A 228,168-nucleotide genomic window follows, 5' to 3' on the forward strand; every position below is an offset into this window, starting at 1 on the left:
AGTTCTACGCGGCCATGCTGGGCGATCCGGCCTTCTGGCGCTACATGGGAAACTCGCTGATCATCTCGCTGTTGACCGTGTTTTTGACCCTGATCGTCTCAGCGGCGGCGGCTTATGTCTTCGCCCAGATCCGCTTTCTTGGGTCGAGAATGATGCAAGCCTATCTGCTGGCGGGCCTTGTCTTTCCGTTCGCCACGGCGATCCTGCCGCTGTTCATCAAGGTCCGCGACCTCGGGCTGCTCGACAGCTACTGGGCCGTTATCCTGCCCCAGACAGCCTTTGGCCTTTCGCTTTCGATCATGCTGTTCAAGACGTTCTTCGAACAGTTGCCGAAGGATCTCTTCGAGGCGGCACATGTCGAAGGCTGCGGCTATGTCCGGTTCTTCTGGCAATTCACGCTGCCGCTCTCGACGCCGATTCTGGCGACCGTAGGCGTGTTCGTCTTCGTCCAGAGCTGGAACAATTTCCTGCTGCCGCTCGTCGTCATCAACTCGCGGGAACTGTTCACCTGGCCACTCGGAATGATGCAGTTTCGAGGCGAATATCTCTCGGAGTGGAACCGCACCCTGGCTTTCATATCCCTGACCATTCTGCCTGCGGTCGCCTTCTTCATCGCGGCTCAGAAATACATCGTTGCCGGACTGACGGGAGGGGCGGTCAAAGGCTGACCGTTTCTGTCGGACACCAAAGAAACCTAGGGAGGAATTCATGGCCGCCGTCGAACTTTCGAGCATCAACAAGACCTTTGGTGCTGTCGAGACCATACCCAACCTGACGCTCTCAATTCCCCATGGCTCTTTCACCGTGCTGGTCGGTCCGTCCGGTTGTGGCAAGTCCACACTGCTCCGGATGGTCGCCGGCCTGGAACAACCGACGAAGGGATCGATCGCTATCGGCAATCGGGACGTTACCCATGAGGAACCGTCAAAGCGTGGCATCTCCATGGTCTTCCAGTCCTATGCGTTGTTTCCGCACATGACGGTGGAGCAGAACATCGACTTCGGTTTGCGGCTCGCCAAGGTTCCGCAGGCGCAACGCGAAGCGCGTGTCGCAGCCGCTGCCGAGGTGCTGCACCTCAAGCCTCTGCTGCAACGCAAGCCGGCGGCGCTCTCCGGCGGCCAGCGCCAGCGCGTCGCCATCGGCCGGTCGATCGTCCGAAACCCGGAGGTCTTCCTGTTCGATGAACCGCTTTCCAATCTCGACGCGGCCCTGCGTACCCAAATGCGCGTCGAACTCGCCGATTTGCACAAGCGGCTCAATGCGACGATGATCTATGTCACCCACGACCAGGTCGAGGCGATGACGCTGGCAGACCAGATCGTCGTGATGAATGCCGGGCGCATCGAGCAGGTCGGGTCGCCGATGGAACTCTACGACACGCCGAACACCTTGTTTGTCGCCACCTTCATCGGCTCCCCCCGCATGAATTTGATATCGGGACAGAGCGCAAAAGCGGAAGGCGCCGCCACGATCGGCATACGCCCCGAACATATTGCGATAGACGATGCCAATGGCATCTGGTCGGGCAGGTTGCGTTTCGCCGAGCATCTCGGCAACGAGACGATCGCCTATGTGGAGTCGGATGTGGGCGAAATCATCGTACGCCTCGCGGGCCACCATGGCCTCAACGAGGGGACGCTGCGCATGACACCCGACCGACTGTACCTGCATCGCTTCGATGAGAACGGTCGGCGAATTTCAGCTGTAAACTGACCCACTGCTGGGTCAGAAAACTGCAACTGGCCGAGGATGATCCGCTCTTTACGAAGACTACTATTCGCGCCACCAGAGGAGTTTCCCATTGACCAGCGGTTTTTTTCGGGACATCAAACCCATTCGCTATGAAGGGCCGGATTCCACCAATCCGCTGGCCTACCGGTTCTACAACCCCGACGAGGTCGTGGCCGGCAAGCGGCTGGAAGACCATCTGCGCTTTGCCGTCGCCTACTGGCATTCCTTCGCCTGGCCGGGCGGCGATCCCTTCGGCGGCCAGACCTTCGACCGTCCCTGGTTCCCCAAGGCCGGCGGCGTCGACACGATGGAACTGGCCAAACTCAAGGCCGACGTTGCCTTCGAGATGTTCTCGCTGCTCGGCGCACCCTATTTCTGCTTCCACGACGCCGACGTACGGCCCGAGGGCAAGGATTTTTCTGAAAGCGCTGCCCGCCTCGACGAGATCGCGGACTATTTCGCCACCAAGATGAAGCAGACCGGCGTCAAGCTTCTGTGGGGTACGGCAAACTTGTTCTCCAATCGCCGCTTCATGTCGGGTGCCGCCACCAATCCCGATCCGGATGTCTTTGCCTATGCGGCGGCGACGGTAAAGAGCTGCATCGACGTCACCAAGCGACTGAAGGGCGAGAACTATGTGCTGTGGGGCGGGCGCGAGGGTTATGAGACGCTGCTCAACACCGACCTTGCTCGTGAGCAGGAACAGGCCGGCCGGTTCCTTAGCCTCGTCGTCGACTACAAGCACAAGATCGGCTTCAAGGGCACGATCCTGATCGAGCCGAAGCCGCAGGAGCCGACCAAGCATCAGTACGATTACGATGTTGCCACCGTCTACGGCTTCCTCAAGCGCTTCGGACTGGAGAAGGAGGTAAAGCTCAACATCGAGCAGGGCCACGCCATCCTGGCCGGCCATTCCTTCGAGCACGAACTGGCGCTGGCCAATGCGCTAGGCGTCTTCGGCTCGATCGACATGAACCGCAACGACTACCAGTCCGGCTGGGACACCGACCAGTTCCCCAACAACGTGCCGGAAATGGCGCTGGCCTATTACCAGGTCCTGCAGGCCGCTGGCTTCAAGACCGGCGGCACGAATTTCGACGCCAAGCTGCGCCGCCAGTCGCTCGACCCGCAGGATCTGCTGATCGGCCATATCGGCGGCATGGATTCCTGCGCACGCGGTCTCAAGGCCGCGGCGCGTATGGTCGAGGACAAGGCGCTGTCGGGTCCGCTGACCGAGCGCTATGCCGGCTGGAGCACGGCCGAGGGCAAAGCGATGCTGTCCGGCAAGCGCACACTGGAAGAGATCGCCGAGCGCGTCGTCAAGAAGAAGATCGAGCCGCAGCCGCGCTCCGGCCGCCAGGAACTGCTCGAAAACATCGTCAACCGTTACGTGTGAGGTCGGAAAGCCGAGAGATCACGCTCCATTCGCGCCTGCATCCGCAGGCATTGGCGAAGGCGGCGACCGCAGGAGGTGAGCGTCTAGCGCATGGCAGACGGCCCTGCTGGTGGACCTTCGCCGTCCCAGTTCCTATCGGACATAACGACCTGAATGAAACACCAGCGGCAAACGGTGTGTCTGGTCGAAATCCAGCACCCGGCCAACAAAAATGACATGATCGCCACCATCGTACACATGTTCAGTGATACACTGGAACCTTGTGCTGCAATCAACAAGCAACGGAATTTCGCCTAGCCCGGCTTCCAGCTTGATGTCCTTGAACTTGTTACCGCCAGCGCGGGCGAATTGGTTGGAAACCTCTTCCTGATCCGCGCCGAGCACATGAACGGCCCAGAACTCCGCCGCTCCGAAGACCGGCAAAGAATAGGCGTTTTTGCCAAGGCTCCACAGGATCAACGGCGGATCAAGCGAAACCGAGTTGAAACTTGAACACGTCACCCCGACATTCTCGCCCTCGCGGGAGAGTGTGGTCACGATGCAGACGCCGGTGGGGAAGGTGCCCAACGCCTTGCGAAAACGCTTTAAGTCGGCGCCTGGATCAAGGATCATCCTACACTCCCCCAAACTAAGGACCGGCACGGTGCATTGACACCGTGCCGATGTGCTCAAGCGGCTTTTTGGGCCATGTGGAGAAAGTTGGTTACCAGATCGTAAGTGATCTCCAACTGCTCGACCTGCGGAATGTGACCGCAATTCGCAATCAGTTCGACTCGGCTTCCAACGATGCCCGCCGAAAGTTCGTCGGCATAGGACGCCGATATCAATGCGTCGTCCTCGCCCCAGACGATCAGCGTATCGCTGTTCACCCGATGTAAACGACGACGCATCCCGCGTTCCGGAATCGGCCAGACCAACTTTCCAGTGCAGCCGAGGTTCCAGATCAACTGCGCCGTGACCTTGACTGCAATGGCGGGATCTTCAGGCATCGCCAGCATCGCTCGAGCCGCAGCGCTGTCGGGATTCTTGAAAAGGATCTGCGGAAGCTGCTGAGGCGAAGCTTCAATCCAGTTTGCTGTCGGCGCGCCCTCGTTCCACAGGCCGATGGGGTCGAGCACCACGAGCCGTGAGAATATCCCCGGGAAGGTGGCAGCAATCTCGATCGACATCATGCCGCCGAAACTTTGGCCCACGGCAACTGCTCCCGACAGACCAAGGATGCGGATGGCCTCTTCGTACATGAGCACTGCGTCGTTCAGACCATCCACCTGATTGATCGCATAGGGGTCGCCGATCGTGGTTCCCGGAAATTCCGGGGCGTAGACCGTGTATATTTCCGCCAACCGTTCCAGGAATGGATCCCAGCCAAGGCCGGCAGCAGGGTGGAAATAGATCAGCACCGGGCCACTGCCGCGGATCTGGAAATTGAGTTCGACCTCGCCACCCCAGACGGCCACCTTGCGGTTTTCAACTTTGGTTGTCATCACGCCACCTCAAAGTTTTCAGCAGTTGCAGGAATCGGCTTGCCACCGAGCCGTTCGGGCCACCAATGGTGGTCGTATTCGTCATCGAAGAGCGGGGCCAAATCGGGCAGCACCTTTCCAGCGAAGAGTTTGATGTTCTGCCGGGCAATCTCGGTGGGCATCGAGCCAAACTGCAGCATCGCATGAAGGTTGCCGATCCCGTAGTCTGTGACGAGCTTCACCAACTGGTCGCGCACTGTGGCCGGACTGCCGCAAATCACGCAGCCAGCTTCGACGAGTTCGTCGTGGGTGGCGGTCAGCATTTTGGTGTACATGCCAAAATCCGAAGGGTCTGCCAGCAGAATCTCGAGCCCGCGAATGTCGATGCCGCCAGGCAGCATCAGCCGATTCAACGGAATCGCGCCCAGAGCCTTGCGGAAGAAGTATTCCACATGCTCCGCATAGATCTCCTTCGCCTCCTTGTCGGTGTCGGCAACGGCGATCATCTGCATGAAGCCGATCTGGAACGGGTTGCGCTTCTTTCCCAATCCTTTGGCCACCGCAGAGAACCGATCAAAGATCCGGTTGCCGGTCTGCTTGGCGCCAAACCAGCCGAAGTAGTTGAAGCCAAAATTTCGGCGCAGGCAGATCTCCATGGTCTTTGGATTTCCGATGCCGGTAATCCAGACAGGCGGATGCGGGTTCTGCTGTACCGGGCGGGGCCAGAGATTGACATGGTTCGCCTGAGTGTACTTGCCGTTGAACGGAAATGGCTCCTTCGCCGTCCAGGCGCGCAACACAAGATCGAGGTTCTCGTCGAATCTGCTGCGGGTCTGTGCGGGTGGCACGCCGTTGTTGATGTTGGCGTCATAGGCCAAGCCGACCGGGAATCCGCATACCAGACGCCCGTTGCTCATGCAGTCAAGCATGGCCTGTTCCTCGGCGACCCGCAGAGGTTCCTTGGTTTTGCCGAGCGACCGGCCAACGGGATAGATTGCCGTGTCGATCCCTTCAGCCTCTGTCGCATAGGCGAGCGCGGCTTGCAGGAGGTCAGGGTTGGGCGCCATGTCGTAAGATGACTGACCGTGTTCGGTGATCGTGATTCCATCGAAACCCGAACGCGCTGCAACCATGCATTCGTCCGTCGCGTCTCGGTACGCTTTTGAAACTTTCGCTGGTTCGACCATGTCGTGATAAGGCGTGGTTACCACGGATTCGAAGCGCGTCTCGAAATCCGTCGGCAAGTGCCTGTACGGCACCTGCTGAAAGTACGTAACTTTCATGTCGATCTCCTCCCGGTTTGATCTGCCCTTTGATACGCGCTGTTCGCACGAGCGATCCAATACCGATTGGGAAACTTGCAATACCTTTCTCTTCGCAGGGTTTCGACCGTAGGCGCAATGCGCATGGGTTTGGGGCGTCCGACTTTACGTCTGGACGCTGGCCGCCATGATCGGGCAGCCGGGCCTAGCTAGAGGATCGTGCCAATTTTCTTGCGATTTCTGCAAAGCGCACCAGGTGTTTTTCGCGGTTATCGCGCCGGTAATTCACCGAGAGCCCTGTTTTCGCGTCGGGGCTGGCAATAGGCGAAAATTGCACTCCTTTATGGCCAGTCAGCCCGACCGATTGCGGGACGATGGAGACGCCTTCACCCACAGAGACCAGGCTGATTGCGGTCTGGTAGTCCATGCAGAACACCCGCGAGCGCGGCTCGAAACCCGCGCCGCGGCACAAAGAAAGAACCTGATCAGCGAAACTTGGACGAGGCTGTTCGGGGTACAGGACGAAGGGCAGCTCTTTGAGGTCCGTCAACAGCACGGGTTCCCCGGCCGTAAAGTTATTCGACTCTGCACTCGCGAGACTCAATGGCTCTTCTTGGATCGGAATGGAGACAATTTCGGGATCGTCAATCTTGGGCCGAGCGATGGCGATATCCACGTCCTTTCTGATCAGCGCGAGATATTGCTGGGCATTGTTCATCGACCAAAGGCTGAGATTGACGTCAGGATAGCTGGCCCGGAAGGCCTGGATGAGGCCAGGCAAAATCCCATGGGTCGCGGAGCCCACGAACGCGACGCGCAGCCGGCCTTTGGCACCCTGATCGATACGGCGCACCTCCAGGACGGCATCGTCCATGGCCGCGAGCATTTCTCGGGCGCGCTTTTGCAGGGCCTCGCCCGCCTGGGTCAGCACGGTCTGGCCGCGGCCGCGGTCGAACAGTGCAACTTCCAGCTCCGCTTCGAGTTGAATGATCTGCCGACTGAGAGGCGGTTGCGCCATGCTGAGCCTTTCGGCCGCGCGTCCAAAATGAAGCTCTTCTGCGACGGCCATGAAGTACTCAAGCCGCCTGAGGTTTATTGACTGCATGGCCCCCTCCCAGAAACCGGCAACGGCCTGCTTTGCGATTCTGCTTCAGGTTTTGCGCGCCAGCCGGCTCAGTGTGTCTTCGTTGACCTCGATTCCCAATCCAGGCCCTTCGGGGCAGTGTATCTGAAAGTCCCGATAAACGATCCCGCCTCTAATAAGATCTTCGACCAGAATTCTTGGCCCGAAATGCTCGGTTCCCCATTCGAGCCGCGGCAACGAAGAGAAAACCGCAAGATGCGCCGCAGTGCCGATCCCGCTTTCGAGAAGACATCCACCGTAAAGCTCGAAACCGAAAGCGGCAGCGATGCCCGCAGCCCGCTTGAGCTCGATCAGCCCACCACTCTTTACAAGTTTCAGTGACAGGACCGAACCGGCTGCCAAAGTTCCGGCACGTATGACATCCTGGCCGGTGAACGCAGCCTCGTCGACCATCAGCGGCACATTGCTGCGCCCCGCGAGCCTGGCCATGGCCTCCATATTGAGGGCACTGCAGGGCTGTTCGATCAGCGCGATGCCCATCTCTGCGAGTTCAGGCAGGAACCGAAGCGCCGTCGCTTCGCTCCATCCCTGATTAATGTCCACAATGACACGAGCTTCGCCGCCGATCGCATCAAGGATTCGGCGTAGTCGCGAGATGTCCTCGCGTGGCTCCCGAAACCCGATCTTGACCTTGAAGGTGCGATGCTCGCGGGCGGCCAGCTTCGCTCGCGCCTCTTCGATCTCCTGATCGGCATCGCCCGAGGCAAGCGCCCAGATGACCTCCATCGCATTGCGAACCTGACCACCAAGAAACAAACTCGCCGGCAGGCCCAAAGCTCGCCCGGCCGCATCAAATAGCGCACTCTCAACCGCCGCTTTGGCGGCAAAATTTCGCTGCGCTGCCGAAGCCATCAAAAGGCTCGCTAATTCGAAGTCTGTGGCCCTGATCCCGAGGACTGCTGGGGCGAGGTAGACATCAATGTTAGCCTTTATCGACTCCACGCTTGATTCCGACCAGCGCGGGCCGCCGAGTGTGGCAGCTTCCCCGTAGCCTGTCTCGCCGCAAGCCAGTGTAACCCTCACGATCACATAGGACTGGCAAGCGATCTGCGTGTTCGACAGCTTGTGGGGGCGCGCGGTCGGGACATCGACAATCCACGACTCGATAGCACGAACAGTCAAATCCATGCCAAGTCCTCCATCGATCTCACCGCGGCCTCCCCGCACCGGTGGCCTCGTACTTGTCAACATTTCCGATCGCTTTCTTGGCAGTGTGGCGATCAACCGGCCGCCAAGGGCGACAGCGGCTGGTCGACAGGATTACTCGGCTGCATGTCTCACTTCTTGTGGGGCCAAGACGAAGTCGAACCGAACCACGAGATCCGTTTCCGCGTCGTCGTTGGCCTGTTCAAAACGCGCCACAAGACTTTCCTTGACAGCAAAAACCGAGTCATTGTCCAGATAGTCACTGTCGGCATCGAAGATCTGCGAGACCAGGGACCGGTACCCGTCCCTCGTCAACATGAAATGGATATGGCCCGGTCGCATCGGGTGATGGCCCATGAAGTCCAGCAACTCGCCGGCCGTACCATCGTAGGGGATCGGATACGGGAGTGGTCGGATGGCTTGGAAAGCATAGTGGCCATTCTCGTCAGTTTGGAATCGTCCCCGCAGGTTGTATTCGGGCTGTTCCGGGTCCTGTTGATCGTAAAGCCCATTCGGGGCGTCTTCCCAGACATCGATCGTGACACCCCGGATAGGATTGCCCGCGATATCATTGACATAACCCTCGACGAATACGGTTTCCTCGTTGTCGAAATGCTTCTGCACAGTCGAAGCGCCCTTTGGAAGAACCGGCGGGTTTTCCCGGTAGAACGGCCCTAGGACCGTCGACTCGCTCTCGACTCCACGTACAGGGTTGGTCAGCATGTCGGCCAGAACCTCTACCCCCAGAATGTCGCCGAGAAGAATGAACTCCTGGCGCTTGTCGTCGCACATTTGACCCGCGCGCATCAGGTACATGCAGAAGTCGATGAATTCCGCATGCTGAAAGTTGACCTCTTTACAGAAGCCGTGGAGATGGCGAAGGCCCGCTGTCATCAGTTCGCGCTGACGGTGGGTGACGGGCTTGTGTTTGCCGAGCGAGGCAATCACAACCTCCGTAATGTTGTCGAGCGTAACGTTCTGCATTTCTTCCTCCAAAGGATAGTGATGGATGATCGGCAAGCCGACATCCTCCAGTGTCGATCATCCCTAACATGGCGAACTATCCGATCCCCAGGTTGCGGCGTAAATGCTCGCTCAAGTATCTTGAGATACCGTCGCTTCGCAGCCGACTGCCGCTGCAAGCAGACGGACACAGCCGACTCGGGCCATCTTTTTGTGAGCCCAAGTGTGGGTCAAGGATCGTTTCGGGATCACCTCATCCACTGATCCAGAGGAAGTATGCCAACATACCAAGGGGCCTCTCGCCATGGTCACAATCGCTCGAGTAATCTGGAGCTGATCGGGAGGGGATCGCCATGCAGTTGCTGTCACAGTCCGTCAAGTTGAAATGTCACGTGGCCGGGGCCCTCCGATTGCCCCGGAGCGTGATCGCTATCGGGACATTCGATGGCGTCCATCGCGGGCATCAAAAGGTGCTCGGCAACGCAGTCAATGCCGCTCGGCGACTGAACTGTCCTGCCGTAGTGTACACGTTCGACCTTCCTCCGAAAGCGCTGTTCAAAGGTACGAGCGTCCTGACGGCACCAGACGAAAAGGTTCGCCGATTGGCGGCATTGGGGCTGGATCACTGCATCCTGGCCAAGTTCGACCGAACATATGCGTCCCGAACCGCTGAAGCCTTCCTTAGCGAGCTCGCAGCGTTGAACCCGGCCGAAATCTGGGTGGGAGAAGATTTTCGCTTCGGAGCCGATCGCAAGGGCGACGTGGCTACACTGGCCGCGCATTTCCCGGTCCGGCTGACCAACGCCGTGCGCTGCCACGACGGGGACGTAATCTCGAGCACGCGCATTCGCACGCTCATGGAGGAAGGCGACACCTTGGCCGCCGAAATCCTGGTGGGGCACTTCAGTGACTGCCATGACGCTACTGAATTGTGGCGCGTCACCTGACGGTTGAGAGGCGATCATGAGAGGCGCGAAAAAGCCGTCCGAAAGATGCACAAAACGGTCATGAGGCGCTCTTCGTCGCCCCATGGGCCTAGCAGCGTCCGATCAGAGAACGGACCAGGCCGGCAGGTTCAAGATCACTCGCGCCTCCACGCAGCTCGCCACAGGTCGGCCGTGACGTGCGCACAGATCGGGCGTCCGCTGCACCACGGCTGCATTTGATGGAGCGAGCCTAATCGCGGTCGAGGCGCACGTTGTCCTCCAGCCCAGTCAGGCAATGGCCGCCCGCGACAATGAAGCATTCGTCGCGAGTGATCTGATGCACTCCGATTCCGGCACCGCACCATTTGGCCTGCGGCGCAAGCCGTTCGACTGTCCGTATGTAGTAGTCGAAGACATCGCGGTCGACCGGGATAGCGTTTTTCACCCCGATGACGAACTGAACATAAAGAGGTCCGGGAATGCGCCCGTCGCTGTTCATCGCTGCGGCCTGATGGATGTGGGAAAGATCAATTGTTGGCTTTGATTGGCAGGCGGCCGGTCATGGCGACACAAGTGATGCAGGGCTTTGTCATGCGCGATGCCGCGGCATACGGTCGAGCGCGTCCAGGAAGAACGGGCGGAATCCATCGGGATGTTCGCTCATTGGAAAGTGACCCAGCATGTCCATCACGGAAATCGTGGCTCCAGTAATGGCCCGCGCGGTCCGGCGGGCGTCTTCGGGTGTACAGGTCAAGTCATAGGCGCCCACCAGGATATGAACCGGGGTCTTCGAGGAGTCGATAGAGCCGAGGAGCGGAATCAGACTCTCGTCCTTCGTATAGAAGCTGAGGTCGCCTCGGAACACACCAGGGCCTGAAGACATGAACATCCACAGCGTGTTCCAACGCTCGGCATTCGGCGCATGGGGTGAGATGTTGGCCGAAACCAGGGCCGCCCCCATCTCGCCGCCATGCGCGTCGGGGCGGTGGAACCAGTCGATGTCGTACCAGGCAGGTTGGAAATCCGACGCCTCGATCGCAATGAAGCCCGCGAACCGCTCGGCATGCCGCGCAGCAAGCTGCAAGGCGATCCGTCCGCCCATCGAACAACCTGCCAGCACTGGACGCTCTAGCCCAAGGGCATCGCAAACCGCGCACACGGTTTCAATGTACGCCTCCGTGGTCAGAAGATACTCCTCAGTCTCAAAACCCTCGGGAGGTAGCGACTTGCCGTGCCAGGGCATGTCGAAAGCGATCATCCTGTTCGCATCGGTCACACCGGCGTCGTTCATTAGATGCCGCCACTGGCGCGTGTCTGCGCCGGCGGTGTGAAGGCATATAACCGGCCTGCCCGTGCCGGCCTCCTCGAAATAAATGCGGTGGGACCGCCCGCCAATCGCAACGGTCACGTAACGCCCCACGATAGGCTCAACTGCCCCCCTCATTGCGAGGCCTCAGGGCGCCCAAGCGCCAGAAACTCCTTGAAGAACCGAAGATTCTTCACAAGCGCCAAGATGTCCCCGTCAATCCGGGCCCGCCCGATCTTCACCAGCCCGAAAATGTCGTGAAATCCGGCCTCAGGCAGCGGCTGCAAAAAGGCGCGCATTGCCACTTCATCAGTGCGCAGAGCAAATCTCCAGGGGGTTTTGCGGCTGGGACCCAAGCTTACCCTCACCATCTGTCCCCTATCAAATTCCAGATAGTGCTCGGCTCCGTCCACTTCGATCAGGACGGTCTCGGAAAACAGGCGGCCAAGATGCGTCAAATGTCGGCTTGAATTCAGCCGCTCACCCATCCTTCGCAAATCTGCATCAAGCATGAGGATCCCTCCGCCAACCGACCTCCGCAGTTCTGAACAACTTTAGGGCATCCGCAGCGCGCTGAGCAATGCGTCACAAGGTATGGAGGAATACTTCAAGACCCACCCTGAAGGATCCAATTCCTTCGCACCCTGCCGATGTATTTCGGCGTGCGAAATTGACCCTCTAGGCGGGTCTGTCGGTGTCCCATCCAGGACCGTTGCGGCTATCTCAATGGTCTGCCCGAGCAGATGAGCGGTTTGACTGAGCGCGCCGTCGAATGAAAAACGTATTGAGAGGCTGGAGCGTACCGACTCTGCAAAGGCTGGCTTAGCTACACTAAGAAGCTGCGCAAGGGTGCGGTGGACGCGGACAACCTCAGTGCGCCGTAAAGGTATCCCGGAATCCTGTATTGGTGCCGGAAAATGCCGACCTAACGGATAGGACGGTCCCAGTTGTCGGATGGTTTTCCGAATCCGCGGCGGGTCTAACGGGATCCTCAGCAAAAGTGCCGACCGATTGGGGACTGTCAGCAGACATTCGTCATCTTGCAGCGTTGGCCACTGGCGCAACGGGGACGGGGCTACGCTGTTCGGAGCTTCGCGCCGCCCGCCACTCGCACCAACCCTCGTTACGTCCACCCGCCCTTTTGCCCCTCATACCACTCGGCGTCGAACGCCTGCTTTCCCTTCGCGGTCCACAGGTCCCGCGCATGCTCGCCTTCATGGCTTTGCAGCTTGGCTGCGATCCAGAGCATCGCGCCGTAGATCGTGGCGCGATCGTCATTGGTGAGCTCGACAATGCCTGCCTTGACGACGAGACCGCCGAGTTCGATCAAATGTCGCGTGCGCTGGCGTCGCTCGACCTGCCACGTGCGCATATCATGCCGAGCCTGTGTTGCTAGCCGGCGATTGCGAGCTGTCCGGTTGCGGCGGAGCGCCGCGAGGGTTGCGCTGAGATCCCGAAGCAGTTCGCCGGGAGCCGCTCTCGAAAAACATCACTCCACGCTTGGCCCGTGCCTCACGCATTGCTGTGTCTTTCGTCTCGGTGATTGCGACGAGCGCGCCGGCCAGTTCGTCGGTGCTGAGCTGATCGGCGCCGGTGGCGATGACCAATTCGCCAAGCTGCTGCACCTTTCGCGTTTTGAGTTCTCGCGCTTTGTCCTCCAGTGCCTTCAGTTCCGCGTCGAAATCGCGTGGTTTACGCATGGCTGTCTCCATTGATTGTCGATCTCAGGATGATAGTTGAGCGTCCGCCGGAAGGCTTCAGGGTTGCCGAGACAGCCCGGGACGGGCTGGTCCATCCCGAGATTTTTTCGAGGGAGGGCGCGCTTATACGTCGTGCCGACGTGCGGTTTGACGTGCAAATGATCTGGTCGCGATGGCGATCTATCATCTTCACGTCAAGGTCATTGGCCGCAAGGCAGGCTCGAGTGCTGTCGCGTCAGCCGCTTACCGCTCGGCTTCGCGGCTGCGTGACGAGCGCATCGAACGCACGCATGACTTCTCGGCCAAGCGCGGCGTTGTCCATTCCGAGGTCTTGCTGCCGGAGAGCGCGCCCGAAGCCTGGCGCGACCGCGAGAGGCTGTGGAACGATGTCGAGGCGTTCGAGGTCCGCAAGGATGCGCAGCTTGCCCGCGAGGTCGAGTTTGCCCTGCCACGTGAACTCAGCCAGGCGCAAGGCATCGAACTGGCGCGGGACTTTGTACAAGTCGAGTTTGTCAGCAAGGGCATGGTCGCCGATCTCAATGTGCATTGGGACCGGGCTGAGGATGGCAGTCCCAAGCCGCATGCCCATGTCATGCTGACCATGCGGTCGGTGGACGAGAACGGTTTTGGCGCCAAGGTTCGAGACTGGAATGCTACCCAGATGGTCGAGCGCTGGCGCGAGCGATGGGCGGAGCTGGCCAATGAACGCCTGGCCGAACTCGACATCGATGCCCGTATCGATCATCGCAGTCTGGAAGCGCAGGGCATTTCCCTGGAGCCGCAAACCCAGATTGGTGCACCGGCTCAACGGATTGAGGGCAGCGGCCTTGCTGCTGGGGACATTGAAGCCGATCGCGCCGAACTGCATCGCGAGATCGCGCGCAACAATGGTGCGCGCATCATTGCCGATCCATCCGTGGCGCTCGATGCCATCACCCATCAGCAATCGACCTTTACTCGAAAAGACATTGCGAAGTTCTCGCATCGCCACAGCGATGGCGTGGAGCAGTTCAACGAGGTCGTGGCAGCCATCACCAACGCACCCGATCTGGTCGAACTCGGCAAGGACAGACGCCGCTATGACCGCTTCACCACGCGGCAGATGATTGAGACCGAACAGCGCCTGCATCGCGCTGCGGAACGCATGGCCGGGGAGGAGCGCCATGCGGTGAGTGACGCACGGCGCGAGGCAGCGCTGGCGCGGGCTGCGCAACACGGGCTTGTCCTGTCAGGCGAGCAGACCGATGCATTGGATCACATCACCGATGGTCGCGGTCTCGGTGTCGTCGTCGGCTTTGCCGGAACGGGCAAGAGCGCCATGCTGGGCGTTGCGCGCCAGGCATGGGCACCAGCAGGCTACGAGGTTCGAGGCGCCGCACTCTCCGGCATTGCCGCCGAGAATCTCGAAAGCGGGTCAGGAATTGCCTCGCGCACCATCGCCAGTATGGAGCATAGCTGGGGACAGGGCCGTGATCTGCTTACCGCCCGCGATGTCCTGGTGATCGATGAGGCCGGCATGGTCGGCACGCGCCAGTTGGAGCGCGTGCTTTCCCATGCGGCGGACGTTGGCGCAAAAGTCGTCCTTGTCGGCGATCCACAGCAGTTGCAGGCAATCGAAGCCGGCGCCGCATTCCGCTCGATCCATGAGCGTCATGGCGGCATCGAAATCGGCCAGGTGCGCCGGCAGCGCGAGGACTGGCAGCGCGATGCGACGCGCGATCTGGCAACCGGCAGGATCAATGCTGCGATCAGCGCCTACGACACGCAAGGCATGGTGCATCAGGCTGCAACGCGCAATGAGGCGCGAGGTGAACTCGTCGAGCGCTGGAATCGCGATAGGCAGGCAGAGCCAGAGGCAAGCCGGATCATTCTCACCCACACTAACGACGAGGTGCGCACCCTGAACCAGGCAGCGCGCGAGCGCATGCGCGCTGCTGGAGATCTCGGCGACGAGGTTCAGGTGAATGTCGAACGCGGGGCAAGGAACTTCGCCAGCGGCGACCGCGTCATGTTCCTGCGCAACGAGCGCGGGCTTGGCGTCACGAACGGCACGCTCGGTGTGATCGAAGAGGTCAACGCGCAGAGCATGACTGTGCGCACTGACGATCACAGGTCGGTGCGCTTTGACCTGAAAGACTACGCGCACATCGACCACGGTTATGCCGCGACCATTCACAAGGCGCAGGGCATGACCGTCGACCGCACATATGTGCTCGCAACGCCGGGCATGGATGCACATGGCACCTACGTCGCACTGTCGCGACATCGCGACGGGATGGACCTGCATTACGGTGGCGACGACTTCGGTACGCGGGACCGGCTGGACCGTACGCTGTCGCGCGACCGCGCGAAGGACATGGCGTCGGACTACGAGCAGATCGACCCGGCGCAGAGCTATGCCGAGCGGCGCGGCATCACCTTTCGCGAGCGTGTCGCAGAGATCGTGCGCAAGGTCGTGCCTGAAAGGCTACGCAACATGTTCGACGGCCGGCGCCCTTCGGCAGATGGCGCGCCCGACTTCGACGGCTTGCGCAGGCCGGAAAGAGAGGAAGTGCGCCTCGAACCCGCCGCGCCCGCCAGGGAGATCGCCGAGGACGGGCAAGCGGCGTTACGGAAAGCCCGAACCGATGCGCTCGTGCGTCATGCCCGCGCCATGGACGCGATATTCAGCGAGGAGGGCGCAGGAAACAAGGCCAGTCCGATGCGGTTGCGCGAACTGGCTAACGCCCGAAAAGCCTTCGACGAGGTGCGGCCCCATGGCTGGCGCGATGCCGAGGCGGCTTATGTCAAGAGCCCGGAACTTGTCGCCGAGGCCGCCGGCGGACGGATTAACCGCGCCATCCGCGCCCTCCAGCTTGAAACTGAAATCCGCACCGGACGGGATAACGATCCGGGCCGCCGCGCAGACCATTTCGTGGAGCGTTGGCACAAACTCGACCGGACCAGCCAGCACCAGTATCAGGCGGGTGACATGTCCGGCTACAAGGCCACGCGATCGGCGATGGGTGACATGGCCAAAAGCCTCGAGCGCGATCCGCAGCTTGAATCCATCCTCGCCAACCGCAAGCACGACCTTGGCATCAGCGTCGACTCTGGTCGGCGCCTTGGTGCGGAACTCGCATTCACCCACGGCATCGACCTCGGGCGGGGCCGGGGCATTGGACTCTAGACAGTCCTATCTGCCGCCGTCTCTATGCCGGGGTACGATGACGCGGAAAACCCTCTTGCGCGCTCGCAAATGTCTGCCCTCTGTTGATCAGGAGCAGTCAAAAACAACCAGCAGGAGGCAGTGCGTCCATGCGCGAACCAGACCGTATCATCCGCCTGAAAACCGTCGTCTCCCGAACAGGTCTGTCCCGGTCCACCATCTATCGCAAGATCGCCGACGGCACCTTCCCACGCCAGATCCAGATCAGTATCCACGGTGCAGGCTGGCATGAATCCGACATCAGTCGCTGGATCACCAATCCTGTTTCGTGGCGTCCGCAAGACGAGGATGACAAGTTTTGATGAGGGTGATGCACACTGCGCGGAAAGCTGGCCCTCATCGAGACGCAGCGGTCACGGCGGCAGGGTTACTGCCATGTCCGTCAGGAGCGCCGCCGAGGCGAGCGAAAACGGCAAACCAGAAACGATGGTCGGCCTCGCGCTCATCAAGATGGCTTGCTCAAGCAGGGCAACTTTGGAGCGAAGCGGCCGTGACGGGCTGCCTCCGATCCGGCTTTCTTCGAAGCAGGCTGCATCCTCACCGCCTATAAGGTCCGTCGGCTAACGATTGCCCGATCGATCAAGATCATCGCCGGATCGATATTTATGGTGGCGGGCGAGGTCATCCAGCACAGATCGGATATGCGGCCAGGGGAAATCGTCTGGATGTTCCCAGTGCTCACCGTCACGCAGGACGACCTTGAGCTTGGCCAAAATGCCTTCGATGGACGTGGCCGCTGTCTGCGGTAGATCATCCAGAAGCGCGCTTTCGGCTGTTTCCGATTGCCGGATAAGTTCGTCTGCTCTCGTATAGCCGATCTCAGCATCAGCAGCGTCCCAGCGCGCCTGGTGTGCCGCGAAATCCGCAAGCGCCCTGCCCCATTCGACTTCGTTTTCAGGAGAGTAGGCAACGTTCAAGCTCTCGATGGAATGGAGCGTCACGTCCCTACCATCGGCAAGCCGCACCCTGGCGCAGGGAAAGCCGATCGTCCTGGCGAGGTGTGTCTCCAACCGCTGCTGTTCGCGGCACAACGACAGTGTCTCATCGTGGATCTTTTGCCAGTTCCCACACAGACGAAGAGCAGGATCGGCCGCGCAGCTACCGTCCGTCAGTTCGGCGGCCCGAGACTTTCCATGGAAGGGCCATGCCGCCGCGGCCGTGGCCGTGCCCGCCAGCAAGCGCCGCCGGGTGACGAAAAACGCACTCATGCTATTGTCGGAATCAGCCATGATCCGAGCTCCTAACAGCTGGGTTGTGGTGAGGCCGCGTCGAGTGTTCGCGCATTCGATGCGGCTGCTTTCTAAAAACGAAAGGATTATCAGTTTTTAGAAAGCCACTGTCAACGTTTTCCGAAAAGGCTTGCGATTTTCGGGAGTTATCACCAGTTTGCGGAATGGATTCTTCTCAATGTCGCGCCGCACGAGCGCTGTTGAAATGGACGCAAGAGGATCTCGCCGCCCGCTCCGGCGCGAGTGCTGTTACCATTCGCAATTTCGAGAACGACCGTTCTGTTCCTCAAACTGGAACGCGATACCTCCTCCAAAAAACGCTTGAGAATGCCGGCATCGAGTTCATCCCTGAAAATGGCGGTGGTGTCGGTGTGCGCTTGTCACGGCGTTCCGAAAGTACGTAGGAGCACGTTCTTGACCTGTGGACGTGATGCGAGTTCTTCAACTAGATCGCCTAACAGCGCACGTTTGCTATCCGAATGCAGCAAATCAACCAATTCGGCTGCGTCGCCGATTACGGCTTTGCGAACCGCGTTGCCAAAGCTCACGTCATAGAGCTTGGCGTTTTCCCGCTCTGCAAAAATGCGGTCCAATCGCTCATCATGGCGCGGCGCTTCTCAATCATGGTTTCACGCCGATATGCGGCCTCAACGTCGCTGTTGATGGCATGGGCGAGCGCAAATTCCCGCATGTCTCTTGGATAATCTGACAACTCCCCTGCCCAATCCGAAAACGTTGACCGCAGCCCATGGGGCACGGCTGGACGCTTCGAGTTCTTGTCGAGCCAGCCCGTGCGGCCCGCCTCGATCTCGTTTTCGTGCATCCGTCTCATGGTCGCACTCAACGTCATGTCGGAGAGCATGCCGCCGCGGATCGCCGGAAACACATATTTTGTGTCGGCGGTCGCAGCCTCTTTCATAGCAGTTAGGATTGTCATTGCCGCATCGGATAGCGCCACAACGTGCGGGCGCTTCATTTTCATTCGCGACGCCGGCACTGTCCACAATTTGTCGTTCCAATCGATTTCCGACCATTCCAAACCGCGCACTTCACCTGATCGCGCAGCGGTCAGTGTCGCGAATTCCAATGCCCGTGCACCCGTGCCTTCGCGTTTGCGCAATGCTGCGAACCACGTGGGCGCGTCTTTCAACTGAACGGCGGGCTGATTATCGACTGTCGCAACCTTGCTTGGCTTGGACAACATGGCATTGAGATTGCCCTTCCACTGTGCCGGATTGTCGCCCTCGCGGTGTCCGTGTGCCTTTGCCCAATCAAGCACGCGTTCGCAACGTTGCCGCAAACGCGTGGCCGTCTCCGTCTTGGTCGTCCAGATCGGCTTAAGGATTTCGACCATGTGATGTTTGGTGACTTCGGAAACGGCAAGATTGCCGATGACGGGCATTGCATAGTTGTCCAGCGTGGATTGCCATTGCTTCCGATGCTTTTCGTTCCTGAATTCCGCCAGCGTGTCGACAAGGAATTTGTCAACGGCATCGCGGAATGTGAGATGGCGCTTTGCGGCCTCGATCGCGGCTTTGCGACGCTCGCGCTTCTCTTGAAGCGGATTGATGCCGTTGCGGATTTTGTCTTTGGTCGCCCTCGCCCGCTCGCGGGCTTCGCCCAATGATACGTCATGCCCGCCAAGACCCATTTCGCAACGCCGGCCATTTACGTTTGTTGTGCGCAATAGCCATGACCGGCCGCTGCCCGGCGTGATTTGGAGCATGAGCCCGGCAACACCGCCGACAGCAAACACAGCGTTGCCCGGTGTGGTCGATCCGGGGTGTTTCAAGTTCTTGACGGCTAGTGCTGAAAGTTCCTTCGCGATCTTCGGCATTTCTCTATCCCATTATCTTACCCGCCAAAAATAATGGCATTGGATGATGCGGAGTGCAACGGCGCGAGACAGCCATTTAGATTAAAGCATTGATATTGCCTTATGATTTTCATTGATTGAGACGACATGAGACAGCAATATGGCTGTCGCTCTCTCCGCCAATTTTCATTAAAATCACTAGAACGGCGTGCCGCGGGATATCCGGCGCGCCGGCGTTTGCAATAGGCATGGCCAGTGAACAGGTGGGTCTCTTCCACGCGTCAGGAATTCTGAGTCTTCTTAAGCTCTTGAATTTCCTCAAGCAGGTTTTTGACCAGTAATCCATAAACCTGCGTCAATTCCGCTGGCGTTAGTTCGACCCTGATGTCGTACTGGCCGGAATATGTGGCCTGCAGGCTGGCGGTTCCGAACAGCGTCGTCGTACCATCGCGAATATCGGTGGCCACGATCAGATTCTGTATGGGCTGGTCCAGCAGAATGACGCCAGCTTCTCCGGGGTGGTTGTGAGTTGTGGTTCTGATCCTCATGTCGGCCTCCTGCTCGGATCTCCTCATTCCCAAAGATATAGCACGCGGAACAAACCTTCGGGTCACGGGGTTTCTCTCGTCGGAGGAGACGCTCATGCTTCGTTGGCTGGTCCGAATTGGTGCCTTGTTCGTCGCCTATAAATTTGGCGAAGAAGTTGGTCGCGCACAGGCTCGTGTCGATTTACGGGCACCGTTGGATTACGAGCGCTTGCCGGCGGATCGGCAACGGGATGATTTTGGCATCGAGCCGTTCTGATAATCTAAGCGCCGCTCTACTGGGCGGCGATGGCCTCCGGCATCGGCGTGCTGCTGATCCGCGTCAGCAGCCATGGTTGGTGGACCGGGCATCTGATGTAGTCCGACAGCGCATCATCTCGACAGGACTAAGAGCGTCCAAGGCAGACGTCTACCGGTAACTATCTCGGTCCTTGGCCTTCTCGGCCTGGCAATCAACCTTGCTCAGAGCCGCCTTACGGTAGGCGCCTTCAAACACGCGGATAGCCCTCTCGAATTTAGCTGGATTAGGTGCCAAGTGTTTATCGAGCCCGTGGTACAAAAGGATGGACACAGCCATCATGGCTTTTCCACTTTCGCTTGGGCTCAGCGCCGGGCACCTTTTCAATACACCATAGATCTTACCTAAAATTTCTGCAGCCCGATGCAATTTGCCATCTGCCATACGTGCCAAGTAATTGATGTTTTTCTCTTCCTGTCCGGCTGAAGCAGCCGAAATTGTGAAGCAGATGGCGGCGATGACGGTTACTACAATTCGATTCAAGCGTTTCTACCCCTCTTCTTATAGTCAAATTGCTGTTAGCAATCACCATTATCATAGATTAGCCTAATATTCAAAAGCCCGCCAACCGGCACGTGCACACTCGCAAAACCGCGCGGTTCAATTAGCATACGCTGAAACAGTTCCGGAACATTTCACCGAGAAACGCTGGCCTCGTGGAACCTCCTGGCCCGCCGCGCGTTTCACGGCGTCCCGTCCGTGGACCAGCCCGGATATCTCTCCTGGCGCTGCGATAATCAGGAGCCTGCTTCATGCACGACAAGCTGTTTCATTCACCGGTCGCACTCACCGTCGGCCTGGGCTTCAAGCGCGAGATTGCCTCGCTGGCCGAAATGCACGATTTCCTGACCAATTGGACGACCGCGCGGCGTGGTCCGCTCTACCGCAACGCGGTGAAGGCATGCGATCTCGCTATTCCGGGCTACGTCACGACAGAGCAAGCGCGCCAGGCGCTGGTCGAATTCGCGCAGGCTTCGGGCATCTTGTGGCCGGACCTCGAGCCGGCCGTGGGCGTCCACGCCGTTGCCCGTGGCTACGGCGGCTACGCCGCCTGAGAATTGATGCCTCCTCACCCCATCGTGATGACCAGCTCTACAGCGGCCACCACAGAAAGCCCGGCTCTCCCGAGCCGGGCTTTCATCTTAAGCCACCTGCAAAAAATGCCCGGCGTTTCGGCCAAGGCGGATGACGTGATCAGTTGATCATCTGCTTTGCGGGCTGGCTCGAGCTGTCGAACGCTGGTTCCCGCGCAGCTTGCTGGAGTTCGCCGGGGCTTCATCGTTCGGTTGCGCGGCGAGGCGCAGTGCTCTCAGCTTCGCTGTCTTTTCTTCGCGGGCCTTGCGCTCGGCATCAATCACGATCTGCGATTCACGCTTGGCGCGTTCGTCCCGGTGCGTATCGACTTTCGCGCGGGTCATGGGCTTCACTCCATCTTTTGTCGCGCCGGTTTCACCAGCGCCCGCTTTGGCCTTCCTACCGCCGCGCAGGATGCAGCGCGGGAGCAAGGCCTGCTATTACAAATGATGGTTCGGAAATCTTATCCGCGATGCCCCGTAGTGGATCGTCAGTCGCACCACCCCGAAGACACGACGAGCGAGGCCTCAAAGATCTGGCGCCCGTCCTCGTCGCGTACCTTGACGGTGATCGCGGTGTGGTCGTTTTCGATGATCTCGTCGCGGACGATGTCGGGCAGGATGCGGATCGCTTCGCGCCGCATGCGTTCGCGCGTTTCGAAGACCTGGCCGTCATCATCGACCGTCAGACCGTCGCCATTGTAGAGGTCAAGAAAATATCGAGGCATGGTGGGCTGGACCTCAAACTGATGAAATGGCGAGATATTCAACCGACAATTCGCGGGCCGGGCAGTTGTTCCACCAACGGTGGCATTTGCCGTGGAACAAGCGGGTCCAACAAATGTTAATGCCCATGAGCAGCCAAGGGCCTAGTTCATGCAAAGCCGCCTTGCTTCCGACAGAAACACTTGGGGGTCGGCCCCTGAAGCCCTTTCGCCGGAGGTTGCCGTGCTTGAATCGCTTTATCTGAACTTGGGTCAGCACGACGCGCTGTCCGACGCCGAGAAAGCGCTGCTGGCCGGCGCCATGACCTTCGAGCGGCATTTCGCCACCGGCCAGGACATCGTTGCATCGGGATCGCGGCCGACCTACTCGACATTGATTCTCGACGGACTGGCGGCGCGCTACAAGGTGCTGGAGAATGGCGGCCGGCAGTTCACTTCACTGCAGGTGCCCGGCGACTTCGTCGATCTCCACGCCTTCCTGCTGAAGACCATGGATCACGGCATTGTCGCTTTGTCGCCCTGTCATGTCATGTTCGCCGATCACGGCCGGCTTCGCGCCATCACCGAGCAGGCGCCGCATCTGACCCGGCTGCTGTGGCTGGACACGCTGGTCGATGGCGCCATCCACCGCGAATGGATCGTCGCCATGGGGCGGCGCTCCAAGACCTCGCATCTGGCCCATCTCGTCTGTGAGCTTTTCGTGCGCTTGCAGGTGGTGCAGCGGACCAACGCCATGAGCTTCCATCTGCCGCTCTCGCAAGCCGAAATGGCCGACGTCCTCGGCCTGTCGGTGGTGCACATGAACCGTGTCATCGGCGCCTTGCGCAAGGTCGGCGTCGTCAGCTGGGCAAACCACACGGTGACAATTCTCGACTGGCACAAGCTCCAAGAGATAGCAGAGTTCGACCCAACCTATCTCAGCATGATGCGGGAGCCACGTTAGGTATTCCTGACGCGGCCCCCTGATCCCGTGCGTGAAGACTTACGCCGCTTCGGCCGCGACGTTGACAGCCGACTCCGCGATCGTGGTCAGCGCCTGGTCCGTAGCTTTCTCTTCCTTCAGCGTGGCTTCGAGAAGTGCCACAGCCTCATTCAGGCCGAGTTCGCCGGCCCATGTCCTGAGCGTGCCGTACCGCGAGATTTCATAGTGTTCGACGGCTTGCGCGGCGGCGAGCAGGCCTGCATCGAGCGCGGGCGAACCCTTGTACTCTTCCATGATCTCGGCACCTTCCTCGGTGATGCCCATGATGGCCGCACAGGTCTTGCCCACCGGCTTCTTGCCGATGACGCCAAAAACCTTCTCCAGTCTCGCGACATGGCCTTCGGTTTCGGTGCGGTGCTTTTCGAAAGCGGCCTTCAGCTCGGCGCTTTGCGCGGCCTTGGCCATTTTCGGCAGCGTCGCCAATATCTTCTTTTCGGCGAAATAGATGTCCTTCAGCGTGTCGTGAAACAGGTCGTCGAGCATTTTCTGTTTTGCCATCGTCATCTCCTTTAGGTGGTCCCTCAGGTCGACAATCTCGCATGGAAAGATTTGTTCCGGTGGCTCGGCCAATGAGCGACCACCGAGGAGCCGTCCGGCAAAATCTTTATAAAATTCCTATTTCTTTCCACCCCGCGCCGTCTCGAACCTTTATGGCGATCGGGTCCATATTCTCCAGGGAACAGGCAGCTCGGTTACGATGATCTATCGTGACGGAGTGGTTCCATATGGATTTCGGCCTGCTAACTGCAGGCTTGCAATGCAAAGCGCAAATAAAACGAAGATAAGGAACATGTACGATGGATATCGTCGTTCTCGGGTTAGAGATTTTTTTTTTCGTCCTCTCTATCGCCTACATCAAAGTCTGCGACATTCTTTAAGCCGGAGGATCGCAAAATGCTTCTCGACTATATCCTCGGCGGCGGCGTGACTCTGTTCCTGCTCGCCTACCTGACATACGCCCTCGTTCGCCCAGAACGCTTCTGACGGCAACAGCAAGGCACGGAAAGCTACAGCCATGACTCTCTACGGATGGATACAGATCCTCGCCTACTGCGTGGTCGTCGTTCTGCTGGTGAAGCCGCTCGGCGGCTATATGTACCGCGTTTTCAACGGCGATCGCACATTTCTCTCGCCAATCCTTGGGCCCGTCGAACGGGCCCTTTATCGCATTTCGGGAACCAGCGAGCGCGAGGAACAGCACTGGACCGCCTATGCGGCAGGCATCATGTTCTTCAGCCTGGCCAGCTTCCTGGCGCTCTATACCTTGCAGCGCCTGCAGGGCGTCCTGCCCTACAATCCGGCCGGCATGCCCGCCGTTGAGCAGAACCTCGCCTTCAACACCGCCGTCAGCTTCGTGACCAACACCAACTGGCAGAACTATGGCGGCGAAAGCACGATGTCCTACCTCGTGCAGATGGCCGGTCTGACCGTGCAGAATTTCATGTCCGCAGCGGTCGGCGTCGCCATCGCGGTGGCGCTGATCCGCGGCTTCGCCCGGCATTCGGTCAAGTCGATCGGCAATTTCTGGGTCGATATCACCCGCTGCACACTCTACATCGTGTTGCCGCTCTCCATCGTGCTCACGCTTGTCTATGTCTGGCTCGGCATGCCGCAGACGCTCGGCCCCTATGTCGACGCCACCACGCTCGAAGGCGCCAAGCAGACCATCGCTCTCGGCCCGGTCGCTTCGCAGGTCGCCATCAAGATGCTGGGCACCAATGGCGGCGGCTTCTTCAACGCCAATGCCGCGCATCCTTTCGAAAACCCCGACGCGATCTCCAACTTCATCCAGATGGTCACGATCTTCGCGCTCGGTGCTTCGCTGACCAACGTCTTCGGTCGCATGGTCGGCAACCAGCGCCAGGGCTGGGCGATCCTGGCCTCGATGGGCGTGCTGTTCATCGCCGGCGTCGCCATCTGTTACTGGTCGGAAGCATCAGGCAATCCGCTTGTCCACGCGCTCGGCATCGACGGCGGCAACATGGAAGGCAAGGAGACCCGCTTCGGCATCTCGCTCTCGGCATTGTTCGCGGTCATCACCACGGCTGCGTCGTGCGGCGCTGTCAACGCGATGCATGACTCGTTCACCGCGCTGGGCGGCCTGATCCCGATGGTCAACATGCAGCTTGGCGAAGTCATCGTCGGCGGCGTTGGCGCCGGCTTCTACGGCATCATCATGTTCATCGTCGTTGCCGTCTTTGTCGCCGGCCTGATGGTTGGCCGCACGCCCGAATATCTCGGCAAGAAGATCGAGGCCAAGGAGGTCAAGATGGCGATGCTCGCCATCCTCTGCCTGCCGCTGGCGATGCTGATCTTCACAGCGATCGCGGTCGTGCTGCCAAGCGCCGTGGCCTCGATGGCCAATGGCGGTCCGCACGGCTTCTCCGAAGTTCTCTATGCCTACACTTCGGCGGCGGCGAACAACGGCTCGGCCTTTGGTGGTCTTTCCGGCAACACGCCCTGGTACAACATCACGCTCGGTATCACCATGTGGATGGGTCGCTTCTTCGTTATCATTCCAGCGCTTGCCATCGCCGGCTCGCTGGCGACGAAGAAGACGGTGCCTGCTTCCGCAGGTACCTTCCCGACCGATGGTCCGCTGTTCGTCGGCCTGCTGGTCGGCGTCATCCTGATCGTCGTCGGCCTGACCTTCTTCCCGGCGCTGGCGATCGGACCGATCGTCGAACACCTGGCCATGATCCATGGGCAGACCTTCTGATACCGCCATGTCCTGGTTCAAAAACATGCGACGCAACGTTGAGCATCGGACCGACCGGGAGGGGGAGACAATCCCCCCTCCTTTCCCGACCGTATCCACCTTCCTCGGCATTGCGGCAGTCATGATCGTGATCTGGCTGCTGGTCTATGGGCCGCCGCATCTTCCTTCGGCATCCGATCGATCGGTGCCTGCCAACATTTCAGATACTGGAGCCAACAAATGAGCCAGTCCAAATCCGCGAGCATCCTGGATGCCGCCATCTTGTGGCCCGCCATCGGCGGCGCCTTCAGGAAATTGAATCCGCGCACCCTGATCAAGAACCCGGTGATGTTCGTCGTCGCCGTCGTCTCGGCGCTGACCACCGTCCTGTTTGTCAGGGATCTGATCACCGGTGGCGGCGATTTCAAGTTCACGCTGCAGATCATCATCTGGCTGTGGTTCACCGTGCTGTTCGCCAATTTCGCCGAAGCGGTCGCCGAAGGCCGTGGCAAGGCCCAGGCCGACTCGCTGCGCAAGGCGCGCACCGAGACCCAGGCCAAGCTTTTGGCCGGCGAGGACAGGACCAAGTTCAAGCTGGTGCCCGGCACCAGCCTGAAGGTCGGTGACATCGTGCTGGTCGAGGCCGGAGACATCATCCCGTCGGACGGCGAAGTGATCGAAGGCGTCGCCTCGGTCAACGAGGCGGCGATCACCGGTGAGTCGGCCCCCGTCATCCGCGAATCCGGCGGCGACCGCTCGGCTGTCACCGGCGGTACGCAGGTGCTGTCCGACTGGATCCGCGTGCGCATCACGGCCGCCTCCGGCCACACCTTCCTCGACCGCATGATCTCGCTGGTCGAAGGTGCCGAACGCCAGAAGACGCCGAACGAGATCGCGCTCAACATCCTGCTGGTCGGCATGACGCTGATCTTCGTGCTGGCCACGGCGACGATCCCGAGCTTTGCCTCCTATTCGGGCGGCTATATCTCGGTCACCGTGCTGGTCGCGCTGTTCGTCACCCTGATCCCGACCACGATCGGCGCACTGCTGTCGGCGATCGGCATTGCCGGCATGGACCGCCTGGTGCGCTTCAACGTGCTGGCCATGTCGGGCCGTGCCGTCGAGGCGGCCGGCGACGTCGACACGCTGCTGCTCGACAAGACCGGCACGATCACGCTCGGCAACCGCCAGGCGACGGAATTCCGTCCGGTCAAGGGCGTCACCGAACAGGAACTGGCCGACGCGGCGCAACTCGCCTCGCTCGCCGACGAAACGCCCGAAGGCCGCTCGATCGTCGTCCTGGCCAAGGAGAAATACGGTATCCGCGCCCGCGACATGGCAACTCTGCACGCAACGTTTGTTCCCTTCACCGCGCAGACCCGCATGAGTGGTGTCGACGTCGACGGCTCGTCGGTGCGCAAGGGCGCGGTCGATTCCGTGCTTGCCCATGTCAACCAGTCGACGGTTGCCGCCCACGGCACGCGTCCAAGCAGCGATTCCGTCAAGGATCTCCAGGCGGTCGCCGACGAGATCGCCAAGTCGGGCGGCACGCCGCTGGCAGTCGAGCGTGACGGGCGCCTGCTCGGCGTCGTCCATCTCAAGGACATCGTCAAGGGCGGCATCAGCGAGCGCTTCACGGAACTGCGCCGCATGGGCATCCGCACGGTGATGATCACCGGCGACAATCCGCTGACGGCGGCCGCGATCGCGGCGGAAGCCGGCGTCGACGACTTCCTCGCCCAGGCGACGCCCGAGGACAAGCTGAAGCTGATCCGCGACGAACAGGCCAAGGGCAAGCTGGTCGCCATGTGCGGCGATGGCACCAACGATGCGCCAGCCCTTGCGCAGGCCGATGTCGGCGTCGCCATGAACACCGGCACGGTTGCCGCGCGCGAAGCCGGCAACATGATCGATCTCGACAGCGATCCGACCAAGCTCATCGAGATCGTCGAGATCGGCAAGGCCCTGCTGATGACGCGCGGCTCGCTGACGACCTTCTCGATCGCCAACGACGTGGCCAAGTACTTCGCCATCATCCCGGCCATGTTCGCCGTCTTCTACGTCGCGCCGGGACAAACCACTGGCCCGCTGCAGGCGCTCAACATCATGCATCTGGCGACGCCGGAGAGCGCCATCCTGTCGGCCATCATCTTCAACGCGCTGATCATCATCGCGCTGATCCCGCTGTCGCTGAAAGGCGTCAAATATCGTGCGATCGGCGCCGGCGCGCTGCTCAGCCGCAACCTGCTGGTCTACGGCCTCGGCGGCATCATCGTCCCCTTCGTCGGCATCAAGGCGATCGACATGGTCGTCACCGCCCTCGGCCTCGCTTAAGGAAACAGATCCATGCTCACCCAGATAAGACCCGCGATCATCATGATCGTCTTCTTCACGGTCCTGACCGGCCTGATCTATCCGATCGGCATGACCGGCATCGCCCAGGCGCTGTTTCCGCACCAGGCCAATGGCAGCCTGATCGTGAAGGACAAAACCGTCATCGGCTCCGAGCTGATCGGCCAGGCCTTCGCCAGCGACAAGTATTTCCATGGTAGGCCTTCCGCGGCCGGCAATGGTTACGACTCCACGGCCTCCAGCGGCTCCAATCTCGGCCCGACCAATCCGAAGCTGATCGACCGCATCAAGGGTGATGCCGAGAAGCTGAAGGCGGAGAACCCGAACGCAGCGGTGCCGATGGACATGGTGACAACGTCGGGCAGCGGCCTCGATCCGCATGTCAGCCCGGAAGCGGCTTATTTCCAGGTTCCGCGCGTCGCCAAGGCCAGGGGTATCGACGAAGCCAAGGTCAAGGCGCTTGTCGACGGCCAGGTCGAAGGCAGGGAGCTTGGCTTCATGGGAGAGCCGGTGGTCAACGTGCTGGCTCTCAACCTGGCGCTGGACGCCGCTAAATAGTTGATGGCGAGGACCGGGGATCGACAGTATCCCCGGACCTCTCCATGATCGATCCTGATGCCGGAAGACAGAAGCAACGAAAACAGGCCTTCCCCCGACGCGCTGCTCGAGCATGCCGAGCGGGAGGGGCGCGGCCGTCTGCGGATATTCCTTGGCGCGGCGCCCGGTGTCGGGAAGACCTACGAAATGCTGATGTCGGGCCGTGCCAGGCTGGCTGATGGCGTCGATGTGGTGATCGGCGTCGTCGAGACGCATGGGCGCAAGGAAACCCAGGCTCTGGTCGAGGGCTATGAAATCATTCCCCGCCGCAAGGTCGACTACAAGGGGCGCATGCTCGACGAGATGGATATCGACGCCATCATTGCCCGGTGCCCGGCGCTGGTCCTCGTCGACGAACTCGCCCACACCAACGCGCCCGGCAGCCGCCATCCCAAGCGCTACCTCGACGTCCAGGAAATCCTGACGCAAGGCATCGATGTCTATACGACGCTCAACGTCCAGCACGTCGAAAGCCTGAACGATGTCGTGGCCCAGATCACCAAGGTCAGGGTCCGCGAGACGGTTCCAGACTCCGTCATCGACCAGGCCGACGATGTCGAGATCATCGATCTCACCCCCGACGACCTGATCAAGCGGCTAGAGGAAGGCAAGGTCTACTTCCCCAACACCGCGCAGCGCGCCATCGAGAATTATTTTTCGCCCGGCAACCTGACGGCGCTCAGGGAATTGGCGCTGCGCCGCACCGCGCAGCGCGTCGACGAGCAGTTGCTCAATCACATGCAGTCCCATGCCATCCAGGGCCCCTGGGCGGCTGGGGAAAGGGTCCTCGTCTGCCTCGATGCGCGCCCGGGCGGCGCGGCCCGCATCCGCTATGCGCGCAGGCTGGCCGACCGGCTGCGTGCCCCGTGGACGGCACTGCATGTCGACAGTCCCCGCTCGGCCAGCATGCCCGAGGAGGACAAGGACCGGCTCGCAAACAATCTGCGCCTCGCCCAGCAGCTTGGTGCCGAGGTGACGACCATTCCGGGTCAGAATGTGGCACAGGATATCGTGCGCTATGCGACGGCGAACAATTTCACTCATATCGTGGTCGGCCGGCCGACCCGCTCGCGCTGGCGCGAATTGATCGAGGGATCGCTGACCTATGATCTGATCCGCAACGCTGGCGACATCAGCGTCCATGTCATTTCGGGAACCGAACGCAGCACCGAGGCGACGTCGAGGAACGTCAGGACCGCGGACGAGCAGACGCCATTCCAGATCTGGCCCTATCTCCTGGCCACGGCCTATGTCGCCGGCTCGCTCGCCTTCGCCGTCCTGCTCGACCAGTTTCTCGATGTTCGCAACCTCGCGATCATCTTCCTTATCGGGGTGCTGGCGTCGGCGGTGACCGGTGGTCTATGGCCGGCTCTGTACGCCTGTCTCGCCAGCGCCCTTGCCTTCAACTATTTCTTCCTGGAGCCGCGCTACACGCTGACGATCCGGGATCCGGAGAGCATCGTCGCGCTCGGCGTGTTCCTGGTCGTCGCCGTCATCGCCAGCAATCTGACGGTGCGCGTGCAGCGCCAGGCCGTCGCTGCCCGCTCACGGGCAAGGGCCACGGAGGATATCTACCTCTTCTCCAAGAAGCTCGCCGGTGCCGGCACGCTCGACGACGTTTTGTGGGCCACCGCTTTCCAGATCGCCTCGATGCTGAAGCTGCGGGTGGTGTTGCTTCTGCCCGAAGACGGCACCATCACCGTCAAGGCCGGCTATCCGCCTGATGACACGCTGGCCGAGGCCGACATCGCCGCTGCCCGCTGGGCCTGGGAGCATAACCGCGCCGCGGGGCGCGGCGCAGACACGCTGCCTGGCGCCAAGCGCCTCTATCTTCCGTTGCGGACAGGGCGCACTGCAATCGGTGTCGTCGGCCTCGACAATGACAAGCAAGGCCCGCTGCTGACGCCGGAACAGCAGCGCCTGCTCGACGCGCTGGCCGACCAGGCAGCGGTCGCCATCGAACGCATCCAGCTGGTAGCCGATGTCGACCGGGCCAAGCTCCTGGCCGAGGCGGACCGGCTGCGCTCGGCGCTGCTGACCTCCATCTCGCACGATCTGAAGACGCCGCTCGCCGCCATCATGGGCGCGGCCGGCACGCTGCGGGAATTCGCGCCGGCACTTCCCGAAGAGGACCGGGCGGAGCTGCTGACGACCGTGCTTGATGAATCCGAGCGGCTGAACCGTTTCATCGCCAACCTGCTCGACATGACCAAGATCGAGTCCGGCGCAATGGAGCCGAATTTCGCTTTCCACTATGTCGGCGACATCGTCGGCTCAGCCTTGCAGAGGGCCAGGAAAATCATCGGCGAGCACAAGACGGAGGTGGATATCCCCTCGGATTTGCCGATGTTGAAAGTCGATCCCGTCCTGTTCGAGCAGGCGCTGTTCAACCTCCTCGACAATGCCGCGAAATACGCGCCGGCAGGCTCGACGATCCGCGTGCAGGGCTGGACCGACAATGATTCCGTCATCCTGCAGATCATGGACGAGGGGCGGGGCATTCCCCCCGGTGACCTGGAACGGATTTTCGACACGTTCTACCGGGTGCGCAAGCGCGACCAGGTTCGCGCCGGCACCGGGCTCGGCCTGTCTATCTGCCGCGGTTTCATCGAGGCGATGGGCGGTACGATCACAGCGGCAAACCGAACAGACCGTTCGGGCGCGGTTTTCACCATCAAGATGCCGAAGCCGACGAACCCGCCCGATTTCGGCTCCACCACGACGGACGACAATGATGTGGGTGATTTGGCATGACGAACGCGAATGTCAGGATACTGGTCGTCGATGACGAGCCACCGATCCGCAAACTGCTTCGGGTCGGCCTCGGCAGCCAGGGTTATGCGGTCAGCGAGGCGCCGAACGCCAAGGCGGCGATCGAGCTGATGGACGAGGAAAAGCCGGATCTGGTGCTGCTTGATCTCGGCCTGCCTGGCATGAGCGGCCATGAGCTTCTGCGCAAATGGCGTGACGACGGCCTCGACATTCCCGTCGTCATTCTCTCCAGCCGCACCGACGAGGCCGGCATTGTCCAGGCCCTGGAACTCGGTGCCGACGATTATGTCACCAAGCCGTTCGGTATGAACGAACTGGTGGCGCGCATCCGCGTGGCGCTGCGGCACAAGTTCCAGCAACAGGGCGAAAAGCCTGTATTCCAGAGCGGCGACCTCAGCGTCGATCTGGTCAAACGCATCGTCAAGGTCGAAGGCAAGGAGATAAAACTCTCGCCGAAGGAATACGACATATTGCGCATCCTGGTGCAGCATGCCGGCAAGGTGCTGACCCACCACTTCATCCTGAAGCAGATCTGGGGCGACTCGACCGATGTGCAGTATCTCAGGGTCTATGTGAGGCAGCTCAGGCAGAAGATCGAGAAGACCCCCGACCAGCCGCACCACATCACCACCGAGACCGGTGTCGGCTATCGACTGCGGGTCGACTGAGGCAACTCCTGACTGAACCTGTGTCAGCCAATGGCTTCCACGGGCCGGTTTGAAGCCGCGGATGCCCGTAAGGCCGCCAGGCAACCGAGGATGCCGAGCGGCACGAAGGCGAGGAACAGCCAGCTCGCGACATTGGCAGCCGCGTCGTGGTTCAACCCTTGCGAGAAACCGCTGGCATTGGCGACGATGCCGGCAAGCGCGGCACCCACGGCATAGCCGATGCGCTGCATGGTCGGCACCGCGGCCGAGGCGATGGTCTGTTCGTTGTCGGGCGCGGAGGCGACGATGACGCGCGCCAGGAACGGCCAGGCGATGCCGAAGCCGCCGCCCTGCAACAAGGCGCAGAACAGGATCAGCGGGATCGAGCCAAGGGGTATCGTATAAGCAAAGCCGGCAATGCCCGCCGCGATCATCAGCGCGCCGACGACAATGATCAGCCGCTCACGCTGCGGCGGCGCGTTGGCGACGAGGATCGACAGGATCGACCAGGCGATCGATTCGGCGGCGATGATGTAGCCGGTGGTCAAAAGCGGAATGTCGTGGAGGCTGGTCAAAAGCAGCGGCCCGTAGACGCCGAAGGAGACGGTCGCAACCGAAAAGGCGGCGACCATGGTCATGCCGGCGCCGACTGGCGTGCGCCACGAGAACAGCCGCGACGGGAACAGCCGCGAGCGCGGCTTCAGCCCGTCGATGGCGAAGAACAGCGCCAGGCCGGCGAGGCCAAGCACGATCAGCAGGGAGGAACGCAGCGGCGCGATATCGACGCCGGCCAAGGCGATCAGCACCACGGCGACCGCGAGGCAGGCAAGGGCTGCAAACGGGAAGGGCGGCACCTTGGCGGCGCTGGGGACCGGTCGCGTTGCCTCTGGCGTGTTGAGCACGATGAAGCTGGACAGCGCCATGGCCGTGCCGCCGAGAGTGAAGACCCCGAAGGCCCAGCGCCATGACAAAAGCTCAGTCATGATCGCGCCCAGCATCGGGCCGCTGAAGGCGGCGACGCCCCAGATCGCCGACATGATGCCGAAAAGCTGCGGCCAGATGGCGCGCGAAAACAGCCGCTCGACCGAGACGTAGGCCAGCGACACCAGCGCGCCGCCGCCAAGCCCCTCGACCAGGCGGCCGGCAAGGAACAGTTGCATGGAGGGCGAGGTGGCGCAGATCAATGCCCCGGTGGCATAGAGCAGGGCGGCGACCACCATGTTGGTGCGCAGCGCCACGTAGCTCACCAGCCGTCCGGCCGCCGCACCTGCGACGATGGCGCCGAGCTCATAGACCGCCAGAGACCAGCCGACGAGCTGCACCCCGGCCATTTCACCGACCATGGCCGGCATGACGGTCGCCACCATCGTCTCATTGGTGGCGTGCAGCAGGATGCCGAGGCTGATGAAGCAGAAGCGTGCCAGGTCGCCGCTCGCCCACAAAGCGCGCCAGTCGACCCTGTTTGTACCGATTTCAGACATGTCCACCCCTGCCTTGCATATCCCGACGCTGTCGCATGGCACCAGAAGCCAGCGAGGCTTTCCGGCAGGACCATGCGCGCCGAGATCAAGATGTTGCTTCAGTGGAGCAGGCTTGTAGGACCTCAACCGCAGTTGAGCTCAAGCGGTTTTTGACAATTTTTTACGGCCTTCAGCTGCGATTGGCCGTCGTCGTTACGCGATCAGTTCTCGGTGCTGCGCAACTGGAACTGGCTGACGCCGATGGCGAGATTGATGCCGGTCTGCGTCTGCAGGCTGAGCGGCTGGAGCGTAAACGCCTGCGAGGAGCCGCCGACCAGGAGATTGGCGCCGGCGCCGACGGCCGCCGTCACTTCGGCGCTGGCGCCGATATAGTCGCCCGCCAGTGCGCCCGGCGCGTAGATGTTCTTCAGCGGCGTCAGCACCAGCCACTGCATCACCGTCTGCTTGGTGGTGCCGATGTCGAGGCCATATTTGTTGACGGCGCCGAAATAGGCTTCGGGCGCGAAGCTCTTGTCGGCCGGGGTGAAGGTGCAGCTCAGATCCTTGCTCGAGCCGAAGATGAAGCCGGTGCCGCCTGCTATGGCGCATTCAAGCCTGCCGAGTTCGACACCCCGGTCCTGCGCCTGTGCTGCGCCGGAAAGCGCGGTTGCAATCACGGCAGCGGCAATGGCTGTCTTCGGCATACTGTTCCCCTCAAAATCAAACGGCGCGGAACCAGTCTATCTGGTTCCGCGCCGCAGAGTAGAGGGGAGCGCATGGCTCCATGCAATCACTTGAACGAGTGGATCAACTCAAGCGAGGTCACGGCCACGGCGAGGTTGACGCCGGTCTGCGCCTGGACGCTGAGCGGCTCCAGCATGAAGGCGCTGTCGAAGCCACCCACCAGCAGATTGGCGCCGCCGCCGGTGACGACGCTCGCCTCGGCGTTGACGCCATAATAACTGCCGGCGAGATCGCCTGCGTCACGGTCGCGGGTCGCGGCAAAAACCGCCCAGATCAACTGGCCCTGATGCGTCTGGCCAACGTCGAGGCCGACCTTGGAGATGACGCCGGTGTAAACCTCGGACGGTCCATGGTGATAGGGACGGAAGACGCAGGACACGCCCTTGTTGGAGGCAACGATGTAAGCAGTGCCGCCATCGATGGTGCAGTCGAGCGTGCCGAGCTGCAGCTTGCCGGCGCTGGCCGGAGCGACGGCGAATACCATCGTGGCGAGGGCAGCGGCACAGGCGAGTTTCTTGATCATGGGAGGGTCCTTTCGCAAATAACTTCGAATAACGGTTCGAGTGCCCAGACCGTTCCGTCGAAAACTTGGCGTGAACAAGGCAAGCGTTAACAGCTTGTTGCTGGGGTTAACGCGCGGTAGCCGGACTGCGTCTTTTTGGACACGCAGAGGACGGCGCATTTGGATGCCCCGCGCTTTTGCGCAGGGCAGTTGGCGAAATCGGAGATCAGCTGACGCGGGCGAGGCCATCCTTGGCCGGCTGGTAGCTGGGGTTGAGGCGCACGGCTTCGCGATAGGATTTCGCTGCCTTGGCCTTGTCGCCACGCCGCTCGTAGATCAGCGCCTGGTTGGCCCAGGCCTCGGCGTTCTGGCCGTCGAGCTTGATGGCCATATTGAAGTCGGAGAAGGCATTGTCCTCGTCGCCCGTCGCCAGGTAGGAGAGGCCACGGCCGTTGTAGGGCTCGGCCGCGTCCGGCGCCAGCGAGATGGCGGTCGAGAAATCCTCGATGGCGAATTTGTGCTGGCCCTGGCTCTGATAGATCAGGCCGCGATTGTGGTAGGCGCGGGCGTCGGTCGTATCGAGCTGGATCGCCTTCTGGAAGTCGTTGAAGGCATCCTGGGTGCGGCCTGCCTTGCGGTAGAGATTACCACGGCCGATATAGGCAGCGTCATAATTGCCGTTGATCTGGATCGACTTGTTGTAGTCGTCGAGCGCGGCGGGCTGATTGCCGAGGAAGCGCTGGATGAGTGCGCGGTTGGAATAGGCCTGGTAGAAATTCGGATTGAGCTGGATGGCCTGGTTGAAATCCTTGAGCGCTGCCTGGTACTGGCCGCCCCGGCCATAGGCCGAGCCGCGCACATTGTAGCCTTCGGGATCCTGGGGATTGCGCTGGATGACCGCCGACAGCGAGGAGATGTTCTCGCTCGACCCTTGCGCCTTGTCGATGTTGTTGAATTCGCCAGCCGGGCCTGATGTCTGGCAACCGGCAAGCACCAGTCCGGAAAGCAGGGCCGCTGCCAGGGCGAAACCACGCAATGCGGTCCCGCGCTCCACGCTTGTTGCGTTCATGTCTGCCCTGTCCTCACTTGCGCCGTCATTCGGGTCCGGATCCCCCCTCCGGGCCGGGTCACAATCAAAACAAAAAGGTGGCGGCGATTCCGCATCGCGCCACCTCTAATATCCTTCGAAAAGGACGAAAAATAGGCGTTAGAACCGCGGCGGACGCGGAGCACCACCAGGACCACCGGCGGCGCCAGCAGCAACCGGGCGCGGCGTCATCGGCAGCAGGCCTTCGCGCTGGGCGCGCTTGCGGGCCAGCTTGCGGGCGCGGCGAACGGCCTCGGCCTTTTCACGGGCGCGCTTTTCGGAAGGCTTCTCGTAGTGACCGCGCATCTTCATTTCGCGGAAAATGCCTTCGCGCTGCATCTTCTTCTTGAGCGCGCGAAGCGCCTGATCAACGTTATTGTCGCGGACGAGTACCTGCACGGGCAATCCTGTCTTTCGGGTTTGATATCAACAGGCAAGCGACCATAGCCACTTGCCTCCGCGGCGGTCGACACCACGAATTGTGGCGGCTGATAGCAGAATCAAGCCGCGCTGTCCACAGTCGAAATGCAGGACAACAGCCAAATTGCCACGGTCACCCCGAGATAGGGCGCCAACTAGGCCGTGGCCAGGTGCAGCCGTTCGAAATCCTCGAAGAACTCGCCGTAGTCGCAGGTGATCTCTTCACCGGCGGCGATGTCGCGGGTCGCTGTTGCCCCACCATACTGCGAAAAATCGGTATTTGGCGTCGCCGAATGGTTCATGAAGCGGCCATTGTCGACCTCATAGACCATGAAACCCGGCCGATCGGGGCTCGGATAGGCATAGCGGTCGAGCAATTCCTTCAGAGGCTGGGGTGCGGCCTCATATTTGTCCTTCGGGATCAGCCGGTCGAAATCCGGGTCAAGCCGCCAGATCGAGGCGCCTTTCTGGATTGGCTCGGCGGCGAACATGCCGACGCCCTCGATTGCGCTCTGGGCGACATAGGTTCGGATCAGCATCATGGTTCCAGGACCTGTTTTGGCAAGAAGACCCGTTTCAACAAAACGGAATCGCCAAATCGCACCGAAAAAGCAAGTCCGGCAGGCTGCGTCAAAGCGACGAACCAGCCTGTTCGCCGCAAAAATTCTTCACGTCCGGTTGATCGAGACGCCGCCATCGGCAAACAGCGCGGTTCCGGTGGTGAAGCTCGAGGCGTCGGAGGCAAGATAAAGCGCCGAGCGGGCGATCTCTTCCGGCTGCGCCATGCGCTTCAAGGCATGGATGCCTTCGACGAAGGCGCGCGCTTCGGGCGTGGTCGTCGTCGCGCCGGGCGCCTGCGAAGGCCGCTTCGATCCAGGCTATTGCCTCACCAGCCAACCGAGGCGATCGAGCGAAAATGCGTAGCTGATGGCGATAAGCACGGCGATGATGACGCCCGTAGTAGAATGACCGGCCACATAGAATCCGGCCGCGCCGCCAAACAGGATGACGAGTTCGAGCACCAGACGCACTATGCCGGGCACGGGAACTGGCGCACGACCCGAGCGGCTCGGGTCATTGAGCACAGCGAAGGTTCCCCAGAGTGCCGCCGCGATGAGTGGTACGGCCAGCGCGACAATCCAGCGCCACACGCCACCGGAGAGACTCCAGCCGGCGACGCCGAGACCGAGCAAGGCGGCAAGTTCCAGCAGGAAGCGCAACGTCAGATTCCACCAGGCATTGCCCATAGCCGTCCTCCAGAATTTCGCGACAGGCAATGTGGCTGAAGGCTCTCATGGGAGCCAGCCTAAGTGTGTCCTTTTCCACCGCGGCGCAAAACGGCAAGCGCCGTCGCAAACAGCGCAAGGGTGGAAGCGCTGTTTCGCTAGTGATACACCTCGCGCGCCGGGGCTGAGTGAACGCCCCGACGCCATTTGCGAGACCTTTTCGGCGAGAGGCCAGGACGTTGAAAAAATATTCGGTATTCGCCATCGCCCGGGAGGCCATGCGCGGCCATAAAGGCTGGGAGGAACAATGGTCCTCACCTGAGCCCAAGAAGGAATATGACGTCATCATCGTCGGCGCCGGCGGCCATGGCCTGGCCACCGCCTATTATCTCGCCACGGTGCATGGCATCACCAATGTCGCGGTGCTGGAAAAGGGTTGGCTCGGCGGCGGCAACACCGGCCGCAACACCACCATCATCCGTTCCAACTATCTCTATGACGAGAGCGCGGGCATCTATGACCATGCGCTGAAGCTGTGGGATGGGCTCTCCCAGGAGCTCAACTACAACGTCATGTATTCGGCGCGCGGCGTCATGATGCTGGCGCACAATGTGCATGACATCCAGGTGCTGAAGCGCCACGTTCATGCCAACCGGCTGAACGGCATCGACAATGAATGGCTGTCGCCGGAACAGGCGAAGGAATTCTGCCCGCCGCTCAACATCTCTAAAGAAGCACGATATCCGGTCGTCGGTGCTGCCTTGCAGCGACGCGGCGGTACGGCGCGCCATGACGCGGTGGCCTGGGGCTATGCGCGTGGCGCTTCGGCGCGCGGCGTCCACATCATCCAGAATTGCGAGGTCACCGGCGTCAAGCGCGCACCGAACGGCGCCGTCATGGGCGTCGACACAACGCGTGGCTTCATCGGCGCCAAGAAGGTCGGCGTGGTGGCCGCCGGGCACTCCTCGGTCATCATGAACATGGCCGGCGTGCGCATGCCGCTGGAAAGCTATCCGCTGCAGGCGCTGGTGTCGGAGCCGGTCAAGCCGGTCGTGCCTTGTGTGGTGATGTCGAACACCGTGCACGCTTATATCTCGCAGTCCGACAAGGGCGAGCTGGTGATCGGCGCCGGCACCGACCAGTATGTCTCCTATTCGCAGACCGGCGGCCTGCACATATTGCAGCATACGCTGGACGCCATCTGCGAGATGTTCCCGATCTTCACGCGTATGAAGATGCTGCGGTCCTGGGGCGGCATCGTCGACGTCACGCCGGACCGTTCGCCGATCCTGGCCAAGACGCCGGTGCCCGGCCTCTACGTCAATTGCGGCTGGGGCACGGGCGGCTTCAAGGCAACGCCCGGCTCGGGCCATGTCTTTGCCCATACGATTGCCAAAGACGATCCGCATCCGATCAACGCACCCTTCACCATCGAGCGCTTCCGCACCGGCCGGCTCATCGACGAGGCGGCAGCGGCGGCGGTGGCGCACTGATGATGATGGCGCAGATGGCTGTCGCCATGCCGCTGGTGCTGGCGGGGGAACAGGGCATGTTCCATTTTCCTTCGGCGGACGAATTCCGCACGCAGCCGATCAGCCGCGCCGGAAACGAGGCCAACTGGCCGTTTACCGTCGATGACGGCATCCTGGCCTGCGTGTGGAGCGGCGGCCAGAAAGTGGTCATGTTCGTAGAGAACCGGCCTGCTGATCTCGACGAGGACGAATCATTCGAGCCACGTCGCGTCATCGTCACGACCGATCCGATGCAACTTACCATCGGCAACATGGCGTATCGCGATCTGTTTCGCCCGGCTGCAAGCGTTGAGGAGCGCATCCGGCTCGTTGCGCCTTTTGCGGCTATGGGCCAGCGGCTTTGCGACCAACCTGCCGGCGCTCACGTCGGCCACGGCGAATTGTAGGAACCAAGACGATGCTTCTCATCCGCTGCCCCTATTGCGAGGAAGAGCGCCCGGAGCTCGAATTCCGCAACGCCGGCGAGGCGCATATTGCGCGCTCGGCCAACATGGCTGATGAGAGCGATGACGATTTCGAAAAGTTCTTCTTCATCCGCTCGAACCCCAAGGGCATCATCTATGAGCGCTGGCGGCACATGCATGGCTGCGCGAGGTTCTTCAACGCTGTCCGCGACACCGTCACCGACAAGTTCGTGATGACCTACAAGGCCGGCGAGCCGAAACCCTCCAAGCTGCCGGGAGCTGCAAAATGAGCGGCGCGTTCCGTATCCCGAGCGCTGGTCGCCTCAGCCAGGCCAAGACCGCGCGGTTTAGCTTCGACGGCCAGTCCCATACCGGCATCGAGGGCGACACGCTGGCCTCGGCGCTGCTTGCCAATGGCGTGCATCTGGTCGGCCGCTCGTTCAAGTACCACCGGCCGCGCGGCTTCCTGTCGGCCGGCGCGGAAGAGCCCAACGCGCTGGTTCAGATCGTGCGTGACGATGCGCGCAAGACGCCGAATGTGCGCGCCACCGTGCAGGAGCTCTATGACGGGCTCGCCGCCAACTCGCAGAACCGCTGGCCATCGCTGGCCTTCGATGTCGGCGCGGTCAATGACATCGCATCGCCGATGTTCTCGGCCGGCTTCTACTACAAGACCTTCATGTGGCCGAAGGCGGCTTGGAAGAGTCTTTACGAGCCCAGGATCCGCGAAGCAGCCGGCCTTGGCGTTTCTCCGGACAACCCTGATCCCGACCATTATTCCTCCCGCTACGCGCATTGCGACGTGCTGGTGCTGGGCGGCGGTGCCGCCGGCATCGCGGCGGCACTGGCGGCGGCTGAGACCGGCGTGCGTGTCATCCTCACTGACGAGCAGGCCGAGTTCGGCGGTAGCCTGCGTTTCGAGAGCGGCGCGAAAATCGACGGCCAGGACGGTTTTGGCTGGGCGCAGGCGGCGATCGCCAGGCTGAGCGCCATGGACAATGTCCGCGTGCTGTCGCGCACGACGGCGTTTGGCTACTATGCGCAGAATTTCGTCGGCCTGGTCGAGCGCGTCAGCGATCATCTGAAGGCCCCGGGCCATGACTTGCCGCGTGAGCGGCTGTGGCAGGTCCGCGCCAAGCGCGTGGTGCTGGCTTCCGGTGCCATCGAGCGCCACATGGTGTTCGCCGACAATGACCGGCCGGGCATCATGCTGGCGGGTGCGGCGCGGACCTTCCTCAACCACTATGGTGTGGCGGTCGGCAAAAATGTCGGCGTCTACACCGCCAATGATTCCGCCTATGCCGCAGCGATCGACCTCAAGAAGGCCGGCGTCAATGTGGCGGCAATCGTCGACCTGCGCGACCATCCGACCGGACCGGTCATCGACGAGGCGAGGGCGCTCGGCATCGAGGTCAATTTCGGCCGCGCGGTGATCCGCGCCGGCGGCAAATTGCGGGTGTCGTCGATGACAGTGCAGCCGAAGAATGGCGGCGGCGAACGCACCATCCCGGTCGATGCGATCCTGATGTCGGCCGGCTGGACGCCGTCGGTGCATCTGTTCTCGCAGTCGCGCGGCAAGGTCGCCTTCAACGACGAGACCAAGCGCTTCGTGCCAGGCACCTATGCGCAGGATTGCGTCTCGGTTGGCGCCTGCAACGGCACTGACGGGCTGTCGGCATCGGTTGACGAGGCGTACGCCGCCGGCGCCAAGGCAGCCAGGGATGCCGGCGCAAAGCTTGCCAAGGGTTCCAAGCCGAAGGTCGATGCCTCGGAGAGCTGGTCGCGCGGCATGCTGGGTGCCGCCCCCGGCGCCGGACCGGACAAGACGGTCAAGGCCTTCGTCGATTTCCAGAACGATGTCACAGCCAAGGACATCCGCCAGGCGGTGCATGAAGGCATGCGCTCGATCGAGCACGTCAAGCGCTTCACCACCAACGGGATGGCGACCGACCAGGGCAAGACGTCCAACATGCACGGCCTGGCGATTGCGGCCGAGACGCTGGGCAAGCCTATCCCGGAGGTCGGCCTGACGACGTTCCGCGCGCCCTATACGCCGGTCACCTTTGGCGCGATCGTCAGCCATGCGCGCGGGCCGCTTTTCGACCCGACGCGCAAGACGGCGATCCATCCCTGGGCCGAGGCACAAGGTGCCGTGTTCGAGGATGTCGGCCAGTGGAAACGTGCCTGGTATTTCCCCAAGGGCGGCGAAGACATGCATGCCGCGGTCGACCGCGAATGCGTCGGGGTTCGCACCAAGGCTGGCCTGTTCGATGCTTCGACGCTGGGCAAGATCGAAGTGGTCGGGCCGGACGCCGCCAAATTCATGGAGCTGCTCTACACCAATCCGTGGGAGAAGCTGGAGCCTGGCCGTTGCCGCTATGGCATCATGCTGCGCGAGGACGGCTTCATCTATGATGACGGCGTCGTCGGCAGGCTGGCGCCGGACCGTTTCCATGTGACGACGACGACGGGCGGTGCGCCGCGCGTCATGAACCACATGGAGGATTACCTCCAGACCGAGTTCCCGCATCTCAATGTCTGGTTGACCTCAATCACCGAGCAATGGGCTGTCATCGCCGTACAGGGGCCAAAATCACGCGACATCATCGCGCCGCTGGTCGAAGGCATCGATTTGTCCGATGAGGGTCTGCCGCACATGTCGGTACGCGAGGGCAAGATCTGCGGTGTGCCGACACGGCTGTTCCGCATGTCGTTCACCGGCGAGCGCGGCTTCGAAGTCAACGTCCCGGCCGACTATGGTCAGGCCGTCTGGGAAGCGCTGTGGGCGGAGGGCCAGAAGCACGGTGCTGTTGCCTACGGCACCGAGGCGATGCACGTGCTGCGCGCCGAAAAGGGCTACATCATCGTCGGCCAGGATACGGACGGCACGGTGACGCCGAACGACGCTGGCCTAGACTGGGCGGTCGGCAAGAAGAAGACCGATTTCGTCGGCATCAGGGGCATGGCGCGGCCGGATCTGGTCGCCAAGGGGCGCAAGCAGCTGGTTGGTCTCAAGACCAAGGATCCGAAGGTCGTGCTGGAAGAGGGCGCGCAGATCGTCGAGGATCCGAAACAGGCGATCCCGATGAAGATGATCGGCCATGTCACATCAAGCTACTGGTCGGAAAATTGCGGCCGTTCGATCGCGCTGGCGCTGGTCGCCGGCGGCCGCGACCGGATGGGCGACACGCTCTACGTGCCGATGCCGAACGGGGTGATCGAAGTGGAGGTTACCGGCATGGTGTTCTTCGACGAGACAGGAGGGCGCCTCAATGGCTAAGGCTGGTGCAAAGAAGTCGGCTGCGGCCGCAACGCCTTCGGTCGAACGCCGTCCGGCCCTGGCTGGTCGCAGCACAACGGCGCCGAGCGTCAAGGTCGAGATCCTGCCGCCGGCGGAGCGCATCTCGCTGCGCGTGCCGGAGGCTTCGGTTGCTGCATTGTCAAAGGCGCTCGACCTGACCTTGCCGAAGAAGCCGAAAACCTCGGCGTCAAAGGCAGGGCGCACTGCTTTGTGGCTCGGCCCCGACGAATGGCTGGTCATCGATGAGGCTGGAAACGATCCGCTCGCCGATTGCACAGGGGTTTCCGCCCTGCATTCGGCGGTTGGCATCTCGCATCGCAACATCGCGATATCAGTTACTGGTGCCGGGGCTGCCGCAACGATCAATTCAGGGTGCCCGCAGGACCTGTCGCTCGAAGCCTTCCCGGTGGGCGCGGCCTCGCGCACCATCCTCGGCAAGACCGAGATCGTGTTGTTGCGCACGGCCGATGACGCCTTCCGGGTCGAGTGCTGGCGTTCCTTCTCAGACTATGTCTTTACTTTCCTCTCCGAGGGAGCACGCGACGCGGCGGTCTGATCCCGGAACGTTTTGCCGCCCGCGTCCGTTGTGCGGCAACAAGTCGAGGGAGAAGTGTCGATGCCGTCAAAGTCCGCGCCGAAGTCGCCGGTGAAAAAGACGCCCGCCGTCCGCTCGCTTGAGCATGAGCAGCGCGAAGCGCCAAGCGCCGAAGAGGAACTCGAGGAAGGCCTCGAGGATACGTTCCCGGCCAGCGATCCGGTGTCGATCACCGGCTCGGCCATTCCTGGCGCGCCCGCCAAGCCTGGCAAGGCCAAGACCGTCCCCGGCCGGAAAAGCCGCAAGCCCTGATTTTCCGCAATTTTGTCGGAGGTATCTTCCCAAGACCTCCGTGGATGCGATATTCAAAGCGCTTTGGAGAGGAAAAATGCCTATTAAAGCTGTCGTCTGGGGCGAGAACGTCCATGAGCAGACCAATGCCGCCGTGCGCGACCTCTATCCCCTGACCATGCATGGCACGATTGCGGCCGCGCTCAATCAGGACAAGGGCATCGAGGCGAGCACCGCCACCTTGCAGGAACCGGAGCACGGCCTGAGCGAGAAGCGCCTTGCCGCTACCGATGTGCTTCTGTGGTGGGGTCACGCGGCGCATGGCGAGGTCAAGGACGAGATCGTCGAGCGCGTGCAGAAGCGGGTCTGGGAAGGCATGGGGCTGATCGTGCTCCACTCCGGCCACTATTCGAAGATCTTCAAGCGGCTGATGGGCACGCCCTGTTCGCTGAAATGGCGCGAGGCGGGTGAGCGCGAGCGTGTCTGGGCGATCAACCGCGGCCACCCGATCGCGCAAGGCATCGGCGAATGCCTGGAGATCGGCGAGACGGAAATGTATGGCGAGCCGTTCGCGGTGCCGGAGCCGCTGGAGACGGTGTTCGTCTCCTGGTACGAGGGCGGCGAGGTGTTCCGCTCCGGGCTGACCTACCAGCGCGGTGCCGGCCGCATCTTCTATTTCTCGCCCGGCCACGAGACCTATCCGATCTATCACAATGAGGGCGTGCAGCAGGTGCTGCGCAATGCCGTGCACTGGGCGCACAACCCGGCGCCCGCATGGTCCGGCATTACCAATGCGCCGAACGTGCCGACGAACAAGGCCAAGGAGAAGATCGTGCAGAAGGGCCTGCGCCTGCATGCCGACGGCGACAAGGGCCTGAACTGATGGGGGGCCTGAGCTGATGGGGGACCTGATCTGATGCATCGCTTGCTCTTGCTCGGTACCGGCTGGATCGCCGGACATCATATCGAAGAGTTCGCAAAGGTTCCCGGCTGCAGCATTGTCGCCTGTGTCGACCAGCTGCCCGGCCGCGCGGCGGCGTTTGCCGCTGCCAACGAGATCGGCGTTTCTTTCGAGAGCCTTGAATCGGCGATCGCCTGGGGCGATTTCGACGCCGCCATCAACGCGACGCCGGACGGCGTGCACAAGGCAACGACCCTGGCGCTGCTTGCCGCGGGAAAACATGTCTTTTGCGAAAAGCCACTGGCGCCGAACCAGGCCGACGCGCTTGCCATGACCGAAGCGGCCGAGGCCGCCGGCCTCGTCAACATGGTCAACCTGACCTATCGCAATTCACCGGCGATCCAGGAAGCACGGCGTCTGGTGTTGGCCGGCGCGATCGGCGAACTGCGCCATGTCGAGGCGAGCTACAAGCAGAGCTGGCTGGTCAGCAAGTCCTGGGGCGACTGGCGCGTCGAGGACAAATGGCTGTGGCGCCTGTCGACCCGGCATGGTTCCACGGGGGTTCTGGGCGATGTCGGCATCCATATACTGGACTTCGCCACCTATGGCGCGGCCCAGGATATTGTCAGCCTGCACGCTGATCTGGTGACGTTTCCGAAGGCCGAGGGCGAACGGATCGGCGACTACGTGCTCGACGCCAATGACAGTGTGGCGATGACGGCACGGCTGACATCCGGCGCGCTGGCGACAATCATGGCGAGCCGCTACACAACCGGCCATGGCAATGACCTGTCGCTGGCGTTGCACGGCACCAAAGGAGCGCTCAAGGTCGAGACCGATGGCAAGGCTGCGCGGCTGTCGGCGTGCCTGGGAGAGGACGTCGATGTTCAGCTCTGGCGAGAGCTGGGCCTGCCGGATGCCAAGCGCAACGCCCAGCGTTTTGTCGACGCGCTTGATGCCGGGCAGAACGGCGACCCGTCCTTCCGGCGCGCCGCCGACATGCAGAAGCTGATCGACGCCGCCTTCGAGAGCTCGGCGACGAAGCTGCCGATCTCGATAGGCTGACATACTCACCTAGAGCACTTCACCGTTTCACGGAAACGGCGAATTGCTCTAACTCTTTTTCTTGACGCAATTCCAGACGCAAAACCGTCCACACTTTTCCTGGAATTGCTTTGCCGGCTTGTGCCGGCCAGAAGCGTCTGGCGAAAATATTAGAATACGCTCGGCACGATCCACGGGTTGATGCTGATGCCAAGGCGCGGGCCCTTGCTGTCAACGGTGTTTTCCGTGGTGCCCTTCTTCTCGACCGAGCCGGTCGAGGCGCAATCGAGCTTCACATTGGTCTTGGTGTCGACGCAGGTCGCAGCCGGCACCTGCTTGACCCGGTGGGTGGTGTTGGCGGCGAAAGCCGAGCCCGAAAGAGCCAGAACGGCTGCGAGGGTGAGGACAATCTTTTTCATGGTCGGTCTCCAGTTTAGCGCTTGAATCTTTTCCGTACATGTACGGTAAAACGTACAGATACGTCTGGAGACGCCGATCTTCAAGTCAGAAAACGTACACGTACGACAAATTTTTTTGAATGACGAAAATAGCGACGTACTGACACAGCAGCGCGTCACGATCCGATCGGGTCAGATGTCAGAATTACCCGCTCAGCAGTTGACCGGTGTTTCGGTCAGCGGCGGCACGTTTTGCGTGCTGAGCGAGGCGAGGGTGGAATCGCACATCCGCTTCACGAAAGCCTGCGGGTCGCCGAAGGGATAGAACGGAAAAGTGATCAGCAGCGATATGGTGCCGTGGCCCACCGCCCACAGCATGGTGGCGATGGCGCGCGCATCACCGTGCAATTTGCCCGCGGCGATGCAGGCCTCGACCCGCTTGATGAGCGCTTTCATCGCCGGGTTGCCCTCTTCCATGTCTTCATAGCTCCTGCCTTCCGGCAGCTTGGTCTTTTCGGTCATGAAGACGGTGCGGTATTCGTTGGGATTGCCGAGCCCGAAGGCGGCATATTCGGTCATGACGACCTTCAAGGCCTCGATCGGATCGTCGGACGGATGCTCCTCGATGCGGCGGGCAAGCGTTTCGAAGGCATCTTCGGCCAGCGCGAACAGGATGTCCTGCTTGTCGGCGAAATAGGAATAGACCGACATCGGCGCGTAGCCGACCCGCTTGGCCAGCTTGCGGATGGTCAGGCCATCATAGCCTTCTTCCTGGACGAGCTTATGCGCGGCTTCGACCAGTTCGGAGCGCAGTTCGGCCTTTTGTTTCTCGCGGCGTGTCTGGACGCTTTGCGGCACGTCTGGTGCCTTTCTTCGGTGTCTGGGGTTGGTGCCTGGCTAAATTATATACGCTGTACGGGAACGGACAAGGGCGCGGGAAGTTCCCACGCGGCATCTGGCTGGATCGCCAGGGGTCAGATCGCGCCGACGCCGCCGTCGATGGCCAGTGCATGGCCGGTCATGAAGGAGTTGGCCGGGTCGGCGGCGAACAGGATCGCGGTGATGATCTCGTCGACTTCCGCTACCCGCTTCATCGGCATGCCACGTGTCAGTTCCGCCAGCGCTTCAGCCTCCGGCGCGCCGGAAACGCGGACAAACCCGTCCACCATGGCGGTTCTCGTGTGAGCGGGGCAAATGGCGTTGATCCGCACACCCTTGGTCGCGTATTCGGCGGCCGCCGATTTGGTCAACCCGACAACGCCATGCTTGGCGGCGGCATAGACCGAAAGTTTTGGCGCGCCAACCAGGCCTGCAACCGAGGCGATGTTGACGATGGCGCCCCCCTTGGCCGTGGCCTTGAACTGCCGCTCCATCTGCGGGATCTGGTGCTTCATGGCGTAGAAGACGCCGAACAGGTCAATTTCCAGCACGCGGCGGGCTTCGTCTGACGGGACCTGCGGCAGGCGCACGAAACTCTGGACGATGCCGGCATTGTTGATGGCGACATCCAAGCGGCCGAATTTTTCGACCGCCAGCCTGACCAGATCCTCGGACAGTTTCTCATCCGCTATGTTGCCGGCAAGGATCGCTGTCTCGGCCGGCAAGGAAGCAGCAAGATCGGCGAGCGCCTTTTCATCGATATCCGACAGCACCAGCCGCGCGCCCTCGGCGGCAAAGCCTTTCGCGGCACCCCGGCCGAGCCCGCCGGCGGCACCCGTGATCAGCACCGTTGCTCCGTCAAAACGGGCCATCACGTCTCCTTATCGATCAGTCTTGCGGCAAGATGCGAAAGCAGCTTCACCGCTTCGCCATAGGTTCTGGCCTTTTCGGGATTGGAGGCATTGCCGTCCAGCGCGCGCTTGTAGACGCCCTGGCAGATTGCCGCCAACCGGAAGAAGCAGAAAGCGAGGAAGAAGGTCCAGTTGTCGATGCCAGTGAGCCCGCGCCGCCGGCAATAGGCGGCGACATACTCTTCTTCGGTGGGCAGGCCGATTGCGGCGCGGTCAACGCCGCCCAGGCCGCGAAAGCCCGATGCGTGCGGCAGGCGCCATTGCATGCATTGATAGGCGATGTCGGCGAACGGATGGCCAAGCGTCGACAGCTCCCAGTCGAGCACCGCGATGACCCTTGGCTGGTCCGGCGCAAAGATCAGATTGTCCAGCCGGTAGTCGCCATGGACCAGCGATACCAGGCCGTCATCGGCGGGCCTGTGCGTTTCCAGCCAGGCAATCAGCCGGTCCATGTCGGCTATGGCGCCGGTCTCCGAGGCGCGATACTGGCTGGTCCAGCGCGCCAGCTGTCGCTCGAAATAATTGCCCGGCCGGCCGAAATCCGAGAGGCCCACGGCCTCGACATCGATATCGTGCAGGGCCGCGAGCGTGCTGTTCATGGCGTCGTAGATCGCGGCGCGTTCATTGTTGTCGCGCGCCTCAGGCAGTGCCGGATCCCAGAAGATGCGGCCGTCGAGGAAGTCCATGACATAGAACATGCGACCGATCGGCGAGTCTTCGGCCGACAGATGCAGCATTGCCGGCACCGGCACCGCGGTGCCGGCAAGCGCCTTCATCACGGTGAACTCGCGGTCGACCTGATGCGCCGATTTCAGCAACTGGCCCGGCGGCTTGGCGCGCAGCACATAGCGGCCACTGGCCGCCGTGATGAGATAGGTCGGGTTCGACTGGCCGGATTTGAACTTTTCGATTGCAGCAAGCTCGGAAAAGCCCGGGATTTCCGCCTCGAGATAAGGCGCAAGTGCCGCCTGGTCGAGCGCGTTCGGGTCGCTCATGCGGTCTCGGGCTGGCGTTCGATCAAGGTGAGCGTCAGCCAGCGGGCGGTCAGCGCCGGCTTCTTCGAACCCTCGATCTCGATCGTCACGTCATGCGCCGTCTGCACCCAGCCCGACGGCCTGACCTTGACGTCGGCCAGCACGAAATGGGTGCGGATGCGCGCGCCGGTCTTTACCGGCGCCAGGAAGCGCAGCGAATCGAAACCATGGTTGACGCCCATCTTGCCGTTTTCCAGCGGCGGCATGGTTTCGAACGTCATTGCCGAGAGCAGCGACAGCGACAGAAAGCCATGCGCGATGGTGCCGCCGAACGGCGTCTCGCGCTTGGCCCGCTCCGGGTCACAGTGGATGAACTGGTGGTCGTCGGTGGCGTCGGCGAACTGGTCGATCATGCGCTGCGTCACCACCCGCCATGGCGAGATGCCAACCTCCTTGCCGACACTGGCCAGAAGCACATCGAGACTGATTGGTTCCACGCGCATGTCCTCCAGTTCACCACCGGCTTCTGCGGCCGGAAAATGTCATTCCTTGAACAAGGTCAACCCATGCTGCACCGACTGCCCGCCGTCGATCGGCAGGATGGCGCCGGTGACATAGCTGCCCGCACGGCTGCACAAATAGAGCGTTGCGCCGGCAATGTCATCCGCTGTGCCGATACGGCCGATCGGAACATGGCTGCCGACATGTTTGGCCTGTTCATCCGTACCGGTGGCAAACGCCGTCATGCGGCTCTGGAAGGGCCCGGGAGCGAAGGCATTGACGGTGATGCGGCGGGCCGCGAATTCGAGCGCAAGCGTGCGCGTCAGATGATGCACCGCGGCCTTCGAGGCGGTATAGGAATAGGCGTCGTCGGCCAGCGGCTGCGTGCCCATCACCGAACCCAGATTGATCACACGGGCCGGATCGGCATCGCTGGCGGCGGCTTCGAGCAGCGGCAGCAATTCGCGCGTCAGATGGAAAACGGCGGTGACATTGACGCCAAAGACTTTCGCCCATGCCGAATAAGGGAAGCTTTCCAGCGGCGCGCCCCAGGAAACGCCGGCATTGTTGACCAGAATATCAAGCCTGTCGGTGCGTGCCTTGACCTCGGCAACGAGCGCGGCAATGCCGGCCTCACTGGAGACATCGCCGGCGAAGCCATCGGCCCGGCCTGACGCGCCAAGCCCGTTCAGCTCGGCGGCGACCTTGATACAATCCTCGCCCTTGCGCGAAGCGATAATGACGCTGGCGCCGGCTTTGACCAGCGCGGTCGCCGCCATGCGGCCGATGCCGGTCGCCGCGCCCGTCACCAGCGCTGTCTTGCCGGTCACCGAAAACAGCTCGTCGAGATAGGCCATACCAATCCTCCGCGCTTCGCCGCGGTATCTGGGCAAAGAGTTCGCGTTGACAAGGCTATCCGAAGTACGGTCATCCTTGCCACTGACAAAATGCCTGGCCTCTATGAAGGGTTAGCGACCGATGACAGAGATGAATCTCGGCATGACCGAGCGGCTGAAGCCGATCCACGCCCGCGTCGCGGCCATGGTGCGCGACGAGATCATGCCGCTCGACCATGAGTTCCTGAGCGAAGTCGGCAAGGCAGGCGACCGCTGGATCTACAGCGCGCGCCAGAGCGAAATCCTCGAAGGGCTGAAGAAGACCGCAAGGGAGCGCGGCCTGTGGAATTTCTGGCTGACCGGCTCGGAACGCGGCTACGGCCTGTCCACAGTCGAATATGCCTATCTCGCCGAGGAAATGGGCAAGGCGCATCTCGGCGCCGAAACCTTCAACTGCTCGGCGCCCGACACCGGCAATATGGAGGTGCTGGAGCGCTATGGCTCGGACGAGCACAAGAAAACGTGGCTTGAACCGCTTCTGGACGGAAGAATCCGCTCGGCCTATCTGATGACCGAGCCGGACGTCGCCTCGTCCGACGCCACCAACATTGCGATGCGTTGCGAGCGCCAGGGCGACGACTATGTGCTCAATGGCGAGAAATGGTGGGCGTCCGGCGCCGGCGATCCGCGCTGCGCCATCTACATCGTCATGGTGCGGACCGGCGGCGCGGAAGAAGCGCAGCACCGGCGGCACTCGATGATCCTGGTGCCGTCGGATGCAAAAGGCGTCACCAAGGTCCGGGCCATGCAGGTCTATGGCGATGACGACGCGCCGCATGGCCACATGCACCTTCGCTTCGACAATGTCCTGATACCCGCATCGAACCTGATCCTTGGCGAGGGCAAGGGGTTCGAGATCGCGCAAGGCCGGCTTGGTCCCGGTCGCATCCATCACTGCATGCGCGCCATCGGCCAGGCCGAGATGGCGCTGGAGTTGCTGTGCCAACGTTCGGTGCGCCGCGAAGCCTTCGGCAATAAGCTGGCAAAACTCGGCGCCAATTTCGACATCATCGCCGAATGCCGCATGGAGATCGAGATGGCTCGCCTGCTCTGCATCAAGGCGGCGTGGATGATCGACCAGGGCGATGCGCGCGCCGCTGCCCCTTGGATCAGCCAGATCAAGGTGATCGCGCCGCGCGTCGCGCTCAAGGTCACAGACGAGGCCGTGCAGATGTTCGGCGCGCAAGGCATCAGCCAGGACACGCCGCTGGCGCGCTCGTGGACGCATCTGAGGACATTGCGTCTCGCCGACGGGCCAGACGCCGTGCACCGCCGGCAGGTGGCGCGGACGGAGCTGAAAAAATACACGCAGGAGAAGATCTGAGCCGCAGATCGGGCTGCGGCCGCGGTTTTCCGCTGACAACCAAGGAGTGTCACCCATGACGATCCCCTCCGAAATGAAAGCGCTGCTGCTTGTCGGCGACGGCTATACCAGAACGCCGAGCGGCAGCGCGCTGGAAGCGATGGAGCCTTATCTGGGGCCGGGCAGCATCGCGGTGCCGGCGCCCGGACCGAGCCAGGTGCTGATCAAGGTCAGCCTCGCTTCGATCAATCCGTCCGATGTCGCCTTCATCAAGGGCCAGTATGGCCAGCCACGCGCCAAGGGCCGGCCGGCCGGCTTCGAGGGGGTCGGCACCGTCGTCGCCAGCGGCGACGAGCCCTATCCCAAAAGCCTCGTCGGCAAGCGCGTCGCCTTTGCCACCGGCGTCACCAACTGGGGTTCATGGGCCGACTATGCCGTTGCCGAGGCGGCGGCCTGCATACCGCTGCTTGACACGGTGCGCGACGAGGATGGCGCGGCGATGATCGTCAATCCGCTCACCGCGATCGCCATGTTCGATATCGTCAAACAGGAGGGCGAAAAGGCCTTCGTCATGACCGCCGGCGCCAGCCAGCTCTGCAAGCTGATCATCGGCCTGGCCAAGGAAGAGGGCTTTCGACCAATCGTCACCGTGCGCCGCGATGAGCAGATCGGGCTTCTGAAAGAGATCGGCGCTGCCCATGTGCTCAACGAGAAAGCGCCGGATTTCGAGGCCACGCTGCGCGAGGTGATGAAGGCCGAACAGCCGCGCATCTTCCTCGATGCGGTCACCGGGCCGCTGGCCTCGGCCATCTTCCATGCGATGCCGAAACGGGCGCGCTGGATCATCTATGGCCGGCTCGACACGGACGCCACCATCATCCGCGAACCCGGCCAGCTGATCTTCCAGCACAAGCATATCGAGGGTTTCTGGCTGAGCGAATGGATGCGGCAGTCTAGAGATCGGCGCGGTCCGGCGATCATGGAAGCGCAAAAGCGTTTCTCCGACGGGCGCTGGTCGACCGATGTGACGGCGATCGTGCCGCTCGCCGAGGCGATCGCGCGGGTGCCGGCGGAACTGGCCAAGCCCAACGGCAAGGTGTTCATCAAACCCTAAAAACGCGAGATACGCAGCTTTCAGCAGGCTCGTGACGATCAACGGAAGGACACGTTCCGCGTGGCCATCAGGGCCAAGGCAAAGGTATAAGCGTCTTTCAGCCCCCTATGCCGCGCCGCTTTGTCCGTGATATGCCGCCGCCATCGAATACCGGGACAGTGCTGGACTGAGCCTGTTCCGGATGTTGTGGGGTGTCTTGATGACGATGTCCAAGCCGGTTTTCGACCGTTTGGGACTTGGCCTTTGGATCGCAGCGTTCCTGGTCGTTCTGGTGCTTGTCCTGCTGGCACCCGACACACGCACCGTGCTGCTGGCTTACAGATACGGAAGCCAGGAATTCCTGGCAGGCCAGCCGCTCTACAATATCCGATCCGAGATGGGGTATCTCTACGCGCCGGCCTTTGCCGCGCTTTATGTTCCGATACTCAAGCTGGGGCCGCAACTGGGCGGCCTGGTCTGGCATGCGATTGGCTTCGCGGTGCTGACCTTTGCCGCGATGCGGCAGGTGCGTAAGCTCGGCGGCGGCGAATTGCCCTGGCTGCTTTCCTTCGGTCTCTTTCTTGCCTTGCCGATGGCGGCAGGCGCGATCCGCAACGGCCAGGCGACGATCCTCCTGACTGGCGCCTGCTGGCTTCTCACTTTGTCGGGGCTCGAAGGACGGCGCGCCGAGACCTTCTTCTGGGCCTCGGTTGCCATCATTGCCAAGCCGACCGCGATCATCATGCTGCTGTTGGTCGGAGCCCTGCGTTTCCGGCTGATACCGGTGCTCGTGCTGGCGGTGCTGTTCGTGATCGCTCTGCCCTATGCTTTCGCTCCGGCCGGCTACCTGAATGACCAGTATCGCGTTTTCGCCGGGATGCTGACCTCGATGGCTGTCGACAACACCAACCATTTTGTCCCTACCGACTTCACGGCGCCCTTTACCAGAATGGGGCTGCCCATTCCGGAATTCGGGGCCACGATCGTGCGCATCGTCATGGCCCTGTTCACGCTTTCCATGGTCCTCCGGTTCGACCGCAAGCTCGAACGTGGGACGGCCGGGCTCGCCATCTTCCTGACGGCGACGTTCTACATGTGCGTCTTCAACCCGCGCGTCGAGCCCAACACCTATGCCATGATCGCCGTGCCCGCCGGTCTCGCTATTGCCTTGTTGTGGCGCGAGGAACGAGGCGGCGTTCTGGCCTCGGTGCTGTCCGTGATGCTGTTTTTGACCGGATTGACGGGCGTCGAGCGCCATATCCAGGATTTGACATACCCCTGGTTCCGGCCGGTCGCGGTCACCATTATCGCCGGTTTCCTGATCTGGTGGTTCTGGGCCAGGCCGAGAGACAAGATGGCGAGAGACAAGGTGATGAATGAAAGGCCCGTCGCAAATGGCTGAGTCGCGACCTGTTCTCGACATCGTGGCGCCGTTCTTCAACGAGGCGCAATCGGCTTCGGCTTTTGCCGCATTGCTCGACAAGCTCGAGGCTGCGGTGGCGCAGCGTTTCGGCATGGAAGTCCACAAGATCCTGGTCGATGATGGCAGTCGCGACGATGGCGCCGAGCGGTTTTCCCAGGCGCTGTCGGGTTCTTGGGAAATCGTGCGGCTCAGCCGCAATTTCGGCAAGGAGGTCGCGGTACTCGCCGGCCTCGACCAGTCGCGCGGCGACATGGCGTTGATCATGGACGCCGACCTGCAGCATTCGATGGACACCAGCCTGAAGATGATCGCCGAGCTGGTGGAACACCCGGACATCGATGTCGTCTACGCGCAGAACGACCGCCGCGAGGCCAGTTGGCGGCGCAGCCAGCTGGCGCGGCTTTTCTACAGTCTGATCAACAGCAGCCAGCGTTTCGACATTCCCGAGAACGCGGGCGATTTTCGCGTCATGCGGGGTGCCGTGGTGCGCGCGCTGACCAGCCTGCGCGATAAGCGGCGCTTCAACAAGGGTCTGTTCGCCTGGGCCGGCTTTCGCCAGAAGGCGATACAATATTCGCCGGAAAACCGTGTCACCGGCACGTCGAAATGGAGCCGGCTCAACCTGATCGCCTTCTCGCTGGAGGGTTTTACCTCCTTCTCCGTCATCCCGCTGCGCATCATCAGCCTGAGCGGAATGCTGGCGGCGCTGGCGGGCCTCGTTTATGGAGCCAAAGTGTTCTTCGAGGTGATGTTCTACGGCATCGCCGTCCCCGGCTATCCCAGCCTTATGGTCGCCGTCGTCCTGCTTGGCGGCCTCAACCTTACCTTGCTCGGCCTGATCGGCGAATATGTCTGGGTCACGCTCTCGGAGAGTAAGGAAAGGCCGGTCTATATCGTGCGCGATGTCTTGCGCGGCAACATTTCGGACAGGCCACCGGGCATACCCGGCGCATGACGCGGCGCATCCGCCTCATCGCCGATGATTACGGCCTCGCGCCCGGCGTCTCCGCCGCGATCCTGGATCTGCTCGGTCGCGGACGTCTGACCGGCACCAGCTGCATGACGGGCTTTCCGGAATGGGCTGACGAGGCGAAGCGCATCAAGCCGTTGTGCGGCCGCGCCGCGATCGGGCTGCATCTTACCTTGACTGACCAGCCGGCCCTCACCGGCCGGTCGAGCCTGGCGCCGGAAGGCCGGCTGCCGCCGCTGCGTTCGCTGGCACTGCCGGTCCTGCGCGGTCAGATCGAGGCTCGCGATGTCGATGCCGAGCTCGACGCTCAGTATGGCCGCTTCATCGAGGCGCTGGATCGCCCGCCCGTCTTCGTTGACGGGCACCAACATGTGCATTTCCTGCCCGTCGTGCGCAATTGGCTGCTCGCGCGTTTTACGGACGCTGCCAGCAGGCCGGCGCTGCGTGGTGCTCCGTCGCTTGGCAATGCCGTCGTGGCGCCGAAAGTCGCGGCAATCGCTGCCGTGGCCGCCGGTTTCAACCGGTCGATGGCAAGTGCCGGCTTCTCCCTTTTCGCGCCGCTTGCCGGTATCTATGACTGGCGGCAACCCGAACGGTTCGCACCGGTTCTGCAAGCCGCGGTCGAAGCGCTGCCCGAACGGGGCCTGTTCATGTGCCATCCCGGCCATGTCGACGAGACGCTGCGGTCGCGCGACCCGATGCAAGGCGTGCGCGAGGTGGAATTCGCGGTCCTGGCCTCGGACGCGTTCGGCGCGAGCCTCGCCCGTGCCGGTGTCGAGATCATGGGCGGCCAGGAATGAGCGGCGAGCCCAAGCGTTCGACCGGCAGCAAGATCGTGCGCTTTGCCATGGTCGGGCTGGTGAACACGGCCATCGACCTTGCCGGCTTTTTCCTGCTGCTCAAGCTGCATGTCCCGCCACTGCCGGCCAACATCGTCTCCTGGTCGATCGCCGTCATCTTCTCTTTCGTGGCCAATGGCTTCTGGTCGTTCGAGCGCAATCGAGCCATCCCGCTGCGAGACGCCTTCCTGCGCTTCGTCTCGCTTGGGGCGCTGATTTCGCTCAGCGTCTCCACCCTGTCGATCGCGCTGTTCGCCGGCATCGCCGGCGTGTGGCCGGCAAAGATCGGTGGCGTCGTGGTGGCGGCGGCGTTGAATTTCGTCGCCGCGCGCTGGTCGATCGAAGGCCGGCTGCTGAAGTAGGCTTGTTCCGGAATTTCGCCCTACTCTGCCGGTTCCACGTTGGTGTAGGCGGCTTCCTCCAGCTCGCGCTTCAGGCGTGCTTCCTCATGCGTCTTCGGCGTGACGAAGCGGCCGAGCAGGAGATAGGCGACCGGGGTCAGGAACAGTGTCGAGATGGTGGCCAGGCCCAGCCCGCCGACGATCACCCAGCCGAGCGCCACGCGTGCCTCGGCGCCGGCGCCGGCGGCCAGCACCAATGGCAGGCCGCCAAGCACGGTGCAGATCATCGTCATCATCACCGGCCGCACGCGGATGATCGAGGCTTGCTCGATCGCCTCGCGCACATCAAGCCCGCGATCGCGCAGCTGGTTGGCGAATTCGACGATCAGGATGCCGTTCTTGGCCATGACGCCGACCAGCAGCACCAGGCCGATCTGGCTGTAGGCGTTGAGGCTGGTGCCGCTCAGAAGCAGTGCGAAGATGGCGCAGGCGAGCCCGAGTGGCACTGTCGCCATGATAATGACGGCGCTGACGAAGCTTTCGAACTGGGCGGCCAGCACCAAAAGGATGATGACCAGAGCGAAGCCGAAGATGGTGACCATCGCGCTGTTGGTTTCGCCCAGCGTCGCGGCCTCGGCCAGGGGCAGGATGCGGCTGCCCGGCGGCAGCAGCGGCGTGGCGATTTGCTCGGCTTGGTTCAGTGCATCGCCAAGCGCGAAATTGCCTGAGAGGTTGGAGGTGATGGCCACCGATGGCTGCTGCTGTTCACGCGACAGCGATGGCGGCACGGCGCGTTCGGTCAGCGAGGCAATGGTCGACATCGGCACAAAGCGACCATCGGCTGTCTTGAGGAAGACGTTTTCCAGATCGGTCGGATCGTTGATCGGGTTGGTGGTCGAGACCAGCTTCACGCCATAGCTGCGGTCGGCGATGTAGACATCGACGACGTCATTGCCGTCGAGCATGGCCTGCATGGTGTTGGCGAGCCCCGTAATATCGATGCCGAGGTCGGAGGCGCGCTCGCGGTCGATGGCGACGGCCAGTTGCGGTTGCGTTGGGTCGATCGACAGGCGCGGTGTTTGGAAGCGCGGGTCCTTCTGCATCTCGGCGATGATCTTCACCGCCGCGTCGCCAAGCGCCTTGCGGTCGTTGCCGACGAGCGCAAACTGCAGGCCGTTGCCGGCGCCGCGGATACCGAGGCTGTTGGGCTGCACCGGGAAGATGCGCACGCTCGGCACCTGCTTGGTCAGCTGGCTGATCTCGGCCATGATCTCCTGCTGGCTGCGGCTGCGCTCGTTCCAAGGTGCGAGGGTCATCACCATGAATCCGGAGTTATAGGAGCCGTTCTGGCCGGCATTCTCGAAGGTTGAGCGGATCTCGCCGGAATCGCGCATCGGCTGGATCAGTTTCTCGATCTTCTGCATCTGCTGCGTCGTGTAGTCGAGACTGACGCCTTGCGGGGCGCTGATGCGCAACAGCACGGCCGCGCGGTCCTCGGTCGGCGTCAGTTCCTGGCGGATGGTGCCGAACAGCGCGAAGGCGGTGCCGGCAAACAGCACCGCGACCAGAACCACGATCCAGGGCGCATCGAGGCAAGCGTGCAGGGCTCGCTTGTAGGCGGCATTCAGCGCGCCGCCGATACGGGCGCCGATGCCGTGGCCGCCTTCATGGTGAAGCGAGGCGCTGGTCAGCATGCGGGAGGCGAGCATCGGGCAAAGTGTGAGCGCCACCACGCAGGACAGCAGCACCGACATGGCAAGCACGAAGCCGAATTCGCGAAACAGGCCGCCGGTCTGGCCGGGCAGGAACGAGATCGGCACGAAGACGGCGACCAGCGTCAGCGTCGTGGCAATGACGGCGAAGAACACTTCCTGCGCGCCAAGGACGGCGGCCGCACGCGGCCCCATGCCTTCATTGCGTCGTCGCACGATGTTTTCCAGCACCACGATGGCGTCATCGACGACGAGGCCCGTGGCCAGCACCAGGGCAAGCAAGGTGAGAATGTTGACGGAGAAGCCGGCCAGATAGATGGCGGCGATGGTGCCGATCATGGCGACCGGCATCGACAGGCCCGGAATGAGTGTCGCGCGCCAGTCGAGCAGGAAGACATAGATGACGATCAGCACCATGGTCACCGACAGGCCGAGTGCGATCTCGACCTCGTGCACGGCGCCCTTGACGAAGACGGCGTCGTCGCTGGTGATCTTGATCGCCATGCCCTTGGGCAGGTTCTCCTGCAGTTTGGCGACAGCGGCCTGGACGCCGGTCGAGATGTCCAGCGTGTTGGATTCCGCCTGACGGATGATGCCGATGCCGATGCCGGTCTTGCCATCCGAGCGCAGCGTCGTCTGGCCGACATCGGGGCCGAGCGTGACGGTGGCGACATCGCGGATGCGCGTCGTGCCGCCGATGATGATGTTTTCGAATTCCTCGGGTGTCGTCACGTCGGCCGTCGTGCGGACGATCAGGTCCTGGTTGGTGGTGGTGATCGAACCCGCCGGCGAATCGAAGGCGACGGAAGCAAGGGCTGCTCTCAGGTCGGCCACCGTGAAGCCAAGGCTGGCGAGCTTGTTTTGGTCGACATCGATGCGGAAGATCTTGTCACGGTCGCCATAGACCTGGACATCGGCAACGCCGGGCACGGCGGCCAGTTCATCCTCGATCTGGTCCTGGACCACGACCGTCATGTCCTGGATCGACATGTTTTCGGAGGTCACCGCCAGCCGCATCACCGCGTCGGAATTGGCATCGGCCTTGACGATGCGCGGCGGATCGGCGGTGTCCGGCATCTGGTTGGCGACGCGGCCGACGGCATCGCGCACGTCGGAGGCGGCGACGTTGAGATCGACGCCATCATTGAATTCGATGGTGACGCGGCTCGAGCCGAAGGAGGAGGAGGACGAGATCGACTTGACGCCGGAGACGCGGGCGACCGCGCCTTCGATCGTGTCGGTCAGTTCGCGGTCGACGGTTTCGGCCGCCGCGCCTTCGAAAGTGGTCGAGACCGTGACCACGGCACGGTCGACGTCAGGCAGTTCACGGATCTCGACGCCGTAGAAGGCGGCGAGGCCGGCAACCGCGATGAGGACGTTGAGCACGAAGGCCATGACTGGCCTGTGGATGAAGAGCGCGGTGAAGCCGGTATCGCTGGCGGGGTTGACAGGTCCGGTCATGAGCCTTCGGCGGTGTTGGGGGCGCGCTGGTCCTGGCCGGCGATGCGGACCTCGCCGCCTTCGCTGACACTCTGCGTGCCTTCGGTGACCACCATGTCGCCATTGTCGATCTCGGCGTCGATCAGCACGGTCTCGGTGTTGCGCTGGATGATGCGCACCTGCACGCGCTTGGCCTTGCCGTCCTCGATTTGCCAGACATAGGCGCCGTCCGAGCCCCACAGGATCGCCAGCGGGCTGACGGAAGGATAGGTTTCGCCGGGGAATTTCATGGTGATGGAGAACGACATGCCGGCGCGCAGTGAATCGGCTGGGTTGGCGATCTTGGCCTTTACCAGGAGCGTGCGGCTCTTCTCGTCGATGTGGTTGTCGATGGCGGATACCGTGCCGGTATAGGCGTTGCTCGGATTGGCGATCGGCGTCGCCGTCAGTTGCGCACCCACCTTGATGGCGGCGGCAAAGCGCTCCGGCACCTGGAAATCGACCAGGATCGAGGAGCGGTCATCAAGCGTGGCGATCGCCGACTGGTTTGTCACGTAATTGCCGGCTGAGATCGGCAGGATGCCGACGGTGCCTGCGATCGGCGCCAGAATGGAGCGGCGCTGCAGCGCAAGCTCGGCATCCTGAAGCGCCAGCTTGGCGCCTGCCAGCACGACTTCCGCGTCGGCAACGGCGACAGGCGTCGCGGCGTTGGAGGCGCGCAGCGACTTGACGCGATCGAGTTTGGATTGCGCATCCTGCAAAGCGAGCTTGGCCCGGTCCTGAGAGATGATCTCGGTCTCGGAATCGAGCGTGGCGATGATCTGTCCCTTGTCGACATGCGTACCGGATTCGACCAGCAGCTCGGCAAGGCGGCCGGAGCTGTAGGGATTGACGGTCACCGAGGCGTTGGCGCGGCCGGTGCCGATCGCCTGCAAGCGGTCGTTGATAACAGCGGACGCGACTGGCGATGCAACGATGGTGGCTATCTGGGTGCCGTTGCGCCCAGCCTGCCTGGAGCCTCCAGCCGCCGTTTCTTTCGTTGGAGGCGTCGCGCCATAGGCCCAGTCGATCCCCCAGCGCGCCAGCACTTGCGGAGCGCCGGGGTAGAAGCGAGCCCACGCGGCCGCGGCGGCGACCACGACGACAAGCGCAAGGACAATCTGTTTCCAACCCGACATCGATACTCCAGCAGCAAGAATCGTCTGCCGGTTCCAAGTGGAAGCGGATGCAGCGACGACAAGGGCTGGCGGCACAAACCGGCCACCACAGCCCCGATATCACCGGTTTATGGCAATTATCACGCAATCGTGCACATTAAATCTCGGTAACGTGATCGCGAAGTGATCTTGGGGCGACCGTGGAAAACTTTGCGGAGTTGCTTACCGAAGGCCTTCCATTTCCCGGATGCGCCGGGCGCCGTCGGCCTCGAGTTGCCTGGTGACGGCGCCGATCAGCGTTTCGGCGACGACGAAAAGTGCCGCCGAGGAATCCCATGCCGACGGCACGGCGGTTCGCCCGGCGATGACGTGGCGGGCAAAACGGGCGATGGGCGACAGCCACTGATCGGTGAAGAGCACGATCTGAACCCCGCGCTGATGCGCCTTCTCGGCGAAGCGGACGAGGCTGTCCTGGTAGCGCCTGATGTCGAAGATCACCAGCACGTCGCGCTTGCCCATGTCGATCAGCCTGTCGCGCCACATGCTCTCCTGGCCGGCTAGGTGAAAGACATCGGGCTGTATGACGGCGAGATGGGCGGCCATGTAACGCGCCAGCGGGTCGGTGAAGCGGCCGCCGATCAGGAACGTCTTGCCGCGCCGGTCGGCAAGCCGTGCCGCGATATCGGCAAGCTGCTTGTCGGACAGATGCCGAAAGGTCTCTCGCATATTGTCGAGCGTCGCTTCCAGCATCGGCGAGACCGTGCCGCCACCGGGCGAGGGCGGGTTGAGCGTCCGTATCGCCGGCGACTGCAACTGTGCCGCCAGTTCGTCCTGCAGGCTCGACTGGAATTCCGGATAGTTCTGGAAGCCGAGCCGGGCCACGAAGCGCAGGATCGTCGGCGAAGAAACGCCGGCCGCGGTCGAGAATTCGGCGACCGTCTTGAGGCCGATCATCGGATAGCTGGCAATCAGCGTCTGCGCCGCGCGCCTTTCGCTGGCCGGCATCGTGCCGATGCGGTCTGCGATCAGTTCGGCAATGCTGGAAATCATCTTTTCCCCCACCCCTTGGCCCGCCCCATGAGATCGCATTTGACAAAGCCGGGTAAACTGTATGAAATCATCCATAGGGACGCAATGAGGCAAAATACGTAACATACGATACAGCGCTCCCCGGGGACGGCAGACTATGGAGAAAGCACGGCCCGCCAGCCTTGCATCGTCTGATTCCGTGAGGGTGACCAACCCTGGCGGATCGAGCCCTTTCGTGCTGACCTGCGATCACGCTTCCAATTTTCTGCCCGCCGAATTCGGCACGCTCGGCCTTGCCGCCGACGATTTGTCGCGCCACATCGCCTGGGATCCGGGTGCGCTGCCGGTTGCGCTGCGCATGGCGCAGGCGCTCGATGCGGCGCTGGTCGAAACCCGCATTTCGCGTCTCGTCATCGACTGCAACCGGCCGCTCGACGCGCCGGACCTCATCTTGAGTGTCAGCGTCAGCGAGAAAACCGTGGTTCCGGCAAATCAGGGACTCTCCGCCGAAGAGCGGGAGGCGCGTGTCGCGCTTGCGTGGCGTCCATTCCATGACACGATCGAGAAGATCATCGAGGATCGGCTGGCAGCGGGGCGAGAGACGCGACTGGTGTCGATCCATTCCTTCACCCCGGTCTTCAAGGGAAAGAACCGGCCTTGGCATATCGGCATCATCCACGATGACGATCAGCGGCTGGCATCGCCGCTGGTATCGGCGCTCAAGCGGCTTGCCGGCGTCACAGTCGGTGTCAACGAACCCTATTCGCCAGCCGACCGCGTCTATTTCACGCTGGAACGGCATGCGCGCTCGCGTGGGCTGCCATGCGCGATGATCGAAATCCGCAACGATGAAATCGCCGGCGAGACCGGGCAGCGGAAATGGGCGGATCTGCTAACAGGCATTTTTTCGGATCTGGAGCCAGAGGAGGTCAGGGGCTCTCAACGAAGCGCAGTCGGAAAGTCAGTTCAATCGGCCAGCTAAGAACCAACAGGGGAATTCTGACATGACAACACCTGATCACTCTGACAAGTCGGAGGACACAAAAATCCTTCACAGTATGGGCTACGCCCAGGAATTGGCTCGCCGCATGAGCGGCTTCTCCAACTTCGCCATTTCCTTCTCGATCATCTGCATTCTGGCCGGCGGCATCACGTCATTCCCGCTGGCCATGGGCACCGGCAGCGGTTTCGAGGCAACCATCGGCTGGGTAATCGGTGGCGTCTTTGCGCTCGTGGTCGCGGCTTCTCTGGGACAGATTGGATCAGCCTATCCGACAGCCGGCGGCCTCTATCATTGGTCCTCAATCCTGGGCGGACGCGGCTGGGGCTGGGCCACGGCCTGGATCAACCTGCTCGGCCTGATCTTCGTCGTCGCCTCGGTCAATGTCGGCGTCTACTTGCTGTTTCAGGGGCTCGTCGCGGGTCCGATCTTCGGTTGGGACACATCGGCATGGGGCTTCTGGCAGCAGACGGTGGCAGTCGTCCTGATTACCGTCACCCAAGGCCTCTTCAATCATCTCGGCATCAAGACGACGACGATGTTGACCGACTTTTCCGGCTACCTCATCCTCGTTGTTGCGGTCATCCTGACGCTGACCTTCCTGATCTGGGGCGCGCATGGCTTTGATCTCGCGCGGCTGACGACTTTCGTCAACACGACCGGCGATCCCGGTGGTGCCTACGTTCCGACGGCCCGCACCGCACTTGTGGCCTTCCTCATCGGCCTTCTCTACCCGCTCTATACCATCACCGGCTTCGACGCTTCGGCGCATACCGCCGAGGAAACCCACAATGCCCGCGTCGCCGTGCCAAGAGGCATGATCCACGCGGTCCTGTGGTCTCTCGTCTTCGGCTTCATCATGGCGGTCTCCTTCGTCCTTGCCAGTCCCGATCTCGTGGCGACTGCCAAGGACGGCGGCAATGCCTGGTTCAACCTGTTCAACAATCTGCCGGCGCCAACCTGGCTCAAGGCTCTGCTCGGCATCGCCATCGTGCTGTCGAACTATCTGTGCGCGCTGGCCGGGCTCACTTCGACCTCGCGCATGATCTTTGCCTTTTCGCGTGACGGAGGTCTGCCTGGGTCATCTCTGTGGAAGCAGGTTTCGCCGACCTGGCGCACGCCTGTCCCGGCCATCTGGCTGGGCGTCGTGCTGTCGATCGCCGCCACGCTCTATTCGCCGGCCTTCGCGGCACTGGCGGCTGGCTGCGCTCTCTTCCTCTATGTCTCCTACGCCATGCCGATCGCAGCCGGACTTCTTGCGGAAGGAAAGAGCTGGACCGAATTCGGGCCGTTCCGGCTCGGCATCTGGTCAAAGCCGTTCGCCGTCATCACGGTGCTTGGTGTTCTGGTGTTGATGTATGCCGGCATTCAGCCGCCCTTCGACATCCTGATCAACTATGCGATCGGCTTGATCGTTCTGCTCGTCGTTTTGTGGTTCGCCGTTGAAAACCGGCGCTTCCAGGGGCCGCCCATCGGCGAGGCGGCAATCGCCAAGCGCAGGGCGACCATTGCCGATGCCGAAAAGGCTGTAGGCGAATCTGCTTAAGCTGCAAGCCGAAGCCGTGGCGGGCCCGCTCGCCACGGCTTTTTTGTTCCTGTTCAATTTTGACAGTCTGAAACGACCAGCGCTGGAGTGCAAAAGGAATGGCCGGAAATTTCTCGTTCGATCAGTTGAAGAAAGCGGTCTCCAGCGGTGAGATCGACACGGTGCTGGCTTGTATCGTCGACATGCAGGGGCGGCTCGCGGGAAAACGCTTCCTGGCGCAGTACTTCGTCGATTCCGCGCATGATGAAACGCATGGCTGCAACTATCTGCTGGCCGCCGACATCGATATGGAGCCGGTGCCGGGCTACAAGGCGGCGAGCTGGTCGAAGGGCTATGGCGACTTCGTCATGAAGCCGGACCTGGCGACGCTGCGTCGCATTCCGTGGCTGGAGAAGACGGCGCTGGTGATCTGCGACGTGCTCGACCACCACACCCATGACGACCTGCCGCATTCGCCGCGCGCGATCCTGAAGAAGCAGGTCAAGCGGCTGAGCGAGCGTGGCTATATTGGTTATTTCGCTTCCGAGCTCGAATTCTACCTGTTCAACGAGACCTACGATTCCGCCCGCAAGAAGCACTGGCAGGGGCTTGAGACCGCTTCGCCCTATATCGGCGACTACCAGATCGGTATCACCACCAAGGAAGAAGGCGTCATGCGCCGGCTTCGCAACGAGATGGAAGCGGCCGGTATTCCGATCGAGAACTCCAAGGGCGAATGGGGTCCGGGCCAGGAAGAGATCAATGTGCGCTATGCCGAAGCGCTCGACATGGCCGACCGCCACGTGATCCTGAAGAACGGCGCCAAGGAGATCGCCGAGTCCGAAGGCAAGGCGATTTCGTTCATGTCGAAATACAATTACGGGCTCGCCGGCAATTCCAGCCACATCCACAATTCGCTGTGGAGCGCCGACGGCAAGACGGCGCTGTTCTTCGACAAGAAGGCGGACTGGACACTGTCGACGCTCGGCCAGCAATGGGGGGCAGGTCAGTTGAAATACGCCAAGGAGTTCACCTGGTTCCTGGCGCCCTACATCAACTCCTACAAGCGCTTCCAGGCCGGCACTTTCGCGCCGACCAAGATCATGTGGAGCGAGGACAACCGCACCGCCGGCTTCCGCCTGTGCGGCGAGGGCACCAAGGGCATCCGCATGGAATGCCGCATCGGCGGCGCCGACTTGAACCCCTATCTTGCCTTTGCGGCGCTGATCGCCGCCGGCCTTGCCGGCATCGATGAGAAGCTGGAACTGCAAAAGCCTTTCGTCGGCGATGCCTATCAGGCCTCGCGCCTGCCGGAGATTCCGAAGACGCTGCGCGATGCGGCCGAGACGCTGGCCAAGTCGAAGATGCTGAAAGAGGCACTCGGCGAGGACGTACTCGAACACTACGTCCACACCGCCAAGTGGGAGCAGTTCGAATACGACCGCCGCATTACGGATTGGGAACTGCACAGAGGGTTCGAGCGGTATTAGAGATGGATTGGAACAAGCGCCATCGCGGCTACGACATGTCGGCGGCAGACTGGGTTGCGCTTGCTCCAAACGAACTGGATAGCGATGCCGTCGGTCTATGGCAGATTATTCCTGTAGGCAGGCACGAATTCGGTCTCGACGGTGAAGACCTTGCGACGTTCACCAGGACGGTTCTGAGAACTCTCCTGGCAAAGGGAGCAATTCCGATAACCGGTCGGGACAAGACCTGGGTCGCGGAGCACAAGTATGGGACAGGACCGGAAGAGATAATCGAGACTGTCGCGAAGGTTTGGCTGTCGAAAGGTATGCGCGATCCAGACGTTAGAGACGTTTGGTTCGGCACGTCAGCTGTCTTGGAAGAATGAAATTCAGGAGCGTTTAATTGGAAACTGTGAAACTCATTACCCCCATCGATGGCTCAATATACGCCGAGCGGCCGATCGCGACCGACCAGGCGGTCAATGCCGCGGTCGAGCGCGCCAAGGCAGCGCAGGAGAAGTGGGCGCAGGTGCCGATCGTCGAGCGTGGCAAGTACATGCTGGCGATGCTCGAAGCGCTGGTCGCGATATCAGACGAGATCGTGCCGGAGATCGCCTGGCAGATGGGCCGGCCGGTGCGTTATGGCGGCGAATTCGGCGGCGTCAGGGAACGCACCACCTACATGGTCGAGATCGCTGAAGCCGCGCTGAAGTCCGTGCCGGCCTCCAACCCGAAGGACGGCTTCCGCCGCTATGTGAAGAAGGACCCGCTCGGCGTCGTCATGGTGATCGCGCCGTGGAACTACCCCTATCTCACGGCCGTCAACACCATCGTGCCGGCGCTGATGGCCGGCAATGCCGTCATCCTGAAGCATGCGGCGCAGACGCTGCTGGTCGGCGAGCGGTTTCAACAGGCTTTCGACAAGGTCGGCCTGCCCAAGGGCGTGTTCCAGAATGTCGTGCTCAACCACGCCCAGACCGAGAAGCTGCTCGGCTCGGGCAAGATCGACCATGTCAATTTCACCGGTTCTGTCGGCGGCGGCCGCGCCATCGAAAAGGCGGCGGCCGGCACCTTCATGACGCTCGGCCTGGAGCTTGGCGGCAAGGACCCGGCGTATGTGCTGCCCGACGCCAAGCTGGATCACGCGGTCGCCAATCTGGTCGACGGCGCCTTCTACAATTCCGGCCAGTGCTGCTGCGGCATCGAGCGCGTCTATGTGCATGAGAAGGTCTATGACGAGTTCGTCGAGGGCTTCATCGCCGAGACGAAGAATTATGTCGTCGGCAATCCGCTGGACCAGGCGACGACGATGGGACCGATGGCGCAGGCGCGCTTTGCCGACCTGATCCGCGAGCAGAAGGCCGAAGCGTTGCGCAAGGGTGCGGTGGCGCATATCAACATGAAGGTGGCTAACGATAAGGCCGGCTCGCCCTACCTGGCGCCTGAGGTGCTGACCAGCGTCGATCACCAGATGAGCGTCATGCGCGAGGAAAGCTTTGGCCCGATCGTCGGCATCATGAAGGTGCGCAATGACGAAGAGGCGATCGCGCTGATGAACGACAGCCAATACGGTCTGACGGCCTCGATCTGGACCCGCGATACCGAACACGCGGTGGCGATCGGCAATCGCATCGAGACCGGCACGGTGTTCATGAACCGCTGCGACTATCTCGATCCGGCGCTGGTCTGGACCGGCGTCAAAGACACCGGCAAGGGCGCGGGGCTGTCGGCCATCGGCTACGATAATCTGACCCGGCCAAAATCCTTCCACCTGCGCGAAGCCATCTGATTTATTGAAAGACAAAAATGTCCAAGCTGATCTCTAAATGGAACTACCCCACCACCGTCCGCTTCGGCGCCGGTCGCATCAAGGAATTGCCCGAGGTGCTGGCGGCTACCGGCATCAAGCGGCCTTTGTTCGTCACCGATCCGGGCCTGGCGAAACTGCCGGTCGTCGCTTCAACGCTGAAAATACTCGACGATGCCAAGGTGCCCTATGGCGTGTTCTCCGAGGTGAAGCCGAACCCCGTGGATTCCAATCTCACGGCCGGCATCGCGGTGTTTAAGAAGGGCAAGCATGACGGCGTCATCGCTTTCGGTGGTGGCTCGGCGCTCGATCTGGGCAAGCTGATCGCCTTCCAGGCCGGGCAGACGCGGCCGGTCTGGGATTTCGAGGATGTCGACGACTGGTGGACGCGCGCCAATCCCGATGCGATCGCGCCGATCATCGCCGTGCCGACCACGGCCGGCACCGGATCGGAAGTCGGCCGCGCCGGCGTTATCACCAATGAAGCGACCCACACCAAGAAGGTCATCTTTCATCCCAAGCTGCTGCCGGCGATCGTTATCGCGGACCCGGAACTGTCGGTCGGCATGCCAAGCTTCATCACCGCCGGCACCGGCATGGACGCGCTTGCCCATTGTCTCGAAGCCTATTGCGCGCCGGGCTATCACCCGATGGCTGACGGCATTGCGGTGGAAGGTGTCCGTCTGGTGTTCGAGAACCTGCCGAAGGCTTATGCCAACGGCAAGGACCTCGTCGCGCGTGCTCATATGATGAGCGCGGCGGCGATGGGGGCGGCCGCCTTCCAGAAGGGGCTCGGCGCCATCCACTCGCTGTCGCATCCGATCGGCGCTCTCTATGACACCCATCACGGCATGACCAATGCGGTGTTCATGCCCTATGTGCTGGCCTTCAATCGTGACTCCATCGAGGAGCGCATTGCCCGGCTCGCCGCCTATTGCGGCATCAAGGGTGGCTTCGACGGCTTCGCGAAGGCGATCATCAAGCTGCGCAAGGATTTGAAGGTGCCGCACGCCCTGCCGGGCCTGATCAAGGGGCTCGACATGGACAAGAAGCGCAAGGCGCTGATCGCCGACATGGCGGTGGTCGATCCGACCGCTGGCGGCAATCCGGTCAAGCTGACCAAGAAGGCAGCGCTGACCTTGCTCGAAAACGCCATCGCCGGCACGGTGTGAGGCGTTTTCACAGCTGAAAATTGATCTAGAAAATCAGGGTAAACCAGGGGGAAGGATGAAATGCAAGGCAGAAAGTGATTAGCCGGAAAAATAAGTGACGGCTAATTGCTACAGCCCGTTAAAAAGAGTTAACTTTTTCTGCTGCCGGCCAATGGTTTCACAAAGCTTTCATCTGGCTGTCACATGAAAACGATACCGCATCGCAGGCGTCCAACGGCGCCAGTTCAACGGAGAGAACACATGTTCAAATTCACGGGGAAAGTACTTTCCCTTTCGGCCGCGACCCTGATGGTGTCGTCGGTGATTTCGTCCGCGGCTTCGCTGGATGATCTCGTCAAGGCCGCCAAGGCCGAAGGCCAGCTCACCACCATCGCGCTTCCGCATGACTGGTGCGGCTACGGCGACGTCATCGCCGGCTTCAAGGCGAAGTATCCGGAAATCGCCATCAACGAGCTGAACCCCGATGCCGGTTCCGGCGACGAGGTCGAGGCGATCAAGGCCAACAAGGACAATAAGGGCCCGCAGGCCCCCGACGTCATCGACGTTGGCCTGTCGTTTGGCCCGACCGCCAAGGCCGCTGGCTTGCTGATGCCTTACAAGGTGTCGACCTGGGACTCGATCCCGGACAGCGCCAAGGATGCCGATGGCGCCTGGTACGGCGACTATTACGGCGTTCTGTCGTTCATGGTGAACAAGGACCTGATCAAGGAATCGCCGAAGGACTGGGCTGATCTCCTGAAGCCGGAATTCGCCAACGCTGTCGCCGTCGCCGGTGACCCGCGCGCTTCGAACCAAGCCATCCAGGCGGTCTACGCCTCCGGTCTGTCGACGGGCGCCGCTGCCGGTGAAGCCGCCGGCACCGCTGGCCTCGACTTCTTCAAGAAGCTCAACGCCGCTGGCAATTTCGTGCCGGTCGTCGGCAAGCCCGCGACGCTGGCCCAGGGCCAGACCCCGATCCTGATCAACTGGGATTACAACGCGCTTGCTGGCCGCGACACGCTGAAGGGCAACCCGCCCGTCGACGTGATCGTGCCGAAGACGGGCGTCGTCGCCGGTGTCTACGTGCAGGCCATCAGCGCCTTCGCGCCGCATCCGAACGCAGCCAAGCTCTGGATGGAATACCTCTATTCCGACGAAGGCCAGATCGGCTGGCTGAAGGGCTATTGCCACCCGATCCGCTTCAACGATCTCGCCAAGAACGGCAAGATCCCGGCGGATGTGCTGGCCAAGCTGCCTCCGGCTGAATCCTATGCCTCGGCCGCGTTCCCGACGCTCGACGAGCAGGGCAAGGCCAAGGAAGCCATCAGCAAGAACTGGGACGCCGTTGTCGGCGCCAACGTCAAGTAAGATTTGAAAATCCACCGGGCGGTCGCGAGGCCGCCCGGCCCTCCCTCGAAGACGGTAGCCGGCGCATGACCGATCTCTCGCTTTCAAATCGAACGATTGCCTCCAAGCCCGCGCCGCCAAACGCGGCAACCGCATTCCGTTTCCCGACGCAATGGATCGGTGTGGCGCCGTTCTTCATTTTCACCATCATGTTCCTGATCCTGCCGACGCTTTATCTTGTCGTTGGCGCCTTTCAGGACGGGAACGGCCACCTGACGCTGGACAACCTCCTGCAGCTCGTGAGCGACCCGTCCATCAGCAACGCCTACTGGGTTTCGATCAAGATCAGTTTCTGGTCGGCCATCATCGGGGCATTTGCCGGACTCGCGCTGGCTATCGCCATCGTGCGCGGCGGCCTGCCCAACTGGATACGGTCGGCGACCCTGACATTCTCTGGCGTGGCCTCTAACTTCGCCGGCTTGCCGCTCGCCTTCGCGTTCATAGCCACGCTCGGTCGCGTCGGTATTGTGACGGCGCTGCTGCGCGATGTGTTCAACCTCAATATCTATGCGATGGGGTTCAATTTCCTGACCACAGCCGGGCTGATCGTGGTTTACCTGTTCTTCCAGATTCCGCTGATGGTGGTCATCATCGTGCCGGCAATCGACGGTTTGAAGAAGGAATGGGGCGAGGCGGCTGCCACACTCGGCGCCACCCAGGCGCAGTACTGGCGCATGGTGGTCGTACCGGTGTTGTGGCCAAGCTTTCTTGGCACGGTCATCCTGCTGTTCGCCAATTCCTTCGGCGCCATTGCCACGGCTTATGCGTTTGCCGGCCCGGCGCTCAACATCGTGCCCATCAAGCTGTATTCCCAGATCAATGGCGACGTGCTGCACAACCCGCAACTCGGCTATGCCATCGCCTTCGGCATGATCGTCATCACGGGCTTGGCCAACGTCTTCTACATCTGGTTCCGGACGCGTTCCGAGAGGTGGCTCAAATGAAGTCGGGAAAATTCTGGGCTTGGGTCGTTTTCGCGCTTAGCGCCGCCTATTTCTTCATTCCTCTGCTCGCGACGTTCGAGTTCTCGCTGCGCCTGCGGCGCGGCGTCCATTCCTTCGATGCCTATCAGATCGTGCTGGGCGACCCACGGTTCCAGGCAACGTTCATGTATTCGGTGATTGCCGCGATCTTCACCATCATCCTGGGTGTGCTGGTCGTGGTGCCGGCGGCCTACTGGATCAGGCTGCGGCTGCCGCAGTTGCGGCCAATCGTGGAATTCATCACGCTGCTGCCGCTGGTCATCCCGGCCATCGTTATCGTCTTCGGCTACATCAGGATGTACGGCTCGAATTCGCCGTTGCCGTTCCTTGCCAGCGATCTGGGCGCCAGTGCCTTGCTGGTGATCGGCTATGCGACGCTGTCGCTGCCCTATATGTACCGCGCGGTCGATACCGGACTTCGCACCATCGACGTGCGCACGTTGACCGAAGCGGCGCAGATACTCGGTGCCGGCTGGTCGACGATCATCACAAGGGTTATCCTGCCCAACGTGCTGATCGCGGTGTTGTCGGGTGCGTTTCTGACCTTCGCGATCGTTATTGGCGAGTTCACCATGGCAAGCCTGCTCAACCGGCCGGCCTTTGGGCCCTACCTGCAGAACATCGGCGCCAACCGCGCTTATGAGCCGGCGGCGCTTGCCATCATCGCCTTCGCCATCACCTGGGGCTGCATGTCGCTGATCCAGATCCTGTCCCGCTTCGCGCCGAAATCGGCGAACCGCCCGAATTGATCGAGAGAAAAGCCATGGTCGAGCCATTCCTGTCCATCCAGCATGTGCGAAAATCCTACGGCACCAACACCGTGGTCCAGGATTTCAGCCTCGATGTCGCGCCGGGCGAGTTCGTCTCGTTCCTCGGACCATCCGGTTGCGGCAAGACGACGGTGCTGCGCATGGTCGCCGGGTTCGAGGAGCCATCGGCCGGCAAGATCGTCGTCGCCGGCAAGGACATCACTAGGCTGAAGCCCAACCAGCGCAATGTCGGCATGGTGTTCCAGGCCTATGCGCTGTTTCCGAACCTGACGGTGGCGCAGAACATCGCCTTCGGGCTGAAGGTTGGCGGCATGAACAAGGCCGACGCCGACCGCCGCGTCGCCGAGATGCTCGACATCATCAAGCTGCCGCAGATGGCTGACCGCTATCCCTACCAGCTCTCGGGCGGCCAGCAGCAGCGCATCGCGCTCGCCCGCGCCATTGCGCCGAAGCCGAAGCTGCTTCTGCTCGACGAACCGCTGTCGGCGCTCGATGCAAAGGTGCGCGTTTCTTTGCGTGAGGAAATCCGTTCGATCCAGAAGAAGCTCGGCATCACCACCATCTTCGTCACGCACGATCAGGAAGAAGCGCTGTCGATCTCCGACCGCATCGCCGTCATGTATGGCGGCAAGGCGGAGCAGGTTGGCACGCCGTTCGAGATCTACAACCGGCCGTCGACCAAATTCGTCGCCAATTTCGTCGGTACGCTGAATGTGCTGGAAGGCACTGTCACCGACGCGGCGGCGGGCACGGTGCGGGTCAATTCCGAACAGGTCTCGCTGAAGGGCAAGCTCAACGGTTCGAAGTCGGGCGATACTTTGTCGCTGGCGCTGCGTCCGGAAGCCATTTCGCTCGGTCGCCAGCCCGGCCGCGATTCCAGCCTGTCCGGCGAAATCTCGGAAGTGCATTTCCTCGGCTCGGTCATCCGCGTTCGCGTCGGCATCGGCGGCAACACGGTCTCGCTCGACACGTTCAACAGCCCAGCTACGCCGCCACCGGCTGTCGGCGAAAAGGCCGAGATTTCGTTCTCGTCCGACGACATGCTGGTGCTGCATTAGGGGTTGCCACAGGGCGTCACGTAACTGCTGATCATCGTGACTTTGGCACTGCCAATCGGCTTGTTCCGTCGCTACGATGAGCCATGGCTCTTTTCGAACTTACCCTTGTCCTGCTTCTGGCTGCCGTCGCGCTGACGGCGCTGTCGCGGCGGCTTGAGATACCTTATCCGTCCCTGCTGGCTTTGGCCGGGGTGGCGATTGCCTTTGTGCCTGGCGCGCCGACGATCGAGATCGATCCGGAACTGGCGCTTGCCCTGTTCATCGCGCCGGTGCTTCTCGATGCCGCCTATGACACGTCGCTGCGCGATCTCAAGCGCTATCGGCTGGCGCTGCTGCTGCTGGCGCTTGGCGCCGTGGTCTTCACCACCGCGGTGGTTGCCTTCGTTGGCTGGAAGATGGCCGGTCTGCCGATCGCGGCGGCGATCGCGCTCGGTGCCATCGTCGCGCCGCCGGATGCGGTGGCGGCAAGTGCCGTGCTTGGGCAATTCAAAGTGCCGCACCGCATCACCGCCATCCTGCAGGGCGAGAGCCTGCTCAACGATGCCACCGCGCTCCTGATCTACCGGCTGGCGGTTTCGGCGGCTCTCGGCACGATCATGCTGAGCAACGCCATTCCGACGATCCTGCTGGCAACGATCGGCAGCCTGGTCGCGGGTTATCTGTTTGGCCGCTTGTCGCTGCTGACGCTCACCCGGATCGAAGATGCGGCGAGCAGCACGGTGGTGCAGTTCGCGGGAACATTCGCGGTCTGGATCATCGCCGACAAGCTCGGCCTTTCGGCCATCATCACCATTGTCGTCTATGCCATGACGATCGCGCGCAGGGCGCCGCGCCGCATGTCGGCAAGGCGCCGCGTCAGCACCTATTCGGTGTGGGAATCTGTTGTTTTCGTGCTCAACGTGCTGGCCTTTGTGCTGATGGGCCTGCAGGCGCGATCGATCGTCGGCCGGCTTGCCGGGGAAGGGCAAGGCCAGGCCTTTCTCTTCGCCACGACAGTGCTGGTCGTCGTCATCGTGGCACGCCTTGTCTGGGTGGCAAGTTACGTTGCGATCATACGGTGGTTTGCCTGCTTCGGCAGCGAAGACAGAAGGCAGGACGTGCCGACGTTTGGCGGCGCCGTGCTGGTCGGTTGGTGCGGCATGCGGGGGCTGGTGACGCTGGTGGTGGCCATCGCCCTGCCTGCCGGCTTTCCCGGCCGCGATCCGATCGTGCTTGCCGCCTTCGCGGTGGTTCTGGGCACGCTGGTGCTGCAAGGGATGACGCTGAAGCCTTTGCTGCGGATACTGAACTTCCCGCGGGACACGACCATCGATCGCGAGGTGGCGCAGGCACGCGTGGCCATCATGCAGGCAGCACTCGACGTGCTGAGCCGCAAGACGTCCGCGGCGGCTTCTGTCGTGCGCGAGCAGTATGAGGCTCAGCGCGTGATTGCTGAAAACCCGGAGGACGCTCAGGCCGCAACTGAATACGACCGGCTGCGGCTCTACGCCATCAACCGCCAGCGCGACACGCTGGAGGAACTGCGCCGCAACGGCACGATCGGCGACGAGGCTTATCACCGGCTGGAGGAAGAGATCGACTGGTCGGAGCTGGCGGCGTCGCCGGCCGGGAGCTTTCAGCCGCTGACGACCTATTAGGACCGTTCATCGTCATAGTTGAGCCGCCAGCGCTCATGAGACGCCTCGCGGCGTTTTCCGGCGCGCGGAGGATACCGATGCGGTCCGGAATCGATGCATGATCGCGCAGCAAGGGCGCTTCTGGCACAAGCCGCTTCCATTCTCCTGCACATTGCAAGCAATCCACCGAACCGCTACTGCCATCACCGAAAGTGAGCCGGATAAGCAATGAAGCTGGTCAGCTACAACATCCAGTACGGGTTCGGCAGCGATGGCCGCTACGATCTTTCGCGCGCGGCGCGCATCGTTGGCGGCGCCGATATCATCGCGCTGCAGGAAGTCGAGCGGAACTGGCAGCGCAGCAATTTCGACGACCAGCCGGAACTGCTTTCGGGCCTGCTGCCCGACTATCATTGGGTCTACGGCCCGGCCTTCGACATGGATGCCAGCGAGCGGCGGGACGACCGCCTGGTCAATCGGCGCCAGCAGTTCGGCACCATGGTTTTGTCGAAATCACCGATCGTCTGGTCGCGGCTGCATGCGCTGCCGATGCGCCGCACCCTGCGGCCGCTCAACACCCGCAATGCCGCACTGGAATGCATGATCCGCACGCCGGCCGGCCCGGTGCGGTTCGTCTCGCTGCATCTCGCCCACATCGCGGCCGAGGAGCGGCTGGAACAGATCGACTATCTCCTTGCTGAGCATCGCCGTGCGCCTTCCGACGGCGGGCCGTGGAGCGGCATCGATGACGAGCCTTCGCGCAACTGGACCAGCGGCGAAGCCGAGCCGGAAAATCCGCTGGCGGCGATCTGGATGGGCGATTTCAACATGGAGCCGGGCAGCGCCGAATATGGCCGCATCACCGGCAGCACGCCCTATCATCGCGGTGCTGCCTATCTCGAAGGCTTCGTCGATGCTGCCGCCGTTGCCAGCGAACCGTTGGATGACTTCCACACGCATGAGAAGATCATCGATGGCAGACTGGCAAAGCGCCGGCTTGACCACTGCTTCGTCGGCGGCATGTTTGCGGGCCGCGTGCGCTCGGTCGGATCCGATATAGGCGAGGTGGCGTCCGATCACTTCCCGGTCCGGGTCGACATCGATCTCGAAACGCCGCTTGGCTTGGGAGGTCGATAAGCCTGAAATGACGCTTTTCGTCTTCTTCGCGGTGCTTGCCGCCGCTGCCATGCACGCGATCTGGAACGCGCTGGTCAAGGTGCATCTCGACCGTTTCATGTCGATCACGCTGATGACGCTCGGCATGGGGTTCGCCGCGCTTTTTGCCTTGCCGTTCGTCGAAGTGCCCAGGGCCGAGGTGTGGCCCTACATCATCGCCTCGGTGATCTTCCACATAGGCTACAGGACATTCCTGATCGGTGCCTATAAGGCCGGCGATTTCGCGCAGACCTATCCGCTGGCGCGTGGCACCGCTCCGCTGCTTGCGGCACTGGGTGGCATATTCGTTGTTGCCGAGGTCCCAGGGCCGTTTGCCATCCTCGGCATTCTCTTGCTGTCAGCCGGCACGCTGGTGATGTCGTTTCGCGGCGGCGCGCATTTGGAGAAGCTCAATCTGCGCGCGGTCGGCTTTGCCTTCGGCACCTCTGTCTTCATCGCCAGCTACACGCTGTCTGACGGCAGCGGCGCCAGGCTTGCCGCTACTGCCCAGAGCTACGCGGCATGGCTGTTCGTCTGCGACGCCATGGGAGCCCTGGTGCTGTGCCTGATCTTCCGGGGGCCAAAAGCGCTGCCGGTGCTGGCCAGCAGTTGGAAGACCGGCATATTCACCGGCGTGCTCAGCGGTGCCGCCTACTGGATCGTGATGTGGGCGATGACCAAGGCGCCGGTCGCCTCGGTCGCCTCGCTGCGCGAGACCTCGATCCTGTTTGCCATGATGATCTCGGTCTACGCGCTTGGCGAGAAGATGACGGGCTGGCGCGGTGCGGCCGCGCTCAGCATTGTTGCGGGTGTCATCGCGCTCCGGATGGGTTAAAGCACGATCCCGAAAAGTTGCAGACTTTTCGGACAAAGATCATGCTCGAAAAAGGGCGCTCAACTCAGTACAGTCATCACTTGGCCGCGCCGTTCCGGACTGAAGCGGATGACGACGATGATGCAGACGGCGACCACGCCGGCAAAAAGCGCCAGCGCGTAGCCGTAGCTGCCCCCGGGCGCCTCCGCGATTCCCGCCTGATACGGACCGCCATAGGATGCTGCGAGATTACCGGCCTGATAGATGAAGCCGGGCAACGTCGCGCGCACCGCACCGGGCGAGAGTTCGTTGAGGTGCACGGGGATGACGCCCCAGGCGCCCTGCACCGCAACCTGCATGACGAAGGCGCCGATGGCGAGCATGAATGGCGTGGAGCTGTAGGCCCACAGCGGAATCGCCGGCAGGGCGATAATGCACGCCAGGGTGATCGCGTTGACGCGGCCGATCTTCTCGGACAGTGCGCCAAAGGTCAGGCCTCCCGCGATGGCGCCGAGATTGGCAACGATGGTGATCCAGCTCACCGTGTGCGGATCGAAGCCGTGCTGCTTCTTCAGGAAGGTCGGGTAGAGGTCCTGCGTGCCGTGGCTGAAGAAATTGAAGAACATCATCAGCACGACGGCATAGAGCGCGACGCCCCAGTTCTTCTGCAGCGTTTCCAGCAGGCCAGGCCTGGGTGCCTTCTGCGCCTCGACGAAGGCGGGTGATTCCGGCACGTGCGAGCGGATGAAGAGCACGATCAGCGCCGGCACGAAGGAAAGCAGGAACATGGCGCGCCAGCCGACCGTGTAGCCGCCGATCGTCTGCTGATAGAGCAGGCCATAGACCACCGCCGCCAGGAGATAGCCGGCGGGATAGCCGCATTGCAGGATGCCTGAGACCAGGCCGCGCGCGCTGGGCGGGACGGATTCCATGGCCAGCGAACTGCCGAGCCCCCATTCGCCGCCCATGGCGATACCGAACAACGCGCGCAGCGCCAGGAAGATGCCGAGATTGGGGGAGAAGGCGGCAAGCGCCCCGATCACCGAATAGCTGACGATGTTGAGCATCAGGATCGGCTTGCGCCCATATTTGTCGGCGAGCATGCCAAAGAAGAACGCGCCGATGAAGCGCGTTGCCAAGGTCAGGAACAGCGCCTTGGACACTGCGGGGACGTCTGTTCCAAACTCAGTCGCAATATCCGTGAGCAGGAATGTCAGAAGGAAGAAATCAAAAGCATCGAGTGTCCAGCCGAGAAATGAGGCCAGAACGGTTTTCTTCTGCTCTGAAGTGAGATTCAAGGCGTCCTCCTTTGGTTCCCCCAAAGGAACGATATGTCGCCCTATTGGCAAAAGAGAACAGTTATCAGTCGGCTTTCGAAAGACCAGCGGTCACTTTTTCGTAAGATCGAGGTCGAAGACCATCAATCCGTCTGTGCCGCCTTCGAGTGCGGCGACCAGCCGGGCCCCAGCGCGCTGGTGCGCTTCATGCACGAGATAGGCATCACGGGCGGCGGCGTCGCGGAAATCGATGGTGAAGCCATGTGTGAAGCCACGTGCGAACGGCTCGGGACTGGCATTGTCGCTGAAGTGGACGGTGTCCATGCCGTCGATCACCTGTCGCAGCGCCTCGAGGTCGGCATGGATCGCCTTGCGTTCTCCGGTGCCGACATCGTTACGGAATTTAACGAACACACAGTGCCTGATCATCTTCATAGTCCCTTCAAGCGGCCCGGTTTCCCGAAAACACCGCCGGTGGCAGCGGCTCCCTGCCCAGAATGATGTCTGCACCCTTTTCACCAACCATGATGGTCGGTGCATTGGTGTTGGAGGAGGGCACACGCGGCATCACCGAAGCGTCGCAGACCCGCAGACCTTCGATGCCACGCAGGCGCAGATCCGGTGTCACGACGGCCATGTCGTCATGGCCCATGCGGCAGGTGCCGACCGGGTGATGATCGGTCTTGGAGGTACGGCAGGCATAGTCGAACAGCTCGTCGTCGCTTTGCAGGGCGGGGCCAGGCAGCACTTCCCTCAGCACATAAGGGGCGAGCGCCTTCTGCCGCATGATCTCGCGCGCCAGCCGCAGCCCCTTGATCGACATGGCGCGATCGTAAGGATCGGACCAGTAGTTCGGGTCGATCAGCGGGTGGTCGGCCGGGTCGGCGCTCTTCAGCCGCACCGTGCCGCGCGAGCGCGGCCGCAGGAAGGCCGAGTTCAAGGTGACGCCCGGATTGTTCAGCTTCTCGACGCCGGCCTCGATGCCGGAGCCGAGACCGAGATGGAACTGGATGTCGGGCGAGGCGGCGGTCGGATCGGCGTACCAGAAGCCGCCGGTCTCGAACAGGCTGGAGGCCACCGGCCCCTTCTTCAAAAGCAGATATTGCAGGCCGGCCCATGCCGTGCGGTGCAGCTTCGCGTAATTGTCGTAAGTGTGGTCGCCGGTGCATTCGGCGATGACGAACAGGTCGAGATGGTCCTGCATGTTGGAGCCGACACCGGGCAGGTCAAGCACTGGTGTGACGCCGACCGATTTCAGGTGGTCGGCCGGGCCGATGCCCGACTGCATCAGCAGCTTCGGCGAGCCGATGGCGCCGGACGAGACGATCACCTCGCGCTCGGCACGCAGGATAGTCTTCTGGCCACCCGGCCTGTCGACGATCTCGACGCCGATGGCGCGGCCCTTTTCGACGACGATGCGGGTTACCAGCACATCGGTTCTGACCGTCAGGTTCTTGCGGGCACGGATCGGCTTGAGATAGGCGACCGAAGCGGAGGATCGCCGGGCATCCTTCTGCGTCAACTGGTAGTAGCCGACGCCTTCCTGGGCTGCGCCGTTGAAGTCCGGGTTGAAGGGAATGCCCATCTCCTGGCCGGCGCGGAAATAGGCCTCGCAGATCGGCAGCGGCGAAATCGGGTTCGACACGCCAAGCGGACCCTGGTCGCCGTGAAAGTCGTTGGCGTAGCGCTGGTTGTTCTCGGCCCGTTTGAAATAGGGCAGCACGTCGCGATAGCCCCAGCCGGTCAGGCCCTCTTCCTTCTCCCAGGCATCGTAGTCACGGGCATTGCCGCGCGTGTAGATCTGGGCGTTGATGGAGGAGCCGCCGCCGACCACCTTGGCCTGCGTGTACCAGAAGACACGGTCCTTCATGTTCCTCTGCGGCACGGTCGACCAGCCCCACGACGCAATGCCCTTGGTCATCTTGGCGAAGCCCGCCGGCATGTGGATGTAGGGATGCCAGTCCTTGCCGCCGGCTTCCAGCAGCAGCACTGAATTGCCGGGATCCTCGCTTAGCCGGTTGGCCAGAACACAGCCGGCCGGGCCGGCGCCCACGATGATGTAGTCAGTCATTTTTTCATCCGTTCAGAGCCGTGGCACGGAAAGCGCGCCGTCGACATTGATGATCGAGCCGGTCGAAAAGCCGAGCTTGCCGGAAGCGAGCGTCGCCACCATCGCGCCGATGTCGGAGGCCTCGCCCCAGCGTTTGGCCGGCACCAGGCCGCTGTCGATCAAGGCATCGTATTTGGCTGATATACCTGCCGTCATGTCGGTGCGGATAATGCCCGGCCGCAGCTCGAACACGCCGATGTTTTCCGGAGCGAGGCGCAGCGCCAGGTTCTTCACCCACATGGAAAGCCCGGCCTTCGAGATGCAATATTCGGAGCGCTCCGGCGAGGCCATCTCGGCGCTGACCGAGGTGACGGTGATGATCGATCTTGGGTGGTTGCCCGGCGTGGCCAGCATCGCCTTGGCGACAGCCTGGCTGAGAAACACGGTGCCGCGCAGGTTGATATCAAGCGTGCGGTCGAAATTTTCCGGTTTCAGTTCCAGCAGGTCGCCGCGCAGGACGGCGCCGACGCCGGCATTGTTGACGAGGCAGTCGATGCGGCCGAAGGCGCGCATGGCGGTGTCGACAAGAGCCGGATGGCCGTCGAGATTGGCAATGTCACATCTGATGTAGGCAAGCTTTGCACCACGCCTGGTGATGTTGGCAGAAAGCCCATGCGGTGCTTGTTCGGCAAGGTCGGCGACCAGGATGTCGAAGCCGGCATCGGCCAGCGCCTCGGCGCAGGCAAGGCCGATACCGCGCGCGCCGCCGGTGACAATGGCTGCGGGACGGGTCATGCTGCAAGCTCGGTCTTGCGGATATGGTCGGCAACTCGCAATGCCTGAGCCGCAATCGACAGTGCCGGGTTCACGGCAGCTGAGTTCGGCAAAAAGCTGCCGTCGACGACGAACAGGTTCTGGTGGTCGAACGCCCGGCAGAACGGATCGAGCGGCGCGGTCGCGGGGTCGTCACCCATCTTGATCGTGCCGCACTGGTGCGAGGGGGTGCGCTTGTCGAAGGGGCGTGACAGCACGATGGGATAGCCGCAGGCGCGGAAGTTTTCGCGCATCACCTTGGTCAGCCCGTCGAGCGACTGCATGTTGGAGCGCCGCCACTGCATGACGATGTCCTTGCCGTCGACCATGATGCGGCTTTCGGGATCGGGCAGATCCTCGCACATCAGATACCAGTCGACGGCGTGGCCGGCCATGTAATCGAGCGCGAATTTCGGCACCGACTTCACATTGGCCTTGAGCATGTTGCCGTCGATCTTGCCGAGCAGCTGGACATTGCCGAGCGGTTTTCCGCCTCTGCCGTCAGAGAGATAATAATCGTTCAGCATCAGCGTCTTCTGGTAGACGGAGGTGTTCCTGCGGCGCGGATCGATCGCCAGCATGGCGCTGGAATTGTGGTTCATGAAATTGCGGCCGACCTGGTCGGAGCGATTGGCGAGGCCTTTGCCATCAGCGGAGGGCGAGCGCAGCAGGATGACAGCGGAGTTGACCGCGCCGGCCGACAGGATGACCAGCTTCGGCGTGACTTTCTTCGCCTCGCCATCCTGCCGGTAGTGGATGGCTGATATGGTTTTGCCGTCGGGCGCCGTCTCCAGATATTCGACATAGCAGCCGGTCTCGAGCCGGATGTTGTTGTCCTTCAGCGCCGCCGCCAGCGGTGCTGTCTGGGCGTCCATCTTGCCCTGACCGGTGTTGGGGAAAGCGTCCCAGCCGGTCTTGCCTTCTTTCAGCCAGGTGTCGATGTCGACCCCGAGCGGCAATGAGGCCGGATGCAAGCCGAGGCCTTTCAGCTCGGCGCGGGCGCGGGCGATCGGGGCTTCGTCCGGCACCGGCTTGAAGGCATAAGGAATCGAGTGGAACGGTTCGGTCGGATCCTCGCCCAGCGCGCCGCGCACGCGAAACAGCTGCTCCGCCCTGGAATACCAGGGCTCGAACTCATCGTAGGAAAACGGCCATGCCGGCGAGACGCCGCCGAAGTGCTCCATGGCGGCAAAATCTTCCTTGCGGTAGCGGATCAGCACGGCGCCAAAGAATTTCGAATTGCCGCCGACATAGTAGTAGTTGCCGGGGTTGAAGGCAGCACCCCCGGCCTCGCGCCACATCTCCTTTGGCCGGTAGTGGCCGTCGACGAAGATGGAGCGCGTGTCGCGGGCATGCGGCGTTGCCGGCAAGGGCTCGCCCCGCTCCAGCATCAGGATCGAAGCACCGCTGCCGGCCAGACCGGAGGCGATCGTGGCGCCGCCAATGCCGGAGCCGATGATGACGATGTCCGGATTTGCCATAGCCGTCAGCGGATACGGTTTTCTGTCGCCGGATCGAAGAACACCGCCTTGGTCAGGTTGAAGGCGAGCGGCGTGTTGGTGCCCGGCTGGATGTTGGCGTCGGCGCGCAGCCGCGCCACCACGCCCTTGCCGCCGAGATTGGTGACTGCGAAGGTGTCGGAACCGGCCGGCTCGACGACTTCGATGTGCAGGTCGGCGGTGGCGATGTTGGAGGCGTTGCGTTCAGCACCTTCCGGATCGGTCAGCGCTTCCGGCCGCACGCCGAAGATAATCGGCTTGCCCTGGAAGGCCGAGAGACCCGCCGGCGCATTGGCCATCGGCAGCGTGATCGGCTCGCGTGCCTCTCGCTGCAGCACGACGGACAGCGCATTGCCCGACGTGGCGATGGTCGCCGGGATGAGGTTCATGGCCGGCGAACCCATGAAGTCGGCGACGAACAAATTGGTGGGGTTGTTGTAGATCTCGGCCGGCGTGCCGAATTGCTGCACCTCGCCGTCGCGCATGACGGCGATCTTGGTCGCCAGCGTCATCGCCTCGATCTGGTCGTGGGTGACGTAGACGATGGTGGTGCCTGTCGTGGCATGCAGGCGCTTGATCTCGATGCGCATGTCGACGCGCAGCTTGGCGTCGAGGTTGGACAAAGGCTCGTCGAACAGGAACAGTTTGGGGTCGCGCACCAGCGCCCGGCCCATGGCGACGCGCTGGCGCTGGCCGCCGGAGAGCTGGCTTGGCTTGCGCTGCAGCAGATGGCCGATCTGCAGCACCTTGGCCACCTTGTCGATCGCCCTCTGGCGCTCGTCGGCCGGCACACCGCGCATCTCCATGCCGAAGGAAATGTTTCCGGCCACCGTCATGTTCGGATAGAGCGCATAGCTCTGGAACACCATGGCGATGTCGCGCTTGGAAGGGTGCAGATCATTGATGGCGCGACCGTCGACGCGGATCTCGCCCTCGGTGATCTGCTCCAGGCCGGCGATGGTGTTGAGAAGCGTGGACTTGCCGCAGCCGGACGGGCCGACCAGCACCAGGAAGCCGCCCTTTTCGAGCTCGACATCGATGCCCTTCAGGATCTCGACATTCCCGAAGCGCTTCTTGAGCCCATCAATTTCCAGAAAAGCCATGGTCGTTCCTTCCGAATTTGGTCAGCCCTTGACCGCGCCCGCCATCAGCCCGCGCACGAAATAGCGGCCGGCGACGACATAGACGATCAGGGTGGGGAGAGCCGCGATCATCGCGGCCGCCATGTTGACGTTGTATTCGACGACGCCGGTCGAGGTGTTGACGACGTTGTTGAGCGCCACGGTCATCGGCATGGCGTCGCCGGTACCGGCATAGGCCGATGCGAACAGGAAGTCGTTCCAGATGTTGGTGAACTGGTAGATGACGGTGACGACGAAGATCGGCATCGAGTTCGGCAGCATGATGCGGCGGAAGATCTGGAAGAAAGAGGCACCGTCGACTTGTGCGGCCTTGATCAGCTCGGTCGGGAACGCTTCGTAATAGTTACGGAAGAACAGCGTGGTGAAGCCGAGGCCGTAGACGACGTGGACGAAGACGAGATTGACCGTCGGATTGCCAAGGCCGAAGCTGGTTCCCACGTCGTTCTGCAGGGTCACGCCGAAACGGCCAAGGCTGCCGAGGATGGTGGCCATCGGCAGCAGCACCGACTGGAACGGAATGAAGCAGGCAAACAGCATCAGCCCGAACACCAGCGTAGCACCCCGGAAACGCCATTTGGTCAGCACGTAGCCATTGAGCGCGCCGAGCATGGTCGAGATCAACACGGCCGGAACCACCATCTTGATGGAGTTCCAGAAATAGCCCTTGATGCCGGCGCAGGTGAGGCCGACGCAGGTCTCGCCCCAGGCCTTCAGCCACGGCTCGAAGGTCGGCGCCTTGGGCAGGGACAGCATGTTGCCGTTCTGGATCTCGTCCATGGTCTTGAACGAGGTGACCAGCATGACGAACAGCGGCATCAGGTAGAAGATCGCAAACAGCGCCAGCAACCCGTAGATGACGATGCGGTTGACGATCCTGGTGTTGATGCCGCTTGAGTTTTGCCGGGAAGCAGTGGGGCGGGCAGGGGTGGCGACAGCGCTCATCGCGGCTTCTCCCGCAGTTCCGAATAGAGATAGGGCACGATGATGGCGACGATGGTCATCAGCATGATCACAGCGCTTGCCGAGCCGACGGCCATTTCGTTGCGCTTGAAGGTGTACTCATACATGAAGTTGGACGGCAGCCAGGCCGAGCCGCCGGGGCCGCCGCTGGTCAACGCAACCACCAGATCGTACGACTTGATGGCGAGGTGGGCGAGCACGATGAAGGCCGACAGGAAGATAGGTCGCAGCAGCGGGATGACGATGCGGCGATAGAGCTGGAAGGTGGTGGCGCCGTCGATCTGCGCCGCCTTCATGATCTCGCCGTCAATGCCGCGCAGGCCGGCCAGGAACATCGCCATGATGAAGCCGGAGGCTTGCCAGACGCCGGCGATGACCACCGTGTAGATGACGAAATCCTTGTTCTTGATCCAGTCGAAATGGAAGCTCGTCCAACCCCACTGATGCAAGGTCTGCTCGAGGCCGAGGCCGGGATCGAGGAACCATTTCCAGGCGACGCCGGTGACGATGAAGGACAGCGCCATCGGGTAGAGATAGATCGGCCGCAGCACGCCTTCGCCGCGGATCTTCTGGTCGAGCAGGATGGCCAGGAACAGGCCGAGCGCCAGGCAGATGCCGATGTAGAGAAAGCCGAATATGCCCATGTTGGTGATCGACGTGTACCAGCTCGAAGGTGGGTCACTGTCGAAGGTCCAGCCCCACAGCCGCTGATAGGCGCGCGAGCCGGTGATGACATAGGATGGGAAAGTCTTGGAATTGGTGAAGGACAGATAGATCGTCCACAGGATGAAGCCGTAGACAAAGACGATGGTGATGGCGAAGCTCGGCGCCAGCACGATCTTCGGCAAGGCATCCTGCAGGCGCGAGCGCATCGAAGCGCGCGGCCGCTCCGGCGTCAGCTTGATCTGTGTTGTCGCTACACTGCTCATGAGGCTCCTCCCGTTCCGGGTCGTCCGTGCTCTGCCGTCAGGCGGCAAGGCGGCCCGTGCATACGGGTCCTTGGTCGGCATGGTGTTCAGCCGGCCAATCGTGGGATGGAGCCTTCCCCGCCGGAGCGGGGAAGGCGTTTTGGGACGTGGCGCTTACTTGGCGTCGTCGATTGCCTTGACCAGCTCGGTCACGGCTTCGTCCGAGGTCTTGATCTGGCCGTGGACAAACTTGGTCACGACATCCTTGTAGGCGTTGGCGACCGCCGGAGGCGCGCCGTAACCTTGGGCCAGCGAGCCGAACAGCGTGCCGCCGTCATTGGCTGCCTTCAGGTCGGCGATGCCCTTCTTGCCGCAAGCATCGAAGTCGGTGTCCGGAACGTCGGTACGGGCCGGAACCGAGCCTTTGACGACGTTGAAGGCCGACTGGAAGCTCTTCGACAGGGTGGCGGTGGCCAGCGCGATCTGGGCGGCCTTGCGGTCGTCCGGAACGTTGAACATGGCGAACATGTCGGAGTTGTAGATCACCGAGCCGTCGGTGCCCGGGAAGCGATAGCACAGGAAGTCCGTACCCGGGGTCTTCTTGGCGGCGTGGAACTCGCCCTTGGCCCAGTCGCCCATGACCTGCACCAGGGCATCGCCCTTGATGACCATGGCGGTGGCCAGGTTCCAGTCGCGGCCCGAGAAGTTCGGGTCGACATAGGTGACGAGCTTGGCGAGGTTGTCGAACGACTTCTTCATCGTGTCGGACTTGAGCGACGCGTCGTCGAGGTCGTTGAAGGCCTTCTTGTAGAACTCAGGTCCGCCGGTCGACAGCACGACCGAGTCGAACATGGTGGCTTCCTGCCAGTTCTGGCCGCCGAGAGCGAGCGGGATCACGCCTGCCGCCTTGGCCTTGTCGAGCAGGGCGATGAAGTCGTCGAAGGTCTTCGGCTCGGTGCCGCCGATCTTGTCCATGACGGCCTTGTTGATCCACAGCCAGTTGACGGAGTGGACGTTGACGGGAACCGCGACCCACTTGCCTTCATAGACGGAGAACTTCTGCAGGGCCGCCGGAACCGCCTTGTCCCAGCCTTCCTTCTTGGCCGTCTCGGTCAGGTCGCCCATCACACCGGCCGCCGCATAGTCGAGCACGGTGTAGCCGAGCATCTGCGAGGCGGTCGGGTAATTGCCGGCCGCGACCATCGCCTTCAGCGCGGTCATGGCAGCGTCGCCGCCACCGCCGGCCACCGGCACGTCCTTCCAGGCGTAGCCTTCCTTGGCCAGATCGCCCTTGAGGACATTGAGAGCAGCCGCTTCGCCGCCCGACGTCCACCAATGCAGCATCTGCACTTCCTTGACGTCCGCGGCATGCGCCGAGAACGCAAAGCTCGTCGCAAGAGCCGTTCCGATAAGCAGTTTGCGCAACATGTACTACCTCCCTTGTTGCATTACACGACCGGTGGAAGCCCACCGGGTTCTTCCCAACTCAGCCGACCCACCAACCGGTGCGCTGGCCGCGATGAAACTGGATTGTCTTTTCCTCGGTATAGTCTTCGACGGCGCGTTTGCCGAGTTCGCGTCCGATACCGGACTGCTTGTAGCCTCCGAAAGGCAGCTCGGGATAACCTTCCATGAATGTATTCACCCAGACGGTCCCCGAACGCACCCCACGCGCCACCGACATGCAAGTGTCGATGCTGGCGCTCCACACGCCCGCCGACAGACCATAGGGCGTGTTGTTGGCGATGTGCAACGCCTTTTCAATCGTTTCAAAAGTCAGCACGGAGAGCACCGGCCCGAACACTTCTTCGCGTGCGATGGCCATGTCCTCGGTAACGCCGCGAATGATGGTGGGGTCGAGGTATTGGCCGGCATTCGAAGCCAGCTGCTTGCCGCCGCTGTAGACATTACTGCCGCCGCTTGCGGCTGCCGTAACGTAATCTGTCACTTTCGCCAAATGGTCGGAGGAAATCATCGCGCCGACCTTGGTACGCTCATCGAGCGGATCTCCGACCATCACCTTGGCAGTAAGTGCCTTTACGGCGGCCAGAAAATCGTCGGCGATCGCCGCGTGCACAATCAGCCGGCTGCCGGCATTACAGCATTCGCCGGCATTGAAGAAGCCGCCGAACACGGCCGCATCGGCAGCGGCTTCGAGGTCGGCATCGGGGAAGACGATCTGGCCGTTCTTGCCGCCGAGTTCCATCGAGACCTTCTTCAGCGACTGCGCAGCTGCCGCCATGGTCATCTTGCCGACGCGGGTCGAGCCGGTGAACGACACCATCTCGACCAAGGGATGGCTGACCATCGGCGCGCCGACATCGGCGCCAAGACCGGCAAGGATGTTGACGACGCCGGCGGGCAGGCCGGCCTGCATCAGGATGTCGCCCAGCACAAAGGTCGAGGCCGATGTCATTTCGCTCGGCTTGACCACCGCCGTGCAGCCGGCGGCGAGCGCGAAAGGCAGTTTCTGGCTGACGATGAGGAACGGGAAATTCCATGGCGTGATGATTGAGACGACGCCGATCGGCTCGCGCAGGACCACGCCCAGCATGGCGTCGCCGAGATTGGCGTAGCTTTCACCGTGCAGCGTGCGGGCGAGCGAAGCGGCATAGCGCCAGATGTCGACGGCGCCGCCAATCTCGCCGCGCGCCTGGGCGATCGGCTTGCCGGATTCCAGCGCATCGAGCCGGGCGATGTCTTCCAGCCGGGCTTCGATCAGGTCGGCCGTCTTGAGCAGGATGGCGGCGCGTTCGGAAGCCTTCATACGTGGCCAGGGGCCGGTCTCGAATGCCTTGTGCGCGGCCTGCACCGCAGCTTCCACCTCGGTCTCGCCGGCTTGCGCATAGCGCGAAACAGTGAAGCCATGGCCAGGGCTCTTGCGCTCCAGCGTGCGGCCGTCGCGGGCATCGACATGCTTGCCGTCGATCAGCAGCCGATAGGATTTTGGTGCGGCTGATGTCTCGGTGGGCATGGCGATGTTGAGGGGGGCGTTCATCAGGGCTGTTTTCTCTAGCTTCTTGAAAATGCTGGTTTCTGCTTGGTCTTGAAGGCGCTCACGCCAGCCTTGAGATCGCCGGTCAGGGCAATGAAGCCGCTGGCCAGCGCTTCCGTTGCGGCAGCACTTTCCTCGCCTTCAGCGACCGCGATCATCAGTTTGGTTGCCTCTGTCGCCAGCGGGCCGCGCTCGGCGATCTTCTCGGCCCAAGCATTGGCCTCAGCGAGTGCCTTGCCGGTTTCGACCAGCCGGTCGACCACGCCAAGCGCCAGCGCTTCCGGGGCGAGCAGAATCTCGCCACCCAGCGCCATGCGCCGTACCGTCTGCGCACCGAAGCGGCGCACCGCGCGCTGCGTGCCGGACCAGCCGGGCACGACGCCGATCGAGGTTTCGGGGAAGCCGAGTTTCACATGCGCTTCGGCGACGCGGAAGTCGCAGGCAACCGCCAGTTCCAGCCCGCCGCCCAGCGCATGGCCGGACAGCACGGCGATGGTCGGTTGCCGAAGCCTGGCCAACCGGTCGAAGACGCGGTGGCCGTAGCGAACCCATTGCACCTGGAAGTCGGCGGCGCTCATCTCACCCCAGGCCTCGACATCCCCACCGGCGCAGAAGCCCTTGCCTTCGCCCCGCAGCAACACAACGCGGACGCTTGCAGCCGCCTCCGCCTCGTCGAGGGCCGCTTCCAGCGCGCGGAGCATCGGGATGTCCAACGCGTTGAACTTTTCCGGCCGGCGCAGGGTGACGGTGCCGATGGCGCCGTCCTGCTCGAAGGTGACGAGGCGCTCAGCCATGCGCGCCTCCAAGCGAGGCGCCGCCATTCAGCGACAGTCCGATCGGCGCGTCCTGATAGAGCGCCGCCGGCGTCACCTTGAGGTCGTTGGCGACACTGAGCGGGGTCTCGGACTGCGCCAACACATCGCGCTCGAGATCGATGCCTGGCGCCAGTTCCGTCACCATCAACCCATCCGGCGTCAGCTTCATCACGCAACGCTCGGTGACATAGGTGATGTCCTGCCCCTGCATGACGGCACGCTTGCCGGAGAAGGAGATGTGCTCGACCTCGTTGACCACCTTCTTGACCTTGCCTTCCGCGTCAATGCGGATGCCGCCATCGGCGAGCGAAAGCTTGGCGCCGGCATTGAAGAAGCCGGAGAAGACGATCTTCTTGGCCCGCGCGGTGATGTCGACAAAACCGCCGGCGCCGGCGGTGACATGCGGCCGCGCTGACAGCTTCGAGACATTGACCGAGCCGTGGCGGTCGATCTGCAGGAAGGAAAGCAGCGAGGCGTCGAAGCCACCGGCCTGGAAATAGATGAACTGGTGCGGTGAGGGCATGAAGGCATCGGCATTGGACGAACAGCCGAATTTGAAGTCGAGCAGCGGCACGCCGCCGACGGCGCCCTGTTCGATCACCCAGGTGACCTTACCGTGCTGGCCTTCTTCCAGAAGGATGCGCGGCACATTGGCCGAGATGCCGAAGCCGATATTGACGGCCATGCCGTCGCGAAGCTCCATGGCGACGCGGCGCGCAATCACCTTCTGGACGTTCATCTCCGCATTGCGGAAGGTCGACAGCGGCCGGAAGATCTCGCCCGAGATCGCCGGATCGTAAGGCGTCAGCGTCGTCTGCAGCTGGTCGGGCGCGACGACGATGTGATCGACCAGGACGCCGGGAACGCGCACGTCATGCGGCTTCAGTGTGCCGTTCTCGACGACGCGCTTGACCTGCGCGATGACGACACCGCCATTGTTGCGGGCGGCCAGCGCCTGTTCGAGACCGCCGAGATAGGCGCCCTCATGCTCATAAGTCAGGTTGCCGCGCTCGTCCGCCGTGGTCGCGCGGATGATCGAGACGTGAGGCACGATCGAGCGGAAATAGAGCCATTCCTCGCCATCGAACTGCTGCACCGAGACGATCGGCTCGTTTGCCGCCGCGTTCATGGCGCAGCCCTGGTGGCGCGGGTCGGCGAAAGTGTCGAGGCCGACCTTGGTCAGCACGCCTGGCCGCTTGGCGGCGGCCTCGCGATGCATGTCGAACAGGATGCCGGACGGTACGTTGTAGGCGGCGACCGAATTGTCGCCGATCATCGTCCAGATCTGCGGCGGCTCGGAGGAGGAGGGACCCGACGGATAGGAGCCGCACAGTGTGCGCTTCAACAGGCCGGGCTTCGCCAGATGGTCGATGCCCTTGATGCCGTACATATCGCCGGCGGCGATCGGGTGCAGCGTGGTGATGTTCTTCGGATGGCCTTCTGTATCGAAGCGTTCGCCGATGGCTGCCAACACGGCGTCCGGGCAGCCGAGGCCGCTCGACGACGACACGGACACGGTCATCCCGTCCTTGATCAGGCTGGCAGCCTGGGCTGCGGAAACGACCTTGCTCACTTCATGCTCCCGAGTTTCGGGTCGATCTTGACGGCCTTGCCGGAGCCGGCCGATTGCAATGCCGCCTCGGCAGATGTGAGCGACCAGACGCCATCCTCGCCGGTGGCGGACGGATGGCCTTCGCCACGGATCGCGGCGTGGAACTGGCGCAGCGACCTAACATAGAGATCTTCGCGATCGAAGCTCAAATCCTCATCGCCTTTTGCCGTGCGCAGCGTCACCGAACCGATCGGCTTCTGCGTCATCACGGTCCTGCCGATCAGCGAGCCTTCGGAGCCATGCACCTCGAAGCCGGTGTCGGCGTATCTGGTTGTGAAGCCTTCATGCGACTGGGCGATGAGGCCGGACTTGAAGCGCCAGATGCACATGGCGCCGTCTTCCAGCCCGCTGCCGGCCATGCCGGCGGCTTGCGCGAAGGCTGAGACCTCGACCGGATCGTCGCCGAGCACGAAGCGCAGCGTGTCGGCATCATGCACGGTGATGTCGAGCACCACGCCGCCGCCCGCCTCGGGTTTGGTGATGCGCCAGCCCTGAAGGGTTTCCGGCAGGTAGACCGCGTGGAAGACGCGCGCGGCGATTGGCTTGCCGATACGGCCGGAGGCAATGGCGTCCCGCATGGCGCGATGGGCGCCAGCATTGCGCAGATGATGGTTGGTGCCGAGCACGATGCCGGCGGCCTTGGCCGCGGCGACCATCTTGCGCGCGTCGGCGCTGGTCAGCGCCAGCGGCTTCTCGCACAGCACATGCTTTCCCGCCTTGATGGCGGCGAGCGCTTGCTCGAGGTGCAATTCGTTGGTGGTCGAGATATAGGCCGCGTCGATATCGGCGTTGAGCAAGTCATCGACGGACGACACCGCGAGCGGAATGCCATTTTCCCCGGCATAGACTTTCGCGCGTTCCGGGTTGGAACTCATCACCACGGTGATCTCACCACCCTCTTGCGCACGGATGGCATTGATCATGAATTGCCTGGCGATCGTGCTGGCACCGATCAAGCCCCATTTGACGCTCATGCCGCGTCTCCCATTCCGGCTGGCCTGTTTCGTCTGCGGCGATCCGGACCGCAGCTTTCCCTGACCACGAGATTGACCGCGCCGATATGATCCTCGGCCCTGGTGGTGCGCGACTGGATCATTTTCAGCATGACATGGGCGGCGCGTTCGCCAAGGCCCGCCGAGTCCACCGCGACGCTGGTCAAAGCCGGCATGTAATGCTCGGCCTCGGCCACGTCGTCGAAGCCGACGATGGCGAAATCCTTACCGGGCTCAAGTCCACGCTTGCGCAACGCCAGCATGGCGCCGAAGGCGACGGCGTCGTTGAAGCAGAGGGCAGCGGTCGGCGGTTCAGCCATCGCCAGAGCTGTTTCCAGGCAGGCGATACCGCCTCTGCGGCTGGTCTCCCCTTCGACGACCAGCGTGTCGCGCGCGTCGATGCCTTGCGTCTCGCAGGCTTCGCGAAATCCGCCAAGGCGCTCGTGATAGACCACCAGATCGGATGAACCGCCGAAGAAGACCAGCCGGCGATGTCCCTTGCCGATCAGATGAGCGGTGGCGAGATAGGCGCCGCGATGATTGTCTGGCGCAATCACCGGGATGCGGCTCTCGGGCAAGCGGCGCATGGCGAAGACCACCGGCAAGCCCGCCATCTCCAGGCGGCGGAAGGCGCCTGGCGTGGTGCCGCGCGCCGGCGAGACGATGAGGCCGGCGACGCCCTGTTCCATCAGCGACTTCAGCACCTCTTCCTGGCGCACCGGATTCTCCGCCGTGTTGGCGATGAACGGCACGATGCCGGCCGACTGGAAGACGCGCTCCATGCCGACCGCCAGTTCGGCGAAAAAGGGATTGGTGAGATCGTTGATGACCATGCCGATGACGTTGGAATGGGCCTTGCGCAGATTGGCGGCGCCGCGGTTGTAGACATAGCCGACATCCTCGATCGCCTTGCGCACCTTGACCGCGGTTTCAGGCCGGATCAGCCCGCTGCCCTGGAGCACGAGCGACACCGTCGATTTGGACACGCCCGCCTCGCGGGCGATGTCGAAGATCGTTGCCTTGGCCCGGCTGGCCATCCTGATATCTCCTCCCGATTTTCTTGATCAGATTTATTGGAACGTTCTAATCATTGCTTCAATCGTGAGTCAACCGCGAATTTTTCTCAGCCTGAAAAGCCGATTGTGCGTACTCAAATGGCTTGGATTTACAAGGCTTTCTGTGCTGCAACGCAGCATTCGCTCGCGAAGAGGCCCCCAATCTAAAGGTTCTTGATTTATTGGAACGTTCCATTTATAGGCGCTGAGAAGGGAGAGATCGATGGACATTGCCTTGCCTGGTGAGGGTGGCCGCAGCACCCGCTACGCGCTTGTCGGACAGCCGGTGCAGCCTGACATCGGCGCCCGGTTTTCGCGCATCGCCTATGCCGCCGCGCATGTCGTTGCCGATCCCCTTGCAATGACCGATCCGTGGTCGCGGCCCGTGGTCGACTGGGAAAGCACGATGGCGTTCCGCCATCATCTGTGGCGGCTCGGCTTCCGCATCGCCGAGGCGATGGACACGTCGCAGCGCGGCATGGGCTTCGACTGGGCAAGCGCAAAGGAATTGATCCGCCGCTCAATCGACGAGTCGCGCACCGTTGCCGGCGCCGACCTTGCCTCGGGTGCTGGAACCGATCATCTGGCGCCGATGTCGGCCAGGACACTGCACGACGTGATTGCCGCCTATGAGGAGCAGTTCGCTTTCATCGAAGGACAGGGCGGCAAGGCCATCATGATGGCCAGCCGCGCTCTGGCTGAAGTGGCAAAGGGACCGGACGACTACGCCGCCGTCTACGACCGCATTCTCAGTCAGGCCTCCGGCAAGGTCATCCTGCACTGGCTGGGTGACATGTTCGACCCCGCCCTGAAGGGCTATTGGGGCAGCAGCAATTTCGAGACCGCGCTCGATACGGTGGTTGCCGTCATCGAACGCCACGCAAACAAGGTCGAAGGCATAAAGATATCGCTGCTTGATGCCGATAAGGAGATCATGCTCCGAGACCGGCTGCCGGATGGCGTCGTCATGTTCACCGGTGACGACTTCAATTATCCCGAACTGATCACCGGGGACGGCAACAGGCATTCGCACGCCTTGCTCGGCATTTTCGACGCCATTGCGCCGGTTGCCAACGCTGCCTTGGCGAAGCTCGCCGCGGGCGATCAGGCCGGCTATGATGCGCTGATGGCGCCGACGGTTCCGTTGTCGCGAAAGATATTCGAGGCGCCGACCGAGTATTACAAGGCCGGCATCGTCTTCATGGCCTGGCTGAACGGCCACCAGGACCATTTCACCATGGTCGGCGGCATGCAGTCGGCGCGCGGCATCCGTCACTATGCCGAGGTGTTTCGCCTTGCTGACCAGGCAGGATTGCTGGCCGATCCCGACCTTGCCATATCGCGGATGAAGAGCCTGTGCGCCGTCGCGGGCGTTTGAGCCAACGAAATCGGGCAATGAAGAATCCCCCGTGCGGGGAATTTGCGGTATTGGTTTCAGTCTGTATTGCGAGAGCGCAGATCAATGGACCAGTAGGCAATGGCAGACAAAGCGGCCCTCATCACCGGGATAACCGGCCAGGAAGGGAGCCCATCTGGCGCAATTGCTCTTGCGGAAGGGCTGTGTTGCCCACAGCGTGAAGCGCCATTCGCCCGGCTGCCGTTCCTCGCGAGGGCAGAACTATGAGCGAAACCTTCGACCTCAGGGGCAAGCGGGTATTCGTGGCAGGGCATCGCGGCATGGTCGGGTCCGCCGTCGTGCGCAGGTTGGCAGCCGAGGACTGCGAGATCCTGACCGCGACGCGTGCTGAACTCGATCTCCTGGATCAGGCCGGTGTGCGCCGCTGGATGGCCGATCGTCGGCCGGATGCCGTGGTGATGGCCGCGGCCAAGGTCGGCGGCATCTTGGCCAATGACCGGTTTCCGGCCGATTTCCTGTATGACAATATCGCCGTGCAAACCAATCTCATCGAGGGCGCTTTCCGCAGCGATGTGGGCAAGTTTCTGTTCCTCGGTTCGTCCTGCATCTATCCGAAACTCGCGCCGCAGCCGATTTCCGAGGCCGCCCTGCTGACCGGTCCGCTCGAACCAACCAATGAATGGTATGCGATCGCCAAGATCGCCGGGCTGAAACTCTGCCAGGCCTACCGACGCCAATACGGCGTCGACTATATCTCGGCGATGCCAACCAATCTCTACGGTCCAGGGGACAATTTCCACCTTGAATCCGGCCACGTCATACCCGCGTTGATGCGCAAGGCACATGAAGCAAAGCAGGCCGGTCGCAAGACCCTGCAGGTGTGGGGGTCGGGCAAGCCGATGCGCGAATTCCTCTATGTCGACGATGCAGCCGATGCGCTGGTCTCGCTCCTGAAAACATACAGCGGCGAAAGCCATGTCAATGTAGGCTCGGGTCAGGATATCACCATCGCCGAATTGGCCAGGACGGTTGCCTCGATCGTTGGCGGAGACGTGGATATTACGTTCGATACGACCAAGCCGGATGGAACACCGCGCAAACTGCTGGACGTGTCGCGGCTGTTTGCCACCGGCTGGCGGCCCCGATATTCGCTGCGCAGCGGATTGGAACAGACATATGAATGGTTTCTCCGCCACGTTGAAAAGGGCGATGTCCGGCTCGGAGCCGCGTGACGACAGATCGATGTTGATTGTCGCCAACAGGATCGACGGGCTGGGCGGCCGCCTGTTGGCCATGGCCAACGCCAAGTCCCTTGCCGACCGGCTCGGCTACCGGTTTGGCTTCACCTGGAACAGCAGGGATATCACCGACGAGGACTCCCACACCGTCGATGTGGTCGGGAAGATCTTCTCCGCGGACTTTATCGAGAAGCACTGGCTGGGCGACAGGATCAAGACTGCCGATTTCGGTGTTCTTGGCGGCTCCGCTTTCGCGCCGTCGGACCTTGAAGCGGTTGCAAGATCGGGAAAGCTGCGCGGCTGGATCTGCGACGATTTCGGCGTTCTTGATTTCTTCCACGACGGGGGTGTCCGACCAAACCCATCCGAAGCGCTGCGGGCCTTCGGCTTTGCGCCCGCTGTGCGGCAGGCACTGGATGCCGCAGGCAAATGCCGTTTTCCCGGTCCGATGGCAGCCTTGCACCTTCGCAGTGGCGACATTGTCTATGGTCAATATCGCAAAAGGCTGGTTTTCGCCGACAAGGTCATCCCTTCGACCTTGGCCAGGGCTGTCGTGTCGGAGCTCTCATCGAGGGGCCTGACTACGCTTCTTGTCGGCCAGGATCGCGCGACGGTCGGCTATGTCAGTGCGCAAACCGGAGCGCTGCGAACCGACGATTTCGGCGCCGCGGCCTTCAAGGGGGAGGAGGCCCTCAGCGCATTCTTCGAGATGGCGCTGATGGCAAGGTGCCAGCAGATTCATGCCGGCAGCAGCATCTACGCGGTGGTGGCGTCCGTCATGGGCGAGGTCCCATGCCTGGGCATCAGTGCGTTGTTCGACAAGCAGCGCGCGGCGGAACTCGTCATGGAGGAATTGCAGGCGCATCAAGCCGATTACCATCCTCTTGAGGCCGCCTTTGGCTACCAATGGGCTTTCTTGTCGCGGGAAGACGAGATCGCTCCGGCGCGAGCGAGGGAATTGCTGGGAAAAGCCGGGGCACTGGATCCGGAAAACGACGTCTATGATCTGAAGATGGCGGCGTCCCATTTCCACGAAGGCAATTATCCAGCCGGCGAGGCCATCCTGAAATCGCTGATGATCGGCCAATCCCGACGGCGCTCCAAAATTCCACTGCAGATGATGGGCGCCCTGGCCGGCCAGGTCGGCGGTGGTCTTACCATGGCCAGGGACCTGGAGGTCTTCTTTGCTGCGGCAAGGGCGGGCCACCCCTACGCCATGGCTTGCGCGGCCTACATCCTGCTCGAAGTGCTGGAGGACAGGAAGTCGGCGATGGAGATGGCGGCAAGGCTGGTGAAGGTCGAGCCGGAAAATCCGATCTTCAGGAGGGTCAGACGGCGAATTCTCCTGGGCAAGAAACCGAAATCCGGCCGGCTGGCGAGGGCAAGATGGCGGCTTGGCCGGTTGAGGTGGATCTGAGTCTTCGAGGATGTCTCGTTAAAGGGCAAGTACGCGATCCGGCGCTGCCTGTTCGCGCATGTTCGACGAACCACAAACTTCAGGAGCCGGCATTGCCTCCTTGCAGCCGTTTCAATTCCAACTCTGCACCGTCGAATTCGAGAAACGTCTTTGGGCATATCGATACCGCATTCTTCAATAGCAGCTTGGCGTCTTCGATATGCCCTCCGATCAGATATTCCTCAGCGCTGTAAAAAACCGCCTCGCACAATTGATCATTGCCGACGGCTTTCATTTGCAAACCCTTTGCATCCAGTTTGCCCATAAACAGATCGAAGACCGGATAGGGCCAAGTGGCGGGGGCGAGTTTGGCTTGTGCCTGCTGTGCTTGCGTTTGCAACTCCGGGTCTTTCGCATACCCCATGGCCATGATGCGCCACAGATCATCATAAGCCACCTGGGCATCCGGCATTTCGCTTTGCTGCTGGAACATCCGCATGGCATCGCCGTAGCGGCCGTTGAAGAACGCTGCAAAGGCACTCTCTGTCGGATAGGCTGCATAAGCAGCATAGGCAGCATGGATGTGGGTGATCGGCACAAGCGCACCCACCGCTACCAAGGCGAAAGCGCCAGCAACAACCCCTGCAGCGCGCGTATACAGCGGACGAACCTGGTCGCGGGACCAGAACGACATTAGCGCCAGAGCAAGCACGGCGCCCACAATCGCACCGCCAATATGGGCGGAGTAGTCGATCCTCAGGCCTTTATCAGAAGCCGAAAGAAACGGCAGCACCGAAGGAACCAGAATCGAAATCGCGCGCACTTGCATCAGGCTGCGCTGGGCGCTGGAGCGAAAATGAAAGCTGAGCACAATTGCCGTAGCGAAAAGGCCGACAATGCCGCCTGACGCGCCAACCCCAACAACATTGGCCGGGGTCATGTACAGCGACGCTACCTCACCGCCCACCGCGCATAGAGCAAAGAGGGCCAGGAACCATAGGCGGCCCACCAACCCCTCCAGCAAAAGCCCTGCGCGCCAAAGCGCAAAACCATTGCCGAGGAGATGCACGATACTGGCGTGCATCAATGTAGCTGTGACCAGACGCCACCATTGGCCGCTCCAGATCAAAGATCGAAACATGCCGCCGAGCGCGACCAAGGTTTGCGTCGAGGGCGCTCCGCCCTGGTTAGGGTTGATGGCAAAAGTCAACTCGGCACAATAGATCACTACCAGCAGCGCGATAAGCCCATAGGAAGCAAGGGGCTGCGTGGCGGGCGGGGCCAGATCGCGGCCATCTTGTTCCTGTACCGCATTGAGCGCTGTTGGTTGCGCTGCCATATAGGTGCGGCAAAGCTGAGTGATATCCATGCCTGCAGCATCGACCTGGCTGATCGGGATGCTGAGAGTCAATTTGCGGCCCCGCTGCAGTGCATACCATGGCCGTGGCACGCTCTGGGCATAGGCAGGATCGACGGCCAGCCTCAGAATGACGGCGCGCTTGGTGGACACTTCGGAAAGCTTGGCGATCGCGCTCCAAGGTATGAGATTCCCCACGGAGGGAACTTCCAGGCCTTGCGGCGAAAGCACCAGCGCAGGTGCTCGCGTCAGCAATCGACGCAACGTTATCGAGCCCATCAAAGCGCCGGCAATCAGGCAAATCCATCCGCTAACGACAAGTTGGAGTGGTGCGTGTTGATCATGGAGGCCGAAAGCCCCGAGCCCTAGAAGCAGAGCGAATATGGGAAGTGACTTGATGAGTTTAGCGCTGGAATAATAGAACTTTTGATCCTGATCGGTTCCCAACATCACGCCCCACTTTTTTTGCTTGGATCGATACGGCCGAAGACAAGTTAAAAGAAATATTCAGCGTCCCTGCTGGAGAAATGATGTGTCAGCAGAAATCAGATGTCATCTGGCATGCCAAACAACATCGCACTGACTAGCTTATCTCATGATAAATTTCCCTTACTGACTGGTTGGACGCTACCAGTGACGCGACTTGGCGCACAACATAGGTCTCGGCTCGCGTGGGATTGCAGCGTCGCAGTGAGGGCTGCCATCGTATGGACAAGTCCACGATGCTATCCTGAGCGGACGATGCACTTGGCATGTCGGCCAAGACACGCGACAAGGTGTATGGCCATCACCTGTCGATTTCCAGAAGAACGCGTCGGAGGTCCAGCCTTCGGGTCTTCCGGTTGGGTATCTTCGAACATGCGCATCAATTCGCGCTGCTCGTTGAGATGTCTAGGTCTTTGAAAGGATGGTGGGCGTGACAGGGATTGAACCTGTGACCCCTGCAATGTCAATGCAGTGCTCTCCCGCTGAGCTACACGCCCATCCGAAGCCGCGCATACACCATTTTTGGTCCGGCGCGTCAATAGCGAGAAAAAGGAAAGAAGGCGTCGTCTCGCCGCAGCGATGATGCCTTTGCGGAAGGCGGCTCAGGCCGCCTGCAGCATCTTCTCGACCTCGTTGACGAGGTCGCGCAGGTGGAAGGGCTTCGACAGCACCTTGGCGTCTTTCGGCGCCTTGGAATCCGGGTTCAGCGCAACGGCGGCGAAACCGGTGATGAACATGACCTTGAGGTCGGGATCGATCTCGGTGGCACGGCGCGCCAGCTCGATGCCGTCCATCTCTGGCATGACGATGTCGGTCAACAGCAGCGAGAACGGTTCCTCGCGCAGCCGCTCATAGGCGCTGGCGCCATTGTCGAAATCGGTGACCTGGTAGCCGGCGCGTTCCAGCGCCTTGACGAGGAACCGACGCATATCGTCGTCGTCTTCAGCCAGAAGAATGCGTGCCATGATATCCCGTCCGAATCACCCGCCCGAGCCTGCCGCTGGCGCAGCCCGTTAACCATCCTGTATATGAGGAGGTGACGGTAAACATCAAGTGAACGCGGCGAAGCATTATCCGCATTTGGCAAGGCAATGTGCGTGGCGAAATGCTGGACATCAAGCCAGCAAGGTGGCACTTTCATACGATGATGCATTGGTGTTTTCGGGTTCGTGCAAATTGAAGACGGCAGCCGAGGATTTTTCGGTCGTTCCACCCTTCGAAATCCGATCGGGCGCCGAGCAGCGCGTACCCTTCCTGTTCAACTCACCGCATAGCGGCCGCTATTATCCCGAACGCTTCCTTGCCATGGCAAGGCTCGACCGCAACGCCATCCGCCGCTCGGAAGATTGCTATGTCGACGAGCTGTTCGGCGGCGCGGTGGCGCTGGGTGCGCCGATGCTGGCGGCGAATTTTCCGCGCGCCTATCTCGACGTCAATCGTGAGCCCTGGGAACTCGACCCGCGCATGTTCGCCGAGCCGGTGCCGTCCTTCTGCAACATCCGCTCGGCGCGGGTGGCCGGCGGCCTCGGCACCGTGCCGAAGCTGGTCGGCGAGGGGCTCGACATCTATTCCGGCCGCTTGCCGCTCGCCGAAGCGGTTGCTCGCATCGAAGCCGTCTACAAGCCCTATCACGAAACACTGAAGCGGCTTTTGACCAGGACGCATGCCCGCTTCGGCTTTGCCGTGCTGATCGACTGCCATTCGATGCCGGCCAGCATCCGTGTCGGCGACAGCGGCCTGCGGCCGGACTTCATCATCGGCGACCGTTTTGGCATTTCCGCCACCGCGGCCCTGACCGAGACCGCGATCGGCTTGCTCTCGGCGATGGGCTATACGGTCGCCCACAACAAGCCCTATGCCGGCGGCTTCATCACCGAGCACTATGGCCGCCCGGCCCGTCATCTGCATGCGCTGCAGATCGAGGTCAATCGCGGGCTCTACATGAATGAACGGACATTCGAGAAGGCCGCCGGCTTCGACGCGCTGGCCGACGATCTCACGCGATTCTCCGCGGATTTGATGGCGATGCCCGACCATCATTTCATCGACCTGCCGCTGGCGGCGGAGTGACATGGGCCGCCCAAAGTGCAAGGCGTAAAAAAAGACCGCATCGTTTGCACGATACGGTCGAAGTCTAGGGAGGAAACGCCCAAGGAGGGCATGGACAGGAAAACCTGTCCGAGGTCGAGGGTATTGTGCGGTGCACAAATGTCAAGCGACCTCTAGGGCTTTTTAATTCAGAGTGATGTGGAAATTGCGTTTCGAGGGTATCTCTGTGACATTTTGGCAACGCGAAACGCGACGGATAAATCGATAAACATCGTTATTTTGGCAGGAAAGTCGCGACACAGCCAGTTGGGCATGTCGTAAGGCGGGAGACTCAGTTGGACATCAGCATCGATTTCATGCGCCGTATCGCGCAGGCGGCAGCGGCGGAAACCTTGCCGCGCTTCCGTGCCCAGGGCGCGGTCGCCAACAAGGAAAAGGGCAGCTTCGATCCGGTCACGGAAGCCGACCGCGAGACCGAACGCGCCATCCGGGCGTTGATATCGGCTGAGTATCCCGACCATGGCATCCTCGGCGAGGAGCACGGCAGCGAAAACATCTCCAGCCGGCATGTCTGGGTGATCGACCCGATCGACGGGACGCGCGCCTTCATTTCCGGCCTGCCGGTGTGGGGGACGCTGGTCGGGCTGACGGTCGATGGCGATGCGGTCGCCGGCATGATGGCGCAGCCCTTCACCGGCGAGCTTTTCTACGCTAACGCTTCGGGCTCGCACTATGAGGGGCCGGGCGGCCCGCGGAAACTGACGACCCGCAAGACGACCAGGCTCGACGAGGCGACGCTGTTCACCACGACGCCGGCGCTCTACAAGGGCGAAGCGCGCAAACGCTACGACCAGTTCGAGAAACAGGTCCAACTCGCCCGCTACGGCGCGGATTGTTATGCCTTCGCCATGATTGCGTCTGGCAGCGTCGATATCGTCGCCGACCCCGGACTGAAGCCCTATGACATCGTGGCGCTGATCCCGATCATCGAGAAGGCCGGTGGGATCATCACCACCTTCGACGGCGGTCCGGCGGAAAAGGGCGGCGATATCCTGGCCGCCGCGACACCGGAGCTGCACGCAGCCGCCATGGCAGCCCTGCGCGGCTAATTGTTTCAGCGCAATTGGATCGAGCGCTGGAACTCCGCCGGCGTGCGCCCATAGACCTGCCTGAAGGCCGAGCTGAAATGGCTGTGGCTGGAGAAGCCGAGATCCATGCCGAGCGTCGTCAGATTGTCGTAGCGGCCAAGCAGGTCGAGCGCACGCGCCAGCCGCAGGCGCAGATGATAGCGATAGAGCGGCATCGCCTCGACCTGCTGGAACACCTGCGTCAGATAGACCGGCGAAACGCCGACCTCAGCGGCGATCTCTGCCAGCGTCCAGCGTCGCGACAGGTCCGATGACAGCACGAGCTTGGCACGGTCGACCAGCTTCTGACGACCGGGGCTAGCGCCTGCGACATGCGAGGTGCGCTCGCCGAGAGAGCGTCGCACCAGCGTCAGTGCCAGCGTTTCGGCCTCCAGCGTTTCGGCAACCTTGCGGCTCAAGCTGTGGCGCAGCAGTGCCACCAGGGCCTGTGCCCGCGGATCGATGCGGCGGCGCTGGCGACGAAATGCCAGGACACCACCGGAGCGCAGCTGTTCCTTCGGCGCCAGTTCCCGCAGCTGAGCCTCGTCGATGACCAGGTCGAGGCAGGAATCGCCGCCTTCGATCGGGTGGCTGATCCGGTAAGGCTCGGCCTCGTTGAAGAACAGCAGCTGGTTGGCTTCGGCGACGGCGTCATTGCGGCCGACATGGCGCACGAAGACGCCGCGATAGGGAAACACCAGATGCGTGGCGGCGGTGCATTCCTCTTCGCTTTTATGCCGGCATTCGCCGCTGCAGACGACGTCCCGCACCCTGACAATGCCGGTGTCCAGAAGCGGCTGAACCGTGAATTGCGACATGATTTTTTGGCCCGTTCATAGCGCCGGGAATTGATCCCGGCGCTATGGGCACTTTACGCGAACGGCCTGCCCGATCCTGTCAGGAGGGTTCTCGATAGGTGCCTCTCAATCTCACAAGCGGCGTCTGAATTCCGAATAGGCCTGGCCGCGTGACAGACCGATGTCCTTGAGCTGGTCGTCGGTCATTTCCTGCAAGGCCATCCGGCTTCGGCGTTTCTCCATCTGCCGGCCGATCCAGTTGGCGACCGCGACGCTTCGTGCGCGCAAGGACTCGAGAAAGGTCGAGGCGCCGAGTGCTGGCGTCTCTGCTCGACCGTTGCCGGCCAGACAGGGCGCTGCCGCTGTATGGTTCGGGCGCATCGCTCACTCCTCCCCGGTGCCGGCCGCCGAGGCGCCGGCTTCGTTCAGCGCGAAGGCGCATTCTTCGCAGCAGACCTCGACGGTCTTGCCGCCGACCTTGACGCGGATCGGGTTGGCATCGAGTTGGCAATCGCAGGCGGCGCAGGTTTTCTCGGTCATGATCTCATCTCCATGGCGTTCAGTTCGACGCATGCAGATGAGCATTCTGGAACGGGTATGGGCTGTCAGAATCTTTAGCAGTTTGTGTGCCGTGGAATGCTGCCGCCCGATCATCCTGACAACGGTATGTCAGCTATGGCGCCCGTGGAGGGACTGCGGTGCGATCAGGCCGTCGGGTCGTCGGAGCCGGGAATGAAGGCGTCGAAGGCGGCGAGGAATTGTTCGCGGTAGAGGTCGACTTCCTGCAGGATTTCGTGTTTGGCGCCGTCGATCATCAACATCGAACCGAGCCGCAGACTTCTGGCGTATGCCTCCACCGCCTTGGTCGAGACGACCTGGTCGGCGCCGGCGGCGATGATCAGCAAGGGCACCTGAATCCGGGCCATGAAGTCGGGGTCGCTGACGGCCTCCGAAGCCTTCGCCGCTGCCTGCAGCCAGCGGATCGTCGGACCGCCAAGCGCCAGTTGCGGATATTCTTCGTAGATGCGCGTGTTGCGGCGGTAGCGCTGCGGGTCAGACGTCACCTTGTTGGCCTCGAACGGCAGCGTGTGTCTAGGACGCGGACCCCAGGCGGCATAAAGCCGGCCAAGGCCCAAAGCACAGAAAAACGAACAGATGCGGCGGACGGTCGTGATCGAAACCGGCAGGTCGGGCAGCGTCAGGAACGGCGCGATCAACACCATGCGCCGCACGCGGTTGACCATGGATGGCGCGGCGAGCAGCGTGATCACCGCCCCAGCGGAATGGGCGAGAATGTAGTACGGCCCGCGGCAATCGGGCAGCACGATCTCCTCGAAGAACTGTTCGAGGTCCGCGGTATAATCGCGAAAGCTTTTGACATAGCCGCGCTGGCGATCGCGGATCAGCCGGTCGGAATCGCCCTGGCCGCGCCAATCGAGGGTAGCGACGCCAAAGCCCCGCGCGGCAAGGTCGCGGATGGTTTCAAAATATTTCTCGATGCACTCGTTGCGGCCGGGCAGCAGCACCACGGTGCCCCGCATCGGACGCGCCACCGCCGCGAACAGGCCATAGCGGATCTTCTTGCGATCACGCGTGGTGAAGAAGCCGCCGGTGGCGTTTTCCGGTCGCGGATTGCCCTCGGTTTCGTGGAAAAGCGGCGTGTCTTGGAAAAGGTCCGTCATTCGGCGCTTTGTGCTCGGCGTCTTCGCGTGTCAGCCTGTCGTGGCTGACCCTCCCAAGGTGATAGACGTCAACACATCAAAAGCAAAGCAAATCCGGGTTTGCCGGACGGTAATGGGGAAGGCCGGAAGCCGCTCGAGAGCGTGCTTCCGGCCTTGTCGATCCGGGAGGAAGGGACGTTAACACCCGGTCGGCCTCGTTGCGGCACCTCAGCAAGATCCGGCGCCGCCAATCCTTGATCTTGGTTGGACTTTAGCGTCGGCTGTCTGAACGGGTGCCGAAGCGCCGGTTCATCTGCCGTTCATCAAGGGCAGGTCGCTCCGCTTTCGCCATCCAGCAAAAAATCTTGAAATGCTTTCGAGCGCTCCCCAGATGTGGGTTGCGGTCGCCAATGTCGGGGCCGCTGGTCCTCCCGAAACGCCGCTTACGGGTTTCGCACCGGCCATACGCAAACCATGTTGCTCAACAGGAGAACACCTCATGCGTCACGTTGATTTTTCCCCGCTTTACCGCTCGACCGTCGGCTTCGACCGTCTCTTCACCATGCTGGATTCGCTTGCGCAGCCGGATGGCGCGCAGACCTATCCGCCCTACAACATCGAGCGCACCGGCGAGGATTCCTACCGGATTTCGATGGCGGTTGCCGGCTTCTCCGACGAGGAAATCTCGATCGAAGCCCACCGCAACGTGCTGACCGTGAAGGGTGAGCGCAAGGACGAAGGCACCGGGGAAGGCTCCGAGCTGCTCTATCGCGGCATTGCCTCCAGGGCCTTCGAGCGCCGCTTCCAGCTTGCCGATCACGTTGAAGTCGTCGGCGCCGCGCTGAAGAACGGCCTGCTCTTCGTCGACCTCAAGCGCAACATCCCCGAGGAGCTGAAGCCGCGCAAGATCGCGATCACATCGGCTCCGGCCAAGGCCAAGCAGATCGAGGCCAAGACCGCTGCCGCCGCGTAATATCTAAAGTCTCCTCCCGAGACGGAAGCGGCGCCGCGAGGCGCCGCTTTTTTTATCCGGGAGACCGATTATCCGGCGATCATCTGGCCAAAGCGATCGACGTCCTCCGAGGTCGTGGCAAAGCTGGTGACGAAGCGATAGAGCAACTCGTCCTCGCCGATATGGCCGTCAAAGCCATGCGGCTTGTGCCAGTCGTAGAAGGCGGCGCCCGCCGCCTGCAGCCTGTCGGCTTCCGCCTTCTTGATCACCGCGAACACTTCGTTGGCCTGCGGCAGCCAGGCCAGCTTCGCATGGGCCGAATCCTCGATCGCCGCCGCCAGGCGCGCGGCCATGGCGTTGGCGTGGCGCGCGGTGTCGAGCCATTGGCCGTCCTTGAAATAGGCTTCGAACTGCGCCGCGACGAAGCGCGACTTCGAAAACAGCTGCGCGGCACGCTTGCGCAGGAAGGCCAGTTCCTTGGCGCGGTCGAGGTCGAACAAAACGATCGCCTCGGCGCACCAGCAGCCATTCTTGGTGCCGCCGAAGGACAGGATGTCGACACCGCGTTTCCAGGTCATTTCGGCCGGCGTTGTATCGAGTGCGACCAGCGCATTGGCAAAGCGGGCGCCATCCATGTGCAGCGGCACGGAATGTTCTTTGGCGATGGCCGAGATCGTCTCGATCTCTTCCAGACCGTAGACAGTGCCAACCTCGGTCGACTGGGTGATGGAGACGGCCATTGGCCGGCCCCAATGGACGATCTCGGGCGCGAAGCGGCCAATGGCCCGCTCCAGATTGTGCGGGTCGATCTTGCCCAGCGCGCCGTCAATGGCGTGCAAGCGCGAGCCGCCGGAAAAATACTCCGGCGCGCCGCACTCGTCTTCGACGATGTGCGATTCGCGATGACAGAACGAAATGCCCCCCGGCTTGTTGAAGGTGGTCAGCGACAGCGAGTTGGCGGCGGTGCCGGTCGCCACGAAGAACACCGCGACCTCGCGCTCGAAAATCTCGCTGAAGCGCTGATAGACCGCCTGGTCGAGTGCGCTGTCGCCATAAGCGGTGGCAAAGCCGCCGGCCGCGGCCGACAGGCCGGCAACGATGTTGGGATGGGCGCCTGCCCAATTGTCGGAAGCGAAGAACATGCATCTGCCTATATCTGGGGAAATCGGGGTTTGGGGAAACCGGGGCGAACTTGACCGGTTTCGCGGGCCAATCGCAAGGGGCCAGATGCCGGAAAACCGTTAAAGCCAATCAACTCAGCGCTAGCGGGCTGGCGACTTAAGCTTACGTTTTCCCTCAGCCTCACGTAATTTTATGTCGCGGAAAGACCAAGTTTTTTGTGAATCGGTCTTGTGTGTGTCGGGGAATTCTGCCATAAAAATTTAGGACAGTAGTGCTGTCTTATTTTGTCGCACAAAACAGGCTGGATTGGCGTAACATATTGGCCTCTCCGGCTGTTGCTGCGAGCGACAGGTGGACGGCCAGGAGCTGGCCTGTACGATGGAGCCATGCGGGAGGCCGCCTGGTTCGCAAGGATTTCGCAAGACGTGCCACAAGGATCAGGGCGAGCCAAGCGCTTGCCGAGGCAAATCAGCGCCTGAAGGGCTGGGATGGAGGACATGACAATGACGGACATGACGCTCTCTGCGACGAACGGCCGGGCCGCGCAGACGAAAGCGGCAACCGTCAAAAATACGTCCCGAACCGCCATTGGCCGAGCCGACATTGGCCGAACCGGGTTTGCCTCTCAGGGCCTCTACGATCCGCGCAACGAGCATGACGCCTGTGGCGTCGGCTTCATCGTCAACATGAAGGGCGTGAAGTCGCATCAGATCGTCCAGGACGGCCTTGCCGTGCTCGAAAACCTGACGCATCGCGGCGCCGTCGGTGCCGATCCGCTGGTTGGCGATGGCGCCGGCGTGCTGGTGCAGCTTCCCGACCAGTTCTTCCGCGAGGAAATGGCAGCCCGCGGCATCGAACTGCCGCCGGCGGGCCAGTATGGCGTCGGACACTGGTTCATGCCGCAGGACGCGGCGTTGCGTGCCCATATCGAAGAAATCATCGCCGAATCGGCGCAGTCCGAGGGGCTGCCGCTGCTCGGATTCCGTGACGTGCCGGTCGACAATTCGTCGCTGTCGAAGGCGCCCGACATCGTCGCGTCCGAGCCGTTCCATCGCCAGGTGTTCATCGGCCGCACGGCGGATATTCCCGACGACGAGGAATACGAGGCCAGGCTCTATCTGCTGCGCAAGGTCATTTCCGGCCGCATCTACGCCGAGAACGACAACAAGGATATCGGCGCCTATTGCGTGTCGTTGTCGGCGCGCACCATCGTCTACAAGGGCATGTTCCTGGCCTACCAGGTCGGCGCCTATTACAAAGACCTCAAGGACCCGCGCTTCGAGACCGCGCTGATCCTCGTCCACCAGCGCTTCTCGACCAACACCTTCCCGTCGTGGAAGTTGGCGCATCCCTACCGCATGGTCGCGCATAATGGCGAGATCAACACGGTGCGCGGCAACAACAACTGGATGGCGGCGCGCCAGGCGTCCGTCGATTCCGAACTGTTCGGCAACAACATCTCGAAGCTCTGGCCGATCTCGTATGACGGCCAATCGGACACGGCGTGTTTCGACAATGCGCTCGAGTTCCTGTTCCAGGGCGGCTACAGCCTCAGCCACGCCATGATGATGCTGATCCCGGAAGCCTGGGCCGGCAACAAGCTGATGGGGGCCGACCGCAAGGCTTTCTACGAATACCATGCAGCCCTGATGGAGCCGTGGGACGGGCCGGCGGCGGTTGCCTTCACCGATGGCCGCCAGATCGGCGCCACGCTCGACCGCAATGGCCTGCGCCCGGCGCGCTACATCGTCACCGATGACGACCGCGTCATCATGGCCTCGGAAGCCGGCGTGCTGCCGGTGCCGGAGGAGAAGATCGTCAAGAAGTGGCGGCTGCAGCCTGGCCGCATGCTTTTGATCGACCTTGCCAAGGGCCGCATCGTTCCCGACGAGGAGATCAAGTCGGAGATCGCCACCAAGCATCCCTACAAGACCTGGCTCGCCAACACGCAGTTGATCCTCGAAGATCTGAAGCCGGTCGAACCGCGCGAACTGCGCCGGGATGTGAGCCTGCTCGATCGCCAGCAGGCGTTCGGCTACACACAGGAAGACACCAAGCTGTTGATGTCGCCGATGGCGACCACCGGCCAGGAAGCCGTGGGTTCGATGGGCACCGACACGCCGATCTCGGCGATGTCGGACAAGTCGAAGCTGCTCTACACCTATTTCAAGCAGAACTTCGCCCAGGTCACCAACCCGCCGATCGACCCGATCCGCGAGGAGCTGGTGATGAGCCTGGTGTCCTTTATCGGTCCCAGGCCGAATATCTTCGACCTGGTCGGCAATTCACGCCGCAAGCGGCTCGAAGTGCGCCAGCCGATCCTGACCAATGGCGATCTGGAAAAGATCCGCTCGATTGGTCATACGGAAGACCGTTTCGACACAAAGACCATCGACATCACCTATGGATCGAGCGAGGGTGCCGCCGGCATGCAGGGCGCCATCGACAGGCTCTGTGAACGCGCCGAAGCGGCGGTCGCCGGCGGCTACAACATCATCATCCTGTCCGACCGTCAGCTCGGCCCGGACCGCATCGCCATTCCAGCACTGCTGGCGACAGCCGCGGTCCATCATCACCTGATCCGCAAGGGTCTGCGAACCTCGGTCGGCCTCGTCGTCGAATCCGGCGAGCCGCGCGAAGTGCATCATTTCTGCTGCCTTGCCGGTTACGGCGCGGAAGCGATCAACCCCTATCTCGCCTTCGACACGCTGCTCGACATGCACAAGCGCGGCGAGCTGCCGGAAGAGGTCGACGCCTACGAGGTCGTCTCGCGCTACATCAAGTCGATCGGCAAGGGCATCCTCAAGGTGATGTCCAAAATGGGCATCTCGACCTACCAGTCCTATTGCGGCGCGCAGATCTTCGACGCGATCGGGCTGAAGACCGATTTCGTACAGCAATACTTCACCGGTACCGCGACGCTGATCGAAGGCGTCGGGCTGGATGAGGTCGCCGGCGAAACCGTCAGCCGTCACACGGACGGGTTCGGCAACGATCCGGTATTGCGCAACAGCCTGGAAGTCGGTGGCGAATATCTGTTCCGCATGCGCGGCGAGGCCCATATGTGGTCGCCCGATGCGGTCGCTACTTTGCAGCATGCCGTGCGCCAGGGTTCGTGGGAGACGTTCAAGGACTATTCCGCGCAGATCGACAGCGAGACGGCTCGCGCCCAGGCCATTCGCGGCCTGTTCAAGATCAAGCTGGCCGAGGAGACCGGTCGCAAGAACGTCGCGCTCGATGACGTGATGTCGGCGGCTGATATCGTCAAGCGCTTCTCGACCGGGGCGATGTCGTTCGGCTCGATCTCGCGTGAAGCGCACACGACGCTGGCGCGTGCCATGAACCAGATCGGCGGCAAGTCGAACACCGGCGAGGGCGGCGAAGAAGCGGACCGTTACTTGCCGCTGCCTGGCGGCGGCAAGAATCCCGAACGCTCGGCGATCAAGCAGGTCGCGTCGGGACGGTTCGGCGTGACGGCCGAATACCTCGTCAATTCCGATGTCATGCAGATCAAGGTCGCGCAGGGCGCCAAGCCCGGCGAAGGCGGCCAGTTGCCCGGCCACAAGGTCGACGCCACCATCGCCAAGGTGCGGCACTCGACGCCGGGCGTCGGCCTGATCTCGCCGCCGCCGCATCACGACATCTATTCGATCGAGGATCTGGCGCAGCTGATCTACGATCTGAAGAACGTCAACCCGGCGGCCGATGTCTCGGTCAAGCTGGTGTCGGAAGTCGGTGTCGGCACGGTTGCCGCCGGCGTTGCGAAGGCGCGCGCCGACCACATCACCATTTCGGGCTATGATGGCGGCACCGGTGCGTCACCGCTGACTTCGCTCAAGCATGCCGGCAGCCCGTGGGAAATGGGCCTTGCCGAGACGCACCAGACGCTGGTGCTGAACGGTCTGCGTTCTCGCGTGGCGCTGCAGGTCGACGGCGGCCTGCGCACCGGCCGCGACGTCATCATCGGCGCGCTGCTCGGCGCCGACGAGTTCGGCTTCTCGACCGCGCCGCTGATCGCGGCCGGCTGCATCATGATGCGCAAGTGCCATCTCAACACCTGCCCGGTCGGCGTCGCGACGCAGGATCCGGTGCTGCGCAAGCGCTTCAAGGGCACGCCGGAGCATGTCATCAACTTCTTCTTCTATGTCGCGGAAGAGGTGAGGGAGCTGCTTGCCGAGATGGGCTACACCCATATCGACCAGATCATCGGCGATACCGATCTTCTGGAAAAGCGCGACCTGATCGTGCACTGGAAGGCGCGCGGTCTCGACTTCTCGAAGATGTTCCACAAGCCCGATGCGCCACATGAAGCGGTGCACTGGACCGAGCGGCAGAAGCATCCGATCGCCGATGTGCTCGACCGCAAGCTGATCGAATTGGCCAAGCCCGCACTCGAGAGCAAGCTGCCGGTGAAGATCGATGTGGATATCCGCAATGTCGACCGTTCGACGGGCGCCATGCTGTCCGGCGAAGTTGCCAGGCGCTTCAAACACAAGGGCCTGCGCGAGGACACGATCCAGGTGAAGCTGACCGGTACCGCCGGCCAGTCCTTCGGCGCCTTCCTGGCGCGCGGCGTCTCGTTCGAGCTCGTCGGCGCTGCCAACGACTATGTCGGCAAAGGCCTGTCGGGCGGGCGCATCGTCATCCGGCCGCCGGAAGAGTCCAAGATCGTCGCGGCGGAATCGATCATCGTTGGCAACACCGTGCTCTACGGTGCGACCGAGGGCGAGGCCTATTTCGCTGGTGTCGCCGGCGAGCGGTTCGCGGTTCGCAATTCGGGTGTCGCTGCCGTCGTCGAAGGCGTCGGCGACCATGGCTGCGAATACATGACCGGCGGCATCGTCGTCGTCATCGGCAAGACCGGCCGCAACTTCGCCGCCGGCATGTCGGGCGGCGTCGCCTATGTGCTGGACGAGGCGGGCGACTTCGCTGAGCGCTGCAACATGGCGATGGTCGAGCTGGAGCCGGTGCCGGAAGAAGACGATCTGATGGAAAGGCTGCTGCACCATGGCGGCGATCTCGACCATAAGGGTCGCGTCGACGTCTCCGGCGACATGACCAGCCATGACGAGGAGCGGCTCTACCAGCTGATCTCGAACCACGTGCACTTCACAGGTTCGGTGCGCGGCCGCGAGATCCTCGACGACTGGACGACTTTCCGGCCGAAATTCCGCAAGATCATGCCGGTCGAATACCGCCGCGCGCTGATCGAGATGGAACGCATGCGTATGGGCGTCGCGGCCGAATAGCTTTCGCAATTGCCGGGAGGTCCAGGCTTCCCGGCCCACCTTCATCGACGGTTTGACCTCGGGTGCAAGCTTGCCATGGCTGCCTCAAGAGGTTAACGGGTGCGGCGAACCCCGCACCATCTGGACAGCAGGAACTGGACCATGGGCAAGGTAACAGGCTTTCTCGAAATCGACCGGCAGGTGCACAAGTACCAGCCAGCCTCCGACCGCATCCGGCATTTCCGTGAGTTCACGCTGCCGATGTCGGACAAGGAGGTCGAGAAACAGGCCGCGCGCTGCATGGATTGCGGCATTCCGTTCTGTCACGGACCGACGGGCTGCCCGATCCACAATCAGATCCCCGACTGGAACGACCTCGTCTATGCCGGCGACTGGGACAACGCGATCCGCAACCTGCATTCGACCAACAATTTCCCCGAATTCACCGGCCGCATCTGCCCCGCACCCTGCGAGGAAGCCTGCACGCTGAACCTCGAGGACATTCCGGTCGCTATCAAGACGGTCGAGCAGGCGATCGCCGACAAGGCTTACGAGACCGGCCATATCAGGCCCTATCCACCGGAGAGGAAGACGGGAAAACGCGTCGCCATCATCGGTTCCGGCCCGGCCGGCATGGCCGCTGCCCAGCAGCTCGGACGCGCCGGTCACGATGTTCATGTCTATGAGCGCGAAAGCCGGCCTGGCGGGCTGATGCGCTACGGCATCCCGGACTTCAAGATCGAGAAGCATTATATCGACCGGCGCATCGAACAGATGCAGGGCGAGGGCGTGACGTTTTATTGCGGCGTCAATGTCGGCGTCGACAAGCCTGTCGCCGAACTGCTCGCCGAATATGATGCCGTGCTCTATTGTGGCGGTTCGGAAGCGCCGCGCGCGGCCGGCATTCCAGGCGACGATCTCGGCGGTGTGCATGACGCCATGCCTTATCTGGTGCAGCAGAACCGCCGTGTCGGCGGCGAGCCGATCCAGTCGGTGGCCTGGCCGTCACATCCGATCATCGCCGGCGGACAGCATGTCGTCGTCGTCGGCGGCGGCGATACCGCTTCCGATTGCGTCGGCACTGCCTTCCGCCAGGGCGCGGTGCGCGTCACCCAGCTCGACATCCGCCCGCAGCCGCCGGAGAAGGAAGACAAGCTCGCCGTCTGGCCCTACTGGGCGACCAAGATGCGCACCTCGTCCTCGCAGGCTGAGGGCGCCGAGCGTGAATTCCAGGTGGCGACGCTCGAATTCATCGGCGAAGAAGGCCAGCTCACCGGCGTCAAATGCTGCGAGGTCGACGAGAAGCGTCAACCGATCGCCGGCTCCGAATTCGTCATCCGCGCCGATCTCGCCTTCATCGCCATCGGCTTTGCCGGTCCGGCGAAGGCCGGCGTGGCAGCGGAATTGGAGGGAGAGATGAAAATCACCACCGATAGCCGTCGCTCCAGGAACGTCACGGCCAATGACCGTGACTACAAGACCAGCGTCGACAAGCTTTATGCCGCCGGCGACGTGCGCCGTGGCCAGTCGCTGGTCGTCTGGGCGATCCGCGAGGGACGCCAGGCGGCGCGCGCCATCGACGAGGCGCTGATGGGGTCGAGCGTCCTGCCGCGCTGAGACCGGGTTTTATCGCGAGGATACGTCGCCTGGAATGGCGACGTATCTCAACGGGGTAGGACCAGCTCAGCTCTCCAGCCAGACCTTGTCCAGTTGCAGGATCTGGTCGAGCGGATGGGCATGGCGGTTCTTCACCGCGGCGACGAAGTGAACGAAAATCTTGCGCCAGTACGGCTGGATGATGACAGCTGAGTCCTGCAGGATCTTTTCGATGTCCTGCATGACGACGCGACGTTTATCAGGATCGGCGATGGACAGGGCCTGGTTAAGCTTGGCGTCGAATTCAGGGTTCGAGAAACCGGTCTCGTTCCAGGCTCCACCGCTGCGGTAGGCGAGCGCCAGCACCTGTACGCCCAATGGCCGCATCGTCCAGCCGGTTAGCGAGAACGGATATTTCGTCCAGTTCCCCCAGAAGGTCGAGACGGGCAACACTGTGCGCTTGACCTTGAAACCGGCTTCCCGAAGCTGCCCGGCGATCGCGTCGGCCGTGTCCCGGTGCCAGTCGTCGTCGCTGCTGATGAGGTCGTGCTCGAAATCCTGCTGGCCCGTCTCGCGCATCAGGGCCTTCGCCTTGTCCAGGTCTCGTTCCACTTTCGGCAGCGCGAAATATTCGGGCTGGATCGGGCTGACATGGTGGTTTTCGGCAGCGGTGCCGCGGTCGCTGTAGCCAAGCTTCAGCACGGCGGCGTTGTCGACGGCGAGCTGCATGGCCTTGCGAACCCGTTGGTCGTTGTAGGGCTTGCTGGCCACGTTGAAACGGGCGACGGCGGTTGCCGCGGTCTCGGTTTCGCTGCGCTGGAGGCCCATGGAGTCCAGAACATCGATCTGGTTGCCGGTGGTTTCGAAATTGCAATGGACTTCACCAGCCTCGAAGGCGCTCGCGATCGCGTTGGGGTCGGTGCCGTAGTCGATGAACTCAACGCCGTCGAGAAGCGCCTCGCCACCCCACCATGGGCTTTCGCGCCGCTTGTAAACGGCGTGGACTGAGGTCGCATAGGTGACGAGTTCGAAGGCGCCGGTGCCGATCGGATACTTTGCCAGGTTGGAGCCGGTTGCCTCGAAACTGCGATGCACCAGCAAGGCCGGGAAGTCCGAGAAATTGGCAATCAGCGAGATGTCCGACTTGGACAGCACCAGCTTGATCGTATGGTCGTCGACCCGGACTATGGCACCGTCACGCGCCTTGCCGGTGGCTTCGTCGATGAGCACGCCCATGCGGCCGGCCATGGAATTGCCCGGCGCCTTCTTTTCGCACCAGCGGTTGAGGTTGAACAACGCGTCCTCGGCGGTGAAGTCGTCGCCATTGTTCCATTTCACGCCCTTGCGCAGGTGCAGGACATATTCGGTGGCGTCTTCGTTGATCTCCCACCCTTCAAGCAGCTTGGGCTGGAAAGTGTAGTCGGTGGTGTATTCGACGAACGGTTCCAGAAACTGGCGTCCGAGATTGCCCATTTCACCGCCGTCGAAGGTGCGCGGATCCTTGAGCTCCTTGACGAGCATGGCGATCTTGAGGACGCCGCCCTTCTTCGGTTCCTCCGCTAGCGCCGGTACCGGCGCCGACAGGCCAATGAGGCCGTAGGCGCCTGCCGCGCTCACGCCCATGATGCTGGCCATGGCGAGGAATTCGCGCCGGTCCATCCGGTTTTCACGAACCATGGTTGCCATCTGCGCGACGGGCGGCGGTACCGGCTTTTCCCAGCTATTGCGGCTGTTCATCTGTTTTTCTCCTGCGACGGACCGAGCCGTCGGATCCTGATTGCATCGTGCGAAAACTAGCGGCTCATGTGAACGAAACATCCAGCATGCCGTACTGGTTGAAATCGGCGGTAAAGGCGTCGCCGCTGGCGACGGGCAAGGCTCTCGCAAATGCGCCCGACATGACGATGTCGCCCTCAGCCAGATGTTCGCCGCGCTTCTGCAGCGCGTTGGCAAGCCAGGCCACGCAGGTGGCCGGATGCCCCATGCCGATGGCTGACAGACCAGTTTCTTCCACGAGCCCGTTGCGCGACAGGGTGGCGCCGACCCAGCGGCTGTCGATGTCGTGCGGGCGAAAGCGCTTGTCGGAGAGGATGGCGCCCGCAAACGCCGAATTGTCGGCGACCGTATCGGCCACGATGCGCGGCGGCGCCATCCTGTGGTCGACGAGTTCCAGCGCCGGCACGATGCAGTCCGTCGCGGCAAGCAGCGCGTCGAGCTTTTCGATCGGCCGGTCGATGTCACGGCCAATGATGAAGGCGAGCTCGACTTCGACATGCGGCTTGACCAGACGCTTCGCCGGCAGGCTCGCGCCGCTCTGGTGGACCGCGTGGCGCAGGATCCGTCCATGGATCGGTGCGTCGAGATCGCAGGCGATCTGTGTCGTGCGCCATGTCAGGCCGATCTTGTAGCCGGCACAGACGATGCCTTGCTGGTGTCGCATGGTCGTCAGCAGGTCCTGGACCCGATAGGCGTCATCGAGGCTGAGCCCGGCGTGCTGGCCGCTGAGCGGCGGCATGGCTTCGCCCTCGCGCTCGGCGCGCAGGATTGCCTCCGCCGCGTTGCGAATGTCCAGTTCCGTCAGTCCAACCGGTGTCTCGGCCATCATCAATCTCACATCAGGTCCACAACGCCCCTCCCGAGTGCCTTGTCGCTCTCCAGATGGCGAAAGGTGTCGGAGCGTTGCTCCAGCCCAGACCGGGCGGGATCAATTAATGGACGCACCTTGCCGGTCTCGGCCAGCGTGGCAATTTCCCGCAGTATCGCCCCTTCAGCACCATTGCACGCATTTGACATTCCCGTCGCCATGGACCCGGGCGGACTCTGCCGTTTCGATAAGTTGAACGGAAACGCATAAATCTAATGGTATCGATCTGAAACGTTTCTGGCTAAGTAGCGACCTTCGGCATCAGAGGACTCCCGATGCGGTATCCCGACCTCGAAATCGACCTTCTGCGCGCGTTCACAACGGTGGCGGAAACTGGCAGCTTTACCGCTGCGGCCGACGTGGTCGGCAGGTCGCAATCCGCCGTCAGCCAAAAGATCATCCGCCTGGAGGAACTGCTCGGACACCCTCTGTTCAACCGGAACAGCCGCTCGCTGGTTCTCACCGGAGAAGGTGAACGCTTGCTGTCGGCGGCGCGCCGGATGCTGGAATTCAACGACATCGCGGTGCGCACGCTGGTCGCCCCGGCTGATGTCGGGCGCCTGCGCATCGGCATCTCGGAGGACTTCGTTCCGCACCATCTGCCGGCGCTGCTGGCGAAATTCGCCGCGCTCTGGCCGGCCGTTCGGCTGGAGCTGATGACCGGCCTCAGCTGCGACCTGCTTTCCGCTTATGACGATGACCGGCTCGATGTGGTGATCGCCAAGAAGGATGGCCGCGCCCAGCGCGGCCGCGTCATCTGGCGCGAACCCTTGGTGTGGATCGGCTCGGCCGGCTATGACCACCAATCGCTCGAACCTGTGCCGTTGGTGCTTCTGCCGACGCCTTGCACCTATCGCGGCGTGGCGATCCGGGCGCTGGATTCGATCAGGCGCGACTGGGACGTGGCGTGCACGGTGAACAGCCTGAACGGGGCGCGCGCGGCGGTGGCCGGAGGTTTCGGCGTCACGGTGCTCGGACGCTCCTTCGTCCAGGATGGGGTGCGGATCATTCCTCCGTCCGACCTGTGGCCGGTGCTGCCAATGACGGAGATCGTGGTGATCGGGGAGGAGACGATGGAAGCACGCATCGTGCAACCTCTGCTTTCGTTCCTCACCGAAACCCTGTCTCGCGGCAATGCAATCGCGGCTTTGTCCGTCTCACAGGCCTGCTGACTGGCGAACAGGCTTCAGGGCGTGGCGACCGTCGCTGTGCCGTCGGCCGCCGCGGTGGCTGCCGGGCTTGCCTTCGGCGGCCAGGAGAAATCGTCGGCGCGGCCGGGGTAAGCCTCCGGCGCCTTGCCCTCGATCACCAGTTTTTCTCCGGGCAAGTCCGGATTGGCTTTGACCGGCGGTTCGGCGCCGAGCAATTCGGTGCCGCCGTCGAGTGCCGGATCACTGAGCAGCATGGGCGCGGTGCGGTCGATGACGATTGGTGCTGCGGCCGGCGCCGGCGCTTCGACGGGCGCGCCGGCTGGGGCGGTCGAAGGCGCCAGGCTTCCCGGCGCGGCCAGGCCCAGGATCTTGGCCAGCGGCTTTTCGGTATAGAAGGCGAGCTTGCGCTTGCCGGCTGTCGACACGTTGATGCCGTCATCGGCGCGCAGCCGCACCGGCTGGCCGTTCATGTCGGGGCCGCTGGTAATGAAGGCGCCGTTCTCGTCAACAAAGCCGTCCCAGACATCGACGAATTCGCCGCCATGGCCTTCGGCGGCCTTGTGGTAGATGTCGTTGAAGGCCAGCATGTCGGAGGTCATCTTCGGCACCCGGAATGCCGGCATGCCGACCCACAGGAATGGCACCTTGGCGGTGGCGATGGCCTTGCCGAATTCGTCGGTGCGGCGCTCATATTCCTTGGTCCAGTTCTCGGATCGAGGCTGCTCGCGCACATCCCCCACCTTCATCTGCTGGCGATCGTTGGAGCCCAGCATGACGACGACGGCGGCTGGTTTTTCGGTCTCGATCAACGATTTGATCTGTTCTGGCCAGTTGTAGAAATCATCGCGCACGAAGCCCGACGAGCCATTGGAGCGAACAACGATCCTGACGGCTGGGTTGTCGGCAAAGGCGGTGTCCAGGCCCTCGGCGAGACCGGACGCCATGAAGTCGCCGACGACCAGAACAGTGTGGGCGTCCGGTGCCTTCTCAACGATTGGCGTCTGTGGCTCGGCGGGCGCGCGTGGGGCCTTGGGTTTGCGCGGCTTTGGCTTGGCCTTCAGGACGTCGAGCGGCGGCTCGACCCGTTCGCTGCGGCGTGGAAACAGAAGGTCGCGCAACGACCAGCCACGATTTTGTTGCGGCTGTTCCTGCGCCATGGCCGGCACATGGAAGGTGCCCGCCACGGCAATAGCGAGCACGGCGATGGCCAGAACAAGCACCGGCATGCGACGAACGAGCGTCCCAATGCGCTTAGCCCAGACCAAACATTTCCTCCCTAGTCCGTAACAGGCCCTATTTCTTCCTGAGCCATTTGAGCACTTCCATGCTCGGATACCCGTCCTGGGTCAAGCCGACCTTCGCCTGATAGGTCATGATGGCTGTTTTCGTGCCGTCACCGATCTTGCCGTCGAACTTGCCGTCATAAAGGCCGTGCTGCGAAAGCCGCTGCTGCAGCTCCTGCCTTTCCTCGAAGGAGAGCTTGGTGAACGGCCGCTGCCAATCCTGCACGAGGCCGCTGCCACCGGCGATCTCGTCGGCGAGAAGGCCAACGGCGAGGGCATATTTGTCGGCGTTGTTGTAAGCCTTGATGACGGAGAAATTCCTGACCATCAGGAAGGCTGGCCCGCCACGGCCATCCGGCACCTTCAGCGTGGCCTTGTCGGTGAGGTTCTTGAACGGCTTGCCGTTTGCCCTGGCGACGCCGAGTGCCTGCCATTGCGCGATCGTCTTCGATCCGGCGGGCAACTTGCCGGCCGGCAAGGTGACTTCATAACCCCAGGTCTTGCCGGCCTGCCAGCCATTCTTCTTCAACAGATTGGCTGATGTCGCCAGCGCGTCGGGGATGGAATTCCAGATGTCGCGCTTACCGTTGCCGTCCATGTCGACGGCATAGTGCTGGTAGCTGGTGGGGATGAACTGGGTCTGGCCCATGGCGCCGGCCCAGGATCCGCTGAGGTGGCTTTCGTCGATGTCACCGGTTTGCAGGATCTTCAGCGCCGCAACCAGCTGGGTGCGGGCATATTTCGACCGCTTGGGGTCGCCATAGGCCAGTGTCGCCAGCGAACGCACGACATTGCGCATGATGTCGTCGCGCTTGAGGATTTCGCCATAGTTCGATTCCATCGACCAGATGGCCAGCAGAATGTAGCGGTCGACGCCGAACCTGGCCTCGATCTTGTCCAGCCATGGTTTCCATTTCTTGGCCATCTGCTGGCCGACGGCGATGGACTGGTCGTGGACGCGGTTGTCGAAATAATCCCAGGCGGGAGCTGTGAATTCAGGCTGCGTGCGCGCCTTGTCGAGCACCACGGGGTCGGGGTCCTTGATGTCCCGGAAAGCCTGGTCGTAAACGGCGCCGGAAACGCCGGCCGCCACCGCGGTGGCACGGAAACCGGCGACCCATTGCCGGAAACCGGCATCGGCGAAAGCCGGCCCGGCAGGCATCAGCAGAGCGAGCGAGAGGCTGGCTGCCGTCATGACGCTGGTAAAAATTTTTGCGGCATTGCGAACGGACATCTTTTCCTCCTTCTCTGTCTCAGGAAAGACCATTCATCGCCGAACCGGGTTAGGAATTAGTTTACCATAGGTGTCGCCTGGAACGAAAAGACACCTCGATGCTTTAACCGGTGGAAGTTTCCCTTACCCGCTCCACTAATCTTCAATTCCGGCGTGAAAATGTCGCGAGACAGGGATTGCGGAGCCGGCCAGCAAACGGATAATTGAAAGCATGAAGAGAGTTCGCAAGGCAGTTTTCCCGGTCGCCGGTCTCGGCACGCGGTTCCTCCCAGCCACCAAGGCTGTTCCCAAGGAGATGCTGACCGTCGTCGACCGTCCGGTCATCCAGTATGTGGTGGATGAGGCACGCGAGGCCGGCATCGAGCATTTCATCTTCGTGACCGGCCGCAACAAGGCGGTCATCGAGGACCATTTCGATATCCAGTTCGAGCTCTACGATACGCTGGCACAGCGCGGCAAGGACGAGCAGCTTGCCCGCCTGCAGCGGCTGCAGCCGGCGCCCGGGCAGACCAGCTTCACTCGCCAGCAGGTACCGATGGGGCTTGGCCATGCCGTCTGGTGCGCACGCGAACTGGTTGGCGACGAGCCCTTCGCACTGTTGTTGCCCGACATGATCATGCAGTCCGAAAAGAGCTGCATGAAGTCGATGGTCGAGCTCTACGAGGAAACCGGCAACAACATCATCGCCGTGCAAGAATGCGACCCGGCCGAGGCCCACAAATACGGCATCGTCGGCCGTGGCGAGGACACGCATCACGGCTTCCGCATCACCGAGATGGTGGAGAAGCCGAAGACCGGCACGGCGCCGTCCAACCTCTACATCAACGGCCGCTACATCCTGCAGCCCGAGATCTTCAAGATCCTCGAAGGCCAGGAAAAGGGCGCCGGCAACGAAATCCAGCTCACCGACGCCATGCTGAAGCTGGAAAAGCAGCAGGCCTTCTACGGCTACCACTATCAGGGCCGCACCTTCGACTGCGGCTCGCCGGAAGGGTTTGTCGAGGCCAATGTCGCCTTTGCGTTGTGGCGCAGCGACATGAACGAGAACATGGCTGGCGTCATCCGCACGCTTCTTGACGAGATGAAGCCATCGGAGCGCCGTGGGGCCGCCTTCTAAGGATGTGCTGATATTCAGGTGATGCCGGCCTGCGAATGGCGGCTTCCTGCGCTTCCCCGTTCTAATGCGTCGCATTAGAACTGTGCTCACGTACCCAAAAGTACGCTCCGCTCCGGTTCTCGCAATCCACCATTCTCGGCGCGGCCTGACCTGAATCTCAACACATCCTTGGCGTGTTGGTGCACAACTCCTCAGCGCTGCACCTTCAAGCCTAGATATATGCTGTTGGCGGTGTAGTCGCGGCCGGGCAAATTGCTGGTCAGTTTTTCGGTTCTCACCCGGGTGGTGAGACCGGCATAGCGGTTCAGCCACCAGGTGAGGCCGGCTTCGGCGCTCAAGATCTGGTCATGGCCATCGATGCCGACATAGTGGCGCCAGTCGAGGCCGAGAGCAGCGTTTGCGGTCAGATTGGCTCGGATTATCCGCTCGCCCGTCAGGCGACCGGAGTAGAGAATGTCGCCGCTTTCTCCCGAAGTGGTCGTGGTTTCGACGGTGGTCTTGCCGGTCAGGCCGATCGTGGTGCCGCGCTCCGGCGACCATTTGAGGTCGGCGTTGACGGTGGCGCCCGAAATCGCCTCCAGGCTGTTGTCGTCGATGGCTTCCCTAAGCCAGCCGGCCGAGAATTCGCCCGACAGCTTCTCACCCATGTCGAGTTGCAGGCCGGCGCGGGCGCCGAGGCGTTTCGAGGAGCGTTCGAAGCCTTCATTGTCGATGCGCTGATCATAGGTCCGGCGACCGACCTCGATTTCGCTGAACGGGGTGAGGGCCGGTGAGATCTCGTAACCGGCGCGCAAGGTCGCCGTGTAGAGCGTGTTGTCCTGGTCCTTCTGCGACAGCGTGGTGCCGTCCGAAAGCTTGGCGTCGCTGTAGAAGTCGTGCGAGACCGCGCCGGTCAACGTGTACTGCATCTTGCCGACCGCCTTTTCGACGCCGAGGCTGCCGTCGATTGTCTGCCGCAGCGGCTGCGTGCTGACACCGGCGATGGCATCGGGTGAAGACGCGGATTCCGGCACGGCTTCGTAGCCGAGCTTGGCGATGGCGCGCAGCTCATTGTCGAGGTCGACATTGAGCTGGCCCTCGATGCGGCCTTGCGCATCGTGGACCGGGTAGCCCGACACGGTTTCGCGGAAAATGCCATAACCATCGATGGTGGCGGAGTTTTCGCGCCAGTCGGAAATAGCGGTAAAACGCAACGCCGTCTCGGACAGCAATGCCGAGGTGCCGGCACTGCTCGAATCGCCGTTCGTCGTGGCGGTCAGGCCCTGTTCGATCGTCGGCCGGATGACGAAGGAGCCCCATTTGACGCCGGTGGCGGCGAAGGGATCCTCCTCGGCTTTCTTGTTCTGCCCTTCGATGGCGGCGGTGCGCTCCGCGCCGGGGTCGAGTTTCTGCCTGTCAGCGCTGTCGACGGTCAGCGCACGGCGGTTGGCCGTCTCCTCATCCGTGTCGGTCGTACCGGCAGCGTCCGTCGTGGAGGCGGTCGTTGAAGCGGTGGTATCGGTGGTTGCAGCCGTCGTCTTTTTCTTCTTTTTCGACTTGTCGGCCGCCTTGGTGCCAGCCTTGGTCTTGTCCTGATCCGCTGCGTTCTGCCCGGTCGTCGAAGGGCGGCGCCGGGGTTTGGGCGGCGTCGGATTGTCGGTGGCGGTGTCGTCGGTCGCCTGCGGCGGATCGAAGATGCTGCCGGCGGCGGTCGCGGCATCAGTGTTCGTGTCGTCAGGGACAGCACCGGCACTGGCCGGCAAATAGGTGCGCGGCGGCGTGTTGTCGGTCGCGGCATCGGCCGGTGCCTGCTGGCCCTGGGCGGCAAGTGCGAGCTGCCTTGCCTTGCGCTGCTGGTCGGACAGGATCGCCGATTCCGAAACCTCGCCACGCAGCTCGGTTTCCTGGGCATGAAGGGCGCCCGGGCGCAGCAAGGCAAGCATGCTGGTCGCCAGCAACAAGGCGCATACCGCCTTGCCCCGTCGTCCTGTTGATTTTTCTGGCTGGGCCCCGGACATCGCCACCACTGCTTGCGCGGCGCTATGCGCGCCATACTTACCGAACCGTAAATGGGGATGGTTAACGGAGGGTTGAGGCGGCCGCCGTTCGGCCTTCAAAAGCCGGTTTCGCAATGGAATCATGCGGCCTTCATCAGGCTTGTTGTCCTCAGCCTGGTCGTTGCCCCAATTCATCGCGCGGTTTGGACGACTTCCCTATGGCCATTTCTGTTGGACAGCGCGCCGGCAAAGCGCTAATCGCATCCCCCATGCATGCGAAATCGCTCGACAAGAAGCCCTCGGACAAGCAAGCCTCGATCGCTTCGGCGCTGAGAACCGTGGCAACCGAGCAGGCCGGGATCGCCGCCCTTGCCGAAGCGCTCGAGAACGGACTGGCCGCGCCTTTCGCGCAGGCCGTCGAGATGATCTCGAACATCGAAGGCCGGCTGATCGTCACCGGCGTCGGCAAAAGCGGCCATATCGGCTCGAAGATCGCCGCGACGCTGGCTTCGACGGGCACACCGGCCTTTTTCGTCCATCCCGTCGAGGCCAACCATGGCGATCTCGGCATGATCGCCAAGGACGATGCCATCATCGCCATGTCGTGGTCGGGCGAAAGCCTCGAGCTCAAGGGCATCATCGCCTATTCCAGGCGCTTCTCCATTCCGCTTATCGCCATCACCGCGGGGGAGACATCGGCGCTGGCGCGTGCGGCCGACGTGGTGCTGCTTTTGCCGCGCACCCCGGAGGCCTGCCCGCACGGCCTGGCGCCAACGACATCGACGCTGCTGCAACTGGTCATCGGCGATGCGCTGGCGATCGCGCTGCTCGAGGCGCGCGGCTTCACGCCGGACCATTTCCGTACCTTCCATCCCGGCGGCCAGCTCGGCGCCAACCTGACGCTGGTCTCCGAGATCATGCGGGTCGGTGACCAGATTCCGCTAGCGCTTCTCGGCACTAAGATGCCGGAAGCGGTCATGACGCTGTCGCAGAAGAAGGTCGGCTGCGTCCTGATCGTCGACACCAAAGGCGAATTGGCCGGGATCATCACCGACGGCGATGTCGCGCGCAACCTGCACCGCCACCTGGCCGACGTCACCGTCGACGAGGTGATGACCCGCACGCCCAAGACGGTCGACCCGCAAACGCTTGCGGGTACGGCGATCGCGCTGCTCAACGAGCACAATATTGGCGCGCTGGTGGTGACCAGGAACAATATGCCGCTGGGCGTCGTGCATTTCCACGATTTGCTGCGCATCGGCGCTGCTTAGCCTGACGCACCTCTGAACGGCTTGATTCCACCTGTTGCGATCGGCAATGTTTGCTTGCAAAACTCTAGCTTGCGATTGCCGTTGAAGAGGTCGGATGTTCTCCAGCTTGATCGAAAGATTTCGTCGGCAGCCGGACCTTGGTCGTCCACTTCGGCGTGGAGAAGTGTTGGGCGACATTGTCGCAGCAGCACTGGAAGGCAAGCTCCCGCCTGATTTACAACGAGTAGGCGATCTGTCCTGGGTTGGAAGTTCGACAGATCACATCCGTTACCTGCTGAAATTTCAGGCGATGAAAGGGATGACTTTCTCTGCCTGTTGGGGCCTCTCGATCGACTTTGTTCCGATTTTCAGAGGCGGAAGACTTCGCTGGAAGAGAACGGCGAAGTCGGCAAATTTTGATCTCTGTATCGATCCGATCGACTCATCAGGGCGGATCCCTGGCTGGTGCTCGTTCTACAGCAATGATCGCGACGATCGAGTTGAACGCACTGCTTTGAAGGTGCTCAATGCGGCACGACGAGACTGGTCCGACGTCACCGCGTTAAAGGACGTTGCGGATAGTTTCGAACGACGATCGAAGAAAGAGTCTCGGCGGTTTTCGTTGGAGAACTATGTGCAAACGGACCTCGCATGGGGATTGGTCCTCGTCGCGCTCGGAGAGGCGGACAGGGGCCAGAGCCACCTCGATGCGTATTGCGAGAGGTTTGCTGTTGCGCAGGACGATATCGTCCTGATGAAAGCAAAAAGCGAAGCGGCCGCAATCGCCACCGGGTGACATTTCCAGCCACCCCCAGATTTCCTCGAACGGATTCTCCGATATCAGACCCGTTCCACCGTCAGTTCCAGATCGGTATCGGCGGCTGCGGTGACCCGCACCTGTGTGCCGGCTGGCAGGTCCGGGCCGGCAACGCGCCATAGCGTGTCGCCGAGCTTGATGCGGCCGCGGCCGTCCTTGATCGGTTCGGCGAGCGTCGCCATCCTGCCGACCATCTGTGCGCCGCGCCGGTTGAGCAGCGGCTGGTCCGTCGGATCATTGCGACTGCCGACCACCCTCTTGCCGACATAGGCCGAGACCAGCGACAGAACCAGAAAGGCGAGGACCTGAACCTGCCAGGTCCAGATCGCCGCATCCCAGATCAGCAGCGACACAGCGCCGATGATGAGCGCCGCGATGCCGATCCAGAGCATGAAGATGCCGGGTGCTATGACTTCCATCACCAGCAGGACAAAGCCCAGAACCATCCAGTTCCAGGGGCCGAGTTCGGAAACGATGCGGTCGAGCATGGGAATGTACCCCTATGATCTCAGTTGTCGCTCGGACGTACGACCGGCGGGCGGGCGGTCTGGCGCTGCGCGCCGGTCGTGCCTTCGCTGCGGAAGACCTCCTTGGCGATCTCGCCGATGCCGCCAAGCGAGCCGATCAGCGACGACGCCTCGAAGGGCATCAGCACGATCTTGCTGTTGGTGGCGGTGCCGATCCTGCCGAGCGCTTCGGTGTATTTCAGCGCCACGAAGTAATTCAGCGCTTGCACGTCACCCTTGGAAATCGCTTCCGACACCACCTGCGTGGCGCGGGCTTCGGCCTCGGCGGAACGTTCGCGCGCTTCGGCGTCACGGAATGCGGCTTCCTTGCGGCCTTCGGCCTCGAGGATCTGCGACTGCTTGAGACCTTCGGCGGCCAGGATCTGCGCACGCTTGTTACGCTCGGCGGTCATCTGGCGGCCCATCGATTCGATGAGGTTGGCCGGCGGGTTGATGTCCTTGATCTCGACGCGGGTGATCTTGATGCCCCACGGATGCGCCGCCTCGTCGACAACCCGCAGCAGGCGCTCGTTGATGGCGTCGCGGTTCGACAGCAACTCGTCGAGGTCCATCGAGCCCATGACGGTACGGATGTTGGTCATCGTCAGGTTGAGGATGGCGTTCTGCAGTCCGGACACCTGGTAGGCGGCTTGCGCTGCGTTGAGGATCTGGAAGAAGGCGATGCCGTCAACGCCGACAATGGCGTTGTCGCGGGTGATGATCTCCTGGCTCGGAACGTCGAGCACCTGTTCCATCATGTTCATCTTGGCGCCAATGCGGTCGACGAACGGGAAGATGAAATTGAGGCCTGGGCTCAGTGTCTTGGTGTAACGGCCAAAACGCTCCACCGTATAATTGTAGCCTTGCGGAATAGTCCTGATGCCTTTGATGAGAAGCACCAGTACCAGAAGCGCAAGTGCACCAATCGCAATATCAAAACCACTGAAACCCATTTGGCTCTCCCTCGGACGCAAGCCGCGCGAGCCATTCCCGCACAACCGGCTTCACCAAAGACTTAAGTGTGTTTCAGCAGCGTTACAATCAGGTGATGAGGGATTGTTTGCAGGATTGCAATCAGCGATTGAATGCGAACAGCTCTGCATCCGTGTCGGCAAGCCCTTTGATCGAAGCCGGAATGATTTCGGAAGCGATCTGGGAGAAAGTGATGCCATTGCCGCCATAGCCCATGACGGCATGGATGCGTGGATGCCTGGGAACCGCACCGATATAGGGCAGGCCGGTGGTGGTTGTACCAAAGGAGCCGGTCCAGGCGAATTCGGGCCGCACGTCGAGATGAGGAAACAGCTGGCTCAGTTTTTCGGCGATGCGCGCGCTCTTGTCGGCGATCAACGCGTCGCGCCTTGCCTCGTCGACAAAATCCTCGTCCTCGCCGCCACAGATGACACGTCCATCGGCTGTCGCGCGCATATAAAGATAGGGGTCCGATGCTTCCCAGATGAACGCGGCTTCCGGCCAGATCTTTCGCAATTGCGGGCGCGTTGCGATCGCCCAGGTCGAGATGACCTGGTGCGCCGCCGCCGGCACGATGTCGACCAGCTCATAGCCCGTGGCCAGGACAACATGCCGTGCCGTGATGGTGGGGCCGTCCTTTGTGGAGACGATAATCTCGTCGGCACCGTCCTTGATCGCCGTCGCTTCGACAGGGGCGTAGAAGCGCGCCTTGCGCTCCAGCGCCTTGATCAGCAGCCCAGCCGTCAGTTTGCGCGGGTCGAGCGCGATGTTGTCATGGCTGAGGATGGCGCCGTCGCGATCGACGCCGTAGCGCTCGGCCAGCGGGGCTGGCATGAGATAGGTCGCCTTTATGCCAGCTTGCCGTCGTGCGTCGGCTTCCTCCCGTAGTTCCGAAGGACCCAGCACATTGCCTGCCAGATAGAGTGACTGGGTGCGACTTGGACTGCAGTTGATGCCAAGTTCTGCGATGCGGCCAGCAAGATTGGTCACGGCTAGCCGCGAGCGCCGCCATGCCTGCTGTGCCTTTGTCTTTCCGACCATCTTCGAGAGCGTCGAAAGCGGCTGGTCGATTTCGAACTGCACCAGCGCAGTGGTAGCCGGCGTCGAGCCCTTCAGCGGCCCGCGTCGGTCGATGCAGATCACGGAATGGCCGTCTGATGTCAGCGCCTCGGCCATCATGGCGCCGCTGATGCCCATGCCGATGATCAGCACGTCGGCCTTGACGTCCCGGATCAGGCTGTCCGTCGGCACCGCCGGCGCGCGATAAGCGGACCAGACGGGCCGGCCAGTTCTGAGGTCGAGCTTGCGGGACATCCATTTCTCCGGAAAGCGCGCCTCAACGCCCCGGAGCGAGCGTTGTTCCGGTTTCAAAGCGGTGAGCCGCTTTGAGTCTTTGTTGAAGCAATTCCGGACGGAAAACCGCTTCACACTTTTCCTGGAATTGCTTTATGCCCAGCCCGACAATTCCCGCCGCACCATGGCCTCGATCACGGCCATGCCCTCGGCACTGTCGTTGAGGCAGGGGATATGGGCGAAATTCTTGCCGCCGGCGTGGTGAAAGGTCTCGGCGGCCTCGCGGCCTATCTCGTCGAGCGTCTCGATGCAGTCGACGGAAAAGCCTGGGTTGACGATGGCGATCGACTTCACGCCATCCTTGGCCAGTTTCTCAACGGTCTTGTCGGTATAGGGCTGCAGCCATTCCTGGGCGCCGAAGCGCGACTGGAAGGTGATGATCAGTTTCTTGTCGTCCCAGCCGAGCCGTTCACGCAGCAGCCGCGTCGTCTTCTGGCAGTGGCAATGATAGGGATCGCCCTTCTCGAAATAGGGTTTCGGGATGCCGTGATAGGAGGTGATGACCACCTCCGGCTCGAAATCGAGCGTCGCCAGATGCTGCTCGATCGAACGTGCCAGCGCTTCGATGTAGACCGGCTCGTCATAATAGGGCGGCACGCTGCGGACAGCAGGCGCGCGGCGCATCTTCATCAGCGCCCGAAACAACTGGTCGTTGGCGGTCGCCGTGGTGGTCGCCGAGTACTGCGGATAGAGCGGGAACGAGAGGATGCGGTCGCAGCCTTGCGCGACCAGCCTCTCGGTGACGCTCGCCGTCGAAGGATTGCCGTAGCGCATCGCCCAGTCGACGACGACATTGGGCAGATCGCGCAGCGCCTCGGCAAGCTTTTCGCCTTGGGCGCGGGTGTAGGTGCGCAGAGGCGACTCGTTCTTCTCCCGGTTCCAGATCCGGGCGTAGTTGGCGCCCGACTTTTTCGGCCGCGTCGTCAGCACCAGGCCGTAGAGGATCGGATACCAGATTGCCCTGTTGAGCTCGATGACACGCGGATCGGACAGGAATTCACGGAGATAGCGCCACATCGGCTTGAAGTCGGTGCCGTCAGGCGTGCCGAGATTGACCAGCATGACGCCGATCTTGCCGGCCTTGACCGGTGGATGGCCGGCTGGCAATGGGCCGACGGCCTTCGCGGCTTTGGCATCGACAGGGGTGGAAAGCGTCATACGGGTTCTCCAGAAGACGCGAACCTAACCATCTTGCGTGTGCTTTCAATGCAGCGTCTGGCCGCACCTTAGCTTGAAAACACAAAACCCGCCCGGTTTCCCGGGCGGGCTCTTCGTAGGAGGAGGCGAAGCGGCGTTACTTCGCCGGGATGGTCAGCGTCGCGCCAAGCTTAAGCTGGTGGGGCCTTTGGCCCTTGTTGGCCTCGTAGATGCGTTTCCACTCGGTCGCATCGCCATAGGCCTTCTTTGCCAGATCCCAATAGGTATCGCCGGCAACGATGACATGGCTGCTCTCGGCCGGAGCGGCCTCGGCGGGCTTTGCAGGTTCCGCAGGCGCAGCTGGTGCGGGCGCTGGTTCTGCCGGCTTTGCGGGCTCCGCAGGTGCCGGGGTGGCTGGTTTTGCAGCTTCTGCAGGTGCCGGGGTCGCAGGTGCTGGAGCCGGCGGCGCTGGCGGGGGAGGTGCATTCTCTGTCGATATGGCCGGTGGTGTGTTGGCGATGTCGCCCGATTTGGCGGGCAGTTCAGGCATTGCCGGCGCCGCATCCGCCGGCTTGGCAGCTTCTGCCGGAGTTGGCGTTGCCTCGGCGGGCTTTGCCGGTTCGGCAGGTTTGGCCGGCTCGGCAGCAGGCGCCGCCGCAACGGTCGCGGCGATTTCGGTGATGCGGCCATCGAGCTTCGGTGTGTAGGGCCGGTGCGCGGCGAGATAGTCGGCGACTACCTGTTCGAGGCCCGGACCGTAATCATAGGCGTTCTTGGCCTTTTCGGCGAAGACCTTATAGCCGTCGCCGCCCTGGCGGACATAGTTGTTGGTGGCGACGAGATAATCCTTGTCGGGGTTGATCGGCGTCCAGGCGCCGTTCTCCATCACGTCCACCGACTTGACGCGGCCGGCATTGGGCGCGACCGACTTGTCGAAGGAATATTTGAGACCCGCGACCTGCGGGAAGCGGCCGGCGCCGTCCTCGATCTGGCTGAGACCGCCTTCGAGACCGGCGACCAGATCCTTGCCGGAAATCTGGAAGGTCGCCAGCGTGTTCTGGAACGGCAGCACGGTCAGCACCTCACCCATGGTGACGGTGCCCTTGTCGATCGAGGCGCGCAGGCCGCCGCCATTGGAGATGACGATCTCGACGCCCTGTCCCTTGACGCGGTCGAGGATGGCGTCGGAGACGAGGTTGCCCATCGCGCATTCCTTGGCGCGGCAATTCTCGCGGCTGCCGTCGATCACGTCGGTGGTTTCGGCCACTTCCTTGTTCTTCAAGGCTTCGATCGGCGCGCCGAGCTCCTTGATACGGGCGAGAACGGCCGGATCAGGCGTGATCGACTTGTCTAGATAGATCGGGTCGCCGCTCGCCGATTTGACGACGCCATTGTCGTCGAACACCACCTTGAACTCGCCGAGATATTTCGAATAGGAGGCAGCCTGTACCACCGGCACCTTGTAGCCGTCGGGATTGTCGACCATCGTCGGGTAGGGGCCTGCCGCCTTCGAATCGGTATTCGACAACAGCGTGTGGCTGTGGCCGCCGACGACGACGTCGATGCCGGGGATCTTGGCAATGACATCGCGCTCCCGGTTGTAGCCGATATGGGTGACGGCGATGATCTTGTTGACGCCCTGCGCCTTGAGCTTCTCGACTTCCGCCGTGATCGACTTGACGTCGTCCGCAATGGCGATGTTGGGGCCGGGGGAGGCGAGTTCGGGCGTGTCGTTGGTGACGGCGCCGATGATGCCGATCTTCTGGCCGCCGACTTCGACGACAATCGACGGCTTGATCTTGCCGGCTGCGCCAGACTTGTCGTTGGGCACCACATTGGCACTGACGATCGGGAACTTCGCCTTGTCGAGGAAAGGCACCAGCGCGCTCTCGCCGTCGTCGAATTCGTGGTTGCCCAACGTCACCGCGTCGGGCTTGATCTGATTGAGGAATTCCTCTTCCACAGCGCCCTTGTAGGTGGTGTAGAACAGCGATCCCTGGAAACTGTCGCCTGCATTGAGCAGCAGCACGTTCTGCCCTTCGAGTTTCTTGCGCTCCTGGGCGATCGCCGTGATCAACCGGCCGGCGCCGCCGATGCATTCGCCCTTGGTCTCTTCGTCGGCCGAACAGGTCGACTCGTATTTGTTGTTGCCTTCGATGCGGCTGTGCCAATCGTTGAAATGCAAAATGTTCAATGTGTAGTCGGCAAAGGACGCGCCGGCCGACAGGCCGAGCGCGGAGGCGGAAAGTGCGGCAATGGCGACAATCTTCTTCATTTTCGTCTCCCGGAAGGCTGATCAGAGGCGTTTAACGCTCTTGCTTGACTGGGATATAACAGTCAGCGCCTAGGTCATGTTCCCATCGCGTTCGGGTCGACGCAAGCAGAAATCCGCTAACATTTGCCGGCATAAAAAAGGACGGCGGCCAGTGGCCGCCGTCCTTTTTTGAAGTCCGATCGGTGTTGGTTCAACTCCGGCGCGTAAACACGAAGTTCTTGCCGGCCGCGTCCGTGCAGTTGAGCTGATTGATGGACACCATCAGGCAGTTGGTGTTGATCTGCGTCTGACGGATCAAGGAGGTACCGGTGATCTCGAGGGACGTAGCACCAGTCATGGTGTAGGTGCCCTCTGCGAATGGCTCGCCGGTTTCGGCCGAAACAGTCTTGTATTTTCCGCCGTTGAATGTCGACAGGGCCTTGCCGGTGCCATCGATCCACGAACCCTCGACGCCCTTCGGCGCGGCCGCCATCGGCGGTTGGTCAGGACCGCTGGTCGTACAGGCAGCGAGCATCGTGGCAAGGGCACCCGCCGCGCCCATAGAAAGAACTTTGCGCGCAATAGTCATATCAAATCCTCTCCAAACGCATCGGCCGAGAAATCGGATTCGATTTCTGGAAGGCTCGATGCGAACGTCCCAAGTGTTATAGCGGTAAGCGTCCTATGGGATGCACACCGCTTCAAGCCGCATTCCTTCAATCGCCCGATTTCCGGGCGATTGCAAGGCAATGGGGCATGGTGCCCAGGATGCTATCGGACGAGGATGTTGCGGAATTGCCACGGGTCGCTGCGGTCAAGGTCTTCGGGGAACAGGCCCGGGCGCCTGTCGAGCGGCGTCCAGTCGGTGTAGTGGCCTTCGACCGGGCCGAGATATTGCGCCTGCACGTCCAGGCAGCGTTTGTAATCCATCTCGTCGGCCTCGACGATGCCGGCGTCAGGGTTTTCGAGAGCCCAGACCATGCCGGCGAGAACCGCCGAAGTGACCTGCATGCCGGTGGCGTTCTGATAGGGCGCCAGCTTGCGCGCCTCGGCGAGCGAGAGGTGCGAACCGTACCAGTAGGCATTCTTGTCGTGGCCGTAGAGCAGGACGCCGAGCTCATCGACACCGTCGACCAGTTCGTTCTCGTCAAGCACGTGGTGCACCGGCTGAGGCTTGCCGGCGGCGCCGAACATCTCGTCCAGCGACAGCATCGCATCGTTGCAGGGATGGTAGGCATAGTGGCAGGTCGGCCGGTACTGAACCTTGCCCTTCTTGGAGCGGACGGTGAAGAAATCGGCGATCGAGATCGCCTCGTTGTGCGTCACCAGCAGGCCATATTGCGGGCCTGGCGTCGGGCACCAGGAGCGCACGCGCGTGTTGGCGCCGGGCTGTTCCAGATAGATCGCGGCCTTGGAGCCGTGCTTGTGCTTCTTGGCGTTCTTCGGCATCCAGTTCTCATGCGTGCCCCAGCCGAGCTCGGCCGGCTGCAGGCCCTCGGAGATGAAGCCCTCGACCGACCAGGTGTTCCAGAACACATTCATCGGCTTCGGCTTCTTGGCGAGCTGGGTGTCGCGCTCGGCGATGTGGATGCCCTTGACGCCGGCCTTCTTCATCAGCTTGGCCCAGCCTTCGCGGTCTTCGTGCCCGGGCTCCGAAAACTCCAGGCCAAGATCGGTGGCGAGATTGACCAGCGCCTGCTTGACGAACCACGAGACCATGCCGGGGTTGGCGCCGCAGGTGGAGACCGCGGTGGCACCGCCGGGCCTGTCGTGCTTTTCCTTGATCAGCGCTTCGCGCAGCGCATAGTTGGTGCGGCTGGCATTGTCGGCCTTGGCGTCGAAATAGAAGCCGAGCCACGGCTCGACGACGGTGTCGATGTAGAGCACGCCGAGCTTGCGGCAGAGGCGCATCAGGTCCACCGAGCCGGTGTCGACCGACAAATTGACGCAAAAGCCCTGGCCGCCGCCATTGGTCAGCAGCGGCGTCAACAGCTTCTTGTAGTTCTTCTCGGTCACCGCTTCCTGGACGAAGGCGATGCCGCGCTCGTCGAGCAGCTTGCGATCGGTATCGCGTGGGTCGAGGACCGTCATGCGCGACTTGTCGAACTTGAAATGGCGTTCGAGGAGAGGCAGCGTTCCCCGGCCGATCGAACCGAAGCCGATCATCACTACGGGGCCGGTGATCTCACCGTAAACGGGCCAGTTTTCATTCGCCATTTTATCGAGCACTCCTTCAGACAACGCTTGGCCGCAGCCTAACTCTGTGTTGGAGCATGATCTTTCCGAAAACCGGTTCCCACTTTTCGGGATCATGCTCTGGCCGCGGCGCGACAAACCATAGATCATTGTCACAATAAAGGGAAAAGCAGGAACAGGGTTAGCCCGGGGCCATCCTGATCCTCTTACGGTTCGAGCAATTTCGCGAATTCCGGCTTGAACAGCGCCTGTGCCTCGGAGGCCGGCATTTCAAGAAGATCGTCGCCGCAAGCCTGAATGACGTTCGGCAAACCCTGCAGCCCGAAGACCAGCATCTGCTTGTCGCCATCGCGTTTGAGGCTGGCGGCCAGATAGTCGTTGATCAGATCGTCGGTGCCGCATTCGGCCTCGGACTCTATTTCGGTCTGCTCGCTTGGCTTATTGCGTTTCTCCTTGACGAAGGCGAGCAGCGAAGGGCCGGGTTTGCCATCGACCGTATCGGAAAACATGTCCTGAAGGCCGAGCAGGGCACCGCGGCGTACGTCCATGACATAGGCGTCGGAATAGTTGTCCGGATGCGCTCCGCCGCAGAACAGGCTGCCGGATTCCCGCCAGCTCATCAGCTTCGGCGTCAGCGACGTCACTTCCGAATGCGAATCCTCGTAACCGCCAAGTGAACCGTCATCCATGCCTTCGATGGGCGGACCTTCGTGGAAACCGGCGTAACGCAGCGCCGCACAGCTCAGGGCGCTGAGGCTGTCATGCCAATGCCGGCTCTGCAGCAAGGCATTGGCGGCCTCGATCGGCGCGCCGCCGGCGAGATCGACAATGCGCGGCCGGGCGAATTTGGTGCGCGGATCGGTGACGTAGTCATAGGCTGCGTCAGGCCAGCCGGCCTTGGCATCCGCCTTTGGTGCGAAATCGAGCCTGAGATAATCATAGGGCGAAGCCGCCATGGTGATGGGTGCATCGTCACCCGAGAAGGTCATGTCAGTGAAATCATAGAGATCGCGTGGCGTCGTCGCCGGCGTCTCGGTCTGCGCCCGGCTGGCGATCCGGGTCAGCTTCAACGGCAGGGCTTTCTTGGCTGTCCAGGTGCCCTCCAGCGTCTTGCCCTTGTCGGACGAACTCAGCCGCCAGACTGCGGCAATTGGCGGGGCCTGACCGTCGCCGCATTTCTTGGCATCGCAGGCTTCTTCCTCGGCCAGCTGGAAGGCGGTGCCTTTGTTCGACTTCGCCTGCAAAGGGATATCCACGCCCTTGGAGCGGTAGAAATAGCGGCCCGCCAAGGCCGCGCCGGCCGTTGCCGGATCGCCGGTGAATTCCACCACGATGTCGATGTTGCCGAGCTTGCCGGCATAGGTCACCGGTTCGGCGCGCGCCGTCAGCGGCAACGCCAGCAAGGCACCGAGCAGTGCTGCCCGCTTCACGACAGTCCAGAACATTCTCACTCCCGCGCCATGGCTTCCAGGCTTTGCACCATCCGGTCACGGTCGGATGTCAGCCCCTTGTAGTCAAGTTGAGCCTCGTCCAGTGCAAGCAATTGCCCGGCAAAGGAGGTTGCCAGTGCGGCCCGATCCGGATGCCGCGCCAGCACGGCGAGCGGGTCGAGATGGATGCGGATGGTGAACAGGATGTCGCGTGACAAGGGCAGCTTGCGCAGCGTCTGGCGTTCGACGCGGATGAAGGCGTGTGCCTTGACGTCACCGTCCGGGAAGCGTGTCGGCCGGTTGGTGGCCCGGTCAATGCGCTCGACATTGGAGAGCGGATGATAGAGCGCATTGTCGGCCTGGACCGACCAGTTGAAGCGCTCGACCGCCTGGCCCTGCAGGCCATCGAACATGCGGTTGATCAATTCGGCCGGACGCGTGCCTGGGCCGAAGCCCGGCACGGGCTCGTGGATCTGCTGCAGCGGCTTGCCGAATTTTTCGGTGAGCGACCAGGAGGAGGGAAAGCACAAAGACCCTGCTGCAAGCCGCCAGCCGCTGTCGTCGCGGCGCATCAGGATCAGGTCTTCCTGGACCAGCAGCGAAGCTGTGACCAGCGGCGCATCGGCGAGACCAGAAGGCAGGGCAGGGTGGTTCGCGGAACCTACAACCTCGATGCCCACATCGGTGCGGCGATGGGTGCTCGGAAACCTTTCCGGCAGATACGCGCCGAGCAATTCGAGCACTTCCTGCTGGGCCTCGCGCGTGCCGTCCTCCTCGACGAAGACCCGCTCCGGGATTTCGGCATAGAGCCGGCGCTTCTCGGCGAGATAGGGCAGAAGATAGCCGTCGACCTCGATCCATTCTGCTGGGTCGAGCGGCTTCAGCCCGATGGTGAACAGTTTTGAGGAACCATCATAGGGCGTGTGGGTGGGCAAGGGCGTCATGCTTCAGCTCAGTCTCGCGGGGATCAGTCCGCGCAGCGAATTGCCGACGAACAAGGCCTTGGCGGATTTCAGATCGTCGTAGCTGTAGATTGCTTCCTTCGCCCGGCCTTCATCCAGAAGCTCGGCGCGCAATACACCAGGCAGCAGGCCGCAGTCGAGCCGGGGCGTTGCCAGCACCCCGTCGCCGAAATCGGCGAAGACATTTGATATGGTGCCTTCGCAGAGTTCGCCGCGCTCATTGGCCAGCAGCACTTCGTCGGCCTGGGTGATGAGATATTCGGAGCGGGCATGCGTGTAGAGCTGGCGCCGGCTGGTTTTGTGGCGCAGCAGAGTGTTGCCCGAATCGAGCCTCGTCCGCGCCAGCCGCAGCAGCCAGACCTTGCCGGCGGCAAGCGGTTCGTAAGGTTGTGCCGAGGCCGTCGCGTCGCCATTGCGCGCCAGAGCGAGCCGCGTGCGCATGGCGGTGCGGGCGCCATCGAGGGCGTCGCCCAGCACCTCGGCGATCCTTTGCGGGTCGCAGGCAAAACCCAGTTCCGCCGCCGAGCTGTAGAGGCGTGCAAGGTGGCGATCGAAGCGCAGGAAGCCCGGACGGGGTTCCCAGCGCATGGTCTCGATCAACTCGAAATCGGCGGCGTCCCCGTCGCGAAGCGGGCTTTGAGCAGACACTCCTGATACTCCTCCTCCGGCGTCGAATCGAAGACGATACCGCCACCGACATTGTAGACGGCCTCGCCAAGGGCAAAGAGCGAGATGGTGCGGATCGCCACGGAAAAGCGCATGGTGCCGCCGGGCGCGATCCAGCCGATGGCACCGCAATAGACGTCGCGCGGCTTGCCTTCCAGGTTGTGCAGGATCTCCATGGCGCGGATCTTTGGCGCGCCGGTGATCGAGCCGCAGGGGAACAGCGCCGCAAAGACCTGGCGGATCGAGAGGCCGGGCAGCAGCCTTGCCCTGACGTCGCTGACCATCTGGTGGACGGTCGGGTAGCTTTCGATGCGGAACAGCTCCGGCACCTCCAGCGTACCCACCTCGCTGATCAGCGAGATGTCGTTGCGCAGGAGGTCGACGATCATCCTGTTCTCGGCCTGGTTCTTCTCGTCGTTGCGCAGGAAATTCTTCTGCCGCTCGTCTTCGTCCCTGGTCGCGCCGCGCGGTGCGGTGCCCTTCATCGGATGGGTTTCGATCATGCCCGCGGCATCGATCTCGAAGAACAGTTCGGGCGAGCGCGACAGCACGATTGGATCGCCAAGCGCGACCAGCGCGCCATACTTCACCGGCTGGCGTTCGGTCAGCGCGTCAAAGGCGGCGAGCGGGTCGCCCGACCATTGCGCCTGCACCGGAAAGGTCAGATTGCCCTGGTAGCAATCGCCTTGCCTGATGTGCTGGTGCAGCCGCGAGAAGCGCTTCTCGTAGTCCGCGAACGACCACGCCGCCCTTGCGTCGAAGATCGGGCCGTTCGGGGTCGCTGCATTGCGCGGCGGCACTGCTTCTTCGGTCGGAGCATCGAAGATGCCGAGGCAGATCAGCGGCGCGCGGCGCCCGTCCGGCAGCAACGGAACGAGCTTCGGTTCGAGCAGGTAACCCGCCTCGTAGGAGAAATAGCCGGCCAGCCACTTGCCGGCGTCGTGCGCTGCCTGTGCGGCTTCCAGCGCCGGCAAGAAGTCCCGTGCCTCATGCGCCACGATGATGTCGGCCGGCCGCTCGAAAACGAGCTGGCGCGCGCTTTCATCGTTGCGGAAAATGGCGGCGGGCAGTGACATGGGAACCGGGATCGATGAAGGCGACGATCGCTCTATATGGGGGGCCGCTCGCGTGCAATCGAGGGAACGGCACCTTGCCCCTCAAAGCCGACCTATGGCCAATCTTATAGGACGGGCCTTGCCTGCCAAAAACAAAACCGGCGGGCCTTTGGCGCCGCCGGCTTAATAATCCGCCTCCAGCGTTCAGGTGTTGCTGGAGGTTCCCGCGCTCGGAAATTGTTTGGCGAACTCCGCCTCATTGCCAGCTGCCAGCAGCTTGGCCTGCTCAACCCAGCGCTCACGCTCGACACGGCCACCGAATTGCAGGGCATGCTCGATCCGTTCGATGTCGGCCGTTGTCCAGGCAGCGATCTGGGCGAAGGTGGTCACGCCTTGTCCCTTGAGCAGCTTCTCGTTGACCGGGCCGATGCCGATCAGCCGACGCAGATTGTCCGGCTTGGCCGCTGCAGGTTTGGCCGCCGCTGGTTTGGCCGCTGCCGGCGCGGCTGCCTTGGGCACGGCAACCTTGGGCGCGGCGGCTGCAGCAGCCTTGGGAGCGGCCGCGCTCTTGGTGGCCGAGCCGGCGGCTGCGGGTTTGCTCGCCGCGGGTTTGGCTGGAGCCGCGGATTTGGCCGCGACGGGTTTTGTTGCTGCGGGCTTTGGCGCGGCTGGTTTGGCCGGTGCAGCTTTGGCCGGTGCAGCCTTGGACGGTACTGGGGCGGATTTGGCCACGGCCGGCGTCGACACCAGGGCGGCCGGCGGCTGACTGGCAGCCTTTGCCCCACCGCTGCCTGCAGCCTGCGCGTCGCGCAACTGGCGCTCAAGGTCGGCCCTGGTCTTGCCGCATGCATTGAGTTCGCCGGTCAGGCGGTCGCTGTCGGCACGCAGCCTGTCGCGCTCGCTGCGGGTGCGGTCGAGGTCGCCGCGCAAACTGTCGAGTTCACCGCGCAGACGGCCCCAAATGAACCAGCCAACCAACACGCCTACCAGGAACGCCAGGACCACGTAGAAAAAAGTGCCCATTGTCTCTCTCCAGTCAGATCCGTCTGCCCTGGGGTCATGACCTCAGGCGATGGACTACTCGGTGATGGTTCCGCGGGTTCGCGGAACAGCCGGCCTCGGTTCGAGCTGTCGGCGATCGGCTTTGCTTGCCCATGGCCAACGGCCGTTGTCGCGTTCGCCTGAGCGTCACGGCCGGCTGAGACTTTCCCTCGCCGATCCGCATGCGCTCCGGCTGAGCTTGGAGTGAAGGCTATCATAGAGCTTGTGGAAAGCTATGGGAAAAACTTCTGTCTAGAGTCCTTCAAGAACAAATATTTAGCATAGGAATAGTGCAATCCCGATATGCATTCCGGCTAAACTGTTCTGCGCAGGCGAGAGGGGTCAGCCTTCGAGTGCTTCCAGTTCGTCGATCAGGCCGCTGATCACCCCCAGTCCGATCTGCCAGAAGGCGGGGTCGGTGGCGTCGAGGCCGAAGGGCGCCAGTAGCTCGGAGTGATGCTTGGTGCCGCCGGCGCGCAGCATCTCGAAATACTTGTCCTGGAAGCCGCGCTCGGCGTTCTGGTAGACGGCGTAGAGCGAGTTCACCAGGCAGTCGCCGAACGCATAGGCGTAGACGTAGAAGGGCGAATGGATGAAGTGCGGGATGTAGGTCCAGAACACTTCGTAGCCCTCGCGCAACTTGATCGCCGGCCCCAGGCTTTCGGCCTGCACTTCCAGCCAGAACTGGCCGAGCCTGTCGGATGTCAGTTCGCCGTTGCGGCGCTCGGCATGCACCTTGCGCTCGAATTCGTAGAAGGCGATCTGGCGCACCACCGTGTTGATCATGTCCTCGACCTTCTGGGCGAGCATGGCCTTGCGCTCACGCCTGTCGGTGGTCTGCTCGAGCAGCGAGCGGAAGGTCAGCATCTCGCCGAAGACGGACGCCGTCTCGGCCAGCGTCAGCGGCGTCGAGGCCATCAACGCTCCCTGGCCGGCGGCCAGCACCTGATGCACGCCGTGGCCGAGTTCATGCGCCAGCGTCATCACATCACGCGGCTTGCCCATGTAGTTGAGCAGCACATAGGGGTGGGCCGACGGCACGGTTGGATGGGCAAAGGCGCCGGGCGACTTGCCGGGGCGCACCGGCGCGTCGATCCAGTTGCGGTCGAAGAAGGTACGGGCGATCTCGGCCATCTCGGGCGAGAAGCGCTGGTAGGCGGACAGCACGGTGTTCCTGGCCTCGTCCCAGCCGATCACCGCCTGCGGCGTCTCCGGCAGCGGCGCGTTGCGGTCCCAGTGGTTCATCACCTCCATGCCGAGCCAGCGCGCCTTCATCGCGTAATAGCGATGCGACAGGCGCGGATAGGCCTCGCGCACCGCGGTGGCGAGCGCGTCGACCACGCTGCGCTCGACGCGGTTGGCGAGATGACGTGAATCGGCGATGTCCTCGAAGCCGCGCCAGCGGTCGGAAATTTCCTTGTCCTTGGCCAGGGTGTTGGTGATCAGCGTGAAGGTGCGCAAATTCTTGCGGAAGGTCGCGGCCAGCGCCTCGGAGGCACGGCGGCGCACATCACCGTCCGCATCCTGCAGGCGATTGAGTGCCGGCTCCAGCGTCAATTCCTCGCCATCGATGTCGAAGCGGAGGTCGGTCATCGTCTCGTCGAACAGGCGGTTCCAGGCGCCGCGTCCGGTAATCGACTTCTCGTGGAAAAGCTGCTCGACGCGGTCCTCGAGCTGGTAGGGCTTGTCCATTCTGAGATCGAGCACCCACGGCCGGTAATGGCCGAACGCGGAATCGGTGGCTAAGGCACCTTCGATCGCGGCATCCTCGATCAGGTTCAGTTCGAGCGCGAAGAACAGAAGATGCGCGCTGGCATCGGTCATCTTCTCCTGGATATCACCATAGAGCTTGGCGCGCTGCGGGTCGGCGGTGTTGCCGGCATAGATGAGGCCGGCATAGGAGACGATGCGGCCGATCAGTTCCTCCAGTGCCTCGTAGGCGACCAGCGCCTCGCCGAGCTTGCCGGCACTGCCGCGACCGGCCTCGGCGGCAAGCGTGCCCTTCCAGCGGGTCTCGAAGGCGATCGCGTCAGCGGCGGCCCTGGCGATGTCACGCTTCAGCTCCGGCGCTTCCATGCCGGGATAAAGGTCGGCAAGGTTCCATTCCGGCAGATCGCCAAGCTCGGCCGCGCCCTGACCGGACGCAGGTGCCGCAAGCCGCCGATCAAACATCATGCGCATAGACAATACCTTCTTTGAACCAGGGAGCCAGAATCGAGGGGAATGAGGAAGCCGGTCAAATCCTACGCAATTCGTTCACCGGGTTTTTTGAAAGCTTATTTAGAACCCTGTGCCAAGATGATCCATCGGGATTTCGAGCGGGCAACTCATAAAGTCATGACAGGTTCCATACTCATAGTCGATGACGATCCCGTGCAGCGCCGGCTGCTCGAGGCGGCGGTGACGCGGTTCGGCCACACGGCAATCGTTACCGACGGCGGCGCCGCTGGTCTCGACGTGCTCGACGGACCAAGCGCCCGCGACGTCTCGGTGGTCATTCTCGATCTGGTCATGCCCGGTCTCGACGGCATCGGCGTGCTGAAGGCGATGCGCGAGCGCGACATCACCGTGCCGGTCATCGTGCAGACCGCCCAGGGCGGGATCGAGACCGTGGTTTCGGCGATGCGCCACGGCGCCTTCGATTTCGTCGTCAAGCCGGCCTCTCCCGACAGGCTGCAGGCGTCGATCGCCAATGCGCTCAAGGTCGAGGCGGTCGAGGGCGAGGTCAAGCGCACGTCGCGCAAGCGCGGCGGGCTTTTGACCTTCAGGGACATGATCACCCACAGTCCGGCGATGGACAGGGTGATCCGCCTCGGCCAGAAGGCGGCGGCGTCCAACATCCCGATCCTGATCGAAGGCGAATCCGGCGTTGGCAAGGAACTGGTGGCGCGCGCCATCCAGGGCACCGGCGATCGCCGCTCAAAACCGTTCGTTACCGTCAATTGCGGTGCCATCCCCGACAATCTGGTAGAATCGATCCTCTTCGGTCACGAGAAGGGTTCGTTCACCGGCGCCACCGACAAGCACACCGGCAAGTTCGTCGAGGCGCATTCCGGCACGCTGTTCCTGGACGAGATCGGTGACCTGCCGCTCGACGTCCAGGTCAAGCTGTTGCGCGCCGTGCAGGACGGCGAGGTCGATCCGGTCGGCGGCCGTGCCACGGTCAGGGTCGACATCAGGCTGATTTCGGCAACGCATCGCAACCTGCTGCAGCAGGTCAAGGACGGTAAATTCCGCGAGGATCTGTTCTACCGGCTGAACGTCTATCCGATCTTCGTGCCGCCGTTGCGCGACCGGCGCGACGACATTCCCCATCTGGTCACGCATTTCATGGAAAAGGTGGCGCCCGCCGACCCGCGCCGCCGCCTGCAAGGCATTTCGGCGGCGGCACTCGCCGTGCTGCAGGCCTATGACTGGCCCGGCAACATAAGGCAGCTCGAAAACGCCGTCTTCCGCGCCTCGGTGCTGTGTGAAGGCGATGTGCTTGATGTCGATGATTTTCCGCAGATCCGGGCGCAGGTCGAAGGCACTGTCGATCTCAAGACAGATGGCAATCTCGCGGCGGATGGCAATCTCGAAACGGAAATCGCCGCGCCGCCATCGCTGGAACCACGCGACGATGATCTTCTGGCTGGCGAAGCAGGGCCAACGGCCGCGCCCGAGCAGCCATCAAGGCTTCAGCCTCGCTTCGGGATGCTGCGCGCGCTCGACGAGCGCGGCAATGTACGGGCGCTGGCCGATGTCGAGCTTGAAATGATCAAGCTCGCCATCGACCACTATAACGGCCAGATGAGCGAAGTCGCCCGCCGCCTCGGCATCGGCCGCTCGACGCTCTACCGCAAGCTCAAGGAATACGGCATCGACCCTGAGACCGGCCGCGTGGAACGGCTCGCGTCCTAAAATCGGCTCACGCCGAAACAGATTTCCTGCGACGCGCTTCAGGCGTCTGCTTAATGCATCTTGTCTTCCCGCTTTTTGGGCGACATGCCTGGACGCAAGGCCGGGACCAGCTTGCAATGCCAGGATTGGCCCTGTACCGCGGGTTTCGGCTGGAATACGGCAAGCCTATGGACAGCTCTGTTCACGCATTAAGGCTAACGGTAACAGATCGTGTTCGGCCAAAGCCGGAATCCTGATCTAAACCAGCGGTTTACCAAGAAACCTTGTGAACAATTTTTGACGGGATATCGCCACGGTGTTACCGCATTTCGGCTTCAATAAGCGATGATTAACCATTAGGATCGATATTCGGATGTGAAAACCACACATCCGTTTGGGCAAATCCGGGGACAAACGGCAGCCTGCAAGGCCTTTTGATTTGAACAGAATCGAACGACTCACAAACGGGCGTCACGATCACTTGAGCGTCTGGCCGAGATGGCTGGTAGCGTTGATCGTCGCTTTTGGTTTCGTCGCCGCGGCCGCCACCGGCGCGCAGGCCGAAGTTCGTTCGCTGAAGCTCTACCACCTCCACACGCATGAGAAGGCCGAGATCGTCTACAAGCGCAATGGCCGCTACGATCCCGAGGGTCTTCGCAAGATCAACATTATTCTGCGCGACTGGCGCCGCAACGAGCCGACCAAGATGGACCCGCGCCTGCTGGATCTGGTCTGGGAAGCCTATCGGGAAAGCGGCGCCACCGACTATATCCAGGTCGTCTGCGGCTACCGCTCGCCGTCGACCAACTCGATGCTGCGCAGCCGCGGCCGGGGTGTCGCCGAGAAGAGCCAGCATATGCTCGGCAAGGCGATGGATTTCTACATTCCCGGCGTGCCGCTGAAGAAGCTGCGCAACATCGGCCTCAAGATGCAGGGTGGTGGCGTTGGCTACTATCCGACCTCTGGGTCGCCATTCGTGCATATGGATGTCGGCAACGTACGCCACTGGCCCGGCATCAGCCGCCAAGAACTGGTCAGCCTGTTCCCCAATGGCAAGACGCTGCATGTGCCGAGCGACGGACGGCCGCTGCCCGGCTATGAGCAGGCAATGGCTTCCTACAAGGCGCGCAAGGGTTCGGGCACGCCGAATGTCGAGATGGCTAGTGTCGGCGGCGGCAGCAAGAAGTCGGGCGGGTTCCTCTCCGCCTTCTTCGGTGGCGGTGGCGACGACGAGGCTGACGACAGCGCCGACGTCGAGACCGCTTCCGCAGCCCCCGCGCCCAGGGCAAAGAGCCTGAAGCCGGCAGCGACGGCCAAGAACAGCAACCTGCCGGGCATCGCCATCGTCGCGCCCGAGAATGCGCAGCGTGCCGAAATTCCGCAGGTCGCCGAAGATCAGGCTCCCGAGCCTGAGAAGGATACACCGGAGACGATCATCGCGGCGCTGCCGGCCAAGGAGATTCCGCTGCCCGATTTCGCGCCGCGGCCGAAGGCTGACGTCGGCGCGCAGCAGCCCGAGAATGTTCCGTTCGCCACGGCGGATGCGACGGCCACGACCGAACAGGCCGTTGCGACCGCGCAGGCGCCGGCCAACATGCCTTTCGGCAAGGCTGACCCCGCCGCGGTAACAGCGGCTGCAACCGCCGCCGCCGATCCGGCGCAGGTCGCCGTCAACAACATTCCCTTGCCGACATGGCGTCCGACGCTGCCGGCCGAGCTTGCACCGCCGCCCAGCAAGGATGTGCTGATGGCGCTGGCGGAGACGGCCGAACAGGGCAAGACCGCGACCGATGCGTTCGCGGTGCTGCCTTCGGCACGGCCGGAGCCGGCCAAGCCGGACGCCGTCAAGGCGGTGCTCGACGAGGCCAATGCCCAGGTTGGGGCCCAGGTCGGGACCCAGGTCGGCAACGCCGACGAATATCAGGTTGCCTCCCTGGCGGAAGAACCGCGCTCGGCCTTCAACGATCCGTCCTATGTCGATGTCGCGACGCCCCGCCAGGCCGTCGCCGCCCGTCCGGCCGGTTCCGATCCGGCCGCCGCCATCGGCGCCGGGGTGAAGACGACCCGCAAGGAAGCCAGGGCCACTGCGCGCGACCAGAAACCCGGTCCCCGGGCCGTGGTGGTCGCCGCGGCACCCCAGGCCGCCCGCTGGGCGCTGACCAGCGGCGAGGCTGTTGCCACCGTCGCGAGCCCTACAACGGCGCCGGGCTATGCTTATAACATCGTGCATACCGCTCCGAGCGAGGTTTATACGGCTGGTTTCCAAGCCGACAACCAGATGGCCGATGCCAATCGCTTCACCGGCAACGCCGTCAAGTTCATGTCGGTCGCCCGCTTCCAGACGAAGTAACGGACAGATCAGAAGATTGCTGAAGCCGCGCTGGGCGACCCGTGCGGCTTTTTGCTGTCCTGGTTAACGGTGGGCGCCGCTCTGATCACGCCGGCCTGACATTGCCGTGATCATGGAACTCGTTGCTGATGCAAGAGTTTCTCCCCCGCACCTTCAAACCCGGGGATATCCATGAAGAACATTCTATTGGCATCGGTCATTGCGCTGGCAACCGCTTCGGCGGCCATTGCTCCCTCACGGGCAGAGACCGTTGTCGTCAAGACCGACAATCATATGCATATGCACATGATGAAGAAGCACTGCCACACCAGGGTGGTCACGACCTGGAAGCATCATCACAAGGTGACCAAAGAGGTCAAGGTCTGCAACTAATCAGTCAAAGTCGATTTTGAAAAAACCCGGTCGGCGAAAGCTGGCCGGGTTTTTTGCGTGCGCGTGGCAACACTATTTCTTGAGCTTGCTCGCCGCGCGGGCCAACGCTTCGATCTCGTCCCATTTGCCGGCCTTGACGAGGTCATCAGGGGCAACCCAGGAGCCGCCGACGCAGATGACGTTGGGCAGGCTGAGGTAATCGGCGGCGTTCTTGCCGGTGATGCCGCCGGTCGGGCAGAATTTCACATCGGCGAGCGGCGACGCGAAAGCCTTCAGCGAAGCGATGCCGCCGGACTGTTCGGCCGGGAAGAACTTCAGGAAGCGCAGGCCAGCCTCCCGCGCGGCCATGATCTCGCCGGGCGTGATGGCGCCAGGCAGCAGCGGAACCTCGCTGTCGGCGGCTGCCGCCAGAAGCTCGCGCGTGATGCCGGGGCTGACGATGAAGCGCGAACCGGCGCTGGCTGCCTCGGCGAACTGCCTGCTGTCCAGAATGGTGCCCGCGCCGACAATGGCTTCCTCGACCTCGGCCGCCACCCGCCGGATCGCTTCCAGCGCGTCAGCGGTTCTGAGTGTAATCTCGATCGCCGGCAGGCCACCACGCGCCAGGGCGCGGGCCAGCGGCACGGCGTTGGCGACATCAGAGATCTTCAGCACCGGGATAACCGGCTGGCCGTTGAGGAGTGACAGGAGTTTTTCGGTCTTGCTGGGCATCTGTCTCTCTCCGTATCGAGCCATATCGAAGGCGATTTCAACCGATTAGCAGACGCGTCTTTGCCTGTCCATGAAACCAGGCGTGTCGCGATGTCACGCGCCGTCGGACAGCTTACGGGCTCTTCTCCGACAGGGCCATGACATCAGCCGAAGTAGGCTGCCAAACCCGTTTTGCCTTGAATCGGCTTTTACGAGCGTCTAGTTGCTCTGGCAATGACACCGTCCGCTCCATTCCAGCCCGTCCGCGTCGCCGCGCTTTACCGGTTTGCCCGGCTCGATGCCTTTGACGAACTGCGCGCGCCGCTTGCTGCCTTCTGTTGCGGACGCGGCATCAAGGGCACGCTGCTGCTGGCCCATGAGGGCATCAATGGCACGGTCGCCGGCAGCGAGGCCGCGATCGCCGAGCTGATCGCCTATATCGAAGCCATCGACGGGCTGGCGGGCCTCGAGGTCAAGTACAGCAGTGCCGCGGAAATGCCGTTCCACCGCATGAAGGTGCGGCTGAAGCGCGAGATCGTCACCATGGGCGTCGAGGACATCGACCCGTCGACGAGTGCCGGCACCTATGTCGCGCCTGCTGACTGGAACGCGCTGATTTCGCAGCCCGACACGATCGTCATCGACACGCGCAATGCCTATGAGGTCTCGATCGGCACCTTCAAGGGCGCGGTCGATCCGGCGACCGCGAGCTTTCGCGAATTCCCGGCCTGGGTGGAAGCGCACCGGTCGGAACTCGAAGGCCGCAAGGTGGCAATGTTTTGCACCGGCGGCATTCGCTGCGAGAAGGCAACCGCCTATGTAAAATCGCTCGGCTTCGAGGACGTGTTCCATCTCAAGGGCGGTATCTTGAAATACCTCGAGGACGTTCCCGCCGAGCAGAGCCTGTGGCAAGGCGAGTGCTTCGTCTTCGACGAGCGGGTTTCGGTGTCGCACGGCCTCACCGAGGGCGATGCGGAACTGTGCCGTGCCTGCCGCCATCCGCTGGCGGCGGGCGACCTGGCGTCGCCGAAATATGCCGCTGGCGTCTCTTGCCCGCATTGTTTTGACGCCCGTACCGACGAGGACCGTCAACGCTACGCCGAGCGTCAACGGCAGGTGGAGCTCGCGCAAACGCGGGGCAAGGGGCCGCATATCGGATCCTGATCGAGGCACCGGCAAAGCGGCGCCTGTCATTGCAATGTCAAGCTTCGGGACCTACGTCTTCGGCGTTCGAAACCTGCCCGTTCGGCCGGGCACATGCTGGAGGCACTGAATGTTCGATCCCAAGAAGCTTCTCGACGATCTGCTCGGCTCGCAAATCCCCGGCACCAGCGGCACCGTCCGCGACAAGGCGGGCCAGGCCGTGCAGATGGCCAAGGACAATCCGCTGGCCGCCGGTGCGCTTGCGGCGGTGCTGCTTGGAACCGGTGCTGGCCGCGAGGTGACCGGTGCGGCGGTGAAGCTCGGTGGCCTGGCCGCGATCGGCGGCCTCGCCTACAAGGCCTACCAGAACTACAAGACCGGCAACGCGCCGGAGCAGGCGCCCGCGTCCGGCGAACCTGAATTGCTGCCGCCGCCCAAGGACACCGCCTTCCATCCGTCGCAGGCGCCGCAAGGCGAGGATGAGTTCACGCTGACCCTGGTGCGGGCGATGATCTCGGCCGCCAAGGCGGATGGCCATGTCGACGACGAGGAACGCAAGAAGATCGCCGGCAAGCTCAGCGTGTCGGGAATCGGCACCGATGCCGAGAAATTCCTGATGGCGGAGCTGGAAAGCCCGCTCGATCTCGACACGCTGGTGGCGGGTGCGCACACCGACGCGCAGAAGCTCGAGCTCTATACGGCGTCGCGCCTCACCATCGATCCCGACACGCGCGCCGAGCGTGGCTATCTCGACCTGCTTGCCGGCCGGCTTGGCCTGCCGGACGCGCTGGTCGACCATGTCGAGGCGACGGTTTCGGCGGCCAAGGTGCCGGCAACAACGACGGGTACTTCGCCCAATCCGCGCTGGTAGGCCAAAACGGCACAACCAGCCTTTCCGGCGTTAACCTTTCGTTAACTCAGGAAGCGCATGATTCTACACAGTCGGATCGGCTTTCCTCCTCCCAAGCCCGGTTCAGATCAGGGCGGTCGCCAATGACCGCCCTTTTTGTCGGCCCCTATGAGGGCTCCCCAAAACTCATCCAGCTTTTCGGGATCACGGCCCGACGCGGCCGCTTGCCATCGCCACTGTCATTTGCGATGCCTTCTTCCCGAGCCAAATCCCCAGAAATAAGTCAGGCACGCGCGGCGCTGCCGGAGGACAGTCATGACAGATCAGAAAACAGCCATCGTCACCGGCGCCGGCACGGGCATCGGCAAGAGCGTCGCCACGGCGCTGCTCAAGGCCGGCTGGAACACCGTGTTCTGCGGCCGCCGCAAGCCGGTGCTGGATGCGGCGATCGCCGAGGCCGGGCCGACCGAAGCCAGGGCGCTGGCGGTTGCCTGCGACATCAGCAAGGCCGGTGAGGTCGATGACCTGTTCGAGACAGTGCTGGCCGCCTTCGGCCGCGTCGACCTGCTCTTCAACAATGCCGGCATGGGCTACAAGTCGACGCCGATCGACGAAATTCCGGTCGAGGTCTGGAACGATATCGTCGGCGTCAATCTTACCGGTTCGTTCCTGTGCGCGCGTGCCGCTTTCGGCGCGATGCGCAAGCAGCGGCCGATGGGCGGCCGCATCATCAACAATGGCTCGGTGTCGGCCTATGCGCCGCGCCCCGGTTCGGTGCCCTATACGGCGACCAAGCATGCCATTACGGGGCTGACCAAGACGCTGGCGCTCGACGGCCGTCCCTATGACATCGCCTGCGGCCAGATCGACATCGGCAACGCACTGACAGACATGGCGCAGCCAATGACCGTCGGCGTGCCGCAGGCCAACGGCTCGATATCAGCCGAAGCGGTGATGGACGTCCAGCGCGTTGCCGATGCCGTCGTGCACATGGCCAGCCTGCCGCTCGACGCCAACGTGCTGTTCATGACCGTGATGGCAACCAAGATGCCGTTTGTCGGGCGTGGGTGAGCGTTGGGCACTGACAGGGCTTTCGCCCCAGCCTATTTGCCCGCCAGCGGTACGCCCGGCTTGAAGAGCAGAATGGGCCTGATCTCGTAGACCGCGGTAGGATTGACGCGGCGAAGGTCGCGGGCAATCGCGATGGCCTCGTCTCTCGTGGCGCAGTCGACAACATAGAGGCCGAGCAACTGCTCCTTGGTCTCGGCGAAGGGCCCGTCGATGATCGTGCCATCGCCCGGGCCGCGCAGCGTGAAGGCATCCTGTGTCGCCCCCAGACGCGCGGACGGTCCAAGCGTGCCTTCCTCATGAAGCCGGGTGTTGATCTTCAGCAGCTCGGCCATCAGTGCCGCGTCTTCCTGCGGCGTCAGCGCCTCGATCGCATCTTCCACGTGATAGGCAAGGATTGCATAGAACATCTAAGGCACCTGCTTCGATCCTGGTCCGGGGGAGCGTAGCCGTTCCCGGCATGCAGGCCCAGCCCGGACCATGCGTCTGCGGACGGCTCATGACACCATTATTGCCGCCAGCCGCGACCATCAGGAAAGAGATGTCCGGACCGTTCCGAGCCTCACTTGGCCAGGAACGCCCCGATCCGCTCCAGCGCTCGCAAAATGTTCTCTTCGGAGTTGGCGTAGGAGAGCCTGATGTAGCCTTCGCCGAGAATGCCGAAATCGGGGCCGCCGATCAGCGCCACGCCGGCCTCGTCGAGCAAAGCGGAGGCGAGTTTCTTTGCTTTCCAGCCGGTCTTCGAAACATTCGGGAAGGCGTAGAACGCGCCCTTGGGCGTGATGCAGGAAATATTGGGCAAGGCGTTCAGGCCTTCGACGACGATCTTCCGGCGGTTGTCGAAGGCGCGCATCATTGTGTCGACGTCGTCCTGCGGGCCGTCGATCGCGGCGATGCCGGCGAACTGGCTCGGCGCGTTAACGCAGGACCAGCAATTGACCGCCAGCTTGCGCACCTTGTCGTAGAGATGGGCGCCCCTGTCGCCATTCGGCCAGATCGACCAGCCCATGCGCCAGCCGGTCATCGCCCAGGTCTTCGACCAGCCGTTGAGCACGATCAGCCGATCGCGGATTTCGGGGTAGGCGAGCAGCGAGCAATGCGTCTCGCCGTCATAGGTCATGACGTCGTAGATCTCGTCGGAGAGGATGGCGACATCAGGGTGCTTCTCCAGCCCCTTGACCAGCTTTTCGATCTCGGCGCGCGGCGTCACGCCGCCGGTTGGATTGGCTGGCGAGTTGAGGATCAGCAGCCTGGTCTTCGAGGTGATCAGCGCCAGCGTCTCCTCGGCAGAGAAGGCAAAGCCGTTTTCCTCGCGCATCGGTACGGGAATGGGCGCCGCACCGGTGAATTCGATCATCGAACGGTAGATGGGAAAGCCGGGATCGGGATAGAGGATCTCGGCGCCGGGTTCGCCGAACATCAGGATGGCGGCAAACATCGTCGGCTTGCCGCCAGGCAGGATCATCACGGTCTCGGGTGAGACTTCGACGCCGGTGGTCGTCAGCGTGCGGCGCACCACCGCCTCGCGCGTCGCCAGAAGGCCGTTGGCCGGCGTGTAGCCGTGATGGCCGTCACGCAGCGCCTTGATCGCGGCTTCCACAATGTGTTGAGGCGTTTTGAAGTCGGGCTGGCCGATGCCGAGATTGACGATGTCGCGGCCCTGGCTCGCAAGTGCGGTCGCCCGCGCCAGCACCGCGAAGGCATTTTCCTCGCCGAGACGATCGAAGGCCGAAATCGTGTGGAGCATTTTTCCCGTCCATGTGGTTCTTACTGTGACGTTGCGTTTTTGTGAGCCTCATCAGGCAAAAGTCAAACGGATTGGAGTTTTTGGTGTCCGAAAATCTCAAGGATTGGCAACCGCGTCCGCGACCCGCGCGCAAGGCGATCGATGGTCGATATGTCAGGCTTGAGCCGCTGAGCGCCACAAAGCACGGCGATGGCCTCTATGAAGCGTCTTCAGTGTCCGATGTCGACGGCCGCTTCGCCTGGCTGCCAGACTATCCGCCGGAAACCCGTGCCGCCTTCCAGCCATGGCTGGACAAGGTCGAGGCCAGCGAGGATCCGCTGTTCTTCGCCATCATCGACAAAGCCAGCGGCAAGGTCGCCGGACGCCAGACGCTGATGCGCATCGACCCCGCCTACGGCGTCATCGAGATCGGCAACATCTACTGGGGGCCGCTGATCTCGCGCAAGCCTGCGGCGACGGAAGCGCAGTTCCTGTTCATGAAATACATTTTCGATGAGCTCGGTTATCGTCGCTACGAATGGAAGTGCAACAACCGCAACGAGCCGTCGAAGCGGGCGGCGGAACGGTTCGGTTTCAAGTTCGAGGGCATTTTCCGCCAGCACCTCATCGTCAAGGGTGAAAACCGAGACACTGCGTGGTATTCGGTCATCGACAAGGAATGGCCGGCTTTGCGCCAGGCCTATGAGGCGTGGCTCGATCCGGCCAATTTCGACGGTGCCGGCCAGCAGAAGCGACGGCTCGAGGATTGTCGCGCGGAATTCGGCGCTTAAGTCCGGCTTGGGGCGCATGACAGGAGTTGCCATTGGCGGAAACCCACGATCATAGCGGGCATGACCATGGCGGTCCCGGCCATGTGCATGGCTCGACCGACAAGAAGCGCGTGCTGATCGCGGCCTGCCTGACGGCGGGCTTCATGGTGGCGGAGGCGCTTGGCGGTCTCTTCACCGGGTCGCTGGCGCTGCTGGCCGATGCTGGTCACATGCTCGCCGATGCGATTGCGCTCGGCCTTGCCTGGTATGCTTTCCATCTTGCGGGACGGCCGGCGACCGGCAAGCTCACCTACGGCTTTGGCCGGGTCAAGACGCTGGTGGCCTACACCAACGGCATCGCCATCTTCGTCATCGCGCTGTGGATCGTCTACGAGGCCTGGGGACGCCTTGAAGCGCCGGCGCCGGTGCTGGGCGGGCCGATGCTGGTGGTGGCGATCCTCGGCCTGCTGGTCAATCTCGGCTCCTTTTTCGTGCTGCATGGCGGCGACCATGAGAGCCTGAACATGCGTGGCGCCATCCTGCATGTGCTTGGCGACCTGCTTGGCTCGGCCGCGGCGATCGTGGCGGCACTGGTGATCCTGGCGACCGGCTGGACGCCGATCGACCCGATCCTGTCGGTGCTGGTCTCGCTGCTGATCTTGTCGACGGCCTGGTCGCTGATGCGCGCCGCGGCCCATGTCCTGCTCGAGGGCGTGCCGCCGAGCCTCGACCGCGACCTGGTCGCCAAGGACCTGGAAACGACGGTTCCTGGTGTGCGCGAGATACACCACATGCATGTCTGGTCGCTCGATGGGTCAAGCAACATGGCGACGCTGCATGCCTGTCTCGACGAGGGCGTCGATGCACACCAGGCGGTCAGCGCCATCAAGAAGCGGCTTGCCAGCGAGCACGGCATCAGCCATGCCACGGTGGAACCGGAATTCGGCCAGTGCGCCGATGACGGCGACGACCATGATCACGAGCATGAGCATGATGCGGCTGCGCATCACGGCCACCATCACTAGGCCCGATTGATGACCACTGATCGGACCTGCCTCAGGAGTTCTCCAGCTTTGAAATCCAGCCCCATGAACGACCGCCGCCCCGGTGCGGCATGATGGACCGTGACACGCGCAATGCGGCCATCGCGGCGGTCTGGATCATGCTTTTGTTCGGCATTGCCGCCTTCTACCTGCCGACCGTGATGCTGGCACTCGGCAGTTTTTCGACCGTGCTGGCGGGTATCTTCGGCATCGTCTTCGTGCTGGCGTTTTTCCTCGTGTTCTGGCTGCGCGCGCGCACCCAGCGCAAAAATCAGGGCAAATAAGGGGATTTTTGACATGCGCATTCTGATCACCGGCGCCGCAGGCATGGTCGGCCGCAAGCTCATCGCCCGGTTGGCCAAGGACGGCACGCTGCGTGGGGAGAAGATCACCGCGCTCGATTTGCACGACATCGTGCCGCCGCAGGCGCCGGCCATGGACGGCGTCAGCATCAGCACCCATACCGGTGACCTTGCCGAGGCCGGTGCGGCTGAAAGCCTGGTCGCGTCGCGCCCCGATGTCGTCTTTCATCTCGCCGGCATCGTGTCGGGCGAGGCGGAGGCGAATTTCGACCTCGGCTACCGCGTCAATCTCGACGGTACCCGAGCCCTGTTCGATGCCATCCGCCTGGCCGGCTTTGCGCCGCGCGTGGTCTTCACCTCATCGATCGCGGTGTTCGGCGCGCCGTTCCCGGATGTCATCCCGGATGAATTCCATCCGACACCGCTGACCTCCTACGGCACGCAGAAGCAGATGAGCGAGGCGTTGCTCGCCGACTATTCCAGGCGCGGCTTCTTCGACGGCATCGGCATCCGGCTGCCGACGATCTGCGTGCGGCCAGGCAAGCCGAACAAGGCGGCCTCCGGCTTCTTCTCCGGCATCATCCGCGAACCGCTGAGCGGCCATGAGGCGATCCTGCCGGTGCCGCGCTCGGTCGTACACACTCATGCCAGCCCGCGCTCGGCGGTGAATTTTCTAATCCATGCAGCCGGGATCGACGGCGCCGCCGTCGGGCCGCGCCGCAACCTGACGATGCCGGGCGTCGCCGTCACCGTCGGCGAGCAGATCGAGGCGCTGGAACGCATCGCCGGGTCGAAGACGGTAAGGCTGATCCGCGAGGAGCCGGACGCGACGATCTGGGCGATCGTCAAGGGCTGGCCGACCCGCTTCGAGGCGCGGCGCTCAAGGGAGCTCGGCTTCAGCGCCGAGAAGAGCTTTGACGAGATTATCCGCGCCCATGTCGAGGATGAATTAGGTGGCAAAATTCCCGCTTAAGGGACTGCTGAGCCCATCCCATTCAATTGGGTTGGGCTCCGGCTAGACGCTGCCGGTCAGGCTGGCCGACAGCAGCAGCAATCCGAACAGGAAGACGAAGGCGGCGCCGCCGATCTCGACGATCGAATGGATGCGGTTGCCCATGCGGCCGTCGCCGGCGAAATACACCGCCCAGTTCTTGGCGGTCACCGCGAGTGTCGCCAGGGCCGAGACGGTGATGGCGGTGCCCAGCGACATGGCCAGCACCGACAGCAGGCCGCCGAGCCAGAGCCCGTTGAGCAGCGCGAAGCTCAGTACGATCAGCGCGCCGGAGCAGGGTCGGATGCCGACTGCGGCTACCGCCGACCAGGCGGTGCGCCAGTCGAAGCGATCACCCGACAGCAGCGCCGGATCAGGCGCATGCGAATGGCCGCAGGTTTCGCAGACTTCGTCCGCCGAATGGTCGTGATGCGCATGATCATGTGCGCCGTGATCATGTTGGTGATCATGCACGCTGTGGTCGTGGTCATCGTGCGAATGATCATGCGCATGGTCGTGATGGTCGTGGACCTGCAGAGCGTGCGAGTGGGCATGCGCCGAGTGGTTGTGGGCCGCATGCGAATGCCCGGCGTGGGAATGCCCGGCGTGCGAATGGCCTGTATGGGAGTGACCGGCGTGAGAATGACCCGCATGGGCAGCCGACAGGCTGTAGGCGGGCGCCCTGCCGAACAGGCGCAGGATGGACGGGCCGAGCTTGCGCCACAGCAGCCAGGCTCCGAACAGGGTGACGAGGGCAAAGCTCATGATCTCCATGAACCAGGCCGCGTCGGTCATCGAGATGGTGGTGCCGCGCAGGACGAAATAGGCGAGCAGCATGACCACGATCGCCGTCAGGCCCTGCAGCAGGGCCGAGACGAAAGACAACAGGATGCCGCGCCGCAGCGCCACTTCATTGGCCACCATATAGGATGAGATCACCGCCTTGCCGTGGCCGGGGCCGGCGGCATGGAAAATGCCATAGGCGAAGGACAGGCCGATGAGGATCCAGATCTTGCTGCCATCCTGGCGCATCGCCTTCATGGCGCCGGCAAGAGCGCGGTAGAATTCCTGCTGCCGCAGATTGATCCACATCAGGATGTGGGCGAACGGACCGGTGGTCGGCGCCATGCCGTCATTGACGCCGATGCCGAGCGAGGACTGGGCGTGCGCGGCATTGGCGAAATGCATCGCGGCAAAGGCGAGGGCCAACAGGCCGAGTGCCAAACGCAGGGACGGTTTCGTCACCGGGGTCATCCTTCTGGCTGACAGGTCAGTTCGAGCTTGGTGGCAAAGATCTTGCTCATGTCGGTGCCTGTCGGGTCATTGAAGAACGCGTCCGTCAGGGTCTTCTGGTTTTCCTTGATGGCTTCATCCGGGTCCGGACGGATCACCTTGCTGGTGCAATTCGACGGCAAGCCTTCGACCGTGATGTTGGAATCCTCGGTGAAGTCGATCGCCGTGTAGAAGGTCGGGTCATAGACGCCGATGTCGATCGTACCGGTCAGCTTGATCGGCACCTTGGGTTCGGACTCGAACAGGATGATCAGCTGGTCGTTGTCGAAATTGGCCATCAAATGAGGCGGAGGCGTCATCGTCACGTCCTTGCCATTTTGCGTGACGAGCTGGAAATAGTTGAACTCGGCCAGCGAGGCATGAACGGTGTCGGCGACATCCTTCAGCTCCTTGTCGTCAAGCTTCAGGTCGGAGTTCTTGTCGAACTCCATCATCACCGTACTCGAAAACAGGTCGTCGAAGCGCCAGAGATGGCGCAGCGCTTTCACACTTTGGTGATCCGGGGACAGGATCACGTCGAGCCGGGCCTCGGCGAAGACGTGTGGGTGCACGTAAGCCGGTCCAGTGACGGCAAAGACCGCCGCCAAGGCCGAAGCCAGCATGATTGCGTGCCGTTTCAGGTGCATTTCCGGTCGCGATTCCATCGGCCTCGGAGAGAGTGTCGAGAGTTACCAGAAAGGGGGCGAAATTGGGACCGGGACATGGTTGGAACAGGTCAAGCGACCTCGCGCGTCCTGAACCACTGCACCAGGAAGTCGACGAAAACACGGACCTTGGCCGGCAGATAGCGGCGGTGCGGGTAGACGGCGAAGATGCCGCCGCCGGACAGGATGCGGTCGTCGAGCGCCGTCACCAGCGCACCGCTCTTGAGATCGGGCGAGGCGATGAAGTCCGGCAGGATGCAAAATCCGAGTCCCGAGACGGCAGCAGCGCGCGCCGCCATCGGGCTGTTGACCTCGATCGGACCCGACACGGCGACGCTCAACTGATCGTTGTTGTCGCCCTTGAATGCCCAGTTGTTCAGCCCGCGGCCATTCGTGTCGACGATGCAGGGCATGTGGCCGAGATCCTGCGGCCGCGTCGGCATGCCGTGCTTGGCGATCAGTTCGGGAGAAGCGCAAAGCTTGATCGAGAATGGCGCCAGCCGCCTGGCGATCAGCGACGAATTCTCCAGCCGCGAGATGCGCACGGCGAGGTCGAAGCCTTCCTCGACCAGATCGACGAAGCGGTCGTCGAGCTGGATGTCGAGCACGATGTCTGGATATTGCTTGGCGAAGTCGATCAGCGACTGGCCGATCGGCGCGTCGGCAAAGGTGCGTGGCGCCGACAGCTTGATCCGGCCGCGCACGTCGCCGGAGGATTCGCGCACGGCATCGGCCAGGCTGTCGACCTCGCGCACGATCTCCGAGGCGCGGCGGTAATAGGTGTGGCCGGCCTCGGTCATCGAGAATTGCCGCGTGGTGCGGTTGAGCAGCAGCGCGCCGAGTTCGTCCTCCAGTTCGCGCACATACTTTGACAGCAGCGCCTTGGAGCGGCCGATCTTGCGCGCCGCCGCCGAAAAGCCCTCGGCCTCGACGACGTCGATGAAGGCGCGCATGCGGGTCAGTGTGTCCATGGTTCAGGCCTTTGCTGCGTCGAGAAGTTTTCGGCCGAGCCGTATCAGGGCAATGTCGCTGCCGGAAGGGCCAAGCAGCGACAGGCCGAACGGTGCGCCGGCGACCGAACCGATGGGCAAGGTGATCTGTGGAAAGCCGGAGAGCCCGGCCAGGCACAGGAGGTGCAGGGCCCGTTCGCGATAGGCCTGGAACTGCTCCGGCGTCGAGTCGACATAGGGCGCCGGGCCCGGCACCGTCGGCAGGACAAGGAAGCCGTCTTTGCCGAGCAGGGCGCCGAGTTCGCCGCGAAAGGTCAGCCTGCGTACTTTCTCGGCCTGCGCCGTGCGGTCATCGACGGCACGGCCAAAGCCGAAACGCTCCTCGACGCCGGGGCCAAGGTCGCGCTCGCCAGTGGTGATCCATTCGCCATGCACGGCCCAGGCTTCCCTGGCCTGCAGCCGGCGAAAGCACCAGTAGAGTTCATCAGGTGTCGAACTTAAGCGTGTCGTCGGTATCGCCGGCGCGCCGAAAACCGTGCTTGCCAGGGCCTTCATCCCGGCATATTCGGCGAGCGCCGGACGGGCGACCATCTCGTCCAGCCAGCCGAGCGTCAGCGGGCGGTCCAACGGGTGGTGATGCGGGTCGCGGCCAAGCAGCAGCTTGCCGACGGTCTCGTAGGTCTCGATGTCGTCGGCGAACCAGCCGAACGTGTCGAAGCTCGGCGCCAGCTTCATGACGCCATCAAGGGAAATACGGCCATGCGTGGTGCGCAGCCCGATCAACCCGCAAAAACTCGCCGGCGCGCGGATCGAGCCGCCGGTGTCGGAGCCGGTGGCGATATGGGCCAATCGGCCCGCGACCGCCGCCGCGGATCCGGAAGACGAGCCGCCGGTGACGCGGTCGGGTGCTGCCGGGTTCACCGGAAATGGAAAATGCGCGTTCTGGCCGAACAGCGCGAAGGCAAGCTCGTCGGTCTGTGTCTTGCCGATGAAGCGCGCGCCGGCATCGAGAATCATCTGCACGGCCGGTGCGGTACGCGAGGCGGCATGGCTTTCGGCGAATTTCTGCAAATTGCCGCAGCCGGTGCGGTAGCCGGCAACGTCATAGATGTCCTTGACGGCCAGGCGCAGGCCGGCGAGCGGGCCGAGCTCGGCATGGGCCACCGGCATCTGGCGAAGATCGAGAAAGGCATTGAAGGGGCCGTGCGTGCCTGTCATCGTTCGATATCCGGATACGGTTACGCCTACATTGTTCGATGCCAGAAATTTTACAACCGGAGATACGATTTTTATTGATTGTGACGGCAACCAGCCATATATCGCGCTTGCCCAAAGTCGCACGTGCCTGTGGGTGTCCGCCGATCCTCGAATGGTGAGGGAAATCGGTAAGGTAACTGGAGCCAACCCCTCCAGTCGGTCTAGCGGCCAACCGCCAGCCCGAGGACACCTTGAAGCAACGACGGTGCGGGCCTTTCTGGTTCTCTTCCGGTTGTCCAAAGACCGGGGTTACTAAAGAGGCACACCTTCATTGCCGGCAGTGCGGAACGGGGTTCTCCCAATCCAAGCCAAGGCAGACAAAGCGAACCGAAGCCGGGCAAGGCCAAGGTTCATCGCCGCGAGACGGCGCTTCATGGTTCCGGGGTCTCCACCGGCTGGTTCCATGGATTTCCGTCCCGCCTTTGTTTGACCGCGTGTTCGCGAGGCCGACAGCCCGCGTACGCACCCTTGTGCGCGCCGAAAGGCGTGTTGGAGAATTCCGATGGCTACACAGCGCATCCTCGACTTCCTCGCCACCCGACGTCCGTCCGGCCCCTGCCTCGTCGTCGACCTCGATGTCGTGCGCGACAATTTCCGCGCCTTCGAGAAGGCGCTGCCCGATTCCAAGATCTACTATGCGGTGAAAGCAAACCCGGCGCCGGAAATCCTGCGCCTGCTTGCTGCGATGGGCTCGTCCTTCGACACCGCTTCCGTTGCCGAAGTCGAGATGGCGATGGACGCCGGTGCGCCGGCGGACCGCATCTCCTTCGGCAACACCATCAAGAAGGAGCGTGACATCGCACGCGCCTACCAGCTCGGCATCCGGCTGTTCGCGGTCGATTGCGTCGAAGAGGTCGACAAGATCGCCCGCGTCGCTCCCGGTGCGCGTGTGTTCTGCCGCGTGCTGACCGACGGTGAAGGCGCCGAATGGCCGCTGTCGCGCAAGTTCGGCTGCGTGCCTGACATGGCCGTCGACGTGCTGCGCCATGCCAAGGGCCTCGGCCTCGATGCCTATGGCGTGTCGTTCCATGTCGGCTCGCAGCAGACCGACCTGACCGCTTGGGACCGTGCGCTGGCCGACGCCAAGAAGGTGTTTTCGACGCTGGCCGACGAAGGCATCGTCTTGAAGATGGTCAATATGGGCGGCGGTTTCCCGACGCGCTACCTGCGCGATGTGCCAGCGGCGCAGGCCTATGGCCAGGCGATCTTCTCGGCGCTGCGCAAGCATTTCGGCAATGCCATTCCGGAAACCATCATCGAGCCGGGTCGTGGCATGGTCGGCAATGCCGGCGTTATCAAGTCGGAAGTCGTGCTGATCTCGAAGAAGGCCGCCAACGACAATGTGCGCTGGGTGTTCCTCGACATCGGCAAGTTCGGCGGCCTGGCCGAGACGATGGACGAGGCGATCCGCTATCCGCTCGTCACCCGCCATGACGGCACAGAGACCGCGCCTTGCGTGCTCGCCGGCCCGACCTGCGATTCGGCCGATGTGATGTACGAGAAGACGCCATATCCGCTGCCCTTGTCGCTGACCATCGGCGACGAGGTGCTGATCGAAGGCACCGGCGCCTACACGACCACCTACTCGGCGGTCGCGTTCAACGGCTTCGAGCCTCTGCGATCCTACGTGATCTGACGGTTCGAAAGAACCGATCAGATCATCCCAGGTGGGCGTCAGTCGCCCACTTGGGCTCGCCTGTGGAACAAGCTCCGCTCGTGAAGGATCGCGGAAATGGAAATGTCAGTTGAAATCGTAGCTCAGGCGCCGGCCTTCATGATGGTCGCCGAAACCGTTGCCGACGTCACGGCGCGCGAAGCCTTGCTCGATCGTGCCATGGGGCCGAAGCGCAAGACCAAATCGTCGGAGAAGCTGCGGCGTGGCCGCCGGCCCTCGGAAGGCCTGGCCTTTGTCGCACGCGATGCATCGGGTGGCGTGGCCGGCACGGTGCGGCTCTGGGACGTCAGGCTGGGCGAGGGCGGCCCGGCAGCGCTGCTGCTTGGCCCGCTTGCCGTCGATCCGTCGCTCAAGAATGCAGGCATCGGCTCGGCGCTGATGCGCTACGCCATCTCGGAAGCCGCGCGTCTCGGTCACGCGGCCATCCTGCTGGTTGGCGATGCGCCCTATTACGGCCGCTTCGGCTTCTCGGCCGCCATGACCGGTTCGCTGGCCATGCCGGGGCCATATGAGCGGCACCGCCTGCTGGCGCTGGAACTGGTGGACGGCGCGCTTGATGGCGTGCACGGCACGTTGAAGGCTTCAGGCCGCAAGCTGAAGACACAGGCGCGTACGCTGGCCGCCTGAAACCCCTATTGCCGTTCAAATGAAAACGCCGCCCCGAAAAAGCGGCGTTTTTTGTAACATCCGGGCGGGCTGCTCAGCCGATCAACTGGCTGAGCGCCATGGCCACCGTCATGTCGCCTTCGACTTTGATCTTGCCGGTCATGAACGCCATCGTCGGGTTCAGGTCGCCAGCGATCAGCGAGTCGAGATCGTCGAGCGAAAGCTTGATGGTGCAGTCGGTGGGGGCGTCGGTATTCGAGACGCTTGCGCCGTCGATGACGATGACGCCGTCGCTGCCGGTGTCGAATTTCACGGAACGATCGAAACCGCTGCTGGCCACACGCGACTTGATCTTCTCGGCAATCTCCTGAACGCTCACGCTGTTCTCCTGGTTTGTTGCATCTTCTGGTTATTATATCCGGCGGGCTACGGCGCTTCGATCCTGTCGAAGCCCATGCCGCATGGCGATCACGGTCGCTTCCGCATATAGCTTTGGGTTGACGTTTACGTCAACGCGAATCCTGGAAGCTGGTTCCTATCGTCGCACCGGGGCGACCTGCGGGATCACCGGTGCCGGGTGGGTGCGGGTTGGTTCAATGCGCGCTGACTGGCTTTGCCGTCTCAGGCGTCTCGGGCGCCTTCGGGCTGGAATCCTGCCGGCGGCGCAACCAGTTGTCGCGGATCTCGTCCTTGCTCAGGAAATTGATCTGGTCGACCAGAACCTCATGCACAAGGGTTGCGCCGACGCGGGTGTTAATGGTGTCGCGGATCGCGGCGCGAAAGGCATCGAGGTCGATCGCCCCCTTCTTGCTGAAGTCGATCTGGGGATTGGAATAGAGATAGGTGTAGACCTGATCGGTGATCAGCGCCTCGGCCGGGATCGACAGTTTCTTTATCTGCTCCGGCTCGACGGTGTAGACCAGCTTGGCCAGGAAGTAGCCGTTGATCCCGGAATCGCGGATCAGAGGCACCGAAATGATATCGGTCTTGACGTAATCCAGCCCACCCAGCATCGGCTTGGGTTTCTCGCCGACACCGCGTTCGCCTGCGGCCTGGAATGAATAGAAGACCGCGCCTAGCGTGGCGGCGCAGACCCAGATCGCGATGGCGATGACCTTGATCACAGAGATATCGAGCGTTGGATCATCTGCGGCTAGCCTTGCGCCCGGCCGAACTCGCCGGCGGAGTAGGTGCCGTCGGTTTCGGCGCGCTGGATGGCGCTGCGCAGCAGATTGGCGACTTCATTGACGGCGCTCAGATGCGCCAGGATGGCAGCCTCGTTCTTCGCCAGCTTCTGGCGCAGCCGGGTCAGGCCTTCGCGGTGCTGCTCGACGAACTCGGCTTCGGCACCGCCCTTCATGGCGCGGTTCAATTCATAGAGATACCTGCTCTTGCGGGCGTTCGACGCCTTGAGGTCGTAGCTGGTGTCGTTGCGGATCCCGGCGGTCTCTTCCTCGACCACCTCCTCGATGCGGCCGATGATGGCGGCGAGGTTGCCCGGCCGCGCGAACTGGATCGGTGTTTCCGATTCCGTCGTGCGTGCCGGCAGGTTGGGTGTGAATTCCGAATTGTCGGCCATGGCGTTTCCCAGTTTAGATCTTGATGTCTGTTTTTATGGTTGTCTCGTCACCGGTCATCGACCTGGCGGCCTTGCGCTGCAGCTCCTGGACGAGCGAGGTGGACAGACGGGTTTGCTGATCGACCTCTGTCTTTTCCGGTCCGTTTGAAATCGGGCCGATCGGCACCTTGCGCTTGCCGTCCATATAGTGGTCGGCGAGCATCGATTTGGCGATGCCGATGCCGCCGCGCTCGGCCATGACGTCGGCGACGCGCTCGGCCAGCTGCGATTTCCACATGTCGCCGGCGAGACCGGTGCCGTAGACGCCTTCGGTGTCCTTGGGCAGCATGTTCTGGATGAAGGTCTGCAAGACCATCGCCTCGAACTTCTTGAATTTCTTGGCCGGATCGGCTGTCGCCGCCGCCTTGTCAGCCGTGGCGCGCGACAGGATCGAGCCGGCATCGACGGACGCCGCAGTGTCGACCGAAAAGCCACCAGCGGCCCCATTCGCGCGCTTGGTCAGCGCGGCACGGGCAGCCTCGATGTCCATCGGATCGGCAGCTCGGGCGACATCCATTACGATGTCGCTGGGTGGAGAAATCGCCAAGAAAGTCCGCCTTTTGCCGGGGGTTCCCTAGCCAGACCATGCCTCAACAAGCTTGTGGCAGGCTTGCGGGGGAGAGAAAGCTCGAGACGGGAGCCTACTCATGACGCTACCGGGCTTGGCAGTCGAACGACGACCTTCAGTCCGCCTGGCGCAGCTTTGCCAAGATTGAGGTCTCCGCCGTACAGCTCTGCGAGTTCCCTGGTGATCGACAGGCCAAACCCGTGACCGACGACGCTCTCGTCGAGCTTCTTGCCGGCCTGCAGAACGTCCTGGATTTTCTCTACGCTTATGCCAGGACCGTCGTCGGCGACCTCTATCAAGACTTGGGTGCCGTCATTGCGACCTCTGATGGAGATTGTGCTCGCAGCCCATTTGAAGGCGTTGTCCAGTATGTTGCCGAGCATCTCATCCAGATCCTGCGGTTCGCAGGCGGCGGCAAGGGTCTCGGGCACATCGACCGCAACGCTCAACCCGCGCTCAGCGTTGATTTTTGACAGAACAATATTCAGGTCCAGAATGCGCGGCCTGATCGCGGTGCTGAGGTTGGCGGGTCCATTCAGGGCCGCAGCGCGCGCTCGCCCAAGGTGATGCCTAATGCGCTCCTGCATCTCGCCAACAAGCCTCAGTCGCTCGGTATCGCGTCCGTTCCTGCTGCCGGCGAGAGACAACGATAGGGCCGCGAGTGGCGTGTTAAGCGCGTGGCCAAGGTTCGAGACGTGACCGCGGGCACGCCTCATGCCTTCGGCGTTTTGCTTGATCAGTGAGTTCAGCTCATTCACCAACCCACTCAATTCCCTGGGTTGGCTGCCTTCGATGTGGGTGGCGCGGCCTGCGCGAACATCCTCCAGGCCTTTCGTCACGCGCTTGAGGGGCCGAAGACCCAGTCGCATCTGCAAGACGCTTGCAGCCGCGAGCAGCATCCCCAGTACCAGCATCGCCAAAATGACGGGTGCCAGCGCATCACGAAGTGGCCGCACCAGCGCATGGGCGGGTGCGGAAGCCGTAATTGTTATCCATGTACCGTTCATCGGCACGACCTGAACGCGCAGATAAAGCGGCTCGCCTCGTGGGCCGACCCCGTTGAACGGGCGAGGGCGCTCGTTAGCGTCGGGCGGCCCGTCATGCCATCCACCCCACCAGTGGTCTGAACCACGGTTGATGATATCGCCGCCATTAAGCGAGGCCGAACGATAGGTGTGGCCATCGACCGTTGCCGTCCAGTACCAGCCGGCACCAGGCCGGTCGAATGGCGGCGGATCGTTCAGCGCCAGGAGATCGGGCAATGATGGCTTGTCCAGCGCACTCGTCACCGCACCGATTTGCGTATCGAGGCGCTGGTCGATCTGGTCGCGGATGAACCGCGAAAGGACGATCCCCGTGCTGATGCCCGTGGCGATCAAAGCCGCCATAACCAGGACGGCTGATCCCAACGCCAGCCGCGCCGCAATGGATTTCGGTGCCAATCGCCGAAAGCGACCAAGCGGGTTCATGGCGCCGATACCAGGCGATAGCCCCGGCCACGCTCCGTCGCGATCATGTCATGCCCAATCTTTCGGCGGAGCCTGGCAATGATGACTTCGATCGAGTTCGAATCGACGTCGGCATCACCTTCATAGACACGCTCGACAAGGTTGGACCGATCGATTGTCATATCCTTGCGCAGGATGAGACATTGCAGGACACGCCATTCCAGCGCTGTAAGCTTGAGCGGCAGCCCGTCCTTTTCAAACGTCCCGAGCTGAGCGTCAAAGCTGAGTGGGCCGCAGCTGATTTGCGGGGCTGCATGGCCTGCCGCGCGTCGCACAAGGGCTCGCAACCGAATGACAAGCTCCTCGATCCGGAATGGTTTGGTCATATAGTCGTCGGCACCGGCCTTGAAGCCTTCGACCTTTTGCGACCATCCATCGCGTGCGGTGAGGATCAGGACCGGCATCGTGCGGTTCGCCTTGCGCCATGACGTAAGCACACTGATTCCGTCGACTTTGGGCAGACCAAGGTCGAGTACGGCCGCGTCATATGCTTCCGTGTCACCAAGATGCATACCGTCTTCGCCGTTGCGCGCCACATCGACAGCAAAGTTCTCCGATCGGAGCGCCTTGGCGATACCGTCGGAAAGCGTCTTGTCGTCTTCTATGAGCAGGATGCGCATGTGTTGGACCGTATCCCTTCTGACGTGCCGGATAGGCGCTCCAGCTTAACTCAACCTGAACGGCTCCGTTCAGTTTCGGTTCGACCTGCTCGGCTAGAAATGCGGTGTCTACAACGCACAAAAGGATTTTTAGGAATGTCGAACCAAGACAATATTGGACCCGCAAGCCCAACGGAAACCAGCGGTGTTGAAACCACCCGACCGTCCAAGCGCCGGCTCGGTGCTAGAATCATCGGCGGCTCGGCGCTGGTGGGTATGCTTCTGGTTGGCGCTGTGGCGGGTGCCGTCGCCATGAAGGTATCGCACCACGATGAACGTCAAGCGCTGCTTCCGCCCGTCGCGATCAACGCAATGGCCGATGACAGCCTCGTCGCGGTCAAGGGCAAAGTCGCCGAGATATTCGGCAACAAGTTCATTATTGCGGACAGCACAGGCCGAACACTGGTCGACGTTGGGCCTGGAGGCAGCAACGCAGCACTTGTGGCGCAGAATGAGGAGGTGACGGTGCAAGGTCGCTTCGACGACGGCTTCGTTCATGCCGGGATGGTGATCCATGGCGACGGCCGCGTCGATGAGCTGCGCCCGCCACATCCGCACGGCCCGCGTCATGGCTGGCGTGATTTCGGACCGGACGCGCGTGGGCCGGGCCCGGGCGATGACGCACCGCCTCCACCTAAGGCTTGAGCGCAATCACGGTCAGATCGACAAGGCTGCTCCGGATGAAGCCGGGGCTGCCTTGTCACAAGGTGCCGATATCTGAACAGATAGACGTGCTGGTTCGGCAAAACTCTGAGCATGCCGGAAACTTGCCGCCATGCCGAAGCGTAACTCACGCAACAGATCAAAGTGATCGTGCAGGGCTACGTCGTGACGTTTGCAATCTTGTTTATCGGTATGGGCATCTGCCTGTCTCTCGTCATGTCGATCGCCTGGACGATTGCCCTTCGCAGCAGCAAGTCCGGCTGGGTGGATGCGATCTGGTCGTTCGCGGTGGGCGCCGCCGGCATCGCCATGGCGCTGGTTCCGTTGTCCGGCTGGCAGCACTCGACGACAAGGCCTGTCATCGTTGCCGTGCTCGCAGCGGTCTGGTCGATCAGGCTTGGACTGCATATCGTTGGCAGAACCCTGCACGGTGGTGACGATCCGCGTTACGCGCAATTGCGCAGCGAATGGGGCGAGGATTTTCCACGCCGGCTGTTCTGGTTTCTGCAGATCCAGGCTGGCGCTGCCTTCCTGCTTTCACTTTCTATCTTCGCGGCAGCCCGCAATCCGGCCCCACAACTGCAAATCGGCGACTGGCTGGGGATCGCCATTCTGGTGATCTCCATCCTTGGCGAAGGCCTGGCTGATCGCCAACTTGCGCGGTTTCGCGACAACCCGGCCAACAAGGGAAAAGTCTGCGACGTTGGGCTCTGGGGGCTTTCACGCCATCCCAACTATTTCTTCGAGTGGTTCGGCTGGCTGGCCTATGTGGCGATCGCGCTGGATTTTACCGGCGCCTACGCCTGGGGCTGGGTCGCCGTGTCCGGTCCGCTCTTCATGTACTGGCTTCTGGTTCATGTGTCCGGCATTCCGCCGCTCGAGGCGCACATGCTGAAGTCGCGTGGTGAAACGTTCCGTGCCTACCAGGCACGCGTCAATGCATTCTGGCCGGGGCCGCCCCGCCATACCCCTGCACAAACCTCGAAAGGTCGGGCATCATGAGCCTCATCGCATCCGCCATACGCACCGTCGAACGCAGCCCGTTGCCCGATCCCGTGACGCGGACGGGCATCGGCTTCCTGGTCGGACGTACCCGCCGAAATCTGCTCGAAAGCCCAGCCATTCAGGAGCAGGCGTTCGTTCACGCGATGGCCGATCATCCGATTGCCGAGCACACGCAAGCCGCCAACGAGCAGCACTATGAATTGCCGCCGGCCTTCTTCGGGCTGGTGCTCGGACCGAGGCGCAAATACTCCTCCTGCCTTTACCGTCGCGGCGATGAAACCCTGGCGCAGGCCGAAGTGCTTGCGCTGGAGGAAACCGTTGCCCACGCCGATCTAGCCGATGGCCAGGACATCCTCGAACTCGGCTGCGGCTGGGGTTCGCTGACGCTGTTCATGGCGCAGCGTTTTCCTGCCGCCAGGATCACCGCGGTCTCCAACTCGGCGCCGCAAAGGGCATACATCGAAGCACAGGCCCGTGACCAAGGCCTCGCAAACATCCGCGTCATCACCGCCGACATGAACAGTTTTCATCCCAACGGCATGTTCGACAGGATCGTGTCGGTCGAGATGTTCGAGCATATGTCGAACTGGCAAAAGCTGCTCGAACGCGTGCATTCCTGGCTGACGCGGGAGGGGCGGCTTTTCATCCATGTCTTCACCCACAAGAGCCGGTCCTACCGTTTCGACCATCGCGACAAGTCCGACTGGATTGCCCAGCACTTCTTCACCGGTGGCATCATGCCGAGCCACGATCTGATCCGGCAGTTTCCGGCCCTGTTCGACGTCGAGCAGGAATGGCGATGGAATGGTCGCAACTACAAGCGCACCGCAAACCAGTGGCTTGCCAATCTCGACGCCAACCTGCCCGAGGTCGACCGTATCCTCGCTGAGGTCTATGGCAAGGACGCCTTGATCTGGCGCCGGCGCTGGCGCCTGTTTTTTCTCGCAACCGCCGGGTTGTTCGGACATGCCAATGGCGATGAATGGGGCGTCAGCCACTATCGCCTGCGCGCGGCCGCATAGATTGGAAACGCCGGCCCGATCGGGACTGTTGGCAGCGTCCTGGAACGCGGCGAAGGCCTACTTCGCGCATGATGACTCTCTCGTGGCCACCGCCAATCTGGTGGCCCTTGTCGTTTTGTGGAACCAGCCCTTCTATCCGCTCTATGTCTACTGGTCCGTCGGCCCCGACATCGCGCCTTCCTTCTACACATTCATTTCGACGCCGTTCTTCCTCGTGGTTCCGGCGGTTGGCCGCATCAATGGCCGTGCCGGGCGTGCTTTGCTGCCCCTGGTCGGAATCGGCAACACGGTGCTCAGCGCGAAGGTGTTCGGCGTCGCCTCCGGCGTCGAGATCTTTCTGTTGCCTTGCGTGCTGCTCGGCTTCGTGCTGTTCCGACCGCGCGAACGCATCATTGCGATCGCCATAGCAATTGTCGGCATGCTGGCCTTCACGGTCCTGCACGCGCGCTACGGCGCCCCCGTCCATCTCTATTCGGCCGAGGAATATGCAGGCTTCCTGAAGATGAACGCATTGAGCGCCGGTACGCTCACCGCTTTCATCGGTTTTCTCGTGATGAACCTGATTGGCGCCCCGGCCAAGCGCTGACGGCTGCTATGCAGTTCGCGACAGGGCGCTGGACACGAGAAAACCCGCTGTGGCCGCGATCGCGGTGAGCACGGTGCCCCAGCAGATATCGGCGATGGTGACCGTGACAGGCCAGTTCTTCAGCGTCGCCTGGTTGGTGAGATCATAGGTGGCGTAGGCGCAGAAGCCGAACACCGCGCCGTTCACTGCCGCGGTCGTCCACGTGCCGGTCTGAAAGGCAGGCTGCACCGCGAAGTAGACGGCGCCGGCGATATAGATGACGTAGAAAAGCACAGCTGCCTTGACGTTGAAATTGTCGAGCAGGATCGGCCCCAGCAGCGGCTTGTAAAGCCGGCTGCTCATCACCGTCAGCCAGACGGCGTCGATACACAGGAACACCACCGCCGTCGTCAGATAGGCGATACCGTAGGTCTTGATCATTTTCGCTCCCGAGTGGCGTTGGCGGTTGTTCCCAGAAACGGTTTTTATCGGCGATAGTTTCGGCCGGCCGAAACTCGCTCTTCCCAACGTCCGTAGCTTCTAAAAACGGATGATAGGACGAATGATGTATCGACTGGCAGTGGCGACAGGCCTCGTATTTTTTGTCTCGTTCTGCGGATCGGCGTTTGCCGCATCGGCACCTGACCCCTCCGGCACATGGAACCGCGGCGACGGCAATGCGAAGGTCAGGATCGCCCCCTGCGGTTCCAACATCTGCGCCACCAATGTCTGGATCAAGGACACCAGCGGCGGTGAAGCCGTCGGCGACAAGCTTGTGATGACGCTGAAGCCGAAGTCGGCCGATACGCTCAGCGGCAAGGCCTACGATACGAAGCGTTCGATGACCTATGCGATCCAGCTCAAGGTGGCCGGCCAAAGTCTTGTGACGCGCGGCTGCGTCGTTGGCGGACTGGTTTGCAAGTCGGTCAACTGGTCCCGCGCGCGCTGACGGCGCGAGCGACCGGTCCGATCTGACACTCCCTTCACCTCACGAGAAAATATCCGCCTCTCTACAGTGAAACTCACGCCGGATCCTCCCGTATCTACAAGCATCCCCGGGCGCTACCTGCGCCTACAGACTTGATTTCCAAGAAGGATTCTCGATGAACCTCGTGCCCATCAGCCGTGGCCGCTCGCACGGCAGGAAGAAGATTGCTGTCGTCGGTTCAGGCATTTCCGGTGCTGCCGCAGCATGGGCTTTGCATCCGAGCGCTGACGTTACCCTTTACGAGGCTTCGCACCGCGCGGGCGGCCATACCGCGACCGTCGACATCGACTATGACGGCACACCGATTTCGGTCGACACCGGCTTCATCGTCTACAACGAGCTGGCCTATCCGGATCTGACTTGTTTGTTTTCGCATCTGGGCGTTGCCACGCATGAAAGCGACATGGGCTTTTCGCTTTCGCTCGACGGCGGCAAGCTCGAATGGTGCGGCTCGACGCTGCGCACCATATTCGCCCAGAAGCGCAATGTCTTTTCGCCCGGCTTCCTGTGGATGCTGCGCGAAATCCTGCGCTTCAACAAGGCATGTATCGCCGAGCGCGACAGCGGCACGCTGGGCAATGTTTCGATCGGAGATTATCTTCGCACGCGCGGTTTCTCGGCCAGCTTTCGCGACAATTATCTCATGCCGATGGCTGCGGCGATCTGGTCGACGCCGCGCGCCAAAATGCTGGACTATCCGGCCGCAAGCTTCATCAGCTTCTTCGAGAACCATCGCCTGATCGACAATGATACGCGGCCGATGTGGCGCACGGTGAGCGGCGGTTCCCGGAACTATCTGCAAAAGCTCTTGGCACCGCTCGGATCGGCGCTGCGCCTGTCGTCGCCGGTCAAGACAATGGTGCGCGACGCCTTCGGCATTACCGTGTGGGCCGGCAATGATGCGCCGGAGCGCTTCGACAATGTCATCATCGCCGGTCATAGCGACCAGGCGCTGGCCATGCTCGGCGACGCATCCAGCGTCGAGGAAGCGATCCTGTCCGACATACCGTATCGCCCCAACCGGGTTGTCCTGCACCGGGACCCCCGTCTGATGCCGAAGCGGCGGGCCGCCTGGGCGGCATGGAATTATCTGCGCTGTTCCTGTGATCGCGACGAACCGGAGGTGTCGGTGACCTACTGGATGAACCGCCTGCAAGGGATCGATGCCGCAAAGCCGCTGTTTGTGTCGCTCAATCCGGTCGTCGAGCCGCGCCCGGAACTGGTCTTCGGTGAATGGATGTTCGACCATCCCCAGTACGATGCGCGCTCCTTGTCGGCGCAAGCCCGTCTCGACGACATACAGGGCGTGCGCGGCACCTATTTCGCCGGCGCGTGGACCGGCCACGGTTTTCATGAGGACGGCCTGCGCTCCGGGCTGAACGCGGCGGTTGCGCTGGGTGCTAAAGTGCCTTGGCGGCGTGGCGCGGAGGCTTTGCCCAACGCGCTCCTGGCGGCGGAATAGAGGCTCCCCAGGTATGGAGGAGCGCGTCACCACACTGGAGCAAAACGGTCCGCCGTCGCTGGCGGCGGGCGTGCTCTATCCCGGCGAAGTCATGCACGCGCGGCTGAAGCCGTTCGGCCACCGCTTTGTCTATCGCGTGTTCTCGCTGCTGGTCGACATAGACAGGCTTGCCGAGCTCGGCCGCATGACATGGCTGTTGGGGGTCAATCGGCCCGGCCTGGCATCCTTCCATGAGAGCGACCACGTCGGCACCCCGGCCGAAACCCTGCGGGCCTTCGCCGATAGGCTGCTTGCCGATGCCGGCCTCGAGAAGCCGGCGGCGCGCGTGCTGCTGCTCGCCTACCCCCGCATCTTCGGTTACGTCTTCAATCCGATCTCGGTCTATTTCTGCTACGACGAGGCCGGCGCGCTGATCGCCTTGATCTATGCTGTGCGCAATACGTTCGGTGGCCAGCATATTTACGTGTCGCCGATCCGGCCAGGCGAACTCGGCCCCGCCGGGGTACGGCAGACACAGCCAAAGCTTTTCCACGTCTCGCCCTTTATCGGCATGGAAGCACGCTACCAATTTCGCATTCTGCCTCCGGGCAAGACGGTCAGGCTTCGCATCCACGAGACGGAAAATGGCGAGCCGCTGCTGGCGGCGACCTTTGCGGGGAGTGCACGCTCGCTTGCCACGTCGGAGCTTGGCGCGTGCCTGATCAAGTTTCCGTTTCTGACGTTGAAGATCGTCGCCGGCATTCACTGGGAAGCGCTGAAACTCTGGCTGAAAGGCGCACGCTTCCATGCGAGCCCGAAGGTTGCAGGTCGTACCCAATACAGCCTGCCGCATGGGACGGAGCCCGATGCCGTTCGAAAGTGAGCCTGGGCACGGGATCTCGCAGCTACTCTTCGTTCCGCTTCTGCGCGATCAAATCCAGCCGCTCACGGTCTGAACTCTCGCGTTCGTCGCGGTTGCGGACATCCTTGTAGGCGCGCTCGACCATGTTGGTGCGTGCGTTCGCGGTGGCGATGAGGCCGACCTCCTGCCTGGCGCTTGCCAGGTTTTCTTCCTGGCGCACGACCGCCTGGGCGATGCGGCGATGGTAGAGATCGGGGAACAGGCCGGACAGCGAATTGTCCAGGTCGAAATGGCCGATCAATTCCCTTGCTTCGGTTTCGGCGGCGTTTGCCGCGGCTAGGAAACTGGCGTGGCGGGTCTCGTGCAGCGCCTTCAACTGTTCCTGCACCTTGACCAGTTTCTTCAGGCGATCCTTGCGCGTGCTCATGTCACCTCGCCAATGTCAGGTCGACGAAGCCGTCGACGAACAGCGACAGCATGGTGCCGATGGCGAAATAAAAGATGATCATGCCGCCGGCGATGACGAAGGGCTGGGAGATGAAATAAATCGGGATCTGCGGGGTCAGCTTGTTAACGAAGCCAATCGTCAGATTGACCAGGATGGCATAGGCGACAAACGGGCTGCCGAGACGGATTACCAGGAAGAACGTGTCCGACACCGTGTCGGTGATGTCGACGAGTGCTGCCTGCGGGTTGAAGAAGACGTTGACCGGCGCGACCGTGTAGGACGTCACCAGAGCGCGGATGATCTCGTGGTCGAAATCGAAGACGAACAGCATCAACAGCGCCGAGAACGAGATGATGGCGGCAAGGGCGGCCTGCGGCTCCGGCTCTTCGATGGCCGGTCCGCCCGAGCCGCCATAGCCGATCAGCATGGCGATGGCCGAGCCCATGAAGCGCAGCGCTTCCATGTAGAGCCTGGTCATGGCGCCGATCAGCCCACCGACCAGAAGTTCCGAGATGATCATCGGCACCAGGATCTGCGGCCGCGGATCGACGAAGGGAAAGATCTTGTCCCACAGGAAAGCGAGCAGGCCGCCGGTGGCGGCGACCGCCACGAACAGCCTGACCTGCACCGGCACGCGGGCGCTGGATAGGCCCGGCATCAGCATGAAGCAGGCGCCGACGCGGCAGAAGGCGAGGAACGCCGCGATGACGACGCTCTGCGAGAGAACGCTCACGATATGGTCCCGAGCACCCTGATCTCGACGCCCTTGGCGATTTCGACATGGGAGAGCACCGGCAGCGTGGTGAACAGGCGCTCGATGATCATTCGCACATAGGGGCGGGCGTCGGGTGCTGTGACGAGGACGAAACGCTCGCCGGCTTCGAGATGTTTCTTGATCGCCTTGGTGGCGTCCTGGCCGAATTCCTCGAGCTGGCGCGGATCGATGTCGAACTCGCGCACCTCGCCCTTGGCGTCGCGCTTGAGGCTCTGGTGGAAGGCGAGGTCCCAGCGGTTGCCGAGACGCAGCACCTTGAGCACGCCGCCTTCCGAGAGGTCGCCGCAGATTTGCTGGGCCATGCGGATGCGGACATGCTCGACGATCTGCTCGGTGCGGCGTACATGCGGCGCGATCTCGGCGATGGCCTCGATGATCAGATGCAAATTGCGGATCGAGACGCGCTCGGCGAGCAGCAGCTTCAGCACGGCCTGCAGGCCGGGGTAGGAGATGTGCGTGGTGCAGATCTCGTCGGCGAGCTTGCGGTATTCCTGGTCCTGGCGCTCTAGCAGCGCCTTCATGTCCTTGTAGGACAGAAGCTGCGGCAGGTTGTTGCGAATAACCTCGGAGAGATGGGTGAGCAGCACCGACATGTTGTCGGCAAAAGTGTAGTTCTCGCGCTTCAGATCCTCGGCGAAGGTTTCAATGACGGAATAGGCGCGCATGCCGAAAGCCGGCTCGCGGATCTCCTCACCAGGTATCTGGGGAATATCGCGGCTGCCGAGCAGCACCATGATCTCGCCGACACGCATCTGGTACTCGGCCACCACGGTGCCGTGCACCTTGATCTGGTAGCTCTTCGGCGGGATGGCGAAATCGTCGGCGACGCGCACTTCCGGTACGACGAAGCCGTATTGCTGGGCGAATTTCTTGCGCATCTTGCCCATGCGGAAGACCAGTTCCTGATGCGACACCAGGAGCCGGGTCGAAAGCTGCTTGCCGATCAGCAGTTCGATCTCAGCGGTAGCGAGCGAGGCCTTGACCGAGTTTTTTTCCTCTTCGACCTTGGTTGCCTTTTCCTGGTTCTTGAGCGCTTCCGCTTCGGCGATGACGCGGTTGGCGCGCAGCGGGATGATGTAGCCGAGGCCGGCCATGCCGGCGGCGAGCGCGAAGAAGGGGAAGAGGGGCAGGCCGGGCATCAGGCCAAGCAGCACCAGCAGCGACGCCGCCACGTAGAGGGCGCGCGGATGGGCGCCGAGCTGGCCGAACACGGCCTGGTTGGTCGAGCCGCGGGTACCGCCCTTGGAAACCAGCAGGCCGGCGGCGAGCGAAACAATGAGCGCCGGGATCTGGGTGACGAGACCGTCGCCGACCGACAGCTTGATGAAAACATCGGCGGCTTCGCCCATGCCCATGCCGTGTCTGATGTAGCCGATGGCAATGCCGCCGACGATGTTGATGGCGGTGATGATGAGGCCGGCGATGGCGTCGCCACGCACGAATTTCGAGGCACCGTCCATCGAGCCGAAGAAGGAGGATTCTTCTTCGAGTTCGCGGCGGCGCAACTGCGCGGTCTTGTCGTCGATCATGCCGGCGGAGAGATCGGCGTCGATCGACATCTGCTTGCCGGGGATGGCGTCGAGGGTGAAGCGGGCGCCGACTTCGGCGATACGGGTGGCGCCCTTGGTGATGACGATGAAGTTCACCACGATCAGGATCATGAAGACGATCAGGCCGATGACGAAGTCGCTGGCCATCACCAGCTTGGAGAAGCCGGCAATGACATAACCGGCGGCATGCGTGCCCTCATTGCCATGCGACAGGATCATGCGCGTGGTGGCGATGTTGAGCGACAGCCGCAACATGGTGGCGATGAGCAGCACGGTTGGAAACGAGGAGAAGTCGAGCGGCCGCTGGATCCACAGCGCCACCATCAGGATCAGCACCGAAAGCGCGATCGAGAAGGCGAGGCCGATGTCGATGAGGAAGGCCGGGATCGGCAGGAACAGCACGGCGAGGATGATGATGATGCCGAGCGCGAAGAAGACGTCGCGGCCGTTCTTGGCCACCGCGCCGGGCTGGATGCTTTCGCTGATCGCCATTCAAGTCCTCGAACCATTGACTGCCGAGCATGCGACAGCCCGGCGAGGGTAGCTGGCCAAGCTTGCGCGAGGGTGGGAGAGTGGCCGTTCCGAATCCTCGCAAGAAGGAAAATCCATGCTCCTGATCGTTGGCACCATCCGTCTGCCTGTCGGAAAACTGGAGGAGGCAAGGCCGGTCATGGAGCGCATGATCTCGGGTAGCAGCGCGGAACCCGGTTGCCTGGAATATTCCTATGCGCAGGATGTGCTTGATGCCGGGCTGATCCGGGTCACCGAAGTGTGGCGCGACAGGGCGGCGCTCGATGCGCATTTCCGCTCGCCGCACATTGCCGAGTGGCGCTCGAACTGGCCGGTGCTTGGCATCGGCGAGCGCAATCTTGTGCTCTATGAGGCCGGCGAGCCCACACCGACCTGACCGGTCGCTGCTGGATGGCCTTTGGCCGGCTGCGGCTAATCAAGGCTCCGCTGTAGCGGCCGTGGCGACGCCGACCAGCCAGCGCCGGACAGCGCGTTCTTCCGTATCCGACAGCCCCGCCGTCAGCTCGCTCTCAATTGCCTGCACGCGCTCGCGGCAGGCGCGCAGCAGTGCGCGACCGCTGTCACTGAGATCGATGTGCTGGATGCGGCCGTGGATGGCATGCGGCTTTCGCACCAGCGAACCGGCGCGCTCCAGATTGGCGACGATGACGCTGAGGGTTTGCGGGGTGAGCAGCGCCAGCCGGGCAAGATCGGCATTGGAAAGGCCGGGATAGGCTGCAAGCATGGTCAGCGTGACAAATTGCGGCTGCGTCACACCGAGATCGCCCAGCGCCCTGTCCATTCTGAGCCGGTGCGCGCCGGCGGCCTGCCGCAAGAGATAGCCGAGATAGCCTTCCTCGCCGCGCTTCCCTTCGCCCGGGGCGGGAATCGACGAACTCAATTTTGGCTTGCGCATAATGTAAGAGCTCTTATATGTTGTTCGAACCCTGATATTAAAGCGCAGCAAGGACGATGACGATGGCCTATCGGATTTTTCTCGCCGGCGCCTCGGGCGCTATCGGGCAGCGGCTGATCCCGCAACTTCTGGCCGCTGGCCATGAAGTCATGGGAGCCATGCGCAGTGCGGAGAAGGCCGAGAAACTCCTCGCCCTAGGTGTCGAACCGTTTGTGGTGGATGTCTTTGATGCCGAGGCGCTGTCGCGGGCGATGGTAGCCGTCCGGCCCGATATTGTCGTGCATCAACTGACCGACCTGCCGTCGGGCCTCGACCCGAGCCGGATGGGCGAGGCGATCGTACGCAATGCCCGCATCCGCGACGAGGGCACGCGCAATCTGGTCGCGTCCGCCGCCTCGTCCGGTGTCCGGCGCATGGTGGCGCAAAGCATCGCCTGGGCCTATGCGCCGGGTCCGCAGCCGCATGCCGAATCCGACGCGCTGGATGGCGGCGCCAGCGGCAATCGGGGCATCAGCGTCGGCGGTGTCATCGCCTTGGAAAAGGCCGTTCTCAACGCACCATTCGCGGGTGTCGTCCTGCGATACGGTCAGCTCTATGGGCCGGGAACGGGAACCGACGCGGCTGCCGGCGCGTCGCCGGTGCATGTCGATGCAGCCGCCTATGCCGCTCTGCTCGCGCTCGGCAAGGGTGCGCCCGGCGCCTTCAACGTGGCGGAGCCCAACCTTGCGGTCTCGACGCAAAAGGCGGTCGAGGAACTGGGCTGGCGTGCCGATTTCCGTTTGCCTGCCTGAATTCGGAGACATCGATATGCTCGGCAATCAAGCTCGTTTGCGGACCGGCCATTCTCTTATCGCTATCAGCGCTGTCGGGGTTCTGTTCGCGCTCGCGGTAAAGTAGGCCGGCCCGGGTTTCATTGGCACCGTGCCTGATGGCATGGACATGCACATGCAGATGGCAAACGCCGATGCGGACGGTGCTGCTGGCGCACGGCCGAAGACGGTCGTCACGCCGATCTCCTGCGAAAAACTGCCGAACGTGCCGGGCAAATCCATCACCACCGTGATCGTGGCGTTTCCGCCAAACGGTTTTACGCCTCGCCACAGGCACCCGGGCTCGGTGAGTGCCTTCGTCCTGAACGGCACGCTGCGCTCGCAGCTCGAAGGCGGTCCGGCCGCCGTCTATACCGAGGGACAGACATGGTTCGAGCCGCCCGGCGCAGTTCATCTCTTTGCCGAGAATGCCAGCACCACCGAGCCCGCCGAACTCCTGGCGACCTTCATCGCCGATGACGATTGCGGGCCCTTGACCATACCGGACTGACGGCAGAGGCGTTTGCCGCCTAATCGGGGACGGGAGACCCTGGATCGGCCAGGTTCACGGCCATAATGGCGCCTTCGATGTCGCCATTGTGGTTGTCATGCCGTGCCGCCGGGCGTATCAGGCGGGTCTGCCACTGCCTTTTGATATCGGCGAGCCGCTCGGGTGCTTTCCAGAAACCAACCACAAGTCTACGCCCGCCGGCTGCGCGCGGTGCTTTTGAGGTCAATTCCTCTGCTCGAGGCGCGCGGCATCGCCGTGGTCATCCTGGCCGGCGTCGTCGGCGTCATGGCGGGCATACTGGTCACCGCGATGAGCCAGATCGTGCAGGATCTGCACGGGCTGCTGTTCGGCGTTCAGGCGGGCGGGCGGCTTTCCGGCATGTTCTCGCTTGCCAATCCGCTGCAGGCGCTGGTCCCTGCGATCGGCGGTGCCCTGCTCGGCATATCGGTGATCTGGCTAAGGATCAGGAAGTTCCGCACGCCGGTCGACCCGATCGAGGCCAATGCGCTCTATGGCGGGCGCATGTCGCTGACGGATACTTTCATCATCGTCTGCCAGACGATGATCTCCAGCGGCTTCGGCGCCTCTGTCGGGCTCGAAGCCGGCTACACGCAGGTCGGATCGGGCGTCGCGTCGCGGCTGGCGCGGGTCTTCAAATTGCGCCGCAACGATGTCCGCGTCCTGGTCGGCTGCGGTGCGGCCGGCGCCATCGCCGCTGCCTTCGACGCCCCGCTGACGGGCGCCTTCTACGGTTTCGAACTGGTCATCGGCATCTACTCCGTCGCTAATGTCGCGCCTGTCATGACGGCCGCGATCTCGGCCTCGCTGACGGCGGAAGTGTTCGGCGGCGTGCCGTTTCCCCTCGAGCTTTCGGGACTGCCACAACTCACCCCCAGCCAGTATGTGCCGTTCCTGCTGCTCGGGCTGCTGGGCGGCGCGGCCTCGATCGCCATCATGCAACTGGTGACGCTGATCGAACGGGGTTTCAACAGATTGTCGGTCGATGTCTCGCTGCGTCCCGTTATCGGTGGCGTCATCGTTGGCCTGCTGGGGCTGATCACGCCGCAGGTCCTGTCCAGCGGCCATGGCGCGCTGCACCGCGAATTCGCCATGAACTACGGGCTGGCCGTGGTGGCCAGCGTCTTCGTACTGAAGCTCGCGGCGTCGGCCATCTCGCTGGGCTCGGGCTTTCGCGGCGGCCTGTTCTTCGCCTCGCTGTTCCTTGGCGCGCTGCTCGGCAAGGCATTCGCGGGCGTGATGGCGCTGGTCTCGCCGGCGACCGGCATCGATCCCTCTGTCGCCGCCGTCGTCGGCATGACGTCGCTGGCCGTCGGCGTCGTCGGCGGTCCGCTGACCATGACCTTCCTGGCGCTGGAATCGACACGCGACCTGACGCTTACCGGCGTCGTGCTGGCCGCCTCGATCATGGCGGCGATCCTGGTGCGCGAGACCTTCGGCTATTCGTTCTCGACATGGCGCTTCCATCTGCGCGGCGAGACGATCCGCAGCGCCCATGATGTCGGCTGGATGCGCAGCCTCACCGTCGGCTCGATGATGCGCAAGGACATCACGACCATCGACGCCTCGACGACGCTGGCCGCCTTCCGCAAGCAAATCCCGCTCGGCTCCGCCCAGCGCGTCATCGCCGTCGATCCGGGGGATCAGTATGTCGGCGTGCTGATCGTGGCCGAACTGCACAGCGATCCCTCCGGCGGCGAGGTGCCGGTGCGCGATCTTGCGCAGTACAAGGATGCCGTCCTGGTGCCCAGCATGAACGTGCAAACCGCCGCCGAGACGTTCCAGCGTGCAGGCGCCGAGGAACTGGCCGTGGTCGAGGATTTCACCGACCACATCGTGCTCGGACTGCTGACCGAGGGCCATTTGATGCGGCGCTATGCCGAAGAACTCGAAAAGGCGCGCCGGGACCTGTCTGGCGAAGGGTAGGTTCGCAACTCGGGCATCAATGCTCGATCGGCCCCTTGGCCGGTATCAGCGTTGTGCCGGCGGTCGTCGGGCGCTCGATGACGCGGCGCACGCGCGGCGGTTCCTCGCCGCTGTGCAGCGCCCGCAAGCGGTCGCCGACCATGGCGTCGGCATGGGTGATGCGGCCATTGTGCCTGACATATTCGAGCCAGGTCGGCGTGTGGTAATGCTCGATCCATATTGTGGGATTTTCGAGATCGCGCGCCAGCGTCCAGTTGCGGGCGCCGTCGCGGCGGCGGATGCGGCCGCGTTCGGCCATGGTGGCGAGGAATTCCGCCTCGTCCTCGTGGCGGATCACATATTCGATCATGATGGCGATGGGACCACTGCGCGGCTTCAGGTCGAGCGCCAGATGCGGTTCCTTGAAGCGGTTGAGCGGGTCGAGGTTCAGCACCTGCTGCTGCGGCAGCGGCAGTAGAAGGCCGATGGCGCCGCCTGCCAGCATGGTGATGCTGGCGGCAATGAGCGCTGTCTCGGCGCCATGCGCATCGGCGACGACACCCCAGATCCAGCTGCCGAGCGCGATGCCACCGAAGGTTGCCGTCTGGTAGACCGACAGCACCCTGCCGACCACCCAGCGCGGTGTCGCCATCTGCACGGTGACGTTGAAATGCGAAAGCGCGATCACCCAGCAGGCACCGCCGACCAGCAGGCCGAGCGAAGTCTGCCAGGCGTGATGGCTGATCGCGGCATTGAAGGCGCAAAGCGCGAAGCCGGCGAAGGCGCAGCGCACCATCGTCTCGCTGGACAGCAATTGCCGCAACCGCACGCTGATCAGCGCGCCGCCAACGGCGCCGATGCCGAAGGCGCCAAGCATGATGCCGTAGGTCAGGGCGTCGCCTTTGACGACGTCGCGCGCCACCAGCGGCAAAAGCGCCAGCACGGCGCCGGCGCTGAAGCCGAAGGCGGCGCCCCTGACCAGTACCTTGCCGATGTTGGGCGACATGGCGACATAGCGCAGGCCGGCACCCATGGCAGCGCCCAGCGACTCGCGCGGCAAGGTCGACACCGGCACGTCACGCTTCCAGCGCGCCATCACGATGATCAGGCCGATATAGCTCACGGCATTTGCCGCGAAGGCGGCCGCGGCACCGGCGGCCGCGACGATGATGCCGCCGATCGCCGGGCCGACGCTGCGCGTCAGGTTGAAGCCCATGGAGTTCAGCGCCACGGCGGCCGGCACCTTGTTGCGGGGCACCATGTCGCCGACCGAAGCCTGCCATGACGGGCTGTTGAGCGCCGTGCCGCTGTCGATCAGGAAGGTGAAGGCCAGCAGCGTCCAGGGCGTGAGCAGATTGTAATAGGTGAACACGGTCAGAAGCACCGAAACGACCAGCATGAAGGTCTGGGCGACCAGCATCACCTTGCGCCGGTCGAAGCTGTCGGCGATGGCACCGGCGACAAGCGCAAACAGCATGATCGGCAGAGTGGTGGAGGCCTGGACCAGCGCGACCTGATAGGGCGAGGTGGCGATCGTCGTCATCATCCAGGCGGCGCCGACGCCCTGGATCAGGCCGCCAAAATTGGAGACGAGACTTGCGGCCCAGACGGCGCGGAAAATGCCATGCCGGAATGGCGCCAGCGCAGAGGCGCCCTCGCTTTCCGGCTTCTCGTCAATCATGGGTGGGTTCCTGCCACAGCGTGCTGATCCTTGCGGTTTCGCCGCATCGTTTGCCGAAACTATGGCATTGCGCCGCAAAGGGCGAACCTCATGCGCGAAAGATCATGGTCCAACAAGGGGATAGCGGAGGGCCACGCTGTGCCGACCCCTCAGGGCATGGTTTAACCCGCGTCCCGGGCGGCGGCATGCAGCGCTTCGGTGAGGTGGCCCGTTGTCTGGCCGCCGGCATGCAGGCGAAGGAAAAGCTCCATGCCGACCAGCCGCAGCCGCGACGGCTGGTCCCGCCTTGCCAGATCGACCAGGTCTTCGACCGAAGCTGCCGGCCATTTCATGACGTCGCGCAGCAAGCCACCGCGCAGCAGGCCCTCGGTACCCGTGGTGAAATTAGCGGATACCTGGAAGCCGTTCTTGCGAGCGTTCACGTTCTGAAGCGGAATGTGCTTTTCCGCGACTCTCTTCAGCAGCCATTTTCCTTGCTTCTGGCGGTATTTGTGACGTCTCGGCAGATGAATGGCGAAGTCGATCAACCGGTTTTCGAGGAACGGCACCCTGAGTTCCACCGAAGCCGCCATACTGAGCCGGTCATGCCTGTTCAACAGATCCTGCAGGTGCCCATACATGTCGTGAACGCAGCATCCCAGGAAGGCGCGGTCGCCGAGCGACGCGACCGGCTCCAGCCGGTCGAAGATTTTGGCCTGAAGGAAATTCAGGTCCGGCGACAGCGCCCTGAGCACAATGTTGCGATCGAAGCTATGGGCATTCGCAACCGATGTCCGGAACGGAGCAAAGCGCTGGCGTTCAAATTTGCGCGCGAGATAGCTCTTCGAGTGAAACCAGCGCCCAGGCCATGACCATTGCCGCCATGGCCGCATGCTGTCCTTCTGCCAATCATAGCCGCCAAAGAGCTCGTCGGCGCCTTCACCGGTCAACAGCACCTTGACGCCGTCTGCACGGCATTGCTCGGCAAGCGCCAGCAGGCACGCATGACTTGCATGCCAGCCATCGCTTTCCAGATGCCAGATGGTTCTTGGCCAGAGTTCAAGAAACCGGTCCCTGTCGATTGGCACCCTGCGCAAGGTCACACCAGCGTTGTTGGCGGTACGTTGGGCATCCTCGGCTTCGCTGTGGCCCAGGCGCGGATCAACGACATAGGCCGATATATCCGGCCTGAACCGTTTCGCCAGTGTCGTGACGAGGCCGGAATCGACGCCGCCGCTGCAAGCAGCGGCCAGGCTGGTGTCAGCGTTGCAGTGCAGCCCGACGCTGTCCTGGATCAACGCCTCCAGCGTCGCCATGTGCTCGGCGTCGGTGGCGGTGTCGCCGACGATGCGGGAGGCGTCGAGGACATCGAGTACATGCCAGAAGCAGCGCTTCTCGATGCCGGAGTCGGAGATCTTCCACAAACCTGCCGGCGGCAGCCGCTCTATGCCCTCGAACAGGCTGGAACTGGAGTCGCGGCTCTGCCAGGCAAGGCGCAAGGTGATCTCGCGCGCGTCGATGGTGCGGGCGAGACTGTCGCAGGCAAGGATAGCCTTGTCCTCGGAGGCGAAGAGGATTCGCTCGGCTGTCTCGGCCACCGACATCGGCTTGATGCCGAGGCGGTCGCGCGCGAGCCAGAGCGCGCCGGCCCGTGCATCGAAATAAGCCAGTGAAAACATGCCGTCGAACAGCGGGATGGCCTTGCTAGGCCCCCAATGGTGCAAGGCCTCGAGGACCACTTCGGCATCCGAGACAGTTCGGAACCGCCGGCCCTCGGCCTCAAGTGTCGCGCGCAGTGCCCGGTAGTTGTAGACTTCGCCATTGTAGACCAGCACGCCCTGGCCACAGGCGGTGAGCATCGGCTCGCGCGCCTGCGTCGAGAGATCGATGATCGAGAGCCGCCGGTGACCGAGCGCCAGCCGGCTGTCGTTCCATGTCGCATGATCATCGGGGCCACGATGCGCCAGTGCCTGCATCATACGGCTGACGTCGGCGAGATCACCGCCCGAGATCGGGTTCCGCTTGCGCCAGACGCCGGCTATGCCGCACATGGTCTGCCGGTCGATCTGGTCTGGTTCAGGGGTCTGCGGGAAGCCATTGGGACTGAACGATCACCGGGCCGGAGTGGCTGACACCGCAATCTAGAGCAACTCTAGGAAAAGTGTGAAACGGTTTTCCGTCCGGAGTTGCGTCCAAACAAAGAGCTAGAGCCGGAACCGGGCAAGCCGCAAGCGGAGGGCTGGTTCAAGCAATTGCGGAGGCTCCGGAGCTTTTCCCTCGAACGGTTCAGAACCCGTTCTGGATGCGCTCGAAGATGACGTTGGTGAAGGCCGATATCTGGCCACCGATAAACGGGCCGGTGAGCGCCACCACCAACATGATGGCGACGATCTTCGGCACGAAGGTCAAGGTGATTTCCTGGACCTGGGTCAGCGCCTGGATAAGGGCGATGCCGATGCCGACCGCCATGGCGACCAGCACCACCGGAGCGGACGCGGTCAGCACCGTCCACACCGCGTACTGGACGATGTCGAGTGCGTCGGCCTCGTTCATGTCGGAGGTTGGCCTAGCTTGCCGGCTTGATCGACACGCCTGCGCCGACGGGAACCGTGGTGCCATCCTGCAGCACCGCGATCAGTCCGTTGCTGCCAAGCGTCACCGAGGCCACCGTGCCGGTGGTCTTGCCGTCGGCCGAGGTGATGTTGCGGCCGATGAGAGCATCGGCCTGCGACAGCGCCGACGATTGCATGATCTGGTCGAGCTTGGTGTTGGTCTGCACCGATTGCTCGACCTGCGAGAAGGTGGCGAGCTGGGCGACATATTGTGTCGAATCCATCGGCTTGGTCGGATCCTGATTCTTCATCTCGGCGATCAGAAGCTTCAGGAACGAGTTGTAGTCGACAGCTGTCTTGGAGGTCTGCGTGCTGGTCTGGTTGGCACCAACCGGTATCGTCGTCGTCATGTCCACGGTCATTAGTAGCTTGCTCCCACGGCCAGCGGGCGCGCGGCGCCCGGAACATCGTCATTGCCGCCAAGAGCGCGGCGTTCGAGAGGATAAAGCGAACGGATCGCCTTCAGTGCCTCGTAGATATGATCCTCGCCGACCATGCGGTCGATCTGCTTCAGGCCGCTGCAGATATCAGCGTCTTCGAAGCTTGCGATGAGCAGCGGCAGCGAGCGGCGGAACATCTCGCGCGCCTCGCCGGCACCGGCGGGATTGATCAGCATCACCTGCACGATGAAGTAGAGCTGCCTGAGCGGCGTCGAGGCGTCGTCGGCCTGTATCACATGGCTTTCGAGCAGGAACTGCACGTCGTTCATCAGTTCAATGGTAACCTTGCGGTCGACACGGATGACGGCGCCGTTGATGTAGATCTTCTCGTTGGGTTTCAGCGATATCTTCAGCGTGTTGGTCATTGAATGCCGTCGCGGATGATCTGGGACACTTCGATCAGCCCTTCGAAATTGTTGGTGCGACCCTGGCGGATATCCTCTGTCTCGCGCAGCAGCCACAGGCCGATGGAAATCAAATTGGCGCGCAGTTCCTTGGGAAGCGCATTGTCGCTCGAGCCGAGATCCTCGACGAAGGCTGTCCAGACCCGCATGGTGAAATGCAGCGCTTCCACCGCCTCCATCGAACTATGACCGGCCGCTGCTGCAGCCGACAGCATGTCGATGGAACGGGTCAGGAGCTCACGCTCACGATCCTTGGCGTCCGAGACGGAAGTGCTCTGGATGTCAGCGTAGGAGTATTGGTACATCGTTAGCTCTACCGATCCGGTTCAGAGTGTTCTCAGGTCAGGTAATTCAGCAGGCTGAGCTGCTGGAGGCGTGCCGTCAGCGCAAAGGAGTTTTCGATCTGCTGCGTCAGATTGGCGACGCGGGTCGCGGCTTCCGCCGGATCGACCGATTCGAGGTCGAGTATGTGGCGCTCAAACAGGTCGGTCTGCGTCTTCATGCGGTCGCTGGCGTCGGACACCCGCTTCTGCACGATGCCGGTCTGCGACTGGACCTGGGCGATGCCGCTCAGCGATTCGCCGACCATTGTCTGCGTCCGGCTGACGATGGTGTCCTTGGCTGCCTGGCTGATGTTGGTTGACATCAGGCTGGTGACGATGGCGGCCGCCATTGCAAGCTTCTTGATGCCGTCGCTGTTGGCGCCGGTGGAGGTCTCGGTGGTTTCGTTGAGCGCGATGCGGCTGACGATCTGCTGGTCGGTGGCATTCGACATGTTGGCCTGCCAGCCCGCGCCCATGAACTGCGGTGTGACATCGTTGGTGATGAAATCGTCCATCTGGGCCGCGGTGATGTTGGCGGCGGCCGGATCATCGGGTGTGAAGCCGAACTTGGTGACAAAGGAGGCGTCGAAGGCCGCCTTGGCGGGAGACCCGGCGGCCGTGAAATCGTTGATCGGCTTGACGTCGGTGTTGGTGCCGGCGAACAGATATTCGCCGTTGACGCTGGTGTTGAGGATCGAGCCGAGTTGCTGGATGGTGGTCTTGCCAGCCGACTGGGTCAGGCTCTGCGAGGAATCCCCAGATGACGCCGATGTCAGGCTGGACAGGAAGTTCTGCGCCACTCCCGAGAGTTGGCTGAGCGAGGTCTGCGTCGATGACAACCGGGCGGCGACCAGTCCGTTGGAATCGACGATGACGTTGAGCCGGTCGAGATCGCGCGAGAAGGTGACGGACTGGGCGGTGCGGCCGCCAAGCGCCAGTCCAACGTCGGCGACCTTGCCGGTCGAAGATTCCTTCGTGGCTTTGACCAGGTCGGACTGCATGCGCATCTGCTGATAGCGCATGGCATTGGTAAGGGCAGCAGTAGAGACTGAAGTCATGGCTTATCCCACCGCGCTGAACAGCGCCGTCATCATGTCGTCAACGGTTTTCATCATCCGGGCTGATGCCTGGTAAGTGTGCTCGAGGTCCAGCATCAGCGACATTTCCTGGTCGACATTGACGCCGGTTGCGTTGGACAAGGCATCGGCGCTGCGCTGCGCCAGGGCTTCCTTGGCATCGGCGGCGGTCGAAGCCTGCTGACGCACACCCTGCAGCCAGCCGATCGAATTGGCAGCATAGTCGGAGACGCTGGATGTTGCCGAAATTCCGGCCGAAGGATCGAACGGCATCGGCTTGTCGAGCTGGTCGCCATAGGCAACCAGAAGGTTGGAGTATGAAGCCCCGCCCGTGGTGTTGGCGACATAGGCGGCACCGTTGGCGCCACCGTCGCGCAGCAATGTCGGATTGCCGCCGGCGCTGGGATCCATAGCGGCATTGACTTTGATCGTTCCAGCAAGGCCATTGACGAGCGTGCCAGCGGCCGGCACTGCCGGCGCGCCCGACCAGGTGAACAGGCCGGCGGCGTTTGGCATTGATGGTGCGGTTTCTGCAAAGGCGGTGATCAGGCCGCGCGCGGTTTCGTCAAGCTGGCTCTGCATGGTCGAGGCGACGCCGTCGCGCAACTGCAGCAGGCCGGCAATCGTGCCGCTGGCGGTGGTGTTGCCGCCGGTGCCGGCCGAGACCGGTACATTGTCGATATAAACGGTGTTGCCGGGGGCTCCGGCGGCATAGCCGGCCGATGGCGTGAAGCTCACCGTGCGCGGTATCGTCTCGAACAATGTCGTGCCGTCACCCGTGGTGATGACCATGTCATTGTCGCCACGCGTGAAGGTCGAGACCGGAATGTAGTTGGCGATCTTCTTCAGCAATGCGTCGCGCTGGTCGAGCGCGTCGGAAACGTCGGTGCCGGAACGGGTTCCGGACATGACGGCGGTGTTGGCATCCTGGAACTGGCTGAGCAGCGAGTTGAGGTCCTTGACGGCCGTGTCGATCTGGGCGTCGGTCTGGGTGCGGAAATCCTGAATGGCCTTGGAACCATCATTCAGCGAGCGCACGACCTGTTTGGCCGCGTCGATGACGCTCGAGCCAAGGTTCTGGTTGGACGGCGAGGTGGCGTAGAGCTGCAGCGCCTGCTGCAGATTGCCGATCGCGGTCGAGGGCGAGGACGCATTGTCGACGCCATTCACCGAAACGTCGAGCTGATCCATGCCGCTGTAGAGCGCGCTCTGGCCGGCGTAGGCGGACAGAGCGCCGAGGTTCTGACGGAACAGCAGGTCGTTGGTTGCGCGCTGAATATCAACCGAACGCGCGCCAGGCGTCGTGCTGGTGACCAGCGCGATGCGGCGTGAATAGTCCGGATTGTTGGCGTCCGCCACGTTGCGCGTGACAACGCTTGTCTGCCGCGAGGTGGCCAGAAGCGCCGATTGGGCGATGCTCAGTGCGGAGGAAAGCGACATGCTGGTCTTTCACGGGCGAAGCCCGGTTTATCTCTTCAGGTTGACAAGGACGTCCATCAGATCGGAACCGGTCTGGAAGACTTTCGAATTGGCGGTGTAGCTGCGCTGTGCCGCAATCATGTCGGTCAGCTCTTCGGCGATATCGACGTTGGAATTTTCGAGCGCGCCGGAGATGATCGAGCCGGCCTTGCCTTCATTGGCAAAGCCGACACGGACCGCACCGGAGTCGGTGCCTTGCGCGTAGACATTGCCTGGCAGCGCCTTGAGCTGGTCAGGGCTCTGCACGTCGGCCAGCGGAATCTTGTAGAGCGCTTTCGAAGTGCCGTCCTTGAATTGGGCGTAGATGGTACCATCCTTGCTGATCTGGATCTTGTCGATGGTGCTCGGCGCGTTGCCGTTGACCTGGGCGTCGGAAACGGTGAAGCCGGTCCCCAGCTGTGTCAGCTTCGACAGGTCGAGATTGAGGCTGGCGCCGCCCGGCACGGTGAATGAAATGCCTGTGGGTGTGCCGGTCAGCTTGCCGGTGGTGGTGTCGAACGTCAGGTTGGCTGAGCCGAGCGCGCCGCCGGCGGCATAAGGGAATCCGGTTCCAGGCGTTGCCTTCGATTGGTCGAAGACCGCCACTTCCCAGGTGCCGGCACCGGTGTTGGTGAAATAGACGTCGAGCAGCTTCTTGTTGCCGAGATTGTCATAGGCGACCATCGACGATTTCGAGGTGTACTGCGCGGTGGCGGCGTTGGCGCTGGGCAGGTTGCCTGCGGCGACCGGTGTCGCACCCGCCGGCAGATTGCCACTGTAACTGCCCGTGGTGCTCGGCGTTGCGGTCAATCCCTGATCAGAGATGACGACCGGCTCCAGGCCTTCGAAACCATTCACCGTCGCTGCCGGCGTGCCATTGGCGTAGCTGTAGGCCATCAACTGGAAACCGGCCGCGTTGACCAGCCTGCCCTGTGCGTCGGGAACGAAGGCGCCGGCGCGGGTCAGGAAAGGTGTGCCGCTCGGATCCTGGACGACGAAGAAGCCATCGCCACTGACGGCGAGGTCGGAAACCGAGGTCGTGTACTGCAGCACGCCCGGATCGCTGACCGCCTGCCGGATCGTGGTGGTGACGCCGCCGGAATTGTAGGCGCCACCCGTCGACGGCATGATCAGCGTCGAAAATTCGGCCGAAGACCGCTTGTAACCAGTGGTGTCGGAATTGGCGATGTTGTCGGCTGTCGTCGAAAGGCGATTGGCCTGTGCGTTCATTCCGGAAACGCCGGTCCGCATCATTCCGTAGAGGCTCATCGAAACGTCTCCGCTATGTCCATGCCACTGGCTGCGAGGCTACGCGTCCTGTCTTGCGCGAAGCTGGCGCGGCCATGCATCAGAACACCAGCCGGTAGCCGAGGAAGCGTTTGGAATCGATCGGGTCGGTACCCAGCTTCTCGCGCAGCTTCTTGCGCAACTTGCTGATGTGGCTTTCCACCACGTTCTCCTCGACCTCTTCGTCGAAGATGCCGTAGATGGCGTTGAAGACCTGGGTCTTGGTGACGCGGCGGCCGCGGTTGCTCGCCAGATATTCGAGTATGCGGCGTTCGCGGCGCGGCAAGGGCAGCGGCTGGCCGTCGATCTCGGGGTCGCGGCCGTCCATGAAGATGCGCATGGCGCCGATCTCGGTATAGGCGACGTCTTCCTGGGCGCGGCGGCGGATGGCGGTGATGCGGGCCAGGATCTCTCTGATATGAACGGGCTTGCGGATGACGTCGTCGACGCCGCTCTCGAACAACCGCAGCGTGTTTTCCAGGGAATGCTGTTCGCTCAGCGCAATGACTGGAGCTCCGGTGCGATCGCGGATCTGGCGTGGAGAGATCGTGCCTTCGCGGCAGTCACCGATGAGGAAGGCGCGGACCGAGCGCAGATCGGTATCGGCGGCCGAGTTCACCCACTCGCCGAATTCGCCGGGCGCGAAGCCCGCGCAGGCGACGCCCTCGCGATCAAAAAGTGAATTGTATCCGTCTGTCACGAGCTCTCGCTCGTCCACGATAACAATCATCGGCCCCACCTTCCGAATCAGCACATCTGCCCCGTGGGGAAAGGCGTAACCGCTGGCGGGAATCCTGAACAACCGTCATTTCTTGTAACTAGTTTCTTGGGAGTCTGGAATCGTACCGGTTGCATTAGCGTGCAGCCAGATATGCTTGGGGTGGCAAGTCTTGATCAAGTCAAAACAGACAGCCGCGAAGTGCCCGAATTGGTGTATTAGAAGCAGAAGATACGCTTACGGGTTGCAGAAGGCGCGAGCGTTGGTGGTCCACTTGCCAAAGCCGGTGGCGACCATGTTGGCAATCACCCGGCAGACATAGACCTTCTGTGCCGGGTCGTTGTCGGGACCGGCATGATAGCGGGCAACAGCCATCGACCAGGTTTCGTGGCGGGCATGAAGATCGGCCAGGAAACGCGCCGCGTAGTCGACGTTCTGGCGCGGGTCGAGCATGTCCTCGACGCTGCGGAAGTGCGAAGCGTGGTAGTGGTGGTTGATCTGCATGCAGCCGAGATCGATCAGTGTCTTGCCCTCGCGCTGCGCATTGGCGAAGGTGGCAAGGGCTTCGGCGCGGCTTCTTGGGAATACCGCTTTCCCCTCTATATTCAAGGCGTTAGGCTGAAGGCTGCCCTTCTTTCCGGTTTCGGTCAGGCCGACGGCATAGAGGATGCCGGCGGGCACGCCGTACCGGTCGGCGGCGCGCAGAATCTCGGGCTCGCAGGGATTGGTGGCGGCAGCGGCGCTGTTTGCGAGGCTAGATAAACATATCGCTGCCAGTGCGCTCGCGAGAAGGCGAAGCGGCGCGGCCGTGTGCTTGCGCGTCATCATGGTTACCCCTTGCGGACTGCTGGCCCGGTTGCTGGCCGCCGGCTCCACTGTTGCCGCCGCTGGAGTTTCCGGGCTGAAAGGATGACTGGTCGCGGCCAGGTGCGGCGGTCAGCGAAGCGGTTGCATCCGTCCGGGTTGTAGCCGGAATGGCCACTGACGGTTGCAGGATGGTGACTTTGTCGACCTCGAAACCCAGGCCGCGCAGAGACTTGACGATCGCCTCGCTGTCGCTGGAAAGGCGGCGGTAGGCATCGTGCGTTTCGGGCTTCAGTTCAATCGAGAGTTGTTCTCCGGAGAGGCGCAGATGGGCCGTGACCACGCCCAGCTCGGCCGGGTGAAGTTCGATCTTCAACACATGTGTCGGAACGGCAACAGAGTTGGCCAGCTGGGTGGTCGCGGAGGCCGTCGAGAACGCTTGCTTTGTGCCAACATCGGCCGCTACGGCATTGATTACGTTAAGCGTTGCCTGGCTCATCGGCGCCTGTGGCGGGGCCGGGAAGCTGCGCTCGGAAACCACGTCGATGCGCGCCTGCGCCGAGAGCTGTTTTCCTGGCTCCGACCGCAAGGAGGACTGAACGTCGGCAATGGACTTCAGCTGCGGCGCTGCCTGCTTCTGATCGACGCCCGGCACGTCGGCTGCCGGCGCCTCGGGCAGCGGGCCAGCAGGGGTTGCATTGTCACGCCGTGGTGCGCCGGCGGCGGCATTGCGGAGGGACTGGCCGTCGAGCTTCGTCAGCGGGCCGTCGACGAGCGACACCCGCTCAGGTTTCGACATGGGCTCAAGGTCGTCGTGCCCGGTGACGGATTTCGGCTGATAGGCCTTCGGCAGGACCTGCCCGTCGGGTGCCGGGTCCTGTCCGGCTTCGCCCGCAGCCGCCGACTTGGCCGATGTCGAGAAATGGCGCAGATCATGGAACGCCATCAGCAGCGGCAGATGATCGTCGAGTGGCGTTGCGCCTGCGTCGGTCGCCGATTTTTCGGTGTCGGCGTCCTTGCCCGCCCCAACGTCCTTGCCGTCTTTCGTGGATTTCGCAGCCGTCAATCCGCTCGGCGTGGTGCTTGCCTTGCCGGCCGGCATCGGTTCATCCTCGCCGGCTTGCGCCGCAAGGCCAGCTGCAAGCTTGCTCCAGCGCGGGTCGCGCGGCCCGGCGTCTTTCGCCGGCTGTTTTTCCGGGTGGGCAGAGCTTGCGCCGCCATCCACCATCTTGCCGAAACCAGCATCATTCTTTCCGGGCGCGGCCGGCTGTTCCGCCGTTGTGCGTGCGGCGGTAAATCCTGGCAGGGCCGGACCGAGGCTGGGGGTCATTTCGGGGCGGCTCCAAGCATCTGGTCGATCAGGTCGAGCTGTCGACGGGTTTTCATCATGGCGGCGTCGGTCGGGTCAGTCGTGTCGGCGTTGGCTGAAGCCGCAGGCGCTGATGCCGGCAGGACGGTCGCCGCATCTGTAGAAGGCTTCGGCGCGCTCGGCACAGTGACCGCTGTGCCACCGGATGGCGCGAGGGCGGGCTGTTCGGAGGCAGCGCCCTCGACGGGCGGCAATCCGGCCGCGTCGGCGGCCTGTGCGTTGGCGACCTCGGGTTCGGGCTGCGGCGCAACGGCTGCGGGTGGCGGATTCGTGGCCGGAAGGGAAGCTGGCGGCGCCACCACTTCACCGGCGATCGCCTGGGCCGCGTCGAGCAAGGCACGGTCACCGTCCGACAGTCTGCTGCGGTCGATCTTGCCGAGCTTGGTGCGCACATCCTCGATCGTGCCGGAGGTCACTGTGGACAGGCTGGAGTAGAGCAGGGCGCGCGGATCCCCCTGGTTGGTGTTGCCGTCGCGACCCTTAACGGCGCGCGCCGAGGCGAAGGCCGACAAGTCGCTCAGCCCGTCGATCGCGGCACGGCGGGCGATGCGCAGATAAATCACCGTTTCGCGCTCGGGATCCATCATCGAGGTGATGTCGGCCAGCTTGTCCTGGCTGATCGACATATGCAGCGCGATGACGCCCGAGACAAAGGAGTCGGCGAACTGGCTGGCATAGGGCGAATAGAGATAGCGCTCGACATACTGGGTGGAGGCAAGCGCGAACCGTGCCGCATCGCCTTGCGCCACGGCAATGCCGACCGAACGCCGCAAGGCCGCTTCCTCGACCAGCGTGCCGGGGCTAAGCAGCCTGGCCTCGTCGAGCAGCGTGAGCGCGGTAGCCGGCTCATCCGTCGCCAGCAGCGACCCTTTGACCAAGGCAAGGAAGGCGCCCAGATCGCTAGGCAATGTCATAGGATCAATCGGCTTCAGAACGTCGATCGCACCGGCCGGCCGGCCGACCAGATAATTTATAATGCCCTTCGCGATCGCAAGGTCCTGGGCATCAATCGACGTGGCGCGAGACACTGCCCCTTCGACGGTCGCCGGGTTGCCGCCGCTCATGCCGTAGACCAGCAGCGCGCGAAAATTCCTGGGGTCCTTGAAGTCCTCGGCATCTGCTTGGCGCAGCCGCGCATCGGTCATTTCGAGCAGCTTGGCCTGCATCGGCATCGCGGCGTGATCGCCGGCGGCGATACGGTCCTGGATGAGCTGCAGCGAGCGCACCAGCTGATACGGCTGCAGCGTATCCTCTGCAAAGCCGGCCGACGGATATCCGGCGGCCAGCAGCAACAGGCCCATCAGCCGGCTGGTGACGGCCGCCCGCTTCATCCGCCGCTCGTCATCAATATTTCGATGCGGCGGTTGGCCGCCGACAGGGGATCGGTGGGGTCCTTAGGCTGGCGGTCGGCGAAGCCGGCGACCTCGGTGATGCGGCGTTCGTCAACGCCGCCGCGCACGAGCATGTAGTAGGCGGAATGCGCACGCGCCGTCGACAGCCGCCAATTGTCGTAGGTGGCACTGCGGAAGGGGCGCGCATCGGTGTGGCCGTTGATGCTGATGGTGCCCTTCTGGCTGTTGACGATGCGGCCGATCTTCTCCATCGCCAGCACCAGCTCGCGGCTGGGCACCGCGGAGCCAACTTCGAACATGCCGAAGTCGAGCTGATCGGTGATCGAAATGACGACGCCCTTGTCGGTGGCTTCGACCGAGACGCCATCGTGCAGCTTGTCGCCGGGCTTGAAGGCATCGGCCAGCTGCTGCTTGACGTCGGCGGCCGCTTTCAGGGCTGCCGCGGTCGGTGCTTTTTCCGCGGCTTCAGGCTTTGCGGCTTCCTGCGCCGCGGCAGCTTCCGCCTTGGTGTCCGCCCGTTTGGTGTCGCTGGCCTTGGCATCGCCAGACTTGGCATCGCCAGACTTGGCATCGCTAACCTTGGCATCGCTAGACTTGGCCGAGGCCATCGCAATCTTGCCATCCTTCGCCAAAGGCTCGAGTGGTGCATCCTCGATGGGCGGTGCCGGCGGCACGGCCTTGACCTTGGCAATCTGCGCCTCCGCAGTCTTGTCGCCGGGCTTGAGCGGATCGCCCTCGATCTTGGGGCGCTGGGCACTTGCCTCGGCGATTGGCGTGGCGACCTGCTGCGACCAGAAGTCGGGCTCGAAGGGATCGCGGTAGGATGCGCCGCCGGAGGCGCCAGTCGCTGGACCGGCGCTCTGCGCGCCGCCATCACCCTTCTGGCTGACATTCTGCATGGTGCCGGTATCGGTGGCGATTTCCGAAAGCACCGCGTAAGGGTCTGCGAAGAGATGATCGTCGGATTGTTGCGGCTGCTGTGGCTCCTGCTTGTCCTGCTTGCGGTCGGATGAACCGGCCTCACCATTGCCGCCCTGGCCAGCCTTGGCTGTCGCCTGCTGCGGGTTCGGGGCTGTCGTGCCGATCGCGCTCGGCCCGTCGCCAAGATCTTCAAGGCCCTTGCGGCTCGAATTGCGGTCGACCAGCTTTACCGGATTGAAGTAGCTGGCGACCGCCGCCTTGGTCTGTTCGTTGGCGGCATTGATCAGCCACATGACCAGGAAGAAGCACATCATCGCGGTCATGAAGTCGGCAAAGGCGATCTTCCAGACACCACCATGGTGGCCTTCATCGTCGTCGCCATGGGCGCGCCGCACGATGATGATCTCGTGCCTGCCATGATCGGCATCGGCGACACTCACGACAAGACCTCCGAAAGGGTTGCCGACCATTCGGCCATGCGTGTCTCGAACACGGCCTCGTCAATGGTCACGGTCAGGTCGAAGCCGGGCGCCTCGACGAAGTCGAGATTTGCAGCGCGTGGCCCAAGCGATGCCTTCAGCGTTTCGAACAGCGACAGCGGCCCGCGCACGGCAATGCGCACCGCTTCGCCATCGCCGGCGGCTTCGCGAATCGCGCCGGCGAGCGCTTCAAGCGAGCGCTTCTGCAGATCGTCACTGACAACGCCGCCGATGATGCGGGCGACCGTGGCCGCGACGAGGTCCGTCACGCGCGCCTCCATGGCGTCGATACGCAGCGAAACCGCCTTGCCGACATCACCGCCGATGCTTTCGAGAAAGGCTCTTGCTTCCTCGGCATTCGCCTGGCGTTCGGCTTCCAGCGCTGCGTCATGGGCAGCGACGAGCCGTTCTGCAAGCGTTGCCTCAGCCTGGGCAACCGCCTCGGCGATCAGTGTGCCGATATCGGCCTGTGGAGCCGCCGGCTCCGGCTTGTGCTGAGGGTCGGTCGCTGCCTGAGGCTGGCTGACGCGCTGCGCGCGCGTGCCGAAGTCAGGGAGAAGATCGAAAAGGGCTGCGGAGGCCATGGTCTATGCCGCTACTTCCTGGGCTGCCCATTTGCGCAAGATCTGCGCGGTGCGCTCCTCGTTGAGGTCGACCATTCGAGCGAGCCGCTCCTGTGGTGCCGGCCTGATTTTCTGGCGAAGGTCATCGAGCGGCGTGCGGCCGGACCGCGAACCGGGCAAGGCGCCGGTGTTGGCCGCCGCATCAGCGGATGCGGCTGCCTCCGGTGTCGGCAGCGAACGCTGGACCTCATCGAAATTTGGCCCAGCCAAGGCGGGTGTCGCCTTTGCCGTCAGCGCCGCCGCCATCGGCCGCAAGCCGAAGAAGGCGACCAGGAACACCACGATGATGAAGGCACCGGCATTGATCATCGTGCCGGCATGCTGGCCGATGGAATCGAGCATTCCAGCCTGCGGGATGGCCTCGCCATCCAGCCCGTCGATGAACTCGACCGCCGAGACGTCGATGACGTCGCCGCGCTTGTCGTCGAAGCCAGTAGCGGAGCTCACCATTTTCTGGATTTCGGCGACGCGCTTGGCGATCTGTTCGGGTGTCGCGTCCTTGCCCAGGATCGCCTTGAGCCGGTCCTGGTTGACGACGACGGCGATCGACATCTTGGTGACGGTGTAGCCGTTGGAGACGGTGGCGACCTTCTTGGAGTTGATCTCGTAATTCGTGATCTCTTCCTTGCGGTCGTTCGCCGAGGTCGTCTGCGGGCCGTCGGTACTGGTCGCCTGGGTCTCCGGCAGGTTCTGCTCGACGCTGGCCGGGGTCGACGCCTGCTTCTGGTTGCTGTTCTCGTTGGCACGCACCGACTGCACCGAGCGCTCGACGCGAGAATTCGGATCGAAGATCGTCTCCTCGGTCTGGCGGGTGTCGGTGTTGACATCGGCCTTGACGCTGGCGCGGAAATTGTCGGGTCCGAGATAGGGTGCGAGCGCACGGCGGATGTTGTCGCCGATCTGCGCCTCCACGGTCTGCTCGACGCCAAGCGTGCGGGCGGCACTGGTGTTGGAGGGATCATCGCCAGCGGCCAGCAGATTGCCGTTGGAATCGAGCACCGTCACCTTGTCGGCCGACAGGCCGGGAACAGCGGCGGCGACGAGATGGCGGATCGACTGGGCGCTTTTCTCGGCATCGGTGCCGGCATAGCGGATGACGACGGATGCGGAGGGCTGCTGTTCGTCGCGGCGGAAATTGGCGCGTTCGGACATGACGATGTGGACGCGCGCCGCCTTGATCCCCGATATCGACTGGATCGTGCGGGCAATCTCGCCTTCGAGCGCGCGCACGCGGGTGATCTGCTGCATGAAGGAGGTCAGGCCCATCGCGCCGACATTGTCGAACAGCTCGTAGCCGGCATTGGCGCTGGTCGGCAGGCCCTTTTCGGCAAGCAGCATGCGCGCCTGCGCCGTGGTGCCGGCCGGCACCAGCACGGAGGTTCCGTCGGCGCCGACGTCGAAGCCGATGCCGGCCTCGCCCAGCACCAGTCCGATCTGGTTCACGTCGGCGCGGTCGAGCCCGACATAGAGCGTGTCGTAGGCCGGGCGGTTGAGATAGACCGAAGCGATGCCGATGACACCCATCACCAGCACGGCGATGCCGGCCAGCATGGCAAGGCGCCTGACGCCAAAGCCACGGAGATTCGAAATGATGCTCTGGATCTGTTCCGGCACGATTGAGCGACTCCCAGCATGACTGTCCGCCGGAACACTAGCCCTCGAAGCTTGTGCGAAAATGAAATGGGCCGCGCTTGCGGCGCGGCCCATCGATTTGAGGAGGAGATCCCTCAGCTAAGTGGAGATTAGCCGTTCTTGAACAGCGACAGGATCGACTGCGAGGAACTGTTGGCGATCGACAGCGACTGGATGCCGAGCTGCTGCTGGACCTGCAGCGCCTGGAGGCGGGTCGATTCCTTGTTCATGTCGGCATCGACGAGCTGGCCAACGCCGCGGTCGATGGAGTCCATCAGGCTTTGGGTGAAAGTCTTCTGCAGGTCGATAGAGCTCTTTGCCGAACCGAGGATGGTGGCCGAGTCGGTCAACTGGCTCATGACCTTGTCGATCTTGTTGACCATCTGGGTGATGATGTCGTCGGTCACGCCTGATGCCGTGATGTCGACATTGAAGGCGGAGACGTTGTCGACCTTGGCGACCGCCCCTGCCGCCGTTTGTCCAGCGGTGTTGGCGGCGATGTCCGTGCCGCCGCCGGCGATCGCAGCCGCATAGGCGGTGTCGTACAGGTTCTGGGCGGCCGCCGTCGCGTAGACGGACGTCTTGCGGTCGATAATGCCTTGGTTCTTGACATCGGTGGAAAGCCCGCTGTCGAACAACTTGGTGCTCTCGACATCAATATTGATCGTGCCGAGCGAGATGGCGCCGGACGAGGAGCGGTTGAACGAGGAGACGATCTGGGAGTCAGGTTGGACGCCGTCATTGGGGGCGGCGACCTGCTTGGACGTCACCGACAGATAGTTCGAGCCGGAGAAAGTGGCCGCGTCGGCAAACGACTTCATCTGCGCCTGCAGTGCCGTGATTTCGGTCTGCGTCTTAGCCTTGGCGGCATCCGTCTGGCCGATGGTCGAAAGCAGCTTGGTCTTGAGGTTGCCGATCGTGGTCAGGACGTTGTTCATGCCGGTGTAGGCGGTATCGACTTTCGAAGCGCCGAGGCCGAGCGCATCCTGCACCGTCGAGAGCGCCTGGTTGTCGGAGCGCATCGTCGTGGCGATCGACCAGTAGGCGGCGTTGTCGGACGCCTGGGATACCCTGTAGCCCGTCGAGATTCGAGCCTGCGTCTGCTCAAGCGATTTGTTGGTGGCGTTTAGGCTTTGAAGTGCAGTCAACGCCGCAGCGTTCGTCATGATGCTCGCCAAGAAACTCGCTCCTTTTCCAAGGCCGGCCCTCACCGGCATAACCCTCACGGGCCGGATCGGCCCGCCTATGGATCGCCGTCGTGCCAATCAGGCCGATTCGCCGATCCGATGTAAGCTATTGGTTAACCATATCTAAGGCGACATGGTTAATGGTCTGTTAAAGACCTGCTTTCGAGAGTTAAGGAAACGAGCGTTGCGCGGGGCTGGAGCAAACGCAAAACGGGCCGCGCTTTTGGCGCGGCCCGTTCGGTTGGCGTAGTCGTTTGAAAGCGAGAGATCAGCCGCGGAAGAGCGACAGGATCGACTGCGAGGAACCGTTGGCGATCGACAGCGCCTGGACGCCGAGCTGCTGCTGGACCTGCAGGGCCTGGAGGCGGGTCGATTCCTTGTTCATGTCAGCATCGACGAGCTGGCCGACGCCGCGGTCGATGGAGTCCATCAGGCTCTGCGTGAAGGTCTTCTGCAGGTCGATGGAGCTCTTGGCGGCGCCGAGCGTGGTGGCGGCGTTGGTCATGTCCTTCAGCGCGGCGTCGACGACCTTCATCTGGTCGGCGATCTGCGAGTCGCTGAAGCCCTTGCCGGTGGTCGTGTCGTAGACCTTCAGCGTGGCGACCGAATAGGTGTCGCCGGCCGCTGACGCAGCGCCCGCCGTCGGGGCCGCCGCAGTGGTGGTGATGGCACCGGTGCTGCCGAGGCGGTCGGCGTCGAGGATGCCCTTGGCCGTGCCTGCGGTGGTGCCGGCTTCATAAAGCTTTGTGCTTTCCACGTTGACGTCGATCGTCGAGATCGAAGAAGCGCCGGAAGCGTCGCGATTGAAGGCCGAAACGATCTTGACGTCGGCTGCAGCCGTAGCCGTGCCGCTGTTGACGGAGAGCATGTTGGTGCCGGAGAAGGTGGCGCCATCGGCATACGACTTCAGCTGCTTCTGCAGCGCGGCGATTTCGGTCTGGGTCTTTGCCTTGTCGGCGTCCGTCTGGCCGTACGACGCGGTCAGCTTGACCTTGATCTGGTTGATGGTGTCGATCGCGCTGCTCATGCCGGTGTAGGCGGTGTCGACCTTCGAGGCGCCGAGGCCGAGCGCGTCCGAAACGGTGGACATGGCCTGGTTGTCGGAGCGCATCGTGGTGGCGATCGACCAGTAAGCGGCGTTGTCGGAAGCCTGGGAGACGCGATAACCCGTCGAGATGCGGGCCTGGGTGGTGTCGAGGTTCTTCTGGGTGGCATTCAAGCTCTGCAGAGCGGTCAACGCCGAAGCGTTGGTCATGATACTGGCCATGGCTACTCGTACCTTGTTTTTACAGGTGTTTTTGGCATACCGGATTGTCCGGTATGACGGAGCGGCATCATGCCAATGACCGTTGCGTTTGGGTCACCCGCCATCTGCGAGCGACTATGGCGGCGAGTCCCTACCAAAGGGCTAAATCGGACGGTTAATCGAAAATAATTTGGAGAGAAATTCGACGCCGTCTCGGCCACCGCCCGGTTCTTCCGGGCAGTCCAGGCCTCAAGCTGGGAGCGCGGGATCAGTTGAAGGAACGCACCAGGCTTCCGACGAGCAGGTTCCAGCCGTCGATCAGGACGAAGAACAGTATCTTGAACGGCAGCGACACCACGGTCGGTGGCAGCATCATCATGCCCATCGCCATGGTGATGGTGGCCACGATCAGGTCGATGACCAGGAATGGCAGCACGATCAGGAAGCCGATCTCAAAGCCGCGCCGGATCTCGGAGATCATGAAGGCTGGCACCAGGATGCGCAGGTCGACCGTCTCCTTGGCCACGACCTGGCCGCGCTCGCGGGCAAGGTCCGCGAACAGGTCGAAGTCCTTGTCGCGCACATTGTGCAGCATGAAGGTGCGGAACGGATCCGAAATCTTCTCGAAGGCCTCGGTCTGGCTGATCTGGTTGTCCATCAGCGGCTTGACGCCGGTGTTCCAGGCCTGATCGAAGGTCGGCGCCATGACATAAAAGGTCATGAACAGCGACAGCGAAATCAGGATCAGGTTTGCCGGCGTCGACTGCAGGCCGATGCCGGCACGCAGGATCGAGAAAGCGATGACGAAACGGGTGAAGCTCGTCACCATGATCAGCAGGCCCGGCGCCACCGACAGCACGGTCAGCAGGCCGAACATCTGGATGATGTAGCCAACGGTGGTGCCGTCGGCCTTGCCGATGCCACCGAGGTCCAACTGCTGCGCCGCCGCAACGGAGGTGGCGGCACCGATTAGTGCGATAGCGAGAAGGAATTTTCTCATTCGAGCAGCAATGTCCTGATGAGAACCTGTTTGGCGTGGCCCTGGCTGCGGATCGAGGCGCGTTCCTCGAGATCTGCCTTCAGGTGTTGGTAACCGCTGGCGCCCTCGATCTGATGCATCTTCAGGGAGCGGACATAGGCCAGAAGGTCCTGTTGGATGTCTTCAGCCATCGCTGGCAGCTGCGGCGCGTCATAGACCACCGACACTTCCATCCTGATCCAGGTGTCGGGCGAAGCGATGTTGGTGGTGATCGGCGCCAGCGCGACGAGTGTCTGCCCCGTGCCTGGCTCTTTTGCGGCGGCGGGCTGATCGACCTTGCCTTCATTTTCAGGCGCAACCGGTACCGATGACGGTGCGCCGACGCCCTTGAGATAGCCGCCCGACATCCAGCCCATGCCGATGGCGGCGGCCGTCACCACGAGCAGCATGGCCAGCTGGACGACAAGGGAAGGACCCTTGCGCGGCTGCACCTGTTCGACATTGGCCACGGTGTTGTTCTCCAATCCCTAGAACGGAAGAACCTGATCGAGAACCTGCTGGCCGTAGGCGGGCTGCTGGATCTCGGTGATGCGTCCACGTCCGCCGTAGGAGATGCGCGCCTCGGCGATGCGTTCATAGGGGATCGTGTTTTCCGCACCGATATCGGCCGGCCGCACGATGCCGGCGATGGTCAGCACCCTGAGCTCGGCATTGACGCGCACTTCCTGCGAGCCGCTGATCATCAGGTTGCCGTTGGGCAGCACGTCGGTGACGATGGCGGCGACATTGAGCTCAAGCGTTTCGGATCGCTTGATCTCGCCGTCGGCAGTTGTGTCCGTGCCGGACGAGAGAGCGCCTGAGCCCTTGCCAGCGGTGCTCAGCTTGTCCCATTGCGCGCTGATGTCGTAACCAAGTTTGCGGTTGGCGGTTCGGCTTCGGTCGTTCTGGTTCTTGAAGTTGGCCCTGTCGTTGATGGAAATCTTGACCGTGAGAATGTCGCCCTGCGACAGCGCGCGAGGATCGGTGAACAGTCGGCTCTGGCGGTCGTCCCACAGCGAGAACTTCTTCACGGGCCCCCGAGGTGGCTGGGGGTATTTGTAGAGGGAAGAGGTATTGCCGCCGTCGATGCCGGAACCTACGGGAGACATCGCCGGATCCCTGCCGACCTCCTTGAGGTTGGTGCCGCAGCCGGACAGCGCCGCTACCGCGCACAGGATGAGCATTCTGCGGATCATGACGGGTCTACCCTTCGGGCTGCGCTGGCCATGATGCCGGTGAGCGTCGCCGCCGCCTTCTGGTCCATTTCGTTGAGAATGACGCTGGCCTTGCGTGAATCGAGCTTCATCAGGATGGCCGCGGCGAGGTCGGCATTGACGATTGCCAGACGTTCGGCCGCGGCATCCGGCTTCATACCGGCATAGATCTGGACGACACCATCCTCGGCCCGGGCCAGGAAGACCTCGCGTCGCTTCAGCCAGGTTTCGTATTCGGCCTTCTTGGCGTCCAGGGCCTTCATGCGCTCGTCGATGCCGGCCTGGAGCTGCTTCAGTTCTTCCGCCTGCAGCTGATAGCGGCGGTCGCGGGCAGCGTCGGCTATGTTGGAGCAGAAGCGCTCGATCTCGCTCTGGTCAGGCGCCTTTTCCGGCGCCAGCTGCTGCGGTGCCACCGCGGGCTGCGCGCCGGGCAGAACCTGGCGAACGGCATCCTCGCCGTGCGCGCCGCCACTGGCAATAGACATAGCCGCGAGCGCAACGGCCGCAAACAGGATCGCGCTGGAGCGGCGTCTTTGGTTGGGTGAGAGGGAAGGGATCATCGGCATGGCCTATTGGAGAACCAGATCGGCTTGCAGGGCGCCGGCCGACTTGATGCCTTGCAGGATGGCAATGATGCCGTCCGGCTTGACGCCGAGACGATTGAGGCCGGAAACGAGGGTTTGCAGGTCAGGCCCGTCAAGCACCGCGACGCGGCCATTGGGCCGGCTGGCGTCGATGGCGGTGAACGGTTCGACGGCGGTTTCGCCCTTGGAGAAGGGTTCGGGCTGCACGACGCGCGGCGCTTCGGTGATGCGTACCGTCAGCGTGCCGTGGCTGATGGCGACGCGCGAGATCTTGACGTCGTTGCCGATAACGATGGTTCCGGTGCGCTCGTCGATGACGACGCGGGCCGGGGTGTCGGATTCGACCACCAGATTCTCGATTTCGGCATAGAAGCGGGCCGCCGAAACGTTCTTTGGCCGCCTGATCTGGACGGTGCGGGAATCGCGCTCGCCCGCCACGCGCATGCCGAAACGCTGGCTGGTGTAGTCGTTGATGGCATCAGCGATACGGATTGCGGTCGAAAAATCGGGATTGCGCAATTGCAGCGTCAGCGTCGACTGGTCGTCAAACTCGGCTTTCACCGAACGCTCGACGATGGCGCCGTTCGGCACCCGGCCGGCGGTAGGCACGCCTTGCGTCAATTGCTGGGCCTGACCCTGGGCGACGAAGCCGGAAACGATGACCGCGCCCTGGCCGACGGCATAGATCTCGCCGTCCGCCGCCTTCAGCGGCGTCATGATCAGCGTGCCGCCGGCAAGCGATGTGGCGTCGCCCATCGAGGACACGTCGATGTCGATGCGGGCGCCCGACTGCACGTAGGGCGGCATATTGGCGGTGACGATGACGGCGGCGACGTTCTTGGCGCGCGCACTGCCACCTTCGGTGGCGATGCCGAGATTTTCGAGCATGGCGCGGATCGACTGTTCGGTGAACGGCGAATTGCGCAGGCTGTCGCCCGAGCCGGCGAGGCCGATGACCAAGCCGTAGCCGACGAGCTGGTTGTCGCGCGAACTCTGCAGCTCGGCAATGTCCTTGATGCGCGAGGCGACCTGGCCCGGCGGCAGCGAGCTTGGCCCCGGTGAAACGCGGAACATGCGGGCGGTGGTGGCGGGGTCATATTCGGGATCGTCGTAGACGCCGCCATTCTTGGCGGCGAGTTCGCGCTTGGCCTTGGGTGTCAGGCCGTCGGCGAACGCCGGCTGCAGGCCGAGCACAGCCGCAAGCAAAAGGGCAAGCGGGCGCATCATGAAGAGCTGACCTGGATGGTTCCGTCGGCCATCACCGTGCCAGAAAGGATCTTGCCGCTGTCGCTGTTGCGAACCTTGATGAGGTCGCCGGCCGAACCCGGCTGCAACGTCACGGCAGTGGCCGATATCGTCAGTCCACCAGCGATGAAGAAGACCTGCACGGCAGCGCCCTGGTCGACCAGCCAGGCTTCGCGAATGGCGGCGGAGGGAATGTAGCGGCCGGGCAGCAGCGTGCGCTTGGCGATCTTGCCCTGGAGTTCCTCGGCGTTGGTCGCCATGGCGTCTGGCTTGTGCTTACCAGGAATGAGCGTCACCTGCTTCAGCGCGGCAAGCTCGATGGTCTCGCCGGGGTAGATGACCCGGTTGGGGATCAGCACGACCTCACCGGCAGGTTGGTTGCTGGCGATCTGGGCGGCGGATTGGCCAGTGGATTGGCCAGTGGATTGGCTTGCCGACTCCTGGGCAAAAGCCGGCATGCCGCCGGCCACCAGCGCAAGTACGAGCGCGGTGCGGCGGAATGCGGAGCAGGAGATCGGCATGCCCATCATCCGTTACCTCAGGTTCTTCGAGACGACCGAGGCCATGTCGTCGGCGGCCTGGATCACCTTGGAATTCATCTCATAGGCGCGCTGCGCCGAGATCAGCTCGGTGATTTCCTTGACCGGGTCGACATTGGAAGCCTCGAGATAGCCTTGCTGGATGGTGGCGAAGCCGGGATCGCCGGGAACGCCGACATTGGCGGGGCCGGAGGCCGACGTTTCCTGGAACAGATTGTCGCCGAGTGGTGCGAGACCAGCCTCGTTGGCGAAGTTGGCGATCTGGAGCTGGCCGAGGCTCTGAAGAGCGGTCTGGCCGTCGATGCGGGCAAAGACCTGGCCGGTCTTGTTGACGATGACCTCGACGGCATCGGTCGGCACGGTGATGGCCGGAATGACGCTGGCGCCGTCCACCGTCACCAGCTGGCCGGTGGCGTTGGTGTTGAAGGCGCCGGCGCGGCTGTAGAGCGTGCCGCCGTCAGCCCCCTCGATCTGGAACCAGCCGCGGCCGGTCAGCGCCATGTCGAAACTGTTGCCGGTGCTGGTCAGCTCGCCCTGGGTGTGGACATTGCGCACGGCCGTCGTCTTGACGCCGAGGCCGATCGAGACGCCTTCCGGCACCAGTGAGGCGTTGGAGCGGTTGGGCACGCCTTGCGTGCGGTCGACCTGGTAGAGCAGGTCGGAGAATTCGGCGCGAGCCCGCTTGTAGCCGGTGGTGTTGATGTTGGCGATGTTGTTGGCGATGACTTCCAGATTTGTCTGCTGGGCATTCATGCCGGTGGCGGCGATGGCGAGTGCTTTCATGCCCTAACTCCTCAAATGCCCATTCGACTGACTTCGAGATAGGCGGAAACAACTTTGTCGCGGATGGCGACGGCGGTCTGCAACGCCTGCTGCGCGCTCATCACCGCGTCGACGACCTGACGGGTATCGGCATCGCCCTTGAGCGCCTGGAGCGACACCTGTTCGGCATTCTGCATCGTGTTGACGGTCTTGGCGGCCGCCTGGCTCACCGCTTCGGCAAAGGAGGTGCCAAGATTGCCTGCAGTCGCGGGCGCGACACCGCCCTGCAGCAGGTCGGTCGCCGTATCGCCCAGCCCTGGCTTCAGGTTAAGCGCGCCGATGCCGTTGACGATCATTGGTTCCTCATCAGGTCGATGGTCATGGAAATGAGGTCGCGCGCCTGCTTCACGACTTGCAGGTTGGCCTCGTAGGAGCGGTTGGCCTCGGTCATGTCGGCCATTTCGATCAGCACGTTGACGTTGGGCATCTTGACGTAACCCTTTTCGTCGGCGGCTTCGTTGCCAGGCTGGAACTCCACCGGAAAGGCGCTCGGATCGCGATCGATCGAATTCACTTCAACCGTCGAACTGCCGGAGGCCCGGTCGAGCTCGGAGACAAAGCTGATGGTCTTGCGGCGATAGGGGTCGGCGCCGGGCGTGGTGCCGGTCGACTGGGCGTTGGCGAGGTTTTCCGAGACCACGCGCAGGCGCTCGGACTGGGCGCCGAGGCCGGATGCTGCGACTTTCAGGGCTGCGGTCAGTGCGTCCATGTCAGCTCTTCACCGCCATCATCATCATCGAGTGGAATGCCTTGACGATGGCTGTGTTGAGTTCGAAGGAACGGCGTACCTCGCCGGCCTTGAGAAGCTGGTCTTCAAGCACGACCGAGTTCTTGGACGGCAGGACCACGCCATCGTCTTCCTGCGGCTTGATGGTGAAGCCGGCATTGGTGGCTGCGCTGCCGAGATGGCCGGCCTCGGTGGTTTGCAGCGACACCGCCGTGCGGTCGAGCACCTTTTCGAAAGGCTCGACATCGTTGGCCGTGTAACCCGGCGTGTTGGCGTTGGCGATGTTGCCGGCGATCGCCGACTGGCGCACGGAAAGCCACTGCGCTTGCTTGGCGGCGAGATCGAAAAGGGAAACGGGCTCCATGAGAATCTCCGGGCATGTGCCGAGGAGACTAGGCCGCCAGTCTTGCGTGGACCTTGCGCGGGGCCGCAAGGCGCGATTGCAAGGTCTTACTTCTCTAGAGGGATGACCTGGTCGCTGCTGGTCAGCATGACCCATTTGCCGTTGCGCTGTTCGATCGACGAGACCTTGCTGGAATCCGGCAGCGTCGAGCCGCGCTGGACCATCCACAGGCCGGTGTCGTCCTCGATCATGGCGCGGCCATTGGCGACGTGGACCATACGGAATTTTCCGACGTCGGCAGGGAATGGCTGGTCGCCAGGCGGCGTTTGATTGGCATCATTCTGCACCGTTCCGGTGGCCAGCAGATCAAGATCCGTGCTCGGGACATCCTTCGCCGTCAGCGGTGCGCTGCGTTCGGCGACCACGCCGCCACCCGCGCGCCCCGAATTGGTGCCGGTGCCACCGAACTTGATCGCCTGCACGCCGAACTGTTCCTGGTTGAAGAAGATGTACCAGGGAAACAGGGCGCAGGTCAGGCCAAGCGTAATGCCGAGCGCGGCGAAGACAAAGTCGCTGCGCCGGTCTGCCTTCTTGCGCAATTTGGGAAATTGCGCCTTTGGCGGCTGGGGCCATTCGGTGGCGGCAAACAGGCCGTCGATCAGCGAGTCGCGGCTGGCCTGCGTCATTTCGGCAGGCTCTACGCGGGGAACCTCATGCATGGCGGTGGGCCGAGCCAGAACAGGCTCGGACCTGGGCAGCGCCGGCTTGGCGGCTCTGGTCAGAACAGCCGCGGTCTTGGCAGCTATGGCGTTGGCGGCCCTTGCCTTGGCAATCCTGGCCTCCTCCGCCCGGGCTTCCTCAGCCGCGTTCGCCTCCGCGATCATCTCTTTCAGGATGCGCTCGGTGTACTGGCGTTCAGTCTCCTGATTCGGCATTCAGCTTTCCCTTGAGATGACGGGCCAGATCGGAGAATGGATCGGATGATGGACGGTCCCTCGGCGATTGCGTCAGCGCCTCGTAGATCAGCGGCACCTGGCGCACCGCGATATCCAGCTCGGCATCGGCGCCGCCCTGATAGGCACCGAGCAGGCGAATGTCGCGCGTGTCCTCGAAACGGGAGATCATCGACTTCAGCCGCGTCACCAAAGCGCGCTGTTCGACGCTCCAGGCCTTGCCGGCGAGACGCGATATCGACGACAGCGGATTGACCGGCGGATAGCGGCCCTGTTCGGCGATCGCGCGGTCGAGCACGACATGGCCGTCGAGGATGCCGCGCACGGAATCGGCGACTGGATCATTGTGGTCGTCGCCGTCGACCAGCACGGAAATGATGGCGGTGATAGATCCCTTGCCTTCCGCGCCGGGTCCGGCGCGCTCGAGCAGCTTGGGCAGTTCGGTGAAGACCGAGGCGGGATAGCCGCGGGCGACCGGCGGCTCGCCGGTTCCCGTCGCCACCTCACGCAGTGCGTGGGCGAAGCGGGTAATCGAGTCGAGCACCAGAAGCACGCGGTGGCCCTGGTCGCGAAAGTGCTCGGCGACGCGCATGGCGGTGTCGGGTGCGCGCCGGCGCATCATGGCGCTCTCGTCGCTGGTGGCGACGATGGCCACGGTCTTGGCCATGCTGTCGCCGATCGTGTCCTCGAGGAATTCGCGCACCTCGCGGCCGCGTTCACCGATCAGCGCCACGACGACGGTGTCGAACGCGTCGGCGCCGGCGAGCATGGCGAGCAGCGTCGACTTGCCGACGCCGGAACCGGCAAAGACGCCCATGCGCTGGCCGAAGCAGAGCGGCGTGAAGATGTCGATGACCTTGACGCCGGTCATGAAGGCGGTGCCGACGCGCTGCCGCGCCATGGCACTGGGCGTCGTGGCGTGGGCCGACATGTCGTCGCCCCTGATCAGCGGCGAGCCGCCATCGATCGCCCGGGTCAGCGCGTCTATGGTGCGGCCGCGCCACGAGGCGTGCGGCGCCACGGCGAGCGGGCCGCGGCGAAAGACAGCATCGCCGATGCCGGCATCGGCGCTGCGCTCGAAGGGCGCGACAACGATCTCGTCACGGCTGATCTTGACGATTTCACCGCGGCGCGTTCCGGCCTGGCCACGCTGCTCAACGATGTCGCCCAGCCTGGCGAAATCGGAAAGGCCGCGCACCTTATAGTGCGTCGGTGTGACTTCGGTGACAAGACCGCCACGCTTGACCAGCCCATCGGCTCCGTTGAAACGCCGCCATATCCGCTCCAAAGCGGCCAGCCGGTCTTCCGGCGCCGGCTGGCCCTGCCTTTCGGGTGCGCGGAGCAATGTCTGGCCTGACGACATGCTACGACTTCGAGCCGAGCGTCTTGATCGCCTCGTCGGTGGAGGAATCCGTCTGCCGCATCAGCGCGGCGGTGTTCTCGAAGGCGCGCTGGACCATGATCAGCCGCGTCATCTCCATCACCGGGTTGACGTTGGATTCTTCGACGAACCCCTGGGCGATGCCGACATCGGAGCGATCGGTGACCGGTTCGGGGGTGCGGGAGGGCACGATGCCGGAATTGCCGTAGCGCACGAAATTCTCGCCCGGATCGAAATCATAGAGGCCGATCGAGCCGACAAGCTGGTCGTTCTGGCGCAGGGAGCCATCGGCGCCGGCCTTGGGCGGGCCGTTGCGGGGGTCGAGCTGGATCGGCGCGCCGCCGGCGTCAAGCACCGGATGGCCCTCAAGCGACATCAGCTCGCCATTCTCGTTCATCGAGAAGCGGCCGTCGCGGGTCATGACGGTGCCGGCCGGTGTGTCGATGGCGAACCAGGCGTCACCCTGGATGGCGAAATCGAAGGGATTGCCGGTCTCGGTCAGCGAGCCGTGAGCGCCGGAAAGATAGGTCTTGCCGGTCGAAGCGAAGGACACCGACTTCTGCCCGGCGCCCGTCACCACGTCCTCGAACTTCACGCCGGTGGCGCGGAAGCCGACGGTGTTGGCGTTGGCGACATTGTCGGCGATCGTGTCGAGCCGGCGCTCGAGTGCCATCTGCGCGGAAAGGGCGACGTAGAGACTGTCCCGCATGGTCAAAACTTCATCTTTTGCATGGCCATCATCAGGTCGGTGGAAATGCCCGACGTGACCGGTTTGGCGAAGAGCACGCTGATCGATGTCACGGCGCTCGAGGTCGGGTTGTTGATCTCGTACATGCTGGTGAAGCGGGTCAGGAACTTGTTCAGTTTCACGGGATCGGTGAAATCCGAGATGTTGAGCTTCTGATCGAACAGCTGCACCTGCTTGTCGATGTCGGCGGTGGCGAAGGAATCGGGCAAACCGAGCGCGGTGCGCACGACGGTGGCAAGGGCTGTGTCGGCCAGCACGTCATACCAGTTGCTGATGTCGGGCGCCTTGCGCTGAAAATAAAGCGCCAGCCGCACGCCCTCATTGGTCTTGCCGGCATCCTCTTCGAGCGACTGGCGCAGATACATGTCTACGGTCGGTTGCTGGGCCGGATTGGTGGTCGTGGCGGCTTCGCCATATTGTTCGAAGTTGAAGGCGGTGGCGAGCCCGGCATAAGCCTTGTTGGTCATCTTGTTGGCGACGCTGTCGGGGTCGCGGACACCACCGGTCAGCACGCTGCGGATCAGGTCCCTGCTCTCTTTTGCCGGATCGAGCCCGAAGGACGCGAGTGCGTAGTTGTACAACCGGCTGTTGGCCATCAGGTCGTCGGTGGATTTCACGCTGGTGACGTTGGCCAGATAATATGCGGTCTCCGACTTGATGTAGTCCGCATTCGGCTTGATCAGGCCAAGCGCCGATTCTGTGGTGTAGATCTTCGGCGTGTCTTTCTGCACCGCGTCGCGCGACGTTGTCTGGTCGCCATATTGGGCAAAGTTGAAGGCGGTGACGAAGTTGGCATAGCGTTTGTCGGTCAGCTTGTTAGCCGGGCTGTTCGGGTCGCTGACGCCGCCCTGGAGCATGGTGCGGATCTGCTGCGGTGTTTCGGTGGACGCATCCAGTCCGTAGGAAGCCATGGCGAAAGTCAGCAGGCGCTTGTCCGCCATGAGGTCGTCGATCGACGTCACCTTGGAGATGTTTGCCGCGTAGTAATCGGCCTCGCCCTTGATGTACTGCGCGCTCGGCTTGACCAGCGTCAGTCCGGCTCCAGCCATGTATCCGTTCGGAACCTGCTGGACATCGGTGCGCGTGGTTGTCTGGTCACCATACTGCGCGAAGTCGAACGCCGAGACGAAGTTGGCGTAGCTCTTGTCGGTCAGCTTGTTGGCAGGACTGTTGGGGTCGCTGACGCCACCTTCGAGCATCGCCCTGACGGTAGCAGCCGGCTCGGTCGTGGAGTCGAGCCCGAATGCCGCCATTGCATATGTCAGCAGACGAGGGTCGGCCATCAGATCGTCGACCGACTTCACGTTGGAAATGTTGGTGACGTAGTAGGCGGTTTCGCTCTGGTAGTAGGAGAAGCCCGATTGCGAGGCGCCGATCTGGACCTGCAGCGGATAGTTATTGGTCACCAGCTGCTGCGCCTTGTTGTAGGTGGTTGCATCGGCACCGTTGGCGACGAAGTTGAAGGCGCTGACGAACGCGGCGTAACGCTTGTCGGTCAGCTTGTTGGCGAAACTGTCGGGATCGGTCACGCCTTCCTTGAGCGCCTTGACCATGAAGGCCTTGGCGTAGTCCATGTCCTCCAGCCCGTAGGCCTTCATCGCATATTTGAACAGCCGGTCATTGTTGACGAAATCGTCGATCGACTTCACCTTGGTGATGTTGTCGAGATAATATTGCGTGTCGCGATCGATTATCGGCTGTTTCTCGATCCGATCGATCGACTTGTTGATGTCTTTGGCGATCAATTGGTAGCTGGTAAAGGTATTGAGCAAGGACGTGCCTCCGGCCGGAGCAATGCCGGCACAATAGCCTCACTTCCTTGCGCGAAACTGAATCGCCGACATTCGGCTCCATGGCGGCTCCGATTCAAGCCTCACACAAGGCACGGGGACTATCCCTTGCTCCTGACTTGAAATGCGGAAGGACCTGTCGTGGGCATTCTGATTGGACTTGTGGTGACGCTCGGCTGCGTCCTTGGCGGCTTCATGGCCATGGGCGGGCATCTGCACGTGCTGGTCCAGCCATGGGAGGCCGTGGTCATCTGCGGCGCCGCACTTGGAACCTTCCTGGTCGCCAATCCGATGAAGACCGTCAAGGATACTGGCAGGGGCATTCTCGAAGCCTTCAAGCAGGCGGTGCCGAAGGAGCAGGACTATCTGGAAACGCTGGGCGTGCTGCACAGCCTGATGCGCGAGCTGCGCTCGAAGTCGCGCAGCGAGGTCGAGGCACATATCGACAATCCGGAAGAATCGGCCATCTTCCAGGCCTTTCCGACGGTGCTCAAGAATCACGATCTGATGGCCTTCATCTGCGACTACTGCCGCATCATCATCATCGGCAATGCCCGCTCGCATGAGATCGAGGCGCTGATGGATGAAGAAATCCAGACCATCAAGACGGACAAGATGAAGGCCTATCACGCGCTGGTCGCGGTCGGCGACGGCCTGCCGGCGCTGGGCATCGTCGCCGCCGTGCTCGGCGTGGTCAAGGCGATGGGTGCTCTTGATCAATCACCGGAAATCCTCGGCGGCCTGATCGGCGCCGCACTGGTTGGCACCTTCCTTGGCATCTTCCTGTCCTATGCCGTGGTCGGGCCTGTCGCCACCAAGATCAAGACGGTGCGCGAGAAGAAGAACCGCCTCTACATCATCGTCAAGCAGACGCTGCTCGCCTACATGAACGGTGCGCTGCCGCAGGTGGCGATCGAGTTCGGCCGCAAGACCATCTCATCTTATGAGCGGCCGACCATCGACGCCGTCGAGCAGAGCACGATGAACACCGGCAGCGCCGAGAAGAAGGCCGCTTGAACGATGCACGACAGATCGGCGCCGACACGGTCATGACCAGTCCAGGCAGCCCCGCGCAAGCGCGCTCCCTGATCATCGAGCGCCTGGTCGGCGACAGCGGCGAGGCTGATCAGGTCATTGATGCCGGCCGCGCCATGGCCGAACGCGCCGTGCCGCTGCTGCAGAAGGGGCTGTCGGGCGAGCTTGGCGTTCCCGTGATCGTCGACCTCAAGGCGGTCGAAGTCAGCCGCGTCCCCGAAGCGCGCTCGCGCGCCGGCGAGAATTTCGCCATGACCGTCATCGGTTCGCCAGCGTCCTCGGACGCGATGACGCTCGTCATCGATGCTGCCGCGATCGCCATCATGGTTTCCACGCTGTTCGGCGGCGATCCGGATATGCCGGTGTCGCCGATCGAGCGCGACCTGTCACCAATCGAGGCCGATGTCTCGACCATGGTGTTCCAGGAGGTGGCGCAGGCGCTGAACGGATCGGGGCGGCGCTCGCTCGACCTGCGGCTGCCCGCGCCACGGGCCATGTCCGGCATCGAGGCCAGGCGGCATGTGCTGCGCGATGGCGCCGCCATCCGCATCGTCCTTGGCATCTCGACGCCGGTCGACAGCGGTTCGATCACGGTGACGATGCCGCAGCGCGTCGTGCTGACCGGGCGCGACGGCACCGCCAGTGTCAGCGAGGACGATCAGGGCACCAGTTGGCGCGCACGCTTCTCGGAAGAGGTGATGCGCTCGACGGTGGCGCTCGAAGCCACCATGCCGCTGGCGCGGCTGACGCTTGGCGACCTCGCCGATCTTGAAGTTGGCCAGGTCATCGACTTCGACGAAACGGCGCAATCACGGGCTCGCCTCAGCGCGCGAGGCCAGACGCTGTTCGTATGCGAGTTCGGCAAACTGGGGCAGAATTACACCGTCCGAATCAGGCATCCGTTCGATGCCGGGCAGGATTTCATCGATGGGCTCATGCCGGCCGGTGCCGGGCGCGCCTGAGCTTTTGGAGACGACGCATGGCCAAGACCAAAGTGGAAGCAGAGCTCGACCAGCCGGACGAGCAGCTCGATCGCGCCATCGAGGAATTGCGCGGCGTCCTGCATGAAGAGGAGCAGCGCCCCGACGCGGCGTTCAGGGCCGCTGCGGGCGCCAATTCGAGCGTCATCATGAACATCCCCGTCGATGTCCAGATCATCCTCGGCAGCACCGAGATGGCGGTGTCCGACCTGATGGCGCTGCAGAAGGGCTCGACGGTGGCGCTCAACCGCCGCATCGGCGAACCGGTCGACGTCGTTGTCAACGGCCGCAAGATCGCGCGCGGCGAAATCACGGTGCTCGAAAGCGACCCATCGCGCTTCGGCATCAGGCTGACCGAAATCATCGCCGGCACGAAGGGCGCCTAGACATGAGGCACGGGGCTTGCCGGTGGCAGCGGAGGCGAAAGGCATGACGACGCCGCTAGCGACCCTGACGCGCGCTCAGAAGGCGGCCGCTATATTGGTGGCGATGGGCAAACCGTCCGCCAGCCGTCTCTTGAAATTCTTCAAGCAGGAAGAACTGAAGGCGCTGATCGAGGGTGCGCGGCTGCTCAGGACCATTCCGCAGAGCGATCTCGAGCGCATCGTCGCCGAATTCGAGGCCGAGTTCACAGAGGGTGCGGGCCTGCTCGATTCCGCCGACAGGATGGACACCATCCTAAATGAATCGCTCTCGCCCGAAGAGATGAGCGCGATCATGGGCGACAAGAAATTCGAAGTCGCGCCGGAAGGACCGCCGCCCATCTGGCCGGAGCTCGAGAAGCTCGAACCGGCACGGCTTGGCGCCTTCCTGGCCGGCGAACATCCACAGACGGCGGCCATGGTGCTGTCGAAGCTGGCGCCGCAGGCAGCGGCAAGCGTGCTTTTGACGCTGACCAAGCCGATGCGTGGCGAAATCATCAAGCGCATGGTGACGATGGCGAATGTTCCGGCCGCCGCGACCAGGATCGTCGAGAACCGGCTGCGCACCAGTGTGCTGTCGGAAACCTCGACCAAGGACACGTCGGCAGGGCAGGCGCGCGTCGCCAGCGTGCTCAACGAGCTGGACAAGCCGCTGCTCGATGAAGTCATGCAGGATCTGGAGGCCGCCGGAACGCCCGACCTCGACGGTGTGCGGGCAAGGCTTTTCGCTTTCGACGACCTGCCGCTGCTCACCCAGAAGGCGCGCGTGCTGCTGTTCGACGGACTGTCGACCGAGCTTGTCACACTGGCGCTGCGCGGCACGTCGGCGGCACTCGCCGAATCGGTGCTGTCGGCGATCGGCGCGCGGTCGCGGCGCATGATCGAAGCCGAACTCGGCCAGGGGTCCGAAGGCGTTCCTGCCGCTGATATCGTGGCCGCGCGCAAGACGATCGTGACGACGACGATCCGGCTGTCGCGCGAAGGCGCATTCGAACTGCCTTCTACGCAGAACGCCGCCTAGAGCCGTCCGGCTCTAAATCAAAGGATTAGAGCATGATGTCATCCGAAAACCGCTTCACACTTTTCGGCATCATGCTCTAGGCATGTCCGACGCCACCGACAAGGACTCGAAAACCGAAGACGCGACGGAAAAGAAGATCCGCGACACGATCGAACAGGGCAAGCTGCCCCATTCGAAGGAAACCGCGCTCCTCGCCTCGTTCGTCGCCATACTGGTGTTCACCGTCTTCTATGCAAAGGACGCCGTCATCGACATCAGCATGTTCCTGTCGATGTTCCTGGAGAAGCCCGAGGCCTGGCCGATGGACACCGAGACCGATGTCATCGCGCTCTACAAGCAAGTCTTGTTCGAAGTGGGTCGTGCCGTCGTCAGCCTGCTGGTGCTGCTGAGCGTTGCCGGCATCGGCGCCTCGGTGTTCCAGAACATGCCGCAATTCGTCGGCGAGCGGATCAGGCCACAGCTTTCGCGTATCTCGATCGTCAAGGGCTGGAACCGGATGTTCGGCGTCCAGGGCTGGGTCGAGTTCCTGAAATCCCTGGCAAAGGTCGGCTTCGCCATCGCCGTGCTCACTTTCACGCTGTCGGAGGATCACCGCAAGCTGCTTGCCGGCATGATCACCAATCCCGTTGCCTTCGGTCTCGTCATCCGCAGTATCGCGGTGGACATACTGGTGGCGATCGTTTTCGTCATGGGACTGATCGCGGCGATCGACATCGTCTGGTCGCGCTTCCACTGGAAGCAGGATCTGCGCATGAGCAAGCAGGAGGTCAAGGACGAGTTCAAGCAGTCCGAGGGCGACCCGATCGTCAAGTCGCGGCTGCGTTCGCTGGCGCGCGACCGGGCGCGCAAGCGGATGATGACGGCGGTGCCGCGCGCGACGCTGATCATCGCCAACCCGACGCACTTCTCGATCGCGCTGAAATATGTGCGCGACGAGGATTCGGCGCCGCTCGTGGTGGCCAAGGGGCAGGATCTGGTGGCGCTGAAAATCCGCGAGATCGCCAAGGAGCACAACATCCCGATCTTCGAGGACGTGGCGCTCGCCCGCTCCATGTACAAGCAAGTTTCGGTCGATAATGTGATCCCGTCACAATTCTACCAGGCCGTCGCCGAACTGGTGCGGATCGTCTACTCGAAAAAGGCTGAGCGCAGACAGATTTCATGAACCGCCAACCGCACGCAAAATCCCGCGAGATCATCGTTGCCAGCGCCATCGAGCAAGTGGTTGGCGAACTGAGGCTGATCGATGTCGCCGACTATATCGCCTTCATCCGGCTGGAGCACTTCGCCTGCCTGTCGGACCTGGTCGATTCGGCGGTGGAGCTGTTCTTCATGCCGGGCACGCTCAGGCTCGGCCATGGCGGCGAGGCGCATGTCGACTGGAGCGGCAGCCCGCGCATCGTGCTCGACCTGGAGCTGCGGCCGCCAGGCGTGACCGTCTATTTCCAGCTGACGCTGAGCGATATCGGCAACTCGGTCGCGGTCAATTACGTGTCGTTCGAAAAGCCGGGAGAAGACCCCGAGCACAATACGGCGCTGCTGGAGGCGGTGATCGAACAGGCTCGTATCCGCAAGGTCGAGCCGCTGGCTTACTGAAGCGCGCCCATCAGGCGACAAGCATTACTCGATCAGGCCTAACCGCAGCGCCTTGGCGACCGCCTGGTTGCGGTTGACGGCGTTGAGCTTCTGGGTCGACTGGGTGAGATACTGGTTGGCGGTGTGCACCGACAGCTTCAGGAGCCGGGCGATCTCCTCGCTGGTGTTGCCGTTGGCGGTCAGCTTCAGGCATTCGAGTTCGCGCTTGGAAATCGCGCGCATCCTGCCGGCGTCGCCCGGACGGATACGGGCGACGGCGGCGAACAGCGAAAAGCAGCGGGCGTGGATCTCGTAAAGCGCATCCTGCGACAGTGCGATCTCCGACCCGAGGAAGACGACGAGGCCGCACTGACCGCGATCGGCGTGGACGGGAAAGGCAATGCCGCTGGTGCCGGGCGCCAGCGGCGCCATCTGCTCGGTCCAGGCGAGGCTGCCGAACGTCTCAGCCATCGTGGCGACGCCGTCATCCGTCCACCAGCGTGGCTCCGTCGAGTTGTGGGTGTGGCGCACGATCTCCTCGCCATTGGCGCCCGAGATGAACTTCGTCGCCACCGCAATACCGGGATAGTCGGAATCGAAACACGGGACCAGCCGCGCCCGTTCCGGCGACGGGCTGACGAAGTAGAGGCCGAAAGCCGAGGCGTTGATGTCGATCGATATCCAGCGGCAGCGGCGCACGGCATCGGGAATGGTGACGGCGTGATGCGTTTCGGAGCCGAGCGAGAAGGCGCCGAAAGGGTTTCGCTGCTCGTTGAAAAGGGCTTCCGCTGCTTCCTTGATATCGGCCTGTTTCAAATGATGCCACTCCTGATCGCCGTGGCGATGGCCATCGCGCGGTTCGAGGCCGCGAATTTCTGGATGGCGTGGGTGATGTAGCTGTTGACGGTGTTGGAGGAGACGCCAAGAATGACGGCTACCTCATCGGTGGTCTTGCCCTCGGAGACCCAGAACAGGCATTCGCGCTCGCGATCCGACAGCGGGTCCTGCATCGCCGCCGCTGCGATCAACTGCGGGATGTGCGAGAGCGCGTAGCAGCATTTCAGCTGCGCCTTCATCAGCGCCGGCTGGTCGATCTGGCCTGCGGTCGCCGCCGAAAACAGGGCGAACAGGCGCTGGCGGCCGACATTCAGCCGCAGCGAATAGACCTCGGCATGGCCGAGCACGTCGAGCAGGCGGGCTTCTTCGCCGGAGACCAGCCCGTCGCTATCTGGCGCGTCTGCCGCCACCAGCGGGCGCGGGCGGATCCCGGGCGCGACGGTGAGCGCGCCCTGGGCAAGGCTGGCGATCAGCCGCTTGCCAGTCAGTTCGATGGCATCGAAGATCCAGTTCGAGGAGACGATGCGCGCGTCGTTGCGGTCCTGGTCATGGACGATGGCGATCAGCATGTAGCTGTCGGCGCCGATCTCGGCGGTCAGCTCCATGAAAAAGCTGGTCAGATCACCGCGCGACGCCAGGCGCGAGCCCAATGTGTCGGATTGAAGAAGCGCGGCGGGACTGCTCATTTTTTGCTTTTGGCCGGAATCGTTTCTGCTGTCCGGATGCTGGAGAGCCAGCCGCCGAAACTGAAAACGCGTTACTTTCACGAGACGCACACGAGGCGCGGGGCCGCGCCAATCAGACGGAATCCATTCAGGGAACGCGAAACCGTCCGCGTCTGGCGCCGGAAAATTCCGGAACGTAAGACTTTGGGTGGTCGCCGCGCCCCCCAGGACCGGCTGATTCGGGTCTAATCTACCCGCAGATGAATCCGACATCAAACGCGATTTGACAAAATCGAAACCGATGGACTCACGTGCGACTCAGGGTAACGCCCAACACACTTTCGCTGCATCGGGGCCGCCTGAAACACTGACACGAAAAAGCCAGAGGTTGTTGCGAAGCTGCCGTATCGAGGACCGATCGATTCCGATAGGTTCTCGGCGATCGGCAGGGGGGTGGGCTTCCCTTCGATCGGGCTGGGCTAGGTTGGTCGCGCTTGTTTGCGGCCATATCGATTGGGGGGTGATCATGAAGCAGGTTTTCCTGGCGTTCACGGTGGTGCTTGCGGTTTTTACCGGCGCGGCAACTGGAAAGGCCGAGCCAATTGTCACCTATGCGCTCGACAACGGACTGCAGGTGGTGCTGGTGCCGGACCATCGTGCGCCAAAGGTGGTGATGAACCTGCGCTACCGCGTCGGTTCGATGAATGAACCGGCTGGCCGCTCCGGCTTCGCGCATCTGTTCGAGCATTTGATGTTTTCCGGCACGCCGGCTTGGCCGAACGTGTTCGGCGCGCATGCGGCACTGGGCAACGAGATCAATGCCTGGACCACCGAGGACGGCACCGTGTTCTATGTCGACGGGCTGTCGTCGTCGCTGCCGATGATCCTGTCGCTGGAAGCCGACCGCATGGCCAATCTCGGCCGTTCGGTGACACAGGCCAAGCTCGACCTGCAGCGCTCGGTGGTCAAGAACGAGATGCGCCAGAACGTGCTCGACAAGGCCGGCGCATCGGGCTGGGAGGCTTTCTGGTCCGGGTTGTTCCCGAAGCCGCATCCCTATAGCCGCATGGTCATCGGCTCGGTCGCCGACCTCGATGCGGCGACGCTCGACGATGTCAGAGGTTTCTTCAACACCTACTATCTGCCCAACAATGCGGTGCTGGTGCTGGTTGGCGACCTCAAGGTCGATGACGCCAAGGCGCTGATCGCGGATACGTTCGGCCGGGTGCCGCGCGGCGCAGACGTGGCGCGGCCCACAGTGCCGGAGCCGACGCAGGCCCGGCTGAAGCTGGTGCTGGAAGACCGCGTGCCGAGCCCCGTCGTGGTGGTCGGCTTCAGCGGCCCGGCGGCGCAGTCGCCTGACAATGGCGCGCTCGGCATCGCCGCGGAACTGCTCGGCAATGGTGACTATGGATTTCTGCGTAACCGGCTGGTCTCGGAGCAGGGCATCGCCACCTACGCCAGCGCGAGCTGGACGGGCGGTCTGCTCGGCGGTCGCTTCACCTTCGAGGCGGGCGCGGCGGCTGGTGTGACGCCAGAAGCGCTGGAAAGCGCGATGAAAGCGGCCTTCGTGGATTTCCAGAAGACGCCGCTCGACCCGGCGGATGTCGAACGCGCGCGCAACGGCATATTGCAGACCGCGCGGCTGGGCAACGAGGCGCTGAAAGATCGTGCCGGCACCGTCTCCTACAATGCCGATATTCTTGGCGATGCGCAGAGCGCGCTGGTCGACGATCCGCGCGTCAAGAATGCCAGTGCCGCCGATATCGAAGCGACGGTGAAGCGGCTGCTTAAACCCGAAGACGCCAGTGTGCTGGTGTTGAAGCCGGGCCCGCGCGGTGGTTATCCCGACGCGCTGATCGGATCGTCGGGCACGCCGCGGCCGTTCACGGCGCCGGAGCGGGTGGCAATCGACATTCCGGAGCACCCGGCCGGGCAAGCGCCCTCGGCGGTGTTGCCTGTCATGGAAACGGCGACGCTGTCCAACGGCATCAAGCTCGTCCACTACACGATGCCGCAAGCGCCGATGGCCTATATCGCGGCGAGTGCCGAAGGCGGCTGGAACAGCGTGCCGGAAGGCAAGGAGGGGCTGCTGGAGCTTGCCGCCAGCATGGCGACGCGCGGTGCTGGTGAGCGTGGTGCGGCTGACTTCGCCAAGGCGACCAGCGATATCGGCGCCGGGATCGGCTACCAGGCCGGTGCGCTGACCACCACAATGACGCTTGGCGTGCCGCCCGAAAAACTGGATCAAGGTCTGGGCCTGCTTGCCGACGCGGTGCTGAAGCCGCGTTTCGACAAGACCGAATGGACCGTGCTGATGGCGCAGACGGTCGACTGGCTGAACGGGCGCGAGGCGGACCTGCCGGGCGTTGCCGGCCGCGTCGCGAAGGCGGCGCTTATTCCGCAAGTGCCGGGCAAGGCCGCGGTCGACTGGTCGGCGAAGGCGCTGGCCTCGATCTCGCTCGACGAGGCGAAAGCCGCGTTCAAGGCGGAGTTCACGCCGAAGGCGGTGACCTTCTACAGCGTCGGCCCGATGCCGGTCGCGGCGGTCGCTGCCGGCCTTGAAAAAGCAGTCGGCACATGGAAAAGCGATACTACAGGCTATGCCGTCGAACCGTCGCCGGCAGCGCATTTCAAGACTGGCCAGAAGGTGCTGCTGGTGCCCGAACCCGGCGCCAGCCAGTCGGCTCTTTTCGTGGCGCGACCGGCGCCCGGCACCGACGAAGGTGAGCGTGCGGAATCGACCGCTGTCGCCAATCTGCTCGGCGATGATTTCTCCAGCCGGTTGAATTCGGTGATCCGCGAGGAGAAGGGCTATTCCTACGGCGTGTCGAGCTATTTGCTCAGCCCGATGAAGGCCGGTTCGGGTCTTGTCGTGGCAACGACCGTTGAGCGCGCCAACACCGGTCCTGCGATCACCGAAATCCTGAAAGGCTTTGCCGGCCTGACCACCTTGCCGGTGGCACAAGATGAAGTCGATCGCACGGTGACGGTCTATCGTCGGGCGCTGGCCGGATCGGCGGAAACATCGGCCGGCCTGTTCGGCTCACTGATTTCAGCGGTCGGCAGCGGTTCGACGCTGGAGGATCAGCAAAACCGCATGACGGCGCGCACCCGACTGACGCTCGATGCCGTACAGAAACAGGCGCTGGCACTGTCGTCGCTGGAGCCGTCGCTGATCGTGGTTGCCGGTGATCCCGACGTGGTGATGCCGCAGCTTGCCGCGATCGGCCTCAAGCAGGTCGAGATCGTCAAGCGTGACGATGAAGGCGAGCAGACGGCCATGCGGGCGCTCGACCTTCTCGGCGCCAACAGCCAGGCGCCGTTGTCTGCTTCACCATGGCGGGTCGGCGATGGCGGCACGACGCGGGCGGTTCACTCTTGCGCCGGCGCCAAGGACTGCGGCGCACAGATTCACGCCGATTGACGGCCCTACGCGCGGCCGCCGGCCGCGCTTTGTTTTTTGTTATCTTTGGTTTCGGGGGAAACGATGAGCGATTCATTTCGGGAAGTTACATCTGTCTCGTGGTTCGGGCGGATCAAACGCGCGGTCGGTGGGGTCATCTTCGGCCTGCTGTTGATCGTGCTGATGGTGATCGGGCTGTTCTGGAACGAGGGCCGTGCCGTGCAGACGGCGCGCTCGCTGGCCGAAGGGTCGGGCGCCGTGGTTTCGATCAACGCCGACAGCGTCGATGCCGCCAATGACGGCAGACTGGTGCATGTCAGCGGGCCGGTGACGGCGGATAGCGGCCTGTCGGATCCGGATTTCGGCATCGCGGCGCAGGGGCTGCGGCTGTCGCGCAGCGTCGAGATGTACCAGTGGAAGGAAGAATCCAAATCCGAGACCACCAAGAAGCTTGGCGGCGGCGAGGAGACGGAAACCACCTACAGCTATTCCAGGGTGTGGGACGACAAGCAGATCGATTCGTCGGATTTCAAGAAGCCGGACGGCCATCAGAATCCGCCAATGGCGATCCACAGCCGTGCGTTCCAGATACCGCAGGGCAAGCTCGTGGCTTTCGATCTCGACACGCCGGTGCTCGATCGCATCGAGGGCGACAAGGACTATTCGCTGTCGGCCAATCAATCCGCGGCGATCAAGGCCGCCTATACCGGGACGAAGCCGCTCAGCATCGTCGATGGCAAAATCTATCTCGGCAGCGACAACACAACACCCGCATTGGGTGACTATCGCATCGGCTATGAATTGGCGCCGCTCGGCGTGGTCAGCATTGTCGCGCGCCAGGCCGGCAGCCGGTTCGAGCCCTACCAGACGCAAGCCGGCGATGCGCTGCTGATGGTCGATACCGGCCAGGTGCCGGCCGACAAGATGTTCGCCGAGGCGGTCAGCGCCAACACGCTGATCACCTGGCTGCTGCGCGCCGCCGGCCTGTTGCTGCTGACCATCGGCTTTGCCCTGTTCCTCAGCCCGATTGGCGTGATCCTCGACGTCATTCCGTTCCTCGGCAGCATGGCGCGGATGGGAACCGGCATCATCGCCTTCTTCATGGCGATCCTGGTCGGCATGACGACGATCGCGATTGCCTGGTTCTGGTATCGGCCGGTTCTGGCGGCAGGCATCCTGGCCGCCGGTGTTATCGCCGCGGCGGCGGTCTATTATCTCGGCCGGTCACGCAAGGCGGCCGCACCAATGGCCGCGCCGAGCCCCGGCGCTGCAACGTAGCTTGCAAAAAAGGGCGGCCATGTGCCGCCCTTTTTGTCGTGCCAGCCTGTACTCGCGGGCAGGCTTACCGATCCTCGAAACCGGTCAGCACGCCGACGGCGTTGACGCCGATCTCCTCGACGGCATAGCCGCCTTCCATGACGAACAGCGTCGGCAGGCCGAGCCTGGCGATGCGACGGCCGATCTTGGGATAGTCCGCGCTCTTCAGCTTGAACTGGCTGATCGGGTCCTTCTCGAACGTGTCGACGCCGAGCGAGACAACGACGATGTCGGGTGCGTAGGCGGCGAGCTTGCCGCAGGCGTCCTCAAGCGAGGCATTCCAGGCGTCCCAGCCGGTGCCGAACGGCATGGGATAATTGATGTTGAAACCTTCGCCGGCACCTGCGCCGCGTTCATCGGCATGGCCGAGGAAGAACGGATATTCGACCATGGGATCGCCATGCAGGTTGAGGACCTGCACGTCGGCGCGGTCGTAGAAGATCTCCTGCGTGCCGTTGCCATGGTGGTAGTCGACATCGAGGATCGAGACGCGTGTGGCACCCTGGTCGAGGAACCACTGCGCGGCGACGGCGGCGTTGTTGATGTAGCAATAGCCGCCCATGAAGCCGGCCCCGGCATGGTGTCCCGGCGGACGGCAGAGCGCGAAGGCTGATCTTTCGCCGCCCTTCACCAGGCCGGCGGCGGTCAGCGCGACGTCGTAGGAGGATTTGATCGCGGCCCATGTGCCTTCGACGAAGGTGGCGCCGGCATCGAAGGAATAATAGCCAAGCAGCGCATCGACGCGCTTTGGCGGCACATCGCCGCGCAGGCCGCGCGTCGGCCAGGTGAAGGGCATGGCCGTGCCCTCGTGACCGGAGGCAACCCATTGCGGCCAGACCGTCGGCAGGAAATCGATGTAGTCCGACTTGTGGATGCGCTTGGCGGCGGCAAGGTCGTGCTCGAGCGGCAGCACGATCGGGCCAAGCTTCTCGCTTTCGACCCGCGCCTTGATGAATTCGGCCCGCGAAGGCTTTTCAAAACCCGGCACGATGGCTGATGTGACCAATTCCATCTGGCCGGCATGGCCAGCATGAAGCGGCGAATAGACAGTCTTCATAAGGGTCCTCTCAAGGTGCGAAATCAGTCAAGGTTGAGATAGGGGCTCACCAGAGCCAGCCACATGGATTCGACATCGTCCTCGATGAGGTCGAATGTCTTGCGATCTCTTTTCATGCCGACAAGCCGGCAGGCGTGCCCAACCTCCATCATCACCAGGCCGAGCCGTTTGGCGATCTTGTCTTCCAGCGCAGGGTTCACGTGTCGCAGCCAGGCGGCGTAAAGCGCGATGATCTGCTCGTCATATTCGTCCTGGATAGGCCTGAGGTCGGCATTGCCTGAAATGGCCTCGATCACCGGCATCAGGGTGGCGTTCTCGAGATATATCCTGGAGGTATCGATGAAGAGCTTGCGCACTTCCTGCCGAAACTCTTCGCGGTTGGCAGGCGGAGCAACCTTGATGCGCTTCGCGATCACCTCGGGAAAGGACGACAGCCAGCGCCGGGCGAGGTCAAGAAGAATGGCTTCCTTGTTGGGGAAGTATTGATAGATCGAACCGACCGACAGGCCCGCGCGCTGCGCAATGGCGAGCGTCGTCGGCGTCCTGGTTCCTTGCTCGCGCGTCAAGATCAGCGCCGCGTCGAGAATGCGGTCGACCACCTTGCTCGACCGTTGCTGCCGCGGCTGCTTGCGCGGTTCGAGCGCTATTTTGGTTTTGCGATCGAGACTGCGCTTCACTGCTTGATGTCCTCGTTCCCCGCCCGGTCTCACCACAGGCGAAGGGTGCTGTCCACAATACATTCTAAATTCCGCATGTTGACAAACGCGAATAATCAGTCGCATTCTTTATCCACGCTGTCTCTTGGGATCACAAGGGGAATTTCAAAGCCGGCGTACTGACATCGTTTTTTCCCGTGGCGCCGCTCCGCTGGAGTGGCAAGCCGTCGGGAGCAGGATTGTCGGTCTCAATCGGTCATCAAAAGCGCGGAGTCGCGATGTCTGTCACGGGTGCGGATCACAATGCGGATCTGATCGTCATCAACGGTCGTGTGCTGACCATGGACGAAGGCAATCCCGCCGCCGAGGCCGTTGCCGTCAAGGACGGCGCCATCATCGCCATCGGCAGCCGTGCCGCAATCGAAGAGCTCAAGGGGACGGCCACACAGGTGATCGACGCCAAGGGCGGTTCGGTCCTGCCGGGTTTCATCGAAGCCCATATGCATCTGTTCGGCGGCGCGGCTGAACTCGACAATCTGCATCTGGCTGGCGTGCATGGCTTCGATGCCTTGCGCGATGCTATCCAGTCTTTTGCCGCGGCGCGGCCCAACGCCAGGCTTCTGATCGGCGCTGGCGTCGACTATGCGATCCTGCCCGAGCCGGTCACGCGCCACCATCTCGACCAAATCATCCCCGATCGCCCGTTCGCCATGTCGGCCTCCGACCATCATACGATGTGGGCGAACACCAAGGCCCTGGAAGAGGCGGGCCTCCTGCATGGCAGGGAATTGGGACCGGGCAATGAGATCGTGATGGGTGCCGATGGCCTCGCGGCGGGCGAATTGCGCGAGGGCGAGGCTTTCGGTCCGATCCTGGAGCACTTCGGGCAGAACCGCACACGGCTCGGTCTTACGGGCGGTGAGCCGGAACCATATCCGTCCGCCGAGGAGCTTGCCGCCGATCGGGATCTGATGCATCGCGGCCTGGAATGGTGCGCCCGCCACGGCATCACATCGATCCAGAACATGGATGGCAACCTCTACCAGCTCGAGCTGCTTGCCGGCCTGGAGCAAGAAGGGCGGCTCATATGCCGTACAAAAATCCCGTTCCATTTCAAGAACTTCATGGAGCTGGGGATACTTGAAAAAGCTTCTGCCATGGCCGCGACCTACAAGTCCGAATGGCTGTCCTCGGGCATGGTCAAGGTGTTTTATGACGGCGTGCTCGATTCCTGGACGGCCGTGATGGTCGACGACTATGCCGACCGTCCCGGCTGGCGCGGCGAGCCATTGTTCACGCCCGAGCACTTCGCCGAGGTGGCGGTGGAGGCCGACCGCAGAGGTCTGCAGATCGCCGTTCACTCGATCGGTGACGGCGCAGTCCGGGCAGTGCTCGACGGTTATCAGGCGGCCCAAAAGGCCAATGGCAAGCGGGACAGCCGTCACCGCGTCGAGCATATCGAGGTCACCACCCCGACGGATGTGCCGCGGTTCGCCGAACTTGGCGTCATCGCTTCGATGCAACCGCCGCATCCGCCCGGCGCCATGAACTTTCCGCTGGAGCCGACGATTTCGCGCATCGGCCGCGACAGGTGGCCGCTGAGCTATGCCTGGCGCACGCTCAAGGATGCTGGCGCCCGCGTCGTGTTCGCTTCCGACTGGCCAGTCTCGCCGGTTGATCCGATCCTGGGCATCCAAGCAGCGGTCATGCGCAAACCTTGGGCAGAAGGCCTGCCGGACCAGAGTTTCTCGCTGCATGAAGCGCTTGCCGGCTATACGGTCGAGGGCGCCTACAGCGAATTCATGGAAGACCGCAAAGGCGTGCTGAAGCCGGGTTATCTGGCGGATCTCGTCGTTTTGTCGGCCGATATCGAGAGGACTGCCCCGGAAGCGTTGCATACGGTGCGGCCGGTGACGACCATCTGTGGCGGCAAAATCACCTACCAAGCCTGACTGTGGCATGGGGCTTGCTACGCCAAGACCACTAACTGAACTGTGATTCAATGCCGGGCTTGCCAACATACCGGGCGTATGATCACATCCAACAGGGGAACAGCTCCGCCAGCAAGAGCGGGGTCAACGATGAGGCGTAATCGTGCCGGACAAACCGGATCGGAATGCGATTGAAGTAGTAAACGTCAGCAAAATTTTCGGATCGGGTGAGGGGCAGGTCGCTGCCCTCGACACGGTCTCGGTATCGATCCGCGAGAATGAGTTCTTCACACTGCTGGGACCATCCGGCTGCGGAAAGACAACGTTGCTTCGGCTGATAGCCGGCTTCGATTTTCCGAGTGCCGGCGAAATCCTGCTCTACGGACAGGACATCGCGCCGCTGCCGCCGTTCAAGCGGCCGGTCAACACCGTCTTCCAGTCCTATGCGCTGTTTCCCCACATGACGGTGGCCGACAATATCGGCTTCGGCCTGGAAATGCTGGGCAAGCCGAAGGCGGAGATTGCGGCGCGCGTCGCCCAGATGCTGAAGCTGGTCAAGATGGAAGCGCTGAGCAATCGCCGCACCAGCCAGATCTCCGGCGGCCAGCAACAGCGCGTGGCGCTGGCGCGGGCGCTCGCACCACAGCCGAAGGTGCTCTTGCTCGACGAGCCGCTCTCCGCGCTCGACTACAAGCTGCGCAAGGAAATGCAGATCGAGCTGAAGAGGCTGCAGCACGAGACCGGGATCACCTTCATCTTCGTCACCCACGACCAGGAAGAAGCGCTGACCATGTCGGACCGTATCGCTGTCATGTCGGCGGGCAAGATCCTGCAGGTAGGCGCGCCGCGCGACATCTACGACCGGCCGGCCGAGCGCTTCGTCGCCGACTTCATCGGCGAGACCAATTTCCTCAAGGGTACCGTGGTGTCGAAGAAATCCGGCGTCGCCACCGTGAAGCTCGCCTCCGGCGCAACCGTGGCGGCAGGGTTCCCGGAGAACTTCGATCCCTCTGGCGCAGTCACGGTCGTGGTGCGGCCGGAGCATGCGGATCTGATCGCCGATGTATCCAAGGGCACAGTCTCAGGAACCCTGGCGAATGTCGTCTATTTCGGCACCGACACGCACTACCACGTCAAGCTCGACGGCGGTGACAACTTCATCGTGCGTTACCAGAACAGCCGGTCCGGCGCAGTGACATTCGAGCCGGGCGCCAAGGTGGGCATCTTGTTCGAAGACGACGGCGCGCGGATACTGAAGGACTGATGACAATGGCGCTTTCCCAAGCCGCGTTGTTCGAAGCCAAGGCTGAGAAAGCAAGCGCCAGGCGCAACCGCCTGCTTTCCTTGCCGGCGCTGATCGTCATCGGAATTTTCGGCGTGCTGCCGCTGCTGATCATCCTGGTCTATTCGTTTCTCCAGGCCGCGCCCTACGGCGGCGTGCAATGGAAGTTTTCGACGGACGCCTATCTGAACTTCCTGTTTCAGCAGGATATTTTCGACGACACGCTGCAGTTCACGCCGGATTTCCTGATCATCTATCTGCGCTCGTTTCTGTTCGCCGTGGTGACGACGGTCATCTGCCTGCTGCTGGGTTTTCCGACCGCCTACTTCATGGCCACGCGCACGCCGGCGCAGCGCAACTGGTGGGTGCTGCTGATCACCATCCCGTTCTGGTCGAACCTTCTGGTGCGCACGCTGGCCATCATGTTCATCATCCGCGACGAAGGTCTCATCAACAACCTGCTGATCGGGCTTGGCGTGATCGATAAGCCGATCACCATGCTTTACACCAACTTCGCTATCCAGCTCGGCCTGCTCTACTCGTTCCTGCCGTTTATGATCCTGCCGCTCTATGCCAGCCTGGAAAAACTGGATTTCCGGCTGGTCGAGGCGGCCAACGACCTCTACGCGACGCGTCGGCAAGTTCTTTGGCGGGTGATCATTCCGCTGTCGCTGCCCGGCATCATAGCCGGCTGTCTGCTTGTCTTCATTCCGGCGCTCGGCGCCTATGTGACGCCGCTTATCCTTGGCGGCGGCATCCATCTGATGATCGGCGATCTCATCGCCCAGCAATTCGGTTCCGGGCGCAACTGGCCGCTCGGCTGCGCCCAGGCGCTGATCCTGATGGCCGCGGTGCTGGTCGCCCTCTACTTCTATGTTCGCACCACGTCGGGGAAGATCCAGCATGGCTGATCCCCGCAACGTCGACATCAAGGACCAGCCCGGATTCCGCACGATCGCCATCATCTGCGTTGCCGTGCTTTACGTCCCGATCCTGATCCTGATGATCTTTTCGTTCAACACGGGTTCGCTCGTCACCCATTGGGAGGGCGTCGGCCTGAACTGGTACGGCACCGCACTGCTCAATGAGGAATTCCACAACGCCGCCGAGAACACGCTGATCATCTCGGTGAGCGCGACGATCGTTTCGACGATCTGCGCCACGCTGGCGGCGATCGGTATGACCCGGGTGAAGCCGTGGCGTGGCCTGCCGGCCGCCTTCATGGTCATCAACCTGCCGCTGATGGTTCCCGAGATCATCACGGCAGTGGCGACCTTGTCCTTCTTCGCCTTGATCGCCGGGGCCTTCGGTCTGAATTTCGGCATCGGCAATCTGATCCTCGCCCATACCGTGTTCTGCATTCCCTTCGCCTACATGCCGATCCGGGCGCGTCTCGAGGACATGGATCTGACGCTCGAATACGCCGCCGCCGATCTCTATGCCACGCCGTGGCACGCGTTCCGGCGCATTACGCTGCCGTTGCTTGTCCCCGGCATCATGTCGGGTGCGGCACTCGCGTTCATCGTCTCCTTCGACGATTTCACCATCACGCAGCTCGTCGCCGGCCCCGGCCAGACGACCCTGCCTCTCTATATCTGGAACCAGATCAGACGGCCGATGACGCCGGAGATCAATGCCATCTCCACCATCCTGCTCCTGGTCTCGATCCTCTTCGTCTCGGTATCGTTCCTGATCGCGCGCCGACGCGCCAAGTGAATCAATGGGAAGGCAAAGGAGAACAAAAAATGTCTAGGAAACTGATGGCTGCCGTTTCGACGGCAGTGCTGTTGTGGGCGGTGCCCGCGCTCGCCGACGGCGAGCTGCATATCTACAACTGGGGTGACTACACCAATCCCAAGCTGATCGAAAAGTTCGAGAAGCAGTACAACATCAAGGTCACGCTGGACGATTATGATTCCAACGAAACCATGCTGTCGAAGGTGCGCGCCGGCAATTCCGGCTATGACATCGTGGTGCCGTCCGACTACACGGTGAAGATCATGGTCGATGAGGGCCTGCTCGAAAAGACCGAGCCCAACGCGATGCCGAACGGCAAGAACATCGACCCGCGCTTCCTCAACATCTATTGGGACAGCGGCCGCCATTATACCGTGCCGTGGCAGTTCGGCACCACCGCGTTCGCGGTCAACACGGACAAGTTCAAGGGCGACATCGACACGCTGGCGATCCTTTTCGACCCGCCGGCTGAGCTGAAGGGCCAGATCAACATCCTCGACGACGTCAACACCGTCATGCATGCGGCCGAGCGTTACGCCGGCGTGCCGCGCTGCGGCGCCGACAAGGCCAATCTGAAAAAGGTCAACGACATCCTGACCGCCGCCAAGCCGTCCTGGAAAACCTTCAGCTACGACACCATCACCAAGATCACTTCCGGCGATGTGATCGTGACGGAGCAGTGGAACGGCGCGACCTATCGCTCGCGGCAGAAAATCCCGGCCATCAAATATGCCTATCCGAAGGAAGGCATCGAAGGTTGGATGGACAATGTGGCGGTGCTGAAAGGCGCCAAGAACCTCGACAACGCCAAGCTGTTCCAGGACTTCATCATGGCCCCGGAAAATGCGGCGCTGATCTCGGAATTCGCCGGCTACGACAATGGCATTGCCGGCAGCCACAAGTTCCTGCAGGCGGATTTCGCCAATTCGCCGGAGATCAATCCGCCGGCAGGTGCGCCGACGCCGGAATTCGTCCCGCCCTGTCCGCCGGATGTGGTGGAGATCTACAACAAGATCTGGACCAATTTGCGCAAATAGGTTCGGTCTAAAGTCCAGCGGAAGGGAGGCTTCGGCCTCCCTTCTTTGCGACGCGTCGCATGTGGAGGGCTCACGCGACGCTGCAAATTCTTGTTTTCATGCATGTCGTCGTCCCAAAACCGCTACGCACTTTTGGGCGGCATGCATCGTGGGAGGGTTCCATGACATCTTACCGCAACAGCGATCCGGCGCCGCCGATCATGCAGGGCTCGCCGCCCGCCATGGTGCCGCCGAAGCTCGACTGGGACCGGCCGCCGTGGAACCGCTGGGCGTTCCAGCACATCCGCGAAATCCTGCCGACCGCCGAAGTCTGGCGCGGCAACGGCCATCGCCATCGTCTCGAACGCGCCGAGGTCGATCTCGACGGGCTGGCGGTCGAGGACAGCGAGGGCAAGCCGACATCGCTCGCCGGGCTGCTCGACGAGACCTACACGGACGGCTTCCTGGTGCTCAAGCACGGCAAGGTCGCCTATGAGCGCTATTTCAATGGTATGGACGAGCGCACGCTGCATCTGTCGCAGTCGATGGCCAAGTCCGTCACCGGCGCGGTGTTCGGCATACTGGCCGGACGCGGCCTGATCGATCCAGCCAGGCCGGTCACTGATTACCTGCCGGAACTCGCCAGCACCGGCTGGGCCGGCGCCAGCGTCCAGCACGTGCTCGACATGACGACCGGGGTGCGGTTCTCAGAGGAGTATACCGACCGCTATTCCGACATCGGCCAGGTCGA

Annotated in this window: 222 protein-coding genes, 1 tRNA gene and 1 pseudogene (2 of these 224 only partly in view); 93 read left to right on the top strand and 131 right to left on the bottom strand. The window is 62.6% G+C overall.

Translation table 11 applies throughout. The annotated features are described in order from the left end of the window. The 3 genes from EB235_RS10765 to xylA all read left to right on the top strand — a co-directional run. On the top strand, nt 1-668 hold the 3' portion of the coding sequence (locus tag EB235_RS10765; RefSeq protein WP_027030997.1) for a carbohydrate ABC transporter permease. The gene continues 163 nt to the left of window position 1, outside the view; the window shows 668 of its 831 coding nt (coding positions 164-831); its start codon lies off the left edge, out of view; its stop codon occupies nt 666-668. A 40-nt stretch (nt 669-708) separates the two neighbouring features. Next, nucleotides 709-1,713, top strand: a complete 1,005-nt coding sequence (locus EB235_RS10770) for an ABC transporter ATP-binding protein (RefSeq protein ID WP_027030996.1) — start codon at nt 709-711, stop codon at nt 1,711-1,713. Between the two features lie 88 nt (nt 1,714-1,801). Then, nucleotides 1,802-3,127 carry a xylose isomerase gene (xylA, locus tag EB235_RS10775; RefSeq protein WP_027030995.1) on the top strand — a complete coding sequence of 442 codons (1,326 nt, stop codon included), beginning with the start codon at nt 1,802-1,804 and terminating at the stop codon, nt 3,125-3,127. A gap of 132 nt (nt 3,128-3,259) precedes the next feature. Here xylA and EB235_RS10780 read toward each other — a convergent pair whose 3' ends face one another. From EB235_RS10780 to EB235_RS10805, 6 genes are all read right to left on the bottom strand, one after another. Next, entirely contained in the window at nt 3,260-3,739 is a 480-nt protein-coding gene (locus tag EB235_RS10780; protein ID WP_032925550.1) for a flavin reductase family protein, read from the bottom strand. Nucleotides 3,740-3,795: 56 nt separating this feature from the next. Continuing rightward, nucleotides 3,796-4,611: an alpha/beta fold hydrolase gene (locus EB235_RS10785; RefSeq protein ID WP_027030994.1), complete on the bottom strand. Its 816-nt coding sequence runs from the start codon at nt 4,609-4,611 to the stop codon at nt 3,796-3,798. Next, nucleotides 4,611-5,873, bottom strand: coding sequence for an LLM class flavin-dependent oxidoreductase (locus EB235_RS10790; RefSeq protein ID WP_027030993.1), 1,263 nt, complete (start codon nt 5,871-5,873; stop codon nt 4,611-4,613). Before EB235_RS10790 ends, EB235_RS10785 begins: the two co-directional genes overlap by 1 nt. 184 nt (nt 5,874-6,057) lie before the next feature. Beyond that, nucleotides 6,058-6,957: a LysR family transcriptional regulator gene (locus EB235_RS10795; RefSeq protein WP_348626891.1), complete on the bottom strand. Its 900-nt coding sequence runs from the start codon at nt 6,955-6,957 to the stop codon at nt 6,058-6,060. Nucleotides 6,958-7,002: 45 nt separating this feature from the next. Next, on the bottom strand, nt 7,003-8,124 hold the full coding sequence (locus EB235_RS10800; protein ID WP_051429677.1) for a muconate/chloromuconate family cycloisomerase: 1,122 nt from the start codon (nt 8,122-8,124) through the stop codon (nt 7,003-7,005). Between the two features lie 132 nt (nt 8,125-8,256). Continuing rightward, on the bottom strand, nt 8,257-9,162 hold the full coding sequence (locus tag EB235_RS10805) for a dioxygenase (protein WP_348626890.1): 906 nt from the start codon (nt 9,160-9,162) through the stop codon (nt 8,257-8,259). Between the two features lie 296 nt (nt 9,163-9,458). On the opposite strand from EB235_RS10805, the gene EB235_RS10810 reads away from it, so the two are divergent. Then, nucleotides 9,459-10,052 (top strand): FAD synthetase, encoded by a 594-nt coding sequence (locus EB235_RS10810; RefSeq protein ID WP_208603631.1) that lies wholly within the window; start codon nt 9,459-9,461, stop codon nt 10,050-10,052. Nucleotides 10,053-10,154: 102 nt separating this feature from the next. On the opposite strand, the gene EB235_RS35260 is transcribed toward EB235_RS10810, so the two are convergent. From EB235_RS35260 to EB235_RS10835, 6 genes are all read right to left on the bottom strand, one after another. Next, on the bottom strand, nt 10,155-10,259 hold the full coding sequence (locus tag EB235_RS35260) for a hypothetical protein (RefSeq protein WP_432443015.1): 105 nt from the start codon (nt 10,257-10,259) through the stop codon (nt 10,155-10,157). 22 nt (nt 10,260-10,281) lie between these two features. Continuing rightward, nucleotides 10,282-10,530: a 3-keto-5-aminohexanoate cleavage protein gene (locus EB235_RS10815; RefSeq protein ID WP_027030989.1), complete on the bottom strand. Its 249-nt coding sequence runs from the start codon at nt 10,528-10,530 to the stop codon at nt 10,282-10,284. A 90-nt stretch (nt 10,531-10,620) separates the two neighbouring features. Further along, nucleotides 10,621-11,475, bottom strand: a complete 855-nt coding sequence (locus EB235_RS10820) for an alpha/beta fold hydrolase (RefSeq protein ID WP_027030988.1) — start codon at nt 11,473-11,475, stop codon at nt 10,621-10,623. Beyond that, a complete protein-coding gene (locus tag EB235_RS10825) occupies nt 11,472-11,849 on the bottom strand; it encodes a hypothetical protein (RefSeq protein WP_027030987.1) in 378 nt (125 codons plus the stop codon). Before EB235_RS10825 ends, EB235_RS10820 begins: the two co-directional genes overlap by 4 nt. 611 nt (nt 11,850-12,460) lie before the next feature. Further along, entirely contained in the window at nt 12,461-12,709 is a 249-nt protein-coding gene (locus tag EB235_RS10830; RefSeq protein WP_027030986.1) for a conjugal transfer protein TraD, read from the bottom strand. A gap of 1 nt (nt 12,710) precedes the next feature. Further along, a complete protein-coding gene (locus EB235_RS10835) occupies nt 12,711-13,037 on the bottom strand; it encodes a conjugal transfer protein TraD (protein ID WP_027030985.1) in 327 nt (108 codons plus the stop codon). 172 nt (nt 13,038-13,209) lie between these two features. Between EB235_RS10835 and traA the strand changes: the two genes are divergently transcribed. Together traA and EB235_RS10845 are read left to right on the top strand one after the other, a co-directional pair. Then, nucleotides 13,210-16,206, top strand: a complete 2,997-nt coding sequence (gene traA, locus EB235_RS10840; protein WP_027030984.1) for a Ti-type conjugative transfer relaxase TraA — start codon at nt 13,210-13,212, stop codon at nt 16,204-16,206. 128 nt (nt 16,207-16,334) lie between these two features. Beyond that, the gene (locus tag EB235_RS10845; protein WP_027030983.1) at nt 16,335-16,547 is read left to right on the top strand and encodes a helix-turn-helix transcriptional regulator; all 213 of its coding nucleotides are present in this window, start codon (nt 16,335-16,337) and stop codon (nt 16,545-16,547) included. Between the two features lie 258 nt (nt 16,548-16,805). Here EB235_RS10845 and EB235_RS10850 read toward each other — a convergent pair whose 3' ends face one another. Next, nucleotides 16,806-17,474, bottom strand: coding sequence for a hypothetical protein (locus EB235_RS10850; RefSeq protein ID WP_051429676.1), 669 nt, complete (start codon nt 17,472-17,474; stop codon nt 16,806-16,808). A 200-nt stretch (nt 17,475-17,674) separates the two neighbouring features. On the opposite strand from EB235_RS10850, the gene EB235_RS10855 reads away from it, so the two are divergent. Further along, nucleotides 17,675-17,878 carry a helix-turn-helix domain-containing protein gene (locus EB235_RS10855; RefSeq protein ID WP_245268825.1) on the top strand — a complete coding sequence of 68 codons (204 nt, stop codon included), beginning with the start codon at nt 17,675-17,677 and terminating at the stop codon, nt 17,876-17,878. Nucleotides 17,879-18,018: 140 nt separating this feature from the next. Here the strand turns inward: EB235_RS10855 and EB235_RS10860 are convergent, their stop codons facing one another. Together EB235_RS10860 and EB235_RS10865 are read right to left on the bottom strand one after the other, a co-directional pair. Next, nucleotides 18,019-19,311, bottom strand: a complete 1,293-nt coding sequence (locus EB235_RS10860) for a tyrosine-type recombinase/integrase (protein ID WP_027030982.1) — start codon at nt 19,309-19,311, stop codon at nt 18,019-18,021. Nucleotides 19,312-19,571: 260 nt separating this feature from the next. Continuing rightward, nucleotides 19,572-19,838 (bottom strand): hypothetical protein, encoded by a 267-nt coding sequence (locus EB235_RS10865; protein WP_080680826.1) that lies wholly within the window; start codon nt 19,836-19,838, stop codon nt 19,572-19,574. Between the two features lie 94 nt (nt 19,839-19,932). Between EB235_RS10865 and EB235_RS10870 the strand changes: the two genes are divergently transcribed. Then, on the top strand, nt 19,933-20,094 hold the full coding sequence (locus tag EB235_RS10870) for a hypothetical protein (protein WP_080681044.1): 162 nt from the start codon (nt 19,933-19,935) through the stop codon (nt 20,092-20,094). Nucleotides 20,095-20,244: 150 nt separating this feature from the next. Here EB235_RS10870 and EB235_RS10875 read toward each other — a convergent pair whose 3' ends face one another. Beyond that, nucleotides 20,245-20,616 (bottom strand): hypothetical protein, encoded by a 372-nt coding sequence (locus EB235_RS10875; protein ID WP_027030980.1) that lies wholly within the window; start codon nt 20,614-20,616, stop codon nt 20,245-20,247. 269 nt (nt 20,617-20,885) lie between these two features. Here EB235_RS10875 and EB235_RS10880 point away from each other — a divergent pair, with 269 nt between their 5' ends. Continuing rightward, on the top strand, nt 20,886-21,188 hold the full coding sequence (locus EB235_RS10880) for a DUF982 domain-containing protein (RefSeq protein WP_027030979.1): 303 nt from the start codon (nt 20,886-20,888) through the stop codon (nt 21,186-21,188). A gap of 147 nt (nt 21,189-21,335) precedes the next feature. On the opposite strand, the gene EB235_RS10885 is transcribed toward EB235_RS10880, so the two are convergent. Next, on the bottom strand, nt 21,336-21,551 hold the full coding sequence (locus EB235_RS10885; protein ID WP_027030978.1) for a hypothetical protein: 216 nt from the start codon (nt 21,549-21,551) through the stop codon (nt 21,336-21,338). A gap of 146 nt (nt 21,552-21,697) precedes the next feature. Further along, nucleotides 21,698-21,934, bottom strand: a complete 237-nt coding sequence (locus tag EB235_RS10890) for a DUF6894 family protein (RefSeq protein WP_027030977.1) — start codon at nt 21,932-21,934, stop codon at nt 21,698-21,700. Between the two features lie 220 nt (nt 21,935-22,154). Here EB235_RS10890 and EB235_RS10895 point away from each other — a divergent pair, with 220 nt between their 5' ends. After that, a complete protein-coding gene (locus EB235_RS10895) occupies nt 22,155-22,874 on the top strand; it encodes a Crp/Fnr family transcriptional regulator (protein WP_027030976.1) in 720 nt (239 codons plus the stop codon). A gap of 39 nt (nt 22,875-22,913) precedes the next feature. On the opposite strand, the gene EB235_RS10900 is transcribed toward EB235_RS10895, so the two are convergent. Then, nucleotides 22,914-23,411 (bottom strand): ferritin-like domain-containing protein, encoded by a 498-nt coding sequence (locus EB235_RS10900; RefSeq protein WP_027030975.1) that lies wholly within the window; start codon nt 23,409-23,411, stop codon nt 22,914-22,916. Nucleotides 23,412-23,807: 396 nt separating this feature from the next. Here EB235_RS10900 and kdpF point away from each other — a divergent pair, with 396 nt between their 5' ends. Genes kdpF through EB235_RS10935 form a run of 7 tightly spaced genes read left to right on the top strand, consistent with a single transcriptional unit; the run spans nt 23,808 to nt 32,000 of the window. Then, nucleotides 23,808-23,897, top strand: a complete 90-nt coding sequence (gene kdpF, locus EB235_RS10905; RefSeq protein ID WP_032918612.1) for a K(+)-transporting ATPase subunit F — start codon at nt 23,808-23,810, stop codon at nt 23,895-23,897. A 31-nt stretch (nt 23,898-23,928) separates the two neighbouring features. Beyond that, entirely contained in the window at nt 23,929-25,632 is a 1,704-nt protein-coding gene (gene kdpA / locus EB235_RS10910; protein WP_027030974.1) for a potassium-transporting ATPase subunit KdpA, read from the top strand. A 7-nt stretch (nt 25,633-25,639) separates the two neighbouring features. Further along, nucleotides 25,640-25,855 (top strand): hypothetical protein, encoded by a 216-nt coding sequence (locus tag EB235_RS10915; protein WP_027030973.1) that lies wholly within the window; start codon nt 25,640-25,642, stop codon nt 25,853-25,855. Beyond that, complete coding sequence (gene kdpB / locus EB235_RS10920) at nt 25,852-27,945, top strand: potassium-transporting ATPase subunit KdpB (protein WP_027030972.1); 2,094 nt, start codon at nt 25,852-25,854, stop codon at nt 27,943-27,945. The genes EB235_RS10915 and kdpB overlap by 4 nt, the downstream gene beginning before the upstream one ends. Nucleotides 27,946-27,957: 12 nt before the next feature. After that, a complete protein-coding gene (gene kdpC, locus EB235_RS10925) occupies nt 27,958-28,521 on the top strand; it encodes a potassium-transporting ATPase subunit KdpC (RefSeq protein WP_027030971.1) in 564 nt (187 codons plus the stop codon). A 57-nt stretch (nt 28,522-28,578) separates the two neighbouring features. Next, complete coding sequence (locus EB235_RS10930; RefSeq protein WP_027030970.1) at nt 28,579-31,314, top strand: sensor histidine kinase; 2,736 nt, start codon at nt 28,579-28,581, stop codon at nt 31,312-31,314. Beyond that, on the top strand, nt 31,311-32,000 hold the full coding sequence (locus tag EB235_RS10935; protein ID WP_027030969.1) for a response regulator transcription factor: 690 nt from the start codon (nt 31,311-31,313) through the stop codon (nt 31,998-32,000). Before EB235_RS10930 ends, EB235_RS10935 begins: the two co-directional genes overlap by 4 nt. A 23-nt stretch (nt 32,001-32,023) precedes the next feature. Here EB235_RS10935 and EB235_RS10940 read toward each other — a convergent pair whose 3' ends face one another. The 8 genes and pseudogenes from EB235_RS10940 to EB235_RS10975 all read right to left on the bottom strand — a co-directional run bounded on the left by EB235_RS10940 (nt 32,024) and on the right by EB235_RS10975 (nt 37,439). Further along, a complete protein-coding gene (locus EB235_RS10940; RefSeq protein WP_027030968.1) occupies nt 32,024-33,460 on the bottom strand; it encodes an MFS transporter in 1,437 nt (478 codons plus the stop codon). A gap of 200 nt (nt 33,461-33,660) precedes the next feature. After that, nucleotides 33,661-34,143 (bottom strand): DUF992 domain-containing protein, encoded by a 483-nt coding sequence (locus tag EB235_RS10945; RefSeq protein WP_027030967.1) that lies wholly within the window; start codon nt 34,141-34,143, stop codon nt 33,661-33,663. Between the two features lie 86 nt (nt 34,144-34,229). Then, complete coding sequence (locus tag EB235_RS10950; protein ID WP_027030966.1) at nt 34,230-34,706, bottom strand: DUF992 domain-containing protein; 477 nt, start codon at nt 34,704-34,706, stop codon at nt 34,230-34,232. A 205-nt stretch (nt 34,707-34,911) separates the two neighbouring features. Then, nucleotides 34,912-35,754, bottom strand: a complete 843-nt coding sequence (locus EB235_RS10955; protein ID WP_027030965.1) for a tetratricopeptide repeat protein — start codon at nt 35,752-35,754, stop codon at nt 34,912-34,914. Nucleotides 35,755-35,892: 138 nt separating this feature from the next. Then, nucleotides 35,893-36,171 carry a 30S ribosomal protein S21 gene (rpsU, locus tag EB235_RS10960; protein WP_023671138.1) on the bottom strand — a complete coding sequence of 93 codons (279 nt, stop codon included), beginning with the start codon at nt 36,169-36,171 and terminating at the stop codon, nt 35,893-35,895. Nucleotides 36,172-36,347: 176 nt separating this feature from the next. After that, nucleotides 36,348-36,734, bottom strand: a complete 387-nt coding sequence (locus EB235_RS10965; RefSeq protein WP_027030964.1) for an SET domain-containing protein — start codon at nt 36,732-36,734, stop codon at nt 36,348-36,350. 126 nt (nt 36,735-36,860) lie between these two features. Next, a pseudogene (locus EB235_RS10970) lies at nt 36,861-37,037 on the bottom strand (SDR family oxidoreductase); the annotation flags it as partial. A 33-nt stretch (nt 37,038-37,070) separates the two neighbouring features. Beyond that, nucleotides 37,071-37,439, bottom strand: coding sequence for a YrdB family protein (locus EB235_RS10975; protein ID WP_027030963.1), 369 nt, complete (start codon nt 37,437-37,439; stop codon nt 37,071-37,073). A 218-nt stretch (nt 37,440-37,657) separates the two neighbouring features. Between EB235_RS10975 and EB235_RS10980 the strand changes: the two genes are divergently transcribed. From EB235_RS10980 to EB235_RS11015, 8 genes are all read left to right on the top strand, one after another. Further along, nucleotides 37,658-38,911, top strand: coding sequence for a sarcosine oxidase subunit beta (locus tag EB235_RS10980; RefSeq protein WP_027030962.1), 1,254 nt, complete (start codon nt 37,658-37,660; stop codon nt 38,909-38,911). Between the two features lie 2 nt (nt 38,912-38,913). Next, the gene (locus tag EB235_RS10985; protein ID WP_027030961.1) at nt 38,914-39,336 is read left to right on the top strand and encodes a hypothetical protein; all 423 of its coding nucleotides are present in this window, start codon (nt 38,914-38,916) and stop codon (nt 39,334-39,336) included. 11 nt (nt 39,337-39,347) lie between these two features. After that, nucleotides 39,348-39,644 carry a sarcosine oxidase subunit delta gene (locus tag EB235_RS10990; protein WP_027030960.1) on the top strand — a complete coding sequence of 99 codons (297 nt, stop codon included), beginning with the start codon at nt 39,348-39,350 and terminating at the stop codon, nt 39,642-39,644. After that, nucleotides 39,641-42,634: a sarcosine oxidase subunit alpha gene (locus EB235_RS10995; RefSeq protein ID WP_027030959.1), complete on the top strand. Its 2,994-nt coding sequence runs from the start codon at nt 39,641-39,643 to the stop codon at nt 42,632-42,634. The genes EB235_RS10990 and EB235_RS10995 overlap by 4 nt, the downstream gene beginning before the upstream one ends. Beyond that, nucleotides 42,627-43,211: a sarcosine oxidase subunit gamma gene (locus EB235_RS11000; RefSeq protein ID WP_027030958.1), complete on the top strand. Its 585-nt coding sequence runs from the start codon at nt 42,627-42,629 to the stop codon at nt 43,209-43,211. The genes EB235_RS10995 and EB235_RS11000 overlap by 8 nt, the downstream gene beginning before the upstream one ends. A gap of 60 nt (nt 43,212-43,271) precedes the next feature. Continuing rightward, complete coding sequence (locus EB235_RS11005) at nt 43,272-43,502, top strand: hypothetical protein (protein ID WP_027030957.1); 231 nt, start codon at nt 43,272-43,274, stop codon at nt 43,500-43,502. A gap of 76 nt (nt 43,503-43,578) precedes the next feature. Then, entirely contained in the window at nt 43,579-44,364 is a 786-nt protein-coding gene (locus tag EB235_RS11010; RefSeq protein ID WP_027030956.1) for a ThuA domain-containing protein, read from the top strand. A 33-nt stretch (nt 44,365-44,397) separates the two neighbouring features. Continuing rightward, a complete protein-coding gene (locus tag EB235_RS11015) occupies nt 44,398-45,447 on the top strand; it encodes a Gfo/Idh/MocA family protein (RefSeq protein WP_027030955.1) in 1,050 nt (349 codons plus the stop codon). A 149-nt stretch (nt 45,448-45,596) separates the two neighbouring features. Here EB235_RS11015 and EB235_RS11020 read toward each other — a convergent pair whose 3' ends face one another. The 6 genes from EB235_RS11020 to EB235_RS11045 all read right to left on the bottom strand — a co-directional run bounded on the left by EB235_RS11020 (nt 45,597) and on the right by EB235_RS11045 (nt 49,946). Continuing rightward, nucleotides 45,597-45,845, bottom strand: coding sequence for a DUF680 domain-containing protein (locus EB235_RS11020; protein WP_027030954.1), 249 nt, complete (start codon nt 45,843-45,845; stop codon nt 45,597-45,599). Between the two features lie 192 nt (nt 45,846-46,037). Further along, the gene (locus EB235_RS11025; protein WP_027030953.1) at nt 46,038-46,682 is read right to left on the bottom strand and encodes a TetR/AcrR family transcriptional regulator; all 645 of its coding nucleotides are present in this window, start codon (nt 46,680-46,682) and stop codon (nt 46,038-46,040) included. A 116-nt stretch (nt 46,683-46,798) separates the two neighbouring features. After that, nucleotides 46,799-47,575, bottom strand: coding sequence for an SDR family NAD(P)-dependent oxidoreductase (locus EB235_RS11030; RefSeq protein WP_027030952.1), 777 nt, complete (start codon nt 47,573-47,575; stop codon nt 46,799-46,801). Continuing rightward, nucleotides 47,575-48,609 (bottom strand): phosphotransferase, encoded by a 1,035-nt coding sequence (locus EB235_RS11035; RefSeq protein ID WP_027030951.1) that lies wholly within the window; start codon nt 48,607-48,609, stop codon nt 47,575-47,577. The genes EB235_RS11030 and EB235_RS11035 overlap by 1 nt, the downstream gene beginning before the upstream one ends. Next, the gene (locus EB235_RS11040) at nt 48,606-49,091 is read right to left on the bottom strand and encodes a MaoC family dehydratase (protein WP_275451172.1); all 486 of its coding nucleotides are present in this window, start codon (nt 49,089-49,091) and stop codon (nt 48,606-48,608) included. The genes EB235_RS11035 and EB235_RS11040 overlap by 4 nt, the downstream gene beginning before the upstream one ends. Before the next feature lie 39 nt (nt 49,092-49,130). Beyond that, nucleotides 49,131-49,946 carry an SDR family oxidoreductase gene (locus EB235_RS11045; RefSeq protein ID WP_027030949.1) on the bottom strand — a complete coding sequence of 272 codons (816 nt, stop codon included), beginning with the start codon at nt 49,944-49,946 and terminating at the stop codon, nt 49,131-49,133. Between the two features lie 121 nt (nt 49,947-50,067). Here EB235_RS11045 and EB235_RS11050 point away from each other — a divergent pair, with 121 nt between their 5' ends. The 6 genes from EB235_RS11050 to EB235_RS11075 all read left to right on the top strand — a co-directional run bounded on the left by EB235_RS11050 (nt 50,068) and on the right by EB235_RS11075 (nt 55,975). Next, nucleotides 50,068-51,309, top strand: a complete 1,242-nt coding sequence (locus tag EB235_RS11050) for an acyl-CoA dehydrogenase family protein (RefSeq protein WP_027030948.1) — start codon at nt 50,068-50,070, stop codon at nt 51,307-51,309. A 55-nt stretch (nt 51,310-51,364) separates the two neighbouring features. Next, complete coding sequence (locus EB235_RS11055) at nt 51,365-52,402, top strand: zinc-binding dehydrogenase (protein WP_027030947.1); 1,038 nt, start codon at nt 51,365-51,367, stop codon at nt 52,400-52,402. A gap of 199 nt (nt 52,403-52,601) precedes the next feature. Then, nucleotides 52,602-53,783: a glycosyltransferase family 87 protein gene (locus tag EB235_RS11060; protein ID WP_080680824.1), complete on the top strand. Its 1,182-nt coding sequence runs from the start codon at nt 52,602-52,604 to the stop codon at nt 53,781-53,783. Beyond that, on the top strand, nt 53,776-54,759 hold the full coding sequence (locus EB235_RS11065) for a glycosyltransferase family 2 protein (RefSeq protein ID WP_027030945.1): 984 nt from the start codon (nt 53,776-53,778) through the stop codon (nt 54,757-54,759). Before EB235_RS11060 ends, EB235_RS11065 begins: the two co-directional genes overlap by 8 nt. Further along, on the top strand, nt 54,756-55,574 hold the full coding sequence (locus EB235_RS11070; RefSeq protein ID WP_027030944.1) for a ChbG/HpnK family deacetylase: 819 nt from the start codon (nt 54,756-54,758) through the stop codon (nt 55,572-55,574). The genes EB235_RS11065 and EB235_RS11070 overlap by 4 nt, the downstream gene beginning before the upstream one ends. After that, nucleotides 55,571-55,975 carry a GtrA family protein gene (locus tag EB235_RS11075; protein ID WP_027030943.1) on the top strand — a complete coding sequence of 135 codons (405 nt, stop codon included), beginning with the start codon at nt 55,571-55,573 and terminating at the stop codon, nt 55,973-55,975. Before EB235_RS11070 ends, EB235_RS11075 begins: the two co-directional genes overlap by 4 nt. Before the next feature lie 20 nt (nt 55,976-55,995). On the opposite strand, the gene EB235_RS11080 is transcribed toward EB235_RS11075, so the two are convergent. From EB235_RS11080 to EB235_RS11090, 3 genes are all read right to left on the bottom strand, one after another. Continuing rightward, nucleotides 55,996-59,127 (bottom strand): efflux RND transporter permease subunit, encoded by a 3,132-nt coding sequence (locus tag EB235_RS11080; RefSeq protein WP_027030942.1) that lies wholly within the window; start codon nt 59,125-59,127, stop codon nt 55,996-55,998. Beyond that, nucleotides 59,124-60,284 (bottom strand): efflux RND transporter periplasmic adaptor subunit, encoded by a 1,161-nt coding sequence (locus EB235_RS11085; RefSeq protein ID WP_027030941.1) that lies wholly within the window; start codon nt 60,282-60,284, stop codon nt 59,124-59,126. Before EB235_RS11085 ends, EB235_RS11080 begins: the two co-directional genes overlap by 4 nt. Before the next feature lie 201 nt (nt 60,285-60,485). Continuing rightward, on the bottom strand, nt 60,486-61,313 hold the full coding sequence (locus EB235_RS11090; RefSeq protein WP_027030940.1) for a MurR/RpiR family transcriptional regulator: 828 nt from the start codon (nt 61,311-61,313) through the stop codon (nt 60,486-60,488). Between the two features lie 136 nt (nt 61,314-61,449). Here EB235_RS11090 and EB235_RS11095 point away from each other — a divergent pair, with 136 nt between their 5' ends. The 13 genes from EB235_RS11095 to EB235_RS11155 all read left to right on the top strand — a co-directional run bounded on the left by EB235_RS11095 (nt 61,450) and on the right by EB235_RS11155 (nt 76,068). Then, the gene (locus tag EB235_RS11095; RefSeq protein WP_027030939.1) at nt 61,450-62,274 is read left to right on the top strand and encodes an N-formylglutamate amidohydrolase; all 825 of its coding nucleotides are present in this window, start codon (nt 61,450-61,452) and stop codon (nt 62,272-62,274) included. A gap of 22 nt (nt 62,275-62,296) precedes the next feature. Next, nucleotides 62,297-63,838, top strand: coding sequence for an amino acid permease (locus EB235_RS11100; RefSeq protein WP_027030938.1), 1,542 nt, complete (start codon nt 62,297-62,299; stop codon nt 63,836-63,838). Between the two features lie 98 nt (nt 63,839-63,936). Next, a complete protein-coding gene (locus EB235_RS11105) occupies nt 63,937-65,307 on the top strand; it encodes a glutamine synthetase family protein (RefSeq protein WP_027030937.1) in 1,371 nt (456 codons plus the stop codon). 2 nt (nt 65,308-65,309) lie between these two features. Beyond that, entirely contained in the window at nt 65,310-65,672 is a 363-nt protein-coding gene (locus EB235_RS11110) for a hypothetical protein (protein WP_027030936.1), read from the top strand. 17 nt (nt 65,673-65,689) lie between these two features. Continuing rightward, a complete protein-coding gene (locus EB235_RS11115) occupies nt 65,690-67,075 on the top strand; it encodes an aldehyde dehydrogenase family protein (RefSeq protein WP_027030935.1) in 1,386 nt (461 codons plus the stop codon). Between the two features lie 17 nt (nt 67,076-67,092). Further along, complete coding sequence (locus EB235_RS11120) at nt 67,093-68,265, top strand: iron-containing alcohol dehydrogenase (protein ID WP_027030934.1); 1,173 nt, start codon at nt 67,093-67,095, stop codon at nt 68,263-68,265. Nucleotides 68,266-68,505: 240 nt separating this feature from the next. After that, a complete protein-coding gene (locus EB235_RS11125) occupies nt 68,506-69,612 on the top strand; it encodes an ABC transporter substrate-binding protein (protein WP_027030933.1) in 1,107 nt (368 codons plus the stop codon). Between the two features lie 65 nt (nt 69,613-69,677). After that, complete coding sequence (locus tag EB235_RS11130) at nt 69,678-70,595, top strand: ABC transporter permease (protein WP_027030932.1); 918 nt, start codon at nt 69,678-69,680, stop codon at nt 70,593-70,595. Further along, complete coding sequence (locus EB235_RS11135) at nt 70,592-71,383, top strand: ABC transporter permease (protein WP_027030931.1); 792 nt, start codon at nt 70,592-70,594, stop codon at nt 71,381-71,383. The genes EB235_RS11130 and EB235_RS11135 overlap by 4 nt, the downstream gene beginning before the upstream one ends. A gap of 14 nt (nt 71,384-71,397) precedes the next feature. Further along, on the top strand, nt 71,398-72,462 hold the full coding sequence (locus EB235_RS11140) for an ABC transporter ATP-binding protein (RefSeq protein WP_027030930.1): 1,065 nt from the start codon (nt 71,398-71,400) through the stop codon (nt 72,460-72,462). Nucleotides 72,463-72,545: 83 nt separating this feature from the next. Continuing rightward, nucleotides 72,546-74,099, top strand: coding sequence for a cation:proton antiporter (locus tag EB235_RS11145; RefSeq protein ID WP_027030929.1), 1,554 nt, complete (start codon nt 72,546-72,548; stop codon nt 74,097-74,099). Nucleotides 74,100-74,306: 207 nt separating this feature from the next. Then, nucleotides 74,307-75,215, top strand: a complete 909-nt coding sequence (locus EB235_RS11150) for an endonuclease/exonuclease/phosphatase family protein (RefSeq protein WP_027030928.1) — start codon at nt 74,307-74,309, stop codon at nt 75,213-75,215. Between the two features lie 7 nt (nt 75,216-75,222). After that, nucleotides 75,223-76,068: an EamA family transporter gene (locus EB235_RS11155; RefSeq protein WP_027030927.1), complete on the top strand. Its 846-nt coding sequence runs from the start codon at nt 75,223-75,225 to the stop codon at nt 76,066-76,068. Nucleotides 76,069-76,127: 59 nt separating this feature from the next. Here the strand turns inward: EB235_RS11155 and EB235_RS11160 are convergent, their stop codons facing one another. From EB235_RS11160 to EB235_RS11225, 14 genes are all read right to left on the bottom strand, one after another. Further along, nucleotides 76,128-77,345, bottom strand: coding sequence for an MFS transporter (locus EB235_RS11160; RefSeq protein WP_027030926.1), 1,218 nt, complete (start codon nt 77,343-77,345; stop codon nt 76,128-76,130). Between the two features lie 90 nt (nt 77,346-77,435). Then, nucleotides 77,436-77,753 (bottom strand): Dabb family protein, encoded by a 318-nt coding sequence (locus tag EB235_RS11165; RefSeq protein WP_027030925.1) that lies wholly within the window; start codon nt 77,751-77,753, stop codon nt 77,436-77,438. A gap of 13 nt (nt 77,754-77,766) precedes the next feature. Continuing rightward, a complete protein-coding gene (locus EB235_RS11170; RefSeq protein WP_027030924.1) occupies nt 77,767-79,395 on the bottom strand; it encodes a GMC family oxidoreductase in 1,629 nt (542 codons plus the stop codon). A 12-nt stretch (nt 79,396-79,407) separates the two neighbouring features. Further along, on the bottom strand, nt 79,408-80,169 hold the full coding sequence (locus EB235_RS11175) for a 3-ketoacyl-ACP reductase (RefSeq protein WP_027030923.1): 762 nt from the start codon (nt 80,167-80,169) through the stop codon (nt 79,408-79,410). Further along, nucleotides 80,166-81,668: an FAD-dependent oxidoreductase gene (locus EB235_RS11180; RefSeq protein WP_027030922.1), complete on the bottom strand. Its 1,503-nt coding sequence runs from the start codon at nt 81,666-81,668 to the stop codon at nt 80,166-80,168. Before EB235_RS11180 ends, EB235_RS11175 begins: the two co-directional genes overlap by 4 nt. Nucleotides 81,669-81,673: 5 nt before the next feature. Then, nucleotides 81,674-82,789 carry an ABC transporter ATP-binding protein gene (locus EB235_RS11185; protein ID WP_027030921.1) on the bottom strand — a complete coding sequence of 372 codons (1,116 nt, stop codon included), beginning with the start codon at nt 82,787-82,789 and terminating at the stop codon, nt 81,674-81,676. 21 nt (nt 82,790-82,810) lie between these two features. Beyond that, on the bottom strand, nt 82,811-83,770 hold the full coding sequence (locus tag EB235_RS11190) for a carbohydrate ABC transporter permease (RefSeq protein WP_027030920.1): 960 nt from the start codon (nt 83,768-83,770) through the stop codon (nt 82,811-82,813). Beyond that, nucleotides 83,767-84,717: a carbohydrate ABC transporter permease gene (locus tag EB235_RS11195; protein WP_027030919.1), complete on the bottom strand. Its 951-nt coding sequence runs from the start codon at nt 84,715-84,717 to the stop codon at nt 83,767-83,769. Before EB235_RS11195 ends, EB235_RS11190 begins: the two co-directional genes overlap by 4 nt. Nucleotides 84,718-84,870: 153 nt before the next feature. Then, on the bottom strand, nt 84,871-86,124 hold the full coding sequence (locus EB235_RS11200) for an ABC transporter substrate-binding protein (protein ID WP_027030918.1): 1,254 nt from the start codon (nt 86,122-86,124) through the stop codon (nt 84,871-84,873). 58 nt (nt 86,125-86,182) lie between these two features. Then, nucleotides 86,183-87,694, bottom strand: coding sequence for an aldehyde dehydrogenase family protein (locus EB235_RS11205; RefSeq protein WP_032925545.1), 1,512 nt, complete (start codon nt 87,692-87,694; stop codon nt 86,183-86,185). A gap of 14 nt (nt 87,695-87,708) precedes the next feature. Further along, nucleotides 87,709-88,485: an enoyl-CoA hydratase/isomerase family protein gene (locus EB235_RS11210; protein WP_027030916.1), complete on the bottom strand. Its 777-nt coding sequence runs from the start codon at nt 88,483-88,485 to the stop codon at nt 87,709-87,711. Beyond that, a complete protein-coding gene (locus EB235_RS11215) occupies nt 88,478-90,028 on the bottom strand; it encodes an acyl CoA:acetate/3-ketoacid CoA transferase (RefSeq protein WP_432443029.1) in 1,551 nt (516 codons plus the stop codon). The genes EB235_RS11210 and EB235_RS11215 overlap by 8 nt, the downstream gene beginning before the upstream one ends. Nucleotides 90,029-90,075: 47 nt before the next feature. After that, nucleotides 90,076-91,092: a Gfo/Idh/MocA family protein gene (locus tag EB235_RS11220; protein ID WP_027030914.1), complete on the bottom strand. Its 1,017-nt coding sequence runs from the start codon at nt 91,090-91,092 to the stop codon at nt 90,076-90,078. Further along, complete coding sequence (locus EB235_RS11225; RefSeq protein ID WP_027030913.1) at nt 91,089-92,147, bottom strand: LacI family DNA-binding transcriptional regulator; 1,059 nt, start codon at nt 92,145-92,147, stop codon at nt 91,089-91,091. Before EB235_RS11225 ends, EB235_RS11220 begins: the two co-directional genes overlap by 4 nt. 241 nt (nt 92,148-92,388) lie before the next feature. Between EB235_RS11225 and EB235_RS11230 the strand changes: the two genes are divergently transcribed. The 3 genes from EB235_RS11230 (at nt 92,389) to EB235_RS11240 (ending at nt 96,177) form a co-directional block, all read left to right on the top strand. Further along, nucleotides 92,389-93,543, top strand: a complete 1,155-nt coding sequence (locus EB235_RS11230) for a dihydrodipicolinate synthase family protein (RefSeq protein ID WP_027030912.1) — start codon at nt 92,389-92,391, stop codon at nt 93,541-93,543. A gap of 242 nt (nt 93,544-93,785) precedes the next feature. After that, a complete protein-coding gene (gene fcl / locus EB235_RS11235; RefSeq protein WP_027030911.1) occupies nt 93,786-94,754 on the top strand; it encodes a GDP-L-fucose synthase in 969 nt (322 codons plus the stop codon). Beyond that, nucleotides 94,699-96,177 carry a hypothetical protein gene (locus tag EB235_RS11240; protein ID WP_245268824.1) on the top strand — a complete coding sequence of 493 codons (1,479 nt, stop codon included), beginning with the start codon at nt 94,699-94,701 and terminating at the stop codon, nt 96,175-96,177. The genes fcl and EB235_RS11240 overlap by 56 nt, the downstream gene beginning before the upstream one ends. 79 nt (nt 96,178-96,256) lie before the next feature. On the opposite strand, the gene EB235_RS11245 is transcribed toward EB235_RS11240, so the two are convergent. The 3 genes from EB235_RS11245 to cpdR form a co-directional block, all read right to left on the bottom strand. After that, a complete protein-coding gene (locus EB235_RS11245; RefSeq protein WP_051429675.1) occupies nt 96,257-97,963 on the bottom strand; it encodes a rhomboid family intramembrane serine protease in 1,707 nt (568 codons plus the stop codon). A gap of 458 nt (nt 97,964-98,421) precedes the next feature. Beyond that, nucleotides 98,422-98,496: transfer RNA gene (locus EB235_RS11250), tRNA-Val, on the bottom strand. A gap of 105 nt (nt 98,497-98,601) precedes the next feature. Then, nucleotides 98,602-98,964 (bottom strand): cell cycle two-component system response regulator CpdR, encoded by a 363-nt coding sequence (gene cpdR, locus EB235_RS11255; protein ID WP_027030909.1) that lies wholly within the window; start codon nt 98,962-98,964, stop codon nt 98,602-98,604. A gap of 163 nt (nt 98,965-99,127) precedes the next feature. Here cpdR and EB235_RS11260 point away from each other — a divergent pair, with 163 nt between their 5' ends. Both EB235_RS11260 and hisN read left to right on the top strand, forming a co-directional pair. Continuing rightward, entirely contained in the window at nt 99,128-100,069 is a 942-nt protein-coding gene (locus EB235_RS11260) for an N-formylglutamate amidohydrolase (RefSeq protein ID WP_027030908.1), read from the top strand. A gap of 314 nt (nt 100,070-100,383) precedes the next feature. Continuing rightward, the gene (gene hisN / locus EB235_RS11265; RefSeq protein WP_027030907.1) at nt 100,384-101,157 is read left to right on the top strand and encodes a histidinol-phosphatase; all 774 of its coding nucleotides are present in this window, start codon (nt 100,384-100,386) and stop codon (nt 101,155-101,157) included. A gap of 5 nt (nt 101,158-101,162) precedes the next feature. Here hisN and EB235_RS11270 read toward each other — a convergent pair whose 3' ends face one another. The 4 genes from EB235_RS11270 to EB235_RS11285 form a co-directional block, all read right to left on the bottom strand. Then, the gene (locus tag EB235_RS11270) at nt 101,163-101,993 is read right to left on the bottom strand and encodes a helix-turn-helix domain-containing protein (RefSeq protein WP_027030906.1); all 831 of its coding nucleotides are present in this window, start codon (nt 101,991-101,993) and stop codon (nt 101,163-101,165) included. 111 nt (nt 101,994-102,104) lie between these two features. After that, complete coding sequence (locus EB235_RS11275) at nt 102,105-102,353, bottom strand: DUF1127 domain-containing protein (protein ID WP_027030905.1); 249 nt, start codon at nt 102,351-102,353, stop codon at nt 102,105-102,107. Between the two features lie 3 nt (nt 102,354-102,356). Continuing rightward, complete coding sequence (locus tag EB235_RS11280) at nt 102,357-102,512, bottom strand: hypothetical protein (RefSeq protein ID WP_167334872.1); 156 nt, start codon at nt 102,510-102,512, stop codon at nt 102,357-102,359. Between the two features lie 164 nt (nt 102,513-102,676). Then, nucleotides 102,677-103,654 carry an alpha/beta fold hydrolase gene (locus tag EB235_RS11285; protein ID WP_027030904.1) on the bottom strand — a complete coding sequence of 326 codons (978 nt, stop codon included), beginning with the start codon at nt 103,652-103,654 and terminating at the stop codon, nt 102,677-102,679. A gap of 478 nt (nt 103,655-104,132) precedes the next feature. Between EB235_RS11285 and EB235_RS11290 the strand changes: the two genes are divergently transcribed. Next, on the top strand, nt 104,133-104,606 hold the full coding sequence (locus EB235_RS11290; protein ID WP_027030903.1) for an Hsp20 family protein: 474 nt from the start codon (nt 104,133-104,135) through the stop codon (nt 104,604-104,606). 68 nt (nt 104,607-104,674) lie between these two features. On the opposite strand, the gene EB235_RS11295 is transcribed toward EB235_RS11290, so the two are convergent. Next, entirely contained in the window at nt 104,675-105,727 is a 1,053-nt protein-coding gene (locus EB235_RS11295; protein WP_027030902.1) for a threonine aldolase family protein, read from the bottom strand. Nucleotides 105,728-106,210: 483 nt separating this feature from the next. Between EB235_RS11295 and gltB the strand changes: the two genes are divergently transcribed. Further along, entirely contained in the window at nt 106,211-110,956 is a 4,746-nt protein-coding gene (gltB, locus tag EB235_RS11300) for a glutamate synthase large subunit (RefSeq protein WP_027030901.1), read from the top strand. A gap of 141 nt (nt 110,957-111,097) precedes the next feature. Next, nucleotides 111,098-112,552 (top strand): glutamate synthase subunit beta, encoded by a 1,455-nt coding sequence (locus EB235_RS11305; RefSeq protein ID WP_027030900.1) that lies wholly within the window; start codon nt 111,098-111,100, stop codon nt 112,550-112,552. Nucleotides 112,553-112,618: 66 nt separating this feature from the next. Here the strand turns inward: EB235_RS11305 and EB235_RS11310 are convergent, their stop codons facing one another. The 3 genes from EB235_RS11310 to EB235_RS35265 form a co-directional block, all read right to left on the bottom strand. Beyond that, entirely contained in the window at nt 112,619-114,268 is a 1,650-nt protein-coding gene (locus EB235_RS11310; RefSeq protein ID WP_027030899.1) for an ABC transporter substrate-binding protein, read from the bottom strand. Between the two features lie 64 nt (nt 114,269-114,332). After that, nucleotides 114,333-115,136: a 2-keto-4-pentenoate hydratase gene (locus EB235_RS11315; protein ID WP_246741412.1), complete on the bottom strand. Its 804-nt coding sequence runs from the start codon at nt 115,134-115,136 to the stop codon at nt 114,333-114,335. Between the two features lie 5 nt (nt 115,137-115,141). Then, nucleotides 115,142-115,336, bottom strand: a complete 195-nt coding sequence (locus EB235_RS35265; RefSeq protein WP_027030897.1) for a zinc-binding dehydrogenase — start codon at nt 115,334-115,336, stop codon at nt 115,142-115,144. Between the two features lie 114 nt (nt 115,337-115,450). On the opposite strand from EB235_RS35265, the gene EB235_RS11325 reads away from it, so the two are divergent. Then, on the top strand, nt 115,451-116,347 hold the full coding sequence (locus EB235_RS11325; protein ID WP_027030896.1) for a LysR substrate-binding domain-containing protein: 897 nt from the start codon (nt 115,451-115,453) through the stop codon (nt 116,345-116,347). A gap of 14 nt (nt 116,348-116,361) precedes the next feature. Here the strand turns inward: EB235_RS11325 and EB235_RS11330 are convergent, their stop codons facing one another. Together EB235_RS11330 and EB235_RS11335 are read right to left on the bottom strand one after the other, a co-directional pair. Continuing rightward, complete coding sequence (locus EB235_RS11330; protein ID WP_027030895.1) at nt 116,362-117,591, bottom strand: SGNH/GDSL hydrolase family protein; 1,230 nt, start codon at nt 117,589-117,591, stop codon at nt 116,362-116,364. Between the two features lie 28 nt (nt 117,592-117,619). Beyond that, on the bottom strand, nt 117,620-118,843 hold the full coding sequence (locus EB235_RS11335) for a lytic murein transglycosylase (protein ID WP_027030894.1): 1,224 nt from the start codon (nt 118,841-118,843) through the stop codon (nt 117,620-117,622). A 211-nt stretch (nt 118,844-119,054) separates the two neighbouring features. On the opposite strand from EB235_RS11335, the gene galU reads away from it, so the two are divergent. Then, on the top strand, nt 119,055-119,960 hold the full coding sequence (galU, locus tag EB235_RS11340; protein ID WP_027030893.1) for a UTP--glucose-1-phosphate uridylyltransferase GalU: 906 nt from the start codon (nt 119,055-119,057) through the stop codon (nt 119,958-119,960). A 191-nt stretch (nt 119,961-120,151) separates the two neighbouring features. On the opposite strand, the gene EB235_RS11345 is transcribed toward galU, so the two are convergent. Beyond that, the gene (locus EB235_RS11345) at nt 120,152-121,957 is read right to left on the bottom strand and encodes an outer membrane beta-barrel protein (protein WP_027030892.1); all 1,806 of its coding nucleotides are present in this window, start codon (nt 121,955-121,957) and stop codon (nt 120,152-120,154) included. A gap of 248 nt (nt 121,958-122,205) precedes the next feature. On the opposite strand from EB235_RS11345, the gene EB235_RS11350 reads away from it, so the two are divergent. Both EB235_RS11350 and EB235_RS11355 read left to right on the top strand, forming a co-directional pair. Further along, nucleotides 122,206-123,207 carry a KpsF/GutQ family sugar-phosphate isomerase gene (locus EB235_RS11350; RefSeq protein WP_027030891.1) on the top strand — a complete coding sequence of 334 codons (1,002 nt, stop codon included), beginning with the start codon at nt 122,206-122,208 and terminating at the stop codon, nt 123,205-123,207. 166 nt (nt 123,208-123,373) lie between these two features. Further along, nucleotides 123,374-123,982: a hypothetical protein gene (locus tag EB235_RS11355; protein ID WP_155256409.1), complete on the top strand. Its 609-nt coding sequence runs from the start codon at nt 123,374-123,376 to the stop codon at nt 123,980-123,982. A 44-nt stretch (nt 123,983-124,026) separates the two neighbouring features. Here the strand turns inward: EB235_RS11355 and EB235_RS11360 are convergent, their stop codons facing one another. From EB235_RS11360 to EB235_RS11420, 13 genes are all read right to left on the bottom strand, one after another. Continuing rightward, on the bottom strand, nt 124,027-124,491 hold the full coding sequence (locus EB235_RS11360; protein ID WP_027030889.1) for an NfeD family protein: 465 nt from the start codon (nt 124,489-124,491) through the stop codon (nt 124,027-124,029). Nucleotides 124,492-124,511: 20 nt separating this feature from the next. Next, the gene (locus tag EB235_RS11365; protein ID WP_027030888.1) at nt 124,512-125,462 is read right to left on the bottom strand and encodes an SPFH domain-containing protein; all 951 of its coding nucleotides are present in this window, start codon (nt 125,460-125,462) and stop codon (nt 124,512-124,514) included. Nucleotides 125,463-125,583: 121 nt separating this feature from the next. After that, on the bottom strand, nt 125,584-126,795 hold the full coding sequence (locus EB235_RS11370) for an NAD(P)/FAD-dependent oxidoreductase (RefSeq protein WP_027030887.1): 1,212 nt from the start codon (nt 126,793-126,795) through the stop codon (nt 125,584-125,586). Nucleotides 126,796-126,927: 132 nt separating this feature from the next. Beyond that, nucleotides 126,928-127,992, bottom strand: a complete 1,065-nt coding sequence (gene hemH, locus EB235_RS11375; RefSeq protein WP_027030886.1) for a ferrochelatase — start codon at nt 127,990-127,992, stop codon at nt 126,928-126,930. 136 nt (nt 127,993-128,128) lie between these two features. After that, on the bottom strand, nt 128,129-130,246 hold the full coding sequence (locus EB235_RS11380) for a bifunctional metallophosphatase/5'-nucleotidase (protein ID WP_027030885.1): 2,118 nt from the start codon (nt 130,244-130,246) through the stop codon (nt 128,129-128,131). 190 nt (nt 130,247-130,436) lie between these two features. Then, on the bottom strand, nt 130,437-130,814 hold the full coding sequence (locus tag EB235_RS11385; protein WP_027030884.1) for a hypothetical protein: 378 nt from the start codon (nt 130,812-130,814) through the stop codon (nt 130,437-130,439). Nucleotides 130,815-130,996: 182 nt separating this feature from the next. Continuing rightward, nucleotides 130,997-132,442, bottom strand: coding sequence for a homospermidine synthase (locus EB235_RS11390; protein ID WP_027030883.1), 1,446 nt, complete (start codon nt 132,440-132,442; stop codon nt 130,997-130,999). A 185-nt stretch (nt 132,443-132,627) separates the two neighbouring features. Next, nucleotides 132,628-133,866, bottom strand: a complete 1,239-nt coding sequence (locus tag EB235_RS11395) for a hypothetical protein (protein WP_027030882.1) — start codon at nt 133,864-133,866, stop codon at nt 132,628-132,630. 2 nt (nt 133,867-133,868) lie between these two features. Then, nucleotides 133,869-134,795: a heme-dependent oxidative N-demethylase family protein gene (locus tag EB235_RS11400; RefSeq protein WP_027030881.1), complete on the bottom strand. Its 927-nt coding sequence runs from the start codon at nt 134,793-134,795 to the stop codon at nt 133,869-133,871. Nucleotides 134,796-134,798: 3 nt separating this feature from the next. Then, nucleotides 134,799-135,461, bottom strand: coding sequence for an aminotransferase class IV family protein (locus tag EB235_RS11405; protein ID WP_027030880.1), 663 nt, complete (start codon nt 135,459-135,461; stop codon nt 134,799-134,801). Beyond that, nucleotides 135,410-136,567, bottom strand: a complete 1,158-nt coding sequence (locus EB235_RS11410; protein ID WP_432431174.1) for an aminodeoxychorismate synthase component I — start codon at nt 136,565-136,567, stop codon at nt 135,410-135,412. The genes EB235_RS11405 and EB235_RS11410 overlap by 52 nt, the downstream gene beginning before the upstream one ends. A gap of 171 nt (nt 136,568-136,738) precedes the next feature. Further along, nucleotides 136,739-137,557 (bottom strand): NADH dehydrogenase, encoded by an 819-nt coding sequence (locus EB235_RS11415; protein ID WP_027030878.1) that lies wholly within the window; start codon nt 137,555-137,557, stop codon nt 136,739-136,741. A gap of 360 nt (nt 137,558-137,917) precedes the next feature. Further along, nucleotides 137,918-139,756 (bottom strand): M3 family oligoendopeptidase, encoded by a 1,839-nt coding sequence (locus EB235_RS11420; protein WP_027030877.1) that lies wholly within the window; start codon nt 139,754-139,756, stop codon nt 137,918-137,920. A 156-nt stretch (nt 139,757-139,912) separates the two neighbouring features. On the opposite strand from EB235_RS11420, the gene EB235_RS11425 reads away from it, so the two are divergent. The 3 genes from EB235_RS11425 (at nt 139,913) to EB235_RS11435 (ending at nt 144,176) form a co-directional block, all read left to right on the top strand. Beyond that, on the top strand, nt 139,913-141,475 hold the full coding sequence (locus EB235_RS11425) for a sigma-54-dependent transcriptional regulator (protein ID WP_027030876.1): 1,563 nt from the start codon (nt 139,913-139,915) through the stop codon (nt 141,473-141,475). Between the two features lie 460 nt (nt 141,476-141,935). Continuing rightward, on the top strand, nt 141,936-143,804 hold the full coding sequence (locus EB235_RS11430; RefSeq protein ID WP_027030875.1) for a DUF882 domain-containing protein: 1,869 nt from the start codon (nt 141,936-141,938) through the stop codon (nt 143,802-143,804). A 171-nt stretch (nt 143,805-143,975) separates the two neighbouring features. Beyond that, nucleotides 143,976-144,176, top strand: coding sequence for a hypothetical protein (locus tag EB235_RS11435; RefSeq protein WP_027030874.1), 201 nt, complete (start codon nt 143,976-143,978; stop codon nt 144,174-144,176). Between the two features lie 72 nt (nt 144,177-144,248). On the opposite strand, the gene EB235_RS11440 is transcribed toward EB235_RS11435, so the two are convergent. After that, nucleotides 144,249-144,887 carry a 2-dehydro-3-deoxy-phosphogluconate aldolase gene (locus tag EB235_RS11440; RefSeq protein WP_027030873.1) on the bottom strand — a complete coding sequence of 213 codons (639 nt, stop codon included), beginning with the start codon at nt 144,885-144,887 and terminating at the stop codon, nt 144,249-144,251. A gap of 213 nt (nt 144,888-145,100) precedes the next feature. Here EB235_RS11440 and EB235_RS11445 point away from each other — a divergent pair, with 213 nt between their 5' ends. The 3 genes from EB235_RS11445 (at nt 145,101) to EB235_RS11455 (ending at nt 147,930) form a co-directional block, all read left to right on the top strand. After that, complete coding sequence (locus EB235_RS11445) at nt 145,101-146,030, top strand: rhodanese-related sulfurtransferase (protein WP_027030872.1); 930 nt, start codon at nt 145,101-145,103, stop codon at nt 146,028-146,030. A 109-nt stretch (nt 146,031-146,139) separates the two neighbouring features. Then, nucleotides 146,140-146,880, top strand: coding sequence for a tellurite resistance TerB family protein (locus tag EB235_RS11450; protein WP_027030871.1), 741 nt, complete (start codon nt 146,140-146,142; stop codon nt 146,878-146,880). Nucleotides 146,881-147,174: 294 nt separating this feature from the next. Further along, on the top strand, nt 147,175-147,930 hold the full coding sequence (locus tag EB235_RS11455; protein ID WP_027030870.1) for an SDR family oxidoreductase: 756 nt from the start codon (nt 147,175-147,177) through the stop codon (nt 147,928-147,930). Nucleotides 147,931-147,962: 32 nt separating this feature from the next. Here the strand turns inward: EB235_RS11455 and EB235_RS11460 are convergent, their stop codons facing one another. Both EB235_RS11460 and EB235_RS11465 read right to left on the bottom strand, forming a co-directional pair. Next, complete coding sequence (locus EB235_RS11460) at nt 147,963-148,337, bottom strand: YciI family protein (protein ID WP_027030869.1); 375 nt, start codon at nt 148,335-148,337, stop codon at nt 147,963-147,965. A 152-nt stretch (nt 148,338-148,489) separates the two neighbouring features. Continuing rightward, entirely contained in the window at nt 148,490-149,674 is a 1,185-nt protein-coding gene (locus EB235_RS11465) for a pyridoxal phosphate-dependent aminotransferase (RefSeq protein ID WP_027030868.1), read from the bottom strand. Between the two features lie 83 nt (nt 149,675-149,757). On the opposite strand from EB235_RS11465, the gene EB235_RS11470 reads away from it, so the two are divergent. The 4 genes from EB235_RS11470 (at nt 149,758) to denD (ending at nt 152,741) form a co-directional block, all read left to right on the top strand. Beyond that, complete coding sequence (locus EB235_RS11470) at nt 149,758-150,444, top strand: GNAT family N-acetyltransferase (protein WP_027030867.1); 687 nt, start codon at nt 149,758-149,760, stop codon at nt 150,442-150,444. Nucleotides 150,445-150,476: 32 nt separating this feature from the next. Continuing rightward, on the top strand, nt 150,477-151,448 hold the full coding sequence (locus EB235_RS11475; RefSeq protein WP_027030866.1) for a cation diffusion facilitator family transporter: 972 nt from the start codon (nt 150,477-150,479) through the stop codon (nt 151,446-151,448). 89 nt (nt 151,449-151,537) lie between these two features. Next, nucleotides 151,538-151,750 carry a hypothetical protein gene (locus EB235_RS11480; RefSeq protein WP_027030865.1) on the top strand — a complete coding sequence of 71 codons (213 nt, stop codon included), beginning with the start codon at nt 151,538-151,540 and terminating at the stop codon, nt 151,748-151,750. Between the two features lie 13 nt (nt 151,751-151,763). Next, complete coding sequence (gene denD, locus EB235_RS11485) at nt 151,764-152,741, top strand: D-erythronate dehydrogenase (protein WP_027030864.1); 978 nt, start codon at nt 151,764-151,766, stop codon at nt 152,739-152,741. A gap of 42 nt (nt 152,742-152,783) precedes the next feature. Here the strand turns inward: denD and EB235_RS11490 are convergent, their stop codons facing one another. The 4 genes from EB235_RS11490 to EB235_RS11505 all read right to left on the bottom strand — a co-directional run bounded on the left by EB235_RS11490 (nt 152,784) and on the right by EB235_RS11505 (nt 156,864). Further along, nucleotides 152,784-154,013 (bottom strand): nickel/cobalt transporter, encoded by a 1,230-nt coding sequence (locus EB235_RS11490; RefSeq protein ID WP_027030863.1) that lies wholly within the window; start codon nt 154,011-154,013, stop codon nt 152,784-152,786. After that, nucleotides 154,010-154,678 carry a DUF1007 family protein gene (locus EB235_RS11495; protein WP_027030862.1) on the bottom strand — a complete coding sequence of 223 codons (669 nt, stop codon included), beginning with the start codon at nt 154,676-154,678 and terminating at the stop codon, nt 154,010-154,012. The genes EB235_RS11490 and EB235_RS11495 overlap by 4 nt, the downstream gene beginning before the upstream one ends. A gap of 89 nt (nt 154,679-154,767) precedes the next feature. Beyond that, nucleotides 154,768-155,667, bottom strand: coding sequence for a LysR family transcriptional regulator (locus EB235_RS11500; RefSeq protein WP_027030861.1), 900 nt, complete (start codon nt 155,665-155,667; stop codon nt 154,768-154,770). 3 nt (nt 155,668-155,670) lie between these two features. Further along, the gene (locus EB235_RS11505; protein WP_027030860.1) at nt 155,671-156,864 is read right to left on the bottom strand and encodes an amidase; all 1,194 of its coding nucleotides are present in this window, start codon (nt 156,862-156,864) and stop codon (nt 155,671-155,673) included. Nucleotides 156,865-157,405: 541 nt separating this feature from the next. Here EB235_RS11505 and odc2 point away from each other — a divergent pair. After that, nucleotides 157,406-158,539: an ornithine/lysine decarboxylase gene (odc2, locus tag EB235_RS11510; RefSeq protein ID WP_027030859.1), complete on the top strand. Its 1,134-nt coding sequence runs from the start codon at nt 157,406-157,408 to the stop codon at nt 158,537-158,539. 96 nt (nt 158,540-158,635) lie between these two features. Beyond that, nucleotides 158,636-159,205, top strand: a complete 570-nt coding sequence (locus EB235_RS11515; RefSeq protein ID WP_027030858.1) for a GNAT family N-acetyltransferase — start codon at nt 158,636-158,638, stop codon at nt 159,203-159,205. A gap of 73 nt (nt 159,206-159,278) precedes the next feature. Here EB235_RS11515 and EB235_RS11520 read toward each other — a convergent pair whose 3' ends face one another. The 6 genes from EB235_RS11520 to EB235_RS11545 all read right to left on the bottom strand — a co-directional run bounded on the left by EB235_RS11520 (nt 159,279) and on the right by EB235_RS11545 (nt 163,498). Then, nucleotides 159,279-159,563, bottom strand: a complete 285-nt coding sequence (locus tag EB235_RS11520) for an SCP2 sterol-binding domain-containing protein (RefSeq protein WP_027030857.1) — start codon at nt 159,561-159,563, stop codon at nt 159,279-159,281. 214 nt (nt 159,564-159,777) lie between these two features. Beyond that, nucleotides 159,778-160,308 carry a hypothetical protein gene (locus tag EB235_RS11525; RefSeq protein ID WP_032925539.1) on the bottom strand — a complete coding sequence of 177 codons (531 nt, stop codon included), beginning with the start codon at nt 160,306-160,308 and terminating at the stop codon, nt 159,778-159,780. 29 nt (nt 160,309-160,337) lie between these two features. Beyond that, nucleotides 160,338-160,763 (bottom strand): hypothetical protein, encoded by a 426-nt coding sequence (locus tag EB235_RS11530; protein ID WP_027030856.1) that lies wholly within the window; start codon nt 160,761-160,763, stop codon nt 160,338-160,340. Nucleotides 160,764-160,776: 13 nt separating this feature from the next. Further along, nucleotides 160,777-161,319: a rod-binding protein gene (locus EB235_RS11535; RefSeq protein ID WP_080680820.1), complete on the bottom strand. Its 543-nt coding sequence runs from the start codon at nt 161,317-161,319 to the stop codon at nt 160,777-160,779. 128 nt (nt 161,320-161,447) lie between these two features. Then, nucleotides 161,448-162,839, bottom strand: a complete 1,392-nt coding sequence (locus EB235_RS11540; RefSeq protein ID WP_051429674.1) for an ATP-binding protein — start codon at nt 162,837-162,839, stop codon at nt 161,448-161,450. Beyond that, entirely contained in the window at nt 162,836-163,498 is a 663-nt protein-coding gene (locus tag EB235_RS11545; RefSeq protein ID WP_027030853.1) for a response regulator, read from the bottom strand. The genes EB235_RS11540 and EB235_RS11545 overlap by 4 nt, the downstream gene beginning before the upstream one ends. A gap of 135 nt (nt 163,499-163,633) precedes the next feature. On the opposite strand from EB235_RS11545, the gene EB235_RS11550 reads away from it, so the two are divergent. The 4 genes from EB235_RS11550 to EB235_RS11565 all read left to right on the top strand — a co-directional run bounded on the left by EB235_RS11550 (nt 163,634) and on the right by EB235_RS11565 (nt 166,813). Next, entirely contained in the window at nt 163,634-164,182 is a 549-nt protein-coding gene (locus EB235_RS11550; RefSeq protein ID WP_051429673.1) for a hypothetical protein, read from the top strand. 183 nt (nt 164,183-164,365) lie between these two features. Continuing rightward, on the top strand, nt 164,366-165,202 hold the full coding sequence (locus EB235_RS11555; RefSeq protein WP_027030852.1) for a DUF1295 domain-containing protein: 837 nt from the start codon (nt 164,366-164,368) through the stop codon (nt 165,200-165,202). Continuing rightward, nucleotides 165,199-166,227 (top strand): SAM-dependent methyltransferase, encoded by a 1,029-nt coding sequence (locus EB235_RS11560; protein ID WP_027030851.1) that lies wholly within the window; start codon nt 165,199-165,201, stop codon nt 166,225-166,227. The genes EB235_RS11555 and EB235_RS11560 overlap by 4 nt, the downstream gene beginning before the upstream one ends. 28 nt (nt 166,228-166,255) lie before the next feature. Next, nucleotides 166,256-166,813 (top strand): hypothetical protein, encoded by a 558-nt coding sequence (locus EB235_RS11565; RefSeq protein WP_245268822.1) that lies wholly within the window; start codon nt 166,256-166,258, stop codon nt 166,811-166,813. A gap of 6 nt (nt 166,814-166,819) precedes the next feature. Here the strand turns inward: EB235_RS11565 and EB235_RS11570 are convergent, their stop codons facing one another. Continuing rightward, the gene (locus EB235_RS11570; protein ID WP_027030849.1) at nt 166,820-167,230 is read right to left on the bottom strand and encodes a DUF2177 family protein; all 411 of its coding nucleotides are present in this window, start codon (nt 167,228-167,230) and stop codon (nt 166,820-166,822) included. 124 nt (nt 167,231-167,354) lie between these two features. Here EB235_RS11570 and EB235_RS11575 point away from each other — a divergent pair, with 124 nt between their 5' ends. From EB235_RS11575 to EB235_RS11585, 3 genes are all read left to right on the top strand, one after another. Beyond that, the gene (locus EB235_RS11575; RefSeq protein WP_032925537.1) at nt 167,355-167,741 is read left to right on the top strand and encodes a DUF2147 domain-containing protein; all 387 of its coding nucleotides are present in this window, start codon (nt 167,355-167,357) and stop codon (nt 167,739-167,741) included. A 154-nt stretch (nt 167,742-167,895) separates the two neighbouring features. Continuing rightward, nucleotides 167,896-169,242, top strand: coding sequence for an NAD(P)/FAD-dependent oxidoreductase (locus EB235_RS11580; RefSeq protein ID WP_051429672.1), 1,347 nt, complete (start codon nt 167,896-167,898; stop codon nt 169,240-169,242). Nucleotides 169,243-169,255: 13 nt separating this feature from the next. Beyond that, nucleotides 169,256-170,104 carry a DUF1365 domain-containing protein gene (locus EB235_RS11585; RefSeq protein ID WP_051429671.1) on the top strand — a complete coding sequence of 283 codons (849 nt, stop codon included), beginning with the start codon at nt 169,256-169,258 and terminating at the stop codon, nt 170,102-170,104. A gap of 22 nt (nt 170,105-170,126) precedes the next feature. On the opposite strand, the gene EB235_RS11590 is transcribed toward EB235_RS11585, so the two are convergent. Genes EB235_RS11590 through flhA form a run of 3 tightly spaced genes read right to left on the bottom strand, consistent with a single transcriptional unit; the run spans nt 170,127 to nt 173,348 of the window. Beyond that, nucleotides 170,127-170,510, bottom strand: a complete 384-nt coding sequence (locus tag EB235_RS11590) for a hypothetical protein (protein WP_027030846.1) — start codon at nt 170,508-170,510, stop codon at nt 170,127-170,129. 1 nt (nt 170,511) lies between these two features. Continuing rightward, complete coding sequence (gene fliR / locus EB235_RS11595; RefSeq protein WP_027030845.1) at nt 170,512-171,264, bottom strand: flagellar biosynthetic protein FliR; 753 nt, start codon at nt 171,262-171,264, stop codon at nt 170,512-170,514. After that, entirely contained in the window at nt 171,261-173,348 is a 2,088-nt protein-coding gene (gene flhA / locus EB235_RS11600) for a flagellar biosynthesis protein FlhA (protein WP_027030844.1), read from the bottom strand. Before flhA ends, fliR begins: the two co-directional genes overlap by 4 nt. 115 nt (nt 173,349-173,463) lie before the next feature. On the opposite strand from flhA, the gene EB235_RS11605 reads away from it, so the two are divergent. Next, a complete protein-coding gene (locus EB235_RS11605) occupies nt 173,464-173,763 on the top strand; it encodes a putative quinol monooxygenase (protein ID WP_027030843.1) in 300 nt (99 codons plus the stop codon). 39 nt (nt 173,764-173,802) lie between these two features. Here the strand turns inward: EB235_RS11605 and EB235_RS11610 are convergent, their stop codons facing one another. Beyond that, entirely contained in the window at nt 173,803-174,282 is a 480-nt protein-coding gene (locus tag EB235_RS11610) for a MarR family winged helix-turn-helix transcriptional regulator (protein ID WP_027030842.1), read from the bottom strand. Nucleotides 174,283-174,344: 62 nt separating this feature from the next. On the opposite strand from EB235_RS11610, the gene EB235_RS11615 reads away from it, so the two are divergent. The 3 genes from EB235_RS11615 (at nt 174,345) to EB235_RS11625 (ending at nt 177,546) form a co-directional block, all read left to right on the top strand. Beyond that, the gene (locus EB235_RS11615; RefSeq protein ID WP_027030841.1) at nt 174,345-175,073 is read left to right on the top strand and encodes an NAD-dependent epimerase/dehydratase family protein; all 729 of its coding nucleotides are present in this window, start codon (nt 174,345-174,347) and stop codon (nt 175,071-175,073) included. A gap of 154 nt (nt 175,074-175,227) precedes the next feature. Next, a complete protein-coding gene (locus EB235_RS11620) occupies nt 175,228-175,602 on the top strand; it encodes a cupin domain-containing protein (RefSeq protein ID WP_208603630.1) in 375 nt (124 codons plus the stop codon). Nucleotides 175,603-175,764: 162 nt separating this feature from the next. Next, nucleotides 175,765-177,546, top strand: a complete 1,782-nt coding sequence (locus tag EB235_RS11625; RefSeq protein ID WP_027030840.1) for a chloride channel protein — start codon at nt 175,765-175,767, stop codon at nt 177,544-177,546. Between the two features lie 16 nt (nt 177,547-177,562). Here EB235_RS11625 and EB235_RS11630 read toward each other — a convergent pair whose 3' ends face one another. From EB235_RS11630 to EB235_RS11785, 32 genes are all read right to left on the bottom strand, one after another. Then, nucleotides 177,563-179,206 carry an MFS transporter gene (locus tag EB235_RS11630; protein ID WP_027030839.1) on the bottom strand — a complete coding sequence of 548 codons (1,644 nt, stop codon included), beginning with the start codon at nt 179,204-179,206 and terminating at the stop codon, nt 177,563-177,565. A 161-nt stretch (nt 179,207-179,367) separates the two neighbouring features. After that, a complete protein-coding gene (asnB, locus tag EB235_RS11635; RefSeq protein WP_027030838.1) occupies nt 179,368-181,236 on the bottom strand; it encodes an asparagine synthase (glutamine-hydrolyzing) in 1,869 nt (622 codons plus the stop codon). A gap of 235 nt (nt 181,237-181,471) precedes the next feature. Then, complete coding sequence (gene fliQ, locus EB235_RS11640) at nt 181,472-181,738, bottom strand: flagellar biosynthesis protein FliQ (protein ID WP_013893193.1); 267 nt, start codon at nt 181,736-181,738, stop codon at nt 181,472-181,474. A 13-nt stretch (nt 181,739-181,751) separates the two neighbouring features. After that, the gene (gene flgD, locus EB235_RS11645) at nt 181,752-182,159 is read right to left on the bottom strand and encodes a flagellar hook assembly protein FlgD (protein ID WP_027030837.1); all 408 of its coding nucleotides are present in this window, start codon (nt 182,157-182,159) and stop codon (nt 181,752-181,754) included. Then, entirely contained in the window at nt 182,159-182,602 is a 444-nt protein-coding gene (flbT, locus tag EB235_RS11650) for a flagellar biosynthesis repressor FlbT (protein WP_027030836.1), read from the bottom strand. The genes flgD and flbT overlap by 1 nt, the downstream gene beginning before the upstream one ends. Beyond that, a complete protein-coding gene (gene flaF, locus EB235_RS11655) occupies nt 182,599-182,946 on the bottom strand; it encodes a flagellar biosynthesis regulator FlaF (protein WP_027030835.1) in 348 nt (115 codons plus the stop codon). The genes flbT and flaF overlap by 4 nt, the downstream gene beginning before the upstream one ends. 32 nt (nt 182,947-182,978) lie before the next feature. Beyond that, nucleotides 182,979-184,022 carry a flagellar hook-associated family protein gene (locus EB235_RS11660; protein ID WP_027030834.1) on the bottom strand — a complete coding sequence of 348 codons (1,044 nt, stop codon included), beginning with the start codon at nt 184,020-184,022 and terminating at the stop codon, nt 182,979-182,981. 3 nt (nt 184,023-184,025) lie between these two features. Next, nucleotides 184,026-185,480, bottom strand: coding sequence for a flagellar hook-associated protein FlgK (flgK, locus tag EB235_RS11665; RefSeq protein ID WP_027030833.1), 1,455 nt, complete (start codon nt 185,478-185,480; stop codon nt 184,026-184,028). A gap of 27 nt (nt 185,481-185,507) precedes the next feature. Continuing rightward, the gene (locus EB235_RS11670) at nt 185,508-186,767 is read right to left on the bottom strand and encodes a flagellar hook protein FlgE (RefSeq protein ID WP_027030832.1); all 1,260 of its coding nucleotides are present in this window, start codon (nt 186,765-186,767) and stop codon (nt 185,508-185,510) included. Between the two features lie 79 nt (nt 186,768-186,846). After that, on the bottom strand, nt 186,847-187,515 hold the full coding sequence (locus tag EB235_RS11675; protein ID WP_027030831.1) for a response regulator transcription factor: 669 nt from the start codon (nt 187,513-187,515) through the stop codon (nt 186,847-186,849). A gap of 225 nt (nt 187,516-187,740) precedes the next feature. Next, the gene (locus EB235_RS11680) at nt 187,741-188,328 is read right to left on the bottom strand and encodes a transglycosylase SLT domain-containing protein (protein ID WP_051429669.1); all 588 of its coding nucleotides are present in this window, start codon (nt 188,326-188,328) and stop codon (nt 187,741-187,743) included. Then, nucleotides 188,258-189,409, bottom strand: a complete 1,152-nt coding sequence (locus tag EB235_RS11685) for a flagellar hook-length control protein FliK (protein ID WP_245268821.1) — start codon at nt 189,407-189,409, stop codon at nt 188,258-188,260. Before EB235_RS11685 ends, EB235_RS11680 begins: the two co-directional genes overlap by 71 nt. Before the next feature lie 224 nt (nt 189,410-189,633). After that, nucleotides 189,634-191,007, bottom strand: coding sequence for a chemotaxis protein MotC (locus EB235_RS11690; protein WP_027030828.1), 1,374 nt, complete (start codon nt 191,005-191,007; stop codon nt 189,634-189,636). Further along, nucleotides 191,004-192,389: a MotB family protein gene (locus EB235_RS11695; RefSeq protein WP_027030827.1), complete on the bottom strand. Its 1,386-nt coding sequence runs from the start codon at nt 192,387-192,389 to the stop codon at nt 191,004-191,006. The genes EB235_RS11690 and EB235_RS11695 overlap by 4 nt, the downstream gene beginning before the upstream one ends. Next, complete coding sequence (locus EB235_RS11700; protein ID WP_027030826.1) at nt 192,386-193,012, bottom strand: hypothetical protein; 627 nt, start codon at nt 193,010-193,012, stop codon at nt 192,386-192,388. Before EB235_RS11700 ends, EB235_RS11695 begins: the two co-directional genes overlap by 4 nt. A gap of 3 nt (nt 193,013-193,015) precedes the next feature. Continuing rightward, nucleotides 193,016-194,665 carry a flagellar basal-body MS-ring/collar protein FliF gene (gene fliF, locus EB235_RS11705; protein WP_027030825.1) on the bottom strand — a complete coding sequence of 550 codons (1,650 nt, stop codon included), beginning with the start codon at nt 194,663-194,665 and terminating at the stop codon, nt 193,016-193,018. Between the two features lie 128 nt (nt 194,666-194,793). Continuing rightward, the gene (locus EB235_RS11710; protein WP_027030824.1) at nt 194,794-195,861 is read right to left on the bottom strand and encodes a flagellin; all 1,068 of its coding nucleotides are present in this window, start codon (nt 195,859-195,861) and stop codon (nt 194,794-194,796) included. A gap of 277 nt (nt 195,862-196,138) precedes the next feature. Then, nucleotides 196,139-197,137 (bottom strand): flagellin, encoded by a 999-nt coding sequence (locus EB235_RS11715; RefSeq protein ID WP_027030823.1) that lies wholly within the window; start codon nt 197,135-197,137, stop codon nt 196,139-196,141. A 247-nt stretch (nt 197,138-197,384) separates the two neighbouring features. Further along, nucleotides 197,385-198,116: a flagellar type III secretion system pore protein FliP gene (gene fliP / locus EB235_RS11720; protein ID WP_027030822.1), complete on the bottom strand. Its 732-nt coding sequence runs from the start codon at nt 198,114-198,116 to the stop codon at nt 197,385-197,387. After that, complete coding sequence (locus EB235_RS11725; protein WP_027030821.1) at nt 198,113-198,604, bottom strand: flagellar basal body-associated FliL family protein; 492 nt, start codon at nt 198,602-198,604, stop codon at nt 198,113-198,115. The genes fliP and EB235_RS11725 overlap by 4 nt, the downstream gene beginning before the upstream one ends. Before the next feature lie 18 nt (nt 198,605-198,622). Beyond that, nucleotides 198,623-199,330 (bottom strand): flagellar basal body L-ring protein FlgH, encoded by a 708-nt coding sequence (gene flgH / locus EB235_RS11730; protein WP_027030820.1) that lies wholly within the window; start codon nt 199,328-199,330, stop codon nt 198,623-198,625. Continuing rightward, nucleotides 199,327-199,914, bottom strand: coding sequence for a MotE family protein (locus tag EB235_RS11735; protein ID WP_027030819.1), 588 nt, complete (start codon nt 199,912-199,914; stop codon nt 199,327-199,329). The genes flgH and EB235_RS11735 overlap by 4 nt, the downstream gene beginning before the upstream one ends. A gap of 3 nt (nt 199,915-199,917) precedes the next feature. Next, nucleotides 199,918-201,159 carry a flagellar basal body P-ring protein FlgI gene (locus tag EB235_RS11740; RefSeq protein WP_027030818.1) on the bottom strand — a complete coding sequence of 414 codons (1,242 nt, stop codon included), beginning with the start codon at nt 201,157-201,159 and terminating at the stop codon, nt 199,918-199,920. Continuing rightward, nucleotides 201,156-201,704 carry a flagellar basal body P-ring formation chaperone FlgA gene (gene flgA, locus EB235_RS11745; protein WP_167334919.1) on the bottom strand — a complete coding sequence of 183 codons (549 nt, stop codon included), beginning with the start codon at nt 201,702-201,704 and terminating at the stop codon, nt 201,156-201,158. The genes EB235_RS11740 and flgA overlap by 4 nt, the downstream gene beginning before the upstream one ends. A 6-nt stretch (nt 201,705-201,710) precedes the next feature. Beyond that, nucleotides 201,711-202,499: a flagellar basal-body rod protein FlgG gene (flgG, locus tag EB235_RS11750; protein WP_027030816.1), complete on the bottom strand. Its 789-nt coding sequence runs from the start codon at nt 202,497-202,499 to the stop codon at nt 201,711-201,713. Nucleotides 202,500-202,510: 11 nt separating this feature from the next. Beyond that, nucleotides 202,511-202,834 (bottom strand): flagellar hook-basal body complex protein FliE, encoded by a 324-nt coding sequence (locus tag EB235_RS11755; protein WP_027030815.1) that lies wholly within the window; start codon nt 202,832-202,834, stop codon nt 202,511-202,513. Continuing rightward, nucleotides 202,831-203,247, bottom strand: a complete 417-nt coding sequence (flgC, locus tag EB235_RS11760; protein ID WP_027030814.1) for a flagellar basal body rod protein FlgC — start codon at nt 203,245-203,247, stop codon at nt 202,831-202,833. Before flgC ends, EB235_RS11755 begins: the two co-directional genes overlap by 4 nt. Nucleotide 203,248: 1 nt before the next feature. Then, nucleotides 203,249-203,629, bottom strand: coding sequence for a flagellar basal body rod protein FlgB (flgB, locus tag EB235_RS11765; RefSeq protein WP_027030813.1), 381 nt, complete (start codon nt 203,627-203,629; stop codon nt 203,249-203,251). 86 nt (nt 203,630-203,715) lie between these two features. Further along, on the bottom strand, nt 203,716-204,543 hold the full coding sequence (locus tag EB235_RS11770) for a hypothetical protein (RefSeq protein ID WP_027030812.1): 828 nt from the start codon (nt 204,541-204,543) through the stop codon (nt 203,716-203,718). Continuing rightward, nucleotides 204,524-205,924 (bottom strand): flagellar protein export ATPase FliI, encoded by a 1,401-nt coding sequence (gene fliI, locus EB235_RS11775; RefSeq protein ID WP_027030811.1) that lies wholly within the window; start codon nt 205,922-205,924, stop codon nt 204,524-204,526. The genes EB235_RS11770 and fliI overlap by 20 nt, the downstream gene beginning before the upstream one ends. Nucleotide 205,925: 1 nt before the next feature. After that, a complete protein-coding gene (gene flgF / locus EB235_RS11780; RefSeq protein WP_027030810.1) occupies nt 205,926-206,651 on the bottom strand; it encodes a flagellar basal-body rod protein FlgF in 726 nt (241 codons plus the stop codon). A 2-nt stretch (nt 206,652-206,653) separates the two neighbouring features. Further along, entirely contained in the window at nt 206,654-208,462 is a 1,809-nt protein-coding gene (locus tag EB235_RS11785) for a DUF1217 domain-containing protein (protein WP_027030809.1), read from the bottom strand. Nucleotides 208,463-208,621: 159 nt separating this feature from the next. Between EB235_RS11785 and motA the strand changes: the two genes are divergently transcribed. From motA to EB235_RS11815, 6 genes are all read left to right on the top strand, one after another. Continuing rightward, nucleotides 208,622-209,497 carry a flagellar motor stator protein MotA gene (gene motA / locus EB235_RS11790; protein WP_027030808.1) on the top strand — a complete coding sequence of 292 codons (876 nt, stop codon included), beginning with the start codon at nt 208,622-208,624 and terminating at the stop codon, nt 209,495-209,497. A 32-nt stretch (nt 209,498-209,529) separates the two neighbouring features. Beyond that, the gene (locus tag EB235_RS11795) at nt 209,530-210,477 is read left to right on the top strand and encodes a FliM/FliN family flagellar motor switch protein (RefSeq protein ID WP_027030807.1); all 948 of its coding nucleotides are present in this window, start codon (nt 209,530-209,532) and stop codon (nt 210,475-210,477) included. Between the two features lie 17 nt (nt 210,478-210,494). Continuing rightward, nucleotides 210,495-210,881: a flagellar motor switch protein FliN gene (fliN, locus tag EB235_RS11800; RefSeq protein ID WP_027030806.1), complete on the top strand. Its 387-nt coding sequence runs from the start codon at nt 210,495-210,497 to the stop codon at nt 210,879-210,881. Between the two features lie 43 nt (nt 210,882-210,924). Then, the gene (locus EB235_RS11805; RefSeq protein ID WP_027030805.1) at nt 210,925-211,938 is read left to right on the top strand and encodes a flagellar motor switch protein FliG; all 1,014 of its coding nucleotides are present in this window, start codon (nt 210,925-210,927) and stop codon (nt 211,936-211,938) included. Nucleotides 211,939-212,020: 82 nt separating this feature from the next. After that, a complete protein-coding gene (flhB, locus tag EB235_RS11810) occupies nt 212,021-213,103 on the top strand; it encodes a flagellar biosynthesis protein FlhB (RefSeq protein ID WP_027030804.1) in 1,083 nt (360 codons plus the stop codon). After that, a complete protein-coding gene (locus EB235_RS11815) occupies nt 213,100-213,534 on the top strand; it encodes a hypothetical protein (RefSeq protein WP_027030803.1) in 435 nt (144 codons plus the stop codon). Before flhB ends, EB235_RS11815 begins: the two co-directional genes overlap by 4 nt. Nucleotides 213,535-213,558: 24 nt before the next feature. On the opposite strand, the gene EB235_RS11820 is transcribed toward EB235_RS11815, so the two are convergent. Further along, entirely contained in the window at nt 213,559-214,329 is a 771-nt protein-coding gene (locus EB235_RS11820) for a response regulator transcription factor (RefSeq protein WP_027030802.1), read from the bottom strand. Beyond that, entirely contained in the window at nt 214,326-215,036 is a 711-nt protein-coding gene (locus tag EB235_RS11825) for a helix-turn-helix transcriptional regulator (protein WP_027030801.1), read from the bottom strand. The genes EB235_RS11820 and EB235_RS11825 overlap by 4 nt, the downstream gene beginning before the upstream one ends. Before the next feature lie 505 nt (nt 215,037-215,541). On the opposite strand from EB235_RS11825, the gene EB235_RS11830 reads away from it, so the two are divergent. Beyond that, a complete protein-coding gene (locus EB235_RS11830) occupies nt 215,542-218,442 on the top strand; it encodes a M16 family metallopeptidase (protein WP_167334870.1) in 2,901 nt (966 codons plus the stop codon). A gap of 63 nt (nt 218,443-218,505) precedes the next feature. Next, nucleotides 218,506-219,699, top strand: a complete 1,194-nt coding sequence (locus tag EB235_RS11835) for a TMEM43 family protein (protein WP_027030799.1) — start codon at nt 218,506-218,508, stop codon at nt 219,697-219,699. Between the two features lie 64 nt (nt 219,700-219,763). Here EB235_RS11835 and EB235_RS11840 read toward each other — a convergent pair whose 3' ends face one another. Together EB235_RS11840 and EB235_RS11845 are read right to left on the bottom strand one after the other, a co-directional pair. Then, nucleotides 219,764-220,795 (bottom strand): histone deacetylase family protein, encoded by a 1,032-nt coding sequence (locus EB235_RS11840; protein WP_027030798.1) that lies wholly within the window; start codon nt 220,793-220,795, stop codon nt 219,764-219,766. Nucleotides 220,796-220,818: 23 nt separating this feature from the next. Then, nucleotides 220,819-221,472: a TetR/AcrR family transcriptional regulator gene (locus tag EB235_RS11845; RefSeq protein ID WP_027030797.1), complete on the bottom strand. Its 654-nt coding sequence runs from the start codon at nt 221,470-221,472 to the stop codon at nt 220,819-220,821. A gap of 257 nt (nt 221,473-221,729) precedes the next feature. On the opposite strand from EB235_RS11845, the gene EB235_RS11850 reads away from it, so the two are divergent. From EB235_RS11850 to EB235_RS11875, 6 genes are all read left to right on the top strand, one after another. Next, complete coding sequence (locus EB235_RS11850; RefSeq protein WP_027030796.1) at nt 221,730-223,403, top strand: amidohydrolase; 1,674 nt, start codon at nt 221,730-221,732, stop codon at nt 223,401-223,403. A 142-nt stretch (nt 223,404-223,545) separates the two neighbouring features. After that, a complete protein-coding gene (locus tag EB235_RS11855; RefSeq protein WP_027030795.1) occupies nt 223,546-224,646 on the top strand; it encodes an ABC transporter ATP-binding protein in 1,101 nt (366 codons plus the stop codon). Continuing rightward, nucleotides 224,646-225,575, top strand: coding sequence for an ABC transporter permease (locus tag EB235_RS11860; RefSeq protein ID WP_023770430.1), 930 nt, complete (start codon nt 224,646-224,648; stop codon nt 225,573-225,575). The genes EB235_RS11855 and EB235_RS11860 overlap by 1 nt, the downstream gene beginning before the upstream one ends. Further along, nucleotides 225,568-226,380, top strand: a complete 813-nt coding sequence (locus EB235_RS11865) for an ABC transporter permease (RefSeq protein ID WP_027030793.1) — start codon at nt 225,568-225,570, stop codon at nt 226,378-226,380. Before EB235_RS11860 ends, EB235_RS11865 begins: the two co-directional genes overlap by 8 nt. Nucleotides 226,381-226,409: 29 nt before the next feature. Continuing rightward, the gene (locus tag EB235_RS11870) at nt 226,410-227,438 is read left to right on the top strand and encodes an extracellular solute-binding protein (RefSeq protein WP_027030792.1); all 1,029 of its coding nucleotides are present in this window, start codon (nt 226,410-226,412) and stop codon (nt 227,436-227,438) included. 161 nt (nt 227,439-227,599) lie between these two features. After that, nucleotides 227,600-228,168, top strand: the start of a protein-coding gene (locus tag EB235_RS11875) for a serine hydrolase domain-containing protein (protein ID WP_027030791.1). Its footprint extends 628 nt past the window's final position; the window shows 569 of its 1,197 coding nt (coding positions 1-569); it begins with the start codon at nt 227,600-227,602; the stop codon falls past the right edge of the window.

The organism is Mesorhizobium loti R88b, from assembly GCF_013170845.1.
Lineage (GTDB): Bacteria > Pseudomonadota > Alphaproteobacteria > Rhizobiales > Rhizobiaceae > Mesorhizobium > Mesorhizobium loti_B.

Bases quoted from the DNA above. Each gene is read 5' to 3' on its own strand.
- EB235_RS10770 (WP_027030996.1), top strand. From the start codon at position 709: ATGGCCGCCGTCGAACTTTCGAGCATCAACAAGACCTTTGGTGCTGTC.
- EB235_RS10780 (WP_032925550.1), bottom strand. From the start codon at position 3,739: ATGATCCTTGATCCAGGCGCCGACTTAAAGCGTTTTCGCAAGGCGTTG.
- EB235_RS10785 (WP_027030994.1), bottom strand. From the start codon at position 4,611: ATGACAACCAAAGTTGAAAACCGCAAGGTGGCCGTCTGGGGTGGCGAG.
- EB235_RS10790 (WP_027030993.1), bottom strand. From the start codon at position 5,873: ATGAAAGTTACGTACTTTCAGCAGGTGCCGTACAGGCACTTGCCGACG.
- EB235_RS10795 (WP_348626891.1), bottom strand. From the start codon at position 6,957: ATGCAGTCAATAAACCTCAGGCGGCTTGAGTACTTCATGGCCGTCGCA.
- EB235_RS10800 (WP_051429677.1), bottom strand. From the start codon at position 8,124: ATGGATTTGACTGTTCGTGCTATCGAGTCGTGGATTGTCGATGTCCCG.
- EB235_RS10810 (WP_208603631.1), top strand. From the start codon at position 9,459: ATGCAGTTGCTGTCACAGTCCGTCAAGTTGAAATGTCACGTGGCCGGG.
- EB235_RS10815 (WP_027030989.1), bottom strand. From the start codon at position 10,530: ATGAACAGCGACGGGCGCATTCCCGGACCTCTTTATGTTCAGTTCGTC.
- EB235_RS10820 (WP_027030988.1), bottom strand. From the start codon at position 11,475: ATGAGGGGGGCAGTTGAGCCTATCGTGGGGCGTTACGTGACCGTTGCG.
- EB235_RS10825 (WP_027030987.1), bottom strand. From the start codon at position 11,849: ATGCTTGATGCAGATTTGCGAAGGATGGGTGAGCGGCTGAATTCAAGC.
- EB235_RS10830 (WP_027030986.1), bottom strand. From the start codon at position 12,709: ATGCGCACGTGGCAGGTCGAGCGACGCCAGCGCACGCGACATTTGATC.
- EB235_RS10835 (WP_027030985.1), bottom strand. From the start codon at position 13,037: ATGCGTAAACCACGCGATTTCGACGCGGAACTGAAGGCACTGGAGGAC.
- traA (WP_027030984.1), top strand. From the start codon at position 13,210: ATGGCGATCTATCATCTTCACGTCAAGGTCATTGGCCGCAAGGCAGGC.
- EB235_RS10845 (WP_027030983.1), top strand. From the start codon at position 16,335: ATGCGCGAACCAGACCGTATCATCCGCCTGAAAACCGTCGTCTCCCGA.
- EB235_RS10850 (WP_051429676.1), bottom strand. From the start codon at position 17,474: ATGGCTGATTCCGACAATAGCATGAGTGCGTTTTTCGTCACCCGGCGG.
- EB235_RS10860 (WP_027030982.1), bottom strand. From the start codon at position 19,311: ATGCCGAAGATCGCGAAGGAACTTTCAGCACTAGCCGTCAAGAACTTG.
- EB235_RS10865 (WP_080680826.1), bottom strand. From the start codon at position 19,838: ATGAGGATCAGAACCACAACTCACAACCACCCCGGAGAAGCTGGCGTC.
- EB235_RS10870 (WP_080681044.1), top strand. From the start codon at position 19,933: ATGCTTCGTTGGCTGGTCCGAATTGGTGCCTTGTTCGTCGCCTATAAA.
- EB235_RS10880 (WP_027030979.1), top strand. From the start codon at position 20,886: ATGCACGACAAGCTGTTTCATTCACCGGTCGCACTCACCGTCGGCCTG.
- EB235_RS10885 (WP_027030978.1), bottom strand. From the start codon at position 21,551: ATGACCCGCGCGAAAGTCGATACGCACCGGGACGAACGCGCCAAGCGT.
- EB235_RS10890 (WP_027030977.1), bottom strand. From the start codon at position 21,934: ATGCCTCGATATTTTCTTGACCTCTACAATGGCGACGGTCTGACGGTC.
- EB235_RS10900 (WP_027030975.1), bottom strand. From the start codon at position 23,411: ATGGCAAAACAGAAAATGCTCGACGACCTGTTTCACGACACGCTGAAG.
- kdpF (WP_032918612.1), top strand. From the start codon at position 23,808: ATGCTTCTCGACTATATCCTCGGCGGCGGCGTGACTCTGTTCCTGCTC.
- kdpA (WP_027030974.1), top strand. From the start codon at position 23,929: ATGACTCTCTACGGATGGATACAGATCCTCGCCTACTGCGTGGTCGTC.
- EB235_RS10915 (WP_027030973.1), top strand. From the start codon at position 25,640: ATGTCCTGGTTCAAAAACATGCGACGCAACGTTGAGCATCGGACCGAC.
- kdpB (WP_027030972.1), top strand. From the start codon at position 25,852: ATGAGCCAGTCCAAATCCGCGAGCATCCTGGATGCCGCCATCTTGTGG.
- kdpC (WP_027030971.1), top strand. From the start codon at position 27,958: ATGCTCACCCAGATAAGACCCGCGATCATCATGATCGTCTTCTTCACG.
- EB235_RS10930 (WP_027030970.1), top strand. From the start codon at position 28,579: ATGCCGGAAGACAGAAGCAACGAAAACAGGCCTTCCCCCGACGCGCTG.
- EB235_RS10935 (WP_027030969.1), top strand. From the start codon at position 31,311: ATGACGAACGCGAATGTCAGGATACTGGTCGTCGATGACGAGCCACCG.
- EB235_RS10940 (WP_027030968.1), bottom strand. From the start codon at position 33,460: ATGTCTGAAATCGGTACAAACAGGGTCGACTGGCGCGCTTTGTGGGCG.
- EB235_RS10945 (WP_027030967.1), bottom strand. From the start codon at position 34,143: ATGCCGAAGACAGCCATTGCCGCTGCCGTGATTGCAACCGCGCTTTCC.
- EB235_RS10950 (WP_027030966.1), bottom strand. From the start codon at position 34,706: ATGATCAAGAAACTCGCCTGTGCCGCTGCCCTCGCCACGATGGTATTC.
- EB235_RS10955 (WP_027030965.1), bottom strand. From the start codon at position 35,754: ATGAACGCAACAAGCGTGGAGCGCGGGACCGCATTGCGTGGTTTCGCC.
- EB235_RS10965 (WP_027030964.1), bottom strand. From the start codon at position 36,734: ATGATGCTGATCCGAACCTATGTCGCCCAGAGCGCAATCGAGGGCGTC.
- EB235_RS10975 (WP_027030963.1), bottom strand. From the start codon at position 37,439: ATGGGCAATGCCTGGTGGAATCTGACGTTGCGCTTCCTGCTGGAACTT.
- EB235_RS10985 (WP_027030961.1), top strand. From the start codon at position 38,914: ATGATGGCGCAGATGGCTGTCGCCATGCCGCTGGTGCTGGCGGGGGAA.
- EB235_RS10990 (WP_027030960.1), top strand. From the start codon at position 39,348: ATGCTTCTCATCCGCTGCCCCTATTGCGAGGAAGAGCGCCCGGAGCTC.
- EB235_RS10995 (WP_027030959.1), top strand. From the start codon at position 39,641: ATGAGCGGCGCGTTCCGTATCCCGAGCGCTGGTCGCCTCAGCCAGGCC.
- EB235_RS11000 (WP_027030958.1), top strand. From the start codon at position 42,627: ATGGCTAAGGCTGGTGCAAAGAAGTCGGCTGCGGCCGCAACGCCTTCG.
- EB235_RS11005 (WP_027030957.1), top strand. From the start codon at position 43,272: ATGCCGTCAAAGTCCGCGCCGAAGTCGCCGGTGAAAAAGACGCCCGCC.
- EB235_RS11010 (WP_027030956.1), top strand. From the start codon at position 43,579: ATGCCTATTAAAGCTGTCGTCTGGGGCGAGAACGTCCATGAGCAGACC.
- EB235_RS11015 (WP_027030955.1), top strand. From the start codon at position 44,398: ATGCATCGCTTGCTCTTGCTCGGTACCGGCTGGATCGCCGGACATCAT.
- EB235_RS11020 (WP_027030954.1), bottom strand. From the start codon at position 45,845: ATGAAAAAGATTGTCCTCACCCTCGCAGCCGTTCTGGCTCTTTCGGGC.
- EB235_RS11030 (WP_027030952.1), bottom strand. From the start codon at position 47,575: ATGGCCCGTTTTGACGGAGCAACGGTGCTGATCACGGGTGCCGCCGGC.
- EB235_RS11035 (WP_027030951.1), bottom strand. From the start codon at position 48,609: ATGAGCGACCCGAACGCGCTCGACCAGGCGGCACTTGCGCCTTATCTC.
- EB235_RS11040 (WP_275451172.1), bottom strand. From the start codon at position 49,091: ATGCGCGTGGAACCAATCAGTCTCGATGTGCTTCTGGCCAGTGTCGGC.
- EB235_RS11045 (WP_027030949.1), bottom strand. From the start codon at position 49,946: ATGGCCTATCTCGACGAGCTGTTTTCGGTGACCGGCAAGACAGCGCTG.
- EB235_RS11050 (WP_027030948.1), top strand. From the start codon at position 50,068: ATGACAGAGATGAATCTCGGCATGACCGAGCGGCTGAAGCCGATCCAC.
- EB235_RS11055 (WP_027030947.1), top strand. From the start codon at position 51,365: ATGACGATCCCCTCCGAAATGAAAGCGCTGCTGCTTGTCGGCGACGGC.
- EB235_RS11060 (WP_080680824.1), top strand. From the start codon at position 52,602: ATGACGATGTCCAAGCCGGTTTTCGACCGTTTGGGACTTGGCCTTTGG.
- EB235_RS11065 (WP_027030945.1), top strand. From the start codon at position 53,776: ATGGCTGAGTCGCGACCTGTTCTCGACATCGTGGCGCCGTTCTTCAAC.
- EB235_RS11070 (WP_027030944.1), top strand. From the start codon at position 54,756: ATGACGCGGCGCATCCGCCTCATCGCCGATGATTACGGCCTCGCGCCC.
- EB235_RS11075 (WP_027030943.1), top strand. From the start codon at position 55,571: ATGAGCGGCGAGCCCAAGCGTTCGACCGGCAGCAAGATCGTGCGCTTT.
- EB235_RS11080 (WP_027030942.1), bottom strand. From the start codon at position 59,127: ATGACCGGACCTGTCAACCCCGCCAGCGATACCGGCTTCACCGCGCTC.
- EB235_RS11085 (WP_027030941.1), bottom strand. From the start codon at position 60,284: ATGTCGGGTTGGAAACAGATTGTCCTTGCGCTTGTCGTCGTGGTCGCC.
- EB235_RS11090 (WP_027030940.1), bottom strand. From the start codon at position 61,313: ATGATTTCCAGCATTGCCGAACTGATCGCAGACCGCATCGGCACGATG.
- EB235_RS11095 (WP_027030939.1), top strand. From the start codon at position 61,450: ATGGAGAAAGCACGGCCCGCCAGCCTTGCATCGTCTGATTCCGTGAGG.
- EB235_RS11100 (WP_027030938.1), top strand. From the start codon at position 62,297: ATGACAACACCTGATCACTCTGACAAGTCGGAGGACACAAAAATCCTT.
- EB235_RS11105 (WP_027030937.1), top strand. From the start codon at position 63,937: ATGGCCGGAAATTTCTCGTTCGATCAGTTGAAGAAAGCGGTCTCCAGC.
- EB235_RS11110 (WP_027030936.1), top strand. From the start codon at position 65,310: ATGGATTGGAACAAGCGCCATCGCGGCTACGACATGTCGGCGGCAGAC.
- EB235_RS11120 (WP_027030934.1), top strand. From the start codon at position 67,093: ATGTCCAAGCTGATCTCTAAATGGAACTACCCCACCACCGTCCGCTTC.
- EB235_RS11125 (WP_027030933.1), top strand. From the start codon at position 68,506: ATGTTCAAATTCACGGGGAAAGTACTTTCCCTTTCGGCCGCGACCCTG.
- EB235_RS11130 (WP_027030932.1), top strand. From the start codon at position 69,678: ATGACCGATCTCTCGCTTTCAAATCGAACGATTGCCTCCAAGCCCGCG.
- EB235_RS11135 (WP_027030931.1), top strand. From the start codon at position 70,592: ATGAAGTCGGGAAAATTCTGGGCTTGGGTCGTTTTCGCGCTTAGCGCC.
- EB235_RS11140 (WP_027030930.1), top strand. From the start codon at position 71,398: ATGGTCGAGCCATTCCTGTCCATCCAGCATGTGCGAAAATCCTACGGC.
- EB235_RS11145 (WP_027030929.1), top strand. From the start codon at position 72,546: ATGGCTCTTTTCGAACTTACCCTTGTCCTGCTTCTGGCTGCCGTCGCG.
- EB235_RS11150 (WP_027030928.1), top strand. From the start codon at position 74,307: ATGAAGCTGGTCAGCTACAACATCCAGTACGGGTTCGGCAGCGATGGC.
- EB235_RS11155 (WP_027030927.1), top strand. From the start codon at position 75,223: ATGACGCTTTTCGTCTTCTTCGCGGTGCTTGCCGCCGCTGCCATGCAC.
- EB235_RS11165 (WP_027030925.1), bottom strand. From the start codon at position 77,753: ATGATCAGGCACTGTGTGTTCGTTAAATTCCGTAACGATGTCGGCACC.
- EB235_RS11170 (WP_027030924.1), bottom strand. From the start codon at position 79,395: ATGACTGACTACATCATCGTGGGCGCCGGCCCGGCCGGCTGTGTTCTG.
- EB235_RS11175 (WP_027030923.1), bottom strand. From the start codon at position 80,169: ATGACCCGTCCCGCAGCCATTGTCACCGGCGGCGCGCGCGGTATCGGC.
- EB235_RS11180 (WP_027030922.1), bottom strand. From the start codon at position 81,668: ATGGCAAATCCGGACATCGTCATCATCGGCTCCGGCATTGGCGGCGCC.
- EB235_RS11185 (WP_027030921.1), bottom strand. From the start codon at position 82,789: ATGGCTTTTCTGGAAATTGATGGGCTCAAGAAGCGCTTCGGGAATGTC.
- EB235_RS11190 (WP_027030920.1), bottom strand. From the start codon at position 83,770: ATGAGCGCTGTCGCCACCCCTGCCCGCCCCACTGCTTCCCGGCAAAAC.
- EB235_RS11195 (WP_027030919.1), bottom strand. From the start codon at position 84,717: ATGAGCAGTGTAGCGACAACACAGATCAAGCTGACGCCGGAGCGGCCG.
- EB235_RS11200 (WP_027030918.1), bottom strand. From the start codon at position 86,124: ATGTTGCGCAAACTGCTTATCGGAACGGCTCTTGCGACGAGCTTTGCG.
- EB235_RS11205 (WP_032925545.1), bottom strand. From the start codon at position 87,694: ATGAACGCCCCCCTCAACATCGCCATGCCCACCGAGACATCAGCCGCA.
- EB235_RS11210 (WP_027030916.1), bottom strand. From the start codon at position 88,485: ATGGCTGAGCGCCTCGTCACCTTCGAGCAGGACGGCGCCATCGGCACC.
- EB235_RS11215 (WP_432443029.1), bottom strand. From the start codon at position 90,028: ATGACCGTGTCCGTGTCGTCGTCGAGCGGCCTCGGCTGCCCGGACGCC.
- EB235_RS11220 (WP_027030914.1), bottom strand. From the start codon at position 91,092: ATGAGCGTCAAATGGGGCTTGATCGGTGCCAGCACGATCGCCAGGCAA.
- EB235_RS11225 (WP_027030913.1), bottom strand. From the start codon at position 92,147: ATGGCCAGCCGGGCCAAGGCAACGATCTTCGACATCGCCCGCGAGGCG.
- EB235_RS11230 (WP_027030912.1), top strand. From the start codon at position 92,389: ATGGACATTGCCTTGCCTGGTGAGGGTGGCCGCAGCACCCGCTACGCG.
- fcl (WP_027030911.1), top strand. From the start codon at position 93,786: ATGAGCGAAACCTTCGACCTCAGGGGCAAGCGGGTATTCGTGGCAGGG.
- EB235_RS11240 (WP_245268824.1), top strand. From the start codon at position 94,699: ATGAATGGTTTCTCCGCCACGTTGAAAAGGGCGATGTCCGGCTCGGAG.
- EB235_RS11245 (WP_051429675.1), bottom strand. From the start codon at position 97,963: ATGTTGGGAACCGATCAGGATCAAAAGTTCTATTATTCCAGCGCTAAA.
- cpdR (WP_027030909.1), bottom strand. From the start codon at position 98,964: ATGGCACGCATTCTTCTGGCTGAAGACGACGACGATATGCGTCGGTTC.
- EB235_RS11270 (WP_027030906.1), bottom strand. From the start codon at position 101,993: ATGTCGCAATTCACGGTTCAGCCGCTTCTGGACACCGGCATTGTCAGG.
- EB235_RS11275 (WP_027030905.1), bottom strand. From the start codon at position 102,353: ATGCGCCCGAACCATACAGCGGCAGCGCCCTGTCTGGCCGGCAACGGT.
- EB235_RS11280 (WP_167334872.1), bottom strand. From the start codon at position 102,512: ATGACCGAGAAAACCTGCGCCGCCTGCGATTGCCAACTCGATGCCAAC.
- EB235_RS11285 (WP_027030904.1), bottom strand. From the start codon at position 103,654: ATGACGGACCTTTTCCAAGACACGCCGCTTTTCCACGAAACCGAGGGC.
- EB235_RS11290 (WP_027030903.1), top strand. From the start codon at position 104,133: ATGCGTCACGTTGATTTTTCCCCGCTTTACCGCTCGACCGTCGGCTTC.
- EB235_RS11295 (WP_027030902.1), bottom strand. From the start codon at position 105,727: ATGTTCTTCGCTTCCGACAATTGGGCAGGCGCCCATCCCAACATCGTT.
- gltB (WP_027030901.1), top strand. From the start codon at position 106,211: ATGACGGACATGACGCTCTCTGCGACGAACGGCCGGGCCGCGCAGACG.
- EB235_RS11305 (WP_027030900.1), top strand. From the start codon at position 111,098: ATGGGCAAGGTAACAGGCTTTCTCGAAATCGACCGGCAGGTGCACAAG.
- EB235_RS11310 (WP_027030899.1), bottom strand. From the start codon at position 114,268: ATGAACAGCCGCAATAGCTGGGAAAAGCCGGTACCGCCGCCCGTCGCG.
- EB235_RS11315 (WP_246741412.1), bottom strand. From the start codon at position 115,136: ATGATGGCCGAGACACCGGTTGGACTGACGGAACTGGACATTCGCAAC.
- EB235_RS35265 (WP_027030897.1), bottom strand. From the start codon at position 115,336: ATGGCGACGGGAATGTCAAATGCGTGCAATGGTGCTGAAGGGGCGATA.
- EB235_RS11325 (WP_027030896.1), top strand. From the start codon at position 115,451: ATGCGGTATCCCGACCTCGAAATCGACCTTCTGCGCGCGTTCACAACG.
- EB235_RS11335 (WP_027030894.1), bottom strand. From the start codon at position 118,843: ATGTCCGTTCGCAATGCCGCAAAAATTTTTACCAGCGTCATGACGGCA.
- galU (WP_027030893.1), top strand. From the start codon at position 119,055: ATGAAGAGAGTTCGCAAGGCAGTTTTCCCGGTCGCCGGTCTCGGCACG.
- EB235_RS11345 (WP_027030892.1), bottom strand. From the start codon at position 121,957: ATGTCCGGGGCCCAGCCAGAAAAATCAACAGGACGACGGGGCAAGGCG.
- EB235_RS11350 (WP_027030891.1), top strand. From the start codon at position 122,206: ATGCATGCGAAATCGCTCGACAAGAAGCCCTCGGACAAGCAAGCCTCG.
- EB235_RS11360 (WP_027030889.1), bottom strand. From the start codon at position 124,491: ATGCTCGACCGCATCGTTTCCGAACTCGGCCCCTGGAACTGGATGGTT.
- EB235_RS11365 (WP_027030888.1), bottom strand. From the start codon at position 125,462: ATGGGTTTCAGTGGTTTTGATATTGCGATTGGTGCACTTGCGCTTCTG.
- EB235_RS11370 (WP_027030887.1), bottom strand. From the start codon at position 126,795: ATGTCCCGCAAGCTCGACCTCAGAACTGGCCGGCCCGTCTGGTCCGCT.
- hemH (WP_027030886.1), bottom strand. From the start codon at position 127,992: ATGACGCTTTCCACCCCTGTCGATGCCAAAGCCGCGAAGGCCGTCGGC.
- EB235_RS11380 (WP_027030885.1), bottom strand. From the start codon at position 130,246: ATGAAGAAGATTGTCGCCATTGCCGCACTTTCCGCCTCCGCGCTCGGC.
- EB235_RS11385 (WP_027030884.1), bottom strand. From the start codon at position 130,814: ATGACTATTGCGCGCAAAGTTCTTTCTATGGGCGCGGCGGGTGCCCTT.
- EB235_RS11390 (WP_027030883.1), bottom strand. From the start codon at position 132,442: ATGGCGAATGAAAACTGGCCCGTTTACGGTGAGATCACCGGCCCCGTA.
- EB235_RS11395 (WP_027030882.1), bottom strand. From the start codon at position 133,866: ATGTTCTGGACTGTCGTGAAGCGGGCAGCACTGCTCGGTGCCTTGCTG.
- EB235_RS11400 (WP_027030881.1), bottom strand. From the start codon at position 134,795: ATGACGCCCTTGCCCACCCACACGCCCTATGATGGTTCCTCAAAACTG.
- EB235_RS11415 (WP_027030878.1), bottom strand. From the start codon at position 137,557: ATGGGCACTTTTTTCTACGTGGTCCTGGCGTTCCTGGTAGGCGTGTTG.
- EB235_RS11420 (WP_027030877.1), bottom strand. From the start codon at position 139,756: ATGCGCATGATGTTTGATCGGCGGCTTGCGGCACCTGCGTCCGGTCAG.
- EB235_RS11425 (WP_027030876.1), top strand. From the start codon at position 139,913: ATGACAGGTTCCATACTCATAGTCGATGACGATCCCGTGCAGCGCCGG.
- EB235_RS11435 (WP_027030874.1), top strand. From the start codon at position 143,976: ATGAAGAACATTCTATTGGCATCGGTCATTGCGCTGGCAACCGCTTCG.
- EB235_RS11440 (WP_027030873.1), bottom strand. From the start codon at position 144,887: ATGCCCAGCAAGACCGAAAAACTCCTGTCACTCCTCAACGGCCAGCCG.
- EB235_RS11445 (WP_027030872.1), top strand. From the start codon at position 145,101: ATGACACCGTCCGCTCCATTCCAGCCCGTCCGCGTCGCCGCGCTTTAC.
- EB235_RS11450 (WP_027030871.1), top strand. From the start codon at position 146,140: ATGTTCGATCCCAAGAAGCTTCTCGACGATCTGCTCGGCTCGCAAATC.
- EB235_RS11455 (WP_027030870.1), top strand. From the start codon at position 147,175: ATGACAGATCAGAAAACAGCCATCGTCACCGGCGCCGGCACGGGCATC.
- EB235_RS11460 (WP_027030869.1), bottom strand. From the start codon at position 148,337: ATGTTCTATGCAATCCTTGCCTATCACGTGGAAGATGCGATCGAGGCG.
- EB235_RS11465 (WP_027030868.1), bottom strand. From the start codon at position 149,674: ATGCTCCACACGATTTCGGCCTTCGATCGTCTCGGCGAGGAAAATGCC.
- EB235_RS11480 (WP_027030865.1), top strand. From the start codon at position 151,538: ATGATGGACCGTGACACGCGCAATGCGGCCATCGCGGCGGTCTGGATC.
- denD (WP_027030864.1), top strand. From the start codon at position 151,764: ATGCGCATTCTGATCACCGGCGCCGCAGGCATGGTCGGCCGCAAGCTC.
- EB235_RS11490 (WP_027030863.1), bottom strand. From the start codon at position 154,013: ATGACCCCGGTGACGAAACCGTCCCTGCGTTTGGCACTCGGCCTGTTG.
- EB235_RS11495 (WP_027030862.1), bottom strand. From the start codon at position 154,678: ATGCACCTGAAACGGCACGCAATCATGCTGGCTTCGGCCTTGGCGGCG.
- EB235_RS11500 (WP_027030861.1), bottom strand. From the start codon at position 155,667: ATGGACACACTGACCCGCATGCGCGCCTTCATCGACGTCGTCGAGGCC.
- EB235_RS11505 (WP_027030860.1), bottom strand. From the start codon at position 156,864: ATGACAGGCACGCACGGCCCCTTCAATGCCTTTCTCGATCTTCGCCAG.
- odc2 (WP_027030859.1), top strand. From the start codon at position 157,406: ATGGCTACACAGCGCATCCTCGACTTCCTCGCCACCCGACGTCCGTCC.
- EB235_RS11515 (WP_027030858.1), top strand. From the start codon at position 158,636: ATGGAAATGTCAGTTGAAATCGTAGCTCAGGCGCCGGCCTTCATGATG.
- EB235_RS11530 (WP_027030856.1), bottom strand. From the start codon at position 160,763: ATGGCCGACAATTCGGAATTCACACCCAACCTGCCGGCACGCACGACG.
- EB235_RS11535 (WP_080680820.1), bottom strand. From the start codon at position 161,319: ATGGATGTCGCCCGAGCTGCCGATCCGATGGACATCGAGGCTGCCCGT.
- EB235_RS11540 (WP_051429674.1), bottom strand. From the start codon at position 162,839: ATGAACCCGCTTGGTCGCTTTCGGCGATTGGCACCGAAATCCATTGCG.
- EB235_RS11545 (WP_027030853.1), bottom strand. From the start codon at position 163,498: ATGCGCATCCTGCTCATAGAAGACGACAAGACGCTTTCCGACGGTATC.
- EB235_RS11550 (WP_051429673.1), top strand. From the start codon at position 163,634: ATGTCGAACCAAGACAATATTGGACCCGCAAGCCCAACGGAAACCAGC.
- EB235_RS11560 (WP_027030851.1), top strand. From the start codon at position 165,199: ATGAGCCTCATCGCATCCGCCATACGCACCGTCGAACGCAGCCCGTTG.
- EB235_RS11575 (WP_032925537.1), top strand. From the start codon at position 167,355: ATGATGTATCGACTGGCAGTGGCGACAGGCCTCGTATTTTTTGTCTCG.
- EB235_RS11580 (WP_051429672.1), top strand. From the start codon at position 167,896: ATGAACCTCGTGCCCATCAGCCGTGGCCGCTCGCACGGCAGGAAGAAG.
- EB235_RS11585 (WP_051429671.1), top strand. From the start codon at position 169,256: ATGGAGGAGCGCGTCACCACACTGGAGCAAAACGGTCCGCCGTCGCTG.
- EB235_RS11590 (WP_027030846.1), bottom strand. From the start codon at position 170,510: ATGAGCACGCGCAAGGATCGCCTGAAGAAACTGGTCAAGGTGCAGGAA.
- flhA (WP_027030844.1), bottom strand. From the start codon at position 173,348: ATGGCGATCAGCGAAAGCATCCAGCCCGGCGCGGTGGCCAAGAACGGC.
- EB235_RS11605 (WP_027030843.1), top strand. From the start codon at position 173,464: ATGCTCCTGATCGTTGGCACCATCCGTCTGCCTGTCGGAAAACTGGAG.
- EB235_RS11610 (WP_027030842.1), bottom strand. From the start codon at position 174,282: ATGCGCAAGCCAAAATTGAGTTCGTCGATTCCCGCCCCGGGCGAAGGG.
- EB235_RS11615 (WP_027030841.1), top strand. From the start codon at position 174,345: ATGGCCTATCGGATTTTTCTCGCCGGCGCCTCGGGCGCTATCGGGCAG.
- EB235_RS11620 (WP_208603630.1), top strand. From the start codon at position 175,228: ATGCAGATGGCAAACGCCGATGCGGACGGTGCTGCTGGCGCACGGCCG.
- EB235_RS11630 (WP_027030839.1), bottom strand. From the start codon at position 179,206: ATGATTGACGAGAAGCCGGAAAGCGAGGGCGCCTCTGCGCTGGCGCCA.
- asnB (WP_027030838.1), bottom strand. From the start codon at position 181,236: ATGTGCGGCATAGCCGGCGTCTGGCGCAAGCGGAACCCGATCTCGGGC.
- fliQ (WP_013893193.1), bottom strand. From the start codon at position 181,738: ATGAACGAGGCCGACGCACTCGACATCGTCCAGTACGCGGTGTGGACG.
- flgD (WP_027030837.1), bottom strand. From the start codon at position 182,159: ATGACCGTGGACATGACGACGACGATACCGGTTGGTGCCAACCAGACC.
- flbT (WP_027030836.1), bottom strand. From the start codon at position 182,602: ATGACCAACACGCTGAAGATATCGCTGAAACCCAACGAGAAGATCTAC.
- flaF (WP_027030835.1), bottom strand. From the start codon at position 182,946: ATGTACCAATACTCCTACGCTGACATCCAGAGCACTTCCGTCTCGGAC.
- EB235_RS11660 (WP_027030834.1), bottom strand. From the start codon at position 184,022: ATGACTTCAGTCTCTACTGCTGCCCTTACCAATGCCATGCGCTATCAG.
- flgK (WP_027030833.1), bottom strand. From the start codon at position 185,480: ATGTCGCTTTCCTCCGCACTGAGCATCGCCCAATCGGCGCTTCTGGCC.
- EB235_RS11670 (WP_027030832.1), bottom strand. From the start codon at position 186,767: ATGAGCCTCTACGGAATGATGCGGACCGGCGTTTCCGGAATGAACGCA.
- EB235_RS11675 (WP_027030831.1), bottom strand. From the start codon at position 187,515: ATGATTGTTATCGTGGACGAGCGAGAGCTCGTGACAGACGGATACAAT.
- EB235_RS11680 (WP_051429669.1), bottom strand. From the start codon at position 188,328: ATGACGCGCAAGCACACGGCCGCGCCGCTTCGCCTTCTCGCGAGCGCA.
- EB235_RS11685 (WP_245268821.1), bottom strand. From the start codon at position 189,409: ATGCCGGCCGGCAAGGCAAGCACCACGCCGAGCGGATTGACGGCTGCG.
- EB235_RS11690 (WP_027030828.1), bottom strand. From the start codon at position 191,007: ATGAAGCGGGCGGCCGTCACCAGCCGGCTGATGGGCCTGTTGCTGCTG.
- EB235_RS11700 (WP_027030826.1), bottom strand. From the start codon at position 193,012: ATGGCCTCCGCAGCCCTTTTCGATCTTCTCCCTGACTTCGGCACGCGC.
- EB235_RS11715 (WP_027030823.1), bottom strand. From the start codon at position 197,137: ATGGCCAGTATCATGACCAACGCTTCGGCGTTGACCGCTCTGCAGAGC.
- fliP (WP_027030822.1), bottom strand. From the start codon at position 198,116: ATGAGAAAATTCCTTCTCGCTATCGCACTAATCGGTGCCGCCACCTCC.
- flgH (WP_027030820.1), bottom strand. From the start codon at position 199,330: ATGATCCGCAGAATGCTCATCCTGTGCGCGGTAGCGGCGCTGTCCGGC.
- EB235_RS11735 (WP_027030819.1), bottom strand. From the start codon at position 199,914: ATGCCGATGATCCCTTCCCTCTCACCCAACCAAAGACGCCGCTCCAGC.
- EB235_RS11740 (WP_027030818.1), bottom strand. From the start codon at position 201,159: ATGATGCGCCCGCTTGCCCTTTTGCTTGCGGCTGTGCTCGGCCTGCAG.
- flgA (WP_167334919.1), bottom strand. From the start codon at position 201,704: ATGGGCATGCCGATCTCCTGCTCCGCATTCCGCCGCACCGCGCTCGTA.
- flgG (WP_027030816.1), bottom strand. From the start codon at position 202,499: ATGAAAGCACTCGCCATCGCCGCCACCGGCATGAATGCCCAGCAGACA.
- EB235_RS11755 (WP_027030815.1), bottom strand. From the start codon at position 202,834: ATGATCGTCAACGGCATCGGCGCGCTTAACCTGAAGCCAGGGCTGGGC.
- flgC (WP_027030814.1), bottom strand. From the start codon at position 203,247: ATGGACGCACTGACCGCAGCCCTGAAAGTCGCAGCATCCGGCCTCGGC.
- flgB (WP_027030813.1), bottom strand. From the start codon at position 203,629: ATGGAGCCCGTTTCCCTTTTCGATCTCGCCGCCAAGCAAGCGCAGTGG.
- EB235_RS11770 (WP_027030812.1), bottom strand. From the start codon at position 204,543: ATGCCGAATCAGGAGACTGAACGCCAGTACACCGAGCGCATCCTGAAA.
- fliI (WP_027030811.1), bottom strand. From the start codon at position 205,924: ATGTCGTCAGGCCAGACATTGCTCCGCGCACCCGAAAGGCAGGGCCAG.
- flgF (WP_027030810.1), bottom strand. From the start codon at position 206,651: ATGCGGGACAGTCTCTACGTCGCCCTTTCCGCGCAGATGGCACTCGAG.
- EB235_RS11795 (WP_027030807.1), top strand. From the start codon at position 209,530: ATGACCAGTCCAGGCAGCCCCGCGCAAGCGCGCTCCCTGATCATCGAG.
- fliN (WP_027030806.1), top strand. From the start codon at position 210,495: ATGGCCAAGACCAAAGTGGAAGCAGAGCTCGACCAGCCGGACGAGCAG.
- EB235_RS11805 (WP_027030805.1), top strand. From the start codon at position 210,925: ATGACGACGCCGCTAGCGACCCTGACGCGCGCTCAGAAGGCGGCCGCT.
- flhB (WP_027030804.1), top strand. From the start codon at position 212,021: ATGTCCGACGCCACCGACAAGGACTCGAAAACCGAAGACGCGACGGAA.
- EB235_RS11815 (WP_027030803.1), top strand. From the start codon at position 213,100: ATGAACCGCCAACCGCACGCAAAATCCCGCGAGATCATCGTTGCCAGC.
- EB235_RS11825 (WP_027030801.1), bottom strand. From the start codon at position 215,036: ATGAGCAGTCCCGCCGCGCTTCTTCAATCCGACACATTGGGCTCGCGC.
- EB235_RS11830 (WP_167334870.1), top strand. From the start codon at position 215,542: ATGAAGCAGGTTTTCCTGGCGTTCACGGTGGTGCTTGCGGTTTTTACC.
- EB235_RS11835 (WP_027030799.1), top strand. From the start codon at position 218,506: ATGAGCGATTCATTTCGGGAAGTTACATCTGTCTCGTGGTTCGGGCGG.
- EB235_RS11840 (WP_027030798.1), bottom strand. From the start codon at position 220,795: ATGAAGACTGTCTATTCGCCGCTTCATGCTGGCCATGCCGGCCAGATG.
- EB235_RS11850 (WP_027030796.1), top strand. From the start codon at position 221,730: ATGTCTGTCACGGGTGCGGATCACAATGCGGATCTGATCGTCATCAAC.
- EB235_RS11860 (WP_023770430.1), top strand. From the start codon at position 224,646: ATGACAATGGCGCTTTCCCAAGCCGCGTTGTTCGAAGCCAAGGCTGAG.
- EB235_RS11865 (WP_027030793.1), top strand. From the start codon at position 225,568: ATGGCTGATCCCCGCAACGTCGACATCAAGGACCAGCCCGGATTCCGC.
- EB235_RS11870 (WP_027030792.1), top strand. From the start codon at position 226,410: ATGTCTAGGAAACTGATGGCTGCCGTTTCGACGGCAGTGCTGTTGTGG.